Annotated in this window: 207 protein-coding genes, 3 tRNA genes and 6 pseudogenes (2 of these 216 cut by a window edge); 116 read left to right on the plus strand and 100 right to left on the minus strand. The window is 63.1% G+C overall.

Annotated elements, in window-relative coordinates; translation table 11 throughout:
• The 5 genes from KIT10_08115 to KIT10_08135 form a co-directional block, all read left to right on the plus strand.
• Nucleotides 1-364: the end of an AhpC/TSA family protein gene (locus tag KIT10_08115; GenBank protein ID MCW5899222.1), read on the plus strand. It extends 791 nt beyond the left edge of the window; 364 of the gene's 1155 nt are visible here — the last part of the coding sequence; its start codon lies beyond the left edge, outside the window; the stop codon is at nucleotides 362-364.
• A 2907-nt stretch (nucleotides 365-3271) separates the two neighbouring features.
• On the plus strand, nucleotides 3272-4312 hold the full coding sequence (locus tag KIT10_08120) for a UDP-2,3-diacylglucosamine diphosphatase (GenBank protein MCW5899223.1): 1041 nt from the start codon (nucleotides 3272-3274) through the stop codon (nucleotides 4310-4312).
• A gap of 74 nt (nucleotides 4313-4386) precedes the next feature.
• Nucleotides 4387-5028, plus strand: a complete 642-nt coding sequence (locus KIT10_08125; protein ID MCW5899224.1) for a TIGR02594 family protein — start codon at nucleotides 4387-4389, stop codon at nucleotides 5026-5028.
• A 40-nt stretch (nucleotides 5029-5068) separates the two neighbouring features.
• Complete coding sequence (locus tag KIT10_08130) at nucleotides 5069-6298, plus strand: hypothetical protein (GenBank protein MCW5899225.1); 1230 nt, start codon at nucleotides 5069-5071, stop codon at nucleotides 6296-6298.
• A gap of 4 nt (nucleotides 6299-6302) precedes the next feature.
• Nucleotides 6303-7565, plus strand: a complete 1263-nt coding sequence (locus KIT10_08135) for an amidohydrolase family protein (GenBank protein ID MCW5899226.1) — start codon at nucleotides 6303-6305, stop codon at nucleotides 7563-7565.
• 60 nt (nucleotides 7566-7625) lie between these two features.
• Here KIT10_08135 and gap read toward each other — a convergent pair whose 3' ends face one another.
• From gap to KIT10_08150, 3 genes are all read right to left on the minus strand, one after another.
• Nucleotides 7626-8624, minus strand: coding sequence for a type I glyceraldehyde-3-phosphate dehydrogenase (gap, locus tag KIT10_08140; GenBank protein MCW5899227.1), 999 nt, complete (start codon nucleotides 8622-8624; stop codon nucleotides 7626-7628).
• Between the two features lie 108 nt (nucleotides 8625-8732).
• Nucleotides 8733-9602, minus strand: coding sequence for a lipoyl synthase (gene lipA, locus KIT10_08145; protein MCW5899228.1), 870 nt, complete (start codon nucleotides 9600-9602; stop codon nucleotides 8733-8735).
• Nucleotides 9599-10354, minus strand: coding sequence for a hypothetical protein (locus tag KIT10_08150; protein MCW5899229.1), 756 nt, complete (start codon nucleotides 10352-10354; stop codon nucleotides 9599-9601). The genes lipA and KIT10_08150 overlap by 4 nt, the downstream gene beginning before the upstream one ends.
• Nucleotides 10355-10642: 288 nt before the next feature.
• On the opposite strand from KIT10_08150, the gene KIT10_08155 reads away from it, so the two are divergent.
• Together KIT10_08155 and KIT10_08160 are read left to right on the plus strand one after the other, a co-directional pair.
• On the plus strand, nucleotides 10643-13201 hold the full coding sequence (locus tag KIT10_08155; GenBank protein MCW5899230.1) for a S8 family serine peptidase: 2559 nt from the start codon (nucleotides 10643-10645) through the stop codon (nucleotides 13199-13201).
• 2 nt (nucleotides 13202-13203) lie between these two features.
• The gene (locus tag KIT10_08160; protein ID MCW5899231.1) at nucleotides 13204-13716 is read left to right on the plus strand and encodes a hypothetical protein; all 513 of its coding nucleotides are present in this window, start codon (nucleotides 13204-13206) and stop codon (nucleotides 13714-13716) included.
• On the opposite strand, the gene KIT10_08165 is transcribed toward KIT10_08160, so the two are convergent.
• Nucleotides 13713-14477: an IS1595 family transposase gene (locus KIT10_08165; protein ID MCW5899232.1), complete on the minus strand. Its 765-nt coding sequence runs from the start codon at nucleotides 14475-14477 to the stop codon at nucleotides 13713-13715. The two genes, KIT10_08160 and KIT10_08165, sit on opposite strands and share 4 nt — an antisense overlap.
• 290 nt (nucleotides 14478-14767) lie before the next feature.
• Here KIT10_08165 and KIT10_08170 point away from each other — a divergent pair, with 290 nt between their 5' ends.
• From KIT10_08170 to KIT10_08225, 12 genes are all read left to right on the plus strand, one after another.
• Complete coding sequence (locus KIT10_08170; protein ID MCW5899233.1) at nucleotides 14768-15484, plus strand: hypothetical protein; 717 nt, start codon at nucleotides 14768-14770, stop codon at nucleotides 15482-15484.
• A complete protein-coding gene (locus KIT10_08175) occupies nucleotides 15414-16625 on the plus strand; it encodes a hypothetical protein (GenBank protein ID MCW5899234.1) in 1212 nt (403 codons plus the stop codon). Before KIT10_08170 ends, KIT10_08175 begins: the two co-directional genes overlap by 71 nt.
• Before the next feature lie 366 nt (nucleotides 16626-16991).
• Nucleotides 16992-17693 (plus strand): uracil-DNA glycosylase, encoded by a 702-nt coding sequence (ung, locus tag KIT10_08180; protein MCW5899235.1) that lies wholly within the window; start codon nucleotides 16992-16994, stop codon nucleotides 17691-17693.
• A complete protein-coding gene (locus tag KIT10_08185; protein MCW5899236.1) occupies nucleotides 17690-19411 on the plus strand; it encodes a BamA/TamA family outer membrane protein in 1722 nt (573 codons plus the stop codon). Before ung ends, KIT10_08185 begins: the two co-directional genes overlap by 4 nt.
• Before the next feature lie 43 nt (nucleotides 19412-19454).
• The gene (locus KIT10_08190) at nucleotides 19455-20078 is read left to right on the plus strand and encodes a L,D-transpeptidase (GenBank protein ID MCW5899237.1); all 624 of its coding nucleotides are present in this window, start codon (nucleotides 19455-19457) and stop codon (nucleotides 20076-20078) included.
• 49 nt (nucleotides 20079-20127) lie between these two features.
• Entirely contained in the window at nucleotides 20128-21453 is a 1326-nt protein-coding gene (gene rmuC, locus KIT10_08195; GenBank protein MCW5899238.1) for a DNA recombination protein RmuC, read from the plus strand.
• Nucleotides 21454-21479: 26 nt separating this feature from the next.
• On the plus strand, nucleotides 21480-22733 hold the full coding sequence (locus KIT10_08200) for a GWxTD domain-containing protein (protein ID MCW5899239.1): 1254 nt from the start codon (nucleotides 21480-21482) through the stop codon (nucleotides 22731-22733).
• 79 nt (nucleotides 22734-22812) lie between these two features.
• Nucleotides 22813-23547 (plus strand): 23S rRNA (guanosine(2251)-2'-O)-methyltransferase RlmB, encoded by a 735-nt coding sequence (gene rlmB / locus KIT10_08205; GenBank protein ID MCW5899240.1) that lies wholly within the window; start codon nucleotides 22813-22815, stop codon nucleotides 23545-23547.
• Nucleotides 23548-23712: 165 nt separating this feature from the next.
• A complete protein-coding gene (locus tag KIT10_08210) occupies nucleotides 23713-24078 on the plus strand; it encodes a hypothetical protein (GenBank protein MCW5899241.1) in 366 nt (121 codons plus the stop codon).
• 53 nt (nucleotides 24079-24131) lie between these two features.
• Nucleotides 24132-32639, plus strand: coding sequence for a choice-of-anchor L domain-containing protein (locus KIT10_08215; GenBank protein ID MCW5899242.1), 8508 nt, complete (start codon nucleotides 24132-24134; stop codon nucleotides 32637-32639).
• Between the two features lie 11 nt (nucleotides 32640-32650).
• Complete coding sequence (locus tag KIT10_08220) at nucleotides 32651-33592, plus strand: type IX secretion system membrane protein PorP/SprF (GenBank protein MCW5899243.1); 942 nt, start codon at nucleotides 32651-32653, stop codon at nucleotides 33590-33592.
• An 11-nt stretch (nucleotides 33593-33603) separates the two neighbouring features.
• A complete protein-coding gene (locus KIT10_08225) occupies nucleotides 33604-35490 on the plus strand; it encodes an OmpA family protein (GenBank protein MCW5899244.1) in 1887 nt (628 codons plus the stop codon).
• A gap of 23 nt (nucleotides 35491-35513) precedes the next feature.
• On the opposite strand, the gene KIT10_08230 is transcribed toward KIT10_08225, so the two are convergent.
• Complete coding sequence (locus KIT10_08230) at nucleotides 35514-37058, minus strand: hypothetical protein (protein ID MCW5899245.1); 1545 nt, start codon at nucleotides 37056-37058, stop codon at nucleotides 35514-35516.
• A gap of 100 nt (nucleotides 37059-37158) precedes the next feature.
• Here KIT10_08230 and KIT10_08235 point away from each other — a divergent pair, with 100 nt between their 5' ends.
• Entirely contained in the window at nucleotides 37159-39609 is a 2451-nt protein-coding gene (locus KIT10_08235) for a M1 family metallopeptidase (protein MCW5899246.1), read from the plus strand.
• Here KIT10_08235 and eno read toward each other — a convergent pair whose 3' ends face one another.
• From eno to rpsL, 35 genes are all read right to left on the minus strand, one after another.
• Nucleotides 39610-40896 carry a phosphopyruvate hydratase gene (gene eno, locus KIT10_08240; protein ID MCW5899247.1) on the minus strand — a complete coding sequence of 429 codons (1287 nt, stop codon included), beginning with the start codon at nucleotides 40894-40896 and terminating at the stop codon, nucleotides 39610-39612.
• Nucleotides 40897-40956: 60 nt separating this feature from the next.
• Nucleotides 40957-42093 carry a glutamine-hydrolyzing carbamoyl-phosphate synthase small subunit gene (gene carA, locus KIT10_08245; GenBank protein MCW5899248.1) on the minus strand — a complete coding sequence of 379 codons (1137 nt, stop codon included), beginning with the start codon at nucleotides 42091-42093 and terminating at the stop codon, nucleotides 40957-40959.
• 159 nt (nucleotides 42094-42252) lie between these two features.
• Complete coding sequence (gene rplQ / locus KIT10_08250; GenBank protein MCW5899249.1) at nucleotides 42253-42762, minus strand: 50S ribosomal protein L17; 510 nt, start codon at nucleotides 42760-42762, stop codon at nucleotides 42253-42255.
• Between the two features lie 88 nt (nucleotides 42763-42850).
• Nucleotides 42851-43843 (minus strand): DNA-directed RNA polymerase subunit alpha, encoded by a 993-nt coding sequence (locus tag KIT10_08255; GenBank protein MCW5899250.1) that lies wholly within the window; start codon nucleotides 43841-43843, stop codon nucleotides 42851-42853.
• Nucleotides 43844-43947: 104 nt separating this feature from the next.
• Nucleotides 43948-44556 (minus strand): 30S ribosomal protein S4, encoded by a 609-nt coding sequence (rpsD, locus tag KIT10_08260; GenBank protein ID MCW5899251.1) that lies wholly within the window; start codon nucleotides 44554-44556, stop codon nucleotides 43948-43950.
• Between the two features lie 46 nt (nucleotides 44557-44602).
• On the minus strand, nucleotides 44603-45013 hold the full coding sequence (gene rpsK, locus KIT10_08265) for a 30S ribosomal protein S11 (protein MCW5899252.1): 411 nt from the start codon (nucleotides 45011-45013) through the stop codon (nucleotides 44603-44605).
• Nucleotides 45014-45086: 73 nt separating this feature from the next.
• Entirely contained in the window at nucleotides 45087-45464 is a 378-nt protein-coding gene (rpsM, locus tag KIT10_08270) for a 30S ribosomal protein S13 (GenBank protein ID MCW5899253.1), read from the minus strand.
• A 12-nt stretch (nucleotides 45465-45476) separates the two neighbouring features.
• Complete coding sequence (ykgO, locus tag KIT10_08275) at nucleotides 45477-45593, minus strand: type B 50S ribosomal protein L36 (protein ID MCW5899254.1); 117 nt, start codon at nucleotides 45591-45593, stop codon at nucleotides 45477-45479.
• A 14-nt stretch (nucleotides 45594-45607) separates the two neighbouring features.
• Nucleotides 45608-45829 (minus strand): translation initiation factor IF-1, encoded by a 222-nt coding sequence (gene infA, locus KIT10_08280; protein MCW5899255.1) that lies wholly within the window; start codon nucleotides 45827-45829, stop codon nucleotides 45608-45610.
• Between the two features lie 58 nt (nucleotides 45830-45887).
• Nucleotides 45888-46709, minus strand: coding sequence for a type I methionyl aminopeptidase (gene map / locus KIT10_08285; GenBank protein MCW5899256.1), 822 nt, complete (start codon nucleotides 46707-46709; stop codon nucleotides 45888-45890).
• 2 nt (nucleotides 46710-46711) lie between these two features.
• Complete coding sequence (secY, locus tag KIT10_08290) at nucleotides 46712-48037, minus strand: preprotein translocase subunit SecY (GenBank protein ID MCW5899257.1); 1326 nt, start codon at nucleotides 48035-48037, stop codon at nucleotides 46712-46714.
• Nucleotides 48034-48501 (minus strand): 50S ribosomal protein L15, encoded by a 468-nt coding sequence (rplO, locus tag KIT10_08295; GenBank protein MCW5899258.1) that lies wholly within the window; start codon nucleotides 48499-48501, stop codon nucleotides 48034-48036. The genes secY and rplO overlap by 4 nt, the downstream gene beginning before the upstream one ends.
• A gap of 50 nt (nucleotides 48502-48551) precedes the next feature.
• The gene (gene rpmD / locus KIT10_08300; GenBank protein ID MCW5899259.1) at nucleotides 48552-48731 is read right to left on the minus strand and encodes a 50S ribosomal protein L30; all 180 of its coding nucleotides are present in this window, start codon (nucleotides 48729-48731) and stop codon (nucleotides 48552-48554) included.
• A gap of 34 nt (nucleotides 48732-48765) precedes the next feature.
• Nucleotides 48766-49284: a 30S ribosomal protein S5 gene (gene rpsE, locus KIT10_08305; protein ID MCW5899260.1), complete on the minus strand. Its 519-nt coding sequence runs from the start codon at nucleotides 49282-49284 to the stop codon at nucleotides 48766-48768.
• A gap of 14 nt (nucleotides 49285-49298) precedes the next feature.
• Nucleotides 49299-49652 (minus strand): 50S ribosomal protein L18, encoded by a 354-nt coding sequence (rplR, locus tag KIT10_08310; protein MCW5899261.1) that lies wholly within the window; start codon nucleotides 49650-49652, stop codon nucleotides 49299-49301.
• Between the two features lie 11 nt (nucleotides 49653-49663).
• A complete protein-coding gene (rplF, locus tag KIT10_08315; GenBank protein ID MCW5899262.1) occupies nucleotides 49664-50218 on the minus strand; it encodes a 50S ribosomal protein L6 in 555 nt (184 codons plus the stop codon).
• Between the two features lie 13 nt (nucleotides 50219-50231).
• On the minus strand, nucleotides 50232-50630 hold the full coding sequence (rpsH, locus tag KIT10_08320; GenBank protein MCW5899263.1) for a 30S ribosomal protein S8: 399 nt from the start codon (nucleotides 50628-50630) through the stop codon (nucleotides 50232-50234).
• Nucleotides 50631-50667: 37 nt separating this feature from the next.
• Nucleotides 50668-50937 carry a 30S ribosomal protein S14 gene (gene rpsN / locus KIT10_08325; protein MCW5899264.1) on the minus strand — a complete coding sequence of 90 codons (270 nt, stop codon included), beginning with the start codon at nucleotides 50935-50937 and terminating at the stop codon, nucleotides 50668-50670.
• Between the two features lie 24 nt (nucleotides 50938-50961).
• Complete coding sequence (gene rplE / locus KIT10_08330; protein ID MCW5899265.1) at nucleotides 50962-51516, minus strand: 50S ribosomal protein L5; 555 nt, start codon at nucleotides 51514-51516, stop codon at nucleotides 50962-50964.
• Nucleotides 51516-51836 (minus strand): 50S ribosomal protein L24, encoded by a 321-nt coding sequence (gene rplX / locus KIT10_08335; GenBank protein ID MCW5899266.1) that lies wholly within the window; start codon nucleotides 51834-51836, stop codon nucleotides 51516-51518. Before rplX ends, rplE begins: the two co-directional genes overlap by 1 nt.
• A gap of 3 nt (nucleotides 51837-51839) precedes the next feature.
• Nucleotides 51840-52208: a 50S ribosomal protein L14 gene (rplN, locus tag KIT10_08340; GenBank protein MCW5899267.1), complete on the minus strand. Its 369-nt coding sequence runs from the start codon at nucleotides 52206-52208 to the stop codon at nucleotides 51840-51842.
• Nucleotides 52209-52221: 13 nt separating this feature from the next.
• The gene (rpsQ, locus tag KIT10_08345) at nucleotides 52222-52476 is read right to left on the minus strand and encodes a 30S ribosomal protein S17 (GenBank protein MCW5899268.1); all 255 of its coding nucleotides are present in this window, start codon (nucleotides 52474-52476) and stop codon (nucleotides 52222-52224) included.
• A gap of 8 nt (nucleotides 52477-52484) precedes the next feature.
• Nucleotides 52485-52694, minus strand: coding sequence for a 50S ribosomal protein L29 (rpmC, locus tag KIT10_08350; protein MCW5899269.1), 210 nt, complete (start codon nucleotides 52692-52694; stop codon nucleotides 52485-52487).
• 12 nt (nucleotides 52695-52706) lie between these two features.
• On the minus strand, nucleotides 52707-53129 hold the full coding sequence (gene rplP / locus KIT10_08355; protein MCW5899270.1) for a 50S ribosomal protein L16: 423 nt from the start codon (nucleotides 53127-53129) through the stop codon (nucleotides 52707-52709).
• 5 nt (nucleotides 53130-53134) lie between these two features.
• The gene (gene rpsC, locus KIT10_08360) at nucleotides 53135-53923 is read right to left on the minus strand and encodes a 30S ribosomal protein S3 (protein MCW5899271.1); all 789 of its coding nucleotides are present in this window, start codon (nucleotides 53921-53923) and stop codon (nucleotides 53135-53137) included.
• Nucleotides 53924-53946: 23 nt separating this feature from the next.
• Nucleotides 53947-54342: a 50S ribosomal protein L22 gene (gene rplV, locus KIT10_08365; protein ID MCW5899272.1), complete on the minus strand. Its 396-nt coding sequence runs from the start codon at nucleotides 54340-54342 to the stop codon at nucleotides 53947-53949.
• A gap of 5 nt (nucleotides 54343-54347) precedes the next feature.
• Nucleotides 54348-54617 (minus strand): 30S ribosomal protein S19, encoded by a 270-nt coding sequence (rpsS, locus tag KIT10_08370; GenBank protein MCW5899273.1) that lies wholly within the window; start codon nucleotides 54615-54617, stop codon nucleotides 54348-54350.
• A gap of 15 nt (nucleotides 54618-54632) precedes the next feature.
• A complete protein-coding gene (gene rplB / locus KIT10_08375) occupies nucleotides 54633-55472 on the minus strand; it encodes a 50S ribosomal protein L2 (GenBank protein ID MCW5899274.1) in 840 nt (279 codons plus the stop codon).
• 20 nt (nucleotides 55473-55492) lie between these two features.
• Nucleotides 55493-55786 carry a 50S ribosomal protein L23 gene (gene rplW / locus KIT10_08380; protein ID MCW5899275.1) on the minus strand — a complete coding sequence of 98 codons (294 nt, stop codon included), beginning with the start codon at nucleotides 55784-55786 and terminating at the stop codon, nucleotides 55493-55495.
• A 3-nt stretch (nucleotides 55787-55789) separates the two neighbouring features.
• Nucleotides 55790-56419 (minus strand): 50S ribosomal protein L4, encoded by a 630-nt coding sequence (rplD, locus tag KIT10_08385; GenBank protein MCW5899276.1) that lies wholly within the window; start codon nucleotides 56417-56419, stop codon nucleotides 55790-55792.
• 1 nt (nucleotide 56420) lies between these two features.
• Nucleotides 56421-57038 carry a 50S ribosomal protein L3 gene (rplC, locus tag KIT10_08390; protein ID MCW5899277.1) on the minus strand — a complete coding sequence of 206 codons (618 nt, stop codon included), beginning with the start codon at nucleotides 57036-57038 and terminating at the stop codon, nucleotides 56421-56423.
• Nucleotides 57039-57058: 20 nt separating this feature from the next.
• A complete protein-coding gene (gene rpsJ, locus KIT10_08395; GenBank protein ID MCW5899278.1) occupies nucleotides 57059-57364 on the minus strand; it encodes a 30S ribosomal protein S10 in 306 nt (101 codons plus the stop codon).
• Nucleotides 57365-57377: 13 nt separating this feature from the next.
• Complete coding sequence (gene fusA / locus KIT10_08400; protein MCW5899279.1) at nucleotides 57378-59486, minus strand: elongation factor G; 2109 nt, start codon at nucleotides 59484-59486, stop codon at nucleotides 57378-57380.
• A gap of 24 nt (nucleotides 59487-59510) precedes the next feature.
• Nucleotides 59511-59975, minus strand: a complete 465-nt coding sequence (gene rpsG / locus KIT10_08405; GenBank protein ID MCW5899280.1) for a 30S ribosomal protein S7 — start codon at nucleotides 59973-59975, stop codon at nucleotides 59511-59513.
• A 21-nt stretch (nucleotides 59976-59996) separates the two neighbouring features.
• A complete protein-coding gene (gene rpsL, locus KIT10_08410) occupies nucleotides 59997-60395 on the minus strand; it encodes a 30S ribosomal protein S12 (GenBank protein ID MCW5899281.1) in 399 nt (132 codons plus the stop codon).
• Nucleotides 60396-60701: 306 nt separating this feature from the next.
• Between rpsL and KIT10_08415 the strand changes: the two genes are divergently transcribed.
• The gene (locus tag KIT10_08415; GenBank protein ID MCW5899282.1) at nucleotides 60702-61667 is read left to right on the plus strand and encodes a Fic family protein; all 966 of its coding nucleotides are present in this window, start codon (nucleotides 60702-60704) and stop codon (nucleotides 61665-61667) included.
• Between the two features lie 4 nt (nucleotides 61668-61671).
• Here the strand turns inward: KIT10_08415 and KIT10_08420 are convergent, their stop codons facing one another.
• Nucleotides 61672-63285: a T9SS type A sorting domain-containing protein gene (locus KIT10_08420; GenBank protein ID MCW5899283.1), complete on the minus strand. Its 1614-nt coding sequence runs from the start codon at nucleotides 63283-63285 to the stop codon at nucleotides 61672-61674.
• Nucleotides 63286-63288: 3 nt separating this feature from the next.
• Nucleotides 63289-63678 (minus strand): T9SS type A sorting domain-containing protein, encoded by a 390-nt coding sequence (locus KIT10_08425; GenBank protein MCW5899284.1) that lies wholly within the window; start codon nucleotides 63676-63678, stop codon nucleotides 63289-63291.
• A 196-nt stretch (nucleotides 63679-63874) separates the two neighbouring features.
• Between KIT10_08425 and KIT10_08430 the strand changes: the two genes are divergently transcribed.
• Both KIT10_08430 and KIT10_08435 read left to right on the plus strand, forming a co-directional pair.
• Entirely contained in the window at nucleotides 63875-64315 is a 441-nt protein-coding gene (locus KIT10_08430) for a transposase (protein ID MCW5899285.1), read from the plus strand.
• Nucleotides 64246-64641 (plus strand): IS5 family transposase, encoded by a 396-nt coding sequence (locus KIT10_08435; protein ID MCW5899286.1) that lies wholly within the window; start codon nucleotides 64246-64248, stop codon nucleotides 64639-64641. The genes KIT10_08430 and KIT10_08435 overlap by 70 nt, the downstream gene beginning before the upstream one ends.
• A gap of 8 nt (nucleotides 64642-64649) precedes the next feature.
• Here the strand turns inward: KIT10_08435 and KIT10_08440 are convergent, their stop codons facing one another.
• Nucleotides 64650-67154, minus strand: a complete 2505-nt coding sequence (locus tag KIT10_08440) for a hypothetical protein (protein ID MCW5899287.1) — start codon at nucleotides 67152-67154, stop codon at nucleotides 64650-64652.
• Complete coding sequence (locus KIT10_08445; GenBank protein ID MCW5899288.1) at nucleotides 67154-68398, minus strand: SprB repeat-containing protein; 1245 nt, start codon at nucleotides 68396-68398, stop codon at nucleotides 67154-67156. Before KIT10_08445 ends, KIT10_08440 begins: the two co-directional genes overlap by 1 nt.
• A gap of 259 nt (nucleotides 68399-68657) precedes the next feature.
• Between KIT10_08445 and KIT10_08450 the strand changes: the two genes are divergently transcribed.
• The 9 genes from KIT10_08450 (at nucleotide 68658) to dnaJ (ending at nucleotide 79316) form a co-directional block, all read left to right on the plus strand.
• Nucleotides 68658-71057, plus strand: coding sequence for a UvrD-helicase domain-containing protein (locus KIT10_08450; GenBank protein MCW5899289.1), 2400 nt, complete (start codon nucleotides 68658-68660; stop codon nucleotides 71055-71057).
• A gap of 20 nt (nucleotides 71058-71077) precedes the next feature.
• A complete protein-coding gene (locus tag KIT10_08455; protein ID MCW5899290.1) occupies nucleotides 71078-71326 on the plus strand; it encodes a DUF433 domain-containing protein in 249 nt (82 codons plus the stop codon).
• A complete protein-coding gene (locus KIT10_08460) occupies nucleotides 71310-71630 on the plus strand; it encodes a DUF5615 family PIN-like protein (GenBank protein ID MCW5899291.1) in 321 nt (106 codons plus the stop codon). The genes KIT10_08455 and KIT10_08460 overlap by 17 nt, the downstream gene beginning before the upstream one ends.
• Before the next feature lie 125 nt (nucleotides 71631-71755).
• Entirely contained in the window at nucleotides 71756-72421 is a 666-nt protein-coding gene (locus KIT10_08465) for a DUF4290 domain-containing protein (protein ID MCW5899292.1), read from the plus strand.
• 159 nt (nucleotides 72422-72580) lie between these two features.
• Nucleotides 72581-73888, plus strand: coding sequence for a UDP-N-acetylglucosamine 1-carboxyvinyltransferase (murA, locus tag KIT10_08470; protein MCW5899293.1), 1308 nt, complete (start codon nucleotides 72581-72583; stop codon nucleotides 73886-73888).
• Nucleotides 73889-74025: 137 nt separating this feature from the next.
• Nucleotides 74026-74589, plus strand: coding sequence for a TlpA family protein disulfide reductase (locus KIT10_08475; protein MCW5899294.1), 564 nt, complete (start codon nucleotides 74026-74028; stop codon nucleotides 74587-74589).
• A 195-nt stretch (nucleotides 74590-74784) separates the two neighbouring features.
• A complete protein-coding gene (locus KIT10_08480; GenBank protein ID MCW5899295.1) occupies nucleotides 74785-77364 on the plus strand; it encodes a fibronectin type III domain-containing protein in 2580 nt (859 codons plus the stop codon).
• A gap of 172 nt (nucleotides 77365-77536) precedes the next feature.
• Nucleotides 77537-78124, plus strand: a complete 588-nt coding sequence (locus KIT10_08485; protein MCW5899296.1) for a nucleotide exchange factor GrpE — start codon at nucleotides 77537-77539, stop codon at nucleotides 78122-78124.
• 70 nt (nucleotides 78125-78194) lie between these two features.
• Nucleotides 78195-79316, plus strand: a complete 1122-nt coding sequence (dnaJ, locus tag KIT10_08490) for a molecular chaperone DnaJ (GenBank protein MCW5899297.1) — start codon at nucleotides 78195-78197, stop codon at nucleotides 79314-79316.
• A gap of 6 nt (nucleotides 79317-79322) precedes the next feature.
• On the opposite strand, the gene KIT10_08495 is transcribed toward dnaJ, so the two are convergent.
• Both KIT10_08495 and KIT10_08500 read right to left on the minus strand, forming a co-directional pair.
• Nucleotides 79323-80108 carry a prohibitin family protein gene (locus KIT10_08495; GenBank protein MCW5899298.1) on the minus strand — a complete coding sequence of 262 codons (786 nt, stop codon included), beginning with the start codon at nucleotides 80106-80108 and terminating at the stop codon, nucleotides 79323-79325.
• A gap of 55 nt (nucleotides 80109-80163) precedes the next feature.
• Nucleotides 80164-80496: a YegP family protein gene (locus KIT10_08500; protein ID MCW5899299.1), complete on the minus strand. Its 333-nt coding sequence runs from the start codon at nucleotides 80494-80496 to the stop codon at nucleotides 80164-80166.
• A gap of 477 nt (nucleotides 80497-80973) precedes the next feature.
• Here KIT10_08500 and ade point away from each other — a divergent pair, with 477 nt between their 5' ends.
• From ade to KIT10_08515, 3 genes are all read left to right on the plus strand, one after another.
• The gene (gene ade, locus KIT10_08505; protein MCW5899300.1) at nucleotides 80974-82626 is read left to right on the plus strand and encodes an adenine deaminase; all 1653 of its coding nucleotides are present in this window, start codon (nucleotides 80974-80976) and stop codon (nucleotides 82624-82626) included.
• Nucleotides 82627-82668: 42 nt separating this feature from the next.
• Nucleotides 82669-83049, plus strand: coding sequence for a hypothetical protein (locus KIT10_08510; protein ID MCW5899301.1), 381 nt, complete (start codon nucleotides 82669-82671; stop codon nucleotides 83047-83049).
• Nucleotides 83050-83504: 455 nt separating this feature from the next.
• Nucleotides 83505-83729, plus strand: a complete 225-nt coding sequence (locus tag KIT10_08515) for a DUF4190 domain-containing protein (protein ID MCW5899302.1) — start codon at nucleotides 83505-83507, stop codon at nucleotides 83727-83729.
• A gap of 7 nt (nucleotides 83730-83736) precedes the next feature.
• Here the strand turns inward: KIT10_08515 and KIT10_08520 are convergent, their stop codons facing one another.
• The 4 genes from KIT10_08520 to mutS form a co-directional block, all read right to left on the minus strand.
• Entirely contained in the window at nucleotides 83737-84591 is an 855-nt protein-coding gene (locus tag KIT10_08520) for a hypothetical protein (protein ID MCW5899303.1), read from the minus strand.
• A gap of 2 nt (nucleotides 84592-84593) precedes the next feature.
• Nucleotides 84594-84678, minus strand: a tRNA-Leu gene (locus tag KIT10_08525).
• Between the two features lie 48 nt (nucleotides 84679-84726).
• Nucleotides 84727-84799, minus strand: a tRNA-Gly gene (locus tag KIT10_08530).
• 46 nt (nucleotides 84800-84845) lie between these two features.
• Nucleotides 84846-87503 carry a DNA mismatch repair protein MutS gene (gene mutS / locus KIT10_08535; protein MCW5899304.1) on the minus strand — a complete coding sequence of 886 codons (2658 nt, stop codon included), beginning with the start codon at nucleotides 87501-87503 and terminating at the stop codon, nucleotides 84846-84848.
• 107 nt (nucleotides 87504-87610) lie between these two features.
• Here mutS and KIT10_08540 point away from each other — a divergent pair, with 107 nt between their 5' ends.
• Nucleotides 87611-88141, plus strand: a complete 531-nt coding sequence (locus KIT10_08540; protein ID MCW5899305.1) for an RNA methyltransferase — start codon at nucleotides 87611-87613, stop codon at nucleotides 88139-88141.
• Between the two features lie 105 nt (nucleotides 88142-88246).
• Complete coding sequence (locus tag KIT10_08545; GenBank protein MCW5899306.1) at nucleotides 88247-89224, plus strand: hypothetical protein; 978 nt, start codon at nucleotides 88247-88249, stop codon at nucleotides 89222-89224.
• A gap of 380 nt (nucleotides 89225-89604) precedes the next feature.
• On the opposite strand, the gene KIT10_08550 is transcribed toward KIT10_08545, so the two are convergent.
• The 3 genes from KIT10_08550 to folK form a co-directional block, all read right to left on the minus strand.
• Nucleotides 89605-91314, minus strand: a complete 1710-nt coding sequence (locus tag KIT10_08550) for a hypothetical protein (protein ID MCW5899307.1) — start codon at nucleotides 91312-91314, stop codon at nucleotides 89605-89607.
• Nucleotides 91315-91412: 98 nt separating this feature from the next.
• Entirely contained in the window at nucleotides 91413-92069 is a 657-nt protein-coding gene (locus KIT10_08555) for a deoxynucleoside kinase (protein ID MCW5899308.1), read from the minus strand.
• A 17-nt stretch (nucleotides 92070-92086) separates the two neighbouring features.
• Complete coding sequence (gene folK / locus KIT10_08560) at nucleotides 92087-92554, minus strand: 2-amino-4-hydroxy-6-hydroxymethyldihydropteridine diphosphokinase (GenBank protein MCW5899309.1); 468 nt, start codon at nucleotides 92552-92554, stop codon at nucleotides 92087-92089.
• Between the two features lie 128 nt (nucleotides 92555-92682).
• Here folK and sppA point away from each other — a divergent pair, with 128 nt between their 5' ends.
• On the plus strand, nucleotides 92683-94488 hold the full coding sequence (sppA, locus tag KIT10_08565) for a signal peptide peptidase SppA (GenBank protein ID MCW5899310.1): 1806 nt from the start codon (nucleotides 92683-92685) through the stop codon (nucleotides 94486-94488).
• A 97-nt stretch (nucleotides 94489-94585) separates the two neighbouring features.
• Here the strand turns inward: sppA and KIT10_08570 are convergent, their stop codons facing one another.
• Nucleotides 94586-95395, minus strand: a complete 810-nt coding sequence (locus tag KIT10_08570; protein MCW5899311.1) for a DUF2797 domain-containing protein — start codon at nucleotides 95393-95395, stop codon at nucleotides 94586-94588.
• 67 nt (nucleotides 95396-95462) lie between these two features.
• Here KIT10_08570 and KIT10_08575 point away from each other — a divergent pair, with 67 nt between their 5' ends.
• The 3 genes from KIT10_08575 to KIT10_08585 all read left to right on the plus strand — a co-directional run bounded on the left by KIT10_08575 (nucleotide 95463) and on the right by KIT10_08585 (nucleotide 98577).
• The gene (locus tag KIT10_08575; GenBank protein MCW5899312.1) at nucleotides 95463-96974 is read left to right on the plus strand and encodes a GH3 auxin-responsive promoter family protein; all 1512 of its coding nucleotides are present in this window, start codon (nucleotides 95463-95465) and stop codon (nucleotides 96972-96974) included.
• Nucleotides 96971-97771: a hypothetical protein gene (locus KIT10_08580; protein ID MCW5899313.1), complete on the plus strand. Its 801-nt coding sequence runs from the start codon at nucleotides 96971-96973 to the stop codon at nucleotides 97769-97771. Before KIT10_08575 ends, KIT10_08580 begins: the two co-directional genes overlap by 4 nt.
• 95 nt (nucleotides 97772-97866) lie before the next feature.
• Nucleotides 97867-98577: a deoxynucleoside kinase gene (locus KIT10_08585; GenBank protein MCW5899314.1), complete on the plus strand. Its 711-nt coding sequence runs from the start codon at nucleotides 97867-97869 to the stop codon at nucleotides 98575-98577.
• Between the two features lie 75 nt (nucleotides 98578-98652).
• Here KIT10_08585 and KIT10_08590 read toward each other — a convergent pair whose 3' ends face one another.
• The 3 genes from KIT10_08590 to KIT10_08600 form a co-directional block, all read right to left on the minus strand.
• Complete coding sequence (locus tag KIT10_08590; GenBank protein ID MCW5899315.1) at nucleotides 98653-100854, minus strand: sodium-translocating pyrophosphatase; 2202 nt, start codon at nucleotides 100852-100854, stop codon at nucleotides 98653-98655.
• A gap of 224 nt (nucleotides 100855-101078) precedes the next feature.
• Nucleotides 101079-102062, minus strand: a complete 984-nt coding sequence (locus tag KIT10_08595; protein MCW5899316.1) for a pyruvate dehydrogenase complex E1 component subunit beta — start codon at nucleotides 102060-102062, stop codon at nucleotides 101079-101081.
• Nucleotides 102063-102126: 64 nt separating this feature from the next.
• Nucleotides 102127-103140 (minus strand): YihY/virulence factor BrkB family protein, encoded by a 1014-nt coding sequence (locus tag KIT10_08600; GenBank protein MCW5899317.1) that lies wholly within the window; start codon nucleotides 103138-103140, stop codon nucleotides 102127-102129.
• A gap of 155 nt (nucleotides 103141-103295) precedes the next feature.
• Between KIT10_08600 and KIT10_08605 the strand changes: the two genes are divergently transcribed.
• The 14 genes from KIT10_08605 (at nucleotide 103296) to KIT10_08670 (ending at nucleotide 117813) form a co-directional block, all read left to right on the plus strand.
• Nucleotides 103296-104039: an electron transfer flavoprotein subunit beta/FixA family protein gene (locus tag KIT10_08605; protein ID MCW5899318.1), complete on the plus strand. Its 744-nt coding sequence runs from the start codon at nucleotides 103296-103298 to the stop codon at nucleotides 104037-104039.
• Between the two features lie 126 nt (nucleotides 104040-104165).
• A complete protein-coding gene (locus KIT10_08610) occupies nucleotides 104166-105104 on the plus strand; it encodes an electron transfer flavoprotein subunit alpha/FixB family protein (protein ID MCW5899319.1) in 939 nt (312 codons plus the stop codon).
• 193 nt (nucleotides 105105-105297) lie between these two features.
• On the plus strand, nucleotides 105298-105876 hold the full coding sequence (locus KIT10_08615; GenBank protein ID MCW5899320.1) for a bifunctional nuclease family protein: 579 nt from the start codon (nucleotides 105298-105300) through the stop codon (nucleotides 105874-105876).
• A 102-nt stretch (nucleotides 105877-105978) separates the two neighbouring features.
• Nucleotides 105979-107358 carry a Na+ dependent nucleoside transporter gene (locus KIT10_08620; GenBank protein MCW5899321.1) on the plus strand — a complete coding sequence of 460 codons (1380 nt, stop codon included), beginning with the start codon at nucleotides 105979-105981 and terminating at the stop codon, nucleotides 107356-107358.
• Nucleotides 107359-107411: 53 nt separating this feature from the next.
• Nucleotides 107412-109043 (plus strand): hypothetical protein, encoded by a 1632-nt coding sequence (locus KIT10_08625; GenBank protein MCW5899322.1) that lies wholly within the window; start codon nucleotides 107412-107414, stop codon nucleotides 109041-109043.
• A gap of 68 nt (nucleotides 109044-109111) precedes the next feature.
• The gene (locus KIT10_08630) at nucleotides 109112-109675 is read left to right on the plus strand and encodes a cupin domain-containing protein (GenBank protein ID MCW5899323.1); all 564 of its coding nucleotides are present in this window, start codon (nucleotides 109112-109114) and stop codon (nucleotides 109673-109675) included.
• A 24-nt stretch (nucleotides 109676-109699) separates the two neighbouring features.
• A complete protein-coding gene (locus KIT10_08635) occupies nucleotides 109700-111118 on the plus strand; it encodes a chloride channel protein (protein MCW5899324.1) in 1419 nt (472 codons plus the stop codon).
• A 54-nt stretch (nucleotides 111119-111172) separates the two neighbouring features.
• The gene (locus tag KIT10_08640) at nucleotides 111173-113026 is read left to right on the plus strand and encodes a T9SS type A sorting domain-containing protein (protein MCW5899325.1); all 1854 of its coding nucleotides are present in this window, start codon (nucleotides 111173-111175) and stop codon (nucleotides 113024-113026) included.
• 6 nt (nucleotides 113027-113032) lie between these two features.
• A complete protein-coding gene (locus KIT10_08645) occupies nucleotides 113033-113377 on the plus strand; it encodes a hypothetical protein (GenBank protein MCW5899326.1) in 345 nt (114 codons plus the stop codon).
• 56 nt (nucleotides 113378-113433) lie between these two features.
• Complete coding sequence (locus KIT10_08650; protein ID MCW5899327.1) at nucleotides 113434-114228, plus strand: thymidylate synthase; 795 nt, start codon at nucleotides 113434-113436, stop codon at nucleotides 114226-114228.
• Nucleotides 114225-114728 carry a dihydrofolate reductase gene (locus tag KIT10_08655; protein MCW5899328.1) on the plus strand — a complete coding sequence of 168 codons (504 nt, stop codon included), beginning with the start codon at nucleotides 114225-114227 and terminating at the stop codon, nucleotides 114726-114728. Before KIT10_08650 ends, KIT10_08655 begins: the two co-directional genes overlap by 4 nt.
• 58 nt (nucleotides 114729-114786) lie before the next feature.
• Nucleotides 114787-115575, plus strand: coding sequence for a hypothetical protein (locus tag KIT10_08660; GenBank protein ID MCW5899329.1), 789 nt, complete (start codon nucleotides 114787-114789; stop codon nucleotides 115573-115575).
• A gap of 328 nt (nucleotides 115576-115903) precedes the next feature.
• The gene (locus KIT10_08665) at nucleotides 115904-117028 is read left to right on the plus strand and encodes a histidine kinase (protein MCW5899330.1); all 1125 of its coding nucleotides are present in this window, start codon (nucleotides 115904-115906) and stop codon (nucleotides 117026-117028) included.
• Nucleotides 117025-117813 (plus strand): response regulator transcription factor, encoded by a 789-nt coding sequence (locus tag KIT10_08670; protein MCW5899331.1) that lies wholly within the window; start codon nucleotides 117025-117027, stop codon nucleotides 117811-117813. The genes KIT10_08665 and KIT10_08670 overlap by 4 nt, the downstream gene beginning before the upstream one ends.
• A 77-nt stretch (nucleotides 117814-117890) precedes the next feature.
• Here KIT10_08670 and KIT10_08675 read toward each other — a convergent pair whose 3' ends face one another.
• Complete coding sequence (locus KIT10_08675) at nucleotides 117891-118247, minus strand: four helix bundle protein (GenBank protein MCW5899332.1); 357 nt, start codon at nucleotides 118245-118247, stop codon at nucleotides 117891-117893.
• 151 nt (nucleotides 118248-118398) lie between these two features.
• Between KIT10_08675 and KIT10_08680 the strand changes: the two genes are divergently transcribed.
• Together KIT10_08680 and ahcY are read left to right on the plus strand one after the other, a co-directional pair.
• Complete coding sequence (locus KIT10_08680) at nucleotides 118399-120939, plus strand: PIG-L family deacetylase (GenBank protein ID MCW5899333.1); 2541 nt, start codon at nucleotides 118399-118401, stop codon at nucleotides 120937-120939.
• 103 nt (nucleotides 120940-121042) lie between these two features.
• Nucleotides 121043-122356, plus strand: a complete 1314-nt coding sequence (ahcY, locus tag KIT10_08685) for an adenosylhomocysteinase (protein ID MCW5899334.1) — start codon at nucleotides 121043-121045, stop codon at nucleotides 122354-122356.
• Between the two features lie 140 nt (nucleotides 122357-122496).
• Here the strand turns inward: ahcY and KIT10_08690 are convergent, their stop codons facing one another.
• A complete protein-coding gene (locus KIT10_08690) occupies nucleotides 122497-122925 on the minus strand; it encodes a hypothetical protein (protein ID MCW5899335.1) in 429 nt (142 codons plus the stop codon).
• A 79-nt stretch (nucleotides 122926-123004) separates the two neighbouring features.
• Here KIT10_08690 and KIT10_08695 point away from each other — a divergent pair, with 79 nt between their 5' ends.
• From KIT10_08695 to KIT10_08720, 6 genes are all read left to right on the plus strand, one after another.
• Nucleotides 123005-123304, plus strand: a complete 300-nt coding sequence (locus tag KIT10_08695) for a hypothetical protein (protein MCW5899336.1) — start codon at nucleotides 123005-123007, stop codon at nucleotides 123302-123304.
• A gap of 253 nt (nucleotides 123305-123557) precedes the next feature.
• Nucleotides 123558-127307 carry a carboxypeptidase regulatory-like domain-containing protein gene (locus tag KIT10_08700; GenBank protein ID MCW5899337.1) on the plus strand — a complete coding sequence of 1250 codons (3750 nt, stop codon included), beginning with the start codon at nucleotides 123558-123560 and terminating at the stop codon, nucleotides 127305-127307.
• 203 nt (nucleotides 127308-127510) lie between these two features.
• Nucleotides 127511-131422: a T9SS C-terminal target domain-containing protein gene (locus KIT10_08705; protein MCW5899338.1), complete on the plus strand. Its 3912-nt coding sequence runs from the start codon at nucleotides 127511-127513 to the stop codon at nucleotides 131420-131422.
• 37 nt (nucleotides 131423-131459) lie between these two features.
• Nucleotides 131460-132512 (plus strand): PorV/PorQ family protein, encoded by a 1053-nt coding sequence (locus KIT10_08710; GenBank protein MCW5899339.1) that lies wholly within the window; start codon nucleotides 131460-131462, stop codon nucleotides 132510-132512.
• 97 nt (nucleotides 132513-132609) lie between these two features.
• Nucleotides 132610-133083, plus strand: coding sequence for a transcription elongation factor GreA (greA, locus tag KIT10_08715; protein MCW5899340.1), 474 nt, complete (start codon nucleotides 132610-132612; stop codon nucleotides 133081-133083).
• A complete protein-coding gene (locus KIT10_08720; GenBank protein ID MCW5899341.1) occupies nucleotides 133083-133472 on the plus strand; it encodes an HIT family protein in 390 nt (129 codons plus the stop codon). The genes greA and KIT10_08720 overlap by 1 nt, the downstream gene beginning before the upstream one ends.
• 30 nt (nucleotides 133473-133502) lie before the next feature.
• Here KIT10_08720 and ruvC read toward each other — a convergent pair whose 3' ends face one another.
• Nucleotides 133503-134123, minus strand: a complete 621-nt coding sequence (gene ruvC / locus KIT10_08725; protein ID MCW5899342.1) for a crossover junction endodeoxyribonuclease RuvC — start codon at nucleotides 134121-134123, stop codon at nucleotides 133503-133505.
• Here ruvC and KIT10_08730 point away from each other — a divergent pair.
• From KIT10_08730 to KIT10_08740, 3 genes are read left to right on the plus strand one after another with little or no spacing between them, the layout of a single operon-like run.
• On the plus strand, nucleotides 134113-135105 hold the full coding sequence (locus tag KIT10_08730; GenBank protein MCW5899343.1) for a flippase-like domain-containing protein: 993 nt from the start codon (nucleotides 134113-134115) through the stop codon (nucleotides 135103-135105). The genes ruvC and KIT10_08730 overlap by 11 nt on opposite strands.
• Nucleotides 135102-136265 (plus strand): glycosyltransferase, encoded by a 1164-nt coding sequence (locus tag KIT10_08735; GenBank protein MCW5899344.1) that lies wholly within the window; start codon nucleotides 135102-135104, stop codon nucleotides 136263-136265. The genes KIT10_08730 and KIT10_08735 overlap by 4 nt, the downstream gene beginning before the upstream one ends.
• Nucleotides 136244-137350: an ABC transporter permease gene (locus tag KIT10_08740; protein ID MCW5899345.1), complete on the plus strand. Its 1107-nt coding sequence runs from the start codon at nucleotides 136244-136246 to the stop codon at nucleotides 137348-137350. The genes KIT10_08735 and KIT10_08740 overlap by 22 nt, the downstream gene beginning before the upstream one ends.
• A 9-nt stretch (nucleotides 137351-137359) precedes the next feature.
• Here the strand turns inward: KIT10_08740 and KIT10_08745 are convergent, their stop codons facing one another.
• Complete coding sequence (locus tag KIT10_08745; protein MCW5899346.1) at nucleotides 137360-137749, minus strand: DUF3127 domain-containing protein; 390 nt, start codon at nucleotides 137747-137749, stop codon at nucleotides 137360-137362.
• A 37-nt stretch (nucleotides 137750-137786) separates the two neighbouring features.
• A complete protein-coding gene (locus tag KIT10_08750) occupies nucleotides 137787-138683 on the minus strand; it encodes a flavin reductase family protein (GenBank protein ID MCW5899347.1) in 897 nt (298 codons plus the stop codon).
• Nucleotides 138684-138781: 98 nt separating this feature from the next.
• On the opposite strand from KIT10_08750, the gene KIT10_08755 reads away from it, so the two are divergent.
• The 5 genes from KIT10_08755 (at nucleotide 138782) to KIT10_08775 (ending at nucleotide 143308) form a co-directional block, all read left to right on the plus strand.
• Nucleotides 138782-138863 (plus strand) — tRNA-Leu (locus tag KIT10_08755).
• A 130-nt stretch (nucleotides 138864-138993) separates the two neighbouring features.
• On the plus strand, nucleotides 138994-140349 hold the full coding sequence (tig, locus tag KIT10_08760; GenBank protein ID MCW5899348.1) for a trigger factor: 1356 nt from the start codon (nucleotides 138994-138996) through the stop codon (nucleotides 140347-140349).
• A gap of 47 nt (nucleotides 140350-140396) precedes the next feature.
• Nucleotides 140397-141059, plus strand: a complete 663-nt coding sequence (gene clpP, locus KIT10_08765; protein MCW5899349.1) for an ATP-dependent Clp endopeptidase proteolytic subunit ClpP — start codon at nucleotides 140397-140399, stop codon at nucleotides 141057-141059.
• 88 nt (nucleotides 141060-141147) lie between these two features.
• The gene (gene clpX, locus KIT10_08770) at nucleotides 141148-142386 is read left to right on the plus strand and encodes an ATP-dependent Clp protease ATP-binding subunit ClpX (GenBank protein MCW5899350.1); all 1239 of its coding nucleotides are present in this window, start codon (nucleotides 141148-141150) and stop codon (nucleotides 142384-142386) included.
• A 40-nt stretch (nucleotides 142387-142426) separates the two neighbouring features.
• The gene (locus KIT10_08775; GenBank protein ID MCW5899351.1) at nucleotides 142427-143308 is read left to right on the plus strand and encodes a DUF2911 domain-containing protein; all 882 of its coding nucleotides are present in this window, start codon (nucleotides 142427-142429) and stop codon (nucleotides 143306-143308) included.
• A gap of 66 nt (nucleotides 143309-143374) precedes the next feature.
• Here KIT10_08775 and KIT10_08780 read toward each other — a convergent pair whose 3' ends face one another.
• The 3 genes from KIT10_08780 to KIT10_08790 all read right to left on the minus strand — a co-directional run bounded on the left by KIT10_08780 (nucleotide 143375) and on the right by KIT10_08790 (nucleotide 147087).
• Nucleotides 143375-144103 carry an SDR family oxidoreductase gene (locus KIT10_08780; protein MCW5899352.1) on the minus strand — a complete coding sequence of 243 codons (729 nt, stop codon included), beginning with the start codon at nucleotides 144101-144103 and terminating at the stop codon, nucleotides 143375-143377.
• A gap of 80 nt (nucleotides 144104-144183) precedes the next feature.
• A complete protein-coding gene (locus tag KIT10_08785; protein ID MCW5899353.1) occupies nucleotides 144184-145215 on the minus strand; it encodes a T9SS type A sorting domain-containing protein in 1032 nt (343 codons plus the stop codon).
• A 171-nt stretch (nucleotides 145216-145386) separates the two neighbouring features.
• Complete coding sequence (locus KIT10_08790) at nucleotides 145387-147087, minus strand: sodium:solute symporter (GenBank protein ID MCW5899354.1); 1701 nt, start codon at nucleotides 147085-147087, stop codon at nucleotides 145387-145389.
• A gap of 86 nt (nucleotides 147088-147173) precedes the next feature.
• On the opposite strand from KIT10_08790, the gene KIT10_08795 reads away from it, so the two are divergent.
• On the plus strand, nucleotides 147174-147914 hold the full coding sequence (locus tag KIT10_08795; GenBank protein ID MCW5899355.1) for a geranylgeranylglyceryl/heptaprenylglyceryl phosphate synthase: 741 nt from the start codon (nucleotides 147174-147176) through the stop codon (nucleotides 147912-147914).
• 28 nt (nucleotides 147915-147942) lie between these two features.
• The gene (locus tag KIT10_08800; protein ID MCW5899356.1) at nucleotides 147943-149979 is read left to right on the plus strand and encodes a tetratricopeptide repeat protein; all 2037 of its coding nucleotides are present in this window, start codon (nucleotides 147943-147945) and stop codon (nucleotides 149977-149979) included.
• 11 nt (nucleotides 149980-149990) lie between these two features.
• Here KIT10_08800 and KIT10_08805 read toward each other — a convergent pair whose 3' ends face one another.
• From KIT10_08805 to KIT10_08820, 4 genes are all read right to left on the minus strand, one after another.
• Complete coding sequence (locus KIT10_08805) at nucleotides 149991-150956, minus strand: T9SS type A sorting domain-containing protein (protein MCW5899357.1); 966 nt, start codon at nucleotides 150954-150956, stop codon at nucleotides 149991-149993.
• A gap of 70 nt (nucleotides 150957-151026) precedes the next feature.
• Nucleotides 151027-153429 carry a TonB-dependent receptor gene (locus KIT10_08810; protein ID MCW5899358.1) on the minus strand — a complete coding sequence of 801 codons (2403 nt, stop codon included), beginning with the start codon at nucleotides 153427-153429 and terminating at the stop codon, nucleotides 151027-151029.
• 183 nt (nucleotides 153430-153612) lie between these two features.
• Nucleotides 153613-153888 carry a hypothetical protein gene (locus tag KIT10_08815; protein MCW5899359.1) on the minus strand — a complete coding sequence of 92 codons (276 nt, stop codon included), beginning with the start codon at nucleotides 153886-153888 and terminating at the stop codon, nucleotides 153613-153615.
• 420 nt (nucleotides 153889-154308) lie between these two features.
• A complete protein-coding gene (locus KIT10_08820) occupies nucleotides 154309-154899 on the minus strand; it encodes an ATP-binding protein (GenBank protein MCW5899360.1) in 591 nt (196 codons plus the stop codon).
• A 109-nt stretch (nucleotides 154900-155008) separates the two neighbouring features.
• Here KIT10_08820 and KIT10_08825 point away from each other — a divergent pair, with 109 nt between their 5' ends.
• The 3 genes from KIT10_08825 (at nucleotide 155009) to KIT10_08835 (ending at nucleotide 159539) form a co-directional block, all read left to right on the plus strand.
• Entirely contained in the window at nucleotides 155009-156841 is a 1833-nt protein-coding gene (locus KIT10_08825; protein ID MCW5899361.1) for a T9SS type A sorting domain-containing protein, read from the plus strand.
• Between the two features lie 96 nt (nucleotides 156842-156937).
• Nucleotides 156938-158785, plus strand: a complete 1848-nt coding sequence (locus KIT10_08830; GenBank protein MCW5899362.1) for an alkaline phosphatase D family protein — start codon at nucleotides 156938-156940, stop codon at nucleotides 158783-158785.
• A gap of 43 nt (nucleotides 158786-158828) precedes the next feature.
• Nucleotides 158829-159539 carry a lycopene cyclase domain-containing protein gene (locus KIT10_08835; GenBank protein ID MCW5899363.1) on the plus strand — a complete coding sequence of 237 codons (711 nt, stop codon included), beginning with the start codon at nucleotides 158829-158831 and terminating at the stop codon, nucleotides 159537-159539.
• On the opposite strand, the gene pnuC is transcribed toward KIT10_08835, so the two are convergent.
• The 3 genes from pnuC to ribF are packed head-to-tail and all read right to left on the minus strand — an operon-like array spanning nucleotide 159512 to nucleotide 161700.
• Entirely contained in the window at nucleotides 159512-160108 is a 597-nt protein-coding gene (pnuC, locus tag KIT10_08840) for a nicotinamide riboside transporter PnuC (GenBank protein ID MCW5899364.1), read from the minus strand. The genes KIT10_08835 and pnuC overlap by 28 nt on opposite strands.
• Nucleotides 160109-160144: 36 nt before the next feature.
• On the minus strand, nucleotides 160145-160744 hold the full coding sequence (locus tag KIT10_08845) for a leucine-rich repeat domain-containing protein (protein ID MCW5899365.1): 600 nt from the start codon (nucleotides 160742-160744) through the stop codon (nucleotides 160145-160147).
• On the minus strand, nucleotides 160741-161700 hold the full coding sequence (gene ribF / locus KIT10_08850; GenBank protein MCW5899366.1) for a riboflavin biosynthesis protein RibF: 960 nt from the start codon (nucleotides 161698-161700) through the stop codon (nucleotides 160741-160743). The genes KIT10_08845 and ribF overlap by 4 nt, the downstream gene beginning before the upstream one ends.
• Nucleotides 161701-161948: 248 nt before the next feature.
• On the opposite strand from ribF, the gene atpD reads away from it, so the two are divergent.
• From atpD to KIT10_08895, 9 genes are all read left to right on the plus strand, one after another.
• Nucleotides 161949-163460 carry a F0F1 ATP synthase subunit beta gene (gene atpD, locus KIT10_08855; protein MCW5899367.1) on the plus strand — a complete coding sequence of 504 codons (1512 nt, stop codon included), beginning with the start codon at nucleotides 161949-161951 and terminating at the stop codon, nucleotides 163458-163460.
• A gap of 64 nt (nucleotides 163461-163524) precedes the next feature.
• Nucleotides 163525-163758 carry an ATP synthase F1 subunit epsilon gene (gene atpC, locus KIT10_08860; protein ID MCW5899368.1) on the plus strand — a complete coding sequence of 78 codons (234 nt, stop codon included), beginning with the start codon at nucleotides 163525-163527 and terminating at the stop codon, nucleotides 163756-163758.
• A gap of 176 nt (nucleotides 163759-163934) precedes the next feature.
• Nucleotides 163935-164567 (plus strand): transposase, encoded by a 633-nt coding sequence (locus KIT10_08865; protein MCW5899369.1) that lies wholly within the window; start codon nucleotides 163935-163937, stop codon nucleotides 164565-164567.
• A 146-nt stretch (nucleotides 164568-164713) separates the two neighbouring features.
• Nucleotides 164714-165289 (plus strand): hypothetical protein, encoded by a 576-nt coding sequence (locus tag KIT10_08870; GenBank protein ID MCW5899370.1) that lies wholly within the window; start codon nucleotides 164714-164716, stop codon nucleotides 165287-165289.
• Nucleotides 165290-165438: 149 nt separating this feature from the next.
• Nucleotides 165439-167955 (plus strand): hypothetical protein, encoded by a 2517-nt coding sequence (locus KIT10_08875; GenBank protein ID MCW5899371.1) that lies wholly within the window; start codon nucleotides 165439-165441, stop codon nucleotides 167953-167955.
• Between the two features lie 49 nt (nucleotides 167956-168004).
• The gene (locus KIT10_08880; GenBank protein ID MCW5899372.1) at nucleotides 168005-171001 is read left to right on the plus strand and encodes a hypothetical protein; all 2997 of its coding nucleotides are present in this window, start codon (nucleotides 168005-168007) and stop codon (nucleotides 170999-171001) included.
• Nucleotides 171002-171004: 3 nt separating this feature from the next.
• Nucleotides 171005-171631, plus strand: a complete 627-nt coding sequence (locus tag KIT10_08885) for a response regulator transcription factor (GenBank protein MCW5899373.1) — start codon at nucleotides 171005-171007, stop codon at nucleotides 171629-171631.
• An 84-nt stretch (nucleotides 171632-171715) separates the two neighbouring features.
• Nucleotides 171716-172609, plus strand: coding sequence for a T9SS type A sorting domain-containing protein (locus KIT10_08890; GenBank protein ID MCW5899374.1), 894 nt, complete (start codon nucleotides 171716-171718; stop codon nucleotides 172607-172609).
• A 117-nt stretch (nucleotides 172610-172726) separates the two neighbouring features.
• Complete coding sequence (locus tag KIT10_08895) at nucleotides 172727-174217, plus strand: hypothetical protein (GenBank protein MCW5899375.1); 1491 nt, start codon at nucleotides 172727-172729, stop codon at nucleotides 174215-174217.
• A 120-nt stretch (nucleotides 174218-174337) separates the two neighbouring features.
• Here the strand turns inward: KIT10_08895 and KIT10_08900 are convergent, their stop codons facing one another.
• The 3 genes from KIT10_08900 to KIT10_08910 form a co-directional block, all read right to left on the minus strand.
• Complete coding sequence (locus KIT10_08900; GenBank protein ID MCW5899376.1) at nucleotides 174338-175330, minus strand: MCE family protein; 993 nt, start codon at nucleotides 175328-175330, stop codon at nucleotides 174338-174340.
• Between the two features lie 135 nt (nucleotides 175331-175465).
• Complete coding sequence (locus tag KIT10_08905) at nucleotides 175466-176227, minus strand: ATP-binding cassette domain-containing protein (protein MCW5899377.1); 762 nt, start codon at nucleotides 176225-176227, stop codon at nucleotides 175466-175468.
• 57 nt (nucleotides 176228-176284) lie between these two features.
• Nucleotides 176285-177058, minus strand: coding sequence for an ABC transporter permease (locus KIT10_08910; protein MCW5899378.1), 774 nt, complete (start codon nucleotides 177056-177058; stop codon nucleotides 176285-176287).
• A 152-nt stretch (nucleotides 177059-177210) separates the two neighbouring features.
• Between KIT10_08910 and KIT10_08915 the strand changes: the two genes are divergently transcribed.
• The 3 genes from KIT10_08915 (at nucleotide 177211) to KIT10_08925 (ending at nucleotide 180479) form a co-directional block, all read left to right on the plus strand.
• Nucleotides 177211-178152: an ATP-binding cassette domain-containing protein gene (locus KIT10_08915; GenBank protein ID MCW5899379.1), complete on the plus strand. Its 942-nt coding sequence runs from the start codon at nucleotides 177211-177213 to the stop codon at nucleotides 178150-178152.
• A gap of 10 nt (nucleotides 178153-178162) precedes the next feature.
• Nucleotides 178163-179479: an ABC transporter permease gene (locus KIT10_08920; protein MCW5899380.1), complete on the plus strand. Its 1317-nt coding sequence runs from the start codon at nucleotides 178163-178165 to the stop codon at nucleotides 179477-179479.
• Between the two features lie 67 nt (nucleotides 179480-179546).
• Entirely contained in the window at nucleotides 179547-180479 is a 933-nt protein-coding gene (locus tag KIT10_08925; protein MCW5899381.1) for a hypothetical protein, read from the plus strand.
• Here the strand turns inward: KIT10_08925 and KIT10_08930 are convergent.
• The 8 genes and pseudogenes from KIT10_08930 to KIT10_08965 form a co-directional block, all read right to left on the minus strand.
• Nucleotides 180476-181966: a delta-60 repeat domain-containing protein gene (locus tag KIT10_08930; protein ID MCW5899382.1), complete on the minus strand. Its 1491-nt coding sequence runs from the start codon at nucleotides 181964-181966 to the stop codon at nucleotides 180476-180478. The two genes, KIT10_08925 and KIT10_08930, sit on opposite strands and share 4 nt — an antisense overlap.
• 7 nt (nucleotides 181967-181973) lie before the next feature.
• Nucleotides 181974-182093 (minus strand): annotated as a pseudogene (locus KIT10_08935) (delta-60 repeat domain-containing protein).
• A 45-nt stretch (nucleotides 182094-182138) separates the two neighbouring features.
• Nucleotides 182139-182261: pseudogene (locus KIT10_08940) on the minus strand (delta-60 repeat domain-containing protein).
• 36 nt (nucleotides 182262-182297) lie between these two features.
• A pseudogene (locus KIT10_08945) lies at nucleotides 182298-182567 on the minus strand (delta-60 repeat domain-containing protein).
• Between the two features lie 27 nt (nucleotides 182568-182594).
• A pseudogene (locus KIT10_08950) lies at nucleotides 182595-182840 on the minus strand (delta-60 repeat domain-containing protein).
• 63 nt (nucleotides 182841-182903) lie between these two features.
• Nucleotides 182904-183158, minus strand: a pseudogene (locus KIT10_08955) (delta-60 repeat domain-containing protein).
• A 27-nt stretch (nucleotides 183159-183185) separates the two neighbouring features.
• A pseudogene (locus KIT10_08960) lies at nucleotides 183186-183503 on the minus strand (delta-60 repeat domain-containing protein).
• A gap of 126 nt (nucleotides 183504-183629) precedes the next feature.
• On the minus strand, nucleotides 183630-184460 hold the full coding sequence (locus KIT10_08965; GenBank protein MCW5899383.1) for a hypothetical protein: 831 nt from the start codon (nucleotides 184458-184460) through the stop codon (nucleotides 183630-183632).
• A gap of 189 nt (nucleotides 184461-184649) precedes the next feature.
• On the opposite strand from KIT10_08965, the gene KIT10_08970 reads away from it, so the two are divergent.
• The 5 genes from KIT10_08970 (at nucleotide 184650) to KIT10_08990 (ending at nucleotide 188788) form a co-directional block, all read left to right on the plus strand.
• Nucleotides 184650-185825 (plus strand): sigma-54-dependent Fis family transcriptional regulator, encoded by a 1176-nt coding sequence (locus tag KIT10_08970; protein MCW5899384.1) that lies wholly within the window; start codon nucleotides 184650-184652, stop codon nucleotides 185823-185825.
• Between the two features lie 187 nt (nucleotides 185826-186012).
• A complete protein-coding gene (locus KIT10_08975) occupies nucleotides 186013-186459 on the plus strand; it encodes a hypothetical protein (GenBank protein ID MCW5899385.1) in 447 nt (148 codons plus the stop codon).
• Between the two features lie 90 nt (nucleotides 186460-186549).
• Nucleotides 186550-187284: a hypothetical protein gene (locus KIT10_08980; GenBank protein MCW5899386.1), complete on the plus strand. Its 735-nt coding sequence runs from the start codon at nucleotides 186550-186552 to the stop codon at nucleotides 187282-187284.
• 20 nt (nucleotides 187285-187304) lie between these two features.
• Nucleotides 187305-188039, plus strand: coding sequence for a hypothetical protein (locus KIT10_08985; protein ID MCW5899387.1), 735 nt, complete (start codon nucleotides 187305-187307; stop codon nucleotides 188037-188039).
• Nucleotides 188040-188059: 20 nt separating this feature from the next.
• A complete protein-coding gene (locus KIT10_08990; protein MCW5899388.1) occupies nucleotides 188060-188788 on the plus strand; it encodes a hypothetical protein in 729 nt (242 codons plus the stop codon).
• 4 nt (nucleotides 188789-188792) lie between these two features.
• Here KIT10_08990 and alaS read toward each other — a convergent pair whose 3' ends face one another.
• Entirely contained in the window at nucleotides 188793-191396 is a 2604-nt protein-coding gene (gene alaS / locus KIT10_08995; GenBank protein MCW5899389.1) for an alanine--tRNA ligase, read from the minus strand.
• Nucleotides 191397-191536: 140 nt separating this feature from the next.
• Here alaS and KIT10_09000 point away from each other — a divergent pair, with 140 nt between their 5' ends.
• Together KIT10_09000 and KIT10_09005 are read left to right on the plus strand one after the other, a co-directional pair.
• The gene (locus KIT10_09000) at nucleotides 191537-192508 is read left to right on the plus strand and encodes a M23 family metallopeptidase (protein ID MCW5899390.1); all 972 of its coding nucleotides are present in this window, start codon (nucleotides 191537-191539) and stop codon (nucleotides 192506-192508) included.
• A 15-nt stretch (nucleotides 192509-192523) separates the two neighbouring features.
• Nucleotides 192524-192883, plus strand: a complete 360-nt coding sequence (locus tag KIT10_09005) for a MerR family transcriptional regulator (GenBank protein MCW5899391.1) — start codon at nucleotides 192524-192526, stop codon at nucleotides 192881-192883.
• On the opposite strand, the gene rfaD is transcribed toward KIT10_09005, so the two are convergent.
• A complete protein-coding gene (gene rfaD, locus KIT10_09010; GenBank protein ID MCW5899392.1) occupies nucleotides 192884-193852 on the minus strand; it encodes an ADP-glyceromanno-heptose 6-epimerase in 969 nt (322 codons plus the stop codon).
• A gap of 54 nt (nucleotides 193853-193906) precedes the next feature.
• On the opposite strand from rfaD, the gene KIT10_09015 reads away from it, so the two are divergent.
• From KIT10_09015 to fabD, 3 genes are read left to right on the plus strand one after another with little or no spacing between them, the layout of a single operon-like run.
• Nucleotides 193907-194329 (plus strand): 6-carboxytetrahydropterin synthase, encoded by a 423-nt coding sequence (locus tag KIT10_09015; GenBank protein MCW5899393.1) that lies wholly within the window; start codon nucleotides 193907-193909, stop codon nucleotides 194327-194329.
• Nucleotides 194310-194939 (plus strand): GTP cyclohydrolase I FolE, encoded by a 630-nt coding sequence (folE, locus tag KIT10_09020; protein MCW5899394.1) that lies wholly within the window; start codon nucleotides 194310-194312, stop codon nucleotides 194937-194939. The genes KIT10_09015 and folE overlap by 20 nt, the downstream gene beginning before the upstream one ends.
• A 53-nt stretch (nucleotides 194940-194992) precedes the next feature.
• Nucleotides 194993-195868: an ACP S-malonyltransferase gene (gene fabD, locus KIT10_09025; protein MCW5899395.1), complete on the plus strand. Its 876-nt coding sequence runs from the start codon at nucleotides 194993-194995 to the stop codon at nucleotides 195866-195868.
• A gap of 9 nt (nucleotides 195869-195877) precedes the next feature.
• On the opposite strand, the gene KIT10_09030 is transcribed toward fabD, so the two are convergent.
• From KIT10_09030 to KIT10_09055, 6 genes are all read right to left on the minus strand, one after another.
• Complete coding sequence (locus KIT10_09030; protein ID MCW5899396.1) at nucleotides 195878-197110, minus strand: hypothetical protein; 1233 nt, start codon at nucleotides 197108-197110, stop codon at nucleotides 195878-195880.
• A gap of 96 nt (nucleotides 197111-197206) precedes the next feature.
• Nucleotides 197207-197956, minus strand: a complete 750-nt coding sequence (locus KIT10_09035; GenBank protein MCW5899397.1) for a histidinol phosphatase — start codon at nucleotides 197954-197956, stop codon at nucleotides 197207-197209.
• Nucleotides 197956-199020, minus strand: coding sequence for a dTDP-glucose 4,6-dehydratase (gene rfbB / locus KIT10_09040; GenBank protein MCW5899398.1), 1065 nt, complete (start codon nucleotides 199018-199020; stop codon nucleotides 197956-197958). The genes KIT10_09035 and rfbB overlap by 1 nt, the downstream gene beginning before the upstream one ends.
• Nucleotides 199021-199155: 135 nt before the next feature.
• Nucleotides 199156-200457 carry a nucleotide sugar dehydrogenase gene (locus tag KIT10_09045; protein MCW5899399.1) on the minus strand — a complete coding sequence of 434 codons (1302 nt, stop codon included), beginning with the start codon at nucleotides 200455-200457 and terminating at the stop codon, nucleotides 199156-199158.
• The gene (locus tag KIT10_09050) at nucleotides 200438-201478 is read right to left on the minus strand and encodes a Gfo/Idh/MocA family oxidoreductase (GenBank protein ID MCW5899400.1); all 1041 of its coding nucleotides are present in this window, start codon (nucleotides 201476-201478) and stop codon (nucleotides 200438-200440) included. Before KIT10_09050 ends, KIT10_09045 begins: the two co-directional genes overlap by 20 nt.
• Nucleotides 201479-201482: 4 nt before the next feature.
• Nucleotides 201483-202055, minus strand: coding sequence for an N-acetyltransferase (locus KIT10_09055; protein ID MCW5899401.1), 573 nt, complete (start codon nucleotides 202053-202055; stop codon nucleotides 201483-201485).
• 124 nt (nucleotides 202056-202179) lie between these two features.
• On the opposite strand from KIT10_09055, the gene KIT10_09060 reads away from it, so the two are divergent.
• Nucleotides 202180-202989: a T9SS type A sorting domain-containing protein gene (locus tag KIT10_09060; protein ID MCW5899402.1), complete on the plus strand. Its 810-nt coding sequence runs from the start codon at nucleotides 202180-202182 to the stop codon at nucleotides 202987-202989.
• A gap of 79 nt (nucleotides 202990-203068) precedes the next feature.
• The gene (locus tag KIT10_09065; GenBank protein MCW5899403.1) at nucleotides 203069-204235 is read left to right on the plus strand and encodes an ATP-binding protein; all 1167 of its coding nucleotides are present in this window, start codon (nucleotides 203069-203071) and stop codon (nucleotides 204233-204235) included.
• A gap of 4 nt (nucleotides 204236-204239) precedes the next feature.
• Here KIT10_09065 and KIT10_09070 read toward each other — a convergent pair whose 3' ends face one another.
• The 3 genes from KIT10_09070 to KIT10_09080 form a co-directional block, all read right to left on the minus strand.
• Nucleotides 204240-205232 (minus strand): SDR family oxidoreductase, encoded by a 993-nt coding sequence (locus tag KIT10_09070; GenBank protein ID MCW5899404.1) that lies wholly within the window; start codon nucleotides 205230-205232, stop codon nucleotides 204240-204242.
• A 10-nt stretch (nucleotides 205233-205242) separates the two neighbouring features.
• A complete protein-coding gene (locus KIT10_09075; protein ID MCW5899405.1) occupies nucleotides 205243-206574 on the minus strand; it encodes a UDP-glucose/GDP-mannose dehydrogenase family protein in 1332 nt (443 codons plus the stop codon).
• A gap of 119 nt (nucleotides 206575-206693) precedes the next feature.
• Nucleotides 206694-207821, minus strand: a complete 1128-nt coding sequence (locus KIT10_09080; GenBank protein MCW5899406.1) for a DegT/DnrJ/EryC1/StrS family aminotransferase — start codon at nucleotides 207819-207821, stop codon at nucleotides 206694-206696.
• 134 nt (nucleotides 207822-207955) lie between these two features.
• Between KIT10_09080 and KIT10_09085 the strand changes: the two genes are divergently transcribed.
• Together KIT10_09085 and KIT10_09090 are read left to right on the plus strand one after the other, a co-directional pair.
• Nucleotides 207956-208717: a hypothetical protein gene (locus tag KIT10_09085; GenBank protein MCW5899407.1), complete on the plus strand. Its 762-nt coding sequence runs from the start codon at nucleotides 207956-207958 to the stop codon at nucleotides 208715-208717.
• Nucleotides 208718-208722: 5 nt separating this feature from the next.
• Nucleotides 208723-210009: a 3-deoxy-D-manno-octulosonic acid transferase gene (locus KIT10_09090; protein ID MCW5899408.1), complete on the plus strand. Its 1287-nt coding sequence runs from the start codon at nucleotides 208723-208725 to the stop codon at nucleotides 210007-210009.
• Between the two features lie 10 nt (nucleotides 210010-210019).
• On the opposite strand, the gene KIT10_09095 is transcribed toward KIT10_09090, so the two are convergent.
• Together KIT10_09095 and KIT10_09100 are read right to left on the minus strand one after the other, a co-directional pair.
• Nucleotides 210020-211582, minus strand: coding sequence for a hypothetical protein (locus KIT10_09095; protein ID MCW5899409.1), 1563 nt, complete (start codon nucleotides 211580-211582; stop codon nucleotides 210020-210022).
• Nucleotides 211583-211652: 70 nt separating this feature from the next.
• Complete coding sequence (locus KIT10_09100) at nucleotides 211653-212018, minus strand: nucleotide pyrophosphohydrolase (GenBank protein MCW5899410.1); 366 nt, start codon at nucleotides 212016-212018, stop codon at nucleotides 211653-211655.
• 45 nt (nucleotides 212019-212063) lie between these two features.
• Between KIT10_09100 and KIT10_09105 the strand changes: the two genes are divergently transcribed.
• The 4 genes from KIT10_09105 (at nucleotide 212064) to KIT10_09120 (ending at nucleotide 218147) form a co-directional block, all read left to right on the plus strand.
• Nucleotides 212064-212420 carry a hypothetical protein gene (locus KIT10_09105; GenBank protein ID MCW5899411.1) on the plus strand — a complete coding sequence of 119 codons (357 nt, stop codon included), beginning with the start codon at nucleotides 212064-212066 and terminating at the stop codon, nucleotides 212418-212420.
• Nucleotides 212421-212514: 94 nt separating this feature from the next.
• Complete coding sequence (locus tag KIT10_09110) at nucleotides 212515-215187, plus strand: T9SS type A sorting domain-containing protein (protein MCW5899412.1); 2673 nt, start codon at nucleotides 212515-212517, stop codon at nucleotides 215185-215187.
• Nucleotides 215188-215280: 93 nt separating this feature from the next.
• Nucleotides 215281-215667, plus strand: a complete 387-nt coding sequence (locus tag KIT10_09115; protein ID MCW5899413.1) for a hypothetical protein — start codon at nucleotides 215281-215283, stop codon at nucleotides 215665-215667.
• A 35-nt stretch (nucleotides 215668-215702) separates the two neighbouring features.
• On the plus strand, nucleotides 215703-218147 hold the full coding sequence (locus tag KIT10_09120) for a T9SS type A sorting domain-containing protein (GenBank protein ID MCW5899414.1): 2445 nt from the start codon (nucleotides 215703-215705) through the stop codon (nucleotides 218145-218147).
• A 10-nt stretch (nucleotides 218148-218157) separates the two neighbouring features.
• Here KIT10_09120 and dtd read toward each other — a convergent pair whose 3' ends face one another.
• The 3 genes from dtd to rsgA are packed head-to-tail and all read right to left on the minus strand — an operon-like array spanning nucleotide 218158 to nucleotide 220431.
• Nucleotides 218158-218610, minus strand: a complete 453-nt coding sequence (gene dtd / locus KIT10_09125) for a D-tyrosyl-tRNA(Tyr) deacylase (protein ID MCW5899415.1) — start codon at nucleotides 218608-218610, stop codon at nucleotides 218158-218160.
• 1 nt (nucleotide 218611) lies between these two features.
• The gene (locus KIT10_09130; protein MCW5899416.1) at nucleotides 218612-219442 is read right to left on the minus strand and encodes a hypothetical protein; all 831 of its coding nucleotides are present in this window, start codon (nucleotides 219440-219442) and stop codon (nucleotides 218612-218614) included.
• Between the two features lie 14 nt (nucleotides 219443-219456).
• Nucleotides 219457-220431 (minus strand): ribosome small subunit-dependent GTPase A, encoded by a 975-nt coding sequence (gene rsgA, locus KIT10_09135; protein MCW5899417.1) that lies wholly within the window; start codon nucleotides 220429-220431, stop codon nucleotides 219457-219459.
• 132 nt (nucleotides 220432-220563) lie between these two features.
• Here rsgA and gldA point away from each other — a divergent pair, with 132 nt between their 5' ends.
• On the plus strand, nucleotides 220564-221481 hold the full coding sequence (gene gldA, locus KIT10_09140) for a gliding motility-associated ABC transporter ATP-binding subunit GldA (protein MCW5899418.1): 918 nt from the start codon (nucleotides 220564-220566) through the stop codon (nucleotides 221479-221481).
• Nucleotides 221482-221491: 10 nt separating this feature from the next.
• On the opposite strand, the gene KIT10_09145 is transcribed toward gldA, so the two are convergent.
• Entirely contained in the window at nucleotides 221492-222064 is a 573-nt protein-coding gene (locus tag KIT10_09145) for a hypothetical protein (GenBank protein ID MCW5899419.1), read from the minus strand.
• 112 nt (nucleotides 222065-222176) lie between these two features.
• On the opposite strand from KIT10_09145, the gene metK reads away from it, so the two are divergent.
• The 9 genes from metK to mgtE all read left to right on the plus strand — a co-directional run.
• Complete coding sequence (gene metK / locus KIT10_09150) at nucleotides 222177-223469, plus strand: methionine adenosyltransferase (GenBank protein ID MCW5899420.1); 1293 nt, start codon at nucleotides 222177-222179, stop codon at nucleotides 223467-223469.
• A gap of 136 nt (nucleotides 223470-223605) precedes the next feature.
• On the plus strand, nucleotides 223606-224127 hold the full coding sequence (rplU, locus tag KIT10_09155) for a 50S ribosomal protein L21 (protein MCW5899421.1): 522 nt from the start codon (nucleotides 223606-223608) through the stop codon (nucleotides 224125-224127).
• 54 nt (nucleotides 224128-224181) lie between these two features.
• On the plus strand, nucleotides 224182-224445 hold the full coding sequence (gene rpmA, locus KIT10_09160) for a 50S ribosomal protein L27 (protein MCW5899422.1): 264 nt from the start codon (nucleotides 224182-224184) through the stop codon (nucleotides 224443-224445).
• A 106-nt stretch (nucleotides 224446-224551) separates the two neighbouring features.
• Nucleotides 224552-225826, plus strand: coding sequence for a serine--tRNA ligase (gene serS, locus KIT10_09165; protein MCW5899423.1), 1275 nt, complete (start codon nucleotides 224552-224554; stop codon nucleotides 225824-225826).
• A gap of 17 nt (nucleotides 225827-225843) precedes the next feature.
• Entirely contained in the window at nucleotides 225844-226386 is a 543-nt protein-coding gene (locus KIT10_09170) for a hypothetical protein (protein MCW5899424.1), read from the plus strand.
• On the plus strand, nucleotides 226383-228245 hold the full coding sequence (locus KIT10_09175) for a tetratricopeptide repeat protein (protein MCW5899425.1): 1863 nt from the start codon (nucleotides 226383-226385) through the stop codon (nucleotides 228243-228245). Before KIT10_09170 ends, KIT10_09175 begins: the two co-directional genes overlap by 4 nt.
• Nucleotides 228242-228544: a DUF4286 family protein gene (locus KIT10_09180; GenBank protein MCW5899426.1), complete on the plus strand. Its 303-nt coding sequence runs from the start codon at nucleotides 228242-228244 to the stop codon at nucleotides 228542-228544. Before KIT10_09175 ends, KIT10_09180 begins: the two co-directional genes overlap by 4 nt.
• A gap of 90 nt (nucleotides 228545-228634) precedes the next feature.
• Nucleotides 228635-229402, plus strand: coding sequence for a ribosomal RNA small subunit methyltransferase A (rsmA, locus tag KIT10_09185; protein MCW5899427.1), 768 nt, complete (start codon nucleotides 228635-228637; stop codon nucleotides 229400-229402).
• Nucleotides 229403-229482: 80 nt separating this feature from the next.
• Nucleotides 229483-230686, plus strand: the 5' portion of a protein-coding gene (mgtE, locus tag KIT10_09190) for a magnesium transporter (protein ID MCW5899428.1). 164 nt of this gene lie beyond the right edge of the window; only the first 1204 of its 1368 coding nucleotides appear in the window; the start codon lies at nucleotides 229483-229485; its stop codon lies beyond the right edge, outside the window.

Raw genomic sequence — 230686 nt, forward strand, 5'->3', positions numbered from 1 at the left:
CACCTTCGCCCTGAGCCAGATGCGCGGCAAGGTGGTCTACATCGACTTCTGGGCCAGCTGGTGCAGGCCCTGCCGGATCGAGAATCCCGAACTCAAGAAGGTCTATGAGAAGCACAAGGGCAAGGGCTTCGATATCCTGGGCGTATCGCTGGACCGCGACCATGCGGCCTGGGTGGAGGCCATCAAGGCCGATGGCCTGCCCTGGAAGCACGTGAGCGACCTCAAGTTCTGGAGCAACGAGGCCGCGCTGGAATACGCCGTGTCCAGCATTCCCTATGGCATCCTGGTGGACCGCGAAGGGAAGATCGTGGCGAAGGGCATCCGCTCGCACGACCTCGATCATCGCCTGATGAAGATGCTCTGATCGTGGCCGCAAGCCGATCGACCTTCCGACCCCGTCTGGCCGCGATGCCGTGCGCGTTGGTCGCGGCTTGGGCATGGACCATGGATGCCGGCGCCCAGGTCGGCGCCTATTTCCAGCAGCGCGTGGACCACGTGATACAAGTGCGCCTGGATGACGAGGCCCACTTGTTGCACGGGCACAACACCTTCACCTACACCAACAACAGCCCAGTGGCGCTGGACACGCTTTGGCTGCACCTGTGGCCGAACGCCTACCGCGACCGGAGCAGTTCGCTGAACAAGCAGCTGCTGCGCGATGGGAACCTGAAACTCCATTTCGCCACGGAGGAAGAGCGGGGCTGGATCGACAGCCTGGACTTCTCCGCCGAAGGCGCAAGTCTCGCCTGGGGCCATCATCCGCGGCATGCCGACATCGGCTGGGTCGCCTTGCAACGACCGCTGGCCTCGGGAGCGGGCATCACCATCGCCACACCCTTCCGGGTGAAGGTCCCCGCCAGCAAATTCTCGCGCCTGGGTCACACCGGGCAGGCCTACCACATTACCCAATGGTTCCCCAAGCCTGCCGTCTTCGATCGCGATGGCTGGCACGCCATGCCCTACCTCACGCAGGGCGAATTCTACAGCGAGTTCGGCAGCTATGATGTGTCCATCACCCTGCCGGCCAATTATGTGGTGGGCGCCACCGGCCTATCGCAGGACAACCCCGAGGAGGAGGCCTGGATGGACCAGCTGGCGCGAAGCTCCGGTGTGGCCGCGCACCAGGGCGATCCGAACGACTTTCCCGCTTCGGACACCCGCCTGAAGACCCTCCGCTTCGTGCAGGACAGCGTGCACGACTTCGCGTGGTTCGCCGACAAGCGCTTCATCGTGCGCAAGGGCAGCGTGACCCTGGAACGCAGCGGCCGGAGCGTCACTACCTGGGCGCTCTTCACACCGCGCAACGCCATGCTCTGGGAGCGTGTCGCCATCGTATCGTTGAACGAAAGTGTGAAGCTGTACAGCCGCTGGGTGGGCGACTATCCCTATGCGGCCTGCACCGCCATCGACGGCACCATCAGCGCGGGGGGCGGCATGGAGTACCCCATGATCACCATCATCGGCAATATGGACAGCGCGGAGAGCCTGGACAATGTGATCGCGCACGAGGTGGGCCACAACTGGTTCTATGGCATCCTCGGCAGCAACGAGCGCCTGCACCCCTGGATGGACGAGGGCATGAACAGCTTTGTGGAGAAGCGTTACATGCGGCTGCGTTATCCGGAAGGTGGGGTGGCCATGGTCGACGGCGTTCCCGGCGCGAAGAAGCTCACGGCACACATCACCGATGGGCACCGTTTCCTCAGTGAGGTGGCCTACCGCCTCAACGCCCGCCGCAACCTGGACCAGCCGATCGAAGAGTGCGCGGTGCACTACACCCAGATCAACTACGGTGGCATCGTGTACAGCAAGACCGCGCTCGTGTTCGACCAGCTCTTCGCCTTCCTGGGCGATGAGGTCTTCGACCGCTGCATGCATGCCTACTACGAGGAATGGAAATTCAAGCATCCTTCGCCGCAGGACGTGCGACGCGTGTTCGAGCGCGAGAGTGGCCGCGACCTGTCGTGGATGTTCGATGAGCTGATCGGCACCGCGCACAAAGTGGACGTGAGACCCGTGCGATCGAAGGGCGACCGGCTCACCTACCACAGCACCGCGGCCGATGGTTTCCCCTTCGCGGTGACCGGCTGGCGAGGTGATGTGGAACTCGGCACCACCTGGGTCACGAGCGCGAAGGGAAGACAGAGCACCACCCTGCCCTGGAAAGATGCCGGCCGCGTGCGCCTCGATGCCGGTGCACGCACACTGGACATCGACCGGCGCAACAACGAGGTACGGAGCCATGGTCCGTTCCGCCGTTGCGCGAAGCCCGAGTTGAAATGGCTCATGGGGCTGGAGAAGGACGACCGCCGCAGCGTGTACTGGACGCCAGTGGTGGCGATGAACGGGCATGACGGATTCCAGGTGGGCATGGCCGCCTACAACACGGTGTTCCCCAGCCAGCGCACCGAATGGGTGGCCGTGCCACTCTACGGCCTGGGCAGCTCACATCCAGGAGGGGCCGCACGTGTGGAGCACCACTTCGATCGGCTGCGAAGCCGCATGTTCCAGAACATCCACCTCGGCCTCAACGCGCGCGGTGCGTCCACCTTCCACGATGGCGATGCGCACGCCTGGTACACCAAGCTCTCCCCCACCCTCGCCTTCGACCTGAAGCGCGATCCCCTCACCCGGCCGTGGGAACATAGGATGACCTTGCGCGGCGTGCAGCTCTGGCACGAGACCCGCATCACACCGGCGGATGGGCCCACCTGGGCAGGCAGCCGGGATGACCTCTATGCGGAAGTGGCGTGGCAGGCCTCGGTCAGGGCGGGACCCTCGCCCACAAGCATCCGGCCGGTGCTGCAATGGCACAGCTCCTTCGCACGCGCATCGCTGGAGGTGGAACAGGCTTTTATCTACGACGAGAAGGACCACCGGCTTTCGCTGCGCTGGTTCGGTGGCGCCTTCCTGCAGCGCGGCGATGGGTTCTACGGGAACCCGCTGCACGCCTGGGGCCTGAGCTGGGGTGCGCAGGACATGCTCTTCGACCACGCCTACCTGGAGCGTGGCGCCGTGCGTGGTGTGGCGGCGCAGCAGTTCAACAAACAACAGGGCGCCTTCAAAACGCCTTTCGTCCAGGGTGGCAGCGAGAGTTGGATCACCGCCTTGAACATGGAGCTCGATCTGCCGATACCGCTGCCGCTCGTGGTCTTCGGCAGTGCGGGCTGGGTGCCAACACGGCGCATCAACGCCATCGGCGGGCAGATCACCGAGACCGACGAAGTGACGAGCTACTTCGAAGGCGGTCTGGGCGTGCGGCTGATCCGCGATGTGCTGGAGGTATGGGTGCCCCTGGTGGTCTCGGACCGGCTGCAGCGGGAGGAGGAACAGTTCGACCGCACCTTCGACCGGCGGATCCGATTCGTGCTGGCGCTGGAGAAACTCGATCCGACCAAGGCGCTGCGCAGGATCAAGCCATAGCGGCAGCGGTGTGCATGACGGGGACAACATTCAACATTCAAGCTCCAACGTCTGGACCATCAGCACGATCTTCGCGGACGTGCAGGCCGGTCAACGCATCCACTTCCTGAGCGACTTCCATCTCGGCATACCCGATGCCGAAAGCAGCCTGGCGCGGGAGAAACGCATCGTCGCCTTCCTGGATGAGGCCGCCAGGGACGCCGCGGAGATCCATCTGTTGGGCGACCTGTTCGACTTCTGGTTCGAGTGGCGCAGGGCCGTGCCGCGCGGACATGTGCGCCTGCTGGGAAAGCTGGCGGAACTGACCGATCGTGGCATCCCCATCCATCTCTACATCGGGAACCACGACATGTGGATCTTCGACTACATCCCGCAGGAGACCGGCGTCATACTGCACCGGGAGCCCGTCACCCGCGAATGGAACGGAAAGCGCTTCCTGATCGGCCACGGCGACGGGCTGGGGCCGGGCGACCGCGGCTACAAATTCATCAAGGCCGTGTTCCGCAACCCCATATGCCAGTGGCTCTTCGCCCGGCTGCATCCGAATTTCGCCTTGTGGGTCGGCGATTTCTGGAGTGGCCGCAGCCGGAAGAAGAGTTACGCCAACGACCGGCGGTGGCTGGGCGAGGACAACGAATGGCTGGTAGACTATTGCCGCGACCGGCTGCGCACAGAGAAGTTCGACTTCATGCTCTTCGGCCACCGCCACCTGCCGATCGACATCGAGGTGGCGCCCGGTTCGCGCTACGTGAACCTCGGCGACTGGATCTCGTGGTACACCTACGCCACTTTCGACGGCCACGCGTTGATGCTGAAGAAGCGCATGGGCGATGGGCCACTGGCCGGGGATGTGCGCATCGCGGGTGGTCCGGCAGCTCAATCGGGGTGACTGAAAATACCCTGCACAGGGTATTGTGACCGGCGGACCCGGGGGCTTGCTTTGGTGCACCAAGCTTCAGTTCCATGGTCAGCCACCGTGTCACAGCCTCCGTATTGCGCATGCGCAGCGCACCCGCGATCGATCCCGGCAACATCGTGCACCGTTTGCCACGTGGCAGTGAATTAGCACTGCTGGATGGCCCGGACACGAACGGCTGGGCGCGAGTGCGCTTCACGGCGATCGATGGACGACGGACCGGTTGGGTCAGCGTGGATTGGCTGGAACCGATCACCCCCACCGCGCCACCGCCCCCGGAACCCGCCTGGCTGGCCGTGGCCAGGGCCGAGGAGGGTGTGGCGGAGCATCCCGGTCCGGCGCACAACCCACGCATCGTGGCCTATCATGCCACCACCACGCTCAAGGCCACCAATGACGAGACACCTTGGTGCTCCTCCTTTGTGAACTGGTGCGTGATGCAGGCCGGGCTGCCCGGCACGCGCTCGGCGGCCGCGCGCAGCTGGCTCAAGTGGGGCAAGATCCTGCACGCGCCCAAACCAGGCTGCATCACCGTCTTCAAGCGCGGCAGTGACCCGAACTCGGGCCATGTGGCCTTTTTCCTGGCCCAGCGCGGTGCGTTCATCGATGTGCTCGGTGGCAACCAGAGCAACAGCGTTCGCGTGAGCGCCTACCGCGCGGCGGACCTGCTGGAATACCGCTGGCCATAGTCCGACACCGACCCCACCCCGATACCGGAAAACCTCGCCCATGCCCCTGCTGATCCCACATCCCTTCCTGGACGCGTTGATCGCCCTGGCACTCATCTACGCGTTGCTGAGCGTGCTGGTCAGCATCCTGCTCGAGTCCTGGAACCACTTCACCAAGGAGCGCGGCACACACCTGCAGCGGCACATCTTCCGCATGCTGGACGATCCCATCAACCACAACTTCGGCTTCCTCTTCTACCACCATCCGCTAATCGCCAACATGCGGCGCGATGGCAACAGCTACCCGCACTACATCGCTTCGGAGGTCTTCGCCAACGTGCTGATCGATGTCATCGCCGAACAGGCTGCGACGATCCGCTACGAGGACGCCGGGAACGGCACCTATGTGAAGGTCCGGGATGGCTATGACCTGCCGCTGCGCACACGCTTCCACACCGCCGTTCGGAACCTGAAGGACAGTTCCTTCAAACGCATGATGGAGAACTTCATCGGGCGCAACGGTGGTGAAGCGCTGGACCTGGACAAGCTGAAAAGCGAGTTGGAGCGCTGGTTCGATGACCAAATGGCGCGAACGGGCGGACAGTACAAGAACGATCAGCGCTGGAAGCTGCGGCTGCTCGGCCTGGCGGTGGCCTTCGGGCTCAACATCGACGCGCTGCACCTCACACGGGTGATCCTGCTGGACAGCGATATGCGTGACCGGCTGGTGGAACAGGCCGATGCGCTGGCGGCCAAATACCAGGAGCGGAGGAACGCCTTGGGCCAGGAGCTTTTCACCGCTGAGCAACAGCTGGATCTGCTGCGTGCCATGGCCCCTGACGAAGTGGACTCCAACGCCGTCATGCGCATGCATGGGCTGATCGGCAAGATCGCCTCCCTCCGGGAGGCCACGGGGAAGGCCGACCATGATCTCGAGACGCCGCTGAAGAACCTGGACTACATGGCGCGCCTGGCCAACCGTTGGCAACTGCCCCTGGGCTGGCACCCGGCCGAAGCGCCACTGAGCTGGTTCACGGACATCCGCCTCAACAAGCCGCCGCCGGGCATGGCACCTTCGGAGCGCGCGTTGCTGCAATACCATTTGGACCGCAATGAGGCCTTCGACCGATGCGAAGGCTCCTCCTGGCTTCGCGCCTTCAAGTGGCTGCTCGGCATCCTCATCACCGGCATCTCACTCAGCTTCGGCGCGCCATTCTGGTTCGAGACGCTGGTGAAACTGGTGAACATCCGCCGCTCCGGTGCCAAGCCGAAGTCGCACGAACAAGACTGATCCCATGGCACGTCCCGTCAACGTCCACAGCCACGTCTTCACCGGCCAGTGCGCACCGGACTACTTCCTGCGCACGGCTTTGCCCAAGGTGCTGGACCCCTTCGCGCCGCAGATCAAGGTCTTCATCGAGAAGCAGCGGTCCAGGGGCCTCATCAAGGCCATCGCCCGGTTGAATGGAAGCAGCAAACTGTTGCGCTACATCCAGTTCGCCGAAATGGGCCTGCAGGAGACGCAGGAAACCATCTTCCTGCAGATGAAACGTGCTTCAAGCGCGTTGGGGCCCGACACGCGCTTCATCGCGCTCACGCTGAACATGGACCACATGGGCACGGGCAGCAGCAGCCACGGCCGCATCGAGGACCAACTGGACGAGGTGGAGCGCCTGCGCAGCCACTTCCCGGACCACTTCTTCCCCTTCATCTCCGTGGATCCGCGCCACCTGGGCGGCGAGGCGTTGAAGGAATGGGTGCGCGTACGCGTGGAGCGCCTCGGCTTCTTCGGCATCAAGCTCTACCCTTCGCTGGGCTTCTTCCCCTTCGATGAAAGGCTGGATGCGCTGTACGCCTGGGCCGCCGAAAAGGAAGTGCCCGTCATGACCCATTGCACGCGGCATGGCGTGTTCTATACCGGGAAAATGAGCGAAGTGCTCGGCGACCTGGCGCCACGTGGCTTGAACCCTGGTCATCCCGCCATGGGCAAGGTCCACGAGCGGATCAAGCGGTTCAGGAACAGCAGGTCCACTTGGAACGCCCCCAAGCACGGCTGCAACATCTTCACCCATCCGGACAACTACCTCCCCGTGCTGGACAAGTACCGCAAGCTGAAGATCTGCTTCGCGCATTTCGGCGGCGATGACGAGATGCTTCCGGGAAAGCACAAGCAGCCCCTGCGCGACAACGGACTCGACCCCACCAACTGGCACGAGCTGGTCCTGGCCATGATGCGTAAGCCGCGCGACCCGGCTTTGAGAGTAGATGCCGATGACCTGTGGGAATGGCCGAACGTGTATGCGGACATCAGCTACACGCTCTACAATGAAGAGGTGTACACGGCACTGCAAGCACTCATCAAGGAAACGCACGCCGGCGATCGCATCCTCTTCGGCACCGATTTCTACATGACGCTGCGCGAGGACAAGGAGGAAACTTTGCTGGACCGCTGCATGGTGCAACTCGGCACTGGACCCTTCCGCAAGATCGCGGAGGTGAACACCCAGGGCTATCTGGGCTCGAAGTACTTCGATCCGTCGCGCAGATTCATTGCTTGATGTGGGTTCAATGATGGACCATGTCACGATCGACCTGGTGCACGTTCATCGGACATACGCTCACCTCCCCTTCTTCCCGAGCATCGCCACCAGGTCCACCAGGCGACTGCTGTAGCCGAACTCATTGTCGTACCAGCCCATCACCTTCACCATGTTGCCCACCACGCTGGTGAGCTGGCTGTCGAATATGCAACTGTGCGGGTCGCCCACGATGTCCACGCTCACAATGGGATCCTCCGTGTAGCGCAGGATGCCCTTCAGCCGGCCTTCGGCCTCGGCCTTGAACCGTGCGTTGATCTCCTCGGCGCTGTGCAGCTTCTTCACCCGGCAGGTGATGTCGGTGATGGAGCCGTCGGGCACCGGCACGCGGATGCCACCGCCACCGAGCCGGCCGTCCAGTTCGGGGAAGATGCGTGTGATGGCCTTGGCGGCACCCGTGGTGGTGGGCACCATGCTCACGGCGGCGGCGCGGGCGCGGCGCAGGTCGCTGTGCGGCGCGTCGTGCAGGCGCTGGTCGCCGGTGTAGCTGTGCACGGTGGTGATGAAGCCGTCCTCGATGCCGCACAGCTCGTGCACCACCTGGATCATCGGCGCCGCGCAGTTGGTGGTGCAGCTCGCGTTGCTGATGATGTCCTCCGTACCGTTCAGGATGTGGTCGTTCACGCCCAAGACCACACTGGGGATGCCGCCATCCTTCGCTGGCGCGGATAGGATCACCCGCCTGGCCCCTGCATGCATATGCGCCGAAGCTTTCTCGCGCGTGAGGAACAGGCCCGTGCATTCGATCACCGTGTCGATGCCCAGTTCCTTCCAGGGCAGCTTGGCGGGATCGCGTTCGCTGAACGCCTTCACCGTACGCCCACCCAATACCAGATGCTCATCATCGTGCCCTACCTCGCCGTGGAACACACCATGCACGCTGTCGTACTTGAACAGGTGCGCCAGCGTGCGGTTGTCGGTGAGGTCGTTCACCGCCACGAGTTCGATGTCCTTCCTTGCCATCAACAGCCTGGCTGTGACGCGTCCGATGCGGCCGAAGCCGTTGATCGCTATCCTCATGGCTTGGTGCTTCGTGTTGTCGATGATCGGTCGTTCTAAACCAGTTGTCCGTTGTCGGTTGTCAGTGGGTGGACGGACAACTGACAACGGGCAACTGACAACTGCATTTCAGAGCATATGCTTCTCCGCATGGTAACTGCTCCGCACCAGCGGGCCGCTTTCCACATGGCGGAAACCTTTCTCCAGACCGATGGCCTGGTAGCGCGCGAAGGTGTCCGGGTGGATGAACTCGGCCACGGGCAGATGCGCCTTGGTGGGTTGCAGGTACTGGCCCAGCGTGAGGATGTCCACCTCCGCGCTGCGCAGGTCGTCCATGGTCTCCAGCACTTCCGCTTCGGTCTCGCCCAGGCCCAGCATCACGCCGCTCTTGGTGCGCAGGCCGGCGCGCTTGGCGCGCAGCAGCACCTCCAGGCTGCGGTCGTACTTGGCCTGGATGCGCACCTGCTTGGTGAGGCGGCGCACGGTCTCCAGGTTGTGGCTGAGGATCTCGGGCGCGGCATCGAGCACCACCTGCAGGTTCTCCCATTTCCCCTGGAAGTCGGGGATCAGCGTTTCCATGGTGGTGCCGGGGCTGCGGCGGCGGATGGCCCGTATGGTGCGCGCCCAGATGTCGCTGCCACCGTCCTTCAGATCGTCACGGTCCACGCTGGTGATCACACAGTGCTTCACGCCCATCAGCTCCACGCTGCGGGCCACGCGCGCGGGCTCAAAGGGGTCCACGGCCTCGGGGCGGCCGGTGGCCACCGAACAGAAGCCGCAGCTGCGCGTGCATACGTTGCCCAGGATCATGAAGGTGGCCGTGCCTGCGCCCCAGCATTCGCCCATGTTGGGGCAGTTGCCGCTCTGGCAGATGGTGTGCAGCTTGTGCTCGCCCACGATGCCCGCCACCTTGCGGTAGTTCTCGCCCGTGGGCAGTTTCACACGGAGCCAGTCCGGCTTGCGCGCCGGCCGCTCCGCCACGATCGTCCCTTCGCTCATTGGATGTACTTCTTGCCGAACTGCACCGACAGGTAGAACTGGAAGAAGAACTGCTTGTTGGCCACATCATCCAGCTCGGCCATGATGGGCACCACGGCCGGATACGCGTCCATGGAGGCGCCCACTTCCAGGGCCTTGATGCCCGAGGCCTGGCCGCTGTACTCGAAGTTGAAGCCCGCCTTGGCGAAACCTCCGGGATAGAGCCGGATCTCATTCAACCCACGGAACCAAGTGGCGCGGCCGTAGATGTTCTGCACATCATGCAGCCCGGGGTCGTAGCGTTCGATCACGATGGCCTCGTAGGGGAAATTGTCCGGCTTGCCGATCTGCAGGTACACCGGCTTCACCAGGCCCAGCGATGGACCGATGGCCCAGATGTAGTTGATCTCCACGCCCGAATGCCGGATCTTGTCCGTGATCTGGTGCTTGCGCCCATAGGTGGGGCGCAGGATGAGCATGCTGTTGGCCTTGCCGTAGAAGTAGCCGCGCGAGTCCTCGTAGTAAGGGTTGAAGCTCTTGATCTCCTTGGGGTGCTTCATGCCCACCATTTCGATCCCCAGCATGCGACGGTCACGCGCGGTGAGGTGCTTTCCGTGCTGGAAGAAGAGTCCCCAGCCGTTGCCATGGATGGTGATGCCGCCGAGGAGTTCCTTCCGGTAGAGCACACGCGTCTCGTCGTAGATGGTCTGCTGGGCCTCCACCTCGGGGGCCAGCACCATCACCAGCGGGATCGCGATCAAAAGGCGGCGCATAGGATGCTCTGAGGGCGGTCACAAAGCTACGATGGGCCAACGCTCCTTCCGGTCATCTTGTTGCCGCGGCCGCCATGTGCTGAACGACCATGCCGCCCATGGTCCGATGACCTGGCTCCATCTCAAAGAGCCTTCCAGAGCATCAGGCCCAGCGCCAGACGCGTATAGATATCGGGGCACCTTGGCGGTTGTTGCTCAACGCGAATACCTACCTTGGATATCCCAACCCTGTCACATGTTCCGCCCTTCCGCCCGCACAGCGGCACCTGGCAGGCGCAGGCCACCAAGATGGCCGTGTCCACCGCAGGCGGTGTGGTGGTCACCGGTGCCGCACCCAGCATCACCAACCTCCAATACGCCACCGTGCGCTATGCCGCCAACGGCACCCTGCTCTGGTCCACGCTGCACGGCTCGGAGCAGGGCGATGACAAGGCGCTGGCCCTGACCATGGGCAGCAACGGCGTGTTCTATGCGAGCGGGCAGACCGCCACCCCCGGCGGCGGCACCGCGTACACCACCATCAAATACGATGTGTACACCAAGGACCATGATGCCGTGCTGGACAGCCTGGGCAACCCGCTCTACCTGGACCGAGAGGTGATCGTGAAGTTCCGGCCGCACCTGCTGGACACCGCCTTCGTGGACAACAAGAACATGCAGCACACCACGCTGGACAAGCTGGTGCCGGACAGTGTGGCGGGCGCCATCGCCGCCAAGCTGGGCGTGGCCGCTTCACGCCTGCGCGTAGTGAAGACCTTCCTGACCTGGACGCGCGCCGACAGCATCTCCGTCAGCCGCCTGGGCGAGGAGCTGCGCCTTCCTAAGTTCTGGAGCGTATTCGGCATGGAGACCGGCGGGATGGAGCCGGTGGAGGCTTGCGATAGCCTCCGTTCGCTTTACCATCATTTGGCTTATACCCACACCAATTTGCTCTTTCAGTTCTACACGAACGATCCCATCTACGACGAAGGGTGGCAAAGCAGCCTGAAGCCCAAGGCAGAGTATCCTGATGCGCACATCAACATCGAACCCGCATGGGCCATCCAGGCCGGACAACCTTTCATCAAAGTGGGGATCGTGGACACGCCAATAAACTGGGACCATGAGGATTTCATATACCAGGGCCAAACCAAGATCTTAAGCGGATATGATTACCATCCTCCGGGAGTAGAAATTCTTCCAACCCTCGGAACCTATAATGCCAGTGGCTGGCATGGAACAGCTTGCGCGAGCATAGTCGGTTCGCTAAGGAACAATGGAATCGGCGTCGCTGGTATCGCCGGGGGCGATGTGAATGGCACTGGGAACACAGGCGCCTCCATCGTGCCACTTGTAGTTGGTGGAGGTACAAATTATCTCGAGCTTGATATCGCTGCTGCAGCTGTTGTGAATGGCTCCTCGCAGAACTCTGGCAGCAACAACGGCTTCGGATGCCATGTACTCAACATTAGTTGGGGAGCCGACCACCCACCACCCTCCCAGCCGTATCCGATACTACTTGCGGAGGCTGTACTTACCGCCAATCAGAATCACTGTGCCATAGCCGCCTCTCATGGGAATTACGGTGTCGACCAATCCGTCTTTCGAGCCTTGCCATCTGCGTTCGCCGAACATCCCGATGGTCCCCATGGGATCATCGGCGACGGTGTCATGTTAAGTGTTGGAGCCACCGGCGATGATGGACGGCAATTATTATCCGAGAGCAACAACACCAATGGCGTCCCCATCAACTCCAATCATCACTTTGGCTTAGACCTCGTGGCGCCAGGCAGCAGCAACATCGTATTCACGGCACTTGGCGGTTCGTTGCCAAGCGCACTCAACTGCAATGACCTGCCATGGGAAACATTCGGATTCCCTCAGAAATATGCCTGTTTCCAAGGCACTTCCTCGGCCGCGCCTCATGTGGCGGGTGTTGCGGCGTTAATGCTCGCTGAGCATAGCGTGATCAACGGGGCGCCCAATGGACTAGCGCCCGAGGATATCGAACATATTCTGGAGCAGAGTGCCAAGGACATCTTCGACTTGGAAACGGAATGGCCTCCTTATGAAGACTATCAAGTGGGCTACGATGACTACCACGGTCACGGCCGCCTGGATGCTGGAGCGGCATTGGAACTTGTAACCGCCCCGCATTGTGTGGTCCATTCCAGCGCACCACTATCGACCGATTCACAACAATTCTCCAACGAAGTCATCACTATTCCTCCGAACAACCTCTTGGGGCTTCCGCACGGGGAGTACAACGCCTATCGCGTCATGGTGACACATGAGTACTTTGATGGATTCCCGATCACAGCCGAGATCATCGTCCCGGGTGGCTCCTGGGGGCGCGAAAGCTCGACGATTGGCACTCATGGAAGCGGATCCGTGGTGAACGGCCGGACCTGGGCCAACTACGTGTTCGTCATCAATGGCAACTCAGTGGATGTTACAGCAACCACGAGTACCTGGTTCATCCTTAACAGTACAGACAACAGCATTGTAGTGAACGAATGGTTCCCGGCGGTGCCCGGCGAGCTTCGCACTGCCTACTCGCTATTGGTGGTCGATGGTGACTGCTGGGGACCAAGCACAGTGAGCACTGATGAAGTCATCAGTGGAAATGGTATCGTGGTATACCCCAATCCTGCCAGCGACATGCTCACCATCGATATTGGTGACCTGGCCGCACCCGGTTGGGAGCTGACGATCATTGACGCTCTTGGGCGCAAGGTGATCTCCGAAGCCATGGGAGCACAGCGGTTGGTGCGCATGCCAGTTGGCCAACTTAGAGCGGGCGCTTATTGCTTGCTATTGCGCCGCCACAATGAAGTCCATACCCGCCGCTTCATCAAACAAAACTGACCATGAGGTGCCCACTCTTGATTGCTGTGGCGGCCCTCCTCATGTCTACCAGTGGCTTTCCGTACCTGGCGGCACAAACGCCTCCCACCATCCTGTGGCAGTTCAACTATGGCGGCAGCATGCACGATGCGGGCCATTGTATCTCCCCCACCAGCGATGGCGGCTACGTCATTGCAGGGCGTACGGACTCCAATGACGGTGACATCTCTGGCCATCATGGTCTCAGCGACATATGGGTCATCAAGCTACAGGGGGACGGTAGCATGGATTGGCAGCGTTGCTACGGAGGAAGCGAGTGGGAGGAGAATGTGGCCGTGATCCACGCAACTTCTGATGGCGGTTACATTATAGGGGGATCCACTTCATCATTTGATGGTGATGTTGAATGCCCGGGATCCAACGGGCCGCGGATCTGGCTGGTCAAGCTAGAATCCAACGGGGAGATCGAGTGGCAGCGATGCTTGGGCGGATCAGGGTTCGATATCCTCTATTCCATTTCGGAACGGAATTATTAAGATGTTGGGCGGATGGCATTTTCCACCAACGTCTCGAACATGTCGTCATGGTGCCGGTTGTTGTATTTGAAGGCGAACTCGCACACGTAGCGCGGCAGGTGTTTGGGGCTTACCTGGTGGTATTGGCCCACGATGCCGCGCTTCATGAGCGCCCAGAAACTTTCGATGGTGTTGGTGTTCACGCCCTTGTATGAGTAGGCACGGGCGTGGTCGATCTTGATGTGGTCAATGATCCGGTCAAGGCGGGAGTAGCCCGAGTAGTTGTCCGTGATCAGCAAGGCGTCCTCGGTGGCCACGTGCCGTTCCACCATGGCCCGCAGGTTCTTGGCCGTTAGGGAGCGCATCACTTGGGCCACCACGGTGCCGTCACGCTGCACAATGCCCACCACCGGCACCTTCTTGGTGCCGCGCCCGCGCTTTACGTTGGTGGCCACCCGCGCCGGGTTGCCACGCAGGGGCCGCAGGTCGAAGCCGTCGGCCTTGGCATCCTTCACACGCTGGTTCATGGCAACGCGCTGCCCCGCCGTCATGCGTACAAGGTTGGGCTTGCGCGGCTTGCCGCCCACGAAGGTCTCGTCCATTTCCACCACGTCGTTGAGCGGGTCCATGTCGGCCTGCTCCATGGCCATAAGGTCCCGGATCTTGTGGTACATGGCCCATGCCGTTGGGTAACTTACCCCAAGGTTGCGGTGTAGCTGCAACGCACTGAGGCCCTTCTTCGCATCGGCCACGATACCGAAGGCATAGAGCCACGTGCGCAAGGGTAACCGGGTACCCTGCAACGGGGTGCCTACGGTAACGAAGGTGGACCGCCCACACCCAAGGCATTTGTGCCGCAGGTCTTGGTAACGAGCGCCAAGTTTGGTACCCTTGCAATAGGCACACTTCGGGCGCTTACCCCAGCGCACCCGCTCGAAATGCGCCACGGCATCGACTTCCGTGGGGAAGCGATTGGAGATCTCAACGACGTTCATGGGTTGTCGAAACGTTCAGTACAGTATATCAGAAGCGCGCCAACAATAAGCCCAACTATGCAACAGAGCAAGAGTTCATGAAGTGGTATCCCTCTACGGCAGTAGTAGACACCTTCACGACCCTTAACCCGGACTGGGTTATTGCGGCATTCACAGTCATCATTACCATTGTCACATGGTGGCAGGGACGATTGATACGAAGGGCCAACATTGTTGCGCGCAATGCTGCCGATGCCGCCAAAATATCCGCCGATGCCGCCGTACAAACTGCGTCCGATATGCGGGAGGCTGAGCGCGGCAGGGTTGGGGTATCCTCCATGTCCATGGACTACACCGACACTCTTCGCATCCGCTATGCCCTTTTGAACTACGGCCGGTCCTCCATAGAAATCCGGCAGGTGAACTATCGGTATGAATTGCACGGAAGCAAAGGCGTCGTTCATGTTAGCGACATCACCCAGGGCGGATCGCTTCTCATATTGGGTTCGGGCGAAAGAATAGACAGCTCGGAACGGCGCGAAAAGGCATCCCATTCCGGAGAGGGCCTGTTGCCTCCAATGGGTCCGTGGGATATGACCCCCGAAATGCACAACAGCATTCTGGAGAATTACGAAGGCACCCAATTGTTCATCATTGGGTGTATCGTCTATTCCACGGCATTCGGCACCTTGTACCATTGGCGCTTCCGGTTGGGGTATGAAGCAAGCCGTGGCATGTTTGCCAATGACTTCCGAAGAGGTAATGAAGAGGTGCCTTTCACAGGCGACCCCACGCAGCCCCATCAGTGCGAGTAGGCATGTTAAAAGACACCGCCCAACAACTTTACAATTCCGTTCCATTTTGACTTTTGAGGACGGATTCCTGATCTGCGCAAGCAGCACTTCAAGCGATGGCGATGCGGTGGGCAATCATGGCCTCTCAGATATGTTGCTGGTCAAGACCGACAACGCAGGCAATACGATATGGAGCCGGTGCTACGGAGGAAGTCAAAGTGATGGGGGCTTGCGGGTCATCGCCTCCAATGCGGGAGGTAGCATCATTGTGGGCCAGACGAGTTCCAACGACGGGGACCTCGTCGGCAACAATCCCTACTATGCTGAACCTGTACCCAGTACCACAGGTTGGGTCATGAAGGTGGATGCCGAAGGGGATATCATCTGGCAGCGATGCGTTGGCGGATTGGGCAACGAATTTCTCTACGATGTGAAAGAGGCTCAGGATGGCTCCATCTGGGCGGTTGGGTACACCAACTCCAATAATGGTGATGTCACCGGCAATCAAGGTGGCGGAGACGCATGGATTGTCAAGCTGAATGGAGCCGGGGAGTTGATCGGCACCAAATGCTTCGGAGGCACGGCACATGATCGCTTCGGGGGCATAAACGTGCTGCCTTCCGGCAATGCTATTGTCGTTGGCAGGACGATCTCGGCGGATGGAGACATTTCAGATCCTTTGGGTGGGCTGGATGTCTGGGTAGTATGTGTATCCTCAGATCTGGAGGTCATATGGCAGCGCACCATGGGTGGCAGCACAAATGACCTGGCGGAAGGAATCGCACCGGCTTCAGATGGTAGTGTGGTCATCACCGGGTATAGCCAGTCATCCGATGGCGACCTCACAGGCAACCATGGCGAAGCCGACGTATGGGTCGTCAAACTCGCCCCCTGGGAGGTAGGCATTGCCGAGCATGGCACGCCGCAGGCGCTGCATCTGTACCCATCACCCGTGCAAGACCATTTGCAGGTGGAATGGGAAGGCCCCCATGCCGCCGTGCTGCATTGGACCATCGTGGACCTCACCGGCCGGCCCGTGGCCCAAGGCCGTTCGGCGGGGGGGCGCTGGTCCGTGCCGGTGGCGCATTTGGCGCCGGGCACTTATGTGATGTGGGTACATGGGCCCCGAGGTATGTCCGGCGGCCGATTCGTGAAGGAGTGACTTGGGACCAGTTTGGATAGGGCAGCTGCCGATCGGTCAATAGCCACCATGAAAAAAGGGAAGCCCGGCCCCCTTGGAGGACCGGGCTGTGGTTCAGCAACGCTATCGCCGATCAGGCGGGCCGCTCCGTGGTCTTGGGCGGCAGCTTGCCGTAGGCGGGGCAGCTCTTGTGCGAAGAGCACGAGGTGAGCAGCATGCCTGCGAATCCTACGGCGGCCAATATGAAGAGCAACTTTTTCATCGTTGGTCGTTTTGTCTCTGGGGCCGGGCTGTCTTGGAACGGCCTTCGTCAGTTCAAAGTTAGCCGCCGGAACGCATTGCCCGGCAAAATGTTTCAACAGCGTCTTTGTCGATCTTTCGGGTCCCATGGAACACCTGGTCCCACAGCATAACGCGGCCACCCGGCCAGATGTTGGCGAAGGCTGGTTCGAGGCCCTGGAAGCCGAGTTCCAAACCCCCACGTTCCGGGCCTTGAAGGAATTTCTGCTGGCGGAAAGGGCACAGCACGCGGTCTACCCCCGGGGCCGGGACATTTTCGCCGCTTTCCACCACACCCCCTTCGAGGCGGTGCGCGTGGTGCTCCTGGGGCAGGACCCCTACCACGGCCCCGGCCAGGCGCATGGCCTGTGCTTCTCCGTGCCGCAGGGGGTGCCGCCACCGCCCTCGCTGGCCAACATCTTCGCCGAGTTGGAGCGCGACCTGGGCCTGGCCCGCCCCCCGCATGGCGACCTCACCCGCTGGGCCAGGCAGGGCGTGCTGCTGCTCAACGCCGTGCTCACCGTGCGGGCTGGCCAGGCGGGTTCCCATCAGGGCAAGGGCTGGGAACCTTTCACGGACGCGGTGATCCGCCGCCTGAGCGAACACCACCGGGGGCTGGTCTTCCTGCTCTGGGGCCGCCACGCGCAGGACAAGGAGCGACTCATCGACGGCGGACGGCACTACATCCTGAAGGCGCCCCACCCTTCGCCCCTCTCGGCCCACCGGGGCTTCATCGGCTGCGGCCACTTCTCGCAGGTGAACGAGCTGCTCCAGGCCCAAGGCAAGGCCCCGATCGATTGGCGGCCATGACCATCCTCTTCCCGTCGCCCGGTGCACTTCTGGTGCTGTTCTTATGGGCGGCCAACGGATCCGCACATGCCCAGAAGCACCGGGTGAGCTTCACCACCGACGAGGAGGTCCCCGCGAAGTGGACACGACCCATGGACGTGGGCGCTGCCGTGCAAGTGCCCACGGCCGTGGATGCCCAACTGGCGCTGCTGCACGGCCAAGGATTCCTCGAAGCCCGGCTGGATACCTGCCTGGATGTGGACCATGTGAGCACCTGTCATCTGCTGCTGGGCCGGCCCTACCGCTGGGCGCGGCTGTCGGGCGCTGGTATTCCGGCGGAGATCGCCAGCGAGGCGCGCTTCCGGGAGAAGCTCTACAGTGGCAGGCCCATCACCCCGCGCCAGGTGCAGCGTCTGTTCGACGACCTCCTGCGCTACAGCGAGGACAACGGTCACCCCTTCGCCCGCGTGTGGCTGGACAGCCTGCACGGGGAGAGCGACGGCCTGCACGCCACCCTGCGCCTGGACCGCGGTCCGCTGGTGAAGTTCGACAGTGTGGTGGTGAAGGGCAGCGCGGTGACCAACATGCGTTATCTCACGGCCCATATCGGCATACGGCCCGGCGATCCCTACAACGAAAGCCTTGTGCTCGCCGTGGAGCGCCGCATCCGCGAGTTGCCCTTCGTGTCGCAACGCCAGCGGCCGCACGTGCAGTTCACGCCCGAAAACACCAAGCTCTTCCTCTTCCTCGATGCCAAGAAGGCCAGTTCCATCAACGGCATCCTGGGCGTGCAGCCCGATGCGGTGACCGGCGAGGTGCGCGTGACCGGCGACCTGGACCTGCGGCTGCGCAACGCCCTCAAGCGCGGCGAAGGCATCGCGCTCAACTGGCGCAGCCTGGCCGACCAGACGCAGGACCTGCGCGTGGGCGGCGACCTGCCCTTCGCCTTCAACACCCCCTTCGGCCTCGATGGCAACCTGCGGCTCTTCAAGCGTGACACCACCTTCCTGGAAGTGGTCGCACGGGGCGGTCTCTCGTACATGATGGCGCGTGGCGACCGGGTCACGCTCTTCATCAACAGCAAGAGCAACAGCCGCCTCGGCTCCAACCTGGTGGCGGCGCCAGGCCTGGCCGATGTGAAATTGCTGAGCTACGGCATCGGGGTGCAGCGCGAACGCTTGGACTACCGCTTCAACCCCAGGCAGGGCCATGCATTGCGCGCCGAGGCCAGCGCCGGACGCAAACGCACCAGCACCGCCACCCTGGCACCCGGTGAAGCCCGTGGTGAACTGCGCACCTTGCAATACGACCTGGAGGGCGAGGCCGTGGCCCACCTGCCCCTGGCGCGCCGCAGCACCTTCCGTTTCGTGGCACGCGGTGGCTGGATGGTGAACGACGATCTCTACCGCAATGAACTGCACCGCGTGGGCGGTCTGCGCACCCTCCGCGGCGTGGACGAGCAGTCCATCATCTGTTCGGCCTATGCCGTGGGCACCGTGGAGTACCGCTTCGTATACGAGGAGAACGCCAACTTCTTCCTCTTCGTGGACCAGGGCTGGTGGGAGGATGCCTCGGCCGATGCGTACCGCAAGGACGAACCCCTGGGCTTCGGCGCCGGCACCACCTTCGAGACCAAGGCGGGCCTCTTTTCCATCACCTACGCGCTGGGTCGTGAATTCGGCAACCCCATCGCCCTGCGCGGTGGCAAGGTGCATTTCGGGTTCGTGGCCTTGTTCTAGCCGGGTCATGACAATGGGATCCTCCAGCTATTTTCGATCCGCCATGCGCGGCTTTGGACTTTCCCTGTTGTTGATCTGCGCTTCCGCGAACGCCACGGACCCCGAGCGCGCGCCCGTCCATCCGCACCAGGGCGTGGTGGATCTGTTGATGGAATTCATGGAAATCCGTTATGCAGGTCACGACTTCTCTGGTGACCTGCTGTATGTGAGCGTGCATCGCCAGCTGATGTACCACGTACGCGGCGGGCTGTTGCTACACACCTACCCCATCGCCACCGCCAGCAAGGGCCTGGGCACCAAGCAAGACAGCTACCGCACACCCACCGGCCTGCATCGCGTGTGCGAGAAGTTCGGCGACGGCGTGCCCCCTTATGGCATTTTGAAGGACCGCATCTTCACCGGCGAGCTGGCCGACCCGGACTTCGCGGGCATCGACAAGGACTGGATCACCTCGCGCATCCTGTGGTTGGACGGGTTGGAACCCGGCCACAACCGGGGCGGCGACCGCGACAGCCACGACCGCTTCATCTACATCCACGGCACGGCCAACGAACGCTCCATCGGCACGGCCTCCTCGCGCGGCTGCATCCGCATGCGCAACGATGATGTCATCGCCCTCTACGACGCGCTGCCCGTGGGCGCGCTGGTGGTGGTGCTGGACAATTGAAGCGGCCTGCCTCTAGGGTGCGTCATTGTACTTTCGTGTCCCGCTTGCCATGGACATCCTCAGTCTTGCTCTCGGCCTCTTCGCCGGCCTCGTGGCTGGTTTCCTCGCCCATGCCCGCTGGGCGCGGGGGCTCGAAGAGCGCGCGCTGGCACCGCTGCGCGAACAGCATGCCCGCGAAACGCAGGACCTGACCGCGCGCATCCACGAAGCGGAAGCCAAAGCGGAAAGCCACCTGCGCGAAGCCATGGACAACGGCCAGAAGTTGGCCGCCGAACAGGAGCGCGGCCGGAATCTGTTGGAAAGACTGGAGCAGCAGAAAGGCGAGTTGGAGCAGCTACAGGCGCGTATGACCACCGAGTTCGAGAACATCGCCAACAAGTTGCTGGAGGCGAAAGGGAAACAACTCGGCGAGCAACAGCAGGAACGCCTCGGCTCCATCCTGAAGCCCTTGCAGGAGCGCATCGAAGGCTTCCAGAAGCAGGTGCAGGAAGCCTATCAGAACGAAGGCAAGGAGCGTTTCCTGTTGAAGAGCGAGATCGCCAAGCTGGTGGAGCAGAACCAACGTCTGAGCCAGGAAGCCAATGACCTGACGCGCGCGCTGAAGGGCGACACGCAGGCCCAGGGCGCCTGGGGCGAGATGATCCTGGAGAAGCTGCTGGAAAGCTCGGGCCTGGTGAAGGGCCAGGAGTACCGCATGCAGGAGAGCACCACGCTGGAGGATGGCACGCGGCTGCGGCCCGATGCCGTGGTGATGCTGCCCGACGACAAGCACCTGATCATCGACAGCAAGGTGAGCCTGCTGCACTACGAGCGGTTCACCGCCAGCACCGACGAGGCCGAGCGTGCCCGCTTGCTGAAGCTGCACGTGGAAAGCCTGCGCGCCCACGCCAAGGGCCTTGGTGAGAAGGACTACGCCAAGCTCTACGGCACCCAGGGCGTGGACTTCACGCTGATGTTCGTGCCTCTGGAACCGGCCTTCCTGCTGGCGCTGCGCGAAAGGCCGGAGATCTTCCAGGAGGCCTACGACCGCCAGGTGGTGATGGTGACGCACAGCACGCTGATGGCCACCCTTCGCACCATCCATGGCATCTGGAAGCACGAACGCATCGCGCGCAACCACCTGGAGATCGCCGACCGTGCGGGCAAACTCTACGAGAAGTTCGTCGGCTTCACCGAGGATCTGATCAAGGTGGGCCAGCAGATGGACACCGCCAAACGCAGTTACAGTGACGCCATGAACAAGCTGAGCGTGGGCAGTGGCAACCTGGTGCGGCAGGTGGAAATGCTGAAGGAACTGGGCGCGAAGACCAACAAGACCTTGAGCACCAACCTGCTGCAACGCGCGTTGGAGGAAGAGACCGGGGAGATCCGATGAAAAGTCCGCACCTCATCATCGCTGTCATGATCGCCCTGCTATTCGCGGCGGGCTGTGGCAGCAGCATGAGCAGCGTGAAGCGCGACAACGTGGCCTACCTCTATGGCAAGGGCAGCGCCGCACTGCAATTGCGCGCCCGGGTCCACCACCGCGACGAGCAACACACCACGCTCTATTTCAAGCTGCCCACACGCGACCTGCTCTACAAGAGCGACGGCAGCGGTGGCCCCTTCCGCGCCGTGGTGCGCATGCGCTACGAGGTCTATGCCGACTGGAACGCGAAGTCGCCCATCGACAGCATGAGCACCGTGTTGCAGGACAAGAGCGAGGACCCCACCGAGGAGCGCGAGCTGATCGGCAGTTTGGAAGTGAAGCCTGGCACACCGCGCAATTACGTGCTGCGGGTGACCGCGCATGACCTGAACCGCGACGCGCGCAGTTCGGTGGTGCTGCAAGTATCACGCGATGGCGAGGGCATCCGGCAGTACTTCCTGCCGCAGGACCCGCGCAACGGCCTGCCGCTTTTCGACGATCACCTGGTGGCCGGACAACGTGTGCGTGTACGGTGCGACATGTACAAGGGCCGCGCGCTCTTCGGGTCGCGCCACAGCGTGGAAGATGGCCTGCCCGCACCGGTGTTCACCTCCGGCGGCACACCCCGCGCTTCAGAGCAGTCGGACAGCCTCTTCCAAGTGACCGTGGATACGCTGGAAGGCACCTTCGAACTCGACCTGGAGAAACCCGGTGTGTACCACCTGCAGCCTTCCGCCGCCGATCCACAGGGCTTCTCGCTCTTCGTGCTCACCCAGGCCTACCCCTTCGTGGGCAATGGGCCGGACATGCTGGTGCCCCTGCGCTACATCACCTCCATGCAGGAATACGATCGCATGGCCAAGGCGCCCGATCCGCGCAAGGCTGTGGAGCGCTTCTGGCTGGATGCCAGCGGCGACCGCGAGCGCGCCCGCGAGGCCATCCGCATCTACTACGGCCGCGTGGAGAACGCCAACCGCCACTTCTCCACGCATGTGGAAGGCTGGCGCACTGACCGCGGGCTGGTCCACATCATCTTCGGGAATCCCAACACGATCTACCGGGGTGAGGGCGGCGAGACCTGGATATTCGGCGAGGAGAACAACCTGATGAGTCTCACCTTCAACTTCACGCGCCGCAAAGGCCCCTTCACCGACAATGACCTGGTGCTGCAACGCGACCCCCTGCTGAAAGGCGCCTGGTACCGCAATGTGGAGAGTTGGAGGAATGGAAGGGTTTATCAGAATTGAAGTTGAGGGGCCTGCCCTGCCTACCGCAGGCAGGCTGCCGAAGGCAGGATTGGAGGTTGGAGATTGACCGAAGAAGCACATGGCCAGCGATATCGTCTGTGGGATCCATCCGGTGATCGAAGCGTTGCGGGCGGGCAAGCACGTGGAAAAGCTGCTGGTGCGGCGCGAGGCCGGTGGTGAAGGCTTGCGCGAGATCCGCAACATCGCACGCGATCGCGGCATCCCCTGGCAACCTGTGCCGGTGGAGAAGCTGGACCGCATGACGCGCACCGAGCACCAAGGTGTCATCGCCTTGCTGAGTCCGATCGACGAGCAGGACCTGGGCGAGGTGATCAACGCGGCCTACGAACGTGGCGAGACACCCTTGATCGTAGCATTGGACAGCGTGACCGATGTGCGCAACCTGGGCGCCATCGCCCGAAGCGCGGAATGCTTCGGTGCGCATGCCCTGCTGGTGCCGAAGAGCGGAACGGCGCGCTTGGGCGAGGATGCCGTGAAAACTTCCGCAGGGGCCTTGATGCGCCGCCCCGTCTGCCGCGTGGAAACGCTGCGCGATGCCCTGCGCGAAGCCCAGGGCCACGGCCTGCGCGTGATGGCCCTCACCGAAAAAGGCGCCACCGACCTGCCCCATGCCGACCTCTCCGGTCCGCTGGTGGTGGTGCTCGGCGCGGAGGACCAGGGCATCTCGGACGCCGTGCTGCGCATGGCCGATGTGCTGGTGCGCATCCCCATGGCGGGCACCATCGGCTCGCTCAATGTCAGCGTGGCGGCAGGGATCGCCCTGCACGCCGTACTGGCCACGCGCACCCGCTGACCATACCCATTCGTCGTTCCCCCATCCCTGTCCAGGGGAAGGAGACGCCCTGCCCGTCGATTGCGACCGGCAACCTTTCCAGGCACGCTCCGGTATAAGCGGCCCACATCCAGGCTGCCCCTGCGGAACACTCATCCGCATGGGACCGCGGAAGATCGGACACCCATGACACGCTCGCTCCACCATGTGCTGGCCATCCTCGTGTTGGCCATTTCCTATTCCACGCCCACGCTGAAGGCCCAGGCGCAACGACCCGCCGGCGATGAAATGGTGCTGCTCGTGAAAGGTCTGACGAGTGACACGCGCGATGCCATCGCGAACGACCTGCGCCAAAGCGGTGAAGGGAAGCTGGTATACGCCTGTGTGCCTGCCGGCATCTTGGTGATCGAATACAGCGCTTCCAATGGAGAGGCCCGCCAGCATGCCTTGGCCACGGCCAAGCGGCATGTAGCCGCGAAGGACATCCAAGAACATGGCATAGGCCGGCAGGGTGCCGAAACACGATGCGCACAAGCCCGCGCACAACGATGACCGCCATGGAGAAGACCCGGAGACGAGCCCACGCGGTTCCAGCGATCATGGAGATGAGGAAAACCATCAAAATCATCACGCGATTTGCCGCCCTGCTGGGTGGTTTCGTGTTGTGTGGAGGACTCCTCCATGCGCAGCTCACCGTTTCACCGCAGTCCGACCCCTTGGAGTTGGCCCGTGCCATTACCGGTCCGGGTGTGCAGATCGGCAACGTGCTGATCGACTGCCATCCCCAGGGCTATGGCGAGTTCAGTTACAGTGGCTCCGTGCTCGGCGTGCAGGAGGGCATCCTGCTCACCACAGGCACCATCGGCAATGCCGTGGGCCCGAACAATGTGGAGAACAAGACCTTCGAACAGAACGCGCCCGGCAGCCCGCTGCTGAACATCGTCACGGGGCGCACCACCTACGACGCCTGCCGCTTCGAGTTCGATGTGATCCCCGGCGGAGATTCACTCAGCTTCAACTTCTCCTTCGCCAGCGAGGAATACAATGAATGGGTGGGGTCTCAGTACAACGACGTGTTCGGCTTCTTCATCAGCGGCCCGGGCATCACCGGCGACCCCGGCATCGCGCCAGAGAAGAACATCGCCCTGCTGCCCGGCACCAACGACGCCGTGGCGATCAACAATGTGAACAATGGCTCCAACGCGGCCTACTACCACGACAACGCGGGTGGGCAGCACATCCAGTACGACGGTCTGACGCGGCACCTGCGCGCCGTGGCCGAAGTGCAACCCTGCCAGACCTACCGCCTGAAGCTCATCGTGGCCGACGCCAGCGACCGCAAGTATGACAGCGGCGTGTTCATCGAGCGCATCGAGAGCAACAGTGTGTCGATGACGGCCCTCACCTCCAGCGGCTTCACCAACCTGGTGGAAGGCTGCAACGCAGGCATGGTGCGATTCAACCGGCAACTGGTCACCGCCGATCCCCTGGTCGTGCCCTTCTTCCTTACGGGTACGGCCCTCAATGGAGTGGACTATCCGCTCATCGGCGACCCGGACCCCTTGGTGGCCAAGACGGCCACGATCCCCCCCAATGCCGCGAGCGTGGATGTGCACTTCAACCCCATCGCTGACGACATTCCGGAAGGCATCGAGCATATCCGCGTCCACCTCAGCTCATCGGTCTGTCCAGGGTTCCATCTGGACAGTCTTGACCTGCACATCCAGGATTCGCTCTTCGCCACGGTGAACACCCCCTTGCCGATCTGCCCCGGAGGTTCCACTCAACTCACCGCGGCGGGCGGTCTCACCTACAGCTGGAGCCCCGCCACCGGATTGAGCGCGACGAACATCGCGAACCCGATCGCTTCGCCCGCCACAACGACCATCTACCAGGTGACGATCTCGGCCGGTGCATGCAGCGAGACCCTTTCCACCACGGTAACCGTCAGCGACATCACGCTGGGTGCGGTGATCACACAGCCACTCTGCCAGGGCGATCAGAACGGCGCGATCAACCTCTCGTTGAGCGGCGGTGCGCCCCCCTACACCTTCGCCTGGACCGGCCCGAACGGCTTCACCGCCTCCACGGAAGACCTGGTGAATGTGGACCACGGCACCTATACCGTGACCGTGACGGATGGCGCAGGATGCACGCGCGTGCAGAGCTTCAATGTGAACACACCCGCCGCGCTCCAACTCACTACCACCGCGCCAACCCTGCCCTTCGGCCAGAACATCTCCTGCACGGGTGGCCTGGACGGCAGCATCGACCTGACCGTGACCGGTGGCGCGGCACCGTACATCTACGCCTGGAACGGCCCCAACGGCTTCACAGCCAGCACACAGGATATCACAGGCATCAGTGCCGGCACCTACACGGTGACCGTGACCGATGCGAAGGGATGCACCGCCATCGCGGAGCGCACGCTGGTTGAACCACCCGCGCTCGACATCTCCTTCACGAACATGCAACCCACGTCCTGCCCGGGATCCACGGATGGTGCCGCGACCGCCGTGGTGAACGGTGGCATGCCGCCGTACTCTTTCAATTGGAACACGAACCCGGCCCAGACCGGCGCCACCGCTTCAGGCCTGGCCGCGGGGAACTGGGTGGTGATGGTCACCGACGGGTATGGATGCCAGAGCAGCGCCACGGTGACGACCGTGACCGGCAGCGCACCGATCACCGTGTCGTTCTCCAACGTGAGCAACGTGATCCAATGCCAGGGTCAGGGCAATCCGCACGGCACGGCCACCGCGGTTCCCAATGGGGGAACACCACCCTACAGCTATTCATGGAACACGCTCCCGCCGCAGAACACCGCCATGGCGGATTTCAACACTGGCGGAACATGGACCGTGACGGTGACCGATGCCAACGGATGCACTGGCAGCAACAGCATCACCGTGCAGCAGCCGGGCCAGCCCACGATGTCGATCGTATCTCAGCAGAACGCCAACTGCTTCGGCGTGTGGAACGGTACGGCCACCGTGCAGATCAGCGGGGGATCCAACGTGCAATCGATCACGTGGAATACCGTACCCCCTCAAAACGGCAACACGGCCACCGGTCTCGCACCCGGCACCTACATCGTCACCGCACATCATGCGGACGGTTGCCAGACCGTGGCCAGCGTGACGATCCTTGGCCCCACAGCACCGCTTGAAGCGACGATCGCCAGTTCCACGAACGTGGTCTGCTTCGGTGATGGCCAGGGCAGTGCCACCGTGAATGTGAGCGGTGGCACGGCGCTATACAGCTATTCATGGAACACCACGCCGGTCCAGACGGGAGCCATCGCCACCGCGCTTGCGCCAGGCACCTGGACCGTGACCGTGACCGATGCGAATGGTTGTACGACCAACGCCTCTGTGAACATCGGCGGACCGGTCGCACCATTGCAAGTGGATGCCGAAGTGCTGACGCACGTGCTGTGCTTCAGCACCACCGACGGCTCCGCTTCGGCTTCGGCCAGCGGCGGCACCGCTCCATACACCTACAGTTGGAACACCTCGCCCATACAGACCACCTCGGTGGCGGCGGACTTGCCCCCAGGCACCTGGACCGTGACCGTGACCGATGCGAACGGCTGTACGGCCCAAGCATCCGTGACGATCAACGGCATCGATGTGGACCTGGAGGCCTTCGTGGAGAGCTGGACCCCGATCTCCTGCTTCGGCGCGAATGACGGCAGCATCACCATCACCATCGTGGGCGGCAGCGGATCCTACTCCGTGGTGTGGAATACCGAACCTCCTCAAACGGGTGTCACGGCCACGAACCTGCCACCCGGCGACCACACCGCCACGGTGACCGACAACAACGGTTGCGCCGTGCCCAAGTACGTCTTCTTCACGCTCGGCGGTCCGGATGGCCCCTTGACCATCGATGCGCTGCTGAGCGACTTCAACGGCTACAACGTTTCATGCCACAATGGTTATGACGGCAGCATCGACATCACCGTTACCGGCGGCAACTTCCCCTACACCTATGTCTGGACCGACGACCATGGCAACATGACCGGGGTGGAGGACCTCTCCAACCTGGATCCGGACAACTATTACCTCACGGTGACCGACGCTGGTGGATGCGTGGTATCCACCTCCTGGACACTCACCGCACCGCCTGCGATCCAAGTGACCGCGGACATCACCACGGCCGATTGCCAAGGCAGCCCCACCGGTGCCATCGATGCCTCGATCACCGGCGGCGTTTCGCCCTACTCGTTCGCCTGGACCGGCCCGAACGGCTTCACAGCCAACACGCTGGACCTCTCCGATCTGGAAGCCGGCGTGTACACCATCACCGTGACGGATGCCAACGGCTGCACGCTGGCGGAGGCCTTCGACGTGAATGAACCCGGAATCTTCCAAGTGGATGCGGTGCTCAGTGCATACCCCGGCAGCTGGAATGTGAGCTGCGCGGAGGCCACCGATGGCAGCATCGATGTGTCCATCACAGGCGGTACCGGGCCATACAATTACGCATGGACCGGTCCCGGTGGCTTCACCGCCAATACGGAGGATCTCTCAGGCATCGGCAGTGGCACCTATACGCTCACCATCACCGATGCCAACGGCTGCGGAACACTGGCCTCCTACACCATGCTCGCGCCTTCGCCGCTCAACATCAACCTGTCACCGCTGCTGACGAATGGCTACCACATCGATTGCCATGGCGCGAACAGCGGTGGCATCGATGCGACGATCACCGGTGGGACGGTGTTCTACACCCTCTCGTGGGCCGGGCCTGGTGGCTACACGGCCGGGACGGAGGACATCTACAACCTTTCGCCAGGCACGTACACGCTGGAGGTGACCGACACGAACGGCTGCTTCGCGCAGGCCTCGGTGACCCTGGTGGAACCACCGCCGATCGCGGCTGTTCCCAGCACATCCATGCATCCCAGCGGTGATGCGGTGGCCTGCCACGGCGCATCCACGGGCACCATATCACTCGCCATCACCGGCGGTGTGGCCCCGCACAACGTGACCTGGGCAGGCCCCGGAGGCTTCACCGCCTCGGGCGCGAACATTAGCGGGCTCGCGGCCGGCACCTACCAGGCCACCATCACCGATGCGAATGGTTGCGTCTACCAGACCTTCGTGACGCTCACCGAACCTGATGAGGTGGCGCTGGACTTCACCGTCACCGACCACAATGGCAGTGGTGTGACCTGTGCTGGCGCCATGGACGGTGCCATCAGCATCAGCGCCACGGGCGGTGCTGGCGGTTTCGCCTTCGCCTGGACCGGCCCCGGCGGCTACACCTCCTCGCTACCCGCGATCAGCGGTATCGGCGCGGGCACCTACCAGGTGACCATCACCGACGCGAACGGTTGCACATCGCAGCAATCCTTCAACTTGACGGCACCGGACGCGCTCGATGCCGGCCTGGCGCTCTCGAATTTCAATGGCAACAATGTCAGCTGCCATGATGCCAGCGACGGCACGATCACGCTGAGCATCGCCGGCGGCACCGCCCCATGGACGATCGCCTGGTCAGGCCCGGACGGTTTCTCGGATGACGGCACCGACCTCAACGACCTGCATCCCGGCATCTACACCGTGGTGGTCACTGACGCCAACGGCTGCGTGCTGGAAGCCTCCGCCAACCTGACCGCTCCCGCTCCGGTGACGATCGACCTGCTGGTCTCCTCCTACATCGGAGGCGCCAACGTGAGCTGCTCCGGCGCCGACGACGGTTCGGTGGACCTCGCTGTAAGCGGCGGCACCGGGCCATATTCCTACAACTGGTCCGATGGACTGGGCTTCCTCTCCAATGACGCGGACATCAGCGGTCTCGCACCTGGCACCTACACCGTGGTGGTCACGGACGCCAACGGCTGCACCGCCACGGATGAGGCGACCCTGCAGGCGCCCGACCCCATCGGCATCGACGCCACGTTGAGCTTGGCGAACGGCAACAACATCAGCTGTGCCGGTGCCACCGATGGTGCCATCACGCTTGATGTGACCGGCGGTACCGCACCTTTCAGTTTCAGCTGGAGCAATGGTGCGGACAGCCAGGACCTCGGCGATCTGGGCGCCGGCACCTACGAAGTGACCGTGACCGACGCCAACGGGTGCGTGGCCACGAGCGCCTGGACACTGACCGCGCCGGAGACCCTGGCCGCACAGGCCACAGCCACCATCCAGCCCGGCGGTTTCAACACCACCTGCCATGGCGTGAACGATGGCGCGATCAATACGAACGTGACCGGTGGCACAGCGCCCTATGCTTTCCAGTGGAATGGACCAGGTGGCTTCAATGCGAACACGGACGATATCACGGACCTGGTCGCGGGTGAATACAGCCTGCTCGTGACCGATGCCAATGGATGCGTCACCGCGCTGGAAGTGATCGTGTCGCAGCCGCAGCCCATCGCGGTGCAACTGCAGGCGACGACCTGGAACGGAGGCCAGCACATCACCTGCTTCGGCGAGGCGGATGGTGCGGTGAGCGCCGGCATCACCGGTGGTGTGCCAGGCTACACGCTGGTCTGGAGCGGCCCCGGTGGTTTCACCTCCGGCGATGACATGCTCACCGGCCTGATCGCCGGCACCTACACCCTGCTGGTGACCGACGACAACGGATGCACAGGAACCCAGAGCATCACGCTCACTGAGCCCCAGCCGCTGGAGGTCTCGGCCATGCTCAGCGAACTCGATGGTGGTTTCCAAGTGAGCTGCGCGGGCGACGATGGTTCCATCACCATCACGGTGGATGGCGGTACGCCGGCACACCAGTACAGCTGGACCGGGCCGAACGGTTTCGGCTCCACTGCGCTGAACTTGAACGGCCTTGGTGCCGGTACCTATCACCTGACGGTGACCGACGCCAACGGCTGCATGCACGAGTCGAACCACACCCTGTTGGCACCAGAGCTCATTTCGGCATCCTTCAGCATGACGCCGAACACCTGCCCGGGCGATGATACCGGTTCGATCTCGCTGACGATCGAAGGCGGTGCGGCGCCCTACACGCAGCAATGGAGCGGTCCCGATGGCTTCACCAGTTCGGACCTGGACATCACCGGACTCGCCGCAGGGTCCTACACGGTGTCGATCGACGATGCCATCGGCTGCGGAGGAAGCTTTACCGCGGTTCTCATCGGACCGGCACCGATCGAAAGCGGCACCTACGTATCCTTCTATGGCCAACACAACATCGCCTGCGTGGGCGACAGTACGGGCGTGATCGAACTGACGCCCCAAGGCGGTACCGCGCCCTATACCCTGCAGGTGGATGGCCCGGATGGCTTCAGTTCCACCTCGCCCGAGTTGAGCGGACTGCCCGCGGGCATCTACTTCGTGCATATCACCGATGCGAACGGCTGTGTGATGGACACCACCATCACACTCACCCAGCCCGAGCTGGCCATCGACGTATCGCTGGAGGTCTCCGTTTACCCGAGCGGCACCAATGTGAGTTGTCACGGCGCGGCCGACGGCTGGATCCTCGCCACGGTGACAGGCGGTACGGGCGACTACATCTTCCTGTGGCGCGGACCCGACAGCCTGGAATGGAACACACCCTTCATTGATGGACTCACGGCCGGCGACTACGCCTATGAACTGGTGGTGACGGATGAGAACCAGTGCACCTATTTCATGGAGGTCACCCTCACACAGCCTGAAGCGCCGATCACCGCCAGCTTCGCGCTGAGCGAGTTCCCCGGTGGATACAACGTGCCATGCAGCGACGCCACGAACGGCAGCATCACTTCGATCGCGGCCGGTGGAAATGGCGGCTTCACCTGGTCGTGGAGCGGTCCGAACGGATACAATTCCACCGATCAGGACATCAGCGGCCTGGCCCCCGGCACCTATACCGTCACGATCACCGATATCAACGGCTGTGAATTCGTGGAGGAGCTGACGATCATCGCGCCTGAACCCCTGGCGATCGACCTGGGGGCCTCCACCTTCCCCAGCGGCACGAACATCTCCTGCCATGGCGCCAATGACGGCTCCATCACCGCTATGGTAAGCGGCGGCACACCCGGCCACGTGCTTCTTTGGAACGGCCCCGGCGGCTTCCAGAGCAGCTCGGCCATGATCACGGATCTCGCGCCCGGCACCTACTGCCTCACGGTGACCGACGCGAACAACTGCACCACGCAACAGTGCATCATCATCAGCGAGCCTGCTGAAATGACCGCCAGCGCCACAACGACATCCGCCTCCTGCGGCCAATCCATTGGAGCGGTGGACACACAGGTGAGCGGCGGATCGGCACCCTACACCTACCAGTGGGCGCATGGTCCCACCACCGCAGCGCTGAGTGGGCTCGATCCGGGAACCTTCCAGGTCACCATTACCGACCTCAATGGTTGTACGGCCACGGTGAGCGCCACCGTGACGGGCACACCCGGGGTGATGGCCGAAGCTGATGTGGTGGACAACCTCTGCCACGACGGAGCCGAAGGGAGCATCGCGCTCACGGTCACTTCGGGTACCGCGCCCTTCACCTACGCGTGGAACAATGGCGGGCAATCCGACCTGCTGGAGAACCTCAACGCCGGCCTCTACAGTGTCACCGTGACGGACGCCAATGGCTGCGTCTTCACCGGCAGCTGGCAGGTGGTCCAGAACAGCGCGATCGTCATCGGCACCTCGCTGTCCACCTACAACGGTGGATACAATATCAGCCATTACGGTGGTACGGACGGCAGCATCGACCTGCAGGTGTCCGGTGGCACGCCTCCCTACAGCTACGACTGGTCCAACGGCGCCAACACCTCCTCCATCCATGGCCTTCCAGCTGGCACCTATATGGTGGTGGTGACGGATGCGAACGGCTGCGAAGCCATGCTCACGGTGGTCCTGACCGAGCCGAACGACCTGGTGATGCCCACAGGCTTCAGCCCGAACGGCGATGGCGCCAACGACTTCTTCGTGATCCAGGGTCTGGACGCCTACCCGGCCAACACGTTCGTGGTGCTCAACCGCTGGGGCAACGTGGTGTACGACCGCCTCAACTACCGCAACGATTGGAACGGCGAGAACAGCCAGGGCCAGGCGCTGCCCAACGGGACCTACTTCGCCATCCTGAAAGTGAACGACGGTGCCCGCACGCTGCAGGGTTATGTGGACCTGCGCCGATGAACCTCCAACGCATGACGACGATGAAGACCATCCGAGAAACGATACTCCTGGCGACCGTCCTGCTGGGCGCCGTCAGCGCGCGTGCGCAACAGGAAGTGATGGTGAGCCAGTACATGTTCAACCAGCTCTTCCTCAACCCGGCCTATGCCGGCAGCCACGGCTACGCGGGGGCCAGTCTGCTGCACCGCTCGCAATGGATGCAGGTGGAAGGCGCACCACGCACGAGCATGCTGGCCCTTGACGCACCGCTGATGCATGACAAGATGGGCGTAGGCTTCACCATCGCGCACGACCAGATCGGTGTGACGCGCGATCTGGACATGGCGGCGCAATACGCCTACCACATGCGGGTGGGCGCCAACAGCAAACTATCGCTGGGCCTCAAGGCCGGCGTGAGCCTCTATTCCGCCCGCCTGAGCGAACTGCTCTACTGGGACGTGAACGACCAGGTCTTCGCCGCGGACATCAGCAATGCCGTGGTGGGCAAGTTCGGCTTCGGCGCCTATTGGTATGATGCCACCAGCTATGTGGGGATCTCCGTGCCCAACATCCGGTCCGCCGATGGCGCGATCAGGTCGCAGGTGACCTCAGCGCTGGACCACTACTTCACGCAACACTACTACCTGCACGCCGGCAAGGTCTTCCCGCTGGGCGAGTACTTCGACATCAAGCCCAGCACATTGATCAAGTACATGCCCAACGCGCCGGTGCAGGCTGATGTGAACGTGAATGTGCTGTACAAGGAACGCGTGTGGCTGGGCGCGGGTTACCGCACAGGAGACGCCATCGTGGCCATGGCGGAGTACCAGATCAATCCTTTCCTGCGCATCGGCTACGCCTACGACATGACCACTTCACGCCTGCGCAACTACACCAGCGGCGGCCACGAGATCATGCTGGGCATGGACTTCGGCCGCGACCTGGTGCGCATCAAGACCCCACGCTACTTCTGATGCAGGATACCATGAAAAAGCTCCTCCTGATCCTTCCCGTGGCCCTGGTCCTGGGCTCCTGCACGCGCTATCACCTGGCCAGCGGCGACCGCGCGCATGACCGCATGGCCTACGCGCAGGCCACCCACCACTACGAGCGTGCCCTGGGCCGCATCGAGGACCGGGACGCCGCCCTGCGCGCCGCCGACGCATTCCAGCGCCAGCACCAGATGGGCCGCGCCGCACAATGGTTCGCCCACGCCGAAAGGATATCCGAGCTGCGCGGCCACGACGCATTGCGCTACGGCCAGGTGCTGCAGGGTCTTGGACGCAACGAACAGGCCACGCTCCTCTTCGAAAGGGCGCTCACCGATGACCCCGCGGACGCCATTGCGCTGGGTCTCTGGCAAGCCGCGGAGCGACGCCAGGAATTCTTCGTGGACACCACGCTCTTCACCTTGGATCCCTTGAACATCGAAGGCATGACCGGGGTTTTCGCGGTGGTGCCCCATCGCGATGGGATCGTCTTCGCCGGAGAGCGCGCGGCGAAAGCGGGACGCGGCAATCCCTGGAACGGCAACTCCTTCATCGACCTCTACACCGCGAAGCCCTTGAACGGTGGCGCTTGGTCACGGCCAGAGCCCTTGCCAGGAACAGTCAACGGACGATTCCACGACGGCCCGGCCGTGTTCAGCACGGATGGCCGCGAGATGTACTTCACCCGGAGCGATTACTACAAGTTCCGACTCAACAAGGATGAAGGCGCCACCAGTCACCTCAAGCTGTTCCGCGCGCAGCGCGATCCGAACGGGAACTGGGGCGAGATCCACCAATTCGCTTACAACACCCACGGCTACAGCACCGGCCACGCCGCGATGAGCACCGATGGCAACACGCTGTACTTCGTCAGTGATCGGCCAGGCGGTTACGGCGGTACGGACATCTATCGCTGCCAGCGACTGGAGGAAGGCTGGTCCGAACCGGTGAACCTCGGCCCTGTGGTGAATACGGCCGGCAATGAGATGTTCCCCACCATCAGCGGCGATTCGCTCTTCTTCTCCAGCGATGGCCATCCTGGCATCGGTGGTCTGGACATCTTCCTGACCACGCCGGTGGCCGACGGCTGGACCACGCCGGCGAACATGAACTACCCGATCAACAGCACCAGCGACGACTTCGCGCTGGTGATGTCGCCGGGTGGTACGGACGGCTACCTGAGCAGTGACCGCAGCGGCAGAGACAAGGCCTACACCTTCCAAGGGCATGAGCCCACCTTGGTCGTGCATGGCATCTTCTTGAACGATGAGACCGGCGAACCGATGCCCGATGTGGAGGTTCGGCTGCTGGACCTGACGACCGGCGAGGCGATGACCATGCTCACCGGGCCGGACGGCCACTATCGCTTCGACATGAAGAAGGACAGCGACTACCGGCTTTCCGGCAGCAAGAACGGCATGTTCACCGAGAGCCGCGACATCAGCACGCAGGGCCAGCGTGTGAGCCGAACCTGGACGGAGAACTTCGAGTTGAAGGAAGTGGTCATCGAGAAGCCCATCCTGGTGGAGAACATCTACTACGACTATGACCGCTGGGACATCCGTGCGGACGCCGCCGCCGAGCTGGACAAACTGGCGCGCATCTTCATCGACAACCCGAACCTGAGCTTCGAACTCAGTTCGCACACCGACAGCCGCGCGAGCGACCTGTACAATCTTGTGCTGAGCGAGGCACGGGCGAATAGCGCGGTGGACTACCTGATCCGCAAGGGCGTGGGGCCGGATCGCATCGTAGCGAAAGGCTACGGCGAACGCCGCCTGGTGAACCACTGCCGCGACGGGGTGGAATGCACCGAGGAGGAACACCAGGCCAACCGCCGCACGGAGTTCAAGGTGACGAAGGTGACGCCCTCACTGCCCTGATCAGGTGATCGCGGTGGCGGTCATCACTTGGCCATCAAGCGGCCGCCGGCACGTTTCACGGCCTGTTGGAAGGTGATGTCCTCCGCATGTCCAGTGGCCCAGGCGAGCACATCGAAATACTTCAGCACCAGGCTCTCGTTCGGGTCCTCGAACAGTTCGAGGAAGGTGTCGCGCAGGGACACGAAGAGGTTGCGCTTCACTTCGGGGTCCCCGGCACGGGCCAGCTTCTTGATGTGCTCGATGAGCGTGACCTCCACCTGATGCGCACGGTGGTGCTTGCTGAGGAAGCGTTGCGTGGAACGAACGATGTATTCCAGCAGGTCGTAGTTGCCCAGTTCGTAATGGACCACCAGGTTGAAGAGCCGCGCGTAAGTGAATATGTCCTGGCGCAGGGTGGGTTCATTGTCGTTGAGCACCTTGTTGAGCCAGAACAAGGCCTTGTTGAACTGCCCCGCGCCGAAATGGACACAGGCCAGCGCGAAATGGAATTCCAGTTCATGCTCCTTGTGGAGCCTTGGTCCGATCCGCTCCATGCCTTGCAGGATGTCATCCACCAGGGCCAGGGCCTTCTCATGGTCACCGGCACGGTCCAGCAGACGCAATTCACTCAGGTAGCTCGCCACAAAGACCTGGGTGTCGATGTTGATCCCGTGGAAGCCATTGGTACCCGGGAGGGATCGCATGACCTTGATGTCCGCGCGGGCCTTATCCAGATCGCGCAGTTCGATGCGCGCGTTGATGATGTAGTGCAGCGTGCGGATGTAGCGCTTGGGCAGGTCGGCCCGGATGTTCGCATGCTCGTCCAGGATGGCCCGCACGCGCTCGAACTTCTCCAGGCTGGTCTTCCAGTCACGCTTCGCCCAGTGGCAGAAGCCCTGCGTGTAGTAGCAGATGGTGGCCGCGCGGCGGGAAAGCGCCGTGTTCTTTCCTTTGATCAACGGATGCTCGCTGATCTCCTCCACCATGGCGTGTTCCTCGTCTGTGCGCACGTAACCGCCGCTGCGGAACACATAATTGATCTTCGAATAGAGCACGTGGTAGGCGGCCAGATTCTGTAACCGGTCGATCACATCGCGCTCCTCCTTGATCAGCGCGTCGAGGTCCTTGGTGAACTCGCCGCTCTCGTAGGCTTCCTCCAGGAGCATCTTCTCCCAGCTGAGCAATTCGAACCAGTAATAGAACCGTTCGTTCTCCCGGGCGATCCGCTTGGCACGGTGCAGCAGCTTGTTGCATTCGATATAGAGCGCTTTCTGGTAGAGGATCTCGATGTTCTTGATCTCCTGCTTCAGGATGCCGCTCACCGAACTCTCCGCATGGTAGGCGCGCAGGGCCTTCAGGATGAGCTTGTACAGATGGTTCTTCTCCGAGGGCAGATGCCGGATGAAGGTCTCCTTGGCGAACAGGCCCTTGAGGGCCTCCTCATCATAGGTCTTCTGCTTGTCGATCGCGTCGAAGATCCGCAGGTAGTTCTTGTCGCCCGATTGAAGCGCGGAGTGCAATTTGAAGAAGCGTTTCTCCGACTTGGTGAGCGACTTGATCAGGTCGAATAGTTCGGTACTGGGTTTCATGGCAGCGTGGACCAGGGCTTTGGATCCCAAGCCAGTTCTCCAAAGTTAGGGATCCAACAACCGGAAATGCCACCCATCCTCACCCGGCTATATTTGGTCGATGCTCCACTTGCCCTTCCCCATTCGATTGCTGCGCCCCCTGTTGATGTTGGCCCTCCTGGCCGGTGATATCGGGGCGCAGGCCCAGCACGACTGTCGCTCCACCAAGCAACACCTGCTTGGTGGCCAGGCCAAAGGCGGGGGGGGCGGCCTGTGGCCCTTCGAGATCCTGCACCAGCGCATCGATCTGGACCTGACCGTGCACAATACGCTGAAGGCCTCCTGCCTGGTGCGCACCACCCCACGCCAGCCAGGGCTTTCCATCGTACCGATGGACCTGCTGGCCCTCACCGTGGATTCCGTCTCTTCCCCCGCGGGACCCTTCGCCTTCACCCATGTGGGGGAAACGCTGGAGATCGACCTTGGCACCGAAGCCACACTTGGCGACACATTGGAATTCACGGTCCACTATCGTGGAAGTCCAGCCGTGGATCCCAGCGGCTTCGGGGGCTTCTATCTCACGGCCACGCACGCCTACAATCTTGGCGTGGCTTTCCAAAGCGTTCCCCACTCCTATGGCCGGGCCTGGTTCCCCTGCGTGGACAATTTCACCGAACGCAACAGCTACGAGTTCGTGGTGCGAACGGCCAATGGACGCAAAGCCTGGTGCAATGGATACCTGGTCTCTGAAACGGCCCTCGGCGGAGATACGCTGGTCCGGCATTGGCGCATCGATGAGACCATGCCCGCCTACCTCGCCTCGGTGGCCGCAAGCGACTACACCGTGGTGCGCGACACCTTTCCCAGCATCGGTGGCGGACCCATCCCGGTGGAACTGGTGGCGCGTGCGCCGGATACCACCAACATGAAAGCCTCCTTCATCAACCTGCGCGATGCCTTCGATGCCTTCGAGGACTGGTTCGGCCCATACCGTTGGAACAAGGTGGGCTACGTACTGACGCCGCAGGGTGCCATGGAGCACAGCACCAGCGTGCACTACCCTTCCTTCATCGCCAATGGCAATCTGCAATACGAGGACATCATGGCGCATGAACTGGCGCACCAGTGGTGGGGCGACCTGGTGACCTGCGACCGCGCCGAGGAGATGTGGATCAACGAGGGCTTCGCGGAGTACCTGAGCTTCCTTTTCGAGGAATGGGTCTACGGACCGGGAAAGTACCGGCAGTTGGTGAAGTCCAACCACCGGAAGATGGTCCACCGGGCACACCTGATCGACCAGGGCTGGTGGGCGCTCTCCGAGGTGCCGCAACAGTGGACGTACGGCGAGCATAGCTACAACAAGGGCGCGGACGCCTGTCACACGCTGCGAGGCTACCTCGGCGACGACCTCTTCCGCGCCGGACTCATGAGCTTCCTGCAAGCCCACGCCTTCCAGCCCGTGAACAGCGAGATGATGCGCGAACACCTGACGCAGGTGACCGGCTTGGACATGACCGACTTTTTCACCGACCGGATCCAGCGTCCCGGCTGGTCGTCCTTCGAGGTGGACTCCTTCTCGGTGGGAGTTCCCGGTGGCGGCATCTGGCCGGTGACCGTGCATGTGCAGCAGAAACTCCGTGGCCCTGCGCAATGGCACCACAACGTGCCGTTGCCTGTCACCTTCATGGATGACCAAGGCATGGTGTGGAGCACCCCGGATCCCGTGATGGTGGGCGGTGCGCAGGATAGCTTCACCCTGGACGCACCGATGCCGCCCACCACCGTGATACTCAACATCGACGACCGCATCAGCATGGCGGTGACCAGCGACATGGACACGCTGTTGACCCCGGGGATCCGATCATACAGCCATGCCGATCTGCGCCTCACAGTGACGAGCGTGCCCGGCCCGGTGCCCATCCGTTTGGAGGAGTATTGGGTGGCCGCCGATGAGGACCTGGAAGAACCCTGGACGTATGTGGCCTCGCCCGACCGTTGGTGGCGCATCGTGGGCAACATCCCGGAGGAGTCCGTGATCGTCGCACGCATCGACTACGACGGCCGAACCACCAACAGCGCCTCCTATGATGTGGGGCTGATGCAGGACCACGCTGGGGTGGCCTTCCATGAGGACAGCCTGGTACTGCTCTACCGGCCCGACCAACGCATGCCTTGGGGCTTGCACCCGAATTTCACGGTGAATCCCTTGGTGAGTCCCACGGACAAGTGGGGCCGCGTGGAATTCAGCCCAGTGAAGGCCGGCGAGTATGCGCTGGGTTTCCGCAAGGGCGTTGTGGGCATTCCCGAGACGGCCACGGACACGCGCCTGCGATGGTCCTTGCGGCCGAACCCCGTGGAAGACCATTTGACCGTGGAGTTGCTGGAGGGCGAGTTGCCTCCGGGCCTGTTGATGTTGCATGATGCACAGGGCAGGCTCGTGCGTGAGGTCCCCTGGCAGGGCGGGATCGTGACGATCCGATCGCAGGGACTCGCGGGCGGCGCCCACCAACTGAGCTATCGGCGGCAGACAGGTGCCAACACACCGATAGGGCGTGTGGTGATCGCGCGCTGATCAACCCACGTAGCGCAATCCACGGCCGGGATAGCGGGCCGCCGCACCAAGCTGCTCCTCAATGCGCAGCAACTGGTTGTATTTGGCGATGCGGTCGCTACGGCTGGCGCTACCGGTCTTGATCATGCCGCAGTTGAGCGCCACGGCCAGGTCGGCGATGGTGCTGTCCTCCGTTTCGCCGCTGCGGTGGCTCATGATGCTGGTATAGGCCGAGCGATGCGCCATGTCCACGGCCTCGATGGTCTCTGTGAGCGTGCCGATCTGGTTCACCTTGATGAGGATGCTGTTGGCGATGTCCTCATCGATGCCCTTCGCCAGACGCTGCGTATTGGTCACGAAGAGATCGTCGCCCACCAGTTGCACGCGATCGCCAATGGCCTCGGTCAACTTCCTCCAGCCATCCCAATCGTCCTCGGCCATGCCGTCCTCGATGCTCACGATCGGGTAGCGCTTGGACCAATCGGTCCACATGGTCACCAATTCTCCACTGGTGAGCACATCGCCGGTGCTCTCCAACGTGTAGCGCTTCTTCTCCACGTCATAGAACTCCGTGCTGGCGCAATCCAGCGCGAGCACGATATCATCGCCGGGCCTGTAGCCAGCCTGCTCGATGGCCTGCATCACCAGCTTCAAGGCCTCCTCATTGCTGGGCAGATCGGGCGCGAAGCCACCCTCGTCGCCCACATTGGTGGCCAGGCCCTTCTTCTTCAGCACCGTCTTCAGCGCGTGGAAGATCTCGGCGCCCATGCGGAGCCCATGCGCGAAGCTGGGCGCACCAACTGGCATGATCATGAACTCCTGCACGTCCACCTTGTTGTCGGCATGCGCCCCGCCATTGAGGATGTTCATTAGCGGCACGGGCAACATGCACGCGTTGACCCCGCCCACATAGCGGTACAAGGGCAGGTTGGCCTCACTGGCGGCACACTTGGCCACGGCCAAGCTCACGCCCAGAATGGCATTGGCGCCGAGGTTGGCCTTGTTGGGCGTGCCATCCAAGGCGATCAGCGCACGGTCCAACATCGCCTGATCGCTGACGAGCGCACCTTGCAGTTCCTTGTTCAAGGTCTCATTCACATGCTCCACGGCACGCTGCACACCCTTGCCCAGGTAGCGTTTCGCGTCGCCATCACGCAGTTCCACCGCCTCATGCGCACCGGTGCTGGCGCCGCTGGGCACAGCCGCACGACCCATGTGGCCGGTGTCCGCCCACACGTCCACCTCAATGGTGGGGTTGCCTCGTGAATCAAGGATCTCGCGTGCTTGGATCTTGGCGATGAGGCCCATTGCAGGAAGATTGAGGGTTGTCCCGGCCCTAGGCCCGGATGAAAGGTTGGTGATTGGCGGTCAGGCGCTCTGCGGCATTGGGCGGTCGGCGTGAACGTGCACCTTCATCAGGTCCACGAAGCGGTCGAAGAGGTAGCGGCTGTCGAGCGGGCCGGGGCCGGCCTCGGGGTGGTATTGCACGCTGAACACCGGCCGTGCCTTCAAGCGGATGCCCGCCACGCTGCCGTCGTTCAGATGCACATGGGTGATCTCCACCTGCGCATTGGCCTCCGCATCGCTGCGCTTCACCACGAACCCGTGGTTCTGCGAGGTGATCTCATCGCGGCCCGTGGTCAGGTCCTTGACGGGGTGGTTGATGCCGCGGTGGCCGTGGTGCATCTTCTCGGTGGCCATGCCCAGGCTCTCAGCCAGCAATTGATGACCCAGGCAGATGCCGAATACCGGTAGTCCTGTGGCCACCACTTCCTTCACCAACGCCACACTTGCGGACATGGCACCGGGGTCGCCGGGCCCATTGCTCAACAGGAACCCGTCGGGCTTCCAGGCGAGCATCTCTTCCAGCGCGGTGGCCATGGGGAAGACCCGCACACGGCAGCCACGTTCCAGTAGGCAGCGCTCGATGTTGCGCTTCACGCCGAAGTCCACCAATGCCACGCGGAAGGTGGCGTCGCTGTCACCCATTTCATAGGGTCCAGGCGTGCTCACCCGGCTGCTCAACTCCAGGCCTTCCATGCTCGGCGCTTCGGCGAGGCGGGCGCGCAGCTTGTCGATGTCCATTTCGGTGCTGCTGATCAATGCGTTCTGGGCGCCATGGTCACGGATGTGCCGCACCAGTTTGCGCGTATCCAGATCGCTGATGCCGGTGATGCCGGCGGCCAGCAGGTGGTCTTCCAAAGAGCCTGTGCCACCGGGGCGGCTCCACACGTGACTGTACTTCTTCACCACCAGCCCGGAGATGGTGACCTGGCCGCTCTCCTCCTCACCCTCTTTCACGCCGTAGTTGCCGATGTGGGGCGAGGCCATGACCATGATCTGGCCGGTGTAGCTGGGGTCCGTGAAGATCTCCTGGTAGCCGGTCATGCCGGTATTGAAGCAGATCTCCCCGGTGGTGATGCCCCTGGCGCCGATGGCCCTGCCCCGGAAAAGCGTTCCATCGGCGAGCAACAGGACGGCTTCGGGGCGGTGGCTGATGAGCATTGGTGGCGGCTGGTGGGTCAGGGTCAGGACTCGGGCGCGAAGATACCGGGACAGTGTCAGCACCAGGATGAAAGATCTTCCACAGGTGTTGAGAACGGCCCCGAAAGAAGAAGGGGCGCCTCCCGGCGCCCCCTCATGCTTGGATCATGGACGATGCGATCACGCGCTCTTGGCCTCCTCGCCACCTTCGGCGGCGGGCACTTCGGGCGCTTGGGCCTCAGGTGCGGCAGCGGCCTTGGCGCCTCCGCCACGGCGGCTGCGTCGTGTCTTCTTCGCCTCGGTGCCGGCGGCCTTCTCCTTGGTGTAGGTGGTATTGAAGTCCACCAGTTCGATCATGGCCATCTCGGCGGCATCGCCCAGGCGGTTGCCCAGCTTGATGATGCGCGTGTACCCTCCGGGACGCTCGGCGATCTTCGGGGCCACATCGCGGAAGAGGGCGGCGGTGGCGGTCTTGTTCTGCAACTCGCTGAAGACCACGCGGCGGCTGTGCGTGTTGTCGGCCTTGCTCTTGGTGATCAGTGGCTCCACGTAGCGACGCAGGGCGCGGGCCTTGGCCAGGGTGGTCTCGATGCGCTTGTGCTCGATCAACGAAATGGCCAGGTTGCTCAGCAACGCGTCGCGGTGGGCCTTCTTGCGGCCAAGGGCGTTGTTCTTGTTTCCGTGTCTCATGGCATTGTCTGTTGTCAGTTGTCAGTTGTCTGTTGCCAGGCTCCAGCAGTGCATTCACCGCCAACCGTCAACGGACAACCAGCAACCATCATTCCTTGTCCAACTTGTACTTGCTCACGTTCATCCCGAAGCTCAGGCCCTTGTTCTCCACCAGGTCCTCCAGTTCGGTGAGGCTCTTCTTGCCGAAGTTGCGGAACTTCAAGAGGTCGTTCTTGTTGTAGCTTACCAGATCGCCGAGGGTCTCGATGTCGGCGGCCTTCAAGCAGTTCAGCGCGCGCACGCTCAGGTCCATGTCCACCAGCTTGGTCTTGAGCAGTTGACGCATGTGCAGGCTGGTCTCATCGAATTCCTCCTCCTGCACACGCTCCTCCACCTCCAGGGAGATGCGCTCGTCGCTGAAGAGCATGAAGTGATGGATGAGGATCTTGGCGGCCTCCTGCAGGGCGTTCTTCGGCGTGATGCTGCCGTCGGTGGTCACCTCGATGGTGAGTTTCTCGTAGTCGGTCTTCTCCTCCACGCGGGTGTTCTCCACCTGGTAGCGCACATTCTTGATGGGCGTGTAGATGGAGTCGATGAAGATGGTGCCGATGGGGGCGCCCTCCACCTTGTTCTCATCGGCGGGCACATAGCCACGGCCCTTGCCCACGGTGAGTTCCACATGCAGCTTCACGTTGGACTCCATGTTGCAGATGACCAGCTCCGGGTTGAGCACCTGGAAACCGGTGGTGTGCTTGCCGATGTCGCCGGCGGTGAAGCCGTCCTTGCCGGACACGGTGAAGGAGACCTTCTCGGTGCTCACATCCTCCAGCTGGCGGCGGAAGCGCACCTGCTTGAGGTTGAGCACGATCTCGGTCATGTCCTCCATCACGCCCTTGATGGTGGTGAACTCATGGTCCACCCCGTCGATGCGCACCGAGGTGATGGCATGGCCCTCCAGGGAGGAGAGCAGGATGCGGCGCAGCGCATTGCCGATGGTGATGCCATAGCCGGGCTCCAGCGGGCGGAACTCGAAGGAGCCGCGCTTGTCGTCGGATTCGATCATCGTGACCTTGTCAGGGCGCTGGAATTCGAGGATGGGCATGGTTGGTGATCGTTGTTCGTTCTTGGTTTCGGTCGTCGTACGTCAGTCCTCCTGGGCGGTCCGTTCCCAGCGGCCTGACGACCACCGCTGGGACCGCATGGCTCTTACTTGCTGTACAATTCCACGATGAGCTGCTCGCGGATGTTCTCCGGGATCTGGGCGCGCTCGGGCATGGCCACGAACTTGCCGGTCATGGAGCCCTGCTCCCACACCAGCCAATCGAAGCGGTTGCTGTTGGTGGAGAGGCTGTTGGTGATGGACTCCAGCGAACGGCTCTTCTCGCGCACGGCCACGGTCTGTCCGGGGCGCAGGCTGTAGCTGGGCACGTTCACCACCTGGCCGTCCACGGTGATGTGGCCATGGCTCACCAGTTGACGGGCGGCGCGCCGCGTGGGGGCGATGCCCAGGCGGAACACGGTGTTGTCCAGACGCGCTTCGCAGAGCTGCAGCAGCACCTCGCCGGTGATGCCCTTCTTGCTGGCCGCGCGGTGGAACATGAGCTCGAACTGGCGCTCGAGCACGCCGTAGGTGTATTTCGCCTTCTGCTTCTCGCGCAGCTGCACGGCGTATTCGCTCTCCTTGCGGCGGCGGCGGGCATTGGGGCCATGCTGCCCGGGGGAGTGGGGCTTGCGCTCCATCCACTTGTCCGGGCCTAGGATGGCTTCGCCGAACTTGCGGGCGATGCGGGTCTTGGGTCCTGTGTAACGTGCCATTGTTCTTTCGTTGGTGCCGGATATCGCCGGCCCTTGTAGTTCGTTGTCAGACGCGGCGCTTCTTCGGCGGCCGGCAGCCGTTGTGTGGCATGGGGGTGATGTCCACGATCTCGGTCACCTCCACACCGCTGTTGTGCAGGGCACGGATGGCGCTCTCACGGCCGCTTCCGGGGCCTTTCACGAAGACCTTCACCTTGCGCAGGCCCAGTTCGTGCGCTTCGCGCGCGGCCTCTTCGGCGCTCACCTGGCCCGCATAGGGGGTGTTCTTCTTGCTGCCGCGGAAGCCCTGCTTGCCGGAAGAGGACCAGCTGATCACCTCTCCCTTGTTGTTGGTGAGGGAGATGATCAGGTTGTTGAAGGTGGCCCTGATGTGCGCCTGTCCATAGGCTTCCACCACGACCTTCTTCTTCTTCTTCTTGCCGGCGGCGGCTCCGCCTTTGCTGTCCTGCTTTGCCATTGTCTGTCAGGTGTCGGTTGTCCGTTGTCGGTTGTCAGTGGTCACCTACTGGCGACTGACAACAGGCAACTGCTTACTTGGTCGCTTTCTTCTTGTTGGCCACGGTCTTGCGCTTGCCCTTGCGGGTGCGGCTGTTGGTGCGGGTGCGCTGGCCGCGCACGGGCAGGCCCGAGCGGTGGCGCAGGCCCCTGTAGCTGCCGATGTCCATCAGGCGCTTGATGCTGAGCTGCACCTCGCTGCGCAGTGCACCCTCGGTCTTCACATGCTCGGTGATGTACTGGCGGATGCGGCCCTGCTCCTCATCGGTCCAGTCGTCCACCTTGGTGTCCGGGTCCACGTCCACCGCGCTGAGGATGTCCAGCGCGGCGCTGCGGCCGATGCCATAGATGTACGTGAGGCCGATGCAGCCTCGCTTGTTCTTGGGTAGGTCTATGCCTGCTATGCGTGCCATGCTCTTGCGGTCTTAACCCTGACGTTGCTTGAACTTCGGGTTCTTCTTGTTGATGATGTACAGACGCCCCTTGCGGCGGACGATCTTGCAGTCCGCGGAGCGTGGTTTGAGGGAGGCCCTGACCTTCATGGTGCTCTGTTGTCTTAACTCTTGTATCGGAAGGTGATGCGGCCCTTGCTCAGGTCGTACGGGCTCATCTCCACCTTCACCTTGTCGCCGGGCAGGATCCGGATGTAGTGCATGCGCATCTTGCCGGAGATATGCGCCACGATCACGTGGCCGTTCTCCAACTCCACACGGAACATGGCATTGCTCAGCGCCTCCTTGATGACGCCGTCCTGCTCTATGGTCCCCGCCTTGCTCATGCCTTTCGTCCTTCTTGTCCCTTGTTCTTCGTTCGTCTTCCTTGTCCTTTCGTTCCCACTATGCCGCTCCCTGGGGTGCGGGCACCATCCAATCACCTTTCGCTCTCAGCACATCCTCGATGTGACTGAACGTTGATAGGACCTCGACCCGGCCGTTCCTTACGGCGACGTCGTGCTCGAAGTGTGCGCTGGGCTTGCCGTCGCGTGTCACGATCGTCCATCCGTCGCCAAGCTGCTTCACCTCCTTGCCGCCCATGTTGATCATGGGTTCGATGGCGAGCACCATGCCTTGGCGCAGTTTCACGCCGTGGCCGCGCCGGCCATAGTTGGGCACTTCCGGCGCTTCGTGCAGCTTGCGGCCAAGCCCGTGCCCGACCAGTTCGCGCACCACGCCGTAACCGTTGCTTTCGGCATGTGTCTGTATCGCGTGCCCGATGTCGCCGGTCCGGTTGCCTTCCACGGCCTGCGCCATGCCCTTGTCCAGGCATTCGCGCGTCACGGTCAGCAGCCGCTTCACGTCGGCGGCTATGTCGCCCACCGCGAAGGTGTAAGCGCTGTCGCCGTAGAAACCGTTCATCAGCACACCGCAGTCCACGCTGGCGATGTCGCCCTCGCACAACTCGCGGTCACCGGGCAGACCATGCACCACCTCCTCATTCACACTGATGAGCAGTGTGCTTGGGCAGCCGTAAAGGCCCTTGAATCCGGGCACTCCCCCATGGTCGCGGATGAACTCCTCCGCCAGACGGTCGAGGTCACCGGTCACAACGCCGGGGGCGATGTTCTTGGCCACTTCGGCCAGGGTCCTACCAACAAGCAAAGAACTCTCTCTCAACACGGCGATCTCATCATCGCCCAGGTGGCCCACCGTTTTCGCCATGCCTAACCGGCCATGCCGAACGCGGTGCCACCCGATCTTCCCTTGATCCGGCCCGACTTCATCAGACCGTCATAATGCCTCATCAACAAGTGGCTCTCGATCTGTTGGAGGGTATCCAACAGCACGCCAACCATGATCAGCAGCGAAGTGCCGCCGAAGAACTGCGCGAATCCCTGCTTGATGCCGAACATCATGGCGAAAGCGGGCAGGATGGCCACCAGCCCCAGGAAGATGGCGCCCGGCAGCGTGATGCGGCTGAGCAATTCATCGATGTGGTTGGCCGTCTGCTTGCCCGGCTTCACCCCGGGAATGAACCCGCCGTTGCGCTTCATGTCGTCGCTCAACTGGTTCGGATTCACGGTGATGGCGGTGTAGAAGTAGGTGAAGGCCACCACCATGAGGAAGAGGGTGAAGTTGTAGAAGAAGCCCTGGCTGTTGGCCATGCTGATGAGCCACATGGGGGGTTCCTCGAAGGCCTGCGCCACGTACATGGGAATGAGCACGATGGCCTGGGCGAAGATGATGGGCATCACACCAGCGGCGTTCACCTTCAGCGGGATGTAGTTGCGCACGCCGCCATATTGCTTGTTGCCCTGCACGCGCTTGGCGAACTGCACCGGTATGCGCCGCGTGCCCTGCACCAGCAGTATGCAGCCCGCGATGATGAGCACCCAGATGACCACTTCCACCAACAGCAGCACCAGGCCGCCACCGCCGGGTCCCAGGCGCCCCACCACCTCCTGTGCGAAGGATTGGGGCAGCATGGCCACGATGCCGATCATGATGATCAGCGAAATGCCGTTGCCCAGGCCGCGCTCCGTGATGCGCTCACCGAGCCACATGACGAAGAGCGTGGAGGCCGAGAGGATGACGATGCTGGTGAAGAGCCAGAACTGGCTGTCCGGACGCGCATCGGGTTCAATGGTGGTGTAGATGTAGCCCGGGGCCTGGAACACGCAGATGAGGATGGTGAGGTAGCGGGTGTACTGGTTGATCTTGCGGCGGCCGCTCTCCTCCTTCTGCATCTTCTGCACGGCGGGCACGGCGATGCCCATGAGCTGCATGATGATCGAGGCCGAGATGTAGGGCATGATGCCCAGGGCGAAGATGGAGGCGCGCGTGAAGGCGCCACCGGTGAAGATGGCCAGGATCTCCGCGATGCCACCGCCCCCGCTGGCGCTGGCCGCCATCTTCACGCTGTCCACGCCGGGCAGCACGATGAAGCTGCCGATGCGGTACACCAGCAACAGGCCCAGCGTGATGAGGATGCGCGTGCGCAGTTCCTCGATGCGCCAGATGTTCTTGATCGTTTCGATCAGGTTCTTCATGCCTTCTCAGCTACCGTTGCGATGACCTGTGCACTGCCGCCCTTGGCCTCAATGGCCGCCTTGGCCGTTGCGCTGAAGGCGTGCGCGGTGATGTTGAGCGCGGCCTGCAGTTCGCCGCGGCCGAGCACTTTCAAGCGATCGTTCCTGCCCAGCAGTCCATTGGCGCGCAGCACGCCGGGATCGATGGAGGCAAGGCCCTTCTCCTCGGCCAGCATACGCAGGGTATCGAGGTTGATGCCCTTGTATTCCACGCGGGTGGGGTTGGTGAAGCCGAACTTGGGAACGCGACGCACCAGCGGCATCTGGCCGCCTTCGAAGCCACGCTTGCTGCTGTAGCCGCTGCGGCTCTGGGCGCCCTTGTGGCCGCGCGTGCTCGTGCCACCACGTCCGCTGCCCTGGCCGCGGCCGATGCGCTTCTCCTTCTTCGTGGCCCCCTTGGCGGGCTTCAGTCTGCTCAGGTCCATGTGTCTTCTTGGTTGTCCGGCGCGGGGCCGGGTCGGGGTCTATTCAGGGTTCAGGCCTCCTGCACGGATACGAGGTGGTGCACCTTGGCCACCATGCCACGCACCTGCGGGGTGCCTTCCAGTTCGTTGCGCTTGCCGATGCGGCCCAGGCCCAGGGCGCGAAGGGTGTCCTTCTGGCGCTTGGGGCACTTGATCCAGCTGCGGGTCTGCGTGATGATGAGCTTGCTCATGGTTCGTGCGCCGGGCTTCCGGCGATGGTCTTGCTTATCCGTTGAACACTTTGTCGAGCTTCACACCGCGCTGCATGGCCACCTGGTTGGCGTCGCGCATGCTGGTGAGGGCCTCGATGGTGGCCTTGACCACGTTGTGGGGGTTGCTGCTGCCCTTGCTCTTGGCCAGCACGTCGGTCACGCCAACGCTCTCCAGCACGGCGCGCATGGCGCCACCGGCGATCACACCGGTACCGTGCGCGGCGGGCTTCAGCAGCACCTTGGCGCCGGCGAATTTGCCCTCCTGCGTGTGGGGGATGGTGCCTTTGGCCACGGGTACCTTCACCAGGTTCTTCTTGGCGTCGTCGATGCCCTTGGCGATGGCCTCCTGCACCTCCTTGGCCTTGCCCAGGCCATGGCCCACGACACCGTTCTCGTTCCCCACCACCACGATGGCGGCGAAGGTGAAGGTGCGGCCACCCTTGGTCACCTTGGTCACGCGGTTCAGCGCCACGAGCTTGTCCTTCAGCTCCAGATCGCTGCTCTTGACCTTCTTGATGTTCGTCTCAGACATGGTGTGCGGTGTGATCAGAAGTTGAGGCCGGCTTCGCGGGCGGCTTCGGCCAGGGCTTTCACCCGGCCATGATAGAGATATCCGTTGCGGTCGAAGACCACCGTTGCGATACCGGCGGCCTTGGCCTTCTCGGCGATGGCCTGGCCCACGAGCTTGGCCTGCTCGATCTTGGGAACGCCGGTGGCCTTCTTGTCCTTCAGCGAGGAGGCGCTAACCAGGGTGCGGCCCTCCTCGTCATCGATGATCTGGGCGTACATGCCGGTGTTGCTCCGGTATACCGAGAGGCGCGGGCGCGCGGTGGTGCCCGTCACCTTGCGGCGAACGCGCTGCTTGATCTTCAGTCGGCGTGCGATGCGGTCGAATGCCATGGCTTCAATGCTTATTTACCGGCGGCCTTGCCTGCCTTGCGGCGAACCTGCTCGCCCACGAAGCGGACACCCTTGCCCTTGTATGGCTCGGGCTTGCGCAGGGAGCGCAGCTTGGCGGCCACCTGGCCGATGAGTTGTTTGTCGGCCCCTTCGAGCCGGATGATCGGGTTCTTGCCCTTTTCCTGGGCGGCGCTCACCTTCACCTCGGCCGGAAGCACCAGGGTGACGGTGTGCGAGAAGCCAAGCGCCAGCTGCAGTTGCTGGCCCTTGGTGGTGGCGCGGTAGCCCACGCCCACCAGCTCCTGTTCGATGACGTATCCTTCGCTCACGCCCTTCACCATGTTGGCGAGCAGGGCACGGTAAAGGCCGTGCTTGGCGCGGTGCGGCTTGGCGTCGCTGGGGCGCTCCAAGGTGATGACGCCGTCCTCGTTCTTCAGCTTCAGGTCCGGGTCCACGGCCTGGGCCAGGGTGCCCTTGGGGCCTTTCACCGTCACCAGGTTCTTGTCGCTGATGGTGATCTCCACGCCCTTGGGCAGGGAGATGGGTGCTTTTCCGATGCGTGACATGGTGCGTGGTGGATCAGCTTACGTAACACAATACCTCACCACCCACATTCAGTGTGCGCGCTTCCTTGTCGGTGAGCACACCCCTGCTGGTGGAGATGATGGCCACGCCAAGACCGTTGAGCACGCGCGGCAGTTCCTGCACGTGGGCGTAACGGCGCAGACCCGGGGTGCTCACACGCGTGAGTTCGCGGATGGCGCTCTGGCGGGTGCGCGGATCGTACTTGAGGGCGATCTTGATGATGCCCTGCTTGCCGTCCTCCTCGGTCTTCCAGGAGAGGATGTAGCCCTTGTCGTAGAGGATCCGCGTGATGTCCTTCTTCAGGTTGCTCGCGGGCACCTCCACGACCTTCTTGCGCGCCTGGATGGCGTTGCGCATGCGGGTCAGGTAATCGGCGATGGGATCGGTGGTCATGGTCTTTGGTCTTGTTGTGGCGCGTGGTGCTGCGCTCTTACCAGCTGCTCTTGGTCACCCCGGGGATCTTGCCCTCCAGGGCCATGAGACGGAACATGTTCCGCGATATGCCGAACACGCGCATGTAGCCCTTGGGGCGGCCGCTGATGCCGCAGCGGTTGTGCATGCGCACGCGGCTGCCGTTGGCGGGGAGCTGCTGGAGCTTCTCCCACTCGCCGGCCTTCTTCAGCGCCTCGCGCTTGGCGGCGTACTTCTCCACCATGCGTGCGCGCTTGCGCTCGCGGGCTTTCATGGATTCCTTGGCCATGGTCTTCTGTTCTTTTTCGGTCGCTTACTTCTTGTCGGAGAAGGGGAAGCCCAGCTCGGTGAGCAGTGCTTTGGCCTCCTCATTGGTGCGGGCGCTGGTCACCACGGTGATGTCCATGCCCTGGATCCTGCTCACCTTGTCGATGTCGATCTCCGGGAAGATGATCTGCTCCTTCACCCCGAAGGTGAAATTGCCCCGGCCATCGAAGCCGCTGGCCTTCACCCCGCGGAAGTCACGGGTGCGGGGCAGGCTCACGGCGATGAGGCGGTCGAGGAACTCGAACATGCGGTCGCCACGCAGGGTGACACGCGCGCCGATGGGCATGCCCTTGCGCAGTTTGAAGTTGCTGATGTCCTTTTTGGAGACGGTGGGCACGGCCTTCTGGCCGGCGATGATGCTCATCTCGGCCACGGCGTTCTCCACGATCTTCTTGTCGCCCACGGCGCTGCCCAGCCCCTGGTTGAGGCTGACCTTCAGGATGCGGGGCACCTGCATGGGACTGGTGTAGCCGAACTCCTTCTGGAGCTTGGGGGCCACCTCGTTCTGGTATTTGGCGCGAAGCCGGGGTACGTAGCTCATCACTTGATCACCTCACCGGTGCGTTTGCTGTAGCGTGCAAGCCGGCCTTCCACCTCCTTGCGGCCCACGCGGGTGGCTTCGCCACTCTTGGGGTCGATCAGCATCAGGTTGCTGATGTGGATGGGGCCCTCCTTCTCGATGATGCCTCCCTGGGGGTTGGCGGTGGTGGGCTTGCTGTGCTTCTTGTTGATGTTGAGACCCTCGATGATGGCGGTGCAACGCTCGCGGTCCACCTCCAGCACGCGACCCTGCGCGCCGCGGTCCTCACCGGCGAGCACCTTCACCAGGTCGCCTTTCTTGATGTGCGTCTTGTTGGCCATGGCTCAGAGTACTTCGGGTGCCAGGGAGATGATCTTCATGAACTTCTTCTCGCGCAGCTCCTTGGCCACCGGGCCGAAGATGCGGGTGCCCTTCATCTCGCCAGCGGGATCGAGGATCACCACCGCGTTGTCGTCGAAGCGGATGTAGCTGCCGTCCTTGCGGCGGGTCTCCTTGCGGGTGCGCACCACCACGGCCTTGTGCACGGTGCCCTTCTTGGTCTGGCCGTTGGGCATGGCGTCCTTGATGGATACCACGATGGTGTCGCCGATGCGGGCGTAGCGGCGGCCGCTGCCACCGAGCACGCGGATGCAGAGCACCTCCTTGGCGCCGCTGTTGTCGGCCACGTTCAGCCGGGATTCCTGTTGGATCATCGCTCTGGTCGGTTTACTTGGCCCGTTCGATCACTTCCACGAGGCGCCAGCGCTTCAGCTTGCTGATGGGCCGGGTCTCCATGATGCGCACCGTGTCGCCCACGTGCGCCTCGCCCTTCTCGTCGTGCGCCATGAACTTGCTGGAGAGCTTCACGAACTTGCCGTACTTGGGGTGTTTCACGCGGCGCTCCACCACGACGGTGACGCTCTTGTCCATCTTGTCGCTGGTGACGACGCCGATGCGCTCCTTGCGCAGGTTGCGTTCCATGGTGGTGCTCATTTCGCTTGCTGTTGGAGTTCGCGCATGCGCAACTCGGTGAGGATGCGGGCCACGTCCTTGCGCTTCAGGCGCAACTGGGCGGGGCTTTCCACGGGGCTTACCGTGTGGCTGAAGCGCAGCTTGGTGAGCGAGGAGCGTTCCTCGGCCAGCTTGTCCTGCAGCTCCTGCACGGTCAGGTCCTTCAATTCAGTGCCTTTCTTCTTCATCGCTCCTGTGGCTTATTGGCCGTCGTGGTCCTCGCGGGCCACGAACTTGGTGGGGATGGGCAGTTTCTGGGCGGCCAGGCGCAGGGCCTCCTTGGCGGTGGCCATGGGCACACCGTCCACTTCGAAGATGATCCGGCCGGCATGGCACACGGCCACCCAGTGGTCCAGGGAGCCTTTGCCTTTGCCCATGCGCACCTCGGCGGGTTTGCTGGTCACGGGCTTGTCCGGGAACACCTTGATCCAGACCTGGCCTTCACGCTTCATGTGGCGGGTAAGGGCCACACGGGCGGCCTCGATCTGGCGGCTGGTGAGCCATACGCTCTCCAAGGCCTTCAGGCCGAAGGTGCCCAGGGTGACACGATGGCCGCGCTGGGCCATGCCCTTCATGCGGCCCTTGTGCATATTGCGGCGTCTGCTGCGCTTGGGTTGCAACATGGCGATCAGAGTTTGTTGCGGTCGGCCCCGCGGTTCATTCCACCTCCACGACGCTCGCCACGATCACCGCCTCCGCGGCGTTCACGGCGCTCACCTCCACCACGCGGGCCCATGGGACGTGCGCCCGGTGCGCCCTTGGCCTGGCCCTGGTTGGGGCTGAGGTCCTTCTTGCCATACACCTCGCCACGGCAGATCCAGCACTTCACGCCGATGCGCCCCATTTTGGTGTGGGCCTCGGCAATGGCGAAGTCGATGTCCGCACGCAGGGTGTGCAGGGGCACGCGGCCCTCGCGGTAGCTCTCCGTACGGGCGATCTCGGCACCGTTGAGGCGGCCGCTCACCGTGAGCTTGATGCCCTCGGCGCCCATGCGCATGGTGCTGGCCACGGACATCTTCATGGCGCGGCGGAAGCTGATGCGCCCCTCCAACTGGCGGGCGATGCTGTCGGCCACCAGGCGGGCGTCCAATTCGGGGCGCTTGATCTCGAAGATGTTGATCTGGACATCCTTGCCGGTGAGCTTCTTGAGCTCCTCGCGCAGCTTGTCCACCTCGGCGCCGCCCTTGCCGATGATGACGCCGGGGCGGGCGGTGTTGATGGTGACGGTGACGAGCTTGAGGGTGCGCTCGATGACGATCTTGGCCACGGACGCCTTCTTCAGGCGGGCCATGAGATACTGCCGGATGCGCTCGTCCTCCACGAGCTTCTCACCGTAGTTCTTTCCGCCATACCAGTTGCTGTCCCAGCCCTTGATGAAGCCGAGGCGGATGCCGGTAGGATGTGCTTTCTGTCCCATGTTGTCTTGTTCTCGGCGAGTGGTCAGTTCACGGTATCGACGATGAGGCTAACGTGGTTGCTGCGCTTGCGCATGCGGTAGGCTCGGCCCTGTGGTGCGGGCAGCATGCGCTTCAGGCTGCGGGCCTCGTCCACGCGTACGCTCTTCACCACCAGGCCGGCCTCGTCGGCCTTGCGGCCATCGTTCTTGGCCTGCCAGTTGGCGATGGCGCTCATCAGCAGTTTCTCCAGGTCGCGGCTGCTGTGGCGTGTGCTGAAGCGCAGGATGCCCAGCGCCTGGCCCACCTCCTTGCCACGGATCAGGTCGGCGACCTGGCGCATGCGGCGCGGGCTGGTGGGCACATTGCGAAGCTGTGCCATGGCCACGGTCTTGCGGGCCTCCTTGCGGGCGTCAGCGGCGAGTTTCTTGCGGGCTCCCATGTGGATCAGTTCTTCTTGTTGCCGGAGTGCCCGCGGAAGGTGCGCGTGGGCGCGAACTCGCCCAGCTTGTGGCCCACCATGTTCTCGGTCACGTACACCGGAATGAATTTGTTGCCGTTGTGCACCGCGATGGTCATCCCCACGAAGTCGGGGGTGATGGTGCTGGCGCGCGACCAGGTCTTGATCACGTTCTTCTTGCCCGAGGCCTGGGCCTCGCCTACACGCTTGGTGAGCTTGTAGTGGACGAAGGGCGGTTTCTTGAGTGAACGGCTCATGGTCTAACTGGTGGTTCAGGCGCCTTTCTTGGCGTTGATGCGTTCGATGATGAACTTGCTGGTCGGGTTCTTCGGCCTGCGGGTCTTCTTGCCCTTGGCCAGGAGGCCCTTGCGGCTGCGCGGGTGTCCACCGCTGGCGCGGCCTTCGCCACCGCCCATCGGGTGGTCCACCGGGTTCATGGCCACGGCGCGGGTGCGCGGACGGCGACCCAGCCAGCGGCTGCGGCCGGCCTTGCCGCTCTTCTGCAGCATGTGCTCGCCGTTGCCCACGGTGCCAACGGTGGCCAAACAGGTCACCAGCACCATGCGCACTTCGCCGCTCGGCATCTTCAGCGTGGCGTAGCGGCCTTCACGGGCGCTGAGCTGGGCGAAGGTGCCGGCGCTGCGCGCGATGGCGCCGCCCTTGCCGGGGTGGAGTTCGATGTTGTGCACCACCGTGCCCAGGGGGATCTCGCTCAGCGGAAGCGTGTTGCCCACTTCGGGCGGTACGCCGTTGAGGCCGCTCAGCACGGTCTGGCCCACCTGCAGGCCGTTGGGGGCCAGCATGTAGCGTTTCTCGCCATCGGCATAGAACAGCAGGGCGATGCGCGCGCTGCGGGAAGGATCGTACTCGATGGTCTTCACCGTGGCGGGGATGCCGTGCTTGTCGCGCTTCAGGTCCACCGTGCGGTAGCGCTGCTTGTGACCACCGCCGAGATAGCGCATGGTCATCTTGCCCTGGTTGTTGCGGCCGCCACTCTTGTGGATGCCACGCGTCAGGCTCTTCTCCGGGACGTTGGTGGTGACGCCCTCGAAATCGGTGATGACCCGGTGGCGGGTGCCGGGGGTCACGGGGTTGAGTTTTCTGATGCCCATCTCTGCTCGATGCTACGGGGTCAAATGCTGCTGTACAGGTCGATGGTCTCGCCTTCCTTCACGGTGACGATGGCCTTCTTGTAGCTGGAGGTGCTCCCCCGAAGGATGTTCGTCTTGGTGTAGCGGGTGCGGTCCTTGCCACGGCAGATCATGGTGCGCACACCGGTGACGGTGACGCCGTACTCCTTCTCCACCGCCTGCTTGATCTGCACCTTGTTGCTGGTGCGGGCCACCTCGAAGCCGAAGCGGTTCTGCTTCTCGCCCTGGGCGGTCATCTTCTCGGTGACGATGGGCCGTATGATGATCTGGCTCATGGCTTACTTGGTGAGGGTGGCCTCCAGCACCGCGATCGCGTCCTTCACGATCAGCAGTCCGTTGGCGTTCATGATATCGTAGGTGTTCAGGTCGCTGGCCGTCACCACGCGGGCACCCTGGATGTTGCGCGCGCTGAGCAGCACATTGTCATCCTTGGTGGGCACCACCAGCAGGCTCTTGCGCGTGCCCAGCTCGAAAGCCTTGAGCAGCGCCATGTAGTCCTTGGTGCGCGGGGCGCCGATCTCCACGCCATCGAGCACCTTGATGGCGCCGTCCTTGGCCTTGTGGGTAAGGGCGCTGCGGCGGGCCAGGTCCTTCACCTTCTTGTTCAGTTTGAAGTGGTAGTCGCGCGGCTTGGGGCCGAACACGCGGGCGCCACCCTTGAACAGGGGGTTCTTGATGGAACCCTTGCGGGACCCACCGGTGCCCTTCTGGCGGTGCAGCTTCTTGGTGCTGCCGCTCACCTCGCTCTTCTCCAAGGTCTTGGCGGTGCCTTGGCGCTTGTTCGCCAGGTGCTGCTTCACGTCCAGCCAGATGGCGTGGTCGTTGGGCTCGACCGCGAAGACGGCGTCGCTGAGCTTGGCCTTCTTGCCGGTGGACTTGCCGTCCTTGCCGTAGATCTCGAGTTCCATCTTACTTCCAGATGATCACGATGCTGCCCTTGGGACCGGGAACGGTGCCCTTGAGCAACAACAGGTTCTTCGCCGAATCCACCTTCACCACACGGAGGTTCTCGGTGGTGATCTTCTTGCCTCCGGTGCGGCCGGCCATGCGCATGCCCTTGAACACGCGGCTGGGGTAGCTGCTGCCGCCCAGCGATCCGGGCGCGCGGCTACGGTCATGCTGGCCGTGGGTGGCCTCGCCCACGCCGCTGAAGCCGTGGCGCTTCACAACGCCCTGGAAGCCCTTGCCCTTGCCGTTGCCGGTCACCGTCACGTAGCTGCCCTCCTCGAAGAGGTCCACGCCGATCGTGTCGCCGAGCTTCAGGTCCTGCTCGAACTCCTTGAACTCGTGGGCCTTCTTCTTCACCGTGGTGCCGGCCTTCTTGTAGTGCCCTTTGAGGGCGGCGGGGGTGTTCTTCTCCCGGCGCTCACCGAAGGCGAGTTGCACGGCCTCATAGCCGTCCTTCTCGGAGGTCTTCACCTGGGTGACCACATTGGGCGTGGCCTCGATCACGGTGCAGGCCACCAGGTTCCCGTCCGTGTCGAACAGGCTGGTCATCCCGATCTTTTTGCCGATCAATCCGCTCATGGCTTCTTCGTTCTAACCGGTCAGACTTTGATCTCCACGTCCACACCGCTGGGCAGTTCCAGCTTCATCAGCGCATCGATGGTCTTGCTGCTGGAGCTGTAGATGTCCATCATGCGCTTGTAGCTGCAGAGCTGGAATTGCTCGCGGGCCTTCTTGTTCACGTGCGGCGAGCGCAGCACGGTGAAGATGCGCTTGTGGGTGGGCAGGGGAATGGGGCCGCTCACCACCGCGCCGGTGCTCTTCACCGTCTTCACGATCTTCTCGGCGCTCTTGTCGACGAGGTTGTGGTCGTAGGACCGCAACTTGATCCGGATCTTCTGGGTCATCGCTGGTGGCTTGTTAGGCTGATACTTTGCCGCGCACCTTGGCCAGCACGGCCTCGGTGACGTTGTTGGGTGCTGGGTCGTAATGGCTGAACTCCATGGTGCTGCTGGCACGGCCGGAGCTCATGGTGCGCAGGGAGGTGACGTAACCGAACATCTCGCTCAAGGGCACGGTGCCGCGGATCGCCTTGGCGCCGGAGCGGTCCTCCATGCCCTGGATGGTGCCACGGCGGCGGTTGAGGTCGCCCACGATGTCGCCCATGTTCTCCTCGGGGGTGATCACCTCGATCTTCATGATGGGCTCCAGCAGCACGGGCTTGCACTTGGGCAGCGCGGTGCGGAAGGCGCTCTTGGCGCAGATCTCGAAGCTCAACGCGTCGGAGTCCACGTTGTGGAAGCTGCCATCGTAGAGGGTCACCTTCAGGCTTTCCATGGGATAGCCCGCCAGCACACCGTTCTTCAGCGAGGCCTCGAAGCCTTTCGCCACGGGCTGGATGAATTCCTTGGGGATGACACCGCCCTTGATCTCGTCGATGAACTCCAGCCCGGTCTTCTCCGGATCGGTCTGGGGCTCGATGCGCACATGGATGTCGGCGAATTTGCCGCGGCCACCCGTCTGCTTCTTGTACAGCTCGCGGTGTTCCACGGTGCCGGTGATGGCTTCCTTGTACTTCACCTGCGGTGCGCCCTGGTTGCATTCCACCTTGAACTCGCGCTTGAGGCGGTCCACGATGATCTCCAGGTGCAGTTCGCCCATGCCGCTGATCACGGTCTGGCCGGTCTCGTCGTCGGTATGCACCTTGAAGGTGGGGTCCTCCTCGGCCAGTTTGGCCAGGGCGGCGCCCAGCTTGTCCAGGTCGGCCTGGGTCTTGGGCTCCACGGCGATGCCGATCACCGGCTCAGGGAAGCTCATGCTCTCCAGAACGATCGGATTGTTCTCGTCGCAAAGGGTATCGCCCGTGCGGATGTCCTTGAAGCCCACGGCGGCACCGATGTCGCCGGCCTCGATCACCTCCACAGGATTCTGTTTGTTGGAGTGCATCTGGAAGATGCGGCTGATGCGCTCCTTGTTGCCGCTGCGCATGTTGCGCACATAGCTGCCGGCAGGGACCGCACCGCTGTAACAACGGAAGAAGGCCAGGCGCCCCACGTAGGGGTCCGTGGCGATCTTGAAGGCCAGGCTGGCCATCGGCTCGGAAGCGTCGGGCCTGCGGGTGACCTCCTCGCCCGTGTCGGGGTTGGTGCCGGTCACCGCCTCGATGTCCATCGGGCTGGGCAGATAGGCCATCACCGCGTCGAGCATGGTCTGCACACCCTTGTTCTTGAAGGCGCTGCCACACAGGATGGGCGTGATGCTCATGCTGATGGTGCTCTTGCGGATGGCGTTCATGATCTCGGCCTCGGTGAGCGACTCGGGATCATTGAAATACTTCTCCATCAAGGAGTCGTCGCTCTCGGCCACGGCCTCGATGAGCTTGTCGCGCCACTCCTGCACGGTGTCCTTCAGGTCGTCGGGGATGGGCACCTCGTTCCAGGTCATGCCCTGGTCGGATTCGTTCCAGACCATGCCCCGGTTGTTGATCAGGTCCACCACGCCTTTGAAGTCGGCTTCGGCGCCGATGGGCACCTGCAAGGGCACGGGCTTGGCGCCCAGGCGCTCCTTGATCTGGCCCACCACACGGAAGAAGTCCGCACCGCTGCGGTCCATCTTGTTGACGAAGCCCAGGCGGGGCACCTTGTACTTGTTGGCCTGGCGCCATACGGTCTCGCTCTGGGGCTCCACGCCGCCCACGGCGCAGAAGAGCGCCACGGCACCGTCCAGCACGCGCAGGCTGCGCTCAACTTCCACGGTGAAGTCCACGTGGCCCGGGGTGTCGATCAGGTTGATCTTGTACTTCTCACCGCGGTAGTCCCAGCTGGTGGTGGTGGCGGCGCTGGTGATGGTGATGCCACGCTCCTGCTCCTGTTCCATCCAGTCCATGGTGGCGGCCCCGTCGTGCACCTCGCCGATCTTGTGGACCAGGCCGGTGTAGTACAGGATGCGCTCGGACGTGGTCGTCTTGCCGGCATCGATGTGCGCCATGATGCCGATGTTGCGCGTATATCTGAGGTCCCTCTTGGCCATCTTGGTCTGTGCTACACGGTGGGATCAGAAACGGAAATGGCTGAAGGCCTTGTTGGCCTCGGCCATGCGGTGCACTTCCTCTTTTTTCTTGAAGGCCGCGCCCTCCTCCTTGGAGGCGGCCAGCAGTTCGTTGGCCAGGCGCATCGCCATGCTGCGCTCGTTGCGCTCGCGGGCGTAGCCGATGAGCCACTTCATGGCCAACATGCGCTTGCGGTCCTCACGCACGGCCTGCGGGATCTGGAAGTTGGCCCCGCCCACGCGGCGGCTGCGCACCTCCACCTGGGGGGTCACGTTCTGCAGGGCCTTGCGGAACACCTCCAGGCCTTCGCCACCACTCTTTTCCGTGGCGATGTCGATGGCCGCATAGAAGATGTCCAGGGCCTTGGTCTTCTTGCCCTCGAACATCAGGTTGTTCACGAACTTGGTCACGAGCACATCGCCGAACTTGGGATCCGGCAGGATGGTGTGTTTCGCCGCTTTCTTGCGCATGGTCGTCTAAGGCGTCAACGGTTACTTCTTCTTGGCGGGAGCTTGTCCGGGCTTCGGACGCTTGGTGCCGTACTTGCTGCGGCGCTGGTTGCGGCCCTCCACCCCGCTGGTGTCGAGCACGCCCCGTACGATGTGGTACTTCACGCCGGGCAGGTCCTTCACCCGGCCGCCACGCACCAGCACGATGCTGTGTTCCTGCAGGTTGTGGCCCTCGCCACCGATGTAGGCGATCACCTCATAACCGTTCACCAGGCGCACCTTGGCCACCTTGCGCAGGGCCGAGTTCGGCTTCTTGGGCGTGGTGGTGTACACCTTGGTGCAAACACCACGGCGCTGCGGGCAGCGGGTCAGGGCGACCGACTTGCTCTTGTACACAGGGGTCTCGCGACCCTTCCGGATGAGCTGTTGGATGGTAGGCATGAGGTCCTTTCGTCTTGGCTTTCAGGCGTTTCCGCATATCCCTTGGCGAAAACGGGCTGCGAAGGTAATCCAAAGCCTTTTTTCAACCGGGTGAGGTCAATGAATTTTTTCGGAGACCACCTGTCATGCGGCCGTCCGGGGGCGATGAAGACCATCGCAGGGAAGGGCATATCCCCCTGATTACCTAGCGATGGCACGACAAACCTCCGTCGACGGAGTGTGCTCCGATCCGCCGTGCGAAAGACCCTGGAATGAACAGGGCGGGCAGCATGTGGAGATTACCTTTGTTCGCATCATATGATCTGAATGGATGTCGGCAGCATCACCCTCTACAGCATTTCGCCCCGCATGCTGGGCCTGCTGACGAGCATCCACCAGCACCTGGGCGAGGTACATGCCCGCCACCTGCAACTCTGTCCGGCGGAACTGGCCATGGCCTACCGCGTGAGCAGCGTGCACGCCACCGTGGCCATAGAGGGGGGCACCCTGGAACCCGTGCCCGTGGCGGACCTCCTGGCGCACGGCGCCGCACCTTCCCTACCAGCCCATTTCGAGGTGCTCAACACACACCGGGTGCAGGAACTGCTTCCCGCCTTGGACCCCTATACCGCGCAGGACCTGCGCCACGCCCATGCCGTGCTGATGCACGGCCTGGCATTGGATGCCGGCCACTTCCGCAGCGGACCCATGGATGTGCTCTATGGCGACCCCGAACCCCTGCGCGTGGCCTCGGCCCATGACCTGCCCGCCACCGTGCAGGAGTTGCTCCAGTACGCCGAGGAGGATGACTTCCCGCCCCTGCTCACCAGTTGCGTAGTACACTTCGGCCTCATCTACCTGCGGCCTTTTACTGCCGGCAACGGCCGCCTGGCCCGGCTGTGGCAGCGGCGCCTGCTCATGCGCCATTGGCCGGTATTCGCCTACCTGCCCGTGGAGGCCTTCATCCACCAACGCGAACCCGCCTACCACGCCGCGCTGGAGTACGCCGACCGCCGGGGTGATTGCGGCGGCTTCATCACCTACCTGCTGGAACGCATCGACGAGGCCCTGACCGAACTGCTTTCAGAAGGCGAACCGGTACGCGGTGCCAATGACCGCATGGCCGTCTTCCTGGCCCAAGCCACAAAGCGGCCCTTCCGCCGGAAGGACTACCTGGCCTTCTACCCGGAGCTGAGCACCGCCACGGCGACCAGGGATCTGCGGGAGGCGGTGGATGGCGGCTTGCTGCAGATGGAGGGTGAAGGGCGGGGGGTGACCTACCAGAAGAAGTAGCGCCCTACTCCACCACCACCCTCGTATGCCGCTGCCCTTCGGGGTCCGTGACCCGTAACACATAGGTGCCCCTGCCGAAGCGCGAGAGGTCCACCTCTTCCAGCGTGGCGCCGGTGGGCAGTGGGCGCTGGTACAGCAATCTCCCCATGGCGTCGTACACCGAATAGTAGCTCTCGGCCATCAACGGGTCTGCGAACTCCACGGTGAAGCGACCCAGGGTGGGGTTGGGGTACACGCGCATGGCGCGTAGCTTGGTAGGCCGGTATTGCTGCACACTGGTGACCACGCAAGCATCGTACACATTGATGGGATCGAAGATGGTGTCGTTCACAAAGGCAGGGTGAACGGTGGCGCCATCGATGGAGGTAAGCACGAAATTGCTATCCGTGGGAAAGAGGTCCAGTACCTGAACGGGGTGTTGGCGCTCCAGACAGGAGAAGTGGCCCAGGCTATCCGTCTTGAAGATATAGGGGAGGCCGGTGTTCATCTCTGGCAGATCGCCCCATACACCACCGCTGATCAAATAGCCTCCGTCCGAATGCGCCAATAGGTCCTTCGTGAAGTAATCATAGCCACTTGCTCCCCCGGACCGTGTCCAAAGCGTATCGCCGTTCAAGTCGGTCTTCATCAGAAAAGGCCGTAAGAAGAAATTGTACCCCGGATGCCCCAAGGTGGCCAGCACCACATAGTTGCCATCCAAGGCTTTTACGATGCGAGAACTCTGCCCTGTGTACCAATAGTTCGGTGCGCTGTCATAACCCCGGGACCATTGTACTTCCCCAGCACCGTCCAGTTTCATCATGAAGAGCTTCGGCTGGAACGTGGTAGGCAGCGGGATGAACGGGTTCGTGGAAGCCGTGCTATCCGTGTAGCCGGTGATGATGAAGGCATCGTCCGACTCGATCAGCGCGTCGTGCAACATCCCTCGGGGGCGGATATAGGACTTGCACCAGAGAAAATTGCCGTTCGCATCCATGCGTGCCACCACCGCCCCGGCCGTGTCCATGTTGATGCCCGCCAGCAGGTCGCCGCCGGGCAGTTCTTTGATGAACTGAAAAGCGGCTTGATGACTGAACCGTTTGGCCCATACCGGCTCCCCGGCAGCATCAACCTTCAGTGCGAAGAATCTATAGTCGCGAGTCCCCCAAGCGATGGCTCCTCCCTCTCCACTTAATATATCGAGATCTCCAGCCATGTTTGAGCACTCGGGTGCGTTTAGAGCATAATGGTGAATAGACAAGATGTTGCCTATAGAATCCATCCGTCCAATCACGGGATATGTTTTTTTCGCTCCGGTGGTCGAGCAAGTATCCTTCCAGTATCCGCCCACAAAATAGAATTCGTTTTCAGTATATTTTTTGATAGATTGCATCACTACAAAAGTATCAATATAATAAGCATGACTGTGTATTATCACACCATCGTTATTGGAAATTGATGTTCCGGTTATATTGATACTAAATGAATTCACAACAATGGTCAACACATTCCCACTATTCAGTTCAATCAGGTTGAATTTCCCAGCAGCACCACCAGAATATATTCTTTCATATACTGGCTGAGACAAGACCCAGCAGAACTGAATGGAAGACAACAGGAGCAAGGTCAACCTCATCATGGCTCAGTGGATGATCAATTTCTTCACCTTTATGTGTACTCCATCGGTCACACGCACCCAATAGGCACCCTTGGCCAACTGGCCGAGGGGCAGGAAGTGGTTGGTTCCCGTGATGTTGGCCTGTGAGGTCACCCGCCTGCCTGCCATATCCAGGACCGCAATATCCTTGGGTGCGTCATCCGGGAAGCGAAGGAAGAGTGCGTCGCGGGCGGGGTTCGGATACAGCGTGTAATCCCAACCGGCTTCGGGCACAGCTTGTGCGGCAGGCGGTAACTGCAGGCTCTTCACGAAGGGAGCGGGGGTGATGATGAAGGCATAGTCGGCGTGGAGTGTGTCCATGTAGTTGTTGAGCGTGCCGCCCAAAGGCGCGGTGGAAAGGTCGAGCGTGATCATTCCCGTACCGGAAAGATCCTCATCGTCATCGGGACATACGGTGGTGTTCATCCGCGTCGGGAACCAGGTGATGTAGTAGAGGCCATCTCAAAAATAGTTGAGGTGTCCTGAGCCATGAACAACGGGCGTTTGACAACCGAAGAAGGGAGGGTCTTGATCCTTTCACCGTGCATGTCCTCTTTCGATGTCCAAAACGATGGACTGCACGGACGCCCAGTGGGAAGCGGTCAAGGACCTGCTCTCACCTATTCAAGAGAGGACCGAGACGCGTGGCAGGAAGCCACTGGATGCTCGGGAGGTGTTCAATGGGGTATTATGGATCTGCCGGACAGGAGCCAGATGGCAGGATCTTCCACCGCGCTACCCTCCTTACCAGTCGTGCCATCGGTACTTCCAGCGCTGGTGTCAGCAGGGCGTATGGGACAAGGTGCTGTGGGCCTTGGCGCAGGACCTCAAACGAAGAGGGAAGATCGACATCACAGAATGCTTCATCGATGGCACCTTCTCCAGTGCCAAAAAAGGGGGCTCCATATCGGCCCGACTAAGCGAGGTAAAGGCACCAAGATCATGGTCGTCACAGACGCTGCTGGTCTTCCTATCGCCGTACGGACCTTCGGAGCCAGCACCCACGAAGTGAAGCTCGTGACCCAAACGCTGGCCGCGCGTTTCATGGAAGAATTGCCCCAAGTGCTCATCGGCGACAAGGCCTACGATAGCGATCAGCTCGATCGCAAGCTCAAGCGCAGGAAGGTCCGCATGATCGCACCGAACCGCGCAGGGCGTTCAAAATCCCAAGATGGAAGGGAGCTTCGCAGATACAAGCGGAGATGGAAGGTGGAGCGATGCTTCGCCTGGCTCAACAACTTCAGGCGTACTGTGGTCCGCTACGAGTATCACAGCATCAACTTCCTGGGCTTCGTCCAGCTCGCTTGTGCCATGATCCTCATGCGCAAACTATTTTGAGATGGCTTCTAGTCAGTGGCTTGCTCGAAACCGGTGAGCGTGATGGATTGTGTGCTCGGCGGATCGCAGCCGAGGAAATTCTGAGTGTTGCTTCTGAGGTAGAAGCTGTTCATCACCCAGGCGTTGCGGTTATGCACCCAGCCGATGGCGACGTTGTTGTCCGTGTTCTTCAGGTAGTACGCCTCGATCTCGTTATCATTGCTTTCATCGAACACCTTTTGCGCCGTGTAGTCGCCATTGAAGAAGCCATAGTCCAACCAACTCGGGTGTGCCAGCAGATCGGCCAGCGGCCGGAAGTGGTGGTGTATCCTCTTGTTCCTAACAGGAATGGAAATACCTCCAACATACATTTCATTATCTTCCCCAAGAACATTCGAAGATTGCTGGAGTGGACTCCATTGGAATGGATTATTGGGGTCATTCGGCGGCTGTGGCAATGCATCCTCCCACCAGAACACCCTGCCCCACAACCAAGTGGTCCCCGTCGCAAACTTGCCACTGAAAGCCGAAGCCCAGAGCTCATTGTGGAATGAGACATCATAGTTGTGGAAGATCCCCTCAACCAGAGAATTGAATCCGGTCAGGTGGGTATAATGGTTGAACTCCCCGTGACTGAAAGGTTTGCGGAGGGCCTCAGTGGTGGGCGGGTACTGGGTCCGGAAGTCCTGCACTTGGTCGAACGCACCTCTCAGATGCCAGGCAGGAAGGCCCTGGTCGACCAGTGTGGGATGGATACCGTGATGAACATCGATCAGGTCCACCGCTTCATTGGAAAAGGGCAAGTAATGGGCGCTGTTGGCCGGTCCCGTCCCTCCAGTATAGCTCATGAGCCAGAGCTTGTTCTTTTCTCCCAACGGTGAATGAACGAGATCATCGTGCTCCACATCACCGCGGACATGATCCGTTATGTCCGTCAACCATTGGTCGATGATGACAGGCAGCAAGGAATCCATGGGCCATTCTATCCTATTGATCGGACACATATCCCAAAGTGGATGAGGTTCTTGGATACTCAGGTCATCATAGCTATACGTAAGCATCTGATCGATCTCATTGAAAGGCTCCCATGCCGCGATATTGACTGAATATCCCCAGCGGGACATGATATACTTGTACTTCCTCTTCCAGTAGTAGAATACTCCGCTGTTCTTGTTGGCAGGATCACCTCCCTCATAGAAGAACTCTTTGAGGTCATACCTTCCAGTACTTGGATCCCTGATAGGGTTCAGATAGTTCAAGACGTATGCATGGGGTCCCCATATTGGGATCTCGTAGGCCTTGATAGGCGGATAGGGGTCAACACATAATTGCACGTAAATGCCATTATCATGGATATGATCGAGCAATTGACCGAACGCCCAACATTGATATTGGCAGTTACCGCGATAGATGAGATCCCAAGGTGGGTTGGACAAACAAATTTGTGGTGCTCGGTAAGAATCATAGACGCCTAGATTCACCCATTCCGGAGCGAAGATCGAGCGCATGAGATACATACGAGAGAAATTGCCTCCCATCGAATGAAGGTCTTCCAGTGCTTGTTTCATCAAGTTGTAATCACGCATGAGGAAGTACCAGTCGCTACTGGCCTTGTCGGCAAGGTTGGGTCCCAAACCGAAGAAGGGTGTACCATCTTCGAACTGGAGGTTGCGGCGGTTAGCTTCACTGACCTTCAAGAAGCCCCTGTTGCCTGGCACCGGAGGGCCGCAGTGGAACTTATAGCCCCAATAGTCATGCTCGGGGAGCGCTTGATCGGCCAGCGTCTGGGTGTGAGGAGCTTTTACCGCCAAGTCGAAACGCCAAGGCCCTTCCACATCCGGAGCGATACGGAATCGAATGTGGTAGGGGTATAGCGGATCATCAGGGGCTTCGACAAGCTTGGCATCAGGATCTTCACTGGACCATCTACCCTCCCTCATGAAGAAGCCCCATTTTATCTTGGAACCTGATGGGGAGGTCAGCGTCATCACCAACTGGAGCGAGTCGTCCGCATACGGGTTAAGGTCATACACAGGATGGACATTGCCCGGCGTAGCATCCTCCATCACTCCGCCGGAATAGTAGTGGTCGAAAAAACGCTCGGTAGCATCTTGATACTCCTGGGGCAAGCGCAAACCCACCTCGAACTTCTCCCACTTCGGCACGTGCACGATGTTGTCCACCAAGGCCACCTGAGGGTCCGGAGCGATGATGACCAGATCGGCGGGTCGGCCCAGGGTCTCGTCGATGTAGGCCCTGAAGCGGCCTTCGGTAACGAAGCCGCCCGCATGGAAGCCCGGGGCAAGACGAACCCGGGAGCCGGAAACAAATTCGGCATCCGCCGTACCTGTGATCAGGACCGGCAAGATGGGGGTGCCCGGTGCTATGATGTGCTGGGTGACCACGGCGAAATGGTGCGTGCCGCTGTTCCAAGATACATCCTGGATGGTGTGGTCCGGGTAGGGGGTCTGGGCCTTCGCTTGTGCCATGACCAGCAGCGCGGCGATGGCAGCCGTATATGCCAAGGCGCGCATCACTTGGACGTTTCAAGATCACCGATCCGCTGCTCCAGGCCTCGGAACATCTCCTCCAATTCCAGAATGTAGAGGGCCTGCTGTTCGATCACTTCCAACATCCGCCGCTGCAGGTCGCCCACTTCCACGCCGCCCTTCTCCTCCACTTCGCGGACCGAGGGGATGCCGGGCAGGTGGCGGTGCAGTTTCAAGTGTGAACGGAGGTCCGCCAGTGGGCGCAAAGGGTATTCATCGGCGAACACATGGTCCGGCCATTCACCCAGTTTCACCAGCACATCGCGCGTGGCGATACCATCCTCCACAAAGAGCCGGTAGCCATCCACCGCACCAGCCGGTGGGTTGGTGCCGATCCCCACGCGCGATGTGCTGGTGATGACCATGCGTTGCTGGTTGTTGGTGCGGAAAGGCAGCGGAGCATTGTTCACCGTACCGATGAAGTAGATGCCATTCGGGTTGTCGATGACATTCCCGCAGGTGTACCAAGGGGCCACCGTTGTGTCCCCGGCCGGCCAGCACCAAGGCTTGGTGAGGAAAGCGCGCAGCTCGCCGTCATCATCCAAGCCGAGGATCCCGGACGGCAGGCCCAGTTTGATACCTCCTCCAGCAAGCAGGCGGACGACCTCCGCGCCGCTGGTCTTCAGCACGAAGTCCGTGGAGTCCGACGTGCCCAGGTAATCCACCTCCGGGTCCGTGCCCGCATTGCCACCCTTGTCCCAGTTGTTGTCGGCGGGTTCCGAGAGGAACAGTGCCCCGGGTTGGTTCTGGCAGCCATTGTGGTCCGTCACCACCAATTGGTAGTTGCCCGCGCCGATGGCGGTGCGGTGCTGCGTGGTCACAGCGTCCTGCCACAGGTAGGTGTAAGGCGGCACGCCATATTGCACAGCGGTCTGGATGCTGCCGTTGTAGCATTGGTGGCAGCTGACGTTGTAGCCGTTCGGCCAAGTGTAGGGCGTCAAACCCACGATGAGGGCCCTGGGCTGCGAGAGAGTGATCTCCGCATAGCGCTTTGTGCTGTCCGCATCCGTCACCGTTACGCGGTAGTAACCCGCTGCCAGGCCGCTGATGGCGGCGGTGGTGTCCTGATTGGACCACAAATAGGTGTAGGGCGCCGTTCCCCCGGTGACGATGGCCTCTATGCTACCATTGGTGCCCCCGAAACAACTGACGCCATAGCCGTTGTAATTGCTGCGGACGAGTGTGATGTTGAGCGGCTGGGCGATAGCGCTATCAGCACAAATGCCCATGCAAGCCAAGGCGATCAGGAATTGGCCGGCTCGGGGGGGGGGGGGGGGACAAAACGCATGATCGATCGGGTAGGGTGGAACGAACATAATGCGGAAGCGTGCGAATACCAAATTCGCAGGGACATCATTCCGCATTTCTATACAGGTCTGGCGATCAACATGGTGCGATCGTTGCCGGCCCGCCATCCTCGCCACCACCGATCGTTGATATCCACCCCACTGCCCTGCCACCACCCACCGCTACCTTCGCCCTCTCCCCATGCGTTATCTCGAAGGCCTGAACCCCGCCCAGCGCGCGGCCGTGGAGCATACCGACGGCCCCAACATGGTGATCGCCGGTGCAGGAAGCGGCAAGACGCGCGTGCTAACCGTACGCATCGCCCACCTGATGGCCGCCAAGGGCGTGGACCCCTTCCGCATCCTGGCCCTCACCTTCACCAACAAGGCGGCGCGGGAGATGAAGGAGCGCATCGCCAAACTGCTGGGCGAGCAGGGTTCCACCGAGGCGCTCAACCTGTGGATGGGCACCTTCCACAGCGTCTTCGCCCGCATCCTCCGCGCCGAAGCGGACAAGCTGGGCTACCCCAAGGACTTCACCATCTACGACACGGACGACAGCCGCAACGTGATCAAGGGCATCGTGAAGGAATGGCAGCTGGACGACAAGCTGTACAAGCCCAGCCAGGTACACGGTCGCATCAGCATGGCGAAGAACAACCTGATCGGTCCGCTGGAATACCTGGCCAATGCGGAGCAGATGGCGGCGGATGCCAGCGTGGGCCGCGAGAAGATGGGGGAGATCTACCGCGCCTACGCCATGAAATGCTTCCGATCGGGGGCGATGGATTTCGACGACCTGCTGTACAACACGGCCCTGCTCTTCCGCGACCATCCGGAGGCCATGCTGAAGTACCAGCAACGCTTCCAATACATCCTGGTGGACGAGTACCAGGACACCAACCTGGTGCAGTACAACATCGTGAAGACCCTTTCCGCCCGGCATGAGAACCTCACCGTGGTGGGCGACGACAGCCAGAGCATCTACGCTTTCCGCGGCGCCAACATCCAGAACATCCTCAACTTCCGCAGCGACTACCCGGACCACAAGCTCTTCAAACTGGAGCAGAACTACCGCAGCACGAAGACCATCGTGGGCGCGGCCAATTCGCTGATCGAAAAGAACAAGGACCAGATCCGCAAGACCATCTGGACGGACAACAATGAGGGTGAGAAGATCCGCGTGCACCGCGCGTTGAGCGACAACGAGGAGGGCGCCTTCGTGGCGCACAGCATCTTCGAGACGCACATGCGGGAGCAGGTGCCCAACAAGGGCTTCGCCATCCTGTACCGCACCAACGCGCAGAGCCGCAGCATGGAAGAGGCCTTGCGCAAGCTGAACATACCCTACCGCATCTACGGCGGTCTCAGCTTCTACCAGCGCAAGGAGATCAAGGACCTGATCGCCTACTTCCGGCTGGTTTGCAACCCGCGCGACGAGGAGGCGCTGAAACGCGTGATCAACTATCCCACGCGTGGCATCGGGCAGACCACGGTGGACAAGCTGCTGGTGGCGAGCGCGGAGAAAGGGATGCCCGTGTGGGACCTGCTCACGCAGCATTCAGGAGAACTGGAGATCCACAGCGGCACGCGCAAAGCCCTGGCGGAATTCGTGACCATGGTCAAAAGCTTCCAGGCACAGCTGCCCACGCACAGCGCAGCGATGCTGGGCGAGGAGATCGCGCGGCGCAGCGGTATCCTGAAAGACCTCTTCACGGACAAGACGCCCGAGGGCGTGAGCCGCTACGAGAACATCCAGGAATTGCTGGCCGGGATGAAGGAATTCTCCGATGCGCAGGCCGAAGGCACGGACCTGCCCCGCACGCTGAGCGACTTCCTGATCGATGTGGCACTCCTGACCGATGCCGACAACGAGGACCCCAACGACACCGACCGGGTGAGCCTGATGACCATCCACGCGGCCAAGGGCTTGGAGTTCCCTTATGTGTTCGTGGTGGGCTTGGAGGAGGACCTCTTCCCCAACATGATGAGCGTGCAGAGCCGCGCCGACCTGGAGGAGGAGCGCCGCCTCTTTTACGTGGCCCTGACCCGCGCCGAGAAGCGTTGTACCCTGAGCTACGCCATGAGCCGCTACAAGTGGGGCAACCTCACCGCCGGAGAACCCAGCCGCTTCATCGACGAGATCGACGAGAAATTCCTGGAGATGCCCAAGGCCAACGATCGCGTGGGCTTCGGCGCGGCGCGCGGCACACCGCCTTGGGCAAGGAAGAATGTGGGCTTCGGTCCGAACCCCGGCGAATTCGCCAGTGGCAAGCCCGTGTACGGGCGGGAGGAACGTGCGCCCGTATCACCGCGACCAAATGCCCCGCAGCGCAGACCCGGCCCCCCTACATCTCCGAAGCCCGGCAAGCTCAAGCGCATCACCTCCGAGGGCCGTCCACTGGAAGCCACCAGCTCGCTGGGCGCCGATAGCCCGGAGATCGCCGAGGGCATGACCGTGGCGCACGAACGTTTCGGCAAGGGCAAAGTGCTGAAGGTGGAAGGCCGCGCACCCGACCTGAAAGCCACCGTGTTCTTCCCCAGCGCCGGGCAGAAGCAGCTGCTGCTGCGCTTCGCGAAGCTGGAGGTGGTGGAGGGGTGATCGGCTTACATTTGGGTGTCATGAACACCCAGACCGTCAAAGAGCTTATCTCCGTGGACCCCGACGTACTGGGTGGGTGCCCCGTGTTCAAGGGAACCCGCGTACCAGTGGAGTCCCTGATATGGCACTTGGAGAAAGGCGCCACCTTGGACGACTTCCTCAGCGATTTCCCCAGCGTGAGCCGGTCCCAGGCCAGCGGTGTGCTCGAACTGGTGGGAGGTCTCTTCAGTGCCGAACGGATCAGCAAGCTTTATGAAGCTGCTGCTTGACGAGAACCTGCCCAAGCGGATCAAAGCCCTGTTGTCACCACATGAGGCCTTCACGGTGAGGGACATGGGCTGGAATGGCAGAGGCAATGGTGAACTGCTGCGGTCGATGAAGGAGCATGGGTTTGATGTCTTGCTCACCTTCGACAAGAACTTGCGCTACCAACAGAATTTCAAGCGCTACGACCTCCCTGTGCTGGTCCTTGATGCGGAAGACAACACCTACCTGAGCCTGGCCCCGATCATGTCCAATGTGCTGGCCGCTTTGGAACGAGGGGTGCAGGCAGGACCCACCATCATTCGTTGAACCGAAAACGGCGAACCACGCCCTGCTTCCCTACATTTGGACCCACTGCCGCGCGGCACGCCTCCTTCCTGGAAGGTTTCCCCGCCCACGCCGCGCCGGCCACTGCTTCCCAACACCTGCTCCCGATGAGCCTTCCCGGATTGGACTACAACACCCAGCGCCCGCAACTGCCCATCCCCGAATACGGGCGCAACGTGCAGCGCATGGTGGACCACGTGATGGAGATCGAGGACCGCGCCGAACGCACCCGGCAGGCCAGGGCCATCATCCAGGTGATCGCACGCCTGAATCCGCAGTTGCGCAACAGCGACAACTTCGAGCGCACCCTGTGGGACCACCTCTGGATCATGAGCGACCTGAAGCTCGATGTGGACGCCCCCTACCCCATGCCCACCGTGGAGGAGCTGCACAGCAAGCCCGAGCGCGTGCCCTACCCGCAATCGAATGTGCGTTTCGGCCACTACGGCAAGTTGGTGGAAAGCATGATCGAGCAGTGCGCCGAGATGGAGTCCGGGGAAAAGCGCGACGCCTACGCCGAGCTGATCGCCAACCACATGAAGAAGCAGTTCCTCACCTGGAACCGCGACACCGTGCCCGATCCTGTGATCCTCAAGGACCTGTCCGAGTTGAGCAAGGGGCGCATCAAGTTGAAGCCCGACACCCAACTGGCCCACACCGCCGATCTGTTGCGCGCCCAGCAGAATGGTCCGCGCAATGAGGTGGACACGCGCCGGCGCCAGGGCGGTGGCGGTGGCAAGAAGCGCAATCGCAAGCGGAAGAAGCGGTATTGAGGTTGCAGGTTTCTGGTTGACCGACGAACGACAACGGGCGACAGAACAACCGCTTCTTCCACACTTCCCCGTGCAAACCCGGCCCACCGCACACCGCCGGTGAACTCCTTGCCGTTGTTGCTTTGGCGTGTCCGCATTTAGCGCCGGACCGCCAAGCCGATGTCCAGTTTCCGCATTGAAGGAGGCCACCGCCTGAAGGGCACCCTCACCCCGCAAGGCGCGAAGAACGAGGCGCTGCAGATCCTCTGCGCCGTGCTGCTCACCCCGGCGCCGGTCACCATCCGCAACGTGCCCGACATCGTGGACGTGAACAAGCTGATCGACCTGCTGCGCCACATGGGCGTGGTGGTGGAGAAGCTCAACGACAGCGACTACCGGTTCACCGCGAAGGACATCGACATCGAGTTCTTCATGCGGCCCGAATTCAAGCGGATGGGCGGGGGGTTGCGCGGCAGCGTGATGATCGTGGGGCCGCTGCTGGCGCGCTATGGCCGCGGCTACATCCCCACGCCCGGTGGCGACAAGATCGGCCGGCGCAGGCTGGACACCCATTTCATCGGCTTCCAGAACCTCGGCGCGGATTTCACCTACGATGCCAGGGAAGGCTTCTACAAGGTGGAGGCGAAACGATTGAAGGGCGCCCACATGCTGCTGGACGAACCCAGCGTCACCGGCACGGCCAACATCGTGATGGCCGCCGTGCTGGCCGAAGGCACCACCACCATCTACCACGCCGCCTGCGAGCCCTACCTGCAGCAGCTCTGCCACATGCTCAATCGCATGGGCGCGAAGATCTCCGGCATCGGCAGCAACCTGCTCACCATACAAGGGGTGCGGGAGCTCGACGGAACCGAACACCGCATGCTGCCGGACATGATCGAGATCGGCAGTTTCATCGGCCTGGCCGCCATGACGCGCAGCGAGATCCGCATCCAGGACACCGGCTACGACCACCTCGGCTGCATTCCCGATGTGTTCCGCAAACTGGGCATCACCGTGGAAAGGCAGGGCGACGATATCCTGGTGCCGGCCCAGGAGCATTACCGCATCAGCACCTTCATCGATGGCAGCATCCTCACCATCAGCGACCATCCCTGGCCGGGCTTCACACCGGACCTGCTGAGCATCGTGCTCACCGTGGCCACCCAGGCCAAGGGCAGCGTGCTCATCCACCAGAAGATGTTCGAGAGCCGCCTGTTCTTCACGGACAAGCTCATCGATATGGGCGCGCAGATCATCCTCTGCGACCCGCACCGCGTGGTGGTGAACGGCCAGGATTTCCAGCAGCCCCTGCGCGCCATCCGCATGACCAGCCCCGACATCCGCGCAGGTGTGGCCCTGCTCATCGCCGCCCTCAGCGCGGAGGGGGTCAGCACCATCGAGAACATCGAACAGATCCGCCGCGGCTACCAGCACATCGACAGCCGCCTCAACGCCCTTGGTGCCCGCATCGAGGTGGTCAACTGAGCCTTCCGGGATCCCGACCCGTCATCTTGTCGCTGTAACGCTCGCCATTTCCGCAAAGGATCCCAACCCGGCACGCCCTTGGCGATGCGCGGCGCCGCAACGCCCCCCTACCTTTGGGCCAACACCAGCGAACAGGCATGTACAAGACCCGCATTCTCACCATCGGCGCCGTGGCGCTGCTGGCCATCTATGGTTTCACCTCCAGCGGCGACCGCCAACGCCCCGATGAAGGCGGCAATTCGCGCGTGGGCACGGCCGTAGGCAACAAGGCCCCCGAACTGGCCTTCATGAACGTGGACAGCACCAAGGTGCTGAAGCTCTCGGAATTGAAAGGCAAGTACGTGCTGATCGATTTCTGGGCCAGCTGGTGCGGGCCTTGCCGCAAGGAGAACCCCAACATCGTGGCCGCCTACCAGAAATACAGCAAGGCCAAGTACAAAGAGGGCAAGGGCTTCGAGATCTACAGCGTGAGCCTGGACCGCAACCGCCAGGCCTGGAAGCAGGCCATCGCCCAGGATGGCCTCACGTGGAAGTGGCACGTGAGCGACCTGAAACATTGGCAAAGCGAGGCCGGCCGGCTCTACGGGGTGAACTCCATCCCCATGAGCTTCCTGATCGACCCCAACGGCATCATCATCGCCAAGAACCTGCGCGGCATGGCCCTGCACCAGGAGATGGACAAGTACGTGAAGAGCCTCTGATCGGATCGTGATACGAGCAAGGCCGGGGAGCATTCGCCCCCGGCCTTTTCGCTTCTGGTGCCAGGGCCTGTTGAAAAGTCATGGCCTGGAAGGAGGCCCCGGGGTGTTGCGTGAAACCCCTTCGTGGATTAAGCTTGCGTGAAATGCGGGACCCTCAGCCCCGCGACCCACCCTCACCCAACCCTTCCCGCCCACATGAAACGTCCATTCCGATTGGGAAAGGTGTGGCACGCCCTGCTCGTGCTCGCCGCCCTGATGTTGATGCTGCCCGCCTGGGCCCAGCGTACATGCAGCACCATGGAGGTGCTGCAACAGGAGATCGCCGATGACCCCGAACGCGCCATACGGCTGGAGCAGATCGAATCCTTCACCCAGCAGTTCGTGGCCCAGGACGACCCCACTGCGGAGCGCGCCGTGGTCACCATCCCGGTGGTCTTCCATGTGGTGTGGAACACCGCCGCGCAGAACATCCCGGACAGCAAGCTGCTGTCGCAACTGCAGCAGTTGAATGAGGACTTCGCGCGGCTCAACAGCGACGCGAACCAGACCCCGGCCCTGTTCGCCTCCCTGGGCGCCAACACCGAGGTGCAGTTCTGCATGGCCCAACGCGATCCCAGCGGCAACCCCACCACGGGCATCGTGCGCCGCCAGACCACCGTCACCGCCTTCAGCAGCAACAACGCCGTGAAATACACCGCGAACGGCGGCAGCAACGCCTGGAACCGCGACCACTACTTGAACATCTGGGTCTGCAACCTCAGCGGCGGCCTGCTGGGCTATGCGCAATTCCCCGGTGGTGCCGCCGCCACAGATGGTGTGGTGGTGCTCTTCTCCTCGGTGGGCAGCCTCACCAACCCCGGCACCGCCTCGCCCTTCCACTACGGCCGCACCCTCACCCACGAAGTGGGCCACTGGCTGAACCTGCGTCACATCTGGGGCGATGCCACCTGCGGCAACGACCTGGTGGCCGACACGCCTGTGCACAATGCGGCCAACTCCGGCTGCCCGTCCTACCCGCACTACAGCACCTGCTCCGGCACCCCGGTGGAGATGACCATGAACTACATGGACTACTCCAACGACGGTTGCATGAACATCTTCACCCTGGGCCAGAAGAGTCGTATGCAGGCCCTTTTCGCCACTGGCGGATCGCGCGTATCACTTCTGAACTCGCAGGGCTGCGTTCCACCGGGTGGTGGCGGCACCTGCAACACCCCCTCGGGCCTCGCCGCGTCGGGGATCACTTCAAGCGCCGCCACGCTTTCCTGGAGCGCGGTGGGCGGTGCCACCGGCTACAGCCTGCAATACAAGCTCAATAGCTCCGGCACCTGGACCACGGTCAACGTCGCCGGCACGAGCTCGACGATCACCGGTTTGAGCGCGAACACCGCCTACAACGCACGCGTGGCCACGGTCTGCTCGGGCTCCACCTCGGCCTACAGCACCCAGGTGAACTTCACCACTGCGGCCGCCGGCTGCAGCGATGCCCTGGAGCCCAACAACACCACCGGCACGGCGCCCACCATCACCCTGCCCGCCTCGATCAACGCGCTGATCGCCAGCAACACCGATGTGGACTACTACCGCTTCACGCTGGGGGCCACGTCCAACATCAGCATCACACTCGGCAACCTGCCGGCCGATTTCGACCTGCGCCTGCTCAATGGCAGCGGCAGCCAGTTGGCGATATCGCAGGCGGGCGGCACCACCAGCGAGAGCATCACTTACAACAATGCCGCTGCCGGTACTTACTTCATCCATGTCTTCGGCTACAATGGCGCCTTCAGCGCCACGCAGTGCTACGCCCTCAATGCGAGCGCCACGGCCGTGCAGACCTGCAATACGCCCACCGGACTGGCCGCCTCGGGCATCACCGCCAGCGCGGCCACACTCTCTTGGAACGCCGTGAGCGGTGCCACCGGCTACAGCCTGCAGTACAAGCTCAACAGCGCCGGCACCTGGACCACGGTCAATGTCGCCGGCACGAGCTCGACGATCACCGGCTTGAGCGCGAACACCGCCTACAACGCGCGCGTGGCCACGGTCTGCGCAGGCTCCACCTCGGCCTACGGCACACAGGTGAACTTCACCACGGCCAGCGCAGGATGCACGGATACCTGGGAGTCGAACAACACCACGGGCACGGCACCTTGGATCCCGGTGAACACCAACATCCAGGCGCTCATCGGCAGCAGCTCGGACAACGATTGGTACAAGTTCAACAACACCAGTTCGCAGCCCAGGATCCGCATCGACCTCACCACGCTGCCGGCGGATTATGATGTGCGCCTGTTCCGCGGCACCAGCACCCAGGTGGGTATCAGCCAGAACGGCGGCACCGCCAACGAGGTGATCATCCTCAACACCACCACCGTGGCCACCTACTACATCCGCGTCTATGGATACAACGGCGCCTTCAACACCACGCAGTGCTACACGCTGCGGGCCAGCATCAGCGCCAGCAACTTCCGTGAAGGCGAACTCGATGCCGATGCCTTGGAAGCGGAAATGGTCCCGGAGAGCGGTCTGATGGGATTGTATCCTAACCCGGCCAACGACAAGGTGATGCTGGACTACCTGGCCGGTTCTTCCGGCGACCTGCAGCTTCAGATCTTCGACGGCATGGGGCGCTTGGTGCTGACCACCCGGCAGACCGTGGACGAAGGTCCTTCCACCTTCGGGATCCCGCTGCCGGAACTGGCCAACGGCATGTACGTGCTGCACATTTTGGAGGGTGAGCAGCGCCATCAGCAGCGCTTCATGGTGCAACGCTGAGCAAGCACCTCCCCGATCGCGAAGGGCCGCCACGCGCATGCGCGTGGCGGCCCTTCCATTTCAGTCCACTGTCAAGCTGTCCGGCGAGCGCTGCTGGCACCGGAATTGACCAAGGCGGACGCCCGGCCGGGCAGGATACGACCCCTGGCCGGCCAGATAGCCTGTGGATACCATGGACCAAGCGAGGAGCCGACCCGAAGACAACACGATGACCCCCGAGGACCGATCGAACAACATGGGACCCGCGCCTGACAAGGATGTGGATGCGTCCAGCACCGCTGACAGCACGTCAGAGACATCGTTGCAAGCCGAGTTGGACGTGCTGCGCACCGAGCACCAGGCCCTGCACGACAAGTACGTGCGGCTCTTCGCGGAGTTCGAGAACTTCCGCAAGCGCACCGCCAAAGAGCGCCTGGAGCTCATCGAGTTCGCCGGGGAGCGTGCCATGGTGGCCATTCTCCCGGCCTTGGACGATCTGGACCGCGCCGTGACGAACAACGAAAAGGTCAACGACATCACCGCCGTGAAGGAGGGCTTCCGGCTGATCCAGCAGAAATTGCTGCATCTGCTGGCCGGGCAGGGCCTCAGGCCCATGGAGGACTGCAAGGGCCAGGTCTTCGACACCGACCGGCACGAGGCCATCACCAAGGCACCAGCGCCGAACGACGAGCTCAAAGGCAAGGTGATCGATGTGGTGGAGCAGGGATACACGCTCCATGAAAAGGTGGTCCGGTTCGCCAAGGTGGTGGTCGGCGAATGACCCATCCGTACATGCCACCACCCACCCTTCCACCCATCCGCACCACAGGCCCCACTGAGTGGCCCGCCACATGAGCAAACGCGATCCATATGAGGTCCTGGGCGTAGGCCGCAACGCCACGGCCGATGAGATCAAGAAAGCCTACCGCAAGCTGGCCATCAAGTACCACCCGGACAAGAACCCGGGCGACAAGGCCGCCGAGGAGCAGTTCAAGGAGGCCGCTGCGGCCTACGAGATCCTGAGCGATCCCGACAAGAAGGCCAAGTACGACCGGTTCGGACATGCAGGACCTGGCATGGGCGGCTTTCAGGGTGGGGGCTCCATGAACATGGAGGACATCTTCTCCCAGTTCGGCGACATCTTCGGCGATGCCTTCGGGGGCGGCGCCTTCGGTGGTTTCGGGCGCGGGGGCGGAAGGCGTGTGATCAAGGGCAGCAACCTGCGCGTGCGGTTGCGGCTCACCCTGGAGGAGATCGCCCTCGGCGCCGAGAAGAAGATCAAGGTGACCAAACTGGTGCGCGCCAAAGGGAGCGAGTACGGCACCTGCGGCACCTGCGGCGGAAGCGGTCAAGTGCGCCGTGTGCAAAGCACATTTCTTGGTCAGATGCAGACCGTGAGCACCTGCCCGGCCTGCGGCGGCATCGGACAAACGGTGAGCAAGCGCGCTCCCGGCAGCGACGAACATGGCCTTATCCGCGAAGAGGTTGTGGTGCCCCTGCAGATCCCCGCTGGCGTGGAGGAGGGCATGCAGCTCAACATCAGCGGCATGGGCAATGAGGCCCCGGCGGGTGGTGTGCCCGGCGATCTGTTGGTGGTGATCGAGGAGGAGGCGAACGCCGATCTGCGCCGCGATGGCATGAACCTGCACCACGAGGTCTTCATCAGCATGGTGGACGCCGCGTTGGGAGCTTCGATCGAAGTGCCCTTGGTGCGTGGCAAGGCGAAGGTGAAGATCGAACCCGGCACCCAGACCAACCACGTGCTGCGCCTGCGAGGCAAGGGCCTGCCGGATGTGCATGGGCGTGGCACGGGCGACCTCTTCGTACACATCGCCGTCTGGACCCCCACCGACCTGAGCAAGGAGGAAAAGGCCGCCTTGGAGAAACTGCGCCACAGCCCCGGCTTCCAACCCAAGCCCACCGCCAAGGACAAGGGGTTCTTCGAACGCGTGAAGGAGATGTTCGGCAGCTGAGCCGCGCTACTTTTCACCTTGGATCAGAAAGGGCGTGGCCCCATCGGTGATGATCACCTTGGCATTGGCCGAACGTGACAAGCGCTCGAAGGCCTCGATGCTGCGCAGCCGCAGGATCTCCTCGTTGAGGCCCTGCCCCAGCACCAGTTGCGCGTCGCGCACCCCTTCGGCCTCGATCACCTTGCGCTGCGCCTCCAGCCGCTCCCGCTGAAGCTCGAACTCCATCTGCTGCGCGCGCTGCTCGGCTTCCAGCTTGTCCTCTATGGCGCGCGCCAGGCCCTGCGGCAACTGGATGCTCTTCATCAGCACCGCTTCGATCACGAAGCCGCGTGGCTCCAGCAATTCGTTCATGTGGTCGCTCATCTCCTTCTCTATCGCCGCTCGCTGCGCGCTGTGCATGTCCTTGGCGAAGTGCTTGGAACATATGTCGGCCGCCGCCGAACGGAACACGCTCACGATGATGGCCTGTTCGTAGTTCGTGCCCACATTCTCGATGATATGCGGCACCATGCCGGGCTTGATCCGGTAAAGGATGCTGATCTCGCTGCGCACGTTCAGTCCCTCCTTGCTCGGCAGGTCCATCACGATCTCGCGGTTCACCGTGCGCACAGGCACCTTGATCACCCGCGTGGTGAAGGGGTTCACCATCACCAGGCCCGAAGTGATGGTGCGCTCGCTCAACTTGCCGAAGCGCTGTTTCACGCCCACGTTGCCCTGGCGGACGGTGGTGCAGGAGGAAAGCAGAAGCACGGCGGCCATCACGGCCAGCAATGGGACGATACGAGCGGTCATGGCTTCTCGGGTCGTTTCCCTGCGGGACCACAAGGCCCATGCCGCCGATCCGGGATCAGCGTTCCATCACCACCGATCCGGGCGCGTGCATCCGCACGGAGGCGATGCCATTCTCCAGGCCTTCCGCGGTGGTATAGCGTTCGCTGGTACCGATGATCTCGCCGTTGGCCGCTTTCAGCACGAAACGGTACTGGCCGTCGCGGCTGATGATGCGGTCGAAGAAGCGGTCCTCGGCACTGTGGCGCCGCACGCTTTCGATCCCGTTCAGGCAGGATGCCTTGCGCGTGTACCCTTCGCTGCTGAGGATCACCTGGCCGTTGCTGGCCAGCAGATTGAAGCGGAACTCGCCCGCACGGTCCACGAACACTTCGAATCTTCCGGTGGCCATGGCTTCAGGGATTGGTCGCCCGAAGGAAAGCCAAAGGCCCGCGCGGAGGCATGACCCCCGTCAGGCCGCGTTGGGCGTGTAGGCGATGAACATGGCCACCAGGCCGGTCAAGGCCGCCACCAGGGCGATGCGCAGAAGGTGCTCCATCACCGGCCTGTCCAGTCGGGCTTGCATGCCACAAAATGAAGGCGCCCACATGATGGCAATGTGACTTCCGCGTGATGGATCCGTGGCGCTCGTCCAGGCCTGAAAAACACCAAGGCACCCTGCTCCAGGTGCCTTGGCTGAAAGGCCATCGGGTTTCGACGGCCGATCTGTGCGGTGGAGGTTGCTCAGGCCTCCGGGACCACAGGCCCGCTTGGGACCAGTACAAAGTCAATCAGGATACACGGCCTTTGCAATAGAACAAAAGTTAGCACGCGGCCTGCCCGGATCTCCTGTACACGGCCCAGAAAACGGAGCGGCTACCTTGGCGCCATGCCTGGCACCACCCTGCGCGGCATGCTCGTGGACATCCCCGCACGACGCATCCGCAAAGCCGAATTGCTGATCCTGGACGGCCTCATCGCCGACATCCGGGAGACCTCCGGCCCGGTGGAGGGCTTCATCCTGCCCGGATTCATTGATGCCCATGTGCATGTGGAGAGCTCGATGCTCATCCCGAGCGCTTTCGCCCGGCTGGCCGTCGTGCACGGAACGGTGGCCACGGTGAGCGACCCGCACGAGATCGCCAATGTGCTGGGCGAAGCGGGTGTGGACCACATGCTCAACGATGGTGCACGAACACCCTTCCACTTCTTCTTCGGAGCGCCCAGTTGCGTGCCCGCCACCGTCTTCGAGACCGCGGGCGCGCGGCTGGACAGTGACGCGGTAGGACGCCTTTTGGAACGCCCCGGGATCCGATATCTGAGCGAGGTGATGGACTTCCCCGGCGTGATCAACGGCGACCCTGAGGTGATGCGCAAGCTGGAGCATGCGCGCAGGCTGGGCAAACCGATAGATGGCCATGCGCCCGGACTACGTGGAGAAGCTGCCGAGCGCTACATCCGCGCGGGGCTGGGGCCCGGCATGGTGGGCATCTCCACCGACCACGAATGCTTTTCGCTGGAGGAAGCCTTGGACAAACTCGGCCACGGCATGCGCATCAGCATCCGCGAAGGCAGCGCCGCGAAGAACCTGGAGGCCCTGATGCCACTGCTCTCCAGCCACACGGACAGGGTGATGCTCTGCACGGACGACATGCATCCCGACCGTCTGGTGAAGGGCCATTTGAACGACCTGTGCGCGCGCTGCGTGGAAGGCGGCATCGACGTTTTCGACGTGCTCCAGGCCGCATGCGTCAACCCTGTGCTGCACTATGGCCTGCCCGTGGGCCAATTGCGCGTGGGCGACCCCGCCGACCTCATCGTGGTGGATGACCTGGAACGCTTCCGCGTACGGCGTACCTGGCTCTCCGGATCGGAGGTCGCGAGGCATGGCGAGTCGCTGATCGTGCCTGCGGAGGCTCCAGCGGACATGGACCCGCATCCCAACCATTTCAATTGTTCTCCCAAGCGCACCGCGGACTTCGAGGTGTCCGCCCTCCAGAGCGAAGTGCTGGCCATCGAAGCGCTGGACGGGCAACTGATCACGCACAAACGCCACATGCGCGGCACGGAACGCCGCGGCCTGCTGGTGGCCGATCCGCAGCGCGACCTGCTGAAGATCGCCGTGGCCGACCGCTACCACGATGGACCGGTGGCCACGGGATGGACCACCGGCTTCGGCATGAAGCGAGGCGCCATCGCCAGCAGTGTGGCCCACGACAGCCACAACATCGTGGCCGTGGGCACCAACGATGAGGACCTGTGCATGGCGGTGAACGCCGTGATCGCCGATCGAGGGGGCGTGAGCCTGGTCCATGGGCGCGATGTGCGGACATTGCCGCTGCCCGTGGCGGGGATCATGACCGATGCCGATCCCTGGCGGGTGGCGCAGGACTACGCCGACCTGGACCAGGCGGCCAAAGCAATGGGCAGCACGCTCACCGCACCCTTCATGACGCTCAGCTTCATGGCCCTGCTGGTGATACCCCACCTGAAGATGAGCGACCGCGGGCTCTTCGACGGCGATGCCTTCCGGCTGTTGTGAGAAAAGGCCGTTCGGACCGGCCGAGGCCGTAGACTTGTAGTGATGGAACGCTGGATCCTATTCGCACTGCTGCTCTTCAATGGCCTCACCGCCGTGGTGGCGGGTGCCATGCTTTCCTATGCGCCGGACGGTTCGCTGCTGGAACTGCCCCTCGCCTGGCTGGACCACTCGCCCTTCCGCAGTTACAGGATACCCGGTCTGCTGTTGTTCTCGGTCATCGGCCTGGGCAGCCTGGTGGCGGCGGCATTGGTGTGGCGGCGCCACGGCCGCACCGGCCGATTCGCCCAAGTGGCCGGTTCCGCACTCGTCATCTGGATCGTCACGCAGATGATCATGCTCCGCAGCGTGCTTCCCATCCAGCTGCTCTACCTCGGCATCGGCATGGCCATCATCGTGCTGGGGGAGCGGACAAGAAAGAACTGAGGCTCGTTCACAAGCCCCCGTCCATGCGAACCGGTCCTGTACTTCTGGCACTGGCCTTCGCCATGACAACCGCCTGCACCGCCCCGCGCGGATACGCCGATGGCGCGATCCAAAAGCGACGCCACCGACCCGGCTGGCATGTGGATCCGGGTTGGGGAAGACAGCACGGCCCCCAACAAGGGCGCACCCGGCACAAGGCTGAAACGTTCGGCGCTGAGGAAGCCTCCTTGGCTGATCCGAACACCGGTCCATTCATCGGCGACGATCCGCCGGATGCTGAAGCCACGCTGGCAACGGTTCCATTGAAGGACTTGGGCGCATCGCGCGCTCTGCATCACATCGCGCCTGAAGCGGACAAGCCGATGGCACCCCGAACACCAGAGGCATGGGCACCTGATCGGCGACTGGAACCGGATCCGCAGGTGCCTGTTGGAGCTTTTGACCCTCTGGGTGTGGTGGCCCTGGGACTTGTGGTGCTGGGAATTTTGGCGGCCTTCCTCACCAACAGCGGCTGGCTGGTGTCGGCGCTGGTGGTGGCGGGCATCGTACTGGCCGCGGTGGCGTTGCGCAGGATCAGATCGCAGGAGCGCAAGGGCAAGGGCTATGCGCTGGCGGCCTTGATCCTGGGACTGATCGGCGCTCTCATCACCCTGATGGTGGTGATACGTTCAGGGTTCTAGGCAGGGGTCAGAACGCTCCGGCGGCCAGGGCCTTGAACAAAGCATCCGCTTTCGCGATCAAGTGCTCCGGGCCCGTGCCCGCTTCGCGTATGGAACGCAGGGCGTAAGCGCCCGCGGATTTGGAGAGCTTCTCCCCGGCCTCATCGAGCAACAACGGGTGATGCGCGAACCGCACGCGCAGGAAGGCCTCCAGACCCAGCAGCTCCGCGATGTGCCGCTGGCAGGCCGTGGAGGGCAGCAGGTCCATGCCACGAACGATGAAGGTGATGCCGCGGTCCACATCATCGGCCAGTGAAGCCAGTTGGTAGGCAGGCCGACCATCCCGCTGTCGCAGCACCGCATCGCCCATGGCAAGTGCGACATCCACCTCCTCCTCGCCACCGAAAAGTCTGGGCACGCGCACGATCGTTCCCTGTGGGACCAGCAACCGCCAGGCGGTGTCCGGCGTATCGAACGGCAGGTCCCTCCCCTTGCAGGGACAAGCGTTCCCAGGTGCGGCATGCTGACGGATGGACCGTCTGGAACAGGTGCAGGCATAGAGGTGCCCCCGTACGCGAAGCGCATCCGCCAGGGCCTGATAGCGATCCAGACGTCGTGTCTGTGACCAGTTCGCCACATGGTCCCGGGCATCGCGCGGGCCTTCATCCCAATGGATGCCCAGCCAGGCCAGGCCCTCGAAGACTTCCTGCAGGTAGGCCGGCCTCGCGCGTTCCGTATCCAGGTCATCGATGCGCAACAACAGGCGTGCGCCGAAGTGGTCAGCCAGCCGCCGGGTGAGCAGGAAGTTCACCGCATTGCCCGCGTGGAGGTAACCGCTGGGCGTGGGCGCGATCCGCGTGCGCGGCAGCGGTGCTTCTTCCATCGTGCCCGGGGTGGGACTTGAACCCACACGGCCCTTGCGGACCAAGGGATTTTAAGTCCCTCGTGTCTACCATTCCACCACCCGGGCGGGCGGGCCGGCCCAAAATAGCGATGCCTCCCGGCGGGGAGGCATCTGAGCGAGAAACGGGACTCGAACCCGCGACCCCGACCTTGGCAAGGTCGTGCTCTACCAACTGAGCTACTCTCGCGTGGGGCGCAAATATAGGATGCCGTCCGCGATCCCGAATGGTCCGATCATGCCTTGCGCAGGCGCGGCTTGCTGGAGCCCACCATGCGCTTGATGCCATGCAGTTTCAGCAGGGCCTCCACCGGGGTGAGCGTATCGATGTCCAAGGCCTCGATCTCCGAGCGGATGCCCTCGATGGCCGGGTCGTCCAGCTGGAAGAAGCTCAATTGCATTTCGCGACCAAGGCCTTCCGTTGCGCCGCGAGGCCGCTGCAGCGGCGCAGCGCCGGCCTCGCGGTCGCCGAGGTCACCGGCGTGGCTGCGCTCCAGGTGGGCCAGCACCTTTTCCGCGCGGGCCACCACCTTGGCGGGCATGCCCGCCATGCGGGCCACATGGATGCCGAAGCTGCGGTCGCTGCCACCGGGTACGAGCTTGCGGAGGAAGAGCACACGACCATCCACCTCGCGCACCGCCACATTGGCGTTGTGGATGCGGGGGAACAGCGCGGCCATCTCATTCAATTCGTGGTAGTGCGTGGCGAAGAGCGTCTTGGGGCGGGCCGGATGCTCGTGGAGGAATTCGGCGATGGCCCAGGCGATGGAAATGCCATCGTAGGTGCTGGTGCCGCGGCCGATCTCGTCCAACAGGATCAAGCCACGCGCGCTGAGGTTGTTGAGGATGCTGGCCGTCTCGTTCATCTCCACCATGAAGGTGCTCTCGCCTGTGCTCAGGTTGTCCGAGGCGCCCACCCGCGTGAAGACACGGTCCACCAGCCCCATGCGCACCTGTGCGGCCGGCACATAACTGCCGGTCTGGGCCATCAGGGCGATCAGGGCCGTCTGGCGCAACAGGGCCGATTTGCCGCTCATGTTCGGCCCGGTGATCATCACCATCTGCCGGTCGGTGGGATCCAATAGCACGTCGTTGGCCACATACGGCGCATCAGGCGGCAACTGTTGTTCTATCACCGGGTGCCTGCCGCTCCGGATGTCCAGACCCAGGCCCGCCGTGAATTCGGGCCGGCAATAGTTGAATGAGCGCGCATGGACCGCGAAACCGCGCAAGACGTCCAGCTCCGCCAAGGCCGCAGCGGTGGCTTGCAGCGGTGCGATCGCGGCCACCACAGCGTCCACCAGCGCCTTGAAGACCTCCTGCTCCAGTGCCAGGATGCGCTCCTCGGCGCCCATGATCTTCTCCTCCAGTGTCTTCAATTCCTCGGTGATGTACCGCTCCGCACTGACCAGGGTCTGCTTGCGCACCCAATCGCCGGGGACCTTGTCGCGGTGCGTGTTGCGCACCTCCAGGTAGTAACCGAAGACATTGTTGAAGCCCACCTTCAGACCGGTGATGCCCGTGCGGCCGATCTCGCGGCGCTGCACATCCAGCAACAGGTCCTTGGCGTGCGCCGCCACATGCCGCAACTCATCCAATTCCGCGTGCACGCCAGCGCGGACCACTCCGCCTTTGGCCAGGGTGGCGGGCGTATCGGGCGCGATGGTGGCCGCGATCCGACCACCGAGATCCTCCGGCACGTCCAAAATGGCCGCCCGGGTCGCGAGCGCATCGCCCGCTGGGGCCAGGTTCTCGCGGATCCGCAAGGCCGCTTCCAGGGCGGCACGCAGCCGCAGCAGGTCACGCGGATGCAGCCGGCCAGCGGCGGCCCGGCCGGCCAGTCTTTCCAGGTCGCCCACTCCGTCCAGAAGCTCCCCGAGCGTGCCTGTCAGCGGCCCGTTCGCCACCAGGTCCGCCACGGTATCCAGCCGGGCTTCGATGGCGGCCATATCCAACAAGGGGAAGAGGATCCAGCGCTTGAGAAGCCGGGAACCCATGGGTGTCACGCATCCGTCCATCGCCTCCAGCAAGGTGCGGCCGCCTTCATTCACCGGGGCGATCAGTTCCAGGTTCCGCACCGTGAAACGATCGAGTCCCACATGGTCGGCCGGACGCAACCTGCTGATCCGGGCCACGTGCGCGAGGCGGTCGTGGCAGGTCTCACCCAGGTAGTGGAGCACGGCACCAGCGGCGCGCTGGCCCAGCCGCAGCTCTTCGATACCGAAACCCTTCAAGGAGGCGGTGCCGAAGTGTTGCAACAGACGTTCGCGCGCGAAGTCGTCCGTGAAGACCCAATCGTCCAGGGCGTAGGTGCGCCAGTGCCCGGCCAGGGCCAGCAGCTCCTCACCCGCTTTTCCCTTCGGCAACAACAGTTCCTTGGGGGCATGGCCATCCAGCAATTTGGCCACCTGGGTGGCGTCCTCCTCGGCCACCAGGAATTCTCCGGTGGTGACATCGAGGAAGGCGACGCCGAACCGATCGCCTCCTTGACAAAGCGCGGCGAGCCAGTGGTTGCTGCGGTGCTCCACCACCTGGTCGCTGAAGGCCACCCCGGGTGTGACCACCTCGGTGACCCCGCGCTTCACCACGGACTTGGCCAGCTTGGGGTCCTCCAATTGGTCGCAGATGGCCACCCGATGGCCCGCACGCACCAGCTTGGGCAGATGGTTGTCCAAAGCGTGGTGCGGAAAGCCCGCCAGCTCCATGTCGGCGTTGCCACCGTTGTTGCGGCGCGCCAGCGCGATACCGAGCACCTTGGACGCCGTGATCGCGTCCTGGCCGAAGGTCTCATAGAAGTCACCCACGCGGAAGAGCAGGAGCGCATCCGGGTAGCGCGCCTTGATCTTCCCGTACTGGTCCATCAGCGGGGTCTCGCCGGCCGTCTTCTTCGCCATATCATGCCCGCGTTCGGAGCCTACTTTCGCGGCCCGGAAAGGTAGGCACCGGCGCGCGGCGCACAGCCCATCTTCGACCTCCCCTTCCGCACGAGTTCCCCACGATCATGCCCCAGGGCGACCGCAAGCTGCACATGGACGAATTGGGCCGCGTGGCGCCCGATCGGTACCGCGACCAGCCCCTGAAGCACATCACGCTGGTCTTGGACGATATCCGCAGCCGGCACAATGTGGGCTCCATGTTCCGCACGGCGGACGCCTTCGGGCTGGAGGGCCTGGTGCTCTGCGGATTCACGCCGCTGCCACCGCATCGCGAGATCGAGAAGACCGCCTTGGGCGCCACCTTGGCAGTGCCCTGGCGGCATGCGCCGAACGCTTTGGATGCCGTGAGGGGGCTCCAAGCGGCAGGGTACATGGCGCTGGCGGTGGAACAGACCGCGCAAGCCACGCCCTTGATGGAATTCCGGCACGACCCACGGCGCCCGTTGGCCTTGGTGCTGGGCAACGAACTTCATGGCGTTTCGGAGGAGGTGGTGGCGATCTGCGATGCCTGCGTGGTGGTGCCGCAGCGGGGTAGCAAGCACTCCCTCAATGTGGCCGTGTGCGCCGGCGTGGTCAGTTGGTGGTTCTCGCGATGAACGACAGCCGGGCGAGTTGACAGCCTCTTGGGGAAGAGGTTGCCGCGTTGTGGGCAACCGTGACCGGGCAAAGCGTCTATATTTGGCCACATCGCCCCTCGCCCCATGCGTGACCCGTCCCTGCGTCCTGCGATATTCCTCGCATTCCTGGGCATCATGCTGGGCGGCCACTTGGAGGCGCAATACTTCCGGCAGTCCACCTACTGGAAGACCCACCGGCAGGAGATCACGCCAGGCTTGGGCATTTCCAACTTCCTGGGCGAGTTGGGTGGCCGCAACCAGATCGGTTCACCCTTCATCTGGGACCTGGAGATCAGCCAGACGCGGCCATCGCTGAGCCTGGGATACCGCTACTACGTGAAGCGGAAGATGGCCTTCCGCTTGAATTTCACCTACGGCATCCTGGCGGGCAACGACAACCTCACGCTGGAGCCCTTTCGGAACAACCGTAACCTGAGTTTCAAATCCGACGTGTTGGAGTTGGCGCTGCTCTATGAGTTGCACATCTATAAGGAGGAATTGGGCCATGTCTACGACCTGCGCGGCGTGAAGGGCACCAAATCCAGCCGGGTGGGTCTCTACTTCTTCGGTGGCATCGGCGGCTTCTACTTCGACCCCCGCGCCCAGTACAACAACGCCTGGGTACGCTTGAAGCCCCTGGGAACCGAAGGCCAGGGATTGCCGGGTGGCGCGGAGGAGTATGACAATCTCGGGCTTTGCATCCCCATGGGCATCGGGGTGCGCAAGGCCTTCAACAAGCACTGGAGCGGCGGGCTTGAACTGCAATACACGAAGACCTTCACCGATTACATCGACGATGTGAGCGGCGTGTACTACGACAACAACGCCATACGGGAGGCGTATGGCGACATGGCCGCCTACCTCGCCGACCCGAGCTTGGGCGTGGGGGCGCTCTACGAGGCGGGCCTCAACCCCACGGTGGCCGGGCAGCAACGCGGCGACCCCAACGACCTGGACGCCTACCTCTTCCTGAAGTGGCACATGCACTACAAGATGTACAAGTACCGCAGCGGCTCCAAGAAGTACCGCGCCCGCATCCGCCGCCAGAAGATCGTGTTCTGAGCCTTTGCTCCGCGAAAGCGAACGCCCCACCGAGGATCCTCGTTGGGGCGTTCACTTTCGGTGCCCCGTAATCATAGGGCCCCGGCGCCCTCGGAGCCTGTGCATGGCCTCCCGATCGATGCGGATACGACCGGCTGGCGCCCACTGCGACATGGCACCATTCCATCCAAGCCGCATGCCGGTGCCAATCGCATGATCGCGCACGATCCGTGCTACAGGTGACCAGGTCCATGACCCCCGATCGCGGAATGGCATGTCCCAACGCTCGATGGCCAACTCCTGATCCGCAGGCCCGTGTGCGCAAGACGGCCTTGCAGCGCATACCCACAAGAAGAAGCCCCTCTTGTGGGAGGGGCTTCCGGTCTTGGTCGTGGCGAGTATCAGAGGCCCAACTGGCCCTTATAGGCGCGGAACTCGAGGTCCTTCAGCGCCTTTTCGCGGAGGCTGGCATCCTTCTGCACCGCCAGGCCGATCTGGTCGCGCACCAGGTTTCCGTCGTTGGTGCGGGCCCCGATGATGGCCATCAGGTAATGTCCCTGGGCGGTATCCTTCTCGGGGGACTGGCTTAGAATGGTCTTCGCCCCGGCGGCGTCCCCACCGAGCATCTTGGCCAATGCGGCGTTGAAGCTGTTGGTACCGCTCATGTTGCTGTTCGCCGCGCCGTAGTCCCCATTCTGGATGTTGACGATGCCCAGGTTGTACTTCACCTCGGGTCCTGCGGCCATGGCCTTGTTGTAGTGCTCGGTGGCCTTCTTGCGGTCGCCCTTCAGGCGGGCCACAACCCCCAGGTTGTTCGTGCTCACGGGGTTGTCCTGGATGCCGTTGGCCTTCTGGAACTGGGCCTCGGCATCGGCGAGTTTGTTCTGCTGCATCAGCACCCAACCCACGTTGTTGGCGCCGCGGTAGTCGCTGGGGTAGATGCGCTCCGCCTCGCGGTAGATGCGCAGTTGCTCGTTGAGGTCGGTGGTGAGGGTGGCGGCCCAAAGGAGTTCCTCATTGGTGAGGGAGTCGGGCATGGACTTGCTCATGGCCGTGATCTGCTCGTCGGTCTTGCCCACGCGCTCGTAATTCAACTTCATCTCGCTGCGGCGCAGGGCGGGCAGGATCTTGTCGCGGATCTCCAGGTAGGTGGCCGCCATGTTGCGGATCTCCTGTTCGCGCTTGCTCACATCGGGGTACATCTCCAGTACGCGGAGCACCAGGTCGCGGTCCGCAACGTTGCTGGCCTGCATGGCCTTCTTGAAGCCGTCCCAATCCTCGCCTCGGGGGTTCAACTGATAGAAGGCCTCCCCTTTGGCTGCTTCGTTCTTGGCGCGGGTGAGTTCCCCTTTGGCCCAGGCTTGGGCGCTCTTGGCACGATCGCTGGCGAGGTTCTCATTCAGGCTGAGTTCCCCCTCGGGGCTGGCCCAGGCATCAATGCTCAGCGTCTTCAACTCGATGTTGCCCTTGGCGGCGATGCCCTTGATGAAGGCGGCCATGGCCTTCACGTCGGCTTCGTACACTTCGCTGGGGCGCACCACGCTGGAGTTCACCAGGTAGTTGATGGTGGCATTCTCGCTGTGGGCGGTGACGCGCTGGAAGGCGTCCCTGCCCAGCAACACCTTGTCGTCGCTGAGCATGAGGTAGGGTGTGGTGATCACGCCATCGGCCAGCTTCACGGGGTCGAACTCCTTCTCTTTCTTGCCCTGCTTGCCCAGGATCTTCAGCATCAATTCACTTTGGGCCATGCTGGGCGTGTAGGCCACCTTGTGCGAGTAGCTGAAGGCCTTGCCGGTCTCGTAGGGGATCACGGTGTAGTTGCCAACGGCGTTCTCGCCTTGGAAATAGGCCGTTTTGTAAGCCGTTTCCCCGCCGGTGTACGTGAGTGTGGGGGTCAGTTCCACCTGGGCCTTCTTGTGGAAGTACTTGCCGGGAAAGTTGCCGTTGATGTTCACGGCCACCGAATCGCCTTGGACGATCAAGGGGTTCGGATCAAGGGTGTATTTGATGTTCTCCGCGTACTTGTTCATCTTGCCCAACCCGCCGCAACCGCTCAATACGAGGGTCACCGCGATCGCCGTCAGGAGGCCTAGGAGTTGCCGCTTTTCCATGCGTGGATCCGTTTTCTGGATTTCGGGGGCAAGTATAAACACTATCGCGCCCGCCCCCCTGAGCACCATCATCACAGGTTGTCCACGATCGGCGGTGTTCAGAGGGCGACCACCTGGTATTGTGGCGCATCGTGCCGCGTGATCTCCCGCACCAGTCGGTGGTGCGCCTCGGTGTCGTGGAGCAGGTCCTTCGCTCCGAGGTCCACCACCAGCACACGCGCCAGTTGCTGTTTGCGCAAGTGGTCCATGTAACGCTCCTGCAAGCGCAACAGGTATTCCGTGCCGATGCTCTGCTCGTAGCCTCGTCCCCGGGAACGGATACGCTCCTGAAGACGCTCAGGCCCCAGGTGCAGGTAGACGATGAGATCCGGTCCGGGCAGGTCGCCGTACATGATGGCGTACAGGTCGCGGAACAGCGTGTATTCATCCGGTGGGAGCGTGACGCTGGCGAATACGAGCGACTTGCCCAAGGAGTAGTCCGCCACGGTGCGCGGCTGGAAGAGGTCCTGCTCGGTGATGCGCTTGAGTTGGTGGTAGCGCTGTGCCAGAAAGGACAGCTCCACGGTGAAGGCATAGCGCTCGGGTGACTCGTAAAAGCGCGGCAGGAAGGGGTTGTCATCGAACTCCTCCAGTACCAGCCGTGCGCCCCATTCCGCCGCCAGGCGCTTCGCCAGGGTGGTCTTGCCCGCGCCGATGAGGCCCTCGATGGCCACATAGGGAGGCGGTGCGGCACTGGTCTCGTTCGGTCGTTCCATGCGGGTTTTCGGGCACGCTAGGGTCGACGAAGATCGTGGAGCAACTCCAGCACCGATCGACCGAGTATCGGATGCCTCATGCCCGGTGCGATGTCGGCCGCCGGGGCCAGCGCGAAGGTGCGCAGGTGCATGCGCGGGTGCGGTACGGTGAGTCCCGGGCGGTCGATGACCCGGTCATCGTACAGGAGGATGTCGATGTCGGCGGTGCGCGGAACAGTGCCTTCACCCCGCTTTCGTTCCCTTCCCAGTTCGGCCTCGACCCCCAACAGCCGGCCCATCAGCTCATCAGGCTCTATGGTCGTGCGCAGCAGGAGGGCGCGGTTCAAAAAGAGCCGGTCGCCAGTGAAGCCCCACGGTTCGGTCCAATGGTCGCGGCTGCGGGCGAGCACGCCGCCCACCACTGCGCCGATGCGCCGTTCCGCCTCATCGAGTTGCAGGGCCGGGTCGCCCAGGTCGGCGCCCAGGGAGAGCAGCACTTCGGCCATGGCGCCAAAGCTATCCGGCAGGCCTTCCATCCCGTGCGCCCCCCGCTCATGTGATCGCCCATTCCGGAGGGCGAAGCGCAGGGTAGCTTGCGGCATCAATATCAAGAACCAGCCCCTCCGGTACAGCCATGAAACAGTTCCTCAAGTACGTCCTCGCCACCATGGTCGGCCTGCTGCTCGTCAGCGTGGTGATGTTCCTGCTCTTCCTTGGCACCCTTGCTGCCCTGAGTTCGGGATTCTCCTCCGGGAAGCAGGTCGCGATCAAGGACAACACCCTGCTGCATCTCACCATGGACGAGGTATTGGTGGACCGCGGCCGCAAGGACCAGCTGGACATCGACCTGGGGCCGTTCAGCGGCGCAAGGAGCATTGGCCTCAATGACGTGCTGGCCTGCCTGGAGAACGCCAAGACCGATGAGAAGATCGCCGGCGTATTCCTGGACCTTTCCGAAGTGCAGGGCGGGTTGGCCACGCTGCGCGAGATCCGCGACAAGCTGATCGAATTCAGGGAGGTCAGCGGCAAACCGGTGATCGCCTATGCCGACAACTTTTCGCAAGGGGCCTACTATCTGGCCACCGCAGCGGATGAGATCTACCTGCAGCCCGTGGGCGACTTGGAATACCGCGGCCTGCGCACGGAGTACATGTTCCTGAAGGGCATGTTCGAAAAGCTCGACATCGACATCCACCTGGTGCGGGGCAGCAACAACCAGTTCAAGAGCTTCGGGGAGACCTACACCGAGGACCGGATGAGCCCCGCCAACCGGGAGCAGATCCGCACGATCCTAAATGGTGTGTGGGCCGATCACCGGGCAGCTGTGGCCGCTGCGCGGAAGACCCCCGAGGCCCGCATCGATCTGATCGTGGACAGCGCCCTGATCCGCAACGCCGACTCCGCCCTGGTCTTCGGGCTGGTGGACGGACTGCTCTACCGCGACCAGCTGCTGGACACCCTGCGCACCCGGCTCGATCTCGAAGCGGGCAAGGACATCCGCGTGGCCAGCCTGGCCACCTACCGACGCTCCTTCACCCCCAAGCAGGAAAAGACCCGTGGCAAGGATGGTGACAAGCGCGAAAAACTCGCGGTCATCTACGCACAGGGGGGTATCGACCTGGGCAAGGGTGACGCGGAGAGCATCGGCAGCGCCAGCCTCTCGAAGACCATCCGCGAGGCCCGCGAGGACAGCACCATCAAGGCGGTGGTGCTGCGCGTGAATTCGCCCGGCGGCAGCGCGCTGGCCAGCGACGTCATCTGGCGAGAGGTGGAACGCACCCGCGCCGAGAAGCCCGTGGTGGTGAGCATGGGCAACGTGGCCGCATCGGGAGGCTATTACATCAGCGCCGCCGCGAACAAGATCTACGCTTCGCCCAGCACCATCACCGGTTCCATCGGTGTGATCGGCATCATCCCCAACATGCAGGGCTTCTTCAAGAACAAGCTGGGCATCACCTTCGATGGGGAGAAGACCCACACGTACGCCGACCTGCTCTCCGTGAGCCGCCCCCTCACCAAGCGGGAAAAGCAGTTGATCCAGACCTACGTGGACGACTTCTACGAGACCTTCCTGCAGCGCGTGGCCGAAGGGCGGAACTTGACGCGTGACCAGGTGGACGCCATCGCCCAGGGCCGTGTTTGGACCGGCACCGACGCCAAGCGGCTGGGGCTGGTGGACGAACTGGGCGGGCTGGAGGATGCCATCGCCGCCGCCAATGAATTGGCCGGACTGGACGACCCGCGCATCGTGGAACTGCCCAAACAGAAGGAGCTGATCGAACAGATCCTGGAAGACCTGAAAGGTGGGGCCAACGCCTGGGCCGTGACGCAGGTCCTGGGCGACGATGCCCGCACCCTGCGCAGCTACAAGCAGGCCAGCGAAGCACGCCGCCAAATGGGCATCCTGGCCCGCATGCCCTTCGATCTGGACATCGAATAAGTACGAAGGGCCCCGGAAAACCGGAGCCCCTCGCTTGCCCTATCGATCAGATCACTGACCAAAACCCGGGTGCTTGAACGGGTGCCCACAGGGAAGGTTACGGGGCGTCTGCCGGGAACGCTTCCACGTGCCAACCGGCATGGTTCCGCACGTTCAGCACCCGACCATCCTCCCAGATGAGGTACTGGCCCTTGGCCCCCAGCAGCCGGCCCGTGATCTCCGGCGCCTTCTCCAGCTTCACGCTGGCGACCTTGGGCGGCCAGGCCAGCACCGGATAGCTCAAGGTCACCGGCGAGGCATCCTCCACCAGGTATTCGCGCAGGTCATGCCGCAACAAGGGGAACAGGCGATCCCTTGCGACCAGCAGCGGTGCCGGATCGGGTTCCACGGCACGAAGCATGGCCCGCCAATCGGTGCGGTCCGCGAAATGGCGCTTCAGGTCCACTTCGATGAGGCCAGCGAGTTGGCGATAGGGCGTGCGCGCCACCACCAGGGCGGCGGCGGCTCCCTGGTCTATCCAGCGCACCGGCAGCTGTGTGGCGCGTGTGACACCCACTTTGATCCCGCCCGTCCAACTCATGTACACCACATGCTCGGTGGCATGATGGGCGCGTTCCCAATCCGGATCGCGACCCTCGCCCAAGTGGGCCTTGCACAATTCCGGCCGCACGATGCATTCAGCGGCCTCCGGCGCATCGCGCAGGCACGGGTAGCAGAACCCCTGGCCGTAGAACTTCTTCACCCGCTTCCCGCAGGAAACGCAGGTCAGCAGACCCGTGGCGCGCAGGGTGAAGGCCCGGCCAAGCAGCCCATCGATCCATAACCCCTCACCGGCCGGGAGGAGGTAGCGCACCCGTCCATTGTCCAGCGTAGCGGTCATCTTCAGCAGGGGCGTGCCTTCGGTCATGGGCGGCGGTGACTATCTTTTCGGCTGGAAGTTAGCGTGCCATCTTCGCCCACCCGATCCACGCGCCATGCCCTTCAACACCCTGTTCGGTTTTCTCATCCGCAAGCGGCTGCAGCAGATCGATCTGTTCCGCGAGCACCCCCGCTTGGCGCAGTTGGAGGTGTTCCACTATCTGGTGCGTACCGCATGTTATACCAGTTGGGGCCGGCGCCATGATTATTCCACCATCACCGACCCACAGGTCTTCCGCGAACGCTTACCGATCCAGGATTACGAGGACGTGAAGCCCTGGGTGGAACGCTTGCGCAAAGGCGAACAGAACCTCCTATGGCCCACGGACATCCGCTGGTTCGCCAAGAGCAGCGGCACCACCAGCGCCCGCAGCAAGTTCATACCCGTGAGCCTGGAAGCGTTGGAGGACTGCCACTACAAGGGCGGCAAGGACCTGGTGGCGCTGCACTACCAGCAGTTCCCGGAAAGCAAGCTCTACCAAGGCATGGCGCTGGTGGTGGGCGGCAGCAGCACCATCGAGCGCTTGCGCCCGGACGCCTATAGTGGCGACCTCTCGGCCATCATCATCCGCAACCTGCCCATCTGGGTCGAGTTGCGTCGCACCCCGGTGATCGAGACGGCGCTGCTGGACGATTGGGAGGAGAAGATCGAGAAGATGGCGCGCGAGACCATGCGCGAGGACGTGCGTTGCATCGCCGGGGTACCATCGTGGACGCTGGTGCTACTGAAACGCATCCTGGAGATCAGCGGCAAGCGCGACATCCTGGAAGTATGGCCCAACCTCGAACTCTTCATGCACGGCGGGGTCAGCTTCAGGCCCTATCGCGCGCAGTTCGAAGCGCTCATCCCCTCGCCCACCATGAACTACCTGGAGAGCTACAACGCCTCCGAGGGTTTCTTCGCCGTGCAGGACCGCCGGGGTGCCGACGACATGTTGCTGATGCTCGACTACGGCATCTTCTATGAATTCATGCCCCTCGAGGAGGTCGGCCGGGCGAACCCGCGCACCTTGCTGCTGGACGAGGTGGAGGAGGGCGGCAACTACGCGCTGGTGATCAGCACCAATGGCGGATTGTGGCGTTACATGCCCGGCGACACCGTGCGTTTCACCAGCGTGAAGCCCTACCGCATCCAGGTGAGTGGCCGCACGCGCAGCTTCATCAACGCCTTCGGCGAGGAGCTCATCGTGGACAACGCCGACCGGGCGATCGAAGCGGCATGCCGCGCCACCGGTGCCGTGGTGAACGAATACACGGCCGGGCCGGTGTACATGGATGGCGGCGCGCGCGGCGGACATGAATGGGCCATCGAGTTCGAGCGTGCACCGGCCGATCTGGACGGCTTCATCCAGGCCTTGGACAAGGAACTGCGCACGCTGAACAGCGACTACGACGCCAAGCGGCGGGGCGACATGGCCCTGCGGCCACCCGTGGTGCACAAGTTGCCGATCGGCACGTTCCATGCGTGGATGAAGGAGCGTGGCAAACTCGGCGGCCAGCACAAGGTGCCACGCCTCAGCAACGACCGCAGCTACCTCGAAGCCATCCTCGCACCCTCCACCACATGAGGTGTACGATAGCGCGACTCGCCTTCATCCCCTGGGCCGCAACGGCCCTGGGCCAGACCACGGCGGACGGCTGGACCATCCCTGGGCGCTTCGATCTGATCACCACCGATGAGATGGGCCATGTCTATGCGCTCCAAGGGGATGAACTCATCCTCTTCGATACGCAAGGCCAGGAGCGGCTGCGCAACAGCGTGAAGACCTTCGGCCGCATAGCCGTCATCGATGCCTTCTACTCGTTCAAGCCGATGGTCTTCTCCCCGGGGCAGGGCCAGCTGGCCGTGCTGGACAACACCCTGGCCGTGCAGGGCAGCATCATCCACCTTCCGCGCAACGGCTTCCCGCAGGTGGTGCTCGTGTGCATGAGCGTGCAGAACGGCTTCTGGCTGTTCGATGAGCGCGACCTACAGGCCATCCGGGTGGACGCGCAGCTGAGGCGGCATGCCGACACCGGCCGGCTGGACCAGTTGCTGGGCTTCACGCCGAAGCCTGTCGCCATGCAGGAATACGACAGCCGGCTGTACATGAACGACCCGAAGGAGGGCATCCTGGTCTTCGATCTTTTCGGCACCTACGTGCGCACCATCCCCATCCGGGGCGCCACGCGTTTCGAGGTGCGCGGCCACACCATCGTGTACGTCGCGGAAGGGCGGCCCTGGGCCTACGACATGCGCGACTTCACCACCACGCCACTCGAACTTGGCGCGAAGCACCTGATCGACGTGCGCGTGGAGCGTGGGCTGGTGTATCTGCACGAAGCGGAACGGATCCGTGTGCTGCGCTGGCCACGCACGCCGTGACCGCACGATTTTTCCACAAGCCACGCGGCTTCGCCACGGTGCCGGTATCTTCGTCCGCATCCTTCGCATCCCGCACCTTCCACGCCCATCGCACCATGCACATCGCCATCGCAGGCAACATCGGCTCCGGCAAGACCACCCTCACACAATTGCTGGCCAAGCACTACAAGTGGGACCAGTTGCAGGAGGCCGTGGACAACAACCCCTACCTCTTCGACTTCTACAAGGACATGCAGCGCTGGAGCTTCAACCTCCAGATCTTCTTCCTCAACTCGCGCTTCGAGCAGCTGCTGGAGATCCGCAGCAGCGGCCGCAATGTGATCCAGGACCGCACCATCTACGAGGACGCCTTCATCTTCGCGCCCAACCTGCACGCCATGGGGCTGATGACCACGCGCGACTTCGAGAACTACTTCCGCCTGTTCCAGAACATGGACAACGCGATCACGCCGCCGGACCTGCTGATCTACCTGCAGGCGCCCGTGGAAAAACTGGTGAAGCAGATCTCCGAACGCGGCCGCGAGTACGAGAACTCCATCAGCATCGACTACCTCAAGCGGCTGAACGAGCGCTATGAGGCGTGGATCCAGACCTACGACAAGGGCAAGCTGCTGATCGTGGACGTGGAGGACAATTCCTTCCACAGCGACCCCGAGGACCTGGGCACGATCATCCGCCGGATCGACGCGGAGATCCATGGGCTGTTCCCCGCCGAGGACAAGGCACCCCGTGCCGCGAAGAGCGCCAAGCCCGCGAAGCCCACGGCTCCAGCACAGAAGAAGAAGGTACTGGCCAAGGCGCGCTGACGTAGGGTCCGTGACCAGAACGAAGAAGCCCCGTCGCACACGACGGGGCTTCTTCGTTGGGTATGATGGGTGCTATCAGAAACGATCGGCGAGGTCCAGTGCATCGGCGTCCACCTGCGCCGTGGCTTCCACCTCGATCGCCTGTGGCACTTCGCCATGCCCGCGATGGTCCGCATTGATGTGCGGGGCTATGATCAGCGCCACGATGCTGGTGAGCTTGATGAGGATGTTCATCGAGGGGCCGCTCGTGTCCTTGAAGGGATCGCCCACAGTGTCACCGGTCACGGCCGCCTTGTGCGGATCGCTGCCCTTCTTGTAGGTCTGGCCATCGATGGTCACACCTTTCTCGAAGCTCTTCTTGGCGTTGTCCCAAGCGCCGCCGGCGTTGTTCTGGAAGATGCCCATGAGCACGCCGCTCACGGTGATCCCTGCCAGCAGGCCACCAAGGGGCTCCGGACCGAAGGCGAAGCCCACGATGATGGGACTCAACAGCGCCAGTGCCCCCGGCGCGATCATCTCCCTGATGCTGGCCTTGGTGCTGATCTCCACGCACTTCTCATACTCCGGCTGGGCGGTGCCCTCCATGATGCCGGGGATCTCGCGGAACTGGCGGCGAACCTCCTTCACCATGTCCATGGCGGCCTTGCCCACGGCGTTGATCGCCAGCGAGCTGAAGAGGAAGGGGATCATGGCACCCACGAAGAGCATGGCCAGCACGGGCGCCTTGTAGATGTCGATGGCGGTGATGCCCGCCAGGCCCACGTAAGCCGCGAAGAGCGCCAGCGCGGTGAGCGCCGCCGAAGCGATGGCGAAGCCCTTGCCGGTGGCGGCGGTGGTGTTGCCCGTGGCATCGAGGATGTCGGTGCGCTCACGCACCTCCTTGGGCAGGCCACTCATCTCGGCGATGCCGCCCGCATTATCGGCGATGGGGCCGAAGGCATCGATCGCCAGCTGCATGGCGGTGGTGGCCATCATGCCCGCGGCGGCTATGGCCACACCGTAGAGACCGGCGAGTTCGAAGGCGCCGAAGATGCCCGCCGCGAGCACCAGGATCGGCAGGAAGGTGCTCTGCATGCCCACGGCCAGACCACCGATGACGTTGGTGGCGTGGCCCGTGCCGCTCTTCTGCACGATGCTGTCCACCGGCTTGCGGCCCATGCTGGTGTAGTACTCGGTGATGTAGCTCATCAGGAAGCCCACTACCAGACCAAGCACGATCGCCCAGAACACATTCATGCGGGCGATCTCCAGTACCACCTCACCGCGCTGGAAACTCATGGTCTCCGGCATCATCCACATGATGAGGAAATAACTGGCGATGGCCGTGAGCACGATGCTGCCGATGTTGCCCTTGTTGAGGGCGGCCATCACGCTGTCGGTGTCCTTGGCGATGCGCACGAAGAAGGTGCCCACGATGGAGAAGAGCAGGCCCATGCCGGCGATGACCATGGGCAGCAGGATGGGAGAAAGTCCGTTGAAATTGTCGCCGCTGGCGATCACCTCGCGGCCCAGCACCATGGTGGCGAGGATGGTGGCCACGTAACTGCCGAAGAGGTCGGCGCCCATGCCGGCCACATCGCCCACGTTGTCGCCCACGTTGTCGGCCACGGTGGCCGGGTTGCGCGGATCGTCCTCCGGGATGCCCGCCTCCACCTTGCCCACCAGGTCGGCGCCCACGTCGGCGGCCTTGGTGTAGATGCCACCGCCCACGCGGGCGAAGAGCGCGATGCTCTCGGCGCCGAGGCTGAATCCGGCGAGCACCTCCAGGGCGGTCATCATCTGCTCACCATTGGCATTGCCGTCGGTGACGTACATCGAGAAGAAGAGGATGAAGAGCGAGCTGATCCCCATCACGGCGAGGCCGGCCACGCCGAGGCCCATCACGGTGCCGCCGTTGAAGCTCACGCGCAGGGCCTGGGCCAGGCTGCTGCGCGCGGCCTGCGTGGTGCGCACGTTGGCCTTGGTGGCGATGTTCATCCCTATCCAGCCCGCGAAGGCGCTGAAGAAGGCGCCGATGAGGAAGGCGACGGCGATCACCCAATCGCTGTGCTCCACGAGGGTGCCGCTCCAAGCGAGCAGCACGGCGGCGATCACGGCGAACACGCCGAGCACTTTCCATTCGGCGCGGAGGAAGGCGCTGGCGCCGCGGGCGATGTAGCCGGCCAGTTCCTGCATGTTCTTCTCACCGGGATCCTGCTTGGTCACCCACATCGCCTTGCCTACCATCACCAGCAGGCCGATCAATCCCATCAGCGGGATGAAGTACATCAGTTCCATCGTTGTGTGTTCCTTGTGTTAATCCCTTGTTTTTCAGGGGAAAATGAATGCGCTTCGCCTTGCAAGGCGGCAAAAATAGGTTTTCGAAGGTTGTGGGTTGAGGGGGGCCGTCCGCTGGCAGCCTGGATGGCGGTGGAAGGTTGGCCAGATCGCCGCTCGCCGCCTTCAACCAGCGCTGGCTTGTGCGTGGTCTCTTCCTATCAACTTCCAACGACCCCCAGCTTCTACTTCACCAGGTACATCACCTCCTTCACCGCCCGCACCACCTTGGGCACGTTGGGCAGGCTGGCCTCGATGAGGTTGGGCGCGAAGGGCAGCGGCGTGTCCGCCTGGTTGATGCGCAGCACCGGGGCGTCCAGGTGGTCGAAGGCGTCCTTCTGCACGCGGAAGGCCACCTCACTGGAGACACTGCCGAAGGGCCAGTTCTCATCCACCACCACCAGGCGGTTGGTCTTCATCACACTGCGGAGAATGGTCTCGTGGTCCAACGGGCGGATGGTGCGCAGGTCGATCACTTCAGCGTTGATGCCCTCCTTGGCGAGCTCCTCGGCCGCGCCCAGGGCCACCTTCATCATCTTGTTGAAGGAGACGATCGTCACGTCCTTCCCTTCACGCTTGATGTCGGCCTTGCCGATGGGGAGCAGGTACTCGCCGTCGGGGATCTCGCCCTTGTCGCCGTACATCCGCTCGCTCTCCATGAAAAGCACGGGGTCGTCGTCGCGGATGGCGGCCTTCAGCAGTCCCTTGGCATCGTAGGGGTTGCTGGGGCTGATGACCTTGAGGCCGGGGATGTTGGCGTACATGGCATCGAAGCTCTGGCTGTGCGTGGCGGCCAGTTGTCCGGCGCTGCCATTGCCACCGCGGAACACGATGGGGACGTGGAACTGGCCCCCGCTCATCTGCAGCATCTTGGCCGCGTGGTTGATGATCTGGTCGGCCGCCAGAATGGCGAAGTTCCAGGTCATGAATTCGATGATGGGGCGCAGGCCGTTCATGGCGGCTCCCACGCCGATGGCGGTGAAGCCCAGTTCGGCGATCGGTGTGTCGATCACGCGCTTCTCGCCGAACTCCGCCAGCATGCCCTTGCTCACCTTGTAGGCGCCGTCATACTCGGCCACCTCCTCGCCCATGAGGAACACATTGGGGTCGCGGCGCATCTCCTCGGACATCGCCTCGCAGAGGGCCTCGCGGAACTGTACAGTGCGCATGGTGTGCTTCGGAATGGGCCTGCCGGCGGCAGGCAGGCGCCAAAGGTAGGCGAGCCCGCCCGTGTCATAGCGTGTCCAGTTCGTCGCGCTTGCTGTGGGTCCGCACCACGCGGCCGGCTTCCATCACCACCTCCTGCTTCACCACTTGCACCGCTTCTGGCGTGGGAAGGATGGGCCTGCCATGCTCGCGGGCCCACACGTAGATGAACTCCGCCCCCAGAAAGAAGATCTGCGAGCTGTAGTACACCCACAGGAGCAGGGACATCAGGCTGGCCGCCGCGCCGAATGCGGAGGCGGGGTTGGAGAACTGGAAGTAGAAGGTGAGCGCGTACTTGCCCACGATGAAGAGCAAGGTGGTGAGGATCGCACCAGGGACCACATCGCGCCAGGTGACCCTCGCATCGGGCAGGTACTTGAACAGCGCGGCGAACACGCCCACGGTCATGAGCAACGATACACCGTTGGAGACGGCCACCACGAAAACACCCGCCGCACCGGGCAACAGTTCGGCGATCTTGCCCGCGAAGCCCGTGACCAGGGCGCTCAACAGGAAACTCACCACCATGAGGAAGCCCATGCCCAGCACGAAGGAGAAGGACAACAGGCGCGCGAAGAGCAGGCCCAGGATGGTGCTCTTGGGCCTGGGTTGGATCTCCCAGATCCGATTGAGGGAGATCTTCAGCGCATTGAACACGCCGGTGGCACCCAGGATGAGTGTCACCAACCCCACCACGGTGGCCACAATGCCCTGGCCACTTTCGTAAGCGTTGCCCAACAGCCCCTGGAGGGCCTTGGCGGTGTCCTCGCCCACGAATTCGGTGAGCCGATCGAACAACTGCCCTTCGGCGGCCGCCGGTCCGGCCAGCAGCCCCGCCACGGCGATCACCACCACCAACATGGGCATGATGGAGAATATGGTGTAGAAGGCCAGTGCCGCTCCGAGGTCCAGTGTATCGTCCTCCAGATAGGCCTTGAATAGCATGCGGATGAAGCGCCAGATGCGCCGTACCCGACCGAACAGCCAACCCAGCAAGGGGATACCGGGCACGCCACCGCCTTCGTTCCTTCCACACTCCATGGGCCGCCAAAATAGCGTGGGCCTTCGCGCGAGCGCCTGACCGAACTCAACCCGCTGACCGGGACCTTCCTTGAACCGCACCCGGGGCTAACTTCGCCGCCCCATCCACTGGATCGTATGACGAACAAGGTCATGCGTGCAACGTTCCCCGATCGATGAAGATCCTCGTCCTTCTCAGCCAGGTGCCGGACACCACGGCCCGCATCGCCTTCACCAACAACGACACCCAGTACGACGCCAATGGGGTCACCTTCATCGTGAATCCCTACGATGAGTGGTATGCCCTGGTGCGGGCACTGGAATTGAAGGAAGCCGCTGGCAGTGGCAGCGTCACCACCATCACCGTGGGCGGCGCCGACACCGACGCCACCATCCGCAAGGGCCTGGCCATCGGCGCCGACGAGGCCGTGCGGGTGGATGCCCAGCCCACCGACGCCATGCAGGTGGCCCAGCAGGTGGCGGCCTATGCGAAGGACAAGGGCTTCGATCTGGTCCTGGCCGGCAAGGAGACCATTGACCACAACGGCGGCCAGGTGGGGGCCATGACGGCCGAACTGCTGGACCTCCCTTATGTGCCCTTGGCCAGCAAGCTGGAGGTGGCCGGCGATACCGCCACCGTGGAGCGCGATGTGCCCGGCGGCGTGGAGGTGCTGGAGGTGAAGCTGCCCATGGTCCTTGGTGCCGCCAAGGGCATGGCCGAGCAGCGCATCCCCAACATGCGCGGCATCATGGCCGCCCGCACCAAGCCTTTGAACGTGGTGCCCCCCGTGGAAGCCGCCGAGGTGGCCCGCACCGTGAAATTCGAGCTGCCCCCACCCAAGGGTGCCGTGAAAATGATCCCCGCCGAGGAAGCTGGCAAGCTGATCGAACTGCTGCACACCGAAGCGAAAGTGATCTGATCAGGACATGTGGTTCCCAGTTGTTGGTTCTCAGTTGTCGGTGCTATACGAGAGGCGGGCTTCTGCGAACTGGATCGACTGACAACGGACAACGGACAACGATCAACAGACAACTGACAACTGAGCATGAGCACCATCGTATTCATCGACACCCGCGGAGAAAAACTCCCCAAGGCGGCACAGGAAGCCGTGACCTACGCCAGCCAGCTCGCCGGCGGCAACGTGACCGCCGTGACCTTCGGTGATGCACAGGGTCTGGAGGCCTTGGGCGCGAACGGGGCGGGCAAGGTCATCGTGGCCCGCGGCGTGAAGGCTGTGGACGGACAGCAGCTGACCAAGCTGGTGTGCGATGTGGCCGGCAAGGAGGGCGCCAACACCATCGTTTGCGTGCATGACGCCACCGGCCGCGCCGTGGCCCCGCGCGTGGCCGCGCGCCTCAAAGCCGGGCATGTGGCCGGGGTGACCGCACTCCCCGAGGACGGCAGGTTCCGCCGCAACGTGTTCAGTGGCAAGGCCCGCGCCTGGGTGGAGGTGACCAGCCCCGTGAAGGTGCTGAGCATGATGCCCAACAGCATCGCCATCGGCAAGGGCGAAGGCACGGCCACCGTGGAGGAATACACCGGCGACCTCGGCCGCGCGCGTATCACGGTGAAGGAGTTGCGCAAAGCCGGCAGCGGCATCCCCCTGCCGGAAGCTGAACTGGTGGTGAGCGCCGGCCGAGGCCTGAAGGGACCCGAGAATTGGGGGCCGGTGGAGGAGCTCGCCAAGGAGCTGGGTGCCGCCACGGCCTGCAGCCGCCCGGTGGCCGACATGCACTGGCGCCCGCACCACGAGCACGTGGGGCAGACCGGCGTGGCCATCCGCCCCAACCTCTACATCGCCATCGGTATCAGCGGCGCCATCCAGCACCTGGCCGGGGTGAACCAGAGCAAGGTGATCTGCGTGATCAACAACGACCCCGAGGCCCCCTTCTTCAAGGCCGCCGACTATGGCATCGTGGGCGACGCCTTCCAGGTCCTGCCCAAGCTGGTGGAGGCGGCGAAGAAGTTGAATGCCGAGCGTTAGTTGTCAGTTGTCGGTTGTCAGAAGTTGCGGTCGGTAAGGTGGGTGCGTTGATGTCGGCGTAGTGCGGTCCACAGGCCACCGGCATTTGTCGGGACCTCAACGGCGAGCGTCCATCACCAGACAACTGACAACGGACAACCAACCCCTGACAACTGCTCCCCAACCCCTACCTTCACGGCCCGCCACGAAAAGCATGGAGAAGGTCGAGCTGCGCTTCCTGCGCATCACGTACAGCCACACGCACGCAGGGGCCTATGCCCTGATCCTCAGCGAAACGGAAGGCGACCGCCGCCTGCCCATCATCATCGGCGGGGTGGAGGCCCAGGCCATCGCCATCCAGGTGGAGAACATCAAGCCCGCCCGGCCCCTCACCCACGACCTGTTCAAGAACGTGGCCGAGACCCTTGGCTTCACGCTGAAGGAGGTCATCATCAACGACCTGGTGGAGGGGATCTTCCACGCCAAGCTGGTGGTGGAACAGGAGGGCCATGAGGTGGAGATCGACGCGCGGAGCAGCGACGCCATCGCCCTGGCCCTGCGCTTCGCCTGCCCCATCTTCACCTATGAGTTCATCCTTGGCGCCGCTGGCCTGAAGGTGGAGGAGGGTGAAGAGGCCGAGGAACAGGCCGCCCAGGAGAAGACCGACAAACAGCCCGCCTCCATGAGCGTGGAGGAACTGCAGACCCTGTTGCAGGAAGCGCTCGAGAACGAGGATTACGAGCGGGCCTCCAAGCTCCGCGACGAGATCAAGCGGCGGGAGCAGACGAATTAGTTGGCGGTTGGCAGTTGGCAGTTGGGTAGACCGCACAGACAACTGACAACCCCTTGGCCGGACCGAAGCTGTTGCCGACCTTGCCGCTCCAGCCGAGACCCCATGTCCCTGCGTCCGCTCCTCACGTTCGCTGCCCTATGGCCACTGTCCACCTTCGCGCAGGGTGGTGAAGTACCACTTCCGCTTTCCGGTCCGGGCATCGAGAGCATCCTGCGCGGTGCGCTGGGCATGGCCTGCCTCATCGCCATCGCCTGGCTCTTCAGCGCCAAACGCAGGCAGGTGAACTGGCGCGTGGTGGGCATTGGACTCACCATCCAGTTCGCCCTTGCGCTCAGCATCCTTTTCGTGCCTGGTGTGCAGGACGTGTTCGAGTTCGTGGGCAAGATCTTCGTGAAGGTGCTGGACTTCACGCGCATCGGCAGCGTGTTCCTCTTCCGCGACCTGATGGACGTGAACAGCTTCGGCTTCATCTTCGCCCTGCAGATCCTCCCCACCATCATCTTCTTCAGCGCGCTCACCAGCGTGCTCTTCTACCTGGGCATCATCCAAAAGGTGGTGTACGCGCTGGCCTGGGCGCTGAACAAGACCATGAAGCTCAGCGGTGCCGAAAGCCTAAGTACCGCCGGCAACATCTTCCTGGGCCAGACCGAAGCGCCGCTGATGGTGAAGGCCTACCTGGAGAAGATGAACCGCTCGGAGATCTTCCTGGTGATGACCGCCGGCATGGCCACCGTGGCGGGCGGCGTGCTCGCGGCCTACGTGGGTTTCCTCGGCGGTGACGACCCCGTGCTGCGCCTCTTCTTCGCCAAACACCTGCTCACCGCCAGCGTGATGGCCGCCCCAGGGGCCGTGGTGGTGGCCAAGATCCTGTACCCGCAGACCGAAACCGTGGACCAGCGCATGGAGGTGAGCGACGAGGTGGTGGGCAGCAACTTCCTCGATGCGCTGAGCAAGGGCACCACCGAGGGCCTGAAGCTGGCGGTGAACGTGGGTGCCATGCTGCTGGTGTTCTTCGCCTTCATCGCGCTGTTCAACTTCGTCTTCGTCAAGATCGGCGACTGGACGAGCCTGAACCCGCTGATCGCCTCGGCCACCAACGGCAACTACAAAGGCCTCACACTCGAGTTCATCCTGGGCCACCTCTTCGCACCGCTGATGTGGTTGATCGGTGTGGCCGGCGAAGACATCACCTTGGTCGGGCGCTTGGTGGGCGAAAAGGTCATCGCCAGCGAATTCGTGGGTTACGAAAGCCTGGCGCGACTGAAGGCCTCCAACGCCTTCGCCTACCAACGCAGCATCGTGATGGCCACCTACATGCTGTGCGGCTTCGCCAATTTCGCCAGCATCGGCATCCAGATCGGCGGCATCGGTTCGCTGGCGCCGGGCAAGCGGCAATGGCTCAGCGAATTCGGTTTCCGCGCGTTGTTGGGCGGCACGCTGGCGAGTCTGCTCAGCGCAACGATCGTGGGGATGTTGGTGTGAGGGCGAAGGGAGGCACCCTTCAGGTTACTTTCACCTGCCCTACCCTGCCCGTCATGCTCCACCGCTTCCTGCTACTCTGCACGTTCCCGGTCATCACCGCGATCGCCTGTGCGCAAGCCACGCTCGTCCAGATGGGCGAGCCGTTCACCAAAACATTGAAAGGTTCCTCCGGCGATCTCTTCACCGTGGTGGATGGGATCTTCGCCGCCGATGGCCGGCACATCCTCTTCGTGGAAGAAGGCCTTACGCCGAAGGTGGTGCGGCTCGATGCGCAATTGCGGCCCACGGAGGAACTGGTGTTGAAGGACATCGTCGCCGATGGCTTGAAGTGGACGGCCGTGACGCCGATCGTGTCGGGCAACAGCATGCGCTGCCTGTTCGTGAGCAGCAACAAGAAGGAGAGCGTCTTCGGAGTGGCGGCCATTTCCACCGGCGGTGCGCTGGCCGTGGAAGCGATACGCCGCCTGGCCACCTTCGAGTTGCCCTATGCGAACGACCCTTCCAACACCATGGTGGCGCGGCCCCTGCCCGATCCGATCCTCTTCACACGCGGTCTGGCCTACGCGCAGCAGGAGCGGCTGGTATCATCGCCGGACGGAAAACTCCACCTGCTGAGCCACCACAGCCACAAGGGCAAGGGCAACAAGCGCTTCGCCTTCGCCTGCCTGGACAGCGACCTGCGCGTGCAATGGGAAGGTGCGGTGGAGCTGCCTTTCGCCGACAACAAGAGCACCATCCACCAGATCGCGGTGGATGATGGGGGAACCATCCACGTGCTCACCTACCTCTTCCAGTGCAAGAGCGAGGAACAACTCGGTGACAAGAACTGCCACGAACTGCACCTGAGTGTGATCTCCGCGCAGGGTCGCGAAGCGCGGCATGTGCTGCTGGAGAAAGGTTTTGTGAGCAGTGCGCGCATCCTGCCCCGCGGCGATGGGCGCATCGCCATGGCCCTGCGCTACGGCGCGCTCACCGGACTGCCCGGCATGATCGTGCAATTCGATCTGAAGGAACCGAAGCTGAAGCCCACGCCCATCACCGCACAGCGCCTGCCGAGCATCCGCAAGACGAAGCTCATGGCCTTCGGTGATCCGGCGGCCGATCCGCGCAAGCCCCTGCCGCGCACGGCCAAGGTGGCGAACGACATCGTAGCGTTGTGGGCCGTGCCGGACGGTGGCCTGCATGTGGTGGAGACCTTTCTCGATCCGATGTTCCAGTTGCAGATGGCCGACGCCATCGCCATCCGCCATTTGAGCGGACATGTGCGCATGGGCCATGTGGGCACCAACGACAGCATCACCTGGCAGCGCGAATCGCCGCGCGCGTTGCTGACCACCGCCGGACCGCAATACCATGGGACGGTGGCCATGCGCCGCCCGGAAGGCACATGGCTCTTCCACGGCCAGACACCGAAGGGCTACGAGGCCATCTTACGTGCGGGCAGCGAGGGCGCCAGTGGGCGGGGTGATGCGCCCGCCGAACCACAGGTGTTGCGCGCGGCCCTGATCGACGACAGCGGCAAGCCGGTGCGCGAAGGCACAGCGCTGTTGATGACGGACGACTTTGTGCCCTGTCCCATGGGCATGTTGCTGGAGCCTGACGGTATGCGTGCCTTGGTGAAACTCTACGACCGCGGCACGGGCTACCGCTTCGCGTTGGTGGACCTGGCCAGGTTGGGCGAGTGATCGGAGGGCAGGTCGTCGAAGCGTGAAGTAGCGTGCATTCAGAATATCAGCGCTTGACCCTGTGCGCCATGAACACGCCGATGCGGAACCCGATCACCGGTCAGGAACTGGAGATACTGCGCGGTGGCGAGGACACCGGTGGAGAACTGCTGGTGATGCGCAGCACCTTGCGGCCAGGCAGCCTGCCACCCTCGCCGCACTTCCACCCTGCGCAGCGCGAGGACTTCCGCGTGGAGCAGGGCGAGATCACGGTGCGGATGGAAGGCGCTTCGCGGGTATACCGCAAGGGCGAAACGCTGCACATCCCCGCAGGCGTGGTGCACAACATGTGGAACGCTGGCCGCGAAGTGGCGGTAGTGCATTGGGAAACGCGGCCCGCCTTGCGCACGGAAGCCTTCCTCCGCAACGCGTTCGGTCTGGCCGCCGATGGCAAGTGCACGGCCCAGGGCACCCCCACGCTGCCGCAAGCCAGCCTGTTGCTGCCCCGCTTCGCCGCCGAGTATCGCCTCGCATCGCCGCCAGTGTGGGTCCAGCGCATCGTGTTCGCAGTGCTGGCGCCGTTGGCCAGACTGCGCGGCCTGAAACCGGAATACCCCGCATACGCTGGCGGTACGCGTGCCCGATCGACTTGAACACGGGGTCTACATTTGGCCCCCATGTCCGCCAACCGTTTCGACGAGATCACGGACCGCGCGGTCAAGTACATCTCCGGCGGACTGGAGCGTGTGCGGCAATGGCTGATCCAGAGCCGTGCGCGCGAACTGGTGCTGCTGGCCCTGCCCTACCAGGTGGCCGCCGTGCTCACCGCCCTGGTGGCCGTGGGCTACGCCAAGCTCTTCCATTGGATGGAAGCGCGCAACATGGCCCTTTTGGAACAGGACCCGCGCTGGATCTTCGCCACGGCACCATTGGGCTTTCTGGTCTCCTGGTTCGTGGTGCGGCGCTTCGCCCCGCTGGCCGGCGGCAGCGGCATCCCGCAATTGATGGCCGCGATCGAAGTGGCCACGGAGAAGAAGCGTGACGCGTCGTGGCGCTTCCTCAATGTGCGCATCATCCTGGTGAAGATCACCGCGAGTCTGGCGCTGGTCTTCGGTGGCGGTGCCGCGGGCCGCGAAGGACCCACGCTGCAGATCGCCGGCAGCATCTACCGCGCCGTGCACAAGGTGTTGCCGCCCTTCTGGCCGCGTGTGAGCCGCCGCGTGATGATGATCACCGGGGGCGCGGCCGGATTGAGCGCCGCCTTCAACACGCCGCTGGGCGGGATCGTCTTCGCCGTGGAGGAACTGACCAAGACGCACATCGCGCAATTCCGCACGGCGGTGCTCACGGCGGTGATCATCAGTGGCATGACGGCGCAATGGCTGCTGGGCCCCTACCTCTTCCTGGGCTATCCCAAACTGCAGCCCGCCACCTTCTCCTTCATGTACAAGATCCTGGCGATCGCCGCGGTGGCGGGCCTGGCCGGCGCCGTATTCTGCCGTTTACTTCTGGCCGTGGACAAGCTGCGCCGCTCGCTGAAAGGCTTCGTCGCGCACGCGCTCTTCGCCATCGGCTGCGCCCTGCTCTTCGCGCTGGTGGTGCACTTCATCGGCATGCAGGCCGTGGGGTCCGGCAAAGGCGTGTTGGAGCGTTATCTCTTCGCAAGCGATGTGGGCGCCAGCGGGCGTGACGTGGCCGCGCGCATGCTGGGCCCGCTGTTCACCAGTTCCGCCGGTGGCGCGGGCGGCATCTTCGCGCCATCGCTCGCCGCAGGGGCCGCCATCGGTGGCTGGCTCACGGAAATGCTGGGCTTCGCGGGGAATCGCGGGCAGTTCAATCTGCTGGTGCTCGCCGGCATGACGGCCTTCCTCACCGGCGTGACGCGATCGCCCTTCACCAGCGCCATACTGGTGTTGGAGATGACCGACCGGCACAGCGCCATCTTCCAGTTGATGTACGCGGCGGTGATCGGCTACCTCATCGCCTACACCATCGACCGCAAGAGCTATTACGAGCGCATGCGCGACAAGCTGCTGGCGGCATTGCCGGGCTACAAGGCGGAGAATACCGTGGTGGTCACCGGCGACAGGACCTGACACCGGGTTCTTCCGGAACAGGTACATTGCAGGATGAACCAGTACCGACCAGCCATGTCCTTCCGACCCCTCCTCGCACTGCCCTTCCTGTTCCTCACCCTTTGTGCCCCGGCCCAGCAGCACGACCTGCCCGAAGGGATAGAGACCTTCATCAATGCCCTGGGGCAGGAAGTGCAGGTGGCCACCGCCGTGAGCTACCAGCTCACCCCGCCGGCGACGGAATGGCCCGTGGTGGATGAGGAGATGTCGCGATCACTGAAGAAGCCGCGCGAGGTCTTCAACAAGCGCATGTCCAACGAGGCGGTGAACCCCAACGCGCTTCCACTGGGGATGGACCCCGCGTTGCAGACCGCACCGCCGTTCCGCGCTACGCGCAACCCGATCGTGAACTTCCAAGGCCAGAACGGATCGGCCCAACCACCCGATCCATCCGGCGCCGCCGGGCCCGAGCACTATGTGCAGGCCGTGAACCTGTCGGTGCGGATCTACAACAAGACCGGCCAGGGCGTGGCCGGTCCTTTCACCCTGGCCAGCTTCTGGCCCGGCACGGGCAACTACGGCGACCCCATCGTGATGTACGACCGGCATGCCGACCGCTGGTTCATCTCCCAATTCCAATTCAACCCCAACCGCATCCTGGTGGCGATCAGTGTGACGAACAACCCCGCGGGGCAGTACCACGCGTACATGTTCTCGGTCAACCAATTCCCCGATTATCCGAAGTATTCCATCTGGTGGGACGGCTACTACATGACCTCCAACAGCAACCACACGGCCTGTGTGATGGAACGCGACCTGATGCTGGCCGGCGACCCCGGCGCGCGCATCATCACGTTGAGCGCGCCGCAATTGGGCACGGCCGGATTCCGCAGCGTGCTGCCCGCCGATGCCGATGGCCCGTTGCCGCCGGCCGGCACACCCTGCAACTTCTTCAACCTGGAGGACGACGCCTGGAACGGTGTCCCGGTGGACCGCATCAAGATCTACAGCATGACCACCAATTGGGTCACCCCGGCGAACACCAGCGTGGTGATGACGCAGACCCTGCCCACGCAGCCCTTCAGCACCAACTTCGGGCAGGGCTTCAACAACATCTCGCAGCCCGGCACCAACCAGAAGCTGGATGCGGTGCACCAGATCTTCTACTTCCGCGCCCAGCACATGCGCTTCATGACCCACAGTTCGTTGATGCTCTGCCACGTGGTGAACCTCGGTGGCGGGCATGCCGGCATCCGTTGGTATGAGCTGCGCGACGCGAACAACGGTGTGTGGAGCATACACCAGCAGGGCACCTGGGCGCCGGACAACGGCAGCCGCTGGATGGCCTCCATTTCCATGGACGAAGCGGGCAATATCGGTCTGGCCTATTCGCACACCGATGTGGCGCAGGTCATCTACCCCGGCCTGCGCTTCACCGGCCGGCTGGCGGGCGACCCCTTGGACCAGATGACCTTTGTGGAGACCGTGGCGCAGAACGGCACGGGAGCACAGAACGGCAGCAACCGCTACGGCGACTACAGCCACATGTCGCTGGATCCGGATGGGACCACCTTCTGGTTCACCGGTGAATTCCTCGTGGCCTCGGGCCAGCGCACGCGCATCTTCTCCTTCAACCTGGACATGTTCACCTCGGTGGAGGACCAACAATCCGTGGCCGCGCCTTCGATGGTGGCCGTGCCGCAGAATGGCGAATTACTGGTACAGGCCACAGGCCTCCCGACCGCACATGCGTTGGAGCTCCACCTCATCGGCATGGATGGGCGTTTGATCCGTTCCCGCGCCATACAAGCACCGGATGGCACGTGGAATGGGCGCGAGAACCTGGCCGGGCTGGCCGCGGGCATCTACTTCGCCCGCATCGGTGGCGGCGACTTCCAGAAGGTGACCCGTTTCCTGGTGGAACATTGAGCAGCCATGCGCATCCTCACCATCTCCACGCTGATCATCCTGCTCGTGGCCTGCAATGGCAAACGGCAGGGGACCGCCAGCAGCAGCAACAACGCCATGGAAGAAAGCGCGCCGGAAGGCATGCATCACGGCACCGTCACCACGGCCTTCGAAGCGGAAGGTTGTCCGCACCTGATCCTGTTGGACAACCCGCCGGATCGGGCCGACCCCTACCTGCTGCCCATCGGCCTGGACCAACGGATGCTGAAGGATGGCGTGAAACTGCGCTTCACCTACACGCCTTCGCGGGCACCTTCCGGGGCCTGTGGCAAGGGGATGCCGGCGGTGCTGGAGAATGTGACCGTGCGCTGATCGCACCCGGTCCGTTGTGACGCCCGCCCATCCGGAGGGATACCTTCGCGGTCGACATGCGCCAATACCACGACCTCCTCCGCCACATCCTGGATCACGGGGCGAACAAGACCGACCGCACCGGTACGGGCACCCTCAGCTGCTTCGGATACCAGATGCGCTTCGATCTCGCCGATGGCTTCCCGCTGCTCACCACCAAGAAGCTGCATGTGAAGAGCATCATCCACGAGCTGCTCTGGTTCCTGGCGGGCGACACCAACATCAAATACCTGCAAGAGAACGGCGTGAAGATCTGGGACGAGTGGGCCGATGCCGACGGTAACCTGGGGCCGGTCTACGGCTACCAATGGCGCAGCTGGCACACGCCCGATGGCCGCACCATCGACCAGATCGCCAACGTGGTGGAGATGATCAAAAAGAACCCGGACAGCCGCCGGTTGATCGTCACCGCATGGAACCCGGCCGACGTGGACCGCATGGCCCTGCCGCCCTGCCATGCCTTGTTCCAGTTCTATGTGGCCGAAGGGAGATTGAGCTGCCAACTCTACCAGCGCAGCGCCGACACCTTCCTGGGCGTGCCTTTCAACATCGCCAGCTATGCCTTGCTCACCTTGATGATGGCGCAGGTGTGCGGTCTGAAGCCGGGCGAGTTCGTCCACACTTTCGGTGACGTGCATCTCTACAGCGACCATCTGGACCAGGCCAGACTGCAACTGACGCGGGACTGTCGCCCCCTGCCGAAGATGGAGCTGGACCCGGGCATCACCGACCTCTTCGCCTTCCGCTTCGAGCACTTCACGCTGAAGGACTACGACCCGCACCCGCACATCAAGGCCGCCGTGAGCGTATGATCGTCAGTGCCATCGCGGCCGTGGCGGACAACGGCACCATCGGCATCGACGGCGACCTGCCCTGGCACCTGCCGGACGATCTGAAGTACTTCCAGCAGGTGACGCGCGGCCACCACGTGATCACCGGCCGGAAGAATTACGAGAGCATACCGCTGAAGTACCGCCCCCTGAAGGACCGTGTGAACATCGTGGTGACGCGCAACCCGGACTATGACGCGCCGGGAGCGGTGGTGACGGGTTCGCTGGATGAAGCGTTGGAACATGCCCGCCAGGCGGACGAGCGGGAGGTCTTCCTCATCGGCGGCGGCCAGATCTACCACGAAGCGATGCGGCGCGGCCTGGTGCAGCGACTCTATCTGACGCTGGTGCATGCCGACATCGCCGGCGACACGCACTTCCCCGTGATCGACCCCGCCGACTGGCGGGAACTCGGACGCACCTACCACCCGCCCGACGACCGGCATGCCCACGGATTCAGTTTCGTGACCCTCGAACGATAGTGCCGATCGAACCCGGCACGCCATTGGCCGTCATAGCTTCGAATCAACACCGCGACCCATGCGCACAGCTCTTCTCATCCTGCCCTTCACAGCGGTCCTGGCGCTCACTGCCTGCCGCAAGGAGACCACCTCCAATCCCGTGGACCGCGACTACACCGTGGCCGTGGACAACAGCCGCGCGGAATTCTTCTTCAATGACGCCCTCAAGCAGAGCGAGATCGCCTTCAAGGAGGGTGATGTGCCCTGCGCCGTGAGTGTGGCCCTGGACCTGCAGGCTGAGCCGCACACGCTGACGATCGACTTCGGCACGGAGAACTGCATGGGCACCGATGGGCTGAAGCGCCGTGGCAGACTCTTCGTCACGTTCACAGGACCTTACGGCCAGCAGGGCACGGTGATCGTCATCACCCCGCAGGACTACCACGTCAATGACCACTTGTTGCAGGGGAGCAAGACGGTGACCAACGCCGGCCCGAACAGTGATGGCCACACGTTCTTCACCGTGAATGTGCAAGGCACGGTGACCGCCCCGGATGGCAGCTGGACCAGCACGCACAACTACCAGCGCACCCGTACCTGGATCGAAGGCGAGGGCACCATGAACCCCTTCGACGACGTGTACCTGATCACCGGTGGCGGCAGCGGCGTGAACCGCAACGGACTGCCCTTCACGGTGCAGATCACCACGCCGCTGCGCGTGGAGATCGGCTGCCCGTGGATCATCAGCGGTGTGCAGGAGATCGTGCCGCAAGGCCTGCCCGCACGTGTGATCGACTTCGGCAACGGTTGCAACAACCAGGTGACGGTGACCGTGAACGGGTTCACTTTCACATTCGGCGGGGGATGACCTAGGCCGCCAGCCGATGGCGGAAAGTGCAAGGTGCAAGGGTGGAAGGTGCTGTCATCGCACCTTCCACCCTTGCCCTTTTCACCTGTTGTGTCCAGCCCGTCTGTAACATCCGGCATCACCGTTCGTCCCATCCCCGACCGTCCATCCGAATGATCTTGGGCGGCCCTGGGCACCCCGGTAGTTTCGTTCCCGCGCCGGCCAGGGCATTTCGCTCGGCACGAGGGTAACTGGACGCATCGCCCGGCCGGCCGGTTTCGGCGGTCCGCACGGCAGGGTCCCACGCGGATCCGCCGGCGGCCGTCCACAGTGCCGAAGAAAGAAGACCATGGATCCCGCTCCACGCACACCGGTCCGCTACCGGACGATCCTGATCACCGCGGGGGTGCTGGCCACGCTCTTCCTGTTCCAGGCCTACATGCACCACTTCGTCTACCGCGACCTGAAGGAGTTGGGGCCTTTCAATTGGTGGCGCGAGGCCCCGGTGCCCTACCTCAACTTCTTCTTCTGGGCGCTGCTGTGCCCGGTGGTGTATCGCATCCTGCGCCGTTGGCCCTTCACGCATCGGCCGCTGGCGCCCGTCATCGCGCTGCACCTGGGCCTGGCCCTGGTCATCGCCGCGGTGCATGAAGTGGTCACCTCCTTCATCTACTACGCCATCCTGCAGAGCATGGGCGAGTTCGACTTCGGCGATCCCTTCTATCGCGCTTGGGCCTTCCAGTCCCTGGCGCCGGGCATCTTCGGCCGCACCATGGAATACGGCGTGCTCATGGGCGTGCTGGTGGCGCTGGAGAACGCGCGCCTCCGCCGTCAGGAGCACGAGCAGCTGCTGCGCATCAGCCATGAGCTGCAGACCACACAGTTGAACGCGTTGCGCAAGCAACTGCAGCCGCATTTCCTTTTCAACACGCTGAATACCGTGAGCGCGCTGATGGACGAGAATGTCGCCTCGGCGCGCAAGGTGCTGAACCGTCTGGGCAGGTTGTTGCGCGTAACGCTGGACAAGGCGCAGCAGGACACGATCACCCTGGAACGCGAACTGGAGCATGTGGAGGACTACCTCGGCATCGAGGGCGAGCGTTTCCGCGACCGGTTGCGTGTGCGCTTCGACATCCCGGCATCCGTGCTGCATGTGCACGTACCGGGCATGCTGCTGCAGCCGCTGGTGGAGAACGCCATCAAGCACGGACCGGACGCGATACGCGGTGGCGTGGAGATCGTCATCACCGCCGAACGCCGGAACGGCACCCTGCTGCTGAGCGTACGCGATGATGGCCAGGGCTGTGCCGATACCGACAAGGCCATGAGCAACGGCGGCATCGGCCTGCGCAACGTGCGCGAACGATTGCGGCTGCTCTATGGCGAGGCCGCCGACTTCAGGATCGCTTCACCCGGCGGGAATGGCTTCATCGCCGACATCATGCTGCCCATCGAACAACGCAGGACCCCATGAAACACATCAGGACGATCATCGTGGATGATGAACCCGCCGCTCGGGCGCGTGTCGCACGATTGCTGGAACAGGAACCCGCCATCGACCTGCTGGGCGAATGCGGCAGCGGACCCGAAGCCCTGGAACGCGTGCGCGACCGGCGGCCCGACCTGCTCTTCCTGGATGTGCAGATGCCCGGCATGAACGGCTTCGAAGTGATGGAGCACCTGCACCGCGAGAACGGTGGCACCCCGGTCCCCTTCGTGGTCTTCATCACCGCGCACGACCAGTACGCCCTGAAGGCCTTCGATGTGAACGCCGTGGACTACCTGCTGAAACCCTTCGATGACGACCGCCTTTTCGCTTCAGTGGAGAAGGCGAAGCGTTTCATCGAGATGCGGCAGAGCACGAAGCTCACCGGCAAATTGATGGACCTGGTACGCGAACACATGCATGCCAACCACGAGTTCACCGAGCGTTTCATCATCCGCGAGAAAGGCCGCGAGTACACCGTGCGCACGGATGACATCGTCTACCTGAAGGCCGAGGGCAATTACCTGAGCCTCCAGTTGAAGGACCGGCACTTCCTGCACCGCATGACGATGAACGCCGTGGAGACCGACCTGGACCCGGCGCGCTTCCTGCGCATCCACCGCAGCTACATCGTGAACCTGGCCCATGTGCGCAACACGCGCTACAGCGGCAACAACGAATTCCTCTTCAGCATGGCCAACAACGAACGCATCGTGAGCGGCCGCAGCTACAAGGAGAAGATCGCCGAGGTGCTGGCGGAGCAGGTGGTGTGAATGCGATGCTGGCTACTGGCTGCTGGCCAAGTTCTCCCAAGTCTGGCAGCCGCAGCCAATAGCCAGCAGCGATCAACCTATGCATTGAGTACGCCCATGAAGGCACCCATCTTCTTCTGAACGGTCACGACCTTCTCCAGAAATTTGTTCACTACGGCTTCATCAACATACTTGCGACGCTGAAGGATCAGCATGCGTGTCTGTAGTTCGAAGGCCGATCCCAAGGCATATTCGAAATAGCGGAATTTCTCCTTTTCGCTTCGTCGTGAGCTTCCCTCGGCAATGTTGGATGCTATCGAACATGCAGCGTCGTCTGCTTGGTCCCGGATCTTGAACCCGGCTTTCGTATTTGGGATGGTTTCAAGGATATCCGTCACTTCAACGGCAATGTCCATTCCCAGCTGCCACATCTCCAGTTTGGTGAAGTCTCTCATAGTGGTCCGGTTTTTCCGAAGGTAGCTGCTGGCCATTGGCTGCTGGCTATTCGCCTTTAGCTGCTGGCTACTGGCCCCCTCAAGACCCACATGGCGGGATCGGCCAGTAGCCAGAGGCCAGCAGCGCACTCCCGCATTCTACCTTCGGCACATGCACTACGCCTTTTCTCGCGCACGACTTACCATCGTCGCACTCCTTGGCTTCACGCAAAGCGTATTCCCGCAACGCCCTCCCGCCCAGCCCCACGCCGCGGAGATCCTGCACCGCATGCAGAAGCTCAACGTGCTGGGCAGCGTGCTCTACATCGTGGCGCATCCCGACGACGAGAACACCCGCCTGATCGCCTGGCTGGCCAACGGCAAGAAGGTGCGCACCGGCAACCTCAGCCTCACGCGTGGCGATGGCGGACAGAACCTCATCGGACCCGAGTTGGGTGATGCGCTGGGCATCATCCGCACGCAGGAGCTGATGGAAGCGCGCCGCATCGACGGCGGGGAACAATTCTTCACCCGCGCGGTGGACTTTGGGTATAGCAAGACCGCTGCGGAAAGCTTTGATAAATGGGGCAAGCAGGAGGTGCTGAGCGATGTGGTGCGCGTGATCCGGATGTTCCGGCCCGATGTGATCATCACCCGCTTCGCGCCCGACCGCAGCGCGGGCCACGGCCACCACGAGGCCAGCGCCATCCTCGCCGAGGAGGCCTTCGACCTGGCCGGTGATCCCAAGGCGTTTCCTGAGCAACTGGAACAAGGCCTCGAACCATGGCAGCCGCGCCGCCTCTTCTTCAACGGCAGCACTTGGTGGAAGAAGGACCTGGCCGACATCGCGAAGAGCGACCCCGACTGGTTCAGCGTGGACGTGGGCGGCTACGACCCGCTGCTGGGCCTGAGCTACACGGAGATCGCCGGACGCAGCCGCAGCATGCACAAGAGCCAGGGCTTTGGCGCGGCGGAAACGCGGGGGGAATCGTTGGAGTATCTCAAGCTGATAAAAGGTGACAGGCCGAAGACGAAGGACATCTTCGAGGGGATCGACATGACGTGGGGGCGGGTGGGGCGACCCGAGATAGCGCGTTCGATCACGGAGATGATGTCGGCCTTCGATCTCAAGGATCCATCGAAGAGCATCGCTGCGTTGGAGCGGATCAGGCAAGCGGTCGATCGACCCAAGAACTCCAAACTCGAACGCAAGGTCTCATTGCAGTTGGAGGAACTCTTGAGGGTCTGCTCCGGCATGGTGGTGGAATCCCTTCTTCCGTCGGGAACCATCGCAGGCGGTGATGCCACCACCTACGACCTCCAGGCGGTGGATCGTGGGGGGCTCGGTTACGAGGTACGGAATATCGTCGTTGGCTTCCGGGAACCGGATCGCCAGCCGGTCACCGTTCCGCCATGGGGGAAAGTGGAGCGGAAGATGTCAGACCCACGAACGCTTGATGTGCCAGACATGCCCTACTGGCTTGACCTGTCGCACGGCGACCTTCATGTTCCAACCGATGCCGCCTACATCGGAATGCCGATCCTGCCAGGCAATTTGTACGGACAAATGGATATCGTGATCCCTGGCGCAGCTCCCATCCGCAGCGGACTTTCCCCCATGCACAAATGGGTCGACCGCGTGGCCGGTGAGCGCATCCGCCCGGTGTACGTCACGCCCGTGGCTTCGGTGATCCCGAAGAGCGATGTGCTCATCGCCACTGGCGGCACGCAGAGCATCACCGTGGAGGTGGAGGCGCTCACCGACAGCCTCACCGGTCAGTTGAACGTGACGCTGCCCGAAGGCTGGGGCACCACCAAGGACCTGAAGCTGGTACACATCGCCAAGCGCAACGAGCGGCAGGGCTTCACCTTTCAGTTGATGCCATCAGCCAACGCGAAAGGTGGTCCGGTGAAGTTCGAGTTCAGCGGGCCGAAGGGGAAGGCCGATCGCACGCTGCACGAGATCGACTACCCGCATATCATGCCCCAGGTGTACTACACGCCCGCCGAGGTGAAGCTGGTGCCGCTGGATGTGAAGTCCACCGCCAAACGCGTGGGCTACGTGAAGGGCGCGGGCGATGAAGTGCCGCAGGCCATGGAGCAACTGGGTGTGGTGGTGGAGTTCATCGAACCCGCTTCAGCCAAGCTGGAGGAGCTGAAGAAGTACGACGCCATCGTCACCGGCATCCGCGCCTACAACGCCACCAAGGGCATGAAGGAGCTGCACCCGCTGCTGCTGCGCTACGTGGAGGAGGGCGGCACGCTCATCGTGCAGTACAACACCACGCCGCGCTTCTTCTCCGGCGCCAGCGATTTCCAGATCGATCCCGCCACGCTGGGGCCGCATCCCTTCACCATCGGTCGCGGACGTGTCACCGTGGAGGAAGCGCCGCCCACCTTCCTCGATCCCAAGCACGCATTGCTCAATACACCGAACACCATCACCGCCGCTGACTTCGAAGGCTGGGTGCAGGAACGCGGCCTCTACTTCGCCACCGACTTCGGCACCCACTACACGCCCCTGATCGCATGGAACGACCCCGGCGAAGAACCGCTGAACGGCGCGCTGATCGTGGCGGACCATGGCAAGGGACGGTTCATCTATACGGGGATCAGCTTCTTCCGGCAGTTGCCGGCGGGGGTGCCGGGAGCGTATCGGCTGTTCGCGAATCTGATATCGCCAAGGGCGGCGGCTGGGGAAGGCAACAAGTGACCATGTGGCCACCCGGCCTGACGAACCATCTGGTCAGCAGCGCGTTCTTCCGAACCACTGTCCCATCCCATCCTCCTACCTTTGCGACCCGATGGAAACGACCATGCCCAAGACCACTGAACAACTGAAGTACAAGGTGAAGGATATCTCCCTGGCCGATTGGGGCCGGAAGGAGATCGAACTGGCCGAGGCCGAGATGCCGGGCCTGATGGCGCTGCGCGAGCGCTACGGCAAGGAGAAGCCCCTGGCCGGAGCACGCATCGCGGGCTGCCTGCACATGACCATCCAGACCGCCGTGCTGATCGAGACCCTTAAGGAGCTCGGCGCCGAGGTGAGCTGGAGCAGCTGCAACATCTTCAGCACCCAGGACCATGCCGCCGCCGCCATCGCCGCAGCGGGCATCCCCGTGTACGCCTGGAAGGGCATGAACAACGAGGAGTTCGACTGGTGCATCGAGCAGACGCTCTTCGCCTTCCCCGATGGCCAGCCGCTGAACATGATCCTCGATGATGGTGGTGACCTCACCAACATGGTCTTCGACAAATACCCCGAGTTGATCAAGGGTATCCGCGGCCTGAGCGAGGAGACCACCACTGGTGTGCTGCGGCTGCGCGACCGCGAGAAGGCGGGCACCCTGCCGATGCCGGCCATCAATGTGAACGACAGTGTCACCAAGAGCAAGTTCGATAACAAGTACGGCTGCAAGGAGAGCGCCGTGGACGCCATCCGCCGGGCCACCGACATCATGATGGCCGGCAAGGTGGCCGTGGTTTGCGGCTACGGCGATGTGGGCAAGGGCACGGCCGCTTCCCTGCGTGGCGCCGGCGCCCGCGTGGTGGTCACCGAGATCGACCCCATCTGCGCCCTTCAGGCCGCCATGGACGGTTATGAGGTGAAGCAACTCGACACGGTGATCGGCCGGGTGGACATCGTCATCACGGCCACGGGCAACTTCAACATCGTCACCGAGCGCCATTTCCGCGCCTTGAAGGACAAGGCCATCGTGTGCAACATCGGCCACTTCGACAACGAGATCGACATGGCCTGGCTGAACAAGGCCTACGGCCACACCAAAGTGGAGATCAAGCCGCAGGTGGACAAGTACAATGTGGACGGCAGGGACATCATCATCCTGGCCGAAGGCCGCCTGGTGAACCTGGGTTGCGCCACCGGCCACCCCAGCTTTGTGATGAGCAACAGCTTCACCAACCAGACGCTGGCGCAGATCGAACTGTGGAAGTACCACGACAAGTACGAGAACAAGGTGTATGTGCTGCCCAAGCACCTCGATGAGATGGTGGCGCGACTGCACCTGGAGAAGATCGGTGTGGAACTCGAGGAGCTTTCCAACGAGCAGGCCAAGTACATCGGCGTGCCGAAAGAGGGGCCGTTCAAGAGTGATGAATACCGGTACTGAGGAAGATGAGAGGTTGGAGGATGAGGGGTTGATGACCGGTTCATGAGATAGGAAGGGGTCGGCTAACGCCGACCCCTTCGCTTTTCAGCGGGGGTGCTTCACCCTTCAAACCAGCGCAGGGGCCCGAACGCGTCCCAGCCTCAGTTGTAGATCCTCAGGATCGTGCCGTTGAAGGCCGTGTTGTAGGGCTGCAGCGGCAGGGCGGACGGCCCTTGGGTGACGCTGCCATCCATGATCAAGTAGGCCGATCCGCAGCAGAGCGTATCGCGCGCGATCACCTCGCTGTCATCCACATACACCCGGCAATAGTCCTGGGGCTGATAGGGGCAATGCCGGTCCATGGCCATGAACTCCGCCATGGACTTGCGGTAGACGATGATCCCCATGGATCCACCGGTGAGATAGAGCCAGCCTCCCGGCACGGACAGGTCCGCATAGGCCGGGTTGTTCACGTTGATGGTGATGTCCACCGGCGTCAAGGGCACGCCACCTGGACGGTCCTTGCGGCACGCGCCCAGCACCGTGGCCAAGGACAAAAAGGCGATCAGGATATGAGCGATGCGGCGCATGTCAATGGTCCATCCCTGGGGTTCGACAATCAAAGGTAGACATGCCAGGAACGGTGATGCGGGCGTTATCCTTGCATCCATGTTGCGCCAGTTGATGCGGATGATCCTGGTGGCCACCCTGTGGTGCGCCCTTCCACCGGTGGCGGTGGCGCAGGACGGCATCAGCAAGAAACAGTTCGAGAAGAACCAGGCCAAGAAGAAGAAGGAGGACGCCAAAGCCCGCAAGACGAAGGAGAAGGAGGACCGCAAGCACCACCTCTCCATCCAGGACAAGGAGTCGCGCAAGCGCATCAAGCGGAACTTGAAGCATTCCGACAAGGGCAAGCCCGGCGCGCCGCGCGACCGCTTCCCGCCGGCACTGTTCAAGCGGAAAAGGTAGCCCAGACCTGTATAGGTATGCCATGATCTTGGCGCGGACCACCTCCGCCATGGATCGCCCATGCGGATATCTTTCCCGCCGATGATGGGAAGCCCATGCGCGCACACCCTTCCGACACGGTCGCAGCATACGCCGAAACCCTTACGGGGACAAGCATTTCCCGCGTATCAAGGAAAATTTTGCCGATCCGGGATCTTCCTATATTTACGCCCCCTCGTTGCGCAGTACCGCTGAACGATAAACCTTTCCGTTGATGGTGAGAAGGCTATTCTCCACAGTCGCCCTGTTCCCTTTGGTGATGGCACTGCATGCCCAACAAGGCACCGGCAGTCTACGGGGCAAGATCACCGATAACAAATCCGGCGAACCCCTGCCGTTCGTGAACGTCGTGCTGGAGCGCGGCGGCCAGCAGGTGACGGGGGCGGCCTCGGACTTCAACGGTGCTTACGACATCAAGCCGATCGACCCCGGCACCTATGATGTGGTGGTGACCTACGTGGGTTACCAGCCCTACAAGCAGGTGGGCGTGGTGGTGAGCGCCAACCGCATCACCTTCCTGGACCTGAAGCTCACCCAGGGTATCGAGCTGAAGGAATTCGAGGTGGTGCAATACACCGTGCCCCTGATCGACCGCGACGGCGGGGCCAGCGGTGGCACGGTGACCCGTGAGGACATCGCCAAGATGCCCGGCCGTTCGGCGGCCTCCATCGCCACCACGGTGGCGGGCACCAGCGATGCCGGCACGGGCGGGGGCATCAGCATCCGCGGCGCGCGCGCCGAGAACACCTATTACTATATAGATGGTGTGAAGGTGCCCGCAGGCGCCGGCACCGGTCTGCCCAAGAGCGCCATTGAGGAGGTGCAGGTGATCACCGGCGGGGTGCCCGCCAACTATGGCGACGTGACCGGTGGTCTGATCAACATCACCACTCGTGGCCCAAGCCGGAACTTCTTCGGTGGGGTGGAATACCTTACTTCCGGTTACAAGTTCGGAGAAGACATCACCACCGTGTACGGCCTGGACAAATACGGCTTCAATCAATTGGAGGCCAGCCTCTCGGGCCCGCTGCTGTTCAAGAAGGACAGCATCGGCAACAAGACCAAACCCCTGATCGGCTTCTTCCTCTCGGGCCAGTACAGCAACATCGTGGATGGCCGTCCGCTCTACACGGGTGACGTGCGCGTAAGGCCCGAAGTGCGCGACTTCCTGCTGGAGAACCCTGTGCGCCTATTCCAGAGCGGCGTGAATGATTACACCCTGGTCTATGGCAGCGAGTATCTGCGCACCAGTGATACCGAAATGCTGAAGACCCGCCAGAACGCCGGCGAGATCTACTACCTGGGCTCCGGCAAGATCGACATCACCACCACCCCCACCATCAACCTGAGCGTGGGTGGTTCGGTGGACTACAGCAACCGCCAGATCTTCAACCGCCGCAACTCCCTGCTGAACGCGGACAACAACACCCGCATCAAGGAGAGCACCTGGCGCACCTTCGTGCGCTTCACCCAGCGCTTCCAGAACCGCACCGATGAGGAGGAGAAGCGCGCCACGATCAAGAACGCCTACTACTCCCTGCAACTGGACTACTCGCGGTACCAGAACAACGTGGAGGACTTCGTCCATGGCGACCGCTTCTTCGACTATGGTTATGTAGGCAAGTTCATCACCCACAGGGCGCCGCAGTTCGAGTTCCGCAACGGACGATGGGACCAGATCGGTGAGCGCGACACCTTGGTGACCTTCACCCCTGGCACCCAGAACCCGGACCTGGCCGCGGTCAACAACTTCTACTTCAACGCCTTCGCACCGGAGCAATTCCCCATACAGGAGCTCTTCGGCGCACCGGGCGGCAGCGACCCCAACTATGTGGGCTTCTACCAGAACTTCCAGGAGACGGTGGCCCGTGGCGTGCTGTGGAACGGCATGCGCCCGGCTTCGCTGTACCAGCTCTGGAACAACATCGGCTTCATCGACGACCCCAACGGTGCGCCCTTCCGCCGCCGCCAGAACGATCAGGTACGTTTCACGGCCATGGGCAGCGCCGACATCGGCCAGCATGCCGTAATGGTGGGGGTGGAATACGAGCAACTGACCCAGCGCCGCTATGATCTGGCTCCGGTGGGCCTGTGGACGCGCGGTCGCCAGTTGGCCAACTTCCACATCGAGGAGTGGCAGGACACGGCCGTGACCAACATCGCGCTGCTGCCCCAGAGCCCCTTCCCCTTCTACTTCTATTCGCGGAACCGCGGCGACGACCAGCGCTACTTCGACCGCAGTCTGCGTGAAGCCCTGGGCCTGGACCCCAACGGCCTGGACTACATCGACATCGACGCCCTTGATCCCGGGGTCTTCAGCCTGGACATGTTCTCCCCGGACGAGCTGATCAACGACGGCAACAACCTGGTGAGCTATGTGGGCTATGACCACCTGGGCAACCGCCTCACGGGCCGCCCAAGCTTCAACAGCTTCTTCGACGAGAAGGACGTGAACGGCAACTTCACCCGTTTGCAGGCGCCCTTCCAGCCGATCTACATGGCCGGCTATGTGATGGACAAATTCGCCTTCGACGACATCATCTTCAACGTGGGTGTGCGCGTGGACCGTTACGACGCGAACCAGAACGTGTTGAAGGACATGTACCTGTGGCAGGACGCCTACACCGCCGGATCGAGCGTGCCAGACGTATCGATCTCCGAACAGCTGGCCAACCGCCCGGGCAACATCGGCAACGACTACGTGGTGTACGTGGACAACTACGAAAGTCCGAACGTCATCAAGGGTTACCGTAATGGCGACATCTGGTACAGCGCCACGGGCGTGGAACTGGCCGATGGCACCAGCCTGCAGGAAGGCGGCTCCATCCGACCTTATCTGATCGAACGTGGCAACGCCGGCAGCCTCATCGGCAGCAACCTGAGCAAGGAAGCCTTCCGCGACTATGCGCCCGCGGTGAACGTGATGCCCCGCATCGCCTTCTCCTTCCCCATCAGCGATGAGGCCGTCTTCTTCGCCCACTACGATGTGCTGACCCAGCGCCCGAACGCCATCCAGAGCCGATTGGACCTGATCGGCTACGCCTACATCGAGAACACAGGCGAGATCCTGACCAACCCGAACCTGCGTCCCACGAAGACCATCGATTATGAACTGGGTTTCCAGCAGGTACTGACCAAGAGTTCCTCGCTGAAGATCGCCGCCTTCTACCGCGAATTGCGTGACCAGATCCAGATCCGCAACGTGCTGAACGCCTGGCCGCGTGACTATCGCACCTACGACAACTTCGACTTCGGCACCGTCAAGGGCTTCAGCCTGGCCTACGACCTGCGCCGCACGGGCAACGTGTGGATGCGCCTGGGCTACACCCTGCAGTTCGCCGACGGCACCGGTTCCGGCCCGAACACGGGCATCAACCTGATCAACTCCGGCCAGCCGAACCTGCGAACCATTTCGCCGCTCGACTTCGACCAGCGCCACCGCTTCCAAGCGACCGTCGATTTCCGCTACGGTGGTGGCAAGGACTACAACGGACCGATGCTGTTCGATACGCCCATCCTCCAGCGCACGGGCGTGAACTTCGTGAGCATCCTGGGCAGCGGCACGCCGTACAGCCGCAGCAGCCAGGTGGTGAACGAGGGTGCCGGTTCGGGCAACTACCGTCTCGACGGATCGCTCAATGGCGCGCGCCTGCCCTGGCAGTTCGTCACCGACATGCAGATCGACCGCGACATCCCGTTGAAGTTCGGCGGTGAGGGCGACAAGGCCAAGAGCGCCAACCTGAACGTCTTCCTGCTGGTGACGAACCTGTTCAACACCCGCAACATCATCAACGTGTACCGCTTCACCGGCTCGCCCGACAACGACGGCTTCCTGGCCCTGCTGACGGACCGCAGCCAGGTGGACCCCGACGCCTTCCGCGATCTGTACACGCTTCGGATCGAGAACCCCTTCAATTTCGGCCTCCCACGCCAGATCCGCCTGGGTGTCCGATTCGACTTCTGATGCACAAACGACCACACACCATGAAAGGCACTCACAGCGCGTTTTCCACCAGAACCTTCGCTCTGAGTCTCGCCGCGTGTCTGGGCATGTATGCCTGGGCTATCGCACCACCCGCGGGTTCGGGCTACAACGCCCCCCCACCGCCACCCCCACAAGGGTCGGCGAAGGCGGCCAGTTGCGCACCCTCTTCGCGCATCATACAGTTGAACTTCAACAACGTGCGTGCGGTGATCGAGAACGGCGGCAACAAGTGGACCCGCCGCGCCTCGGGACGCTCGGGCTATGAAGTGCCCAAAACCGCCGATTTCAGCGGCCCCAACGCGATCTACACGGGTGCCCTGTGGATGGGCGGGCTTTCGCCCGACAACCAGTTGAAGATCGCCGCGGTGCTCTACCGCGCCAGCGGTCGCAATGATTTCTGGCCAGGCCCGCTGACCGTGACGGGTGATGCTTCCGTGGACTTCGATGTGTGCCAGCAATACGACCGTTTCTGGCAGACCAAGCGCAGCCAGGCCGAAGCCCACATCCAGTGGAAACTCTGCTCAGAGGACCCCGAGTGCGACTTGGAGGTGCTCTTCCCCAATGGCTATTCGATACCCCCGGATTTCATCACCTGGCCCGCCATGGGCAATGTGGACGCCGGACAGGCGCTCTACCTGGCGCCTTTCGTGGACTGGGACGGTGATGGTTTCTACAACCCATTCGACGGCGACTATCCGGACTACGGCTTCAACCTCTCCGTGGAGGACTGCAAATCGAAATTCCGCGAGGATCCCGTGCCCCTCTTCGGTGACGACAACATCTTCTGGATCTTCAACGACAAGGGCAACGTGCATACCGAGACCCAGGGCCAGCCCATCGGCCTGGAAGTGCAGGCCCAGGCTTTCTCGTTCAACTCGAACGACGAGATCAACAACATGACCTTCTACAACTACGTGGTGATCAACCGGGGCACGCAGACCCTGCTCAACACGTATTTCGGCCACTTCGTGGACCCCGACGTGGGCTGCTCCAACGACGACTTCACCGGCTGCGATGTGCAGCGCGGTCTGGGCTTCTGCTACAACTGGAGCGATGTGGACGAGCCCTGCCTGGGTGCCGTGGGCTATGGAGGCCCCAATCCGCCGCCGCCCGCCATCGGCGTGGACTTCTTCGAGGGTCCCTTCCAGGACTATGACGACATCGACAACCCCGGCCCCCTCCAGGGTCTGAGCTGCCAGGAGTACCAGCAGCAGGGCGGTATTCCCTACAATGGCATCGGCATCGGTTACGGCGACGGTGTGATCGACAATGAGCGCTTCGGCATGCGCGCCTTCATCTACTTCAACCGGGAGGGCAACCCGAACCTGACCGACCCCGCCAACGCCACGCACTTCTACAACTACCTGCGTTCCATCTGGAAGAACAACCGCCCGCAGACCTACGGCGGCAATGGCTACAGCGAGGACCCCAACGCCCTACGCGCCTTCTACATGTTCCCCTGGAGCACCGACCCCGTGGGCTGGGGTACCGACTGCGCACCGCAGGCCGACTGGCGCGAACTGGAGCAGACCCCTGCCCAGCCCGACCGCCGATTCGCCCAGAGCGCAGGTCCTTTCACCCTGGAGCCGGGCGCATACAACAACATCACGGTGGGTGTGGTCTACGCCCGTGCTTCGCAAGGCGGCGCCGTGGCCAGCGTGGAACTGATGCGCCTGGCCGACGACAAGGCCCAGGCCCTCTTCGACAACTGCTTCAAGATCCTCGATGGTCCCGACGCACCTGATCTGGACATCCGGGAACTGGACCGCGAGCTGATCGTCTTCCTGCTCAATCCGCCGGGCAGCAACAACGAGAACGAGAACTACCAGGAACTCGATCCCACCATTCCCGCCACCGACGTGAACGGCAACCCCTACGATCGCTTCTACCGCTTCCAGGGCTACAAGCTCTACCAGCTGAAGGACGCCACCGTGAGCGTTTCCGACATCGAGGACGTGAACAAGGCGCGCCTGGTCTACCAAGCCGACAAGAAGGACGGCATCGGGCAGATCATCAACTACCTCTACGATCCGACCCTGGACCTGGCCGTACCGCGTGAGATGGTGAATGGCGCTGATGAGGGCATCAAGCATGCCGTGCGGATCACCGAGGACGCCTTCGCCCAAGGCGACAAGCAACTGGTGAACTTCAAGAGCTATTACTTCCTGGCGATCACGTACGGGTACAACAACTTCGAGGATTACAACGTGGCCTCCGGTTCCGGCCAGGCCTTCCGTTACGTGGCTGGCCGCAAAGCCGCCTTCGGTGCCATCCGATCCTACGTGGGCATCCCGCACAAGCCCGCTCCGGGCAATGGTGGTACGATCCAGAACGCGCAGTTCGGTGATCAGATGCAGGTGACCCGCTGGGAGGGTGCCGGCAACGGTGGGCTGCGCCTGGAGTTGACGGCCGAATCCGAGAACGCCATCACCGCCGGTCCGCCCTGGCGCAGTGACAAGCTGGTCTACAAGACCGGCGCAGGTCCGATCAATGTGCGCGTGGTGGACCCGCTGAGCGTGCCCGAGGCCGACTTCGAAGTCTGGTTCCAGGACTCCATCACCCCGAACAATCTGGATGATGCTTACTGGTACATCAAGAATCTGTCGACCGACCAGACGGTGTTCAGCGACCGCGTGATAAACCTGGAGTATGAACAGCTGTTCCCGCAGTGGGGCATCTCGGTGACCATCGGTCAAACGTTCTACCCCTTCGATGCGAGCAACAACCTGACGACCCTGCCCATCGGCAATGGCGCGATCAGTTTCGCCGATCCCTCCAAGGCTTGGTTGACGGGCATCCCCGATGGCGAAGGCCCTATCCCCACCAACTGGATCCGTTCGGGCACCCAGACCTTTGATGCGACCATCTACAACGACCGCGCGGGACGCGACAACGAGCAGTTGTATGAGCGCCTGTTGGGCGGCACGTGGGCGCCTTGGGCCTTGGTGGGCCAGGCTTCCTTCCAACCGAGCAACAACCAGCAGGTGTCGCTCACCCAGAGCAGTGCTTCCTTCCTCCACGAGACACCGAGCATCCAGGTGGTCTTCACCAAGGACAAGAGCAAGTGGTCGCGCGCCGTGGTGCTGGAGAATGAAGGCAGCACGGCTCCCGTGCTCGCTGAAGGTGGTGCCGCCAAGCTTGCGCTGCGTGCCGCCCCGAGCATAGACAAGGAAGGTCGCAAGGCCGGCAGCCCCGGCGCCAACAATGACGAAGCCACCTTGGGCGGCGAGCAGCCCACCGGGGCCGGCTGGTTCCCGGGCTACGCCATCGACCTGGAGACCGGCGAACGCCTGAACATCGCCTACTCGGAGAACAGCTTCTGGGGTGGCGAGATCGGGCGCGACATGATCTGGAACCCCAGTTCGGAGCTCTTCACCGACGCCGGTGAGCCGGTCTTCGGCGGATGCCACTGGATCTACGTCTTCAAGAACGACCGCCGCCAAGCCGCCGGTGCTGCCAACTCCGAGATCCGCATCCCGGGTTATGACGAGTGCCGCTTCATCTACACGACGATCCAAAGCACACAGCCCGAGCCTCTGCGCCGCGTGTTCCGCGCCGTGGGCTGGGTGGGCAGCGCCATGCTGGTGCCTGGCCGCCAATTGCTGGAGACCGACGTGCGCATCGTGCTGAACGTGGAGCGCAAGTACACCCGTTACGTGGACTACCCCGGTTCACTGGCGCCGATCAATCCCGAGCGCAACAACGGCCTGCCGCTGTACAGCTTCAGCACGCGCGGGCTGCAGACCGAGACCGGTGTGCTCGCCGTGGCCAACGAGGCGCTGGACATGATCAACATCGTGCCCAACCCCTACAACGCCTTCAGCGGCTATGAGACATCGCGTCTGGACAACCGGGTGAAGTTCATCAACCTGCCACAGACGTGCACGATCTCCATCTACAACGTGGGCGGCACCCTGGTGCGGAAGTTCCGCAAGGACAACGACCTCACCTACCTGGATTGGGACCTGAAGAACCAGAACAACATCCCGATCGCGGGCGGCGTGTACATCTGCCATGTGGACGTACCCGGCGTGGGCGAGAAAGTGATCAAGTGGTTCGGCACGTTGCGGCCGCTCGATCTGCAGAACTTCTGATACGCGATTGAAGACCCTCCATACAAGGATGCACGAGATGATGCGTACGAAACAACGGCTGGCCGCCGCCGCGGCCCTGGTGGCCCTGGGCACCCTGCCCGCCTGGGCGGGCAACCCCGACCGCGCGGGATCGGCGGGCGCCACACAACTGCTGATCAACCCCTGGGCGCGATCGGCCGGGTGGGGCCTGGCCAACACCGCCTCCATCCGCGGGGTGGAGTCCATGTTCGGCAACATCGCGGGCCTGGCCCACGTGGGCCGCACCGAGGTGCTCTTCACCAACACCACCTGGCTGTCGGGGGCGGGCGTGCAGATCAACAGCGTGGGGCTTGGCCAGCATGTGGGCGCATCCGGCGTGCTGGGCTTCTCGGCCACCACCATGTCCTTCGGTGAACTGGAGGTGACCACGGTGGACGTGCCCGAAGGCGGCCGGGGAACCTTCAGCCCCAGCCTGGCGAACATCGGGGTATCCTACGCCAAGAGCTTCTCCAACAGCATCCACGGCGGCATGCTCCTGCGCGTGGTGAGTGAGGCCATCTCGAACGTGCGCACCAGCGGCATCTGCTTCGACGCCGGCATCCAATACGTGACCGGTCCGCTGGACAACGTGCATTTCGGCATCGCGTTGAAGAACGTGGGACCCGCCATGCAATTCGCCGGCGATGGTCTTTCGGTGCAGGGCCTTCTGGTGCAGGGCAGCGACCAGTTGACGCTGGAACAGCGCTCGGACCGTTTCGAGATCCCCTCCCTGCTCACGATCGGCTTCTCCTACGACTGGCACGTGAACGACATGCACCGCCTGAGCTTCGCCGGGACCTTCGTGTCGAACTCCTTTACGAAGGACCAGGGCATCCTCGGTGTGGAGTACGCCTTCCGCAAGATGGTACACCTGCGCGCGGGCTACCTGTATGAGGATGGCATCACCAACGATGCGGAACGCACCACCGTCTTCACCGGCCCCAGCGCCGGTCTGAGCGTGGACTTTCCCTTCGGCGATGAGAAAAAGTCCGCTCTGGCCATCGACTACGGCTATCGCGCCACGAACCCCTTCTCCGGCGTACACAGCATCGGCCTGCGCATCACGCTCTGATCACATAACACCCTTCTTGGAAGAGGACCTCACGGGGTCCTCTTCCATTCTATCCACCCGTTGTGGACGAGTATCCCGCCGAAACCGGCACCGCCCCATGAGCACCCCGGCCTACTACACCGAAGAAGGTCTCCGCAAACTGCAGGAAGAACTGCATCGTCTGAAGACCGTGGACCGCCCACATCTGAGCCAGCAGATCGCCGACGCGCGCGACAAGGGCGACCTGAGCGAGAACGCCGAATACCACGCGGCCAAGGAGGAACAAGGGCTGTTGGAGGCGCGCATCGCCAAAATGGAGGAGCAGATGGCCAACGCCCGGCTGATCGACAGCTCACGCCTGGACGACTCGCGCGTGTACATCCACAGCCGCGTGGTGGTGCGCCATGTGGACAAAGGCAGCCGGCACGAATTCATCCTGGTGGCCGAGACCGAAGTGGACATCAAGCTGGGCAAGATCAGCGTGGGTTCGCCCATCGGCAAGGGGTTGCTGGGCAAGGCCCGCGGTGAGGTGGCCGAAGTGGAGACCCCGGCCGGTATCACGCGTTTCGAAGTGATCGAGATCACCCGCTGATGGCCTCCATTTTCACCCGGATCGTGCGCGGTGAGATCCCCTGCCACAAGGTGGCCGAGGACGATCGGCACCTCGCCTTTCTGGACATCAACCCCTTGCGCGCCGGCCACACCCTGGTGATCCCCAAGATCGAAGTGGACTATCTGTTCGACCTGGACGATGATGTGCTCGCCGGTCTGCTGCCCTTCGGCAAACTGGTGGCCCACAAGATCAGCGCGGTGGTGCCCTGCGCGCGCATCGGGCTCACGGTGATCGGCCTGGAGGTGCCCCACGCGCACATCCACCTCATTCCGATCGATGGTGTCCACGACATGGAATTCAGCCGGCCCAAGCTGCGCATGACGCAGGACGAACTGGCGGCGCTGGCGAAGCGCATCAGGGAAGCGTGAGCGGCGGTCCGCTTCGTTGTCGCATCTGCGCTACTTCAACCGATCGGGGTTGTTGCGCACGAAAGCGGCCCAGCCCCCACCGCCGGCACGCCCGCCGGCAGCGGTGATCGCGGAACCGGCGAAGTGGTGGCACACCGCCACGGCGACCGCATCGGTGGCATCGGTGCTCGTCGGCAAGGTGCTCACCCGAAGGATGTTCAGCAGCATGGCGGCCACCTGCTCCTTGCTTGCGTTGCCATTGCCCGTGATGCTCTGCTTGATGCGTTTGGGCGCGTACTCCACCACGGCGATATCGCGCTGCACGGCCGCTGCGATGGCCACGCCCTGGGCGCGCCCGAGCTTGAGCATGCTCTGCACGTTCTTGCCGAAGAACTGCGCTTCTATCGCCAGTTCATCCGGCAGGTGCCTTTCGATCAGGGCCATGGTCTCGCGGAAGATGGCACGCAGTTTCAGCGTGTGGTCATCGTCCGATCGGAACCTGACGGCGCCCGCATCGAGCAGTCTTATCGCGCGCTGGTCCACGTGGATCACACCGAAGCCCATCACCGAAGTGCCGGGATCGATGCCGAGGATGACGCGGCCGCTGGCCGTGGCCGCCACGCCGGGTACTCGCCTACTTTTGGCCGAAAGGCCCACCTCGTTGTCGTCCATCCTTGCCGCCCGCAAGCTGCTGTGGGTCTTCCGCTGGGGGATCTTCCTGCTCGCCTGTGTATTCCTCTGGTGGCAGCTGCGTGCGGATAAAGGTATGCTGGCCCTGCAAGTGCTTCGCGGACTTCCCGATGACGGTCGCGCCATGATGCTGGTGGCTTCCGCCTTGGTGTTGGTGCCGGTGAATTGGGGCATTGAATCCTGGAAATGGCGCCGGCTGGTGCAACGGTTGGAGCCGCTGCGGCCATGGCGCGCATTTCTCGCCACCGTAGCGGGCACGAGCATCGGCCTGGTGACGCCGAACCGCACAGGTGAGTTCCTGGGCCGCGTGCTCTTTCTGAAACCCGGGGACCGCGTCCGGGGCGGTTTCGCCACCGCCCTGGGCAGCATCGCGCAATTCGTGATCACCCTGCTGGCCGGAGTTACGGCGCTGGTCGCTTTGCTCGCCACGGGACATCCCCTGCCCTGGCCGGAGGGTTGGTATTCCGCAGCGCTCATCTCCCTCACGTGCCTGGTGGCGGCGGGCACCCTCGTGCTCTACCTCTTCCCCGCGCTCATGCGCGGATCGATCCTCGCCCTGCCGGTCCTGCGGCGGCTTGAAAGGCCATCGGCCGTGCTGAATACCTTTCGCAGGATCGAATTGCTGGAAGTGCTCACGTGGAGCGCGTTGCGCTATGCGGTGTTCACTTTCCAATACCTCTTGCTGTGCGAGGCGTTCCGCATCGGGGTGGCTCCCATGACCACCATGCTGGTGGTGCCGGTCATCTATCTCGTGGCCACCATCGTGCCCACTGTGCTGCTCACCGAGATCGGTGTGCGGGGCAGCGCCGCATTGGCCTTCTTCACACCGTTGGGCGCGGCACCGGAAGGCGTTCTCCTCGCCACCAGCACGCTGTGGGCCATCAACCTGGTGCTGCCGGCCGCGGTGGGTGGTGTGGTGCTCGTCACCGCAAGGATCCGTGCACAAGGCTCAGATGGACCATGAGCTGGTCGCTGATATCCGCGCTTTCGGCATTCGCACTGGCCTCGGTGCATGCCTTGGTATTGGACCAATGGCGACGCGCGCTCGCAAAGGACCCGGAGGACCATGACACGCTGCCGGATGCCGCCACGTCGATCACCGTGATCGTACCGGCACGAGATGCGGGCGGTACGCTCATCCCCTTGCTGCAGGACCTGCATGCGCAGGACCTTCCCGGAGCGGCTTTCGAGGTGCTTGTGGTGGACGATCACAGCACCGACGGCACGGCCCGCGTGGTCCGGGACATGATGCATCGCTGGCCTGGGTTGAAATATCTGGCGCTCGCGGATACCCAAGGAAAGAAGGCCGCTCTGGAGGCGGGTGTCGCACAGGCCAGGGGCGACCTCATCGTGGTGACGGATGCGGATGTGCGCTGCGGTCCCCGGCGCTTGGCGGCGATCGCCCGGCATTGGGCCACGAACCGGCCCGCGATGCTCCTGCTGCCGGTCCACACGACAGGTGGCCGGGGCTTCCTCGCCTGGCTGCAACGCAAGGAGCAACTGGCCCTCCAAGGTGTGGCCCTCGGCAGTGCGCGCATGGGTTCGCCACTGCTGGCCAATGGTGCGAACATGGCCTTCGCACGCGAAGCGTTCCTGCGCGTGGGCGGTTACACGGGCGATCGGTGGGCCAGTGGCGATGACATGTCGCTGCTGGCACGCATGCGCGCGCATCGCTGGCCGGTGGATGTGCTGGTGGACCGGGAAGCAGCCGTGCGCACAGCACCGGAAAGGACCTGGTGGGCATTCTTCGCGCAGCGCCTGCGTTGGGCGGGCAAAATGCGCGGGCACCGCGCCATTGGCGGAACGGTCACCTCCAGCATCGCGTTGTTGTTCCCCTGGGCATTGGCAGTGCTTACCTGGTGGGCCATAAGCCATGTCCAAGTGGGGCAGGGACTTTTCTACACGAGCGTATTGATCGGTGCGGCCTGGCTGTTGTGGTCGTTGCCGATCATCCGCTTGGAACAAGCGTCCATGCGTTCTTTCCGAAGTGATACCGGCCCGGCGGAAGGAGGCGATGGCCCCTTGCCCACCTTGGTGGCCATGTTCCTCTTCACCCTGTATGCCCCGGTGATCGCCGTGCTGTCGATCTTCGTCCGGCCCACATGGAAAGGCCGCCGCGTTTGAACACCTCCACCGGAACGGACCAGAGCCTTGGACGCATCGCCCTGCGCAGGTTGATGCGCGATCGCAACGCGGTGGCCGGGCTGGTGTTTATCGGCATGGCGGTGCTGGTGGCCATGCTGGGTCCCTTAATTCGCCCTGACCGGTCGCCCTGGGCCAACCACCAGGTGCTGGAGATCAAGGACCAGCCGCCTGGCTTCCGTGCCACCTTCCTGCTTGCCGCCGATGGCGAAGAGATCCCCCTGCATCGTTGGGAAAGACGTGGAGACAGCATCACGTTCGAGCGCTTCAACGGCTTCAACGACCTGCTGCCCGAACCCCTTGAAAGCGTGCATGCCCCCGCTTCCCTGGTACCTGGTGACCGCCACTATCTCCTGGGCACCGACAGCTTCGGGCGCGATGTGCTCAGCCGCCTGATGGCCGGCACCACCATCAGCCTCAGCGTGGGTCTGATCGCCGTGCTCATCAGTCTGCTCATCGGCATTCCGCTGGGTGCGCTGGCGGGCTATTTCCGCGCGGAGGCTCCCGGCTTCCGCCTGTTCGGCCGTCGGTTCCGCTGGCCGGTGGACGACGCCATCATGTGGTTGGTGAACGTGATCTGGAGCATCCCCACGCTGCTGCTGGTGATCGCCATCACCCTGGCCCTGGGCAAAGGCTTCGTGCAGGTCTTCATCGCCGTGGGCCTTACCATGTGGGTGGAAGTGGCGCGCATCGTGCGTGGTGAGACGCTGCGGATGCGCGAGATGGAATATGTGGACGCGGCCAAGGCGCTGGGCTATACGCATGGCCGCATCATCTTCCGCCACATCCTTCCCAATGTGATGGGGCCGGTGATCGTGATCAGTGCGGCCAACTTCGCCACGGCCATCCTCATGGAAGCGGGTCTCAGCTTCCTGGGCATAGGTGCCCAACTGCCCATGGTCAGCTGGGGTGGCATGATCCGCAGCTACTACCCCTACATCACCACGGAGCTCTGGCACCTGGCACTGCTGCCGGGCGTATGCATCATGCTGCTCACGCTGGCCTTCATGTTGGTGGGCAACGGGCTGCGCGATGCGCTGGACACGCGCGGCATCACCGCGCGCTGATCATCCGGTTCAGAACGGCAGATCGTCCTCGTCGCCGGCCGGCGGCATATCGGTCGCGGAAGGGGGCGGCGCGCTCTGGCCCGCATATCCTCCGCCGCCCGCCGACACGGACGCTCCGCTGCGTTCGATGCGATTGCCCTTCAGGCTCAGGAAGTGCTTGGTAACGCCATCGCGGCCGGTCCACTCGCGGCCGTTCACGAAGCAGCTCACGGTCACTTCATCGCCCGGCTTGAACGGATCCAGCTGCGCGCAGCCATCCTGCGTGAACTCCACGGGGATGTGCTGCGGATACTGCCCGCCCGCTTCGGTGATCACCACCTCGCGCTTGCGGAACTTCTCGGAGATCTCCTGTGTCTTGCCCAGCACCTTGATGGTGCCGGTGATGCTTACTTGTGCCATGGTCCTGGATGATGCGATGTCGGCCTGACGGCCGGGGTTATCGTGCGTTGTAGGTGAGTATCGTTTTCCAGGCCTCGTCCACGCGGTCCTCCCGCAGCAGGGCCTGTGCACGAAGGTGCAGCGCTTCGAGCAATGCCCGCTTGTCGTCCTGCAGTTCCAGGAACAGCTCGCTGAGTTCGGTGAGCTTGTATTCGTTCACGCTCGTCTCATCGGGCAGGGTGCGTGCTGCGCCAAGCTGGCCCAGATCGCTGCCGGTGAGGACCGAACTCCTCTGCGCCTCGGGCGGCAGCGCGTCCACCCCCACCCCGGTGTTCGTGTTCGGCTGGGCCAGCTCGAAGAGCGCGTCGCCATGCGCCCGGCAATAGAAATGCCCGCCCATGCGCCCCACCAGATCGATCTTCCGCTGGTCGATCCTGCCGCGTTCGTCGAGCACCGCCTCATCGATGTGGATGAGCACCACCTCGCAGATCACCAGATTGCCCGCTCCGCCGCCGGTGCCGGTCTCGATCACCTGCTTCACCGCGCACTCGAACTGCACGGGGCTCTCCTTCACGCGGAAGGGGCGCACCCGCTCACCGGGGATGGGCGTCAGGCCCGATTTCACGAACTCGTCCACACCCTCGGGATATTCACCACTGGCCAGGGAGGCCTGACGCACCATGCTGTAGGTCACCACATTGATCACCACCTCGGGAACGTCCTTCACGTTGTGGAAGGTGTGCTTGGTGGTGTTGTCGCGTCCCCGCCTCGCCGGACTGAAGATCATCAGCGGGGGGTTGGCCCCGAAAACGTTGAAGAAGCTGAAGGGGCTGAGATTGCGTTGTCCCTCCCTATCGACCGTGCTGGCGAAGGCCACCGGCCGTGGCCCCACCGCGCCCACCAGGTGACCGTGAAGCTCGGGAATGGTCAATTCCTTGGGGTCGAAGCGCCGCATCCTGACTGGCCGCCCTTGGCGGGAGGGCGAAGGTAATGTGGCCTGCCCTCGGCCTGAGGGGGCTCGCCGGGCGGCTATCTTTGCCCGCCTTTTCAAGCACGGACGTGGCGGAATTGGTAGACGCGCCAGACTTAGGATCTGGTACCGCAAGGTGTGGGGGTTCGAGTCCCCCCGTCCGTACCGCCTCCGCCAGGGCCCTGCCCGGAAGGGTGACAGCGGACCGCATGGGTCCTAAGTCGTCATAGGCCACACGTGATCGCCCAACGACCACCAACAACTTGACCCGCAACCCGCAATTTCCCCGCCCAGCATGATCATCGAGAAAGAAGACACCGGCGTTCTCACCGCCACACTGAAAGTGAAACTGGCCCCCGAAGACTATGCCCCGGGCGTTGAGAAGGCATTGAAGGAGCAGCGACGGCAGGCAGTACTTCCCGGCTTCCGCCCAGGGCAGGTGCCCATGAACATCATCCGCAAGCGCGTGGGCAAAGCCATGCTCGTGAATGAGGTGGAACGCCTCATTGATGAGAACCTGCGCCGGTACATGGAGGAGAACCGCCTGCGCGTGCTGGGCCAGCCATTGCCCATGCCAGCGGCCGAGGACCGGAACGACTGGGATCGACCGGGTGAGATGGAGTTCGCCTACGAACTGGGCATGGCCCCGGAGCTGGAGATCGAACTGGATGACCGGCTGGGTGTGGAATACCCCATGGTGGACGTGACCGAGGAGATGGTTACGCGCGAGATCGAGGACATGCGCCGGCGTTTCGGGCAGGTGGAGGACGCACCCACAAGCGGCGACAAGGACATGCTGCTGGGCGACATGATCGAACTGGACGCCGATGGGAATATCCTCGAAGGCGGCATCCTGAACCGCGCCACCATCAGCCTGGAGTACCTGGAGGACGCGGCCACACGGGAAGCCCTCACCGGCAAGGCCGTGGGCGACGAAGTGGTGGTGGACCCGCACAAGGTGGCCCGCGACCACGAGGACCTGGCCCGCATGCTGGGTGTGGACCATGAGCGCGTCCACCAGCTCACGGGCAACTTCCTTTTCCGCATCGTGGAGATCAAGCGCATGATCCCCGCGGACATGGGCCAGGAACTTTTCGATCGGGTGTACGGCAAGGACGCCGTGGCCGACGAGGCCGCCTTCCAGGACAAGGTGAAGCAGGGGCTGGAGAACATGTTCCGCCGTGACAGTGACAAGCTATACCGCCGTCAGGTGCTCAAGAAGCTTTGCGACAACACCCGCGTGGAACTGCCCGACGCCTTCTTGAAACGCTGGATCCAGGAGACGAGCAAGGAACCCATCTCCGCCGAACAGGTGGAGGAGGGATACAGTGGATACGCCGAAGGCCTCAAGCGCCAGTTGGTGGAGGACCGCGTGCTGGAGAAATACGGCCTGGAAGCCAAGGGCGAGGAACTCGACGCCTTCGCCAAGCGCTACGTGGCCGACCAGTTCATGCAGTACGGCATGCCCGCGCCGGAAGGTGAGAAGCTGCAGCAGATGGCCGGTCGCATCCTGGGCGACCAGGAGCAGATCCGCCGCATCCGCGACACCATCGTGGAGCAGAAACTCATCGTCCACTTCAAGACCTTGCTCGGCCCGGCCGAACGCCGGATGCCCCTCGATGAATTCGTAAACTTGGCCCGCACCACCTGAACCCCGCCACACGCGGGACGTTCCACCTCACACGCCACATCGCAAACATGTTCCCACCAGACGAGTTCCTCAAGTACGCCGTGAAACACCGCGGCATCAGCAGCAACACGCTGCACGGCTACATCACCTCCATGACCCCGATGATCATCGAGGAGCGGCAACTGCACGGCACGGCCATCTCCGTGTTCGACCGGTTGATGATCGACCGGATCATCTTCCTCGGCACCGGTGTCAACGACCAGGTGGCCAACATCATCCAGGCGCAACTGCTCTTTCTGGAAAGCGCCGACCCGAAGAAGGACATCCAGATCTATATCAACTCGCCGGGCGGCGGTGTGTACGCCGGATTGGGGATCTACGACACCATGCAGTACATCAACCCGGACGTGGCCACCATCTGCACCGGCATGGCCGCCAGCATGGGCGCCGTGCTCCTCTGTGCCGGCAGCAAGGGCAAACGCAGCGCGCTGAAGCACAGCCGTGTGATGATCCACCAGCCCATGGGCGGTGCCGAAGGGCAGGCCACGGACATGGAGATCACCGTGCGCGAGGTGCTGAAACTGAAGAAGGAACTCTACGAGATCATCAGCCAACACAGCGGCCAGCCCTACGAGAAGGTGGAGAAGGACGGCGACCGCGACTACTGGATGGTGGCCGAAGAGGCCAAGGCCTATGGCATGATCGACGAACTCCTGGTGCGCAACAAATAGGCCAGCATCGGGGCAGTGGACCCGCCGCCCCACGTGGTCGTATCTTGCGCATCCCTGTTCCGGACCAAGCCCCTCGAAGCCATCCGCCATGGAGAAGAAAGAGATCAAGTGCTCGTTCTGCGGCCGCGACAAGCAGGACACCAACGTCCTGATCGCCGGCATCACCGGGCACATCTGCGACAGCTGCATCACGCAGGCGCAGAACATCATCAACGAGGAACTCAGCCAGCGTTCGCGCAGCGAGATGGAGGGCAACCTCATCCTGCAGCGGCCGGCCGACATCAAGCGGTTCCTCGATGAATACGTCATCGGCCAGGACGATGCGAAGAAGGTGCTCAGCGTGGCCGTGTACAACCACTACAAGCGCCTCCTTCAGAAGCCCGTCACCGCGCCCGATGATGTGGAGATCGAGAAGAGCAACATCATCCTGGTGGGCGAGACCGGCAGCGGCAAGACCCTGCTGGCGAAGACCATCGCCCGCATGCTGAACGTGCCCTTCACCATCGCCGACGCCACGGTGCTCACCGAGGCCGGCTACGTGGGCGAGGATGTGGAGAGCATCCTCAGCCGCCTGTTGCAGGCGGCCGACTACGATGTGAGCAAGGCCGAACGCGGCATCGTCTTCATCGACGAGATCGACAAGATCAGCCGCAAGAGCGACACCCCCAGCATCACGCGCGACGTAAGCGGCGAAGGCGTGCAGCAGGCCTTGTTGAAACTGCTGGAAGGCAGCACCGTGAGCGTTCCCCCACAGGGTGGCCGCAAACACCCGGAACAGAAGCTCATCCAGGTGGATACCCGCAACATCCTCTTCATATGCGGCGGTGCCTTCGACGGCATCCAGCGCATCATCGCACGCAGGGTGAAGAGCACCGCCGTGGGCTATTCGGCCAGCAAGGACGGCCGCGTGGGTGATGACGAGTTGCTGCAGCACGTCAGCCCCACCGACCTGCGCAGCTACGGCCTCATCCCCGAACTCATCGGCCGCTTCCCCGTGCTCACCTACCTCGATCCCCTGGACCGCGAAAGCCTGCGCCGGATCCTCACCGAGCCCAAGAACGCCCTGGTGAAGCAGTACGTGAAGCTCTTCGAGATGGACAAGGTGAAGCTGAGCCTGGACAAGAAGGTGCTCGACTTCATCGTGGAAAAGGCCCTGGAGTACAAGCTCGGCGCACGTGGCCTGCGCTCCATTTGCGAGGCCATCATGACCGATGCCATGTATGAACTGCCCGGATCACCGGAGCGTCCCGCCGAACTGCGCATCACCCTGAGCTATGCGCGCGAGAAGTTCGACGGGTCACGGCTCAGCAACCTGAAGGTGGCCTGACCGGCATTCCACCCCGACATCATCCCTCAACCCGCCCAACATGAAAAGGACCCTCATTGCCGCCGCTCTATCCATGCTCATCGCCGATGTGGCCGATGCCCAGCAGTTGCCCACCGCCAGCCCCAAAGGCCAAGTGGAGCAGATCGTGGGACTCACCAACGTGACGGTGGAGTACAACCGTCCCAGCATGCGGGAGCGCGCCATTTTCGGTGACCTGGTACCCTTCGACCAGGTGTGGCGCACCGGTGCGAACAAGTGCACCACCATCGAGTTCGACGGGCCTGTGAAGATCGAAGGCAACGACATTGGCGCTGGCAAATACTCCATCTTCACCATACCCGGCAACGAGGTGTGGGTGGTGATCTTCAACAAGAACACGGAACTCTGGGGCGAAGGCGACCGCAAGGAGGAGGAGGATGTGCTCACTGTGAAGGTGAATGCGCTGCGCTGCGATCCCACGGAGACCTTCACCATGGGCTTCGACAACGTGAAGGACGACCGGGCCTCGCTTCAAATGCGTTGGGAGCGTACGCTGGTGAGCGTTGCCATTGAGGCCGATGCCACCGAGCGCGCCCTGGCCAACATCAAGGAAGCCACCGCCAAACCTGACGCCGACTTCAGGGTATTCCATGCCAGCGGCCGATTCCTGGTGGACCGCGGGCTGATGCCCGAAGAAGCCCTGCGCCTAACACAGAAGAGCGTGGACCTCGACAAGCGCTTCTGGAACCTGCACAGCCTGGCCCTGGCCTATGCGGCGAATGGCCGCTACAAGGAGGCCATCGCCACCGCCCAGGAAAGTTTGGCCATGAGCGAGAAAGCGGAATATCCCGCCTATGTGAAGATGAACCAGGAGAAGATCGCCGAATGGGGCAAGGCCCAGTCCGCGAAGCCCGCCGATCGGGGTGGCATGCGTGGACGCTGAGTCCGGCCCAAGGTCGCATCACCTTTGAAAGCCACCGGGTCCGGTGGCTTTCTCTATTTCCAAGGATCACATCCCGCTGGCGAGGAAGCCCCCATCCACCACCAGGTCGTGCCCGTGGATGAAGCCGCTGCGGTCCATGGCCAGGAAGGCGATGGCCGATGCCACCTCCTCCGGGGAACCCACGCGTCGCAGCGGGGTCCGTTCCAGAATGCGGGCCAGTCGCTGCTGGTCCGAAAGGACCGGCGCTGTGAGTGGTGTACGGATGTACCAAGGTGAGACCGCGTTCACCCGGATGCCATCAGCGGCCCACTCCGCGGCCAGGCTGCGGGTAAGACCCAGGATCCCCGCCTTGGACATGGCATAGGCCGAACCGCTGCCCACGTCCACATGGGCCGCGACACTCGCCACATTCACCACACTTGGAGCATGGCCAGCACGCAACAGCGGATGCAGCATCCGGGCCAGCGACGCGGGTCCCAAGAGGTTGGTCTCCAACACGGTGCGTTCCTCCTCCGCCCCCAGGGCCACCCAGGGTTTGCGAATGTTGGTACCCGCGTTGTTCACCAGTATGTCCAGCGCGCCCCAGCGACGGGCGACCTCCTGAACGATGGCTTCCCGTCCGGCCTGGGTGCGGATATCCGCAGCGATGCGATCGGGATGGTCCGATGCCGTCCGCCCCACGGCGAGCGTATCAGCACCAAGGTCCATGAACAGTTCCACCGTGGCCGCACCGATGCCGCGCGTACCCCCTGTGATCAAAGCGCGTTTGCCCTTCAGGTCCCAGCCTTTCGTCATGCTCGAAAGGTAGCCCGGCCATGAAAGCGAAAGGGCCGCCCCATGGGGCGGCCCTTCGCGGTATCGGTCTTTGGCGGGAATTACTTCGCCACCACCAGGCGCATGGTCAGGGGCAGACCGTTGTTGCGCAGGGTCACGTAGTAGTTGCCGTTGGCCCAGCTCTGGGTATCCAGGGTCAGGTTGTAGGTGCCGACGGCCTGGTTGCCCATGGCCTGCTCATGCATCACCTGGCCCTTGGCGTTGTGCACCACAAGCGTCATGCGGCCATCCTGCACCACGTCATACTGCAGCAGCACCGGGGTGCCGTTGTTCAGGTTGCCGTTGAGGAAGGTCATGCGCATGTTGTTCATCATCCAGTTCTCGCCGATGCCCACCGTGGGGGTCACCACCACCAGGATGAAGGCATCCACATCGAAGGAACCACCGCCCCAGCCAGCGCCGGGCAGGGTGAACCAGTTGCCGTTGTCCCACTGCTCCCAGCAGAACTCACCGAACTCCACCACACCATCGAGGGTGCTCACCAGCGCGGCGGTGTCCTGGGAGGCCAGGGAACCGAACTCGAAACCGGCGGCGAACTCCGTACCCACTTGCACCGCGGGGTTGAAGAACACCGAGGTGGGGGTGTAGTTGCCATCGGGATCATACTGAAGGTCCGTAGCGGGCACGTTCTGGCTGGCCAGAATGGTGCCAGGCGCGAAGGGATAGTCATTCAGGGCCGTGGAGCTCGCGGTGGTACCCGGTCCGTTCATGTTGTACAGGCGGGACTTGATGTGCGAGTTGGGGTTGCCTGAGATGGCGCTCACAGCACCGAACCAGTAAATGATCTCATCCACCAGCAGAGCACCGTCCACCAGGAAGGCCTGGACCTTGCTCAGGTCACCATAACCATTGGTGCCCAGGATGTAACCGCCAGGACCTTCGGGCGGAGGGGTCACACCGTAGATCACCGGCTGGGTGTCGGGGTTGTCCCACACCGAGGAATACACGGTGTCAGTGCCGCGGTTCATGTCGAACTCCAGAGGCTGCATCAGCTTCACGTGGCCGGGCGTACGTTGGGCTTGTGCCAACGCGGCCCCACCGATCAGGAGACAGGCGAGTAACGTCTTCTTCATGTCTATGGGGTTGAAGGTTTTACGAAGAGTCAAGGTCCAAATGTAAGGTTTCCCAATCACGATGCCCGCTACACCCAAGCACGGCAAGTGGCGCCTGATCGCCCGGCATGCTTGGAGCCGCAAGGGAAAGGTGCCTCGGGACCACAGGCAGCGTTCCGGCCCTTCGGCATGTCACGACCCTCCCGGGTGGCGCATCGATGGATCCCGGACCTTTTCACGGGCGGGCAGCAAGGCCTGGAGCAGCACCGCCAGCACCACCACGATCGCCGGGGCCAACAGGTTGTACCACAGGAAGGCCAGCTCGATGTGCGAGAAGTGGACGTACAGGATCACCGCTTGGGCGATGAGTGCCGCCACGAAGACCGCCGTGCCCTGCACCCATTTCAGAAAGAAGGCCACCAGGAAGATGCCCAGAATGGTCCCATAGAAGAGTGAACCGAGGATGTTCACCGCCTGGATCAGGTTATCGAACAGGGAAAAAATGGCCGCGAAGGCCAGGGCCATCACCCCGAAAAGCACCGTGGCCCACTTGGTGGCGATCACCTGCTCGTGGTCCGTGCGCTCCTTGCGGACAACGTCCACCGTACTTGTCGTGGCCAGTGCGCTCAGCTCGGCGGCCGTGCTGCTCATCCCCGCACTGAAGATCATGGCCAGCAGCAAGCCGATCACCCCGATGGGCAGGTGGTCCATGATGAAGGTGATGAAGATGTAGTCCTTGTCATTGGATTCGGCGGCGGGGAGGGTGGCCCTGATCTTTGCGCGGTACTGCTCCCGGAGCGCTTCGTCGCGACCCATGGCGTCCAAGAGTCCGTTCACCCGCCGAGTGATGTCCATTGTCCTGCCTTGCCGATGTGCCTCCACCCAGGACCGCGCACTGGTCTCCATGGCGGCCCGGGTATCCACATATTCGGCCTCCAATTGCTCCACTTCCGGCATCCCGTCCACATTGGCCTTGTTCCAGTGGATGGGTGCCCCGTGGAATAGGTAGAACACGAACACCAGCACGCCCGTGAGCAGGATGAAGAACTGCATGGGGATCTTCAGCAGGCCGTTCATCCACAGGCCGAGGCGCGCCTGCCTGATGCTCTGCCCGCCCAGGTAGCGCTGCACCTGGCTCTGGTCGGTGCCGAAGTAGGCCAGCTGCAGGAAGAAGCCACCGATCAGCCCACTCCACAAGTTGTAGCGGCTGCCGGGGTCGAAGCTGGTATCGATGATGTCCATCTTCCCCAGGTCCCTGGCCAACGCCAGACTTTCGCCGAAACCGATCGAATCGCTCAGGTAGTGCACCACCAGCCCGAAGGCGGTGAAGATCCCCAGGAACATCACGGCCATCTGCTGTTTCTGGGTAACGCCCACGGCACGCGCACCACCGGTGGTCACATAGATGATCACGAGCACGCCGATGAAGACACAGGTCCAGCTCAACGGCCAGTGCAGCACCTTGCTCAGGATGATGCTGGGCGCGTAGATGGTGATGCCCGCCGCCAGGCTGCGCTGGATCAGGAACAGGCCCGCCGTGAGCAGCCGCGCCCGCCCATCGAAGCGCTTGCCGATGAATTCGTACGCGGTGAAGACCTTCCACTTGTAGTAGAGGGGAATGAACACGAGGTTGATCACCACCATGGCCAGCGGCAGTCCGAAGTAGAACTGCACGAAGCCCATCCCATCAAGAAACCCTTGGCCCGGCGTGCTGAGAAAGGTGATGGCGCTGGCCTGCGTGGCCATTACGCTGAGACCCACCGCCCACCAGCGGTTGTCGCTGCCCCCGCGCAGATAGCTGTCGCTCGTGGCACCCCGCCGCGTCTTCCACACGCCGTAGCCCACGATGAAGCCCAGCGTGGAGAGCAGGACCAAGGCGTCTATCCAGTGCATGCCATCACCGGGCGGAATGTCCGCCACAAGGGACAAGCTTACGGGCTTCCATGCCAAGGGCGGCGGGGAGCGCGTATGTTCGCATCATGGGGCACGTATCGCAGCGCATCCTGTCGGCCAGGGCCGATGGCGGCAAACTGCTGGCCGTGCTGATCGATCCGGACTTCGGACAGGACGAGGGCACCCTGGAGCGTACCGTGCAGAACGCCTGCATGGCCAAGGCCGACCTGATCTTCGTGGGGGGCAGCCTGCTCACGTCAGCCTCCTTCGATCACTGTGTGGCCCTGGTGAAACGGTGGAGCACCAGGCCCGTGGTGCTTTTCCCCGGCAGCCCGGCGCAACTCAGTGGTCATGCCGATGCGGTCCTTTTTCTATCGCTGATCAGTGGCCGCAATCCCGAATTGCTCATCGGTCACCATGTTTCGGCCGCACCCACGGTGAAAGCGTTGGGCCTGGAAGCCATCCCCACCGGCTACATGCTGGTGGATGGTGGCCACTCCACCACGGCGCACTACGTGAGCCAGAGCATGCCCATTCCGCACGACAAGCCCGGCATCGCGGCGGCCACGGCCCTGGCGGGTGGGTTGCTGGGCCTGCGCACCATCTACCTGGATACCGGCAGTGGCGCGCAGCGCACCGTTTCGCCGGACATGATCGCCGCTGTGCGCCGGACGGTGGACCTGCCGATCATCGTGGGCGGCGGCATCCGCACGGCGGAACAAGCGCGGCGGCTTTGTGAAGCGGGGGCCGATGTGCTGGTGGTGGGCACGGCCTTCGAGGAAGATCCCGAGCACGTCTTCGCGATGAGCGAGGCAGTGCACGGGTAGTGGGTGACATTGACATCACGCGGTCCACATGCGGCGCGCGCTCCTCCTCCTCACCTTCACGCTGGTCCTGGTCGCCCATGGGCGATCCCAGTCCGATTCCCTCTGGAATGTCTGGCAGGACGCCGCGATGCCCGACAGCAGCAGGCTTCACGCCATCCAACAACTCGCTTGGAAGAACGTCTTCGAACGGCCGGACAGTGGCATCGCGCTGGCCCGACAGCAACTGGAATTCGCCCGGCGCAGCGGCTTTCGCCAACAGGAATACGAGGCCCATACCACCCTGGCGGTGGGCAGCACCCTGCGCAGCGATTATGCGGAAGCGATGGAACACTTGCGCCATGGGCTGCGCATCGCGCGCGAGATCGGAGACCGGCGTCGCGAGGCGAACGCGCACAGCAACATGAGCAATGTGTACCGCAACCTGGGCGACCTGCCCAGGGCGCTGGAAGCGTTGCAGAGCAGCATGCGCATCGACCTGGTGCTGGGCAACCAGGAAGGGCTGGCCGGCACCTACAGCAACATCGGCAACATCCATGCGGAGCTCGGCGATCTGGACCTGGCACTGGAGAATTACCAGCGAAGCGCCAGCCTGGCTGAGGAACTCGACAGCGACCGCATCCGGGCCCAGGCGCACATGAACCTGGGCGCCACCTGGCTGCGCAAGGAGCGCCCGGACACCGCCATCGCTGAACTTGACAGGGCGCTGGCCATCTACCGCACCATGGGCCGCAAGCTGGAAATGGGCATGGCCTGGAACAACCTCGGGCGTGCCTGGGGCCAATTGGGCCGGATGAAGGAGGCGCACGCGAGCCTCGACTCCGCGTTGGTGCTGCTCACCGGCGTGGGCAGCGGCCGGCAGATCGCCCGCAACTGGATGAACCGCGGTGAGCTGTACCGATTGGAAGGACGTCCTACGCGTACCATCGACGCATGCGGCCAAGGCTTGCGCATCGCGCTGGAACAAAGGCTGCCCCAACAGGAGATGGAATGCCGGCAATGCCTCATGCAGGCCCATGAGGCGCTGGGCGACTACCGCCAGGCCTTCCTGGAGCAACGCAGGTACATGGCACTGAATGACTCCCTGGAGACCTTGAACAACAGCCGCGAGGTGACCCGCCTGGAAGTGACGCGCGTGTTCCAGGAGCGCATGCTCACCGACAGCCTGGACAACGTGCGGCAGCGTTTCGAACAGGACCTCGCCTTCCAGGAGCATTTGGGCCGGGAGAAATTGCGACGCAACGCTTTCCTGTTCTCCGGGATCGGCATCCTCGCCTTCAGCATCGGACTCTGGGCCAGGCTCAGGCACGTGCGCCGCTCCCGCGCCGCCATCCAGCACGAACGCGACCGCAGCGAACATCTGCTGCTCAACATCCTGCCAGCGCAAGTGGCCGAGGAACTCAAGGCCCATGGCTCGGCCGAGGCCAAGCAGATCGACCAGGTCACCGTGCTCTTCACGGACTTCAAAGGCTTCACGGCGATCAGCGAACAAGTGAGTCCGAAGCGACTCGTCCATGACCTGCACGAGTGCTTCAGCGCCTTCGACCGCATCTGCGAGAAGCACGGCATCGAGAAGATCAAGACCATCGGTGATGCGTACATGGCGGCGGGGGGATTACCCGTGCCCAACGACACCCACGCTCGAGACGCCATCCTCGCGGCACTGGAAATGCGCGATTTCATCGCTGCGGGCAAAGCGCGCAAGATCGCCGCGGGCCTCCCCTACTTCGAGATCCGCATCGGTATCCACACCGGCCCCGTGGTAGCGGGCATCGTGGGCGTGAAGAAGTTCCAGTACGACATCTGGGGCGATACGGTGAACACCGCCAGCCGCATGGAGAGCAGTGGTGAGGTGGGGCAGGTGAACATCAGCGAGGCCACCTATGCGCTGGTGAAGGAAGTTGTCAGTTCTCAGTTGTCAGTTGTCAGAGGGGACAACGGCAGCCGGACAACTGCCAACCAACGACCGACAACTCCCGCGTTCATGTTCACCCCACGCGGCAAAGTGCGGGCGAAAGGAAAGGGCGAACTGGAGATGTACTTCGTGGAGCGGACCGCGCTCACGTAAGCCACATTCCCTCAGCGCAACACCACAACGCGGGCGGAAGCGCCCAAACCGTCGGCCCCCAAGATCCGCAGGACATAGGTGCCATCGGATACCCCGTACAGGTCCAACCATGCCGTGCCATCGGCGGAGACAGTGATCCGGTTGGTCCGCACCACACGACCCATCGCATCATGCAGCAGCACGTGTTGTGATCCGACCAAACGCTGGCCCGCATGGAGTCGTACCGTCCCGCTCGTGGGATTCGGTGCAAGTAGGAGCTCCTCGTTCATCGTTCCTGACGCGATCCCCTGTAAGGTGCCCGTGAGGAATCCATAGCTGTCGATCCCTCCCTTGCCGCATGAGGCGGCCAGCACCTCCTGTCCCTCGCTGTAGAGGCGGGCCTCGCAATTCTCGCTTCCCAGCACTTCCAAGGCGTAGCAAGCCGATGGATCCAGCATCACCCATTGCTCCTGATCGGCGGCGGCCGGATAGGGCCCACCCTGCACCACGGGCTGCCCCAACGCATTGAGCACCCGCCACGTGGTGGTGGTCGCGGCGGCGGCGGGGATCACCACCTGCACCAGGTAACTGTCCGCCGTGGGCGGTTCCTCATCCACCACCAGGGTAAGCGTATTGCCCACGGCATCCTCGTCCGGGAAGCCGTTCACCGTCATGATGTGGAACTCCAACTCATCGCCCACCTGAACACCGTTCATCGCAGGCAGTGCCGGGTTGCGCGACTCGTCCGGCTGGGCCTCAACGGCCAGCTGCCAGTTGAAGGAGTTGACATGCAGGCCGTTCTTCCAGGTGTCCACCACGCAACTGCCCATGGCGGCCGTGCCCGTGTTCTTGATCGTCACCACCGGCGTGAAGACGCCGTCGCAGATGTAGCGCAGACCCTTGTAGCGTACGAATGAGGCGTCATAGGTTCCTTGTGCCAGCAGGGCGGATGGTGCGATCATCAGCAGGAGTGCCGGTGCAAGTAGCGTGCGGACCATGGCGATGGGTTTGGATGACCCAAACATAGCGGGTCATGCACGCGGGGACAATAGAACCAAGGTTAGTGGTTCACCACCGCACCACCAACCCGCCCAACACATGGAAGGGCGCCTGTGGGAACAGGCCCACCATGTCCTGCCGTGTTCCGCCTTCAATGAAGCTGTACACCCAGCCGTTGTTCTCGTACAGCTCACTGAAGAGGTTGCGCAGGGTGAGGTTGAAGTCCACCGAGCGCATGTTCTTGAAGCCGAGCAGCGTGACGTTGAAACGCAGGTCGTTCACCAGGAAGGGGTCCAGCATGCGGTCGCGGATGGCGGTGTTGTCCAGGTACTGCTCGCCCACGTACTTGGTCACGAAGGCCACGTCGCCGCGCAGCTTCTCCGGCTTGTCCACGAAGCGATAGGCCAGCTCGCTGCCTGCGACGATCGATGGCGAGAAGGCGATGTCCGTTTCGCCCACCTCCACTTCCACCTGCCCGCCGTTGTCCCAGTCGTCGAGGAACTCGGTGAAGCCCTTGATGCGGTTGCTGCTGAAGGCCGCGTTGCCACGCCATACCAGCGCGCGGGTGAGTTGGGCCGCCCAGGTGAACTCGGCACCGGCGCGATAGCTCTCGGCCACGTTGGTGCGCAGCGGGTAGCCCACATCGTTCAGTTCGCCGGTAAGCACGAGCTGATCGGTGTAGTCCATGTAGTAGAGGTTCACCCCGGCGGCGAGGCGGCCGCTGCGGCGCTCATAGCCCAGCTCGTAGTCGGTCATCCGCTCGGGTGTGGGGCGGCTCTGCGGGCTGCTTTCGATCAGGTCACGACGGTTGGGTTCGCGGCCACCAACGGCCACGCTGGCATAGACCCGGCCGCCCTCGTGCGCCTTCCACTGCACACCGGCCTTGGGGTTGAAGAAGTTCCAGTCGGCCTGCTGCGTCACGTTCTCCAGGTCGTTGTTGAAGCCCAGGAAGTCGTGCGTGACCATGCGGTACTGTGCATCGGCGAAGAGGTCGATGCGGTCGTTGAGCACGTAGTTGAACTTGGCGAAGACGTTGCCATCAGTCTTGGTGCCGTTGTTGTCGTAGTAGCGCTGGCGGATGTCACTATCACCCGCCCAGCGCGCCCAGATCACCTCGCCGAAGTGGTCGTTGCTGTAATGGCTGTAGCTGCCGCCGAGCACCAACTTGTGCGCACCGAGGCACTGCTCGTAGGTGGCGTTCACACCATCCAGCGTATTGTCCAGCCAGCGCCGGCGGATCAGGTCGCTGCGCGTGATGGTGGTGTCACCGACAACGATCGGCGCGATGCCGTAGTTGCTCAAGCGGTCGTTCGCACGATACTGCTCGAAGAAGCCCGCACCCAGCACACGGAACAGCGTGATGTTGAGCGTGCCGTGATCGCCCACCTGCTGATCGAAGAGCAATTGGTAATGCGTCTGCTGGTAGTCGTCCACCTGGTTGTCGTAGCTGTAGGGATTGAAGGTGCGGTTGGTGTCGAGCACCTCGCGTGGCACACCCTCCCAGGCCTGGTAGGTCACTTCCTTGCCGCTCATGGTGAAGAAACGCAGCGAGCGCTTTTTGCCGAGCCATGCGGCCTGGAACTGGTAGCTGCGCAGGTCGGCGGTGGCGCGGTCGATGTAGCCGTCGCTGCTGATGGTGCTCAAGCGGCCATCGATGCTGAACGCGCCCGCCTTGGAGTCAGCGCCCATGAGCCCCGTGCCGAAACGCGCGTTGTAGCGCCGCGTGTTGAAGCTGCCTCCGAAGGCGCTGATCTCACCGAAGGCTTCCTTGTGGATGGCCGCGCTGCGCATGTTGATGCTGGCCCCGAAAGCGCCGGGACCGTTGGTGCTGGTGCCCACGCCGCGCTGGATCTCGATGTCCTCCAGGCCACTGGCCAGGTCGGGCATGTTCACCCAGAACACGCTCTGGCTCTCGGGGTCGTTGATGGGCACGCCGTTGAGGGTGACATTGATGCGCGTGGCGTCGCTGCCGCGGATGCGCAGTCCGGTGTAACCGATGCCGGTGCCCGCATCGGTGGTGGTGACCACACCGGGCTGCAGGTCCAGCAGGATGGGGAGGTCCACGCCGGTGTTGATGCGGTCCAGCTCCTCGCGCGTCACCTTGCTCACGGCGAAGGGTGCACGATCGCCGGCGCGCAGGGCGGTCACCTCGGCCTCGCGCATCAGCACCAGGTTCGGGCGCATGCGCAGGCTGAAGGTGTTGTTCCCGGAGGCCAGCTCGATCAGTGTATCCACCGGCAGATAGCCGATGTACGACAAACGAAGGCGAAGTGCGCCCGGCCGCATCCCGCCAATGGCGAAGCGGCCTTCGCGGTCGGTGCTGGTGCCGAAGCGTTGTTCATCGCCCACGATGAGAGTGACGCCATCGAGGGGTGCATCGTTCTCGCCGGTGATGGTGCCGGTGAGGCGTGTTTGGGCGTGCGTGGAAAGGGCCAGCAGAGCGGCCGCGAACAGGGTGTACAGGGTCTTCATGTTCCTCCGTGTTGGTCGTCATCGCACGGAGGCGCCCACGCAGGTGGGATGGTTACTTCCTTGGCAGCATTACCTGCCCAGGTTCTGCGGGTGTGATCTCAGCCGGCCTATTGGCGGGCACCCCGGGGATGACGGAGCGAAGGTACAGCCACAAGGGATCCACTCTCGGAATGTTCGTTCCTTTCAGGAACCTGAGCGCCACAGGTAGGCCGCACCGATCCCCACGATCGGGAAGGTCGTGTAGGTATTCCCACCATACCTGTGGAACTCCAACGCGAGTGGAGCTGCCATCAAGGAGAAACGCAATTGACCCGGTCCCATGGGCATTCGATAACCGCCACCCACACGTAAGGACAGCAAGGCCCGATGCGATGTGCCCCGACCTTCCCTTACCTCCCCGGTATACGTGTAGCGCGTGGTGGTTTCGCTCCAGTAGGTAAGATCATCGAATGCGGCCATTACTTCCCAGAACGGTCCACGCGGACCACTCCCAGCGCGAAGGTCGCCTTGGATACCAGCGGCGATACCCATTAGCCCGGACCGGAACCGGCCTTGGGTCACACGAGAATTGGTATCCGCCACCGCGAGATTTCGAGGTCCATATTCCTGGTGGACCCGTGCCGTGCGTGGTATGCACCAACCCGCATCGGCCCGCCATGACAAGCGGTAACCCAGCTTGCCCGAAGCGCTCACGGCCAAACCCAGCAGTACAGCCTTGTAGTCCGAGACGTACACTCCTCGCATCTCCGGCCCAATGTGTACTTGGGCTTGAACCAATCCGGCACCGATCGCCATCAACGCAATCAACAATGTGATGCTGAGTCTCACGATCGATGAACGACGAAGCGCTGCGTTCATTGTCACAACCAGCCTTACCGATCAACTCGCCGCCCCGCGCATCAATGCCTCCACCACATCCACCGCCTTCTGTACGCGTTCCTCAGGGTCCCCTTCGATGATCACGTATGGAAAGCCATACGCCTTCATCTCCCGCTCCCACACGGCGAACAGGCGGTCGCGGTCGAGCGGGTTCTCGCGCAGCGGGTCGGGTTCCCAGGGGATGTCCGGACGGCACAGCAGGCGCAGGTCGTACTTCAGCTCGCGCACCAGCCGCTCGATCTCCGGATGCACGCGACCGAACTTCTCCTGGCTCCAGATCTTGATGTTGAGGATGTCGGTATCGAAGAGGGTCGGCTTGCGGGGAGCGCGCCTGGCGATGGTGTCCTTGCCATGGATGGCCTGGTGGTGCTCCTCGGCGAGACCGGCCGCATCGCCGAACCACTGGGCATGGCCTTGGGCCATCTCCAGCAGGTCCTCCTCGGTGTAGGGCCGCTCCAACTCGTCCAGGTATTCCCGCGTGGCGTCATTGATCAAGCCGCCTATACCTCGGAACATCAACTGCTCCGCAAGGGTGGTCTTGCCACTGCTTTCTGGGCCCACGATGGCGATACGAACAGGAATGATGGGCATGGGTCGGTCGGGCACATTCCCGCTGGCCACAAAGTAACTTTCGGTCACATGCCGGGCAGCGGACCACCGCATGCGCCGCGTCTTCCCGCCGACCGATCACCCTATCGCCATGACACGCACCTGCTCACTCCTCCTGGCTTCAGCACTGTCCGCCAGCGCACAAGCCACCATCCCGCACGGCGAACATGCACCGCTCTCGCAGCACTTGACGGAAGTGAACGCCTGCTGGAACGATCATCCATGGGCGTTCCTGGATGTGTCAACCAATTTCCACGATGACGACGCACGTATCGCGCAGCATCTTTTTCTGGTCCGCGACGCCTTGTTGCGCGATCGGCCGGCAGGCTTCGCCGCGGAAGTGTTCGAGCATCGCGACATGCTGCTGCATCGCTTGGGCGACTACGCCGCCACCGGCGTTTTCCCACGCAACCAGTTGTTGCCCGCACGCCACCCGGTCTTCATCGATCCGCTCGGCACCGCCTGCGCCGTGGGCTGGCTGATGATCGAAAGCGGGCATCGCGACCTGGCCGAACGGATCTCCTCGGAGATGAACCTGGCCTACGTGATGGACATGCCCGCTTCCCCGCTGTGGCCCGAGATCACCGCGTGGGCCGGTGCGCACGGCTTCACCCCCGATGAACTCGCCTGGATCCAACCGGGCTACCCGCCCGCGATCCCCACCTTCCCCTGGGGTGGTGGCACCAACGGCCCGGTGAAGGCGATCGCGATGCGGCCCAACGAGCATGTGGTGATCGCCGGGGATTTCACCGAAGCGGGTGGCAACGCGGCCGCCCGCGTGGCCGTCTGGAATGACATGGCCTTCGTTCCCGTGGGTACCGGTATCGTGAACGGCTCGCCGGAATGCGCGCTGGCCATGGGAAATGACATCTGGCTGGGTGGTCGCTTCCTCGACGGGGAGGCGGACCTGGCGCATTGGAACGGATCGACGTGGCAGTACGAACTGGTCTTCAACGGCATGGACCCCGCGATCCACGCGCTGCACTGGTTCGACGGCACGTTGCATGTGGCGGGCGAATCGACCGGCTTCGCGAACACCACGCACGCCGTGATGCGGCAGGACGGTGATTCCTGGAACCCGGTGGGCAGTCCGTTCAATGATGCGGTGCTCACGCTCACCACTTTCGATGGCGCCCTCGTGGCTGGCGGTGCCTTCACGCAGCCCGTGTCGATCATCGACCCGCTGATGCTGTATGTGGCGAAGTACGATGGCGTGGACTGGCACCAATACGCCGATGGACTGGACGCCACCGTGCATGCGCTGCTGGCGGTGGACGGCAAGCTGTACGCGGGGGGCGACATCAAGGTGCTCGGCGAAAGCACCTTCGGCCTGGCGCGCATCGGCGCGAACGACATGGCCTGGGAAACGCTTATCGGCCCGGAGTTCTTCGATGTGGATCCCGGCCAGGCGCACATCGCATCGATCGCCAGGCGCGCCGATGAACTCATCCTTGGGGGATCGTTCGGCGTGGGCGACATGATGGTGATGGGCACGCACCTGGCCATGTACCACATGCCCACAGGTGCCGTGACGCCGGGCATCTTCCACAACGCACCGGTGGAAGCGGTGTTCGAGAAGAACGGCATGATCTACTACGGCGGGCTGTTCACCAGCAGCAACATGGGGCAGCTGCCCCATGCGGCCATCACCGACTTCACCACCGGCATGCCCGTAACCGATCCATTCCCGGAAGTGACGCTGCTGCCCAACCCCGTGCGCGACGATCTGATGATCCTGGCCGAAGGCCTGACGGTGGCGGTCCCTTTGCGCCTTACGGACATGGCGGGCCGCAGCGTGGAACTTCCCACCACGCGGATCGATGGCGGCCTTCGCCTGGATGTGCGTCCGCTCGCGGCAGGAACATACCTGATCACCCTGCCGCACCATGGTGTTGCGGTGCCCCTGCGCTTCGTGAAGAACTGAGTCGCCGGCGCGGTTATCTTCAGCGGTTAATTCACACGCGCCGTGATCCGGGGTAACACGCTTCGTGCTACCCTTGTGGCACAAGACGATCCCGCCATGCGTCCCTTCACCCTGCTCCCCTTGTTGGTCCCGGCAATGCTCTTCGCGCAGCAGGATGGACCCGTGGACCCATTGCGCAGCGGTCCCGACCCCGCGTTGGAGCCCTTCTTCCACGGCGTGGCCAGTGGCGACCCGGAAGCGGACCGGGTGATCATCTGGACGCGCGTGACCAGCCCCTTGGAGGAAGTGGAGGTGCTTTGGCGCATGGCGCTCGACACCGGCATGACCCAAGTGGTGGCCGAAGGTCTGACCACCGCGCTCGCGACGCATGACCACACGGTGAAGGTGGACGTGGGCGGGCTGCAGCCCTTCACCTTCTACTACTACGAATTCGAGGCGCTCGAAGCGCGATCGGTGCGGGGACGCACGCGCACGCTGCCGGTGGGGACCGGTGTTGACAGCCTGCGCTTCGCCGTGGTCTCTTGCAGCAACTACGCTGCGGGATACTTCAATGCCTATGCGCGCATCACGCAACGCAACGACGTCTTCGCGGTGATCCACCTCGGCGATTACATCTATGAGTACGGCAGCGGCCAGTTCGGCGGTGAGCGCCCGCTGGATCCGCCGGTGGAGATCCTCTCGCTGAACGATTATCGCATCCGCCATTCGCACTACAAGCTCGACCCCGACCTGATGCGTCTGCACCAGCAGTATCCCTTCTTCTCGGTGTGGGACGACCACGAGAGCGCAAACGACAGCTGGTACGGCGGTGCGCAGAACCACAATGCCGGCGAGGGCGACTGGTTCGCGCGGAAGAGCGCCGCCATACGCGCCTATGCCGAGTGGATGCCGCTGCGCCTGCCCGATCCGCAGGACACCCTGCGCATCTACCGCCGTTTCGCTTTCGGCGACCTGATGACGCTGCACATGCTGGACACCCGGCTGGTCGGCCGCGACGAGCAGAGCACCTTCACCAACAACGACCCCGACAGGCAGCTGCTCGGCGCCGACCAGTTCGAATGGCTGGCGGGGGGCATGAGCGGCAACATGGCCCGCTGGCAGGTGCTGGGGCAGCAGGTGATGGTGGCGCCCCTGCTCGCCTTCGGTGTGCCCGTGAACCAGGACCAATGGGACGGCTACCCGGCCGAACGCCAGCGCGTGTACGACCACGTGATGCAGAACAACATCCGCAACATGGTGGTGCTCACCGGCGACATCCACACCACCTGGGCCAATGACCTGCCCTACGCCAACTACAACCCATCGTCCGGTGCGGGTTCGGCCGGGGTGGAGTTCGTCACCACCAGCATCACCTCCACCAGTTTCGACCTGCCGATCCCCAGTGCGCTGATCCAGATCCTGAACCCGCACATGAAATACGTGAACCTGAGCCAGCGCGGCTATCTGGTGATCGACGTGAACCACCAGCGCGTGCAGGGCGACCGGTGGTTCGTGCCCGACGTGTCTCAGCCCAACGGTCAGGAAAGTTTCGCGGGGGCGCACTTCACGGTGGACATGAGCCGGCACCTGATGAGCGCGGCAGGTCCCAGCGTGGCGAGTCCCGCCATCATCGGCGTTCCAGCCCCTTTGATGCCGCGCCCCTTCCTGGTCACGGGGCTGCCGCAGGAGATCAAACCCCTGCTCATCGGCGCCTACCCCAACCCCTTCCTCGACCACATCGACCTGCAGCTCGCCATCGCGGAGCGCGGGCCGCTGACCATGCGCCTGCTCGATGGAGCGGGCCGCATCGTGCTGGAACAGGGCTTCCTGGTGCCACAAGCGGGCTTGCACAACCTGCGCATCCCCGCGCCCGGACTGGCGAGCGGTGCGTACCTGCTGCACATCGTGCAGGGCGATCGGGCCGTGGCGCACCGGATGATCAAGGTGGACCACGGCGCGCGCTGAAGCCGAACCATCGGAAGGGTGTGGCGTTCCTTTGCCACCGTCCATGGAGCGCTATCTCTACCTCCTGCTCGACCTTGGCAGCATCGCCTTTCCGTTGCTGGCCAGTTTCGAGCCGCGCATCCGTTTCCACCGCAAATGGCCGGGTCTGTTCGCCGGTATCGCGGTGGCCGGCGCGGTGTTCATCGTGTGGGACGCGCTCTTCACCGCGCACGGCGTGTGGGGCTTCAACGACCGCTATCTGGCCGGGCCACGACTCTGGGGCATGCCCATCGAGGAGTGGCTGTTCTTCCTGATGATACCCTACGCCTGCCTGTTCCTCTACGAGGTGATGCGGCATTTCGTGAAGCGTGACATCCTGGGCAGGGCCGCGCGCCCGTTGAGCATCGCGTTGATCGTGGTACTCACCGCCATCGGTCTGCTGAACCTTGGCAGGCTCTATACCTCCATCACCTTCCTGGGCACGGCGGTCTTCCTCGCCTGGATCGTCTTCCTGCACAGGCCCGCCTGGCTGGGTCGTTTCTATGTGGGCTACGGCATCAGCCTCATCCCCTTCTTCCTCGTGAATGGCGTGCTCACCGGATCCGTGCTGCCCGAACCCGTGGTGTGGTACAATGATGCGCACAACCTCGGCATCCGCATGGGCACCATTCCCCTGGAGGACAGCATCTACCTGCTGCTGTTGCTGCTGATGGTGACGGTCTTCTACGAGCGGCCCTTGAAGCGGCCTCACGGCGACCTTTCCTCCGCGGGCTGAAGCGCCTGAGATGCGCGCCATTCCCGTTTCCAGCGCACCAGCGCCGCGATGGAAAGCCCCACGTACACGGCGTACAACGCGGCGTAGAAGTGCAGGCCCAGCAGCAGGTACAGCACGATCGCTCCACTGTCGGTGACGATCCACCAGGCCCAGTTCTCCAGTATCCTGCGCGCGAGCATCCAAGTGGCCAACAGGCTGAAAGCGGTGACCGTGGCATCCAGTTCCACATGCTGCGCATCCTGCCAGTAGCGCGCGGCGTGGACAAGGAGCAGCGTGGCCATGGCACCGGCGAGCAGGATGAGCAGATGGAAGAGCGGCCCACGCCGCGTGATGGGCAACTCGCCACCGCGGCCCTGGCCCCATTGCCACCAACCATAAGCGCCCATGAGCACATAGAAGGCGTTGAGGCCCACCTGCGCGTACACCTGCATGTGCCAGAACAACGCGCAACCCAGTGCCGACGCCGCGATGCCGAACAGCCAGCCCAGGCGGCGGTTCAGCATCATCAGCACCGTGTAGGCCAGATTGCCCACCACGGCGATCGCCTCGATCAGGGTCCAGCCTTCCATCAACTTCCAACCGATCAACTTCCCGCCATTTCAACCCTACATGCCACAATTGCAGGGCTGCGAGAAGAAGATCCTGGCCTTGGGCAGCAGTTCCTGGATGCGGTCCATCTCGTGCTGCTCGAACTGGATCGCGCGCAGATCGAAGAAGCGCAGCGCCTGCATGCCTTCGATCTCCTCGGGGAACTCCATCAGATCGTTGCTCCACAGGTCCAGCGAGACCAGTTCGGTGAGCTTGCCCATGCACTTCGGCATGCTGCGGATCTTGTTCCGGCTCATGTCCAGCCGTTTCAAGTGCCGCATCTTGCAGATGCCCTTGGGGATCTCCACCAGCTTGTTGCGTGCGATGCGGAGTTCCTGCATGTTCTCCAGTTCTCCCAACCAGTCGGGCAGGTCGCGCAGCCGGTTGCCGGAGAGGTCCAGGGCGTTGAGGTCCTTCATGGCGCGGACCTCCTCGGGCACGGCCTTCAGCTTGCGGCCACTGAGATCGAGCCGGTAGACAGGGCCGTCATGCTTCAATGCCCGCTCCACGCTGCGAAAGGTGCGCACCGAATCCAAGCCCGACCGCGACAGCGGTTGCGCCCAGGCCCGCCCCCAGGGCAAGGTGGCCAGCAGCAGGATCGGCAGGAGCTTGTTCATGGTGCCATGGGTCGTGCCAGCGCGGCTTCACGGTCGCGGGCCAATTGTTCCTTCAGGGCCTCCAGCCCGGTGAAGCGCATGTCGCCGCGTATCCGATGCATGAAACGCACGGTGATGGCCTCCCCGTACAGATCGCGTTCCCCGGTGCGATAGGCTTCGTCCAGGCCGAAGATATTGACCTCCACCACGCGCTTGCCAGCGCCGCCCGGCACGGTGGGCCGCTGGCCGATGTAGAGCATGCCCTGGAACGTTCCCGTCCGCAGTTCCACGGAAACCGCGTACACGCCGTCGCCCGGCACCAGCTTGTGCGGATCGATGGCACCGATGTTGGCCGTGGGGAAGCCGAGCGTGCGACCGAGCTGGTCGCCCTTCACCACCACCCCGCTCAAAGGGTAGCCGTAGCCCAGCAATTCCCTGGCGACGGCCACCTCGCCCTCGGCCAACGCATGGCGGATCTTGGTGCTGCTCACGGTGATGTGGTCCACCTCGTGCGCGGGGATCTCCTCCACGCGGAACCCATGGTGCGGCCCCATACTCGCCAGCAGGGACAGGTCTCCGCTTCTGTCCCGGCCGAAGCGATGGTCGTGACCGATCACCACGGCATGGACCCCGATGGCCTTCACGAGGATCTCACGCACATAATCCTCCGCACTCAGATTCGAGAAGGCCCTGGAGAAAGGCGTCATCAGCAGGTGGTCCAGTCCGGCGGCCTCCAACAAGGCCGCCTTCTCCTGTGGGGTGTTCAGCAGTTTCAGGTCGGTATGCTCGGGGAACAGGACCATGCGCGGGTGCGGATGGAAGGTGAGCAGCACGCTCTCACCCTGCTCGCGCCGGGCCAGCTCCAACAGCCGGTCCAACACCATGCGATGGCCACGGTGCACCCCGTCGAAGGTGCCCGTGGTGAGCACTGGCCGGCGCAGATCGCGGATCTTGGCGATGTCGGCGTGGACGCGCATGGGCGGCAAAGGTCGGTGTATGAACGCTTGGACAGCGGGAAGGCCGCCGGCAGGCAGGTTGAGGAGTTGGGGGTCGGCTCCGGGCAACCTCCCACGAACCTGGGCTTGCGCCACCCGACCTGCGATCGGCGCTGCCACTTGCGCGGGACCATTGGCGACTTGCCAACATCGTTCGCGCATTCGGGAGCAAGCCCTACCTTCGCGGCCGAAATCCGGGGAATACCCATTCAGAACAGCACAACTTCCTCATGGCCAAGCACATCGGAAAGGTCGTCCAGGTCATCGGACCCGTGGTCGACGTTCGTTTCGAAAGCGGCAAAGAGCTGCCCAACATCTACGATGCCCTGCACATCACCCGCGCTGACGGCAGCACGCTCGTGCTGGAGACCCAGCAGCTCACCGGCGAAGACACGGTGCGCGCCATCTCCATGGAAAGCACCGACGGTTTGAGTCGTGGCACCAAGGTGGAAGGCATGGGCCAGCCCATCGCCATGCCCGTGGGCGACGCCATCAAGGGCCGCCTCTTCAATGTGACCGGCGCGGCCATCGACGGCATGAAGGAGGTGGGCACCGGCAAGAGCTACCCCATCCACCGCGAGGCCCCCAAGTTCGAGGACCTCAGCACCAGCACCGAGGTGCTCTTCACCGGTATCAAGGTGATCGACCTGATCGAGCCCTACGCCAAGGGCGGCAAGATCGGCTTGTTCGGTGGTGCCGGCGTGGGCAAGACGGTGTTGATCCAGGAGTTGATCAACAACATCGCCAAGGGCCACAGCGGCTACAGCGTGTTCGCCGGCGTGGGCGAGCGCACCCGCGAAGGGAATGATCTTCTGCGCGAGATGATCGAAAGCGGCATCATCAAGTACGGCGAGGACTTCAAGCACAGCATGGAGGAGGGCGGCTGGGACCTGAGCAAGGTGAACTACGACGACCTCGCCACCAGCCAGGCCACTTTCGTGTTCGGCCAGATGAACGAGCCCCCCGGCGCCCGCGCTCGTGTGGCCCTCAGCGGTCTCACCATCGCCGAGTACTTCCGCGATGGCGACGAGCAGAGCGGTGGCCGGGACATCCTCTTCTTCGTGGACAACATCTTCCGCTTCACCCAGGCCGGTTCCGAAGTGAGCGCGCTGCTGGGCCGCATGCCCAGCGCCGTGGGTTACCAGCCCACCCTGGCCACCGAAATGGGCGCCATGCAGGAGCGGATCACCTCCACCAAGCGTGGTTCCATCACCTCGGTGCAGGCGGTGTACGTGCCGGCGGATGACCTGACCGACCCCGCCCCCGCCACCACCTTCGCCCACCTCGATGCCACCACGGTGTTGAGCCGTAAGATCGCCGAACTGGGCATCTACCCCTCGGTGGACCCCCTCGATTCCACCAGCCGCATCCTCACCCCCGCCATCGTGGGCGAGGAGCACTACCGCTGCGCCCAGCGTGTCAAGGAGATCCTCCAGCGCTACAAGGAATTGCAGGACATCATCGCCATCCTGGGCATGGACGAACTGAGCGAGGAGGACAAGCTGGCCGTGAGCCGCGCCCGCCGCGTGCAGCGCTTCCTGAGCCAGCCTTTCTTCGTGGCCGAGCAGTTCACCGGCCTGCCCGGCGTGATGGTGCCCATCGAGGAGACCATCAAGGGCTTCAACATGATCATGGACGGCGAGATGGACGAATACCCCGAAGCCGCCTTCAACCTGAAGGGCCGTATCGAGGATGTCATCGAAGCCGGCAAGAAGATGCTGGCCGAAGCGGCCAAAGCTTAGTGCTTGGTTGTCATTTGTCCGGCAGCGGCACTGACAACTGGCAACGAACAACTGACAACCACTCATGCGCGTAGAGATCATCACCCCCGACAAGGTCCTGTACAAGGGCGAGGCCAGCTATGTGGGTGTGCCCGGCATCGATGGCGGCATGGGCTTCCTGGAGAACCATGCACCATTGATCACCGTGCTGAAGGCCGGAGAGGTGAAGGTGACCACCGCCGAGGGTGAGAAGACCTTTCCTGTGAACGGCGGCGTGGTGGAGGTGATGGGCAATACCGTGCTGGTGCTGGCGGAGTGATGGGTTCGCCGGACTCCGTCCGGCGTATACGACCAACACAGCCAGCGCACATTTCCCTGACCAGGACTTTGACCAGCCCCCCGGGCTGGCTGCTGTTCGGCCCATTCTACCGGGAGGTGGGACCTTGCGCTTTTCACTGGACTTCATAGGACGAATGCTGCGGTTAGCTTCGCTCTATGCCCCGACCGCATGACCGCCGCCTGAACAGACCCGGTGTTGAACCCGGTGGACCCATCTGGTGGGACCGTGGCTACCATCCGCATTTGGAAAGCCAGAACCACATCCAGCACATCTGTGTGCATCTGGCGGACAGCCTCCCGAAACTACTGGTGGAACAAATGGCGAAGGCGTTGGAGGCGATCCCTCCCGCTCTGCGCGATGCGGAAAAGGAACGGCGCGTGAGCACCTACCTCGATGCCGGCCACGGCGACTGCGTGCTGCGCGAAACCGAGGTAGCCAACATGGTGCAGGAGAGTCTGCTCCATTTCGCTGGATCGCGGTATGTCTTGCATGAATGGTGCATCATGCCCAACCATGTGCATATCCTCATGCGGCCCGCGAACGGCATTACGATGAGCACCAGCATGGCCTCGTGGAAGAAGTTCACGGGCCTGCGCATCAGCCGATGGCGTCAGCAGCATTGGGGCAGACCCCCCGCTCCGGTGTGGCATCGTGAATACTTCGATCGGTACATCCGGGATGAGGACCACTACCGCACGGTTGTCAACTACATCCGGCAGAATCCCGTGAAGGCTGGGCTGGTGCGCGAGGCGAAGGCGTGGAAGTGGTCTTCCGCCTTTGAGGGATAGGGCGGTTGGCAGGCGGAACGAGCGGCGCTGCGCACTTTCAAAAAGCCGGACGGAGTCCGGCGGACCGAGGGTTGTGCTTCGCATGAAAGTGGTATTGACCTGAGCGGGGTCCGGAACGCAGCTTCGCCCATCCTTCACAAAGCACCATGCGCCACACGATCGCCCTACTCGCCCTGCTATCCTGCTTCTCCTGCGCCAAAGAAGACAGCCCTGCACCGCCCTCCGGAGGCAACGGTGGCGGAGGTGGCGGAGGCGGCACCTTCACACCGCCCACCACCAGCTACTGGCGCATCAACAACGTGGACAATGCCAGCAGCATGGACGGGGTCAACGTGAACATCCTGGCCAACCAGATGGGCGTGAACAAGCCCTTCCCCGACCTGGGTTTTGGCTATTGCCAACTGCGTGTGTTCAACGACGACTCCAACTTGGATGTCAGGGCCGCGGTGGCGGAGGGCGGGTACAAGGCCTACTTCATCACCAAGAACACCACCGCACACCCGGATTCGATGCGGGTGCAGCTGGATGTGCAGGACCAGAACAGCAGCACCTTCGGCAACTACTTCTACCGGGCCACGGGTGGCAAGGTCTACGTATCGAAGTCCGGCGGCAAACTGCGCTTCACCAGCGATGGCAACTTGTCCATGGAAGGTGTGAAGTACCCCAACATGCAGGACTACATCTACAACAGCCAGCTGACCTTCTCGCAGGTGGAGCCGTGAGTCCAGACCCGTCCTGACCTACCTATCACACCCTCTTGAACGGCGCTCCACTGGGGCGCCGTTCGTGCGTTCAGAGGGGTATAGAAATGGGTGACGCATGGCCAAGGCGGATCGGTCTTGCCTCGCAAGAAGCGGTAACTTCCATCTCCATGAACCGCAGCGGCATGGTCCGGCATCGTTCCATCACCTTCACGATCGCACTTGCTGGTGCATGCGGCACACATGCGCAGTATGGTGGTGTGGACCCCTCTTTCAATCCGTTGGATGATGGTGCTTTCGGAGCGGGCTTCCAGTATACCGATCCCTTCTATGCGTGGGACGCTCCAAGCCCACATCGGATAGGTCTTAGTGCTACGGGCGATCTCATCGTTTCGGGCAAGTTCGACCGTTACAACTGCCACCCCACCAACCATGTGGTTCGTATGGACATGGCCGGCCGGGTGGATATCTCATTCTCCACGCCCATCCACCAGCACACGCCGGTAACCGATATGGCCGTGCTGCCGGATGGCCGGATGATCGTAGTGGGCAACACCATGGGTATGGACGGGTTAGTGGTGAAGGGGGCCGCCCGATTGCTCCAGGACGGAAGCACGGACCCCGTGTTTTTGGCAGGTACCGAAGCCACAGGCAACGTGAGCCGGGTGGCCTTCTGGCCCGATGGCAGCATCGTGGTGGCCGGGTCGTTCACCAGTTACCAAGGCGTGCCAAGGGGTCGTGTCGCGAAACTTCATCCCAACGGGGCTCTGGACATGGACTACGCCACGGGGATCGCTGTGACGGAAGGTGTTGTGCTGGACATTCTTCCGCTGGCGGACGGCTCCCTTCTCATGGCTGGAAGTTTCACGTCCTATGATGGCCACCCCGTGGGCCGCATCATACGACTGGACGCCTACGGCCAAAGGGACCCTTCCTTCGAAGCATTCGCGAACGGCACCGTGACCGCCATCGCCGCAAGCCTTGACGGCAGCCTTTGGATCGGAGGGCAGTTCAGCATCGTGAATGATGTTCCCATGCCAAGACTGGCCCGGCTGCAAAGCCATGGCGGGCTGGTGCCCGAATTCGCCTCACCCCTGGTCCCACCCGGGAGCATTGTCCGGATCCGCGCCCTGCCCGATGGAAGCGCATACATCGCAGGCACGTTGAACCTCCCCGCAGGTGGACCTCCTGCCAGGATCGCGCGCATCGATCCGATCGGCGATGTGGATCCCACCTTCCAACCGATCGTACAGGAATTCCTTGTGAATGACATGCTGCCCTTACCAGATGACAGACTCGCCGTATGTGGTTACTTCAACCAATGGGAGGGCCAGCCCAGAAGCTGCATGGTGGTATTGCATGCCGATGGAAGCCTGGATACTGGCCACAATCCGGCACGCGGGGCAAGTGGCAAGGTGCATTCCATCGCCAGTCTGCCCGATGGCCGCTTGGTGATCGGTGGGACTTTTCGCGCATTCAATGACACATTGGTCCAGCGCCTGGCGATGCTCGGCCCCAACGGTGGCTTGCAGCATATCGGCTCCTGGGGAAGTGGAGCCAGCAATACGGTGAACAAGGTGGTGGTGGACGCCCAGGGCCGCATCCTCTTGGGCGGTTACTTCCAATCGATCCATGGGGTCCCGGCGAATTGTATCGCCAGGTTGCTTCCCAGCGGTGGGGTCGATCCAGGGTTCCTTTCGGGATCCGGCACCAGCCAAGTGGTATACGATATCATGGTTGACGATAAAGGCCGGATATTGATAGGGGGCTTGTTCGGTCTGTACAACGGCACCTATACACCACGCATCGCCCGATTGATGCCGGACGGGACGCTCGACCCGAGCTTCGATCCGGGCACCGGTGTGCCCGCTGGTGGAACCATCCAGAGCTTGGGGCTGCTACCGGAAGGGAAGATCCTGGCTGGAGGCAATTTCCATATGTACAACGGGACCACCACCCACAACCTTGTGCGCTTATTGCCCAACGGGAGCAGGGACCCCGACGTGCACCACCCTGCCGTAACGGGCATGGTCCGGGCGATCGCTGTGCAACCCGATGGCGCAGCGCTGGTGGGTGGCTATTTCCAACACGTTGACATGCTGCCGGTGCCCTATCTGTTCCGTACCCTGCCCGATGGCACCCGCGATATGACCTTCGACATCGGGACCGGGCCGGATCTGTATGTGGAGACCATCGCGCTTGACCAGGATGGTAAGATCCTCGTAGGCGGTTGGTTCTCCTCCTTCGATGGGCTTCCCTATTCGGGACTGGTGAGGCTTCATCCTAACGGCAGTGTGGACACCACATTCCCCGTGAACGGCCTGGGGCCATACTCTACCAGAAGAACCGTCCACGCGATCACCGTGCTCCCGGAGAACGAGATCTTGCTGGGAGGCAGCATTTGCACTTACAGCGGCCAGTTGCGCCATGGGATCCTGCGCTTGACCGGGAACGCCACCACAGGCGTGTCCGATAGAACGGCAACGGGCACCACTACCCTTTTCCCCAACCCCACCTCCGGCATGCTGCACTTCGGCCGGGACTTGTCAGGAAGCATTCACGATGTACAAGGCAGAATGGTGATGCAGGTGCCGCCTGGCGATCGGATCAGCGTGCAAGCCCTCGCGCACGGCGTGTACCTGCTGCGCACGGATGAAGGACAGGTGATGCGTTTTGTGCGGGAGTGATCTTGCAGGCACTTCCGCGAGGTCCTCCGTCCCACTACCTTTCCCGGGCTTGATCCGCCGCCTTTCTCCTCTCCTCTATCCGTTCGCCTTCACCGCTGCCGCGCAGCAGGCCGAAGTGACGCGCTACGACGTGGCCGACGGTCTGCCGCAGAGCATGGTGAACCATGTGCTGCAGGACCGCGACGGCTTCATCTGGCTGGGCACCGGCGATGGCCTGGCGCGCTTCGACGGGCAGCGTTTCGTGGTGTACAAGCATGACCCGCGCGACAGCACCACGCTCTCACACAACAGCATCTGGGGTCTGGCGGAAAAGGACGAGCGCCACCTGTGGGTTGGTACGCGCAGCGGATTGGACGTGCTGGACCGCCGCACGGGCCGTTCGAGCCGGCATGCCACGGGGCTGACACCTGATGAGGATGGCTGCTGGATGATGTTGGGCAACACGGGCAGTGTGCAGGTCTGTTACTCGCCGCTCAGTGGCCATCTGTTGTGGATCGGTCCACAGGGACAACGGCTGCGACGCTTGCGGCATCAGGCCTGTTACGCCATGCACCTCGATGGAACCAGCGGCGCCATCACCCAATTTCTCCTGCCGGACACCCTGCTCACCATCAAGGCCGATGGCCGGGAGCAGGTGGTGACACTGCCGAAACAGAAACAGGGTCGCACCATGGACCTCGTCCCACTAGGCGATCGCTGGCTGATGCTCTCGGACCAAAGTGCCTGGCTCTGGTCGCCCACCCGGGGCCGCGAGCCGCTGCCAGCCACCACCCAGGCCTGGATGGACCGTCCATCGGTGAAGAAGCTGGGGGCTATCGCGGGCGATGGCGGGATCTGGGTGGGCAGTTCCGGACATGGCGTAGCGGTGCTTGACACGGCCTTGCGCATCATCCGATCGTATCCGTTGCTGCCACCCACGGACCGGCCGCTGAACATCACCATGGTCACACCCGACCGGCAGGGCAACATCTGGGTGGGCACGGACGGCAAGGGGGTGTTCAAGATAGCGCCGCAACGGATCAAGTTCGGCCGCGCCATGCCCGGGCAGGGCCTGCCATGGGAGCCTTTCTCCTGGTTCGTGCGTGGCTTCGCTCCCTGGGACGATCACCGCGTGCTGGTGAACTTCTACCAGGGTGGCTTCGCGCTTTTCGATGAACACACACACACGCTCGAGCCCCTGCATCTTCCAGCCGGTACGCGCCGCGCCATGGTCCACCACGACCTCATCGGTCCATGGACCGACCGACATGGGACCATCTGGCTGCGCGATCCCTGGCGGGTGTTCGCCTTGGAGCCGGGCAGTGGCCGATCGCTCCTGGAGCCGGGCGCACTCCCAGGCAACGCGTTGGCGCGTGGCAGCGACGGCGACATGGTGCTGCTGGACCGCCATGGCCTTCGCGCCATGCGCCATGCGGCATCAGGTATCGAGGCCGAAGCCCTGCCTTCCATCCGTTTGGTACAATGGATGGACAGCATGGGCACCGTGCCCGATCACATGGCCATCGATGCTCGGGGACGCATCTTCCTGTGCCATGCCACGGCGCCCATCACCGTGTGGAGCCAGGATGCGCGCATACCGGCCGGACCCTTCCACCGCGATGTGCGCTTCACGATGGTCGCCATCGCAACGGACGGCGACGTGTGGATGACCGGCAACGACGGCCTCTATCTGTTGGACGGCGCCAGCCTTGCGGTGAAGCGCCACTACACCGTGCATGATGGACTGCCCGACCAATACCTCTACGCCATGCTGCCGGCCGGCGATGGCACCTGGTGGATCTCCACGAATCGCGGCCTGTGCCACTTCGATCCGCGCCAGGAGCGCTTCGTCACCCATGGCCCGCAGGATGGTCTCCAGAGCATGGAGTTCAACTCGATGGCCTGGCACCGATCGGCCAGCGGGCGCCTCTATTTCGGCGGCATCAACGGCTTCAACCACTTCATGCCCGGCGGCATTCGCTTGGATCGGGACACGGCACACGTGGTGATCACCGGAATGGCCGCGCAGGACGAGACGATCGACATCACCACGCTGGCCGACAGCGAAACCCTGGTGCTGCCCCATGACCGCAACCACCTGCGCATCGACCTGGCCGTTCTGGAATTCACCGCGCCCGCGCGGAACCACTACCGATACCGGATCGAAGGCTACGCGGACTGGAGCACACATCCGGCCAGGCAGCCCATACAACTCACCAACATGCCGGCGGGCGCCTATGTGCTGGAGGTGGCCGGCATCAACGGCGATGGGCTGGGGTCCGCGCCTCGCGCGCTGCTGCGCATCAACGTACCATTGCCATTCACCGCGTCGCCGGTCTTCTTCGCACTGCTGGGCATGCTCACGATCGCGGGCCTCGGCGGGGCGATCTTCCTGGGCTACCGCCAGCGGATCGAACGCCGGATGGAGCGCTCCGCACAGGAGGTGAAGGAATTGCGCATCCGGGCGCGCATCGCGCAGGACCTGCACGACGACCTCGGCAGTGGTCTGGCCAGGATCACCGCACTGGCCAGGCAGGCGGAGAAACGCGCGGATGCCGGTGAGGTCCCTTCGGAACCCGTGGGCCGCATGAAGGCCCTCTCGCAGGAACTGATGGACGGCCTGCGCGATGTGGTGTGGGTGAACGATCCGCGCGGCGGCGAGCTGGCCACACTGCTGATCCGCATCCGCGACCATGCACAGGACCTCTTCGAAGGCACGGAAACGCGCTGCTTGGTGGACTTCCCCATGCCTCCGCCGGAACGCCCCATCGGCCCTGTGGCGAAACGTGCGCTCTACCTCATCGCCAAGGAGGCGGCCCACAACGCCAGCAAATACAGCGGCGCCGCGGAAGTGGCCCTGCGGTTCAGGATCGCGGGGGATCGTTTCGAGCTGGTGGTGGAGGATGACGGGCGGGGCAAGGCCGATGCGGTGCAGGGTGGCGGCCATGGTCTGCGCAACATGCGCGAACGCGCGGCGGAACTGGGCTGCACGTGCGAGGCAGGGCCACGGATCGAGGGCGGATTCCGCCTGCTGCTTGCCGGGCCGGTCGCCGCGCTCGACCTTTGAGACATGCCGATCCGGGTGGCCATCGTGGAGGACGACGAGATCCTCGCAGCTTCCATCGCCGATGCGGTGGCGGACGATGAGGACTTGACCATCGTTGGCGTGCATCAGCGTGCGGAAAGCTTCCTGGAGACCCTCGACCAGCAGCGGCCCGATGTGACGATCATGGACATCCACCTGCCGGGGATCGACGGGGTGGAAGCGGTGCGGCAGGCCAAGGCGCGTTTCCCAGTGATGCAGTTCGTGGTCTGCACCGTACACGACGACGACGACCACCTCTTCGAGGCCCTTTGCGCGGGCGCCACGGGCTACCTGGTGAAGGACGCCGCACCCGAACGTATCGTGATCGCGGTGAAGGAGATCCACGTGGGCGGATCGCCCATGAGCCCCGGCATCGCACGCCGCGTCATCCAGGCCTTCCAACGCCAGCGCACGCCCAGCCCGGAGATCCACCGCCTCACCGACCGCGAACGCCAGGTGCTGGAACAACTGGCCCAGGGCTACCGCTATAAGGAGATCGCCGACCGGCTGCAGGTGAGCATGGACACCGTGCGCACCCACGTCCGCAACCTCTACGACAAGCTGCAGGTGAGCTCGCGCACCGACGCGCTCAACAAGCTCTATCCGCGCTGATCCGGGTGTCCGGTTCGCATGAAAGTGGTATTGCGGCCGGGTGGAACGGCCGCACACCTTTGGGGAACCTCACACACCCCCAAAATGGTCCGAAATTCTACGCTGCTCCTCACCTGCCTGCTCGCCTCGCTCCAACTGGACGCCCAAGTGACGCTCACCTACGGCGACATCAGTCCCACCGGCGTGCAGACCAACATCTACCTGCTCACCTCGGGGGCGCCCTCCGTGCCGCCCAGCGATGGCATCAACCAGACCTGGAACCTCACCAGCGCCACCTGGCAGCCCATCGGCACCATGCACTTCCGGCCGGCGACCGGCACCCCCTACGCGGCCAACTACCCAGCGGCCAATTGGGCCTGGGAGCTGAACATCACCGGCCTTGGCACCACATACATGTACCTGCAGATCGACAACAGCGGCATGTACGTGGTGGCCGACAAGGTGCCCACGGACATCCAGCTCTACACCAACACCAAGAAGGTGCTCCAGTTCCCCTTGGCCTTCGGCAACTCCTTCTCGGACGATTACGTGGACAATGACGGACCCGACAACGTCACCTGGTCCTACACCGGGCACGGCACCTTGCAGACCACCTTGGGCAATTATCCCGACCTCGCCAAGGTGTGGAGCGATGAAGGCGACATCCTCTTCTGGAACAAAGCCCCGCTTTATCCGGTCGTCCTGGCTTCCAGTTCCGGTGTACGCGCCTTCGTGGATGCGATGGTCGGCATCTCGGAGGTGAACGATGGCCGCACCGTGCTGGCCTACCCCAATCCCTGCACGAGCCATTTGATGGTGGACGGCCTCGACGCCGCTCCCTGGCGCATCACCGACCTGCACGGGCGCCTCGTGCGCACGGGTTCGTTCGCCTTCACCGGCGTGCAGACCCTCGATGTATCCGGTCTGGAAACAGGCAGCTATCTCTTCCTGAGCGACGCCACCAGCGGCACCCGCGTGGTACGCTTCAGCAAGCAGTAGCACCTGGCGTCGGTATTCGCCATCGCACCGGTCCATTGGTGCACATCCGGGAGCGGGCCACCCGCGATCCGGTGACCACGCTTTATCCACGTAACACTTTCAAAACCAACATACATCATGCACTTCCACCGATACACGTTCCGCTGCGCCTTGTTGATCCTGAACACGGCCTTGGGCGGTGCATACGCACAGGACCTCATGCGCTCCTGGCAGCTGCCCACACCATCCGGCGTCTATGGCATCCAGCCCGCCGATGATGGTGGCGCGTTCATCTCCATTCATGCGGGTATCGCCTCATTGGCAAGGCTCGATGCGGCGGGGGACACCGTGTGGTGCCTGCGCCCGCTTATGGTGACCCACATGGGGCACAATCTGCACCGCCATGGCGACCATCTTTACCTGGTGGGCAATATCGGCGCGTCTGACGAGACGATGATGCGCGTGGTGCACAAGTACGACCTGGATGGCGGGCTGGTCTGGGCCAATGGGGTCACCGGGAACCACGACCAAACGGCATTGGTGAGCCGCGTGCTGGACGATGGGTCCCTGCTGTTGTGCGCCTCCATCTATACCGACCCCAGCAATGGGCCGTACCGGCCCGTATTCTCCAAGTTCAGCGCCGATGGCGACCTGCTATGGAGCCGGGAGCATCTGCTGCCCTCCGAAGCGACGATCTACAGCATCGGGGTGGCAACCGATGGGACGATATGGTCTGTGGGAAAACACGATGGCGATGCCATGCTGATGCACCTTGACGCAACAGGGGGAATGATCGCCACCCACCGTGTGCTGAGCGGCATTACAGGTGGCGCGATACTGCTTCAGCATGTGGCCCCGCAGCCTGACGGCACCGTGCAGATCTGGGCACGCATCCAGGGCGGGCCCCTCGGCACCCATTCCTTGGGCCGTTCCATCATTGGTACGGATGGCGAACCACAAGCCTGGAGCTTCTACGGAACGCCTGATAACGACGTTCCTGCTGGATGGGTGCAGCGCACGGACGGTTCATGGGTGCTCTTCGGAAACTTCAACAGCCAATGGGTGCTGGCATCCATTGGAGCGGATGGCGAGGTGGAGCAGGCCATGAGCGTTGGCGAAGTGAGTAATGTCAACCAAGGCATGTGCATCGCCTTGGATGGGGCGGGTCACGCTTGGCTGGGTGGCACACAAGGCACCGATCTCCCCATGGCCAGCTTTGCAAGGGTGGCACTCAACGGCAGCGACCTGTGCAACGTCGGTCCGATCGCTTACCAACACATCGTAGGTCCGACCCCTTCCTTTCAAACACTCGCACCCACCACTGGGCAATGGGGCAACCCGGAGGCACCCATGTCTTTCCCCTACCCCATGCATGAGGTCACCGTACTCGATCCCTGCGGCATTGTGTCCGTCCCTATCCTCTCCAAGCCATCCCCAACCATTTGGCCCAATCCGGTCAGCGATGTGCTGCACTTCTCCGAGCCATTGGCCGGGCAGGTATACAACGCCCAAGGCCAGATCGTGATGGACATGCCCAAGACCCCCACCCTCGACGTGCGCGCGTTGACGCCTGGTGTGTATGTGCTGCACACCATGAATGGATCGGCTCTTCGCTTCGTGAAGGAATAGGGGGCTCCTCGCCATGCGCATCGACCGCTCCGTCAGCGACGCCACCAGCGGCACACGCGTGGTGGGATCCAGCAAGCAGTAGAAGCGAACTTGGCGATGGCCGCACGTGGGACCGGTCGGTCACCGCGTGCGGCCATCGCGCTTCAGTTCCTTCGCCTTCTCCTTCTCCTGTTCACGGAAGTATTTGCGGAAGAACCAATTGCGCTGCAAGGCCCGCAGGTTCTCTTCCAGCGTGGCGCTGCTCTTCTCCAGATTGGTGAGCGTGCGCCGCACATCGCCACCGGCCGTGGTGTCGCGCGTGAGTACCTCTCCCATGCCACCGGGCGTGTTCAAACCCTCGGCGAACTGGTCCAGCCGTGCCGAGGCATGGGCCAGGGTATCGGCCATGCGTTGCAGGGCGGCCAGCCCTTCGCGTACCTGTGCCTCCGTCGCGGGGTCGCTCACCAGCATGCCCAAAGCGCCGCGTCCGGCCTTCACATCGGCGAGCATGATGTCCACACTGGCGGTGGCGCTGCGCACATGCTCCACACTGCGCCGAAGGTCGACTATGGCCAGGCGCATGTCCATGGCCAGCAGGGTATCGCTGAGCATGTGCAGCACGCCGCCCGGCTGTGTCAAGCGTTCGGTCAATGCGCGCAGATCATCGGTGATCTCGGCCATGTTCACGTTGGTCCGGTCCAGCGTGCGCATCATCTGGTCGGTGTCCAGCGGCATGCTGCCGGCCAGTTCCACGCCGTCGCGGATCGGCGCACCCAGCCCCTCGCCCGGCCCGATGTTCACCAGCTTGTTGCCCATCAACCCATCACTGCCCAGGCTCGCCACGGCGTTGTCCTGGATGTGGACGGCCTCCTTGGAACGGATCGACATCGTCACCAGCACGGCGGTATCGCTCACGATGCGCACCTCGCGCACCGTGCCCACGTTGATGCCGGCGTAGCGCACGTTGTTGCCTGGCCTCAATCCACCGGCGTTGTGGAAGCGGGCATTGATCTCCACCGTGCTGCGGAACAGGTCCTGCTTGCTCCCGAGCATGTACAGGCCTACGATCAGCAACAAGGTACCCGCGAGCACGAATAGGCCCAGTCGGATGTTGTCTCCTTTGGTGGTGGGCATTGGGGGAGGTGATGATTGAGTGGTTGGGGATCGAGGAATTGGGGACCGAGGGGTTGAGGTCTGTGGCTCGTAAGGGGGCAAAGATCCCGGTCAACATTCAACCTTCAACTTCCGACCGCATCAAGGACCATGGCACTACATGAAGATGAAGAACTTGCGGACAAGCTCGTCGTCGGAGGCGAGCAGGTCCTGGTAGGAGCCTTCGAGGTGATTGCGCCCCTCATGGAGCAGGGCGATGCGGTTGGCGGCGAGCTTGGCCACATTGAGGTCGTGCGATATGATGACGGACGAGGTGCCGTAGGTGCGCTGCAACTCCAGGATCAGCTCCACGATCTCCTTGCCGCTGATGGGGTCCAGCCCCGTGGTGGGCTCATCATAGAGCACGATCTCCGGTTTCAGGATCAGCGTACGGGCCAGACCGATGCGCCGCTTCATGCCACCGCTGAGTTCGCTGGGGTACATGCCTCGCGTATGCGGCAGGCCCACGGCCGTGAGGACCTCCTCCACCAGCGTGTCCACATCCTGGCCTCCTTTGGTGATCCAGTGGCGGCGCAGCGGGAACTCGAGGTTCTCCTGCACGGTCATGCTGTCGTACAAAGCGCTGCTCTGGAAGAGGAAACCGATCTTCACACGGGTGCGGTCCAGCGCCTCCTGGTCCAGGGCCAGCACATCCTGCCCCAGCACTTCGATGCTGCCCGTGTCGGGTTCCAGCAAACGCACGATGCACTTGATCAGCACGCTCTTGCCGCTGCCGCTCTTGCCCAGCACCATCACGTTCTCGCCGCGGTACACGTCCAGGTCGAAGCCCCGCAGCACGGCGTTGTCCCCGAAGGCCTTGCACAGCCCCCGGATGCGGATCACGCTTTCGCGCTCGTTCGTTCGCTTCTCAGTGACCATTCCGCATGCGACGCATCAACTTCCACCAGATCGACCCTCCCACATCCCGCAAGACCCTCAATTGATCCCCATCAGGTCGGTGATCTGCACGGCGATCAGATCGAGGATGAAGATGAGCAGCGAGGCCACCACCACCGCGCTGTGCGCAGCCTGGCCCACCCCCTCGGTGCCCTTCAAGGTGTGGTAGCCCTTGTAGCAGCCCACCACGCCGATGGCCAGGCCGAAGAAGTAGCTCTTGATGAAGGCCGGGATGAGATCCGAGAACTCCAGCGACTCGAAGACCTGCCGGTGGAAGAGGTCCCAGCTCACCACGTCCTTCAGGTTCACGCCCACCCAGCTGCTCCAGATGGCGATGCCCATGGCCAGCACCACCAGGATGGGCAGGGTGAGGATGGTGCTCCAGATGCGCGTGACCACCAGATAGCGGAAAGGGTTGGTGCCGCTCACCTCCATGGCGTCGATCTGCTCGGTCACCTTCATACTGCCCAGTTCGGCGCCCATGCTGCTGCCCACCTTGCCGGCACAGATCAAGGCGGTGATCACCGGGGCTATCTCGCGCACCATGCTGATGGCCACCATGGCCGGCAACATGCTTTCGGCACCGAACCGCGCCAGGGTGGGGCGGCTCTGCACGGTGAGCACCAGACCCATGATGAAGGCCGTGATCCCCACCAGTGGCAGCGAACGGTAGCCGTTGCTGACGCATTGCCGAAGGAGTTCGCGCCACTCGAAGCGCGGGTGGAAGGCATTGGTGAAGAAGCGCCCCGTGAAATACGCGATGCTTCCCACTTCATCGAGCAGGAGACGGGTGGCGGAACGCGAGGTGGACACGAGGGCCGGGCTTGTGGCGGCGGAAGTTAACGGCCCCCCCGCACTGGGAGGATGACGGAACGCAGGGCACGATCACACCACCGGCCGCCAGGACCCACCAGCGGCGGTCCGCGCCACAGGCCCGCCGCTACCTTCGCCCCCGATCACAGGACATGCTGCGACTGGAAGGCATCGAAAAACGGTTCGGCGACCATGTGGCGCTGGACGGCATCGACCTGGAGGTGCGCGCCGGCCGCATCTTCGGGTTGCTGGGGCCCAACGGCGCCGGCAAGACCACCCTGATCCGCATCATCACCCGCATCACCGGTCCCGACCGCGGCCGTGTGCTGCTGGAGGGGCGCGAGATGGGGCCCCAGGACGTGGCACGCCTGGGCTACCTGCCCGAGGAGCGGGGCCTCTACAAGAAGATGAAGGTGGGCGAGCAGGCCATGTACCTGGCGCGCCTCAAGGGCATGTCCAAGGCCGAGGCCCAGCGCCGCTTGAAGGACTGGTTCGGCCGCTGGGAGATCGATGGCTGGTGGAACAAGAAGGTGGAGGAACTCAGCAAGGGCATGGCGCAGAAGGTGCAGTTCATCACCACTGTGCTGCACGAGCCCAGGCTGCTGATCCTGGACGAACCCTTCAGCGGCTTCGACCCCATCAACGCCGAACTGATCCGCGGTGAGATCCTGCGCCTGCGCGGCGAGGGCGTCACCGTGATGCTCAGCACGCACAACATGGGCAGCGTGGAGGAACTCTGCGACGACATCGGCCTCATCGACCAGGCCCGGCTGGTGCTGGAAGGCGGCGTGGAGGAGGTGCGTCGCCGCTACGCCACGGACACCTACCGCATCGAGTACCAGGGCACTGCCGTGGCACTGGCCAATGCGCTGGCCTTCACCGGCGAACTGATGGACACGGTGGAGAAAGGACCCTACAGTGTGTCGCGCGTACGCCTCACCAAAGGCTCCGACATGAACCAGGTTTTGCGGCAACTGCTGCCCGCCGTGAAGATCCACGGGGTGCAGGAGGAGATCCCGCGCATGCACGACATCTTCATCCGCGCCGTGGGCGAAAGGGAACCCGGGCGCGTGGTGGCGGACATGACGGAATGAGCATGGACACATGAACAAGATCCTCCTCATCCTCCAGCGCGAATTCATCACGCGCGTGCGCAAGCCCAGCTTCATCATCATGTCGCTGCTGGGGCCGCTGCTCATCGCCGGCGGCATCACGCTGATGATCTACCTGGGCATGCAGGGCCGCAGCGAGGAGCAGGTGCTGGTGATCGATCGCGAACAGGTGATCGGCCACAAGCTGCGCGGCAACGACAAGGTGAAGTTCCACGTGGACAACAAGCTCTGGACGGACAGCGCCTTCCTGGAGAGTCCATTCACCGTGCGCGTGATCCTGCTGGAGGACATCCTCAACACGCCCCAGGCCGACCTCTTCTACAAGGAACTGCCCGGCCCGCAGGCGCAGACGATCATCCGCAACGAATTGGAAAAGGCCCTCGAACTGGCCAAGCTGCAAAGCGAGGGCATCGACGAGGAGGCCTACCGACGCGTGCGCAAAGCGTTGGACATGCGCCTCTTCGACATCCGCAAGGTGGGCGAGGAATCGCTGGAACAGGAGCGCGCTGGCATCGGCTTCTTCTTCGGCTACTTCATGTTCATCTTCATCTTCCTCTACGGCATGCAGGTGATGCGCGGCGTGATGGAGGAGAAGCAGAACCGCGTGGTGGAGGTGATCATCAGCAGTGTGCGGCCCTTCCAGTTGATGATGGGCAAGATCACCGGCATCGCGCTCGTGGGCTTCACGCAGTTCATCCTATGGATCGTGGTCACCACCGCGCTCGTCACCGCGGGCTCCGCCCTGCTGCTCAAGGACCGCTTCGATCCGGCCACCATAGCGGAAACGCCCATGACCGCCGGCGTGAAGCAGCAGTTGCAGGAGCAGGCCGTGGCCATGCCCGACGTGAACGACGTGAAGATCCTGAAGGCCCTGCGGCAGATCGATGTCCCGGTGGTGCTCGCCGTGTTCGTCTTCTTCTTCATCGGCGGCTACCTGCTCTACAGCTCGCTGCTGGCGGCCATCGGCAGCGCGGTGGACAGCGAGGCGGAGACCCAGCAGTTCATGTTCCCGGTGACCCTGCCGATGGTCCTGGCCATCGTGGTGGCGCAGATGGCCGTGTACAATCCCGGCGCACCGGCTGTGGTCTGGTGCAGCTTCATACCCTTCACCAGCCCCGTGGTGATGATGGTGCGTGTGGTGATGGGCAACGTGCCCGCCTGGCAGCTGTTGCTGAGCATGGCGCTCCTGGTCATCACCTTCATCGGCTCCACCTGGCTGGCGGGCCGCATCTACCGCACCGGCATCCTCATGTACGGCAAGAAGGCCAGTTGGAAGGAGATCGGAAAGTGGTTGTTCTACAAGGGTTGAAAGGTTGGAGCACGCCTGCCGGCAAGCAGGATCGAGGAGTTGGAGATTGGTGCGATACCATCCGCACATGACCACCCGCGCCGCCATCATCGATCTCGGCACCAACACCTTCAAGCTGCTGGTGTGCGAACCACATGCTGGCAAGCTGCGTGTGCTGCACCGCGAGGAGGTGCCAGTGTACCTGGGTCGCGGTGGCATCGAGCAGGGCGTGATCGTTCCGGAAGCGTTCGCACGCGGGATCGCCGCCTTGCACGCGCTACGTGAAAGGGCCACCATCCTGGGCGCATCCGATGTGCGGGGCTTCGGCACCTCCGCGCTGCGCAATGCCAGCAACGGCGCGGAGTTCACACGTCACGCGCTGGAAGTGACGGGCATCGCCATCGGGATCGTACCCGGCGAGGAGGAAGCCGCACTGATCATCGCGGGCGTTCGGCAGGCGGTGCCCTTCGGCGCGCGCCCGGCCCTGGTGATGGACATCGGCGGCGGCAGCACCGAGTTCATCCTCGCCACCGAAAAGGCGATCATCTGGAAACGCAGTTTCGAACTGGGTGTGACACGCCTGCGGGAACGCATCCCCAGCAGCGACCCGATGACGCTGGAGGAGGAAAGCCGCATCGCCGCGCATCTGGACGACCGCCTCGAGCCCCTCTACGCCATGATCGAACGCCACGAGCCGCACCTGCTCATCGGCAGTGCCGGAAGCTTCGACACGCTCGCGGCGATCGTCTCCGCCGCGAACAACGACCCGATCGCCGCGGAGGACACCTCACTGGAATTCGATGCGGACAGCTTCGCGGAAATGAAGGACCGCCTGTTGCGCATGCCACGTGCGGAACGTCTTCAAGTGCCCGGCCTGCCGGAGCATCGCGTGGACACCATTCCCTATGCCCTGGTGCAGATCGACCGCGTGCTGCTGGCCGGCCGCATCCGCGAACTGGCGTGGAGCCGTTTTGCGCTGAAGGAAGGGGCGGCGGCGAGGATGCTGTTCGGTGTGCGCTAAGGCAGCTGCTCCACCTTGACGTAGGTCGGTATGCCACCCACGGTCTCCAGGATGATATCCCGGTCGTTGTCCACACCCACATACTCGATGGTACCGTCCAGGTTCACGTCCTCGGTGGCGTATACACCCTGCACGGTGTTCGCCGGGGTACTGCCGCCCACGGCCACCAGGATGGCATCCCGGTCGTTGGCGGCGCCGACGTACTTCACACGCCCGTCGAAGTTGGCGTCACCGGGCCAAAGCACCATGTCGCCGCCCACCTCGTTCCGGGCCTCCACACCGAAAGTGGGAACGAACGGGTCGGTGAAGTCGATGGTGACGGGCGCAGGCGAGAGCGCCACTGGTGCGGCGGTCATCACACCAAGGTGGTTGCGGTGGCGGAGGGCCACGTGGTACGCTGCGGACGGAAGGTCGAAGGCCAATTCCAATAAACCTTCCGAGGATACCACATCGCCATCGCGCTGCACCAGACCTGCGCGGGTGGCGAGCACGTTGCCCGGGGTGGCAGCTGCGCGCAATTCCACCACCACCCAGTCCACGATGGCGTCCGGTCCCGTGGTGATCAACAGGGCGGGATCGATGGTCTCACCGCCACCGTCACCAGCATGTGGATAGCCCAGCGCGGTGTATGGTTCGGCCAGCGGGAGCAGATCCTGCACACGCAGATCATCGCGCAACAGTTCCAAGGACCCCTCGTACGCGCTGCCGAGCAACACCTTGGCCGAAACCAGCAAGGGTGGCTCGGGTTCACTGGCATTGAGGCGCACCACCCGGTTGCGGCCCACACCGTTCAACGCGATCAGATCACCAGCAACGAGCAGGCTGCCGTCGGACAGCACCACCAATTCCTCCACATCCCCAGTGGCCCCATTGCCGCTATTGAAGGATGCGTCCAAGCTGCCGTCCGGGAACAGCCGAACGAGATCGTTCTGCGGTCCGCTTCCAGTGGTGGAGAAGGTGCCGCCCACCAGGAAGCGCCCCTCGTTGTCCATGGCCAGGGCACGCACTTCGCTGAACGGCGCCAACGGGGATGGGACGAACGATGGATCGAGGCTCCCGTTGGCGTTGAGCATGGCGAATCCGTTGCGTGCCACGCCGTTGAACTGGGTGAACGCACCCCCCACCAGGATGCGACCATCGGGCAGGGGCAGAATGGTCCGCACCAAGGCATTGGCGCCACTCACTGGCGCGAAGGTGTTGTCCAGTGTCCCGTCGGCATTGAGGCGGGCGATGCGGCCCCTGGGGATACCGTTCACCTGCAGGAAGATGCCACCCACGAGGATCTTCCCATCCGCTTGAACGGCGACTGTCAGGACGAAATTCGCGAACGCGGCGGCACAGAAGGCGGGGTCGAGCGTGCCATCGGGCAGGAGCCTCGCGAAGTTGGACCGGGGTTGGCCATGTACCGTGGTGAACATGCCGCCGATCAAAATGCCATCGTCCGGCTGCACCACGATCGCGTCCAGGATGCCGTTGACGGCGCCCAAGGCGGGGGAAGGTGGGGTCGAACGCGCCATCGGGGAGTATGCGCGCGAAATGGGCCGCGCCAGCTGCACCTCCGTACCCGGTGAACATGCCCCCGACCAGGATCCGCCCATCGGACTGCACACCCATGCAAAGCACCGGGTTGTAGGACGATTGGTCACCCGCTGCGAAACCGGGATCGAATGAGGGGTCCGCCAGGCCATTGGGCAACAGCCGCGTGATGCGGTTGTGCGCTGTCTCGTTGTAGCGCAGCAGATCGCCGGCGATCAGGATGCGGCCGTCCGGCTGCACCACCATACTCTGTACGCGCCGGTCGGCCCCGGATCCCGGATGGAAGGTGAGGTCGAGTACACCATCCGTATCCAGGCGAGCGGCGTTGCGGCGCGTGATGCCGTTGTAGCGGGCGAACTCGCCTGCGATGATGAAACCGCCATCGGGCAGTTCCAGGATCTGGTGGACGTTGTCATTCGTCGTAGCCACGGGGAACACCGGATCGAAAGCGCCATTGGGCAACAGACGGACCAGGTGCTTGCGTTCCTGCCCGTCGAATTGCAGGAATGTGCCCGAGATCCAGATGCGCTCCTGAAGGTCCACGTGCAGCATGCGCACACTGGCAGAGGCACCTGACCCCGGATCGAACGTATCATCCAGCAGACCATCGGTCGTGAGGCGCGCCACCCTTCCCTGTGGCACACCGTCCACCGCGGTGAAATCGCCTCCGATGACGATCCTGCCCTGCGCGTCCAACGCCAGATCGACGACCCTGCCTCCTGGGCCATTGGCAATGGAGTTGGACGGATCCAAGGCTCCATCCGGCATCAACCGCATAAGATGTGGCGGTCCCGGAGCGGGACCGATCTGGTTGCCGCCGACCATGACGCGGCCATCGGATAGCAGCTGCAGGCATTCCACTTGGGCCAGCCCTTGTGTGGGCGGGACGAAGCTGTTGTCCAAGCTGCCATTCGGGTCCAGACGCACCAGTCCGGGGCGATAGGTCCCGTTGAAGAAGTCGAAGAAACCACCGACCAGCACCTTCCCGTCGGGTTGAAGCGCCACGGTCCTTGTGCTGCTGTCGAACCCAGAACCCGTGCTGAAGGTGGCATCGTGGCTGCCATCGCTGTTGAACCGCGCCACGCGGTTGAACGTGGTGAAGGTCCCTACCGCGATCAGCTTGCCGTCCGGCTGCAAGGCCAGATCGTACACGGCGTTGTTCATCGTCGGTGTGTTGAAAGTGGGGTCCACCGCGCCATTGGGCAATAGACGCACGATCCTGCTGCGGACGAGACCATTGTACGCCGTTATGGTACCGCCCAGATAGATGCGGCCATCGGGCATGCGTGTGGCGCAATACACGAATCCAATGGCGCCATCGCCATGTCCGTGGCCCACATCGCTCGCATTGAACGTGGGATCCACCTGGACCGGCTGGGCGTGACAGAAGACAGCGCACAGACCCCAGAAAAGCAAAATGGATGAACGCATGCGGATCGCCTGGATCAAGGTGGATAGGGAGCAACGGATACCGTCAAATATCACCATTCCTCGAATTGCGGAAACGATCCACAGGTAGAACCGGCAAGGTCCGGCTCGCGAGTACTGGTTGAAGACCGAGCGGGGCCGCCCTATGGACGTCCCCGCTCCTTCACACGATGATATGGGAGATGATCACTCCTTCACGAAGTGGCCGTGCACCCGGGTGCCATCCTGCAACAGGGCACGCGCCACGTATCGGCCCGCGGCCAGGCCATGCACCGACACGTCCATGCGGGTGGCAGCTGCACGTTGGGTGTGCACCAAGCGTCCATCCGCGCTCCAGAGTTCCACGCTGGCGATGGGCGCCTCGGCGGTGATGAAGAGCACATCCGTGGCCGGAGAGGGGTACATCGAGAGCGCCACGTCGGCGTTCTCCTCGATGCCCACCACATTGCCGAAGGCGAGATCGTCGAAGCCGCCGTAGTTGTTCAGCGTGGCTGTTCCACCACCGCTGGACAGAAGGATGATGTAGGCTGAATCGGGATCGACCAGACTCTCATATTGGAAGGGCAGACTGAACTGCTGCCAGGCCATGTTGCTGCCGTTCCACTCCGTCTCCGCCACGCCGATGATATCGGGCTCGCCGGCACTGGCGTTCCACCGCGTGAGCAACACACCGGCCGACACCGGATCGTTGGCGTTGGACATGTATTGCACCCGGCCGTTGAAGGCCTGCGGCCGCTGGGTGTAGGGGAAGCCCAAAATGGCGAAGGCACCGAAGGGTTCGCCGAAGACATCCTTGGAGGTGAGCTTGATGTGGTAGGAACCCGCAGGTGCAGGCGAACCCTTTTCCACGGTGGCCACGCCCATCAGGCCAGAGAGCAGGTTGGAGGTGAACCAACCCGTGGGGTCCTCGTAGCCTTTGGCGGGGGTCCAATTCTCAAAGCCGCCGTTGGGGATCTGTGCTTGCAGGTGCAGGGTACACAACACGGCTACGGATGAAAGGAGTATGCTTTTCTTCATGTGTCAGTTCTTGTTGAAGGCCACAAGATGCGGGGAACGATCATACGCCCGCACGCTTGCCGCGAACACTTGTCAACGAAATGATGCGGAGCACCATCGATCCAGCGCCATCGCGATGGACGGAATACCGGTCCGGCGGCTCGTCGTCCCATCGGGCCTTGCATCTTTGCCCCGCAACAAGCTCCCACCATGGCCCACATCCTCATCATCGACGACGAAAAAGCGATCCGCTACGCCCTGAAGGAGATCCTGGAGCACGAAGGGCACAAGGTGGAGGAGGCCGAGGATGGCGCCGCAGGCCTGGACAAAGCGAAGAAGGGCCGCTTCGACCTGGTGCTGTGCGACATCAAGATGCCCAAAATGGACGGCATCGAAGTGCTGGAGAAACTGCAGGCGCACAGCGAGGAGCTGCCTGTGGTGATGATCAGCGGCCATGGCACCATCGATACCGCCGTGGACGCCTTGAAGAAGGGCGCCTTCGACTTCATCCAGAAGCCGCCCGACATCAACCGCATCCTGGTGAGCGTGCGCAATGCGCTGGACCGGGGCAACCTGGTGCAGGAGACCAAGGTGCTGCGCAGCAAGATGGGCAAGGCCAAAGGCAATGGCGTGCAGATGGTGGGCGAAAGCAAAGCCCTGCAGGAGATCCGCGAGATGATCGACAAGGTGGCGCCCAGTGATGCCCGCGTGCTGATCACCGGCGGCAACGGGGCCGGCAAGGAGGGTGTGGCACGGCTCATCCACCAGAAGAGCCAACGCGCCACCGGCCCCTACATCGAAGTGAACTGCGCGGCCATACCCGGCGAGTTGATCGAGAGCGAGCTCTTCGGGCACATGAAAGGCAGCTTCACCAGCGCCATCAAGGACCGCAAGGGCAAGTTCGAGCTGGCCCATGGCGGCACTTTGTTCCTGGACGAGATCGGCGACATGGCCCTGGCCGCGCAGGCCAAGGTGCTACGCGCGTTGCAGGAAGGCCGCATCACCCCCGTGGGCGGCGACAAGGACGTGCAGGTCGATGTGCGCGTTATCGCCGCCACCAACAAGGACCTGAAGAAGGAGATCGCCGAGGGCCGCTTCCGCGAGGACCTCTTCCACCGCCTCAGCGTCATCCCCATCCACGTGCCCAGCCTCAGCGAACGGTTGGAGGACATCCCCCTGCTGGCCGAGCACTTCATCCAGCAGGTCTGCGGAGAACAGGGCATCGCCCCGAAGAAGATCGCCGACAAGGCCCTGGGCGCACTCCAGAAGCTGCCCTGGACGGGCAACGTGCGCGAGTTGCGCAACGTGATCGAGCGGTTGGTGATCCTCAGCGGGAAGGAGATCACCGAGGCCGATGTGAAGGCCTACGCCGTGCCCCGGGGCTGATCACCTTATCTCCTCATTTACAGCGACTTGCACCCGCGGCCAGGGGTGGCCAGGCGGCCCATGCTTTCCTCCCGGTCCGTGTAGCTTTCCCCCTCACCCTCAGGCAACCTATGGGCTTGGGTGGCGTCATTGGGACGGAACCACTAGGACACAAGGAAACTGAAGCGTTGAACTCAAACCTGCCCCCATGGACTTCCTGATCGAAATTCACGACTACTTCTACGGCAAGATGGGTGTGGCCTTCTACTACCTCCTGATGTTCCTGGGTGCCATCGCGGCGCTGGCCCAGTGGAGGTTGTATGAGAAGGCCGGCCAGCCGGGCTACACGGCCTTGGTCCCCGTCCTGAACATCATCGTCTTCCTGCGCATCGTGGGCCGCCCGGCCAAGGATGCTTGGCTGATGCTGATCCCCATCTACGGCCAGCTCTACTTCATCCCCAAGGTGTGGATCGAAGTGTGCCAGAGCTTCGGCAAGCGTACCACGGTGGACTATGTGTTGGTCATCCTGCTCAACGGCCTGTACATCCTGAACCTGGCCATGAGTGATGACACGCGCTACATGGGTCCGGTGCATGGCCAGCAGCAGTTGAAGCCGGCCAAGCCGCTACGCCCCCGCCCCAGCCTGGCCGCCTGAGCCGGAACATCGACAAGCACAACAGGGAAGCCGCCTTCGGGCGGCTTCTTCTTGGGCATAAGCCGCCAGCCTACCTTTCGCGGCACCTCCATGAAGCTCTTCAACAAGGTCCGGCAGCGCTTGCTCGATGAAGGCCGCCTCAAGCGCTACCTGGTCTACGCGGCGGGCGAGATCGTCCTGGTGGTGGTCGGCATCCTCATCGCCTTGCAACTGAATGCCTGGAAGTCCGATGTGAAGGACCGGAGCCTGGAACAGACCTACCTCTGGAACCTGCGGGACGACCTGGTCCTTCAGCAGGAGATCATCGAAGACCAGATCGCCCACGAAGCAAGCAAGGTGGTGCTGGCCGACTCCGCCATGGCCTGCTTCATGAGCGGCTGCCCGCTGGATGTCCTCGAGGACTTGTTGACCGGTGCCGGCAAACTTTACCAGCGCAAGACCTTCATCGCCAATCAACCCACCTTCAACGACCTGGTCTCCTCGGGGAACATGGCGCTCCTGCGGGACGTGAAGGTCAAGGCCGAGCTGATGCGCTATCATCAGGAACTGGAGCTGCAAGCCACCGTGATCAACACGAACAACCGCCTCCTCATCGACCAGCAGTTCGGCCAGAGCATGATGGGGAACGCGCTTGGCTTCGTCCTGAACGAGCATGGTGATGTGGACAACACCCAGCGCTTGAATGGCGCCCAGCGCTATTCGCTGCGCACGCTGTTGCGCATGCGCAAGCGGATCTCGGAACTGCATCGCGACCGCTGCATGGCGTTGCAGGAGCACACTGGGACGATGATAGCCTTGCTCGATATGTCGATCAAACAAGATTGACAAGGTCATTGGATCGGCCCATGAAGCTCTTCAACAAGGTCCGGCAGCGCTTGCTCGATGAAGGCCGCCTCAAGCGCTACCTGGTCTACGCGGCGGGCGAGATCGTCCTGGTGGTGGTCGGCATCCTCATCGCCTTGCAACTGAATGCCTGGAAGTCCGATGTGAAGGACCGGAGCCTGGAACAGACCTACCTCTGGAACCTGCGGGACGACCTGGTCCTTCAGCAGGAGATCATCGAAGACCAGATCGCCCACGAAGCAAGCAAGGTGGTGCTGGCCGACTCCGCCATGGCCTGCTTCATGAGCGGCTGCCCGCTGGATGTCCTCGAGGACTTGTTGACCGGTGCCGGCAAACTTTACCAGCGCAAGACCTTCATCGCCAATCAACCCACCTTCAACGACCTGGTCTCCTCGGGGAACATGGCGCTCCTGCGGGACGTGAAGGTCAAGGCCGAGCTGATGCGCTATCATCAGGAACTGGAGCTGCAAGCCACCGTGATCAACACGAACAACCGCCTCCTCATCGACCAGCAGTTCGGCCAGAGCATGATGGGGAACGCGCTTGGCTTCGTCCTGAACGAGCATGGTGATGTGGACAACACCCAGCGCTTGAATGGCGCCCAGCGCTATTCGCTGCGCACGCTGTTGCGCATGCGCAAGCGGATCTCGGAACTGCATCGCGACCGCTGCATGGCGTTGCAGGAGCACACTGGGACGATGATAGCCTTGCTCGATATGTCGATCAAACAAGATTGACAAGGTCATTGGATCGGCCCATGAAGCTCTTCAACAAGGTCCGGCAGCGCTTGCTCGATGAGGGCCGCCTCAAGCGCTATTTGGTCTACGCGGCGGGCGAGATCGTCCTGGTGGTGGTCGGCATCCTCATCGCTTTGCAGCTCAACGCGTGGAAAGCGGACCAACGGGACCGCCGATCGGAAATGGCCCATCTGGAGAACCTTCGGGAAGACCTGCACTTGCAGCTGGAGGTCATATACGCCCAGATGGTGCACGACACCACCATGACCTTGAAAGCGGATTCCGCGATGGCCTTCTTTTCCGGCGGCATGAGCTTGGAGGACCTGGAGCGAAGGGTCTACGGCAGCCGCTCGTTGGGTTGGCGCAAGACCTTCGTGGCCAGCGATGCCACCTTCAAGGTGCTGCTTTCCACCGGCGGCATGAACCTGATCGGCGATCCCCGGCTGCGCACCGACCTGATGCGCTACCACCAGCAACTGGAATACACCACCCAGGTGATCAACACGAACAACCGGCTGATCGATGATCTGTTCAGCCTGAACGCGGCCAGCAGCGCCCCGAGCTTCTCGCGCGATGCTCAGGGGCGGCTGGAGAACGATGCTGAACTGAGCGGCAAGGATCGGTATCGCCTCTACGAAAGCATCGAGCAGCGTCGTGTCCTCAGCCAGATCGCACTGGGCATCTGCGAGAAACAGCGGATCGCGACGAAGGAGATGATCGCCCGGCTGGACAAGGAGATCGATCCCTGATCGCTCACCCCAGCAGCTCCACCGCCTTGTTCAGCGCCTCGGCCATGCCACCGGGTTCCTTTCCACCGGCCGTGGCGAAGTCGGGTTGGCCACCGCCACCGCCTTTGATCAAGGGACCGAGCTGCTTGATGAGCTCGCCGGCTTTCAGGCCCGTGGCTTCCATGAACGCCTTGCCGAGGGACACGGCGAGCAGCGGCTTGCCTTCGATCACCGAGCCGGCGATAAAGGCAAGATCGGGCTGCTGCTCGCGCAGTTGGTAGCCCAGGTCCTTCAGGCTTTGGGCATCGAGGTCCAAGCGTTCCACCAGGAACCTGGCGCCTTTGCCGTTGGCCTTGGCGTTGGCAGGCAATGAAGCCGCCAGACCCTTCACCTTCTCCTTGGCGAACTTCTCCAACTCCTTGCCCATGGCGGCGTGTTGCTCCACGAGCTTCTCGACGGCCTGCACAATGTCGGCCGGGTTCTTCAGCAGGGTATTGAGGGCATCCAACTTGGCCAGCTTCTCGTCGATCATGCGCTCGGCCTCCACGCTGGTGACGGCCTCGATGCGGCGGATACCAGCGGCCAAGGCGCTCTCACTCACGATACGGAAGGGACCGATGACACCGGTGCGTGGCACATGCGTTCCTCCGCACAGTTCAACACTGGGGCCGAACTTCACCACGCGCACGTTGTCGCCGTACTTCTCGCCGAAGAGCGCCATGGCGCCCATGGCCTTCGCCTCCGCGATGGGCATGTTGCGCTTGTCCTCGAACACGATGTCGTCGGTGATCATGGCGTTCACCTCGCGCTCGATGATGGCCAGCTCCTCGGGCGTCACCTTGGCGAAGTGGCTGATGTCGAAGCGCAGGCGGTCGGGCGCCACGAGCGAGCCCTTCTGCTCCACATGGGTGCCCAGGTGCTTGCGCAGGGCGTGGTGCAGCAGGTGCGTGGCGGTGTGGTTGCGCGCGGTGAGGCCGCGGCGCTGCGTGTTCACCTGCGCGGTGAGCGGCTGGGTCACGTCCTTCGGAAGCTCCTTCGTGAAGTGTACGATCAGCTGGTTCTCGCGCTTGGTGTCGATCACTTCGACCTGGTCCGCGCCCTGGATGAGCCAGCCCTGGTCGCCCACCTGGCCGCCGCCTTCCGCGTAGAAGGGCGTGCGGTCGAGCACGAGCTGGAACTGGTCGCCGCCCTTGCCGGAGACCTTGCGGTAGCGCAGGATGCGGGCCTCCGTGCTCAGTTCGTCGTAGCCGATGAAGGCGGTCTCGCCCTTGCCAAGCTCCACCCAATCACCCGTAGTGACGGCCGTGGCGGCGCGGCTGCGGTCCTTCTGCTTCTTCAGCTCGGCTTCGAAGCCCGCCATGTCCACATCGCGACCCTGCTCGCGGGCGATGAGCTGGGTGAGGTCGATGGGGAAGCCATAGGTGTCGAACAACTCGAAGGCGCGGTCGCCGGGCAATGTGCCTTTGCTTTCGGCGAGCGCTTGTTCGATGCGCTTCGTTCCCTGCTCCAAGGTGCGCAGAAAGGCTTTCTCCTCTTCACCCATCACACTCTCGGTCAGGGCTTGCTGCTTCCTCAACTCAGGGAATTGATCGCCCATCTGCTCGGCGAGCGCGGCAACAAGCTTGTGCATGAACGGCTCATTGAAGCCCAGGAAGCTGTAGCCATACCGAACGGCACGGCGCAGGATGCGGCGGATGACGTAGCCTGCCCCCGTATTGCTGGGCAACTGACCGTCGGCGATGGCGAAGGCGATGGCCCGCAGGTGATCGGCGCAGACGCGCATGGCGATGTCGGCCTTCCCGTCCCTGCCATACGCCTTCCCACTCTGCTTCGCGAGAGCCTGGATCAGCGGCTGGAACACATCGGTGTCGTAGTTGCTGCGCTTGCCCTGCAGCACCATGCACAGGCGCTCGAAGCCCATGCCGGTGTCCACGTGCCGGGCGGGCAGGGTGTGCAGCGAGCCGTCGGCCTTGCGCTCGAACTGCATGAACACGTTGTTCCAGATCTCGATCACCTGCGGGTGGTCGCGGTTCACCAGTTCGCGGCCGGGCTTTGCGGCCTTCTCCTCCGCCGTGCGCACATCCACGTGGATCTCCGTGCAGGGGCCGCATGGGCCGGTATCGCCCATCTCCCAGAAGTTGTCCTTGCGGCTGAAGGGCAGGATGCGCTCGGCGGGCAGATATTTCAACCAGAGCTGGCGGGTCTCCTCATCGGCCTCCAGTCCATCCTTGGCGTCACCGCCGAAGTAGGTGACGTAGATGCTGTCCGTGTCGATCTTGTATTCGTCCACCAGCAACTCCCAGGCCCACTGGATGGCTTCGGCCTTGAAGTAGTCGCCGAAGCTCCAGTTGCCGAGCATCTCGAACATGGTGTGGTGGTAGGTGTCGATGCCCACCTCCTCCAGATCGTTGTGCTTGCCCGAGACGCGCAGGCACTTCTGCGTGTCGGCGATGCGCTTGTGCTTCGCTTCGCGGTTGCCCAGGAACAGGTCCTTGAACTGGTTCATGCCCGCATTGGTGAACATGAGCGTGGGGTCGTCCTTGATCACCATGGGGGCGCTGGGCACGATGGTGTGGCCGCGTTGGGCGAAATGGTCGAGGAACTTCTGGCGGATCTGTCGACTGGTCAGCATGACGAAAGGCCCCTGTGAGGCGGCGCAAAAGTACCGGATGGCCCTGCCCATGATCCACATTCTTTAACAGGTAGCGCGCTGGATCATCCTACCCCGGCCGGACATGGCGGCTATCTTCGCCTGCCTCCGCGTTCACCATGGCCGAGCTCAAATACCGCTTCAATCCCGACACGCTCAATTTCGAGCGCATCCGGTTGTCGGCCTGGCAGAAGACCAAACGGGTGGCCCTGCTGCTCCTGCCGGGCCTGCTGGTGGGCATCATGGGCATCATCCTGGCCTACCAGTTCGTGGACAGTCCGAAGGAGGCCGCCATGCGCCGCGAGAACCAGCAACTGGTGGTACAATATGAATTACTGAACCGCCGGCTCGCCGAACTCGAGCGCGTGATGGGCGATGTGCGCCGCCGCGACGACAACCTCTACCGCGTGATCTTCGAGGCGGACCCGCTGCCCGAGAGCATGCGCATGGCCGGTGCCGGTGGCGTGGACCGCTATCGTGGACTGGAGGGCTTCACCACCAGCGACCTGGTGATCGCCACCGTTCGCCGGCTGGACAAGCTGTCCCGCCAACTGGTGGTGCAGTCGCGCTCCTTCGACGAGGTGGCCGCCATGGTGTTGCGCAAGCAGGACATGCTCGCCAGCATCCCTTCCATACAGCCGGTGGCCAACCAGGACCTCACGCGCACGGCGGGCGGCTTCGGCTGGCGCATCCACCCCATCCACAAGATCAACAAGTTCCACGCGGGCATGGACTTCACCGCCAAGCCCGGCACACCCATCTACGCCACAGGCGATGGCACCGTGGTGGCCGCGGAATACACCACCAACGGCTACGGCCTGCATGTGGTGGTGGACCATGGCTACGACTACCGCACGCTCTATGCGCACCTGAGCAAGCTGGAAGTGAGAAGGGGCCTCAAGGTGAAGCGTGGCGACCTGCTGGGGCAGGTGGGCAATACCGGCCTGAGCGCCGGCCCCCACCTGCACTACGAGGTGCACAAGGGTGGTGAACCCGTGGACCCCGTGAACTTCTTCTTCAACGACCTGAGCCCGGCGGAGTACGCGCTCATGTTGGAGATCTCGCGCAACGCCGGACAGTCGCTCGACTGATACCTTTGGCGGAGCATGCCCTTGAAGGAGAAGTCCATCACCAAGCTTTACTGGACCATCGGCGAGGTGGCCACCGAGTTGGGTGTGAACACCTCCACGATCCGCTACTGGGAAAAGGAATTCGACGGGCTGCGCCCCAAGCGCACCGGGCGCGGCGATCGCTTGTACACGGAGAAGGAGATCGAGCGGCTGCGGCGCATCCAGCACCTGGTGAAGGAGCAGGGCTACACGCTGCAGGGCGCGCGCGAGCGGTTGCGCGACGGCGATGCGCCCACCCCGCCGCCGTGCCTGGACACACGGACCGAATTGCGCGACAGGCTCCTTGGTCTGCGTGAGGCCCTTGTGGCGCTGCGGGATTCGCTCCGATCCGCGTGATCAGAGATAACGGGCCCGCATCAGATACTCCCTGACGTAGTCCGCCACGCCTTCCTCCAGGGTGGTGAAAGGCGCCGCATAGCCGATGCCACGCATCTTGGACATGTCCGCCTCGGTGAAGTACTGGTACTTGTCGCGGATGTCGGCCGGCGTGTCGATGAAGGAGATGCGCTCCTCCTGCCCCATCGCGACGAAAGTGGCGCGGGCAAGATCAAGGAACGTGCGCGCCTGGCCGCTGCCCAGGTTGTAAAGGCCACTGTGCTTGCGGTGCTCCAGCAGGAACAGGCACACGGCGCACACATCCTTCACGTACACGAAGTCGCGCAGCTGCTCGCCGTCCCGGAAGTCGGGCCGGTGACTGCGGAAGAGCTTCATGCCGCCCGTATCGCGGATCTGGTTGAAGGCGTGGAACACCACGCTGGCCATGCGGCCCTTGTGGTACTCGTTGGGGCCGTACACATTGAAGAACTTCAGACCGGCCCAGAAGAAGGGCCGGCTTTCCTGCGCCAGTGCCCAGATGTCGAAGTCGTTCTTGCTCTCGCCGTAGGGGTTGAGCGGTCTCAAACGTTGCGGCAGCGTGTCGTCGCGATCGCTGTAGCCCAGTTCGCCACCGCCATAGGTGGCCGCGCTGGAGGCGTAGACCAGGGGGATCCCGTACTTCACGCAGGCCTGCCACATGCGCTGGCTGTAGCCCAGGTTCAGTTCGTCGAAGATGCTCTTGTCGAACTCCGTGGTGTCCGTGCGGGCACCGAGGTGGAAGACGAACTGCACCAGCTTCTCGTTCGCATCCAACCAGGCGAAGAAGTCCCTGCGGTCCACCTTGGCGGTGAGCGGTTTGCCGTGCAGGTTGGGGGCCTTGTCCACGCGGGAGAAATCGTCCACCGCCACGATGTCCTGCCAGCCCTGACGCGACAATTCACCCACCAGGGCGCTGCCGATGAAACCCGCCGCTCCGGTCACCACGATCATGCGGCGAAGGTAGATGCACTTGCTGACGCGCTCCTACCTTTGACCGGCATGCCGATCGTCCACATCACGCGCCGCGAGCGCTTTTCGGCTTCCCACCGCCTGGCCCGCCCGGATCTGAGCGATGCGAAGAACCTGGAGATCTTCGGCAAATGCTCCAACCCCAACGGCCACGGGCACAACTACGTGCTTTGGGTCACCGTGAGCGGCGAGCAGGACCCCGCCACCAGTTTCGTCACGGACCTGGGCCTGCTGAGCCGCATCATCAAGGAGCATGTGATCGACCACCTCGACCACAAGAACATCGACGTGGACGTGCCCTTCATGAAAGGCCGGTACAGCAGCACCGAGAATCTGTGCGTGGCCATCTGGGAGCAGTTGGAAGGCCCCGTGCATGCCCTTGGCGTTACCCTGCGCACGGTGAAGGTGGAGGAGACCGAGAACAACTATGCCGAATACCATGGTGAGCAGGGAGCATGAGCCCTCCGGGGAAGGTTACGAGCGGATCGAGCAGTACGATCCCGCGTTGCTCGAACGCATCGCAGGACATTATGCCGGGATCCTGGAAGCCATCGGCGAGGATCCGCTGCGCGAGGGATTGAAGAAGACCCCCGAGCGTGTGGCCAAGGCGCTGCAATATCTCACCCACGGCTATGACCTCGATCCGGCTGCGATCCTGCGCAGCGCCCTGTTCACCGAGGATTACAGCCAGATGGTGCTGGTGAAGGACATCGAGGTCTACTCGATGTGCGAGCACCACATGCTGCCCTTCTTCGGCAAGTGCCAGGTGGCCTACATCCCCAATGGCCGCATCACCGGGCTGAGCAAGATCCCACGTGTGGTGGACGCCTACGCGCGGCGGTTGCAGGTGCAGGAGCGGCTCACCAATGAGATCCGCGATTGCCTGCACGACACGCTGGAACCGCTGGGCGTGGCCGTGGTGATGGAATGCGACCACCTGTGCATGCGCATGCGCGGTGTGCAGAAACAGAACTCTGTCACGACCACTTCAGCATTCACCGGCATCTTCCTCACCGACAACCGCACGCGCGAAGAATTCATCCAGTTGATCGGGAGGAGGTTGCATTAGCCGCGAGGTTGTACGTCGATCGACCGTTCCACGAAAGCCAATAAAAGCGAACCATGACCGCATACGTATTCCCCGGCCAAGGCAGTCAGTTCCCCGGCATGGGCAAGGACCTGTACGATGCCGACCGCAACGCGCGCATCTGGTTCGAACACGCCAACGATGTGCTGGGGTTCAACCTCACCCACGTGATGTTCACCGGCAGCGAGGCCGATCTGAAACAGACCAAAGTGACCCAGCCGGCGATCTTCCTGCACAGCGTGGTGAAGGCCAAGGTGCTGAACGACGCTTTCCGGCCCGCGATGGTGGCGGGCCATTCGCTGGGCGAGTTCAGCGCGCTGGTGGCCGCGGGAGCCATGGAGTTCGCCGATGGATTGAAGCTGGTGGCCGCCCGCGCCAACGCCATGCAGAAGGCCTGCGAGCTGGAACCCAGCACCATGGCGGCGATCCTGGGACTGGAGGATGAAAAGGTGGAGGAGATCTGCAGGACGATCCCCGGTGTGGTGGTGCCGGCCAACTACAACTGCCCCGGCCAGCTGGTGATCAGCGGCACGGTGGAAGCCGTGAACGCCGCCTGCGAGGCCCTGAAGGCGGCAGGTGCCAAGCGTGCAATGGTGTTGCCTGTGGGCGGCGCCTTCCACAGCCCGCTGATGGAACCCGCCCGTGTGGAACTGGAAACGGCCATCGAATTCACGCCCATCGTGGACCCGCGCTGCCCCGTGTACCAGAACGTGGACGCCCGCCCGCACACCGATCCCGCCCGCATCAAAGCCAACCTCATCGCGCAGCTTACCGCGCCGGTGCGCTGGACGCAGACCATGCGCAACATGCTGGCCGCCGGCACCAACAAGGTGGTGGAGGTGGGTCCCGGCAACGTGCTGCAGGGGCTCTTCAAGAAGATGGACCGGGAGTTGGATACGAGCGCGGCCTGAGCTTGCGCATCACGGGACCACGATGCGCGACACTTCTCCGCGCACGCGTACCAGCAGCAGGCCTTTCAGGTCTCCGCGCAGTGGGATCGCCAACTGGTCCGAGCTCGTCCTTCGCGTGAGCACGAGCCGCCCGGTGGTGTCCAGGATGACCACTTCACCCAACGGCCCACCATCGCCGGTGTGTATGTGAATGGCGCCGTACCCGAGCTCCACAACGAAGCCGGGCGCGGCAGCAGGCGCATGGATCCCTGTTCCGATGTCGGCACAAGGCGCATGGAAGCTGAACGGCAACAACACGGGCAGGCTCCAGCTCACGGGCAGTGACGGCCCAGGCATCATGCCCTCACCCGTGACGGAGTAGACCAGCGCTCCTTCGGTCGGTGGTTGCTGCGGCACTACATCGATGTGGTAGTCGCCCGGCGGCAGGCAGGCGGTGGCCCACACGTACTGCGCTTCCGAGGTGAGTTCGAACTGTCCCTGTGCCACCACCTCGTCAGGGCCGTATATCAGCCAATTGAAGGTGCCCAGGGCGATGCCGCCACCCGTGTTCATCAACTGGGGATGGATGGTGGCGCAGGGCGCCGGTGGGCAGATGGTGAACGGACCTTCCCAGGCACAGGCGAACTCCGTGGTGAACAAGGTCCAGAGCTCCAGGTGGCCCATGACCTCGCCCTCCGGCATGGACACACCATCCATGATCCGCATCACATGCCAGCTCTCCGGTCCGATGCCGAAGAAGTCCACGGTTTCCTTGGCCAGTGTGTCGCCTTGCAGGTTGAAAAGGATGAAACCGGGATAGTCGAAGAGCACGGCCCCATCATTCTGCACATGTACCACGAGCGCGGTGTCCGAGAAAGGATGCCAGCGCACCGAGATGAGCTCCAGCCCATCGCACGGCAGGCCGCCACCCGACACGCTGAAGAAGTGCTGTGGCACCGGGGCGAAGTCGCCCACGAACTGTCCGTCGATGATGATCTCGTACCCACCTGCAGGGAGTGGTCCGATCGGCACGTACTCCGTGTGCGGCACGATCACCGTGGCGCCTCCGGGGTCCGCCGCCGCGATGGAGATGGTCACCACGCCCGCCGAGACATTGGCCGTTGCCGAGACGACATACGCTCCCGTGCTCGCCAAACCGCCAGTGAGCGCGATGGTGATCGCGTCCTGCGTGGTCGGCGCCGGCGGGACCACGGCAATGGCGTCGATGTAGAAGAAGGTCTGGGCACTCAGGAACGAGGCCATGGACCAACTGATGATGGCGAGTAGGCTGCGGTGTACCATGGATGACGGGTCTTGCAGCCAAGACAGCGCGAGCGATGGGAATGTTGCCTGCGAGGATCAGAGCACGCTGTTCAAAAGCTTCCCGCTCGCGATCAATTTGTGCAGATGGGGCCGCATGAGCGTGTTCCGGATGGCCTGCACATGGTTCATGTTGTGGCAGTCGCTGCCCAGCAGTTCATAGTAGCCCGCGTCGATCATGCGTTCGGCGAGCTGCTTGGTCTGCGGGCCGTAGGCGCCGGAAAGCGCCACCAGATTCAACTGGAACAACACACCGCGCTCCTTCAATTCGGTGAACTTGCCGAAGTCGCTGTACCAGAAGCTGTATCGCTCGGGATGGGCCAGCACGGGCCGGTAGCCCTGGGTCTGCATCTGGAAGACCACCTGCCGCAACATGGCCGGTTCACCGATGAATGGCAGCTCGAACAGCAGCAGCTTGTCGCCGAAGGTGAGCACCGTGCCCTTGTTCACCTGCTCCTCCAGGGCGTGGTCCAGGTAGTACTCGGCCGCGGCGTCCACTTCGATGTCGAGCCCCACGAGGCGCACCTCGGCACGCAGCTTCTCCAAGCCGCCCAGGATGATCTCCGGCGTGTTCTTGTAGCCGTCGGCCATGCTGTGCGGCGTGGTGATCACCTTGCGGTAACCAAACTCCCGCATGGCGGTGAGCAGCTCGATGCTCTGCTCCAGGTTCTGGGCCCCATCGTCGATGCCCGGAATGAAGTGCGAATGCACGTCGCATCCCAGCACGGAAAGATCCGCCGGGCCAAGGACCGGTTCGCGCTTCCTGAAAAGGCTGCCCAAGAGGCCCATCAGCGTTGCGCGTAATGCGCCTGATAATACTGCTGGTAGGCCCCGCTGGTCACGTGCTCCAGCCATTCGGTGTTGGCCAGATACCAGTCCACCGTACGCTCCAAGCCAATCTCGAAGGTGATGCTCGGCTTCCACCCCAGCTCACGCTCGATCTTGCCCGCATCGATCGCGTAACGCAGGTCGTGCCCGGCACGGTCGGTGACGTAGGTGATCAGTTTGGCGCTCTCCCCTTCCGCACGGCCCAGCTTCTTGTCCATGATGGAGCAGAGCAGGTGCACGAGATCGATGTTCTTCCACTCGTTGTGACCGCCGATGTTGTAGGTCTCGCCGTTCACGCCGGCGTGGAATACCGTGTCGATGGCCGATGCATGGTCCTCCACCCACAGCCAGTCGCGCACGTTCTCGCCCTTGCCGTAGACCGGCAGCGGCTTGCTCGTGCGGATGTTGTTGATCATGAGCGGGATCAGCTTCTCGGGGAATTGGTGGCTGCCGTAGTTGTTGCTGCAATTGCTGACCACGAAGGGCAGCTTGTAGGTATTGCCATAGGCGCGCACGAAATGGTCGCTGCTGGCCTTGCTGGCGCTGTAGGGGCTCTGTGGATCGTAGGGCGTGGTCTCCAGGAAGAGGCTGTCATCGTGGAGGGACCCGTACACCTCATCCGTGGAGACGTGGTAGAAGCGCTTGCCCTCGAAGGCGCCTTTCCAGGCTTCGCGTGCCGCGTTCAGCAGGTTCACCGTGCCAATGACGTTGGTGGTGACGAAGCTCATCGGATCCGTGATGCTGCGGTCCACATGGCTCTCCGCGGCGAGGTGGATCACATCGGTGATGCCATGATCGGCGAAGACCCTGCGCATGGCCTCCGCATCGCGGATGTCGGCACGAACGAAGACGTAGTTGGACGCGCCCTCCACATCGCGCAGGTTCTCCAGATTGCCCGCGTAGGTGAGCAGGTCGAGGTTGATGATGCGGCAGTGCGGGTACTTCGTCACGAAGCGGCGCACCACATGGCTGCCGATGAAGCCGGCACCACCGGTGATGAGGATGTTGCGGGAGGGGGAGTTCATGGGGAATACCACAGCGGTGAGGAGACACAAAGTTCACAGAGAAGCGACCGGCGAGCTGCCATCGAACCATCGAAGGACGCACGCACATTGCTCCGTGCTTCTCTGCGCCCCTGTGCCTCCGTGGTCCTCATTCCCTTACAAGCTCCAATACCTCAAGTCCTTCACCTTGTTCCGGAACACGCCCTTCAGGTCCACCAGCAGGCCCTTGGGCTTCAGCATGCCCTTGAACCACTGTTCGTCCTTGGCGGCGTATTCGGCGTGGTTCACCGCCACGATGATGGCATCGTAGGGGCCATTCATCTCGGGCGCCAGGTCGTAGCCATACTCGTGCTTCACTTCGGCGGGGTCGGCATGCGGGTCGGTCACATCCACCGTGCAACTGAAGCTCTTCAACTCGTTGATCACGTCGGTCACCTTGCTGTTGCGGATGTCGGTGACGTTCTCCTTGAAGGTGGCGCCCATCACCAGCACACGCGCATCGGCGGGGTTGGTGCCACCGCTGATGATGCGCTTCACCGTCTGCTTGGCCACGTAGCCGCCCATGCTGTCGTTCACGAAGCGGCCGGCATCGATGATCTGCGCGTGGTAGCCCAGTTCCTTGGCCTTGTACACCAGGTAGTAGGGATCCACCCCGATGCAGTGGCCGCCCACCAGACCCGGCTGGAACTTGAGGAAGTTCCACTTGGTGCCCGCGGCCTCCAGCACATCGTAGGTGTTGATGCCCATGCGGTTGAAGATGATCGAAAGCTCGTTGATCAGGGCGATGTTCACATCGCGCTGCGTGTTCTCGATGATCTTGGCGGCCTCGGCCACCTTGATGCTGGCGGCGCGGTGCACACCGGCCTTCACCACCAGCTCGTAAACTTTAGCGATCAGCTCGGCGCTCTCGGGATCGCACCCGCTGCTCACCTTCACGATGCTGCTCAGCGTGTGCTCCTTGTCGCCGGGGTTGATGCGCTCGGGGCTGTAGCCCACCTTGAAGTCCTCCACGAACTTCAGCTTGCTGAGCTCTTCGAGGATGGGCACACAGTCCTCCTCGGTGCAGCCGGGGTACACGGTGCTCTCATACACCACGTAGTCGCCCTTCTTCAGCACCTGGCCCACGGTCTTGGAGGCACCGATCAGCGGTGCGAGGTCGGGGATGTTCTGGCTGTCGATCGGCGTGGGCACGGCCACGATGAAGAACTCCACGTCCTTCAGGTCGTTCAGGTCCGCCGTGAAGTGGATGTCGCAGCCTTCGAACTCCTCGGGGCCTAGCTCGTTGCTGGGGTCCTCGCCGCGCCGCATCATGTCCACGCGCTGCTGGTTGATGTCGAAGCCCACCACCTTGATCTTGCGGGCGAAGGCCAGGGCGATCGGCAGGCCCACGTAGCCCAGGCCGATCACGGCCAGTTTGGCGTCCTTCTTCAGGAGCCGGTCATACAGACTGCTGCTCATCCCTCTTCTGGTAAATGCGTTCGATGATCTCCACCACCTTGAGGCCCTCCAGGGCATTGGTGGTGAGGGTGGTGCGCCCCTTCAGGGTGTCCACCACATTGTCGATGATGTAGCCGTGGTTGTTGGCGCTGCCCTTGTAGGCCCCGTAGTCGTTGGCGGGGTTGGTGGGCGCCAGTTCCGGCATGGTGTATCCGTCGATGTGGCAGTACTCCACCTGGTCCATGTACTGCCCGCCCACCTTCACGCTGCCCTTGCTGCCGATGATGGTCATGCTGCTCTCCAGGTTCTTGTCCCACACCGCTGTGCTGTAGTTCAGGCAGCCCATGCCGCCGTTGCGGAAGCGGAAGGTGACCAGGCCGCTGTCCTCGAAGGCGGTGAGGTCCTGGTGGCTGAAGTCGGCGAACTTGCCCTGGATGTCGTTGATGTCGCCGAACAGCCAGTACATGATGTCGATGAAGTGGCTGAACTGGGTGAAGAGCGTGCCGCCATCGAGATCGGCCGAGCCTTTCCAGCTACCCGGCTTGTAGTAACGGGCATCGCGGTTCCAGTAGCAGTTCACCTGCACCAGGTGGATCTCGCCCAGGGTGCCGTTCTCCACCACATCCTTCAGCCACATGCTGGGCGGGCTGTAGCGGTTCTGCATCACCCCGAACACGGTGCGGTGCACCTGCAGGGCCTTGTAGATCACCGCCTCACAATCGGCCTTGGTGAGGGCCATGGGCTTCTCGCACACCACGTGCTTGCGGTATTCCAAGGCCTTCAAGCTCTGCGGAGCATGCAGGCCGTTGGGGGTGCAGACGTTCACCACATCGATGCCGGGCACCTCCTTCAGCATGGTGTCCATATCGGCGAAGAGCGGCGCGTCCAGGCGCTCCAGACCAAGGTCCTCCCGGGGACGTGTGTCGCACAGGGCCACCAGTTCGCACTCGGGGTGTCGGCTCACCATTTCCGCATGGCGCTTGCCGATGTGGCCGCAGCCGACGACGGCGAAGCGGATCTTTTGTTCTGGAGGAAGCGCCATGGTCTCAGGATATGCGGGTCACTCGTCCTACGGCCAACCGATACCGCTGCCCGCTCTCCGGACATTCGGCCTCACCCGCCTCGTTGAAGGTGAGCTTGTGGCCGTACTCGCTCATCCAGCCGGTCTGGCGGGCGGGATTGCCCACCACCAGGGCGTAGGCGGGAACGGTCTTCGTCACCACGGCCCCGGCGCCGATGAAGGCGAACTCGCCGATATCGTGCCCGCAGACAATGGTGGCGTTGGCTCCGATGCTGGCCCCGCGCCCCACCCGTGTCTTGGCGTATTGCTCCCGACGGGCCACGGCGCTGCGCGGATTGGTCACGTTGGTGAACACCATGCTGGGGCCCAGGAACACATCGTCCGCACACTCCACGCCGGTGTAAATGCTCACGTTGTTCTGCACCTTCACGTTGCGGCCCAGCTTCACGCCGGGACTCACCACCACGTTCTGCCCGATGTTGCAGTTCTCCCCGATCTCGCAGCCCGGCATGATGTGGCTGAAGTGCCAGATGCGGGTGCCGGCACCGATGGCGCAGCCTTCGTCGATGACGGCGGTGGGGTGGGCGGTGTACGACATGCTTGAAAGCGGGCCGCGAAGGTACCGAAGGGGGGCGTACCTTGGCAGGGCAGCGTTCTCGGCGCACCGCTCGTCCACAGGTCACCATGCCATGACCCGTCAACGGAATTTCTTCCTTTCATGCTTGGCATTCCCCCTGCTGGCGGTATCGCAGGGTCTGACAAGAGGCGAAGTCTTTGACTTCGAGCCGGGCGATATGTTCCAAAGCCGGTTCCATGCTTATGGCCTTTCACCTACTGGACCACCCACCTATTGGACGGATTCCGTGCTGAGCAAGACCTGGTCCATGGGATGGGATACGGTCTCCTATACCATCCATCGCCACACCTACACCCCGCCAGCAGGCCCTGGTCTGCCCCCATTCACGCATGACACGTTGATCACCCGCGCATACGGCGACCTCACCAGCTTGGCCGGCCACTTCCAACTGCCCTGGCCCTGCCTACCCATTCTGGACTCACTGGGGTCAGATGCCGCGCTCTGTGGGCAGGAAGTGTGGGTACAGTACGTTGCGGGAGACACATGTTTTGAATCCGACACCTGGACTACCACGCTGGTAAGAGGTTGCGGCGGCCCCTACTATTGGAGACTACAGCCCGCCGGTCCCTACCACATGGTCCATGAGCTGGTCTATTACCACAAAAATGGTGTGGGGTGCGGGGAACTGCTCACCTCGGTCGGTGATCCCCATGGAGAGATCCGCTTGCCCATTACCCTCCACCCCAATCCCGGCACCATCTTCCAGCTCACTGGGATCGGCCATCGACCAGCACTGATGCGCTTGCTGGATATGCAGGGCCGCACGATGCGCAAAGGCATACCCGTCACCGAATATGCCCCGGTGGATGTTGGTGACCTTCGGCCCGGAACCTACTTGTTGGAGCTACGGCTGGCCGATGGGCGGCGCGAGGTGTTAAGGTGGGTGCGGGAGTGAGCATACATCAAGCTGGCTCGGAGCGGCAACCAACCTTCCCTGCAATTCTAAAGTTTAACTTTACATTTACAGGGTTCAATTGACCTACGTACGGCATATCACCAACCTAGCCCTCGACCGCCTGCGCAACAGGCCGGTGGTGGCGATACTGGGTGCCCGGCAGGTGGGCAAAACAACGCTTTCCCACCAGTTGGTGAAGCAACTGGGCATGCCCAGCGTGCGGCTCGACCTGGAGGACCCCGATGACCGTGCCGCGCTCCGCGACCCCAAGCAATACCTGCTGGCGCATGCGAACGATCTGGTGGTGATCGACGAGGTGCACCGCATGCCCGACCTGTTCCCCTTGATCCGCACCTTGGTGGACCGCGATCGCCGCCCGGGCCGATTCCTGCTGTTGGGGTCCAGCTCGCCAGTGATCATCCGGCGCGCTTCCGAATCCCTTGCCGGCCGGGTCGCCTACCTGGACCTCCTGCCCTTTTCGGTGCATGAGGTGCCTGCCAAGGGCACCGACCGGCTATGGCTGCGCGGCGGTTTCCCGGAGGCCTACCTTGCCGATGATGATGCCAAAGCCTTCCGCTTCCTGAACGAGTTGATCCGATCATTCATAGAGCGCGACCTGCCCGAGCTGGGACTGCAGGCCAGGACCTCCAACACCGAGCACCTGCTCCGCATGCTGGCGCACATGCATGGCAACCCGCTCAATATGGCGATTCTGGGGAAGTCGATCGGCCTGAGCACACCCACCATCAGGCACTATCTCGACTTCTTCGGGTCCTCCTACTACACGTTCACACTGCCGGGCTACTACACCAACCTGCGCAAGCGCCTCACCCGCGCACCAAAGATCTATCTCTCCGATAGCGGCGTCCTGCACAGGCTGCTCAGCATCCGTACTGCCGAGGACCTCTTCGTCCATCCCCAGCGCGGTCACTCCTGGGAAGGCTTTGTGATCCAACAGGTGCGTAGCTGGTTGATGGGCGAGGCCCAGCTTCACTACTTCCGCACCCAGGACGGGGCTGAACTGGATCTGGTGATCACCCAGAGCAACAAGGCCATCGCCGCCTTGGAGATCAAGACCACCAACAACCCCACATTGAGCAAGGGCAACCTGCTGGCCTTCGAGGCGGTGAACGCGCCGCTTCAATTGGTGGTCACACCCAGTGCCAAGGACCACCCCTATGGCGACGGCATCGAAGTGTGCTCGCTGGCCACGCTTTGGAAGAGGCTGGAAAAGGTGGTGAAGTGAGCCCTCACTTCCGCACATACCCCTCGAACGAGAAGTGCTCCTTCTCGTTCAACTCCTCCGGAGTGAGGCTCTTGAAGTATTCGTAGGTGATCTTCAGCCCTTCGGCGCGGCTCACCTTGGGCTCCCAGCCCAGCAGCTTCTTCGCCAGGGTGATGTCCGGCTGACGCTGCATGGGATCGTCCTTGGGCAGCGGCTTGTAGATCACCTTCTGCGTGGTGCCCGTGAGTTTGATGATCTCCTCGGCGAACTGCGCGATGGTGATCTCGCCGGGGTTGCCCACGTTCACGGGGCCGGCGTAATCGCTGAGCAATAGTCTGTAGATGCCTTCCACCAGATCGTCCACATAGCAGAAGCTGCGCGTCTGTGAACCATCACCGAACACGGTGAGATCCTCGCCGCGCAGGGCCTGGCCGATGAAGGCGGGCAGCACGCGGCCATCGTTCAAACGCATACGCGGGCCGTAGGTGTTGAAGATGCGCACGATGCGCGTCTCCAGCCCGTGGTAGGTGTGGTAGGCCATGGTGATGGCCTCCTGGAAGCGCTTGGCCTCGTCGTACACGCCACGCGGGCCGATGGGGTTCACGTGGCCCCAGTAGTCCTCCGTTTGCGGGTGTACCTGCGGATCGCCGTACACCTCGCTGGTGCTGGCCACCAGGATCCGCGCACCCTTGTTCTTGGCCAGGCCCAGCAGGTTGTGCGTGCCCAAGCTGCCCACCTTCAGCGTCTGGATGGGGATCTTCAGATAGTCGATCGGCGAGGCGGGTGATGCGAAGTGCAGGATGTACTTCAGCTCACCGGGCACATACACGAACTTGGAAACGTCGTGGTGGTAGAACTCGAACCGCTCCAGCTTGAAGAGGTGCTCGATGTTCTTGAGCCGTCCGGTGATGAGGTTGTCCATGCCGATGACATGGTAGCCCTCCTGGATGAAGCGGTCGCAGAGGTGCGAGCCGAGGAAACCCGCGGCACCGGTGATGAGGACGCGTTCGCGTGGCATGTTCGGTACTTCAGGCGTTCACGGGCTTCTTCGCCCCCACGGTCTGCCGGCCCACGCTCACATAGGTGAAGCCGAGCTTATCCATCTCGTCGAGGTCGTACAGGTTGCGGCCGTCGAAGATGACCTTCTCCTTGAGCAGATCGGCCACACGCTTGAAGTCCGGCGTTCGGAACAAGGCCCACTCCGTGGCGATGATGAGCGCATCCGCACCCTTCAGCGCTTCGTACTCATCCTTCGCGAAGCCGATCGCGTCGCCCTTCAGCTTCTTCACGTTGGCCATGGCCTCGGGGTCGAAGGCGGTGACTGTGGCGCCTGCCTTCAACAGCTCGTCGATCACATACAGGGCTGGCGCCTCGCGGATGTCGTCCGTATCCGGCTTGAAGGCCAGCCCCCATATCGCGAAGTGTCTGCCTTTGAGATCGCCGAATTGGGCCTTGATCTTGGGGATGATGGAGGTCTTCTGACCTTCGTTCACATCCATCACGGCCTTGATGATCTGGAACTCGTAGCCGGCGTCATGACCGCTCTTGGCCAGGGCCTGCACATCCTTGGGGAAACAGCTGCCGCCGTAGCCGATGCCGGGGAAGAGGAAACGCTTGCCGATGCGCGTGTCCGTACCGATGCCGATGCGCACCTTGTCCACGTCGGCACCCACCCGCTCGCAGAAGTTCGCGATCTCGTTCATGAAGGTGATCTTGGTGGCGAGGAAGGCGTTGGCGGCGTACTTGGTGAGCTCGGCGCTGCGCTCGTCCATGAAGATGATGGGGTTGCCCTGGCGCACGAAGGGCTTGTAGAGGTCCTCCATCACCTTGCGGGCACGTTCACTGCTGGTGCCCACCACCACGCGGTCGGGTTTGAGGAAGTCGTCCACGGCGAATCCTTCGCGCAGGAACTCGGGATTGCTCACCACATCGAAGAGATCCTCCCTGGCATGCTTCGCCAGCGCGGCATGCACCTTCTCGGAGGTGCCCACCGGCACGGTGCTCTTGTCCACGATCACCTTGTAGTCGGTGATGATCCTGCCCAGATCATCGGCCACGCCAAGCACATATTTCAGGTCGGCGCTGCCGTCCTCGCCCGGTGGCGTGGGCAGGGCCAGGAAGATGATCCGTGCGTCCTTGATGGCGCTGGCGAGATCGGTGGTGAAGCTCAGGCGGCCCTGCCGGATGTTGCGCTCGAAAAGCACGTCCAGATGCGGCTCGTAAATGGGCACCTTGCCATCCTTCATCATCTGCACCTTGTTGGCATCGATGTCCACACAGACCACGTGGTTGCCGGTCTCGGCGAAGCAGGTGCCTGTCACGAGGCCCACATATCCGGTGCCTACTACTGCGATGTTCATTGATGGGGAAGTTGAGCGGTTGTCAGTTGTTCGTTGTCAGTTGTCGGTCATACTGCCGATCCGCGGGTGTGCCACGCGCGTGGGCACCGAGAACCGACAACCGGGAACTGACAACCCTGTCATGCGAAGAAGCTCTTCACCGAAGCGGTGATGTGCGTGAGTTGTTCGTGGTCGAGCTCGGTGCTCATGGGCAGGCTGAGCACCTCGTCCATCAGCCGTTCGGTGATGGGCAGGTCGCCGCGCTTGATTCCGTATCCCTCATAGGCCTTCTGCAGGTGCAGCGGCACGGGGTAGTAGATCATGGCGGGCACCCCATGCTTCTCCAGGTGGGCACGCAAGGCATCGCGGTGGCCACCGGTGATGCGCAGCGTGTACTGGTGGAAGACATGCGTGCTATCAGCACTGCGTTCGGGGGTATGCACATGCTCCATGCCTGCGAAAGCCGCATCGTATGCATGGGCCACGGCTTGGCGGGCCTTGCCATAGTCGTCCAAGCGGCGCAGCTTGATGCGCAGGATGGCGGCCTGCATGCTGTCCAGGCGGCTGTTCACGCCCACCACATCGTGGTAATAGCGCACCTCGCTGCCATGGTTGCACACCTGGCGCAGGCGCTTGGCCAGCGCATCGTCATTGGTGAAGATGGCCCCGCCGTCGCCGTAGCACCCCAGGTTCTTGCTGGGGAAGAAGCTGGTGGTGCCGATGTGGCCGATGGTGCCGGCCTTCCTCACGGAGCCATCGGGGAAGGAGTAGTCGCTGCCCACCGCCTGGCAGTTGTCCTCGATCACATGAAGGCCGTGTTCACGGGCGATCTCCATGATGGTGGCCATGTCGGCCGTTTGGCCGAAGAGGTGTACCGGCACGATGGCCTTGGTGCGCGGCGTGATCTTGCGGCGCACATCCTCCGGATCGATGTTGAAGGTGCCGGGCAGCACTTCGGCGAAGACCGGGTGCAGGCCCAGCAGCGCCACCACTTCCACCGTGGCCACGAAAGTGAAACTGGGGGTGATGACCTCATCGCCGGGTTTGAGGTCCAGCGCCATCATGGCGATCTGCAGCGCGTCGGTGCCGTTGGCGCAGCCGATGGCATGCTTGGCGCCCAGGTATTCCGCCAGCTCCTTCTCGAAGTTCTTCGTCTCCGGGCCGTTGATGAAGGCGGCGCTTTCCATCACGCCGAGCACGGCGCGGTCCACCTCTTCCTTGATCTTGTGGTATTGGCCGACGAGGTCGACCATTTGAATGGGCTTCATGCTGGGCGTGGGCCGCCGGCATGCGCCTTCCGCGGACCGGGCGCGAAGATAGCCACCTGATGCCGCCGCCTTCGGGCGTTCCCATCGCGCGGTGCAGCGCTTCCTGAGGGCCGGTGCCCGATTAACTTCGCCGCGTGCCGCGCCTTCTTCTCCTGCTTCTTTCCGCACCGGTCCTGCTGCTTTCGGGGCCGTGTTACGCACAGGGCAACATCCGGGATACGACCATCGCGCTGGTGGCGGTGAACGCCGGTTATGCCTACCAACTGCCCGGTGGCGACCTGGCCGATCGCTTCGGCCCCAACAGCAATGTGGGGCTGAACGCCTGGCGCAAGAACAAGCACAACTTCCTGTGGGGCCTGGAAGGCGGTTTCATCTTCGGCGACCAGGTGCGCGAGACCGGCCTGCTGCGCAACGTGATCAACAGCCAGGGACAGATCGTGGACCAGGACGGTGTGATGGCCGACGTGTTGCTCTATCAGCGTGGCTATACCATCATGGCCATCGGCGGCAAGATCATGCCCATCGCCGGGCCCAACCCCAACAGCGGCATCATGCTCAAGGTGGGTGCGGGCTACATGCGCCACAAGATCCGCATACAGACCCAGAAGAACGAGGTGCCCAACCTGCAGGACGACTACCTCGAGGGCTACGACCGCCTGGCCGCCGGGCCAGTGGCCATGCTCTACGTGGGCTACCAGCACTTCGGCAACAACCGCATGATCAACTTCCACGCGGGCTTCGAGATGACCCTGGGGGTCACACAGCCTCTGCGCGCCTACAACTTCGACACGCAACGCGCCGAGACCGACACGCGCCTGGACAATCTATCGGGCATCCGGGTGGGCTGGACATTGCCCATCTATAAGCGCGTGGACGACCGTTTCCATTTCTACTGAGGCCCATGCCGCTGTTCATCGACTTCGGCACGCGGCTCTATCACGCGGGCATCCGGTTGGCGATGCCCTTTTCACCAAAAGCGGAACGGTGGGTCCATGGTCGCCGGGGCTTGTGGCATCGTTTGGAGGACCGGCGCGAGGAACTGGCAGGCTGCCTGTGGATGCACTGCGCGAGCACCGGCGAGTTCGAACAGGGGCGGCCCGTGCTGGAGGCCCTGATGGCGCAGCATCCGGAGATGCCCGTGCTGCTCACCTTCTTCAGCCCCAGCGGACTGGAAGCGCGACGCGCCCTGCGGCGGGAATACCCGGAACGAAAGGCGCCGTTGATGGTGGAATACCTTCCGCCGGATGGGCCGCACAATGCGCAGCGGCTGGTGGAACTGGTGCGGCCGCGCCTGGTGCTATGGGTGAAGTACGAGTTCTGGTACCACCACCTGCATGCCATCGCACAAGCCGGTGTGCCACTTCATCTGGTCTCGGCGATCTTCCGTCCCGGACAACCCTTCTTTCGCTGGTATGGTGCGGCGTGGCGGCGGATGCTACGGTGCTTCACGCACATCTTCACGCAGGACGAAGCCTCGGCGGAACTGCTACGCGCGATCGGGATCGAACAGGTGTCGGTGAGTGGCGACACGCGCTTCGACCGGGTGGCCACCATTGTGGACCACGCGGCGCCATTGCCCATCGCGGAAGCCTTCCGGGGGGATGGACCCGTGCTGATCTGCGGCAGCACCTGGCCCGCTGATGAGGCCCTGCTGGAAAAGGCGCTCGCCGGTCTGGACACCCACCCCAAATGCCTGGTGGTGCCGCATGAGCCCGTGGAGGCGCATCTGAAGGCCGCGGAGCAACGCTTCCCCCGGCCGCTGGCCCGCTGGAGCGAATTGGAGGGCGCCACGACGGCGAACATCGCGAACATGCTGGGACCCGAACGGGGCAGCACCCTGCTGGTGGACCGCATGGGGCTGTTGGCACGCCTCTACCGCCATGGCGATGTGGCTTACGTGGGCGGCGGTTTCGGCGAGGGTGTACACAGCCTGCTGGAACCCGCGGCCTGGGGCCTGCCGGTGCTCTTCGGGCCACGCCACATCAAGTTCGCCGAAGCACGCGGACTGATCGAAGCCGGTGGCGGTTTCGAGGTGCGCGATGCGGAAGGATTGGTCATCGTGTTGCGACACCTGATGCAGGATGCCCATGCACGGCGGAAGGCGGGAGACGCTGCGGCGGCTTATGTGCGCGAGCAGTGTGGCGCCACAAGCAAGGTGGTGGAGGCGCTTCAGGGGTTGGCTTCCTGAAGCGCCCCGGCTACTGCCCCAGTTCCAGCCGCAGCAATTGCGGGTTCTTGCCGTTCATGCGGATGGAACCCACGCCCACATGATCGTTCGGGGCCATCGGCCAGAACCGGTCGCCAAGCAGGTACTCGGTGCCTTCCTTCCCCTGCAGGATGGCCTTGCTCTTGAAGCCGCCCTGTTCGTTGAAGAGCACGTAGGTGGAGTAGGGCGACTTGGTGTCCGTGTGCAGCAGTTTGCGGTCGTCCTTCTTGCGCTTCTCCATCTGCTGGTCGTTGTCCAGCATGAAGAGCATGAACTTGCCTTCGTACACCAGGGCGATCGGTTCATGCACCATGCGGTCGGGGCTGTAGAAGAGCCTGCGGAACACCGTGCTCCACGCTTCCTTCCCATCCTTGTCCACGTTGGTGATCACGAGCGGGCCATGGATCCACCGCAGGCCGGACATGGCGGTCTTGGCGTCCACTTTGTCGGTCTCCAGGTGGTACTCGCGCAGCATGTAGAAACCACCATCGCCGCGTGGCAACACATCCACGATGCGCATACTGCCGTTGGTGTATGACGCATCGTCGGTCTCCATCTTGAAGACGCGCTGGTAGACCACCTGCATCTTGTCCGCGCCTGGGGGGAACATGCCCAGGAACTCCCCGATGATGCGCTCGCCCTTGGGGTTGAGACCGCCGAAAAGACCGGCACAGGCGATACGGCCATCGTCCAACGGACGCAGCACGGCGCTCTTCACATGGCGGTCCTTGTCCAGCCCGAATTCAACCTCCTCGATGTCCTCCTTGTCGGCGCGGAAGAGCTTCAATCGGAAGGTGGTGCTGTCCTTCTTGGGATCGGCGGGCGTGAAACGGTGGCGCTCCAGCAACCAGGCGGTACCGTCGTTGGTGGCCTGCATGCCCACCAGCGGCGCCTTGCCTTCGATCTCGGGCGTATGGTACCACAGCAGTTCCATGCCGGGTCCGACCATGGCGAAGGGCCGCATCAGGTCCCCATCGCCGGCCGTGATGCCCTGGCTGTAGATGACCATGTGTTTGCCGTCGGGTGAGAGGGAGGTCTCGAAACGATCGCGGTAGCCCTGGCCGGAAGAGACCTTGGCGCCACTGCCCCAGGTGCGCGTATCGAAGGCACAGAGTTTCTCGAACAGGCCGTGAGGCTTGGTGAGGTTGGGATCCACCCGCTGCCAGTACAGCTCCACCACGCCTTGCACCGTATCGCGCCGCATGGCGATCATCACCGGCTCACCGCCGAAGAGCGCGAGTTGCTCGAGAAAGAGTTCACCGGCTTTCACCTTCAGCACGGGATCCTGCCCCCGCAGCAGGGTGAGCTTGGTGCGGTCGTACAGTTCGAAGCGCGGCATCTGCTTCGAGTAGGATTGTACGGGATCACTGCTCTGCGTTGAACGCAGCACCATCACGGTGCGGCCCAAGGGGAAGACGTTCACCGGCGGCCGCTTGTCGGGACTTTCCGCCTCGGGCAGCAGGCGGATCTTCATCTTCAGCTTGTCCTCCTGGGCATGCGCCGTGGAGACATGCAACATCAATAGGCAGCAGGGGATCGCGTGGAATGGCTTCATGGATCGGATGGTGAGGCGCGGCGCCGCGCAAGATAGATGCCATCCATCTGGTGGCCGCCGGTGGCGGCTCCTACCGCAACTTGGGGTTGTCCCGGTGCCGGTGGGCGTCTCGCTCGGACTTCTCCTTCATCCGCACTTCCCAGGCCGCCTGGAGGTCGGTGCCGGTCTGGTTGGCCAGGCACAGCACCACGAAGAGCACGTCGGCCAGTTCCTGCCCCAGATCTTTCGCTTTGTCGCTCTCCTTTTCGCTCTGCTCCCCGTAGCGGCGGGCCATGATGCGGGCCACCTCCCCCACCTCCTCGGTCAGCATGGCCATGTTGGTGAGGGGGTCGAAGTAGCGCACACCGACACTCCGGACCCATGCGTCCACCTCATGCCGCAATGTGGAAATTGGGCTTGGCTCCTTAGGCCACCCGGGGCTATCTTGCTCGTCCATAGGGCAAAGGTTATGCACACCCCCTTGTTGTTGAGGTTGGCCATCATGGTGGGATCCACTTTGCTCCTGGGCATGTGGCCTACTGATGCCTTGGCGCAGGAAGCCGCTCCCCGGCACTGGATCCAAGCGGTGGTGGAGGGTTCCATGGACGGCCATGTGGCCCGGCAGGCCGGGATCGCCCTCCGGGTGCGGAAGGATGTGCTGGAGGCCCGCTTCGACCCCATTTCGAGGAACATGCTGCTGACCGTGCTGGGCAGTAGTGATCTGGACAAGGCGAAGATCGATGACCTGCTCGCCCCCCTGGACCTGTTCGTGCGCTGCCTGCAGCGCAAGGTCGTGGACGACACGCCGGTCCAACTCCTGGATCCCGGCACCTGCCAGGATGCCACGATGAACAAGTGAGCGCCCTGCGATCATGTCTTCCACCCCTCAACGGAACACGGAGATGGACCAGCCAGCCTGGACCGTGAGGTGTGCCTACTTCGGCATCTTGGGAATGATCACGCTGCTCCTGCTCGCCGGGCAGGCACAGGCACAGACAGGCCTCTGCTGCCAGGCCGGAGGCAATGGCACGCCGGGCTGCAACAACGCCGCTTGCCAGGCCGCCGTGTGCGCACTTGACCCCTTCTGCTGCAATGTCACCTGGGACGGTTTGTGCTCCACAGCCGCGATCAACAACGCCAATGGTGGCGGTGCTTGCGCCGGGGTGACGAGTTGCCCTGGCGGCGGCGGCGGTGGCCCGGTGAACAACCTCTGCGGCAACGCCACGGTGATCTTCACCGGCACCACGCCTTTCAGCACCATCGGGGCAACAGGTACCGATATCTCCACTTGCGGCGCCAATGATGCCAATGACGTCTGGTACCAGTGGACGGCCACCTGCACCGGCACGGCCACAGCCAGCACCTGCAACAATGCCACTTTCGATACGGTGTTGAGTGCCTGGAGCGCGTGTGGTGGCGCCCAACTGGCGTGCAATGATGATGCGGCAGGCTGCGGCCTCACCAGCACGATCACTTGGGCGGTCACCACCGGGGTCACCTACTGGATCCGCGTATCAGGCTACAACCTGGCCGTGGGTACAGGTAGTCTCACCATTTCCTGCTCGTCCTCACCACCTCCCGCGAACGCTTGCTGCTCGCCCAACGGCACACCGGGCTGCGACAACGCGGCCTGCCAAGCGGCCATCTGTGCGCTTGATTTCTTCTGCTGTGCTTTTCTCTGGGATGCCCTGTGTTCCGGTGCTGCCATCACCAACGCCAATGCGGGCGGTGTTTGCGCCGGCGTGAGCAACTGCCCGGGTACGCCTCCAACACCCAACACCTGCTGCACGGCCAATTCCACCCCCGGTTGCGAGAGCGCCGCCTGCCAGGTGGCCATCTGCTCGGCGGACCCCTTCTGCTGCAACAATGTCTGGGACGCGATCTGCGCCGCTGCGGCCGTGGCCAACGCCAATGCCAGCGGACCCTGCGCCGGCGTGAGCAATTGCCCGGGCACGCCAGGAGGTGGTGGCGGGTGCGCACCCGCCGTAGCCGGTGGTGCCCTGCCCGGTTCGGGCTCCATCCTCATTCAACAGAACCTCACCCCCACGCAGCTGATCCAGGACGTGTTCCTGGGCGAATGTCTCACCGCCAGCAATGTGCAGTTCACCGGCTCCACCGCCGCCATCGGCACCTTCACCAATGGCTGGCGCATCGGCATCAACAGTGGCATCGTGCTCACCACAGGCAATGCGGCACTGGCCGCAGGACCGAATTGGGCCGATGGTACAGGCCAGGACAATCTCCAACCGGGCTACAATTTGCTCACGGCCCTCGCTGGCATCCAGACCTACGATGCCGCGGTCTTCCAATTCACCTTCGTGCCACAGACCAATCAGGTCACATTCAAATACGTGTTCGGCTCGGATGAGTATCCGGAGTATGTCTGCTCCAATTTCAATGACGTTTTCGGCTTCTTCGTCACCGGACCGGGCTATGCGCCCAACACCAACATCGCCACCATTCCCGGCTCCGCGCTGCCGGTGGCCATCAACACCGTCAACCCAGGGGTTTCCGGCATTTTCGGGTTCCCCGGGGGATGCGCGTCCCTGGCATATTCCAGCATGTATGTCAACAATCCGCTCTTCAGTCCCCACAACGAGTATGATGGCTTCACCGTGCCGCTGACCGCCTGCATCAACACGGTGCCCTGCGAGACCTACACCATCATCATCGCCGTGGCCGACGCCTTCGATGGTGTACTGGACTCGGCGGTGTTCCTCGAGGCCGAAAGCTTCTCCGCCGGGGTGGACCTGCAGATCGACGCCACCGCCGATCAGGTGACGGTGAGTGACGAGGACAATTGCGTGGACTATGGCTATTTCATCTTCACCCTTGACCAGCCCTTGGGCCAGGATGTGACCCTCAACTACACCATCGACCAGATCGGTGATGCCGTGTACGATCCTCCCATTCCGTTGCAGGTGACCTTCCCCGCCGGGCAGACCACGGTGATCATCTCCGTGAACGCCATCCCAGCCTCCCTGGGTCCTGATGTCAGTTCCGTCACCATCAACCTGGACACCTCGCAGAACCCGCTGCTGGGCTGCAGTTGCACCAGCGAATACGTCTCCACCACGCTCTACTTCTGCGATAACAGCATTCTGCCCGTGACCTGGTTGGGCTTCGAGGCGAGCAACATCCATGAAGAGCGCGAGGTGCTCTGTGCCTGGAACACCGCCACGGAACTGAACAGCGACCACTTCACCGTGCAGCGCTCTGCGGACATGGTAAGCTGGATCGATATCGGCACCGTGCCCGGTGCGGGCACCACGGCCATGGCGCAGAGCTACGAGTTCGTGGACCGCGCGCCCTTGAGTGGCGTTTCGTACTACCGCATCCGCCAGACCGACCATGACGGCACCAGTGCGCACTCGGAAGTGCGCTCGGTGAGCCGTGGCGCCACCACCCGGCTGGGGGTATACCCCAATCCAGGCGCGGGCCTGTTCCAACTCAGCGGGCATGAAGGCGGTGTCCTCACGGTATTCGACCCCCGCGGCCGGCGCATCCCCTTCACGCTGGGGCAGGCCGGGGAACTGGGCCTGCATGGCGTGGCGGCGGGGGTGTATCTGCTGGAGTTGCGCCGTGGCGGCGACCCGCCCGAGCGGTTGCGTTTGGTGGTGCGCTGAGGTGGGCGATAACCGATCGATCCGGCCGGCAGGGTTTGGCGCATAGCGAACTCCGGGCTAAATTGTCCCACGTCCTTCAGCTTCTTTTTCCACATGGTATTGTCACTACGCCCCCTGTTGCTCCCCATCGTGTTGCTTGCCGCCTTCTTCCATGTCTCCCAGACGTTGAAGGCGCAGAAGCATACACCCCCCAACCAGATCAAAGCGGTGGTGGAGGGTTTGCAGGATGCCTTGCAGGCACGCCGGGCCGGTGAAGCGTTGCGCACACGAAAGGATGTCCTGAAGGTGTGGATCGACCCCGGCAACCGGAACATGTTGCTTCATGTGCTGCCCGAAAGCGATCTGGACAAGTCCGCCATCGATGCTTTGCTAGCGGACCTGGGCTTGACCGTGCGATGCATGCAACGGCGCGATGAAGTGGACAAGGAACTCCAGTGGCTGGACCCAGGCACCTGCCAGGACGCCACGCCCAACAAATGAACCCGCCCTTGCACCGGAACCATACCCCGTGAACGATGAACCGGCTGCTGCTCAAGGCCTTGTGCTGCCTCGCATTGCAGACCAGCACTGATTTGTTGGCCCAATGTGCCAACAACAACACACCGATCGCTGGACCCGCCATCACGCCCAATTGCCCCGGCACCACCGTAGTGCCTTGTGTGATGGGCGGGCAATACGCGTTGGTGAACGTGGTGGCCGGAAACACATACACCTTCAGTACCTGTGGAGCGCCATTCGACACGCAGATCACCCTTTACGACAATGCTGGAGGGGGTTCGCTGGGCTACAATGATGACAACTGGGCTTGTGGCATCTTCAGTCTGCAATCGTCCCTGACGTGGAACGCGAACTTTACCGGGCAGCTCCGTGTGCTCGTCGACCTTTACAACTGCGCCAGCAACGCCGTATGCGCACCGTTGACGATCGTATGCGTCGCACCTTTGACCAACAACACCTGCGCCACCGCCATCATCATCGGCGAGGGAACCACGGGCTTCAGTTCAGTGGGAGCCACTGGCACAGACGTTACGAACTGCGGCTTCTTGGACAACAATGACGTCTGGTTCCAGTACGTCGCCACCTGCTCTGGTATCGCCACGGCGACCACCTGCGGAAGCGCCAACTTCGATACGGTGCTGAGCGCTTGGAGCACCTGCCCTGGTGCGGGTGGCGCCGAAGTGTCCTGCAACGATGATGCGCCGGGTTGTGGCCTCACCAGCACCATCACCTTCCCCGTGACGGAAGGGAACTCCTACTGGATCCGAGTATCGGGTTATTGGAACGCGACGGGGACAGGCAACCTGACGATCAGTTGCCAATCCTTGAACACAGGATGTGCGCCGGGGGTGGCCGGTGGTCAACTGCCCGGCTCGGGTTCGATCCAGATCCAGCAGAACCTCACCCCCACGCAGCTGGTGCAGGATGTTTTCCTGGGTGAATGTCTCACCGCCAGCAATGTGGCGTTCACGGGCACCACGGCGGCGGTGGGTACCTTCACCAACGGCTGGCGCATCGGCATCGAGTCCGGCATCGTGCTTACCACGGGCAATGCCAACTCGGCTGTGGGGCCCAACTCATTGACCAGCACCACCACCGCAAATGGGCAGCCTGACTATCCCTTGCTGACCACCTTGGCGGGCGCCCCAACCTATGATGCCACCGTGCTTCGGTTCGATTTCGTACCCCAGACCAATTCCGTGACCTTCAAGTACGCGTTCGCCTCGGAGGAGTATCCAGAATGGGTCTGCGCCACCTACAATGACGTCTTCGGCTTCTTCGTCTCAGGTCCGGGCTATGCGCCCAATACCAACATCGCCACGGTGCCGGGCACGTTCTATCCGGTGGCCATCGACCATGTGAACAACAACGGCGGCTGCGCGCCCTTCTTCCCGGCCTACTACCAGGCCAATCCCGCCAATGCGCCGCACAACGAGTATGATGGCTTCACCGTGCCGCTGACCGCCTGCATCAATACGGTGCCCTGCGAGACCTACACCATCATCATCGCCGTGGCCGATGCTGGGGACGCATTGTTCGATTCCGCGGTGTTCCTCGAAGCCGAAAGCTTCTCCGCCGGGGTGGACCTGCAGATCGACGCCACCGCCGACCAGGTGACCGTGAGCGATGAGGACAACTGTGTGGACTACGGCTACTTCATCTTCTCCATCGACCAGCCCTTGGGCCAGGACGTGACCCTCACCTACACCATCACCCAGATCGGCAGCGCGGTATACGACCCGCCCATTCCGCTCCAAGTGACCTTCCCCGCCGGGCAGACCACGGTGATCATCTCCGTGAACGCCATCCCGGCCTCGCTGGGTCCTGACGTGAGCTCCGTCACCATCGACCTGGACACTTCGCAGAACCCCTTGCTCGGCTGCAGTTGCACCAGCGAATTCGTGAGCACCACGCTCTACTTCTGCGACAACAGCATCCTGCCGGTGACCTGGCTGGGTTTCGACGCGCGTAACATCAACGAAGAGCGTGAGGTGCTCTGTGCCTGGAACACCGCCACGGAACTGAACAGCGACCACTTCACCGTGCAGCGCTCTGCGGACATGGTGCACTGGATCGATATCGGCACCGTGCCCGGCGCTGGCACCACGGCCATGGCGCAGACCTACGAGTTCGTGGACCGCGCGCCCCTGAGTGGCATTTCCTACTACCGGATCCGGCAGACCGACCACGATGGCACCAGTGGTCATTCGGAAGTGCGCTCGGTGAGCCGGGGCGGTCCAACGCGATTCGCGGTGTATCCCAACCCGGGCGCGGACCTGTTCCAACTCAGCGGACATGAAGGCGGCGTCCTCAAGGTGTTCGATCCCAGTGGCCGGCGCGTCCCCTTCACGCTGGGCCAGGCCGGGGAACTGGGCCTGCATGGTGTGGCCGCGGGTGTCTACCTGCTGGAGTTGCGGCGCGGCCAAGCGGAACCCGAACGGCTGCGCCTGGTGGTGCGCTGATGTGCGCACATCACAGGTCCTGCCGACTGTCGATCACGATCGTCACCGGGCCATCGTTCACCAGCGAGACATGCATGTGCGCGCCGAACTCACCGGTGCGTACCGGGCGGCCAGCCAATTCGGTGAGTCGTTGCTTGGCGCGCAGGTACAGGGGTATCGCCTCATCGGGCCGGGCGGCGCGGATGTAGCTGGGCCGGTTGCCCTTGCGCGTGTCGGCATGCAGCGTGAACTGGCTCACCAGGAGGATCTCGCCCTGCATCTGCGTGATGTCGAGGTTCATCACACCGTCGGCATCGGGGAAGATTCGCATGCGCACCAGCTTGCCACAGAGCCATTCAAGGTCCTGCTCGGTATCCCCGGTCTCGATGCCGAGCAGCACGAGAATTCCTGGACCGATGCGCGCGTGTTCCGATCCACCGATGTGCACGGCGGCCTCGCCCACCCGTTGCAGCACCGCCCGCATGTCAGTAGCTGTTCTCCTCGATCCAGCGCATGACCTTGTCGTGCCGCTCCGCATCGCTCCCCTTGCCGCGCACCACATCGCGATAGGCGCCATACATCGGATTGGGCAGCAGCACGAAGAAGCGGTGCAGGCTGTCTGCCAGTTGGTCCACCGTCCGGCGGCCATGGTCCACGCCGCGGTCGGCGAAACGCTCATCGAAATCGGTGAGTTGATCGCCCACGAGCAGCACCACATCATGCGTGGCCGCCACGGTCGCGCGGCGCGCGGTCTTGTCACCTGATCCCGACATCAGCAGCAGGTGCGCGTCGTCCGCATCGGGGAATCCAAGGTCGGCGAGGTTCCGCAAGGTCGATCGGCGTTCACTCGTGTCGCGGTTGGTGATGTAGAACACTTCGCAGCGTGCAGCGGCGGCATTCCGAAGGAAGTCGACCGCTCCGGGCGATGCCTTGGCGATGCCCCTGTCCGTCCAGTCCTTCCAATCCTGCTTGTTGAAGGTGCGGCCGCGCCTGATCGCCGTGATCTGGTAGGGGCTGTTGTCCAGCACCGTTTCGTCGATGTCCACGATCACCGCCATCGGGCGGCGCGGGGCATCGTCCGCGTAGCTGTTGTTCAAAGCGGCGATGTTGCCTACGAGCTTGATCAACGCGTGCTCGTATGCCTGCTGGTAGATCCAATACACCTCGGCGCTCGCGTTCTGCCAGAGCACCGCATCGATACCATGTGCGGCCAGGCGCGCCTGAGGGTCGTTGGAGCTGCCGGCCGTGGGTCTCGTGGTGGAACAGGCCGTGAAGAGGGCGGCCAGGGCGGCGAGGATCAGGGGGTGTGGTCGCATGTTCATTCCGTTGATCATTCCAGCCGGTAGGGGCCATCGTCATCGACACCCTCCAGCATGTCCAAATAACTGATGTAGCGGCTTGCGGCGATGGTGCCTTGCTCGACCGCGGCGCGCACCGCACAACCGGGCTCATCCTTGTGCAGACAATCGTTGAAGCGGCATTGTCCCTTCAACTTGAACATCTCCGGGAACTGGTCGCCGATGTGCGCCTTGTCCAGGTCCACCAGGCCGAAACCCTTGATGCCGGGTGTGTCGATCAACAGGGTGGGGGGGTGGCCCTGTGCGCCCGGACGGTCCTCGATCTTCAACTCGAACATCTCGGCGTACGTGGTGGTGTGCTGTCCCTTTTCGCTGGACCGGCTGATCTCGGTGGTGTGGAGGTCCAGCGCGGGATCGATGGCGTTGATGAGCGTGCTTTTGCCGACCCCGCTGTGCCCGGCCACCAGCGTGACCTTCCCCAGCAGCAAGGCCTTCACTTCCTCCACGCCGGTGCCTTGCGCCGCGGAAGTGATCCGTGTGCGGTAGCCCGCTCCCTCATACACCTCCTGGTATTCCGCCAGCAGGTCCAGTTCCGCTTCCTGCTGCAGGTCGTCCACCTTGTTGAAGACGATCACCACGGGGATCTGGTAGGTCTCGGCAGTGACCAGGAAGCGGTCGATGAAGCCATACGAGGTGCGCGGCCTGGCCACGGTCACCATCAGCAGGGCCTGGTCCAGATTGGCGGCGATCACGTGCTTGTGGTGGCTCAGGTTCACACTGCGACGCACCAGGTAGTTGCGGCGGTCGTGCAGGTCGGTGATGGCCCCGGGCTGCTCCGCGTCCACCTGATGCTCGAAGTCCACCCGGTCGCCCACGGCCAGCGGGTTGGTGCTTTTCCAGCCCTTGATCCGCAAGGCCCCTTTGGCCACACAATCGTGCAGCGATCCGTCGTCGCCGCGCACGAGATAGCGGCTGCCGGTGCTGCGCATCACTAGGCCGGTGGGCATGGAGGCAAAGTAAGGGGTGGCAGGGTGGTCGGATGTTGAAGAAGTTGAGGGGTTGAAGGTCGAGTGACGTGGACCAACCTTCAACCGGCATAGGACCGTGCGGTGGCCCGACCTCCAACTACCTTCGCCACCATGTCCATCAGTGTCAGCCACATCACCAAGCGTTACGGCGCCCAAAAAGCGCTGGACGACGTCTCCTTCGAGATCGGCGCCGGCGAAGTGGTCGGCTTCCTCGGGCCCAATGGCGCGGGGAAGAGCACGATGATGAAGATCCTCACCTGCTTCCTGCCACCTACCAACGGTGTGGCCACGGTCTGCGGTCACGACATCCGCACGCACAGCATGGAGGTGCGGCGCCAGGTGGGCTACCTGCCGGAACACAACCCGCTCTACCTGGACCTGTATGTGCACGAGTACCTGCGCTTCGTGGCGGGCATCCACGGCCTGCGCGACCGGGCCGAACGTGTGAAGCGCATGGTTGACATGGTGGGGCTCGGGCGCGAGCAGCACAAGCGCATCGGTCAACTGAGCAAGGGCTACCGCCAGCGCGTGGGCCTGGCGCAGGCCATGATCCATGACCCGCAGGTGCTCATACTCGACGAGCCCACCAGCGGCCTTGACCCCAACCAACTCGCGGAGGTCCGCACCTTGATCCGTGACATCGGCCGCGAGCGCACCGTGATGCTCAGCACGCACATCATGCAGGAAGTGGAGGCCATCTGCGGCCGGGTCATCATCATCGACCGCGGGCGCGTGGTGGCGGATGAACAGGCCAGCACCCTGCGCGGCGGTCATGTGCAGCGGGCCGCGCTGGAAGTGGAATTCGATGGCGAGGTGCACGCCAACGACCTGCGTTCCATCGCCGGCGTGCTTCAGGCGCAGCGTGGAGAAGGCGCCGCCTGGCTCCTGGCCCACGACGCCGCGCAGGACATCCGCCCGGCGGTGTTCCAATTCGCGGTGGACCGCGGCCGCAAGGTGCTGGGCATGCGCAAGGCCGAACGCGGCCTCGAAGAGGTCTTCAAGGAGCTCACCGCCAGGGGCCGCTCCTGACCGGCCAGCCTTAGAATTTGTAGGACAGGCCCAGGTTGGCCGTGGCGATGCCGTAGCCGAGTTCCATATGCGCGCCAAGGCTTTCCGTGAAGTAGTAGCGCGCGCCGATGAAACCCGTGAGCGCCATGCCACTGCCTGCGCTGGAGCGCACCACCGGGAAGCCTGATGGGTAGGTGGTGTTGTCCTTCCACTTCACACTGTTGTAGCTCAGCAGCAGACCGCCGTACAGGTCCAGCTGGTCCACATCGTGCCAGGTGTTGTAGTGCCAGGCGCCGCGCACACCCAGGATCAGGTAGGTCCAGCTCCAATCGTACTCGAAACCCGGCCCCGAATAGCGGTTCGCCAGGGTCTTGTAGCCCAGGTAGCCACCCAGTCCCAATTCACCCGGCCCCAATCTGGTGATGCCCTTCTCGTAACTCAGTCCCAGGGCGGGTGTCTGCGAGGTGTAGGCGGAGGATGCGCCATAGTATCCCCCGATGCCCACGCTCGCACTGAGCACGTTCGTGCCCACATCGAAACTCTGGGCCTGGGTCATGGCGGAGGCGAGGAACAGGGTCGCGCCAAGGATGCGGAGGGATCTCATCGGTGTCGGTGGTTGGTGGTCGGGGATCTTCGTGACGGCAAGTTTAGGGTGCTGCCGCGAAAGCCGCATCCGCGCCAAACCTGTTCCTTTGCGGCCCGAAAGGAACCGATCGATGCCCTACCTCTTCACCTCCGAATCCGTCAGCGAAGGTCACCCGGACAAGGTCGCCGACCAGATCAGTGACGCCCTCATCGACCACTTCCTCGCCTTCGACCCGCAGAGCAAGGTGGCCTGCGAAACACTCGTCACCACCGGGCAGGTGGTGCTGGCCGGCGAGGTGAAGAGCAAAGCTTACCTGGACGTGCAGGAGATCGCCCGCGAGGTGATCGAACGCATAGGCTACACCCGCAGCGAGTACATGTTCGAGGCCCGTTCCTGCGGGGTGCTCAGCGCCATCCATGAGCAAAGCCCCGATATCAACCAGGGCGTGGAGCGGCGGAAGCCCGAGGAGCAAGGCGCCGGCGACCAGGGCATGATGTTCGGCTACGCCTGCCGCGAAACGGACAACTACATGCCGCTGGCCCTGGAGATGAGCCATCTGCTGCTGAGCGAACTGGCCGCCATCCGCCGCGAAAGCAAGGTGATGACCTACCTGCGGCCCGACTCCAAGAGCCAGGTGACCATCGAGTACACCGACGACCACCGACCCCGGCGCATCGACGCCATCGTGGTGAGCACCCAGCACGACGAGTTCATCAAGCCCAAAGGCTCCGGCAAGAGTGCGGCCGCTGCCGCCGAAAAAGCCATGGGCGAGCGGATCAGGCAGGATGTCATCGGCATCCTCATTCCCCGCGTGAAGAAGAAACTGCCCAAGCGTGTGCAGGCCCTCTTCAACGACCGCATCACCTACCACATCAACCCCACGGGCAAGTTCGTCATCGGCGGGCCGCATGGCGACACGGGCCTCACCGGGCGCAAGATCATCGTGGACACTTACGGCGGCAAGGGCGCGCACGGTGGCGGCGCCTTCAGCGGCAAGGACCCCAGCAAGGTGGACCGCAGCGCCGCCTACGCCACGCGCCACATCGCCAAAAACCTGGTGGCCGGCGGCGTGTGCGACGAAGTGCTGGTGCAGGTGGCCTACGCCATCGGTGTGGCCAGGCCCGTGGGCCTCTTCGTGAACACCTACGGCACCGCCAAGGTGAAGATGACCGACGGGCAGATCGCCGATGTCATCGGCCGGATGAAGGAGTTCGACATGCGGCCGTACTTCATCGAGCAGCGCTTCAAGCTTCGCACGCCCATCTACAGCGAAACGGCCGCTTACGGGCACATGGGCCGCAAGCCCGTCACGGTCACCAAGAAATTCGAGAACGCCGGGCAGAAGACCGAGGTGAAAGTGACACTTTTTCCCTGGGAAGACACCACCGCCGTGGGTGCGGTGAAGAAGGCTTTCGGGCTTTGAGGGGGAGCATGGTGTGGAGCATCCGCACCAGGCCCCACCCGATCTCCAACCCCTCAAGTTCCCACCTGCGACCTCCCCCCTTTTGCCCGATCCGCGCCGAACCCTACATTTGCAGCCCATTTTCCCGAAAGGACCCATGTACGCCATTGTCGACATCGCCGGCCAGCAGTTCAAAGTGACGCAGGCCCAGAAACTGAAGGTGCACCGCCTCGAAGCCGAGGAAGGCAAGCACATCGAACTGGACCAGGTGCTGCTGGTGAGCGACGGCAAGACCGTGACCGTGGGCACCCCCATGGTGGACGGCGCCCGCATCGCCGCCAAGGTGCTCTCCCACGGCAAGGGCGACAAAGTGCTGGTGTTCAAGAAGAAGCGCCGCAAGGGATACCAAAAGCTGAATGGCCACCGCCAGGCCCTCACCGAGATCTGGATCGAGGCCATTTTGGGCAAGGGCGAGAAGTTCGACGCCAGCAAGAGCAGCGCCCCCAAGGCGGCCGTGAAGGCTGAACCCGCCAAGAAGGCCGTGAAGAAGGCGGCTCCGAAGGCCGAGGTGGAAGCCCCTGCCAAGAAGGCCCCGGCGAAGAAGACGGCCGCCAAGAAGGCAGCGCCCAAGAAAGCGGCCGCCAAGAAGGCCGCTCCGAAGAAGGACAACAAGAAGTAACCAGCAAGATCTCCGCTACCCCGGGCCCGGCCCGGCATGACAACCCTTGAAGCCATGGCACACAAGAAAGGTGAAGGCAGTACCCGCAACGGGCGCGAATCGCATTCGAAGCGCCTGGGTGTGAAGATCTACGGTGGCCAGAAGGCCGTGGCCGGCAACATCATCGTGCGCCAGCGTGGCACCAAGCACCACCCCGGCAAGAACGTGGACATCGGCGTGGACCACACCCTGTTCGCCACGGCCGACGGCATCGTCACCTTCCGCCTCACCCGCGGCCAGCGCAGTGTGGTGAGCGTGGAGCCCGCCGAAAACAACTGATCCCCACCCTCTGCTGGAAGCCCCGTACCCCAAGTGGGACGGGGCTTTCGCTTTGGTGCCCACACCGCCCGGCTACCTTTGCCGCCAACGACCACCGACGCCCGCCATGCTGGAGACCAACTTCCTCAGGACCCGCCGCACGGAAGCCATTGAACGCCTTGCCAAGCGCCACATCGATGCGGAAGCCCTGGTGGACCGCGCCTTGGCCCTGGACGATGCCCGGCGCGGCGCCCAGACCGGGATGGACGCCCTCCTCCAGGAATTGAACGGCCTGAGCCGCTCCATCGGCGAACTGATGAAGGCCGGCAAGAAGGAGGAGGCTGAAACCGCCAAGGCACGAAGCACCGACCTGAAAGCGCGCTCCCAGGCACTGAAAGAGCAGATGGACGACGCGGAGCAGGCCCTCCACGACCACCTCTGCACCATTCCCAATGCCCCTAACGACAAGGTGCCCGCTGGCCGCACGCCCGAGGAGAATGTGGTGGTGGTCCAGGAGGGCGCCCTGCCGGAATTGCCTGCGCAGGCCAAGCCACACTGGGAATTGGGCGAAGAGTACGGCATTCTGCGCATGGACCTCGGTGTGAAGGTCACCGGCGCGGGCTTCCCGGTGTACCTGGGCCAGGGTGCCAGGCTCCAGCGCGCGCTCATCGCCTTCTTCCTGGACCGCGCCACGGAAACCGGCTACCAGGAGGTGATCCCGCCACATATGGTGAATGCCGACAGCGCTTTCGCCACCGGACAGCTGCCCGACAAGGAGGGCCAGATGTACCATGCCACCGCCGACGATCTCTATCTGATCCCCACGGCCGAAGTTCCCATCACCAACCTGTACCGCGACGTGATCCTGGATCCGGCCGCCCTGCCAGTGAAGCTCGTGGGCTATACGCCATGCTTCCGCCGCGAGGCCGGCAGCTATGGTGCCCATGTGCGCGGCCTCAACCGTGTGCACCAGTTCGACAAGGTGGAGATCGTGCGCATCGAACGGCCCGAGGACAGCTATGCCGCGCTGGAGGGGATGGTGGAGCACGTGAAAGGCCTGCTGCGCGCCTTGGAACTCCCCTACCGCCAGCTGCTGCTCTGCGGTGGCGACATGGGCTTCGCCAGCGCGATGACCTACGACATGGAGGTGTGGAGCGCGGCCCAGCAGCGCTGGTTGGAAGTGAGCAGCATCAGCAACTTCGAGACCTTCCAAAGCAACCGGCTGAAGCTGCGCTACCGGGGCGAGGACCGCAAGCCCCGCCTGGCCCACACCCTCAATGGCAGTGCGCTGGCCCTGGCCAGGATCGTGGCGGCATTGCTGGAGAACAACCAGGGGCCCGAGGGCATCCGCATCCCGGAAGCGCTGCGCCCATACACGGGCTTCGACCGCATCACCAAATGACCTTTCGCGCACGGTCCATGGTCCTGGCCGCGTTGGTGGGGTGCGTGGCACCCACCGCCTGCCGGCAGGCCGCCGATGCGGAGCAACTGAAGGCCGTGGATGCGATGACCACCCAGGCGGAAGCCGCCGTGCTCACCTTGAACGAACTGGACCGCAGGCGTTACGACCGGGCCGATTCACTGTTCCGCGCCACAACGGACCTGTTCGAGAACCGGTTCAACGATACGCTGGGTCGCCAGAGCGCCGAGCAGCTCGGCAACCACTACCTGGTGCTGCGCAGCGCCAGGGCCATGGGTTTGGACCACGACCGCGTTTCCACCGAACTCGCCGAAGCCGGCCGCCGGTTGCGGGCCCTGCGCGCCGATCTGGCCAAGGGGTTGATGGACCCGGCCAGGGGCGCCACAGCCATCGCCACCGAAAGGTTGCTCCTGAAGGACCTCGACGACAACACCCACCGCTTGATCGACAACTACCGCGCCCTGCAGCGCGTTTGGGAAGGGCGTCAGGCGCTGGACAGCCTGCTGGCCGATGCCGATCCGGTAACTTCGTACGGACCATGATGCGCCTCGCCTTCCTTCTCGCCCTGGCCTTGGCAGCGACCAGCGCATCGCCAGTGGCCGCGCAACCCGGCACCGATGAACAGCTCGCCGCGCAGTACTACCAGCAGGGCGACTATGAAAAGGCCGTGCTCTACTTCGAGCGCCTCTACGACCGACAGCCCAGCGACCACTACTACGAGCAGTTGCTGAAGAGCCTGATGGGCCTGAAGGACTTCGCCGCTGCGGAGAAACTCGTGCGCACCCACCAGAAGAAGCGCGGTGACGATCCCCGATTCCCTGTTGACCTGGGCCAGATACACCGCTTGAATGGCCAGGAGGACAAGGCCGCCAAGGAATTCGACAAGGCGCTGCGGGCCATGCGCCCCGAACACGGCCACGTGCGCCAGACCGCCAACGCCTTCATGCGCATCAATGAGTACGACCTGGCGCTGCAGGCCTACGAGCGCGGCCAGCGCATGCTGAAGGACGGCCCGGGCTTCCAGTACGAGATCGCCAACCTCTACGCCATCAAGGGCGATGTGCAGCGCATGGTCTCGGCCTACCTGGACCTGCTCACCGTGAACGAGGCCTACCTGCAGACCGTGCAGAACGCCCTCACCCGGCACATGGAGTTCGAGGTGGCCGACGACCGTTCCGAGCTGCTGCGCACCGAACTCCTGCGCCGCATCCAACGCGATCCACAGCGCACCATATTCCAGGAGCTCCTCGTGTGGCTCTACATCCAACGCAAGGACCTGGACGCCGCCTTCGTGCAGAGCCTCGCGCTGGACAAGCGCTTCGAGGAAGGAGGCGCCCGCATGATGGAACTCGCACGCATCGCCCTGGCCAACGACGACCATGGTGTGGCCTTCAAATGCTACGAATACGTGTTGAACCTCGGCCGCAACGACGCCAACTACGTGCAGGCCCGCATCGGCGCGGTGAAGACACGCCATGCTCAGCTCGCCGCCATGTCCGAGCCGCCGCTGGCCGATCTGCGCGACCTGGACCAGCGCGCCGCGCAGACCATCACCGAACTGGGCCTGAACAAGACCACCGTGGAACTGCTGCGCGACCGGGCACAACTGAAAGCCTATCGGCTCGGTGAACATGAGGAGGCCATCGCCCTGCTGGAGGAAGGCATCGCATTGCCCGCGGTGGACAAGAAGACCCAGGCGCAACTCAAGCTCGACCTGGGTGATATCCACCTGCTGATCGGCGACATCTGGGAAGCCTCACTCCTCTATTCACAGGTGGACCTCGACCACAAGTACGATGTGTTGGGCCACGAAGCGCGGCTGCGCAACGCCAAGGTCTCCTTTTATGCCGGGGATTTCAATTGGGCACAGGCGCAACTGGGCGTGCTCAAGGCCAGCACCAGCAAGCTCATCGCCAACGACGCACTGGAACTCTCCCTGCGCATCACCGACAATGTGGGCCTGGACAGCAACACCACGCCGCTCACCCTCTTCGCACAGGCCGAACTCCTGCGCGTGCAGCACCGCTACGATGAAGCCCTCGCCATGCTGGACAGCCTCTCGCGTTCCTTCCCCATCCACGGCATCGGTGACGATGTGCTCTACGAGCGCTACCATATCGACCATGCGCGGCACCGCTATGCCGATGCGGCGAAGCATCTGGAAAAGATCCTCGAATTGTACCCGCTGGACATCCTGGTGGACAATGCCCTGCTCGACCTCGGCGTGCTCTACGAAGAACGACTCGGCGACCGGGAGAAGGCCATGGGCCATTACGAGCGCCTGTTGTTCGAACAGACCGGCAGCATCTTCGTGCCGGAAGCACGTGAGCGTTTCCGGCGGCTCCGCGGCGACCACCCGCCCGGCGTGCCCACCGGCGGCCACGACCACGGTCACCCATGATCGTCTACAACGTCACCGTCAACATCGACCACGAGGTGCATGACGCCTGGCTCCGGTGGATGAAGGACACCCACATCCCCGAGGTGATGGCCACCGGCCTTTTCGTGGAAAGCCGCATGCACCGCGTGCTGGCCGATGATGAGGGCGGCATCACCTACGCCATCCAGTACACCGCGCCGGACATGGCCCACTACGAGCGCTACCGCGATGAGCATGCGGCCCGCTTGCAGGCGGATGCGCAACAGCGCTATGGCGGGAGGTTCGTGGCGTTCAGGACCTTGCTGGAGGTCGTAGGTTGAGAGGTTGGAGGCTGGATGTTGGTGATCAGGAACACGGATGGCCACCAGCGCGGCCCAAGCCCTCAACGCCACAAGCTCCGCTGAAGAACCATGGTCACCCCCAAGAAGCGCTTCGGCCAACACTTCCTCAAGGAGGACGCCATCGCCCAGCGCATCGCGGATGCGCTCACGCATCATGGTGGCTACCGCACGGTGATCGAGATCGGCCCCGGCACCGGCGCCTTGACGAAGCACCTGGTCGCGCGCACGGACATCGACCTGTGGTGCGTGGAAGTGGACCACGAGGCGGCGGCGCACATCCAGGAACACTTTCCGGAACTCGCGGGTCGCCTCCTCATGGGCGACGTGCTGCGGCTGGACCTGCGCACGCACTTTCCGGGGCCCTTCGCCATCATCGGCAACTTTCCCTACAACATCAGCACGCAGATCGTCTTCCAGGTGCTGGCCTGTCGCGACCGCTGCACCGAGGTGGTGGGCATGTTCCAGAAGGAAGTGGCCGACCGCATCCGCGCGGCACCGGGCAGCAAGGTGTACGGCATTACCAGCGTGCTGGCCCAGGCCTTCTACGAGGTGGACCAGGTGATGACCGTGGAGCCGGGATCCTTCAACCCGCCGCCCAAAGTGCGCAGTGCGGTCATCCGCATGCGGCGCAACAAAGTGGACCGCCTGCCCTGCGATGAAGCGCGATTCTTCCAAGTGGTGAAGACCGCCTTCAACCAGCGGCGCAAGACCCTGGCCAACGCCTTGAAGCCCCTCCTCAGCGGCGACCGCAAGGTGCCCGCCCATTTCGCGGGCCGGCGTGCCGAGACCCTCGCCGTTCCGGAATGGATCGAGCTGACACAGGCCTTGGGCACTTAGGCGCTTCGTAGCTTCGCCGCCGCACCGGGCCACGCATCGCACAGGCGCCGGTGGTCAGCGCACGCCATGGGTCCCGACCGATGTCCTTCGAGCTCACAAAGCCCCTGCTGGACCGCATCCGCGAGGACGTGGCGGAAGGCCGCGACTCGGCCGTGCATGGGCTGCTGAGCGAGCTCCACCCCGCCGACATCGCCTCCATCATCGACCGCCTCGCCGAAGAGGAGGCGGCCTATGTGTTCCGCCTGCTCGACCCCGAGGAGTCGGCGGAAGTGCTGCTGAACCTGGAGGACGACACGCGCAAGGACCTGCTGGCCTCGCTCACCAGCCGAGAGATCGCCGAGGAGGTGATCGAGCACATCGACTCGGACGACGCGGCCGACGTGATGGCTGAGCTCCCCGAGGAGAAGCAGCGCGAGGTGATCGCCCTGCTCGATGACCAGGAGCAACGCGAGGACATCGAGGAACTGCTGCGCTATGACGAGGGCACCGCCGGCGCGCTGATGCAGAAGGAACTGGTGATGGTGCGCACCGGATGGAGCGTGGGACGCGCCATCGTGGACATGCGCCAGCAGGCCCAGCATGTGGAGCATGTCTACACCATCTACGTGGTGGATGATGAGGACAGGCTCTATGGCGTGCTGCCGTTGAAGAAGCTCCTCTTCGCAGCGGAAAGCACGCGCACGCCGATCAAGGAATTGTGCGACACCGAGATCACGAGCGTGACGACCGACACGGACGTGGAGGAGGTGGTGCAGATGATGAAGAAATACGATGTGGTGGTGCTGCCCGTGGTGGACGGGGAAGGCCGGCTGATCGGCCGCATCACCTTCGACGACGTGATGGACGTGATGGCCGATGAGGCCACCGAGGACTACCAGCTGGCAAGCGGCATCAGCGAGGACGTGGATGCCACGGACACCCCCGTGGTGCAGATGCGCGCCCGCCTACCCTGGCTGCTTATCGGTCTCGCCGGTGGCATCCTGTCCTCGCAGATCATCGCGCAGTACGAGGAGGAATTGCGCATCGATCCGAAGATGGCCTTCTTCATGCCCTTGATCGCCGCCACGGCGGGCAACGTGGGCGTGCAATCCAGTGCCATTGTGGTGCAGGGCCTCGCCAGTGGCATGCTGGATGGTGTGAACCTGATGTCCCGCCTGTGGAAGGAATTGCGCGTGGCCGTCCTCACCGCCTTGGTATGCGGTACGCTCATCTTCCTGGTGAACCTCGCCCTGCAGCAGAGCCAGGCCCTGAGCTACACGGTGAGCATCGCCCTGTTCACCGTGA

Source organism: Flavobacteriales bacterium (assembly GCA_026129465.1).
Classification (GTDB): domain Bacteria; phylum Bacteroidota; class Bacteroidia; order Flavobacteriales_F; family PHOS-HE28; genus PHOS-HE28.

What these genes read in the sequence shown, in the direction of transcription:
- KIT10_08120 (MCW5899223.1), top strand. Translation starts at nt 3,272, where the DNA reads ATGTGCTGGAGGTATGGGTGCCCCTGGTGGTCTCGGACCGGCTGCAGC.
- KIT10_08125 (MCW5899224.1), top strand. Translation starts at nt 4,387, where the DNA reads ATGGTCAGCCACCGTGTCACAGCCTCCGTATTGCGCATGCGCAGCGCA.
- KIT10_08130 (MCW5899225.1), top strand. Translation starts at nt 5,069, where the DNA reads ATGCCCCTGCTGATCCCACATCCCTTCCTGGACGCGTTGATCGCCCTG.
- KIT10_08135 (MCW5899226.1), top strand. Translation starts at nt 6,303, where the DNA reads ATGGCACGTCCCGTCAACGTCCACAGCCACGTCTTCACCGGCCAGTGC.
- gap (MCW5899227.1), bottom strand. Translation starts at nt 8,624, where the DNA reads ATGAGGATAGCGATCAACGGCTTCGGCCGCATCGGACGCGTCACAGCC.
- lipA (MCW5899228.1), bottom strand. Translation starts at nt 9,602, where the DNA reads ATGAGCGAAGGGACGATCGTGGCGGAGCGGCCGGCGCGCAAGCCGGAC.
- KIT10_08150 (MCW5899229.1), bottom strand. Translation starts at nt 10,354, where the DNA reads ATGCGCCGCCTTTTGATCGCGATCCCGCTGGTGATGGTGCTGGCCCCC.
- KIT10_08155 (MCW5899230.1), top strand. Translation starts at nt 10,643, where the DNA reads ATGGCCGTGTCCACCGCAGGCGGTGTGGTGGTCACCGGTGCCGCACCC.
- KIT10_08160 (MCW5899231.1), top strand. Translation starts at nt 13,204, where the DNA reads ATGAGGTGCCCACTCTTGATTGCTGTGGCGGCCCTCCTCATGTCTACC.
- KIT10_08170 (MCW5899233.1), top strand. Translation starts at nt 14,768, where the DNA reads ATGAAGTGGTATCCCTCTACGGCAGTAGTAGACACCTTCACGACCCTT.
- KIT10_08175 (MCW5899234.1), top strand. Translation starts at nt 15,414, where the DNA reads ATGACTTCCGAAGAGGTAATGAAGAGGTGCCTTTCACAGGCGACCCCA.
- ung (MCW5899235.1), top strand. Translation starts at nt 16,992, where the DNA reads ATGGAACACCTGGTCCCACAGCATAACGCGGCCACCCGGCCAGATGTT.
- KIT10_08185 (MCW5899236.1), top strand. Translation starts at nt 17,690, where the DNA reads ATGACCATCCTCTTCCCGTCGCCCGGTGCACTTCTGGTGCTGTTCTTA.
- KIT10_08190 (MCW5899237.1), top strand. Translation starts at nt 19,455, where the DNA reads ATGCGCGGCTTTGGACTTTCCCTGTTGTTGATCTGCGCTTCCGCGAAC.
- rmuC (MCW5899238.1), top strand. Translation starts at nt 20,128, where the DNA reads ATGGACATCCTCAGTCTTGCTCTCGGCCTCTTCGCCGGCCTCGTGGCT.
- KIT10_08200 (MCW5899239.1), top strand. Translation starts at nt 21,480, where the DNA reads ATGATCGCCCTGCTATTCGCGGCGGGCTGTGGCAGCAGCATGAGCAGC.
- rlmB (MCW5899240.1), top strand. Translation starts at nt 22,813, where the DNA reads ATGGCCAGCGATATCGTCTGTGGGATCCATCCGGTGATCGAAGCGTTG.
- KIT10_08210 (MCW5899241.1), top strand. Translation starts at nt 23,713, where the DNA reads ATGACACGCTCGCTCCACCATGTGCTGGCCATCCTCGTGTTGGCCATT.
- KIT10_08215 (MCW5899242.1), top strand. Translation starts at nt 24,132, where the DNA reads ATGAGGAAAACCATCAAAATCATCACGCGATTTGCCGCCCTGCTGGGT.
- KIT10_08220 (MCW5899243.1), top strand. Translation starts at nt 32,651, where the DNA reads ATGACGACGATGAAGACCATCCGAGAAACGATACTCCTGGCGACCGTC.
- KIT10_08225 (MCW5899244.1), top strand. Translation starts at nt 33,604, where the DNA reads ATGAAAAAGCTCCTCCTGATCCTTCCCGTGGCCCTGGTCCTGGGCTCC.
- KIT10_08230 (MCW5899245.1), bottom strand. Translation starts at nt 37,058, where the DNA reads ATGAAACCCAGTACCGAACTATTCGACCTGATCAAGTCGCTCACCAAG.
- KIT10_08235 (MCW5899246.1), top strand. Translation starts at nt 37,159, where the DNA reads ATGCTCCACTTGCCCTTCCCCATTCGATTGCTGCGCCCCCTGTTGATG.
- eno (MCW5899247.1), bottom strand. Translation starts at nt 40,896, where the DNA reads ATGGGCCTCATCGCCAAGATCCAAGCACGCGAGATCCTTGATTCACGA.
- carA (MCW5899248.1), bottom strand. Translation starts at nt 42,093, where the DNA reads ATGCTCATCAGCCACCGCCCCGAAGCCGTCCTGTTGCTCGCCGATGGA.
- rplQ (MCW5899249.1), bottom strand. Translation starts at nt 42,762, where the DNA reads ATGAGACACGGAAACAAGAACAACGCCCTTGGCCGCAAGAAGGCCCAC.
- KIT10_08255 (MCW5899250.1), bottom strand. Translation starts at nt 43,843, where the DNA reads ATGCCCATCCTCGAATTCCAGCGCCCTGACAAGGTCACGATGATCGAA.
- rpsD (MCW5899251.1), bottom strand. Translation starts at nt 44,556, where the DNA reads ATGGCACGTTACACAGGACCCAAGACCCGCATCGCCCGCAAGTTCGGC.
- rpsK (MCW5899252.1), bottom strand. Translation starts at nt 45,013, where the DNA reads ATGGCAAAGCAGGACAGCAAAGGCGGAGCCGCCGCCGGCAAGAAGAAG.
- rpsM (MCW5899253.1), bottom strand. Translation starts at nt 45,464, where the DNA reads ATGGCACGCATAGCAGGCATAGACCTACCCAAGAACAAGCGAGGCTGC.
- ykgO (MCW5899254.1), bottom strand. Translation starts at nt 45,593, where the DNA reads ATGAAGGTCAGGGCCTCCCTCAAACCACGCTCCGCGGACTGCAAGATC.
- infA (MCW5899255.1), bottom strand. Translation starts at nt 45,829, where the DNA reads ATGAGCAAGGCGGGGACCATAGAGCAGGACGGCGTCATCAAGGAGGCG.
- map (MCW5899256.1), bottom strand. Translation starts at nt 46,709, where the DNA reads ATGGCGAAAACGGTGGGCCACCTGGGCGATGATGAGATCGCCGTGTTG.
- secY (MCW5899257.1), bottom strand. Translation starts at nt 48,037, where the DNA reads ATGAAGAACCTGATCGAAACGATCAAGAACATCTGGCGCATCGAGGAA.
- rplO (MCW5899258.1), bottom strand. Translation starts at nt 48,501, where the DNA reads ATGGACCTGAGCAGACTGAAGCCCGCCAAGGGGGCCACGAAGAAGGAG.
- rpmD (MCW5899259.1), bottom strand. Translation starts at nt 48,731, where the DNA reads ATGAGCAAGCTCATCATCACGCAGACCCGCAGCTGGATCAAGTGCCCC.
- rpsE (MCW5899260.1), bottom strand. Translation starts at nt 49,284, where the DNA reads ATGTCTGAGACGAACATCAAGAAGGTCAAGAGCAGCGATCTGGAGCTG.
- rplR (MCW5899261.1), bottom strand. Translation starts at nt 49,652, where the DNA reads ATGGCATTCGACCGCATCGCACGCCGACTGAAGATCAAGCAGCGCGTT.
- rplF (MCW5899262.1), bottom strand. Translation starts at nt 50,218, where the DNA reads ATGTCACGCATCGGAAAAGCACCCATCTCCCTGCCCAAGGGCGTGGAG.
- rpsH (MCW5899263.1), bottom strand. Translation starts at nt 50,630, where the DNA reads ATGACCACCGATCCCATCGCCGATTACCTGACCCGCATGCGCAACGCC.
- rpsN (MCW5899264.1), bottom strand. Translation starts at nt 50,937, where the DNA reads ATGGCCAAGGAATCCATGAAAGCCCGCGAGCGCAAGCGCGCACGCATG.
- rplE (MCW5899265.1), bottom strand. Translation starts at nt 51,516, where the DNA reads ATGAGCTACGTACCCCGGCTTCGCGCCAAATACCAGAACGAGGTGGCC.
- rplX (MCW5899266.1), bottom strand. Translation starts at nt 51,836, where the DNA reads ATGGCCAACAAGACGCACATCAAGAAAGGCGACCTGGTGAAGGTGCTC.
- rplN (MCW5899267.1), bottom strand. Translation starts at nt 52,208, where the DNA reads ATGATCCAACAGGAATCCCGGCTGAACGTGGCCGACAACAGCGGCGCC.
- rpsQ (MCW5899268.1), bottom strand. Translation starts at nt 52,476, where the DNA reads ATGGAACGCAACCTGCGCAAGGAGCGCATCGGCGTCGTCACCAGCGAC.
- rpmC (MCW5899269.1), bottom strand. Translation starts at nt 52,694, where the DNA reads ATGAAGAAGAAAGGCACTGAATTGAAGGACCTGACCGTGCAGGAGCTG.
- rplP (MCW5899270.1), bottom strand. Translation starts at nt 53,129, where the DNA reads ATGTTGCAACCCAAGCGCAGCAGACGCCGCAATATGCACAAGGGCCGC.
- rpsC (MCW5899271.1), bottom strand. Translation starts at nt 53,923, where the DNA reads ATGGGACAGAAAGCACATCCTACCGGCATCCGCCTCGGCTTCATCAAG.
- rplV (MCW5899272.1), bottom strand. Translation starts at nt 54,342, where the DNA reads ATGGGAGCCCGCAAGAAACTCGCCGCTGACGCCCGCAAGGAGGCCCGC.
- rpsS (MCW5899273.1), bottom strand. Translation starts at nt 54,617, where the DNA reads ATGAGCCGTTCACTCAAGAAACCGCCCTTCGTCCACTACAAGCTCACC.
- rplB (MCW5899274.1), bottom strand. Translation starts at nt 55,472, where the DNA reads ATGGGCATCAGAAAACTCAACCCCGTGACCCCCGGCACCCGCCACCGG.
- rplW (MCW5899275.1), bottom strand. Translation starts at nt 55,786, where the DNA reads ATGAGCCAGATCATCATACGGCCCATCGTCACCGAGAAGATGACCGCC.
- rplD (MCW5899276.1), bottom strand. Translation starts at nt 56,419, where the DNA reads ATGGAACTCGAGATCTACGGCAAGGACGGCAAGTCCACCGGCAAGAAG.
- rplC (MCW5899277.1), bottom strand. Translation starts at nt 57,038, where the DNA reads ATGAGCGGATTGATCGGCAAAAAGATCGGGATGACCAGCCTGTTCGAC.
- rpsJ (MCW5899278.1), bottom strand. Translation starts at nt 57,364, where the DNA reads ATGACCCAGAAGATCCGGATCAAGTTGCGGTCCTACGACCACAACCTC.
- fusA (MCW5899279.1), bottom strand. Translation starts at nt 59,486, where the DNA reads ATGGCCAAGAGGGACCTCAGATATACGCGCAACATCGGCATCATGGCG.
- rpsG (MCW5899280.1), bottom strand. Translation starts at nt 59,975, where the DNA reads ATGCGCAAGAAAGCGGCGAAACACACCATCCTGCCGGATCCCAAGTTC.
- rpsL (MCW5899281.1), bottom strand. Translation starts at nt 60,395, where the DNA reads ATGCCTACCATCCAACAGCTCATCCGGAAGGGTCGCGAGACCCCTGTG.
- KIT10_08415 (MCW5899282.1), top strand. Translation starts at nt 60,702, where the DNA reads ATGGATGTCGGCAGCATCACCCTCTACAGCATTTCGCCCCGCATGCTG.
- KIT10_08420 (MCW5899283.1), bottom strand. Translation starts at nt 63,285, where the DNA reads ATGATGAGGTTGACCTTGCTCCTGTTGTCTTCCATTCAGTTCTGCTGG.
- KIT10_08425 (MCW5899284.1), bottom strand. Translation starts at nt 63,678, where the DNA reads ATGATCACGCTCGACCTTTCCACCGCGCCTTTGGGCGGCACGCTCAAC.
- KIT10_08430 (MCW5899285.1), top strand. Translation starts at nt 63,875, where the DNA reads ATGGACTGCACGGACGCCCAGTGGGAAGCGGTCAAGGACCTGCTCTCA.
- KIT10_08435 (MCW5899286.1), top strand. Translation starts at nt 64,246, where the DNA reads ATGGTCGTCACAGACGCTGCTGGTCTTCCTATCGCCGTACGGACCTTC.
- KIT10_08440 (MCW5899287.1), bottom strand. Translation starts at nt 67,154, where the DNA reads ATGCGCGCCTTGGCATATACGGCTGCCATCGCCGCGCTGCTGGTCATG.
- KIT10_08445 (MCW5899288.1), bottom strand. Translation starts at nt 68,398, where the DNA reads ATGGGCATTTGTGCTGATAGCGCTATCGCCCAGCCGCTCAACATCACA.
- KIT10_08450 (MCW5899289.1), top strand. Translation starts at nt 68,658, where the DNA reads ATGCGTTATCTCGAAGGCCTGAACCCCGCCCAGCGCGCGGCCGTGGAG.
- KIT10_08455 (MCW5899290.1), top strand. Translation starts at nt 71,078, where the DNA reads ATGAACACCCAGACCGTCAAAGAGCTTATCTCCGTGGACCCCGACGTA.
- KIT10_08460 (MCW5899291.1), top strand. Translation starts at nt 71,310, where the DNA reads ATGAAGCTGCTGCTTGACGAGAACCTGCCCAAGCGGATCAAAGCCCTG.
- KIT10_08465 (MCW5899292.1), top strand. Translation starts at nt 71,756, where the DNA reads ATGAGCCTTCCCGGATTGGACTACAACACCCAGCGCCCGCAACTGCCC.
- murA (MCW5899293.1), top strand. Translation starts at nt 72,581, where the DNA reads ATGTCCAGTTTCCGCATTGAAGGAGGCCACCGCCTGAAGGGCACCCTC.
- KIT10_08475 (MCW5899294.1), top strand. Translation starts at nt 74,026, where the DNA reads ATGTACAAGACCCGCATTCTCACCATCGGCGCCGTGGCGCTGCTGGCC.
- KIT10_08480 (MCW5899295.1), top strand. Translation starts at nt 74,785, where the DNA reads ATGAAACGTCCATTCCGATTGGGAAAGGTGTGGCACGCCCTGCTCGTG.
- KIT10_08485 (MCW5899296.1), top strand. Translation starts at nt 77,537, where the DNA reads ATGGACCAAGCGAGGAGCCGACCCGAAGACAACACGATGACCCCCGAG.
- dnaJ (MCW5899297.1), top strand. Translation starts at nt 78,195, where the DNA reads ATGAGCAAACGCGATCCATATGAGGTCCTGGGCGTAGGCCGCAACGCC.
- KIT10_08495 (MCW5899298.1), bottom strand. Translation starts at nt 80,108, where the DNA reads ATGACCGCTCGTATCGTCCCATTGCTGGCCGTGATGGCCGCCGTGCTT.
- KIT10_08500 (MCW5899299.1), bottom strand. Translation starts at nt 80,496, where the DNA reads ATGGCCACCGGAAGATTCGAAGTGTTCGTGGACCGTGCGGGCGAGTTC.
- ade (MCW5899300.1), top strand. Translation starts at nt 80,974, where the DNA reads ATGCCTGGCACCACCCTGCGCGGCATGCTCGTGGACATCCCCGCACGA.
- KIT10_08510 (MCW5899301.1), top strand. Translation starts at nt 82,669, where the DNA reads ATGGAACGCTGGATCCTATTCGCACTGCTGCTCTTCAATGGCCTCACC.
- KIT10_08520 (MCW5899303.1), bottom strand. Translation starts at nt 84,591, where the DNA reads ATGGAAGAAGCACCGCTGCCGCGCACGCGGATCGCGCCCACGCCCAGC.
- mutS (MCW5899304.1), bottom strand. Translation starts at nt 87,503, where the DNA reads ATGGCGAAGAAGACGGCCGGCGAGACCCCGCTGATGGACCAGTACGGG.
- KIT10_08540 (MCW5899305.1), top strand. Translation starts at nt 87,611, where the DNA reads ATGCCCCAGGGCGACCGCAAGCTGCACATGGACGAATTGGGCCGCGTG.
- KIT10_08545 (MCW5899306.1), top strand. Translation starts at nt 88,247, where the DNA reads ATGCGTGACCCGTCCCTGCGTCCTGCGATATTCCTCGCATTCCTGGGC.
- KIT10_08550 (MCW5899307.1), bottom strand. Translation starts at nt 91,314, where the DNA reads ATGGAAAAGCGGCAACTCCTAGGCCTCCTGACGGCGATCGCGGTGACC.
- KIT10_08555 (MCW5899308.1), bottom strand. Translation starts at nt 92,069, where the DNA reads ATGGAACGACCGAACGAGACCAGTGCCGCACCGCCTCCCTATGTGGCC.
- folK (MCW5899309.1), bottom strand. Translation starts at nt 92,554, where the DNA reads ATGGCCGAAGTGCTGCTCTCCCTGGGCGCCGACCTGGGCGACCCGGCC.
- sppA (MCW5899310.1), top strand. Translation starts at nt 92,683, where the DNA reads ATGAAACAGTTCCTCAAGTACGTCCTCGCCACCATGGTCGGCCTGCTG.
- KIT10_08570 (MCW5899311.1), bottom strand. Translation starts at nt 95,395, where the DNA reads ATGACCGAAGGCACGCCCCTGCTGAAGATGACCGCTACGCTGGACAAT.
- KIT10_08575 (MCW5899312.1), top strand. Translation starts at nt 95,463, where the DNA reads ATGCCCTTCAACACCCTGTTCGGTTTTCTCATCCGCAAGCGGCTGCAG.
- KIT10_08580 (MCW5899313.1), top strand. Translation starts at nt 96,971, where the DNA reads ATGAGGTGTACGATAGCGCGACTCGCCTTCATCCCCTGGGCCGCAACG.
- KIT10_08585 (MCW5899314.1), top strand. Translation starts at nt 97,867, where the DNA reads ATGCACATCGCCATCGCAGGCAACATCGGCTCCGGCAAGACCACCCTC.
- KIT10_08590 (MCW5899315.1), bottom strand. Translation starts at nt 100,854, where the DNA reads ATGGAACTGATGTACTTCATCCCGCTGATGGGATTGATCGGCCTGCTG.
- KIT10_08595 (MCW5899316.1), bottom strand. Translation starts at nt 102,062, where the DNA reads ATGCGCACTGTACAGTTCCGCGAGGCCCTCTGCGAGGCGATGTCCGAG.
- KIT10_08600 (MCW5899317.1), bottom strand. Translation starts at nt 103,140, where the DNA reads ATGGAGTGTGGAAGGAACGAAGGCGGTGGCGTGCCCGGTATCCCCTTG.
- KIT10_08605 (MCW5899318.1), top strand. Translation starts at nt 103,296, where the DNA reads ATGAAGATCCTCGTCCTTCTCAGCCAGGTGCCGGACACCACGGCCCGC.
- KIT10_08610 (MCW5899319.1), top strand. Translation starts at nt 104,166, where the DNA reads ATGAGCACCATCGTATTCATCGACACCCGCGGAGAAAAACTCCCCAAG.
- KIT10_08615 (MCW5899320.1), top strand. Translation starts at nt 105,298, where the DNA reads ATGGAGAAGGTCGAGCTGCGCTTCCTGCGCATCACGTACAGCCACACG.
- KIT10_08620 (MCW5899321.1), top strand. Translation starts at nt 105,979, where the DNA reads ATGTCCCTGCGTCCGCTCCTCACGTTCGCTGCCCTATGGCCACTGTCC.
- KIT10_08625 (MCW5899322.1), top strand. Translation starts at nt 107,412, where the DNA reads ATGCTCCACCGCTTCCTGCTACTCTGCACGTTCCCGGTCATCACCGCG.
- KIT10_08630 (MCW5899323.1), top strand. Translation starts at nt 109,112, where the DNA reads ATGAACACGCCGATGCGGAACCCGATCACCGGTCAGGAACTGGAGATA.
- KIT10_08635 (MCW5899324.1), top strand. Translation starts at nt 109,700, where the DNA reads ATGTCCGCCAACCGTTTCGACGAGATCACGGACCGCGCGGTCAAGTAC.
- KIT10_08640 (MCW5899325.1), top strand. Translation starts at nt 111,173, where the DNA reads ATGTCCTTCCGACCCCTCCTCGCACTGCCCTTCCTGTTCCTCACCCTT.
- KIT10_08645 (MCW5899326.1), top strand. Translation starts at nt 113,033, where the DNA reads ATGCGCATCCTCACCATCTCCACGCTGATCATCCTGCTCGTGGCCTGC.
- KIT10_08650 (MCW5899327.1), top strand. Translation starts at nt 113,434, where the DNA reads ATGCGCCAATACCACGACCTCCTCCGCCACATCCTGGATCACGGGGCG.
- KIT10_08655 (MCW5899328.1), top strand. Translation starts at nt 114,225, where the DNA reads ATGATCGTCAGTGCCATCGCGGCCGTGGCGGACAACGGCACCATCGGC.
- KIT10_08660 (MCW5899329.1), top strand. Translation starts at nt 114,787, where the DNA reads ATGCGCACAGCTCTTCTCATCCTGCCCTTCACAGCGGTCCTGGCGCTC.
- KIT10_08665 (MCW5899330.1), top strand. Translation starts at nt 115,904, where the DNA reads ATGGATCCCGCTCCACGCACACCGGTCCGCTACCGGACGATCCTGATC.
- KIT10_08670 (MCW5899331.1), top strand. Translation starts at nt 117,025, where the DNA reads ATGAAACACATCAGGACGATCATCGTGGATGATGAACCCGCCGCTCGG.
- KIT10_08675 (MCW5899332.1), bottom strand. Translation starts at nt 118,247, where the DNA reads ATGAGAGACTTCACCAAACTGGAGATGTGGCAGCTGGGAATGGACATT.
- KIT10_08680 (MCW5899333.1), top strand. Translation starts at nt 118,399, where the DNA reads ATGCACTACGCCTTTTCTCGCGCACGACTTACCATCGTCGCACTCCTT.
- ahcY (MCW5899334.1), top strand. Translation starts at nt 121,043, where the DNA reads ATGCCCAAGACCACTGAACAACTGAAGTACAAGGTGAAGGATATCTCC.
- KIT10_08690 (MCW5899335.1), bottom strand. Translation starts at nt 122,925, where the DNA reads ATGCGCCGCATCGCTCATATCCTGATCGCCTTTTTGTCCTTGGCCACG.
- KIT10_08695 (MCW5899336.1), top strand. Translation starts at nt 123,005, where the DNA reads ATGTTGCGCCAGTTGATGCGGATGATCCTGGTGGCCACCCTGTGGTGC.
- KIT10_08700 (MCW5899337.1), top strand. Translation starts at nt 123,558, where the DNA reads ATGGTGAGAAGGCTATTCTCCACAGTCGCCCTGTTCCCTTTGGTGATG.
- KIT10_08710 (MCW5899339.1), top strand. Translation starts at nt 131,460, where the DNA reads ATGATGCGTACGAAACAACGGCTGGCCGCCGCCGCGGCCCTGGTGGCC.
- greA (MCW5899340.1), top strand. Translation starts at nt 132,610, where the DNA reads ATGAGCACCCCGGCCTACTACACCGAAGAAGGTCTCCGCAAACTGCAG.
- KIT10_08720 (MCW5899341.1), top strand. Translation starts at nt 133,083, where the DNA reads ATGGCCTCCATTTTCACCCGGATCGTGCGCGGTGAGATCCCCTGCCAC.
- ruvC (MCW5899342.1), bottom strand. Translation starts at nt 134,123, where the DNA reads ATGGACGACAACGAGGTGGGCCTTTCGGCCAAAAGTAGGCGAGTACCC.
- KIT10_08735 (MCW5899344.1), top strand. Translation starts at nt 135,102, where the DNA reads ATGAGCTGGTCGCTGATATCCGCGCTTTCGGCATTCGCACTGGCCTCG.
- KIT10_08740 (MCW5899345.1), top strand. Translation starts at nt 136,244, where the DNA reads ATGGAAAGGCCGCCGCGTTTGAACACCTCCACCGGAACGGACCAGAGC.
- KIT10_08745 (MCW5899346.1), bottom strand. Translation starts at nt 137,749, where the DNA reads ATGGCACAAGTAAGCATCACCGGCACCATCAAGGTGCTGGGCAAGACA.
- KIT10_08750 (MCW5899347.1), bottom strand. Translation starts at nt 138,683, where the DNA reads ATGCGGCGCTTCGACCCCAAGGAATTGACCATTCCCGAGCTTCACGGT.
- tig (MCW5899348.1), top strand. Translation starts at nt 138,994, where the DNA reads ATGATCATCGAGAAAGAAGACACCGGCGTTCTCACCGCCACACTGAAA.
- clpP (MCW5899349.1), top strand. Translation starts at nt 140,397, where the DNA reads ATGTTCCCACCAGACGAGTTCCTCAAGTACGCCGTGAAACACCGCGGC.
- clpX (MCW5899350.1), top strand. Translation starts at nt 141,148, where the DNA reads ATGGAGAAGAAAGAGATCAAGTGCTCGTTCTGCGGCCGCGACAAGCAG.
- KIT10_08775 (MCW5899351.1), top strand. Translation starts at nt 142,427, where the DNA reads ATGAAAAGGACCCTCATTGCCGCCGCTCTATCCATGCTCATCGCCGAT.
- KIT10_08780 (MCW5899352.1), bottom strand. Translation starts at nt 144,103, where the DNA reads ATGACGAAAGGCTGGGACCTGAAGGGCAAACGCGCTTTGATCACAGGG.
- KIT10_08785 (MCW5899353.1), bottom strand. Translation starts at nt 145,215, where the DNA reads ATGAAGAAGACGTTACTCGCCTGTCTCCTGATCGGTGGGGCCGCGTTG.
- KIT10_08790 (MCW5899354.1), bottom strand. Translation starts at nt 147,087, where the DNA reads ATGCACTGGATAGACGCCTTGGTCCTGCTCTCCACGCTGGGCTTCATC.
- KIT10_08795 (MCW5899355.1), top strand. Translation starts at nt 147,174, where the DNA reads ATGGGGCACGTATCGCAGCGCATCCTGTCGGCCAGGGCCGATGGCGGC.
- KIT10_08800 (MCW5899356.1), top strand. Translation starts at nt 147,943, where the DNA reads ATGCGGCGCGCGCTCCTCCTCCTCACCTTCACGCTGGTCCTGGTCGCC.
- KIT10_08805 (MCW5899357.1), bottom strand. Translation starts at nt 150,956, where the DNA reads ATGGTCCGCACGCTACTTGCACCGGCACTCCTGCTGATGATCGCACCA.
- KIT10_08810 (MCW5899358.1), bottom strand. Translation starts at nt 153,429, where the DNA reads ATGAAGACCCTGTACACCCTGTTCGCGGCCGCTCTGCTGGCCCTTTCC.
- KIT10_08815 (MCW5899359.1), bottom strand. Translation starts at nt 153,888, where the DNA reads ATGGCCGCATTCGATGATCTTACCTACTGGAGCGAAACCACCACGCGC.
- KIT10_08820 (MCW5899360.1), bottom strand. Translation starts at nt 154,899, where the DNA reads ATGCCCATCATTCCTGTTCGTATCGCCATCGTGGGCCCAGAAAGCAGT.
- KIT10_08825 (MCW5899361.1), top strand. Translation starts at nt 155,009, where the DNA reads ATGACACGCACCTGCTCACTCCTCCTGGCTTCAGCACTGTCCGCCAGC.
- KIT10_08830 (MCW5899362.1), top strand. Translation starts at nt 156,938, where the DNA reads ATGCGTCCCTTCACCCTGCTCCCCTTGTTGGTCCCGGCAATGCTCTTC.
- KIT10_08835 (MCW5899363.1), top strand. Translation starts at nt 158,829, where the DNA reads ATGGAGCGCTATCTCTACCTCCTGCTCGACCTTGGCAGCATCGCCTTT.
- pnuC (MCW5899364.1), bottom strand. Translation starts at nt 160,108, where the DNA reads ATGGAAGGCTGGACCCTGATCGAGGCGATCGCCGTGGTGGGCAATCTG.
- KIT10_08845 (MCW5899365.1), bottom strand. Translation starts at nt 160,744, where the DNA reads ATGAACAAGCTCCTGCCGATCCTGCTGCTGGCCACCTTGCCCTGGGGG.
- ribF (MCW5899366.1), bottom strand. Translation starts at nt 161,700, where the DNA reads ATGCGCGTCCACGCCGACATCGCCAAGATCCGCGATCTGCGCCGGCCA.
- atpD (MCW5899367.1), top strand. Translation starts at nt 161,949, where the DNA reads ATGGCCAAGCACATCGGAAAGGTCGTCCAGGTCATCGGACCCGTGGTC.
- atpC (MCW5899368.1), top strand. Translation starts at nt 163,525, where the DNA reads ATGCGCGTAGAGATCATCACCCCCGACAAGGTCCTGTACAAGGGCGAG.
- KIT10_08865 (MCW5899369.1), top strand. Translation starts at nt 163,935, where the DNA reads ATGCCCCGACCGCATGACCGCCGCCTGAACAGACCCGGTGTTGAACCC.
- KIT10_08870 (MCW5899370.1), top strand. Translation starts at nt 164,714, where the DNA reads ATGCGCCACACGATCGCCCTACTCGCCCTGCTATCCTGCTTCTCCTGC.
- KIT10_08875 (MCW5899371.1), top strand. Translation starts at nt 165,439, where the DNA reads ATGAACCGCAGCGGCATGGTCCGGCATCGTTCCATCACCTTCACGATC.
- KIT10_08885 (MCW5899373.1), top strand. Translation starts at nt 171,005, where the DNA reads ATGCCGATCCGGGTGGCCATCGTGGAGGACGACGAGATCCTCGCAGCT.
- KIT10_08890 (MCW5899374.1), top strand. Translation starts at nt 171,716, where the DNA reads ATGGTCCGAAATTCTACGCTGCTCCTCACCTGCCTGCTCGCCTCGCTC.
- KIT10_08895 (MCW5899375.1), top strand. Translation starts at nt 172,727, where the DNA reads ATGCACTTCCACCGATACACGTTCCGCTGCGCCTTGTTGATCCTGAAC.
- KIT10_08900 (MCW5899376.1), bottom strand. Translation starts at nt 175,330, where the DNA reads ATGCCCACCACCAAAGGAGACAACATCCGACTGGGCCTATTCGTGCTC.
- KIT10_08905 (MCW5899377.1), bottom strand. Translation starts at nt 176,227, where the DNA reads ATGGTCACTGAGAAGCGAACGAACGAGCGCGAAAGCGTGATCCGCATC.
- KIT10_08915 (MCW5899379.1), top strand. Translation starts at nt 177,211, where the DNA reads ATGCTGCGACTGGAAGGCATCGAAAAACGGTTCGGCGACCATGTGGCG.
- KIT10_08920 (MCW5899380.1), top strand. Translation starts at nt 178,163, where the DNA reads ATGAACAAGATCCTCCTCATCCTCCAGCGCGAATTCATCACGCGCGTG.
- KIT10_08925 (MCW5899381.1), top strand. Translation starts at nt 179,547, where the DNA reads ATGACCACCCGCGCCGCCATCATCGATCTCGGCACCAACACCTTCAAG.
- KIT10_08965 (MCW5899383.1), bottom strand. Translation starts at nt 184,460, where the DNA reads ATGAAGAAAAGCATACTCCTTTCATCCGTAGCCGTGTTGTGTACCCTG.
- KIT10_08970 (MCW5899384.1), top strand. Translation starts at nt 184,650, where the DNA reads ATGGCCCACATCCTCATCATCGACGACGAAAAAGCGATCCGCTACGCC.
- KIT10_08975 (MCW5899385.1), top strand. Translation starts at nt 186,013, where the DNA reads ATGGACTTCCTGATCGAAATTCACGACTACTTCTACGGCAAGATGGGT.
- KIT10_08980 (MCW5899386.1), top strand. Translation starts at nt 186,550, where the DNA reads ATGAAGCTCTTCAACAAGGTCCGGCAGCGCTTGCTCGATGAAGGCCGC.
- KIT10_08985 (MCW5899387.1), top strand. Translation starts at nt 187,305, where the DNA reads ATGAAGCTCTTCAACAAGGTCCGGCAGCGCTTGCTCGATGAAGGCCGC.
- KIT10_08990 (MCW5899388.1), top strand. Translation starts at nt 188,060, where the DNA reads ATGAAGCTCTTCAACAAGGTCCGGCAGCGCTTGCTCGATGAGGGCCGC.
- KIT10_09000 (MCW5899390.1), top strand. Translation starts at nt 191,537, where the DNA reads ATGGCCGAGCTCAAATACCGCTTCAATCCCGACACGCTCAATTTCGAG.
- KIT10_09005 (MCW5899391.1), top strand. Translation starts at nt 192,524, where the DNA reads ATGCCCTTGAAGGAGAAGTCCATCACCAAGCTTTACTGGACCATCGGC.
- rfaD (MCW5899392.1), bottom strand. Translation starts at nt 193,852, where the DNA reads ATGATCGTGGTGACCGGAGCGGCGGGTTTCATCGGCAGCGCCCTGGTG.
- folE (MCW5899394.1), top strand. Translation starts at nt 194,310, where the DNA reads ATGGTGAGCAGGGAGCATGAGCCCTCCGGGGAAGGTTACGAGCGGATC.
- fabD (MCW5899395.1), top strand. Translation starts at nt 194,993, where the DNA reads ATGACCGCATACGTATTCCCCGGCCAAGGCAGTCAGTTCCCCGGCATG.
- KIT10_09030 (MCW5899396.1), bottom strand. Translation starts at nt 197,110, where the DNA reads ATGGCCTCGTTCCTGAGTGCCCAGACCTTCTTCTACATCGACGCCATT.
- KIT10_09035 (MCW5899397.1), bottom strand. Translation starts at nt 197,956, where the DNA reads ATGGGCCTCTTGGGCAGCCTTTTCAGGAAGCGCGAACCGGTCCTTGGC.
- rfbB (MCW5899398.1), bottom strand. Translation starts at nt 199,020, where the DNA reads ATGAACTCCCCCTCCCGCAACATCCTCATCACCGGTGGTGCCGGCTTC.
- KIT10_09045 (MCW5899399.1), bottom strand. Translation starts at nt 200,457, where the DNA reads ATGAGCAGCAGTCTGTATGACCGGCTCCTGAAGAAGGACGCCAAACTG.
- KIT10_09050 (MCW5899400.1), bottom strand. Translation starts at nt 201,478, where the DNA reads ATGGCGCTTCCTCCAGAACAAAAGATCCGCTTCGCCGTCGTCGGCTGC.
- KIT10_09055 (MCW5899401.1), bottom strand. Translation starts at nt 202,055, where the DNA reads ATGTCGTACACCGCCCACCCCACCGCCGTCATCGACGAAGGCTGCGCC.
- KIT10_09070 (MCW5899404.1), bottom strand. Translation starts at nt 205,232, where the DNA reads ATGCCACGCGAACGCGTCCTCATCACCGGTGCCGCGGGTTTCCTCGGC.
- KIT10_09075 (MCW5899405.1), bottom strand. Translation starts at nt 206,574, where the DNA reads ATGAACATCGCAGTAGTAGGCACCGGATATGTGGGCCTCGTGACAGGC.
- KIT10_09080 (MCW5899406.1), bottom strand. Translation starts at nt 207,821, where the DNA reads ATGAAGCCCATTCAAATGGTCGACCTCGTCGGCCAATACCACAAGATC.
- KIT10_09090 (MCW5899408.1), top strand. Translation starts at nt 208,723, where the DNA reads ATGCCGCTGTTCATCGACTTCGGCACGCGGCTCTATCACGCGGGCATC.
- KIT10_09095 (MCW5899409.1), bottom strand. Translation starts at nt 211,582, where the DNA reads ATGAAGCCATTCCACGCGATCCCCTGCTGCCTATTGATGTTGCATGTC.
- KIT10_09100 (MCW5899410.1), bottom strand. Translation starts at nt 212,018, where the DNA reads ATGGACGAGCAAGATAGCCCCGGGTGGCCTAAGGAGCCAAGCCCAATT.
- KIT10_09105 (MCW5899411.1), top strand. Translation starts at nt 212,064, where the DNA reads ATGGTGGGATCCACTTTGCTCCTGGGCATGTGGCCTACTGATGCCTTG.
- KIT10_09110 (MCW5899412.1), top strand. Translation starts at nt 212,515, where the DNA reads ATGATCACGCTGCTCCTGCTCGCCGGGCAGGCACAGGCACAGACAGGC.
- KIT10_09115 (MCW5899413.1), top strand. Translation starts at nt 215,281, where the DNA reads ATGGTATTGTCACTACGCCCCCTGTTGCTCCCCATCGTGTTGCTTGCC.
- KIT10_09120 (MCW5899414.1), top strand. Translation starts at nt 215,703, where the DNA reads ATGAACCGGCTGCTGCTCAAGGCCTTGTGCTGCCTCGCATTGCAGACC.
- dtd (MCW5899415.1), bottom strand. Translation starts at nt 218,610, where the DNA reads ATGCGGGCGGTGCTGCAACGGGTGGGCGAGGCCGCCGTGCACATCGGT.
- KIT10_09130 (MCW5899416.1), bottom strand. Translation starts at nt 219,442, where the DNA reads ATGCGACCACACCCCCTGATCCTCGCCGCCCTGGCCGCCCTCTTCACG.
- rsgA (MCW5899417.1), bottom strand. Translation starts at nt 220,431, where the DNA reads ATGCCCACCGGCCTAGTGATGCGCAGCACCGGCAGCCGCTATCTCGTG.
- gldA (MCW5899418.1), top strand. Translation starts at nt 220,564, where the DNA reads ATGTCCATCAGTGTCAGCCACATCACCAAGCGTTACGGCGCCCAAAAA.
- KIT10_09145 (MCW5899419.1), bottom strand. Translation starts at nt 222,064, where the DNA reads ATGAGATCCCTCCGCATCCTTGGCGCGACCCTGTTCCTCGCCTCCGCC.
- metK (MCW5899420.1), top strand. Translation starts at nt 222,177, where the DNA reads ATGCCCTACCTCTTCACCTCCGAATCCGTCAGCGAAGGTCACCCGGAC.
- rplU (MCW5899421.1), top strand. Translation starts at nt 223,606, where the DNA reads ATGTACGCCATTGTCGACATCGCCGGCCAGCAGTTCAAAGTGACGCAG.
- rpmA (MCW5899422.1), top strand. Translation starts at nt 224,182, where the DNA reads ATGGCACACAAGAAAGGTGAAGGCAGTACCCGCAACGGGCGCGAATCG.
- serS (MCW5899423.1), top strand. Translation starts at nt 224,552, where the DNA reads ATGCTGGAGACCAACTTCCTCAGGACCCGCCGCACGGAAGCCATTGAA.
- KIT10_09170 (MCW5899424.1), top strand. Translation starts at nt 225,844, where the DNA reads ATGGTCCTGGCCGCGTTGGTGGGGTGCGTGGCACCCACCGCCTGCCGG.
- KIT10_09175 (MCW5899425.1), top strand. Translation starts at nt 226,383, where the DNA reads ATGATGCGCCTCGCCTTCCTTCTCGCCCTGGCCTTGGCAGCGACCAGC.
- KIT10_09180 (MCW5899426.1), top strand. Translation starts at nt 228,242, where the DNA reads ATGATCGTCTACAACGTCACCGTCAACATCGACCACGAGGTGCATGAC.
- rsmA (MCW5899427.1), top strand. Translation starts at nt 228,635, where the DNA reads ATGGTCACCCCCAAGAAGCGCTTCGGCCAACACTTCCTCAAGGAGGAC.